This window comes from Pseudomonas sp. DWRC2-2 (assembly GCF_049897885.1).
Classification (GTDB): domain Bacteria; phylum Pseudomonadota; class Gammaproteobacteria; order Pseudomonadales; family Pseudomonadaceae; genus Aquipseudomonas; species Aquipseudomonas azotoformans_A.
In genome coordinates this window covers 169,159-394,279 of the sequence record NZ_JAFCXD010000002.1, presented here as the reverse complement: position 1 = coordinate 394,279, position 225,121 = coordinate 169,159, and the positions used below count along the sequence as shown (strand labels likewise).

The 225,121-nt window shown below is 60.5% G+C and carries 219 protein-coding genes, 1 other RNA gene, 2 pseudogenes and 1 riboswitch (2 of these 223 running past the window's edge); of the genes and pseudogenes, 101 read left to right on the top strand and 121 right to left on the bottom strand.

Annotated features, from left to right (window positions below; all coding sequences use genetic code 11):
- Both ACP7EW_RS10370 and rlmF read left to right on the top strand, forming a co-directional pair.
- Positions 1 to 1,377, top strand: partial view of a valine--tRNA ligase gene (locus ACP7EW_RS10370; protein ID WP_426216853.1) — the end only. 1,470 nt of this gene lie to the left of the window's left edge; 1,377 of the gene's 2,847 nt are visible here — the last part of the coding sequence; its start codon lies off the left edge, out of view; it ends in the stop codon at positions 1,375 to 1,377.
- Between the two features lie 112 nt (positions 1,378 to 1,489).
- Complete coding sequence (gene rlmF, locus ACP7EW_RS10365; RefSeq protein ID WP_133074557.1) at positions 1,490 to 2,509, top strand: 23S rRNA (adenine(1618)-N(6))-methyltransferase RlmF; 1,020 nt, start codon at positions 1,490 to 1,492, stop codon at positions 2,507 to 2,509.
- Between the two features lie 64 nt (positions 2,510 to 2,573).
- Here rlmF and ACP7EW_RS10360 read toward each other — a convergent pair whose 3' ends face one another.
- Positions 2,574 to 2,855 (bottom strand): HU family DNA-binding protein, encoded by a 282-nt coding sequence (locus ACP7EW_RS10360; protein WP_003188840.1) that lies wholly within the window; start codon positions 2,853 to 2,855, stop codon positions 2,574 to 2,576.
- A 396-nt stretch (positions 2,856 to 3,251) separates the two neighbouring features.
- Here ACP7EW_RS10360 and yejK point away from each other — a divergent pair, with 396 nt between their 5' ends.
- Positions 3,252 to 4,256 carry a nucleoid-associated protein YejK gene (yejK, locus tag ACP7EW_RS10355; RefSeq protein ID WP_010212893.1) on the top strand — a complete coding sequence of 335 codons (1,005 nt, stop codon included), beginning with the start codon at positions 3,252 to 3,254 and terminating at the stop codon, positions 4,254 to 4,256.
- Positions 4,256 to 4,606, top strand: coding sequence for a glutaredoxin family protein (locus ACP7EW_RS10350; protein ID WP_426216850.1), 351 nt, complete (start codon positions 4,256 to 4,258; stop codon positions 4,604 to 4,606). Before yejK ends, ACP7EW_RS10350 begins: the two co-directional genes overlap by 1 nt.
- A 22-nt stretch (positions 4,607 to 4,628) precedes the next feature.
- Here the strand turns inward: ACP7EW_RS10350 and ACP7EW_RS10345 are convergent, their stop codons facing one another.
- Entirely contained in the window at positions 4,629 to 5,132 is a 504-nt protein-coding gene (locus ACP7EW_RS10345; RefSeq protein ID WP_061435425.1) for a GNAT family N-acetyltransferase, read from the bottom strand.
- 99 nt (positions 5,133 to 5,231) lie between these two features.
- Here ACP7EW_RS10345 and ACP7EW_RS10340 point away from each other — a divergent pair.
- Positions 5,232 to 5,328 (top strand): annotated as a pseudogene (locus tag ACP7EW_RS10340) (glutaredoxin family protein); the annotation flags it as partial.
- On the opposite strand, the gene ACP7EW_RS10335 reads toward ACP7EW_RS10340, so the two are convergent.
- From ACP7EW_RS10335 to ACP7EW_RS10315, 5 genes are read right to left on the bottom strand one after another with little or no spacing between them, the layout of a single operon-like run.
- Positions 5,329 to 6,306, bottom strand: coding sequence for a FecR family protein (locus ACP7EW_RS10335; RefSeq protein WP_426216848.1), 978 nt, complete (start codon positions 6,304 to 6,306; stop codon positions 5,329 to 5,331).
- Positions 6,303 to 6,869: an RNA polymerase sigma factor gene (locus tag ACP7EW_RS10330; protein WP_177111678.1), complete on the bottom strand. Its 567-nt coding sequence runs from the start codon at positions 6,867 to 6,869 to the stop codon at positions 6,303 to 6,305. The genes ACP7EW_RS10335 and ACP7EW_RS10330 overlap by 4 nt, the downstream gene beginning before the upstream one ends.
- 7 nt (positions 6,870 to 6,876) lie before the next feature.
- Positions 6,877 to 7,203: a DUF3325 domain-containing protein gene (locus ACP7EW_RS10325; protein WP_426216846.1), complete on the bottom strand. Its 327-nt coding sequence runs from the start codon at positions 7,201 to 7,203 to the stop codon at positions 6,877 to 6,879.
- Complete coding sequence (locus ACP7EW_RS10320; protein ID WP_426216844.1) at positions 7,204 to 8,778, bottom strand: PepSY-associated TM helix domain-containing protein; 1,575 nt, start codon at positions 8,776 to 8,778, stop codon at positions 7,204 to 7,206.
- Positions 8,775 to 9,077: a DUF3649 domain-containing protein gene (locus ACP7EW_RS10315; protein ID WP_025999879.1), complete on the bottom strand. Its 303-nt coding sequence runs from the start codon at positions 9,075 to 9,077 to the stop codon at positions 8,775 to 8,777. The genes ACP7EW_RS10320 and ACP7EW_RS10315 overlap by 4 nt, the downstream gene beginning before the upstream one ends.
- 170 nt (positions 9,078 to 9,247) lie before the next feature.
- Here ACP7EW_RS10315 and ACP7EW_RS10310 point away from each other — a divergent pair, with 170 nt between their 5' ends.
- The 3 genes from ACP7EW_RS10310 (at position 9,248) to fecA (ending at position 13,102) form a co-directional block, all read left to right on the top strand.
- The gene (locus ACP7EW_RS10310; protein WP_028618974.1) at positions 9,248 to 9,736 is read left to right on the top strand and encodes a sigma-70 family RNA polymerase sigma factor; all 489 of its coding nucleotides are present in this window, start codon (positions 9,248 to 9,250) and stop codon (positions 9,734 to 9,736) included.
- Positions 9,733 to 10,674, top strand: coding sequence for a FecR domain-containing protein (locus tag ACP7EW_RS10305; protein ID WP_426216842.1), 942 nt, complete (start codon positions 9,733 to 9,735; stop codon positions 10,672 to 10,674). The genes ACP7EW_RS10310 and ACP7EW_RS10305 overlap by 4 nt, the downstream gene beginning before the upstream one ends.
- A 91-nt stretch (positions 10,675 to 10,765) precedes the next feature.
- Positions 10,766 to 13,102 (top strand): TonB-dependent Fe(3+) dicitrate receptor FecA, encoded by a 2,337-nt coding sequence (gene fecA, locus ACP7EW_RS10300; protein ID WP_426216840.1) that lies wholly within the window; start codon positions 10,766 to 10,768, stop codon positions 13,100 to 13,102.
- Positions 13,103 to 13,166: 64 nt separating this feature from the next.
- Here fecA and ACP7EW_RS10295 read toward each other — a convergent pair whose 3' ends face one another.
- Positions 13,167 to 13,577, bottom strand: a complete 411-nt coding sequence (locus tag ACP7EW_RS10295; RefSeq protein ID WP_016978251.1) for an HPF/RaiA family ribosome-associated protein — start codon at positions 13,575 to 13,577, stop codon at positions 13,167 to 13,169.
- A 212-nt stretch (positions 13,578 to 13,789) separates the two neighbouring features.
- Positions 13,790 to 14,737, bottom strand: a complete 948-nt coding sequence (locus ACP7EW_RS10290; RefSeq protein WP_012722379.1) for a LysR substrate-binding domain-containing protein — start codon at positions 14,735 to 14,737, stop codon at positions 13,790 to 13,792.
- A gap of 137 nt (positions 14,738 to 14,874) precedes the next feature.
- On the opposite strand from ACP7EW_RS10290, the gene ACP7EW_RS10285 reads away from it, so the two are divergent.
- From ACP7EW_RS10285 to ACP7EW_RS10275, 3 genes are all read left to right on the top strand, one after another.
- Positions 14,875 to 16,251, top strand: a complete 1,377-nt coding sequence (locus ACP7EW_RS10285; protein WP_177050090.1) for an L-serine ammonia-lyase — start codon at positions 14,875 to 14,877, stop codon at positions 16,249 to 16,251.
- 60 nt (positions 16,252 to 16,311) lie between these two features.
- Positions 16,312 to 17,598, top strand: a complete 1,287-nt coding sequence (locus ACP7EW_RS10280; protein ID WP_426216838.1) for a serine/threonine transporter — start codon at positions 16,312 to 16,314, stop codon at positions 17,596 to 17,598.
- A gap of 217 nt (positions 17,599 to 17,815) precedes the next feature.
- Positions 17,816 to 18,130, top strand: coding sequence for a DUF3509 domain-containing protein (locus ACP7EW_RS10275; RefSeq protein ID WP_016978247.1), 315 nt, complete (start codon positions 17,816 to 17,818; stop codon positions 18,128 to 18,130).
- Here the strand turns inward: ACP7EW_RS10275 and ACP7EW_RS10270 are convergent.
- A complete protein-coding gene (locus ACP7EW_RS10270; protein WP_016978246.1) occupies positions 18,127 to 18,615 on the bottom strand; it encodes a phosphate-starvation-inducible protein PsiE in 489 nt (162 codons plus the stop codon). The genes ACP7EW_RS10275 and ACP7EW_RS10270 overlap by 4 nt on opposite strands.
- 274 nt (positions 18,616 to 18,889) lie before the next feature.
- On the opposite strand from ACP7EW_RS10270, the gene ACP7EW_RS10265 reads away from it, so the two are divergent.
- On the top strand, positions 18,890 to 19,150 hold the full coding sequence (locus tag ACP7EW_RS10265) for a YebG family protein (RefSeq protein ID WP_016978245.1): 261 nt from the start codon (positions 18,890 to 18,892) through the stop codon (positions 19,148 to 19,150).
- 89 nt (positions 19,151 to 19,239) lie between these two features.
- Here ACP7EW_RS10265 and ACP7EW_RS10260 read toward each other — a convergent pair whose 3' ends face one another.
- Positions 19,240 to 19,953, bottom strand: a complete 714-nt coding sequence (locus ACP7EW_RS10260) for a dienelactone hydrolase family protein (RefSeq protein WP_426216836.1) — start codon at positions 19,951 to 19,953, stop codon at positions 19,240 to 19,242.
- 246 nt (positions 19,954 to 20,199) lie between these two features.
- Here ACP7EW_RS10260 and ACP7EW_RS10255 point away from each other — a divergent pair, with 246 nt between their 5' ends.
- Positions 20,200 to 21,507, top strand: a complete 1,308-nt coding sequence (locus tag ACP7EW_RS10255) for an acetamidase/formamidase family protein (protein WP_426216834.1) — start codon at positions 20,200 to 20,202, stop codon at positions 21,505 to 21,507.
- 8 nt (positions 21,508 to 21,515) lie between these two features.
- Here the strand turns inward: ACP7EW_RS10255 and ACP7EW_RS10250 are convergent, their stop codons facing one another.
- Positions 21,516 to 22,535, bottom strand: a complete 1,020-nt coding sequence (locus ACP7EW_RS10250) for a Leu/Phe/Val dehydrogenase (protein ID WP_426216832.1) — start codon at positions 22,533 to 22,535, stop codon at positions 21,516 to 21,518.
- Between the two features lie 187 nt (positions 22,536 to 22,722).
- Between ACP7EW_RS10250 and ACP7EW_RS10245 the strand changes: the two genes are divergently transcribed.
- A complete protein-coding gene (locus ACP7EW_RS10245) occupies positions 22,723 to 23,526 on the top strand; it encodes a SirB1 family protein (protein ID WP_033902475.1) in 804 nt (267 codons plus the stop codon).
- On the opposite strand, the gene ACP7EW_RS10240 is transcribed toward ACP7EW_RS10245, so the two are convergent.
- The 4 genes from ACP7EW_RS10240 to hmgA are packed head-to-tail and all read right to left on the bottom strand — an operon-like array spanning position 23,523 to position 28,158.
- Complete coding sequence (locus ACP7EW_RS10240; RefSeq protein WP_426216830.1) at positions 23,523 to 24,890, bottom strand: MFS transporter; 1,368 nt, start codon at positions 24,888 to 24,890, stop codon at positions 23,523 to 23,525. The genes ACP7EW_RS10245 and ACP7EW_RS10240 overlap by 4 nt on opposite strands.
- Before the next feature lie 40 nt (positions 24,891 to 24,930).
- A complete protein-coding gene (gene maiA / locus ACP7EW_RS10235) occupies positions 24,931 to 25,572 on the bottom strand; it encodes a maleylacetoacetate isomerase (protein ID WP_133074574.1) in 642 nt (213 codons plus the stop codon).
- Positions 25,573 to 25,584: 12 nt separating this feature from the next.
- Positions 25,585 to 26,871 carry a fumarylacetoacetase gene (gene fahA, locus ACP7EW_RS10230; RefSeq protein WP_426216828.1) on the bottom strand — a complete coding sequence of 429 codons (1,287 nt, stop codon included), beginning with the start codon at positions 26,869 to 26,871 and terminating at the stop codon, positions 25,585 to 25,587.
- Positions 26,872 to 26,874: 3 nt separating this feature from the next.
- Entirely contained in the window at positions 26,875 to 28,158 is a 1,284-nt protein-coding gene (hmgA, locus tag ACP7EW_RS10225; protein WP_426216826.1) for a homogentisate 1,2-dioxygenase, read from the bottom strand.
- A 120-nt stretch (positions 28,159 to 28,278) separates the two neighbouring features.
- On the opposite strand from hmgA, the gene ACP7EW_RS10220 reads away from it, so the two are divergent.
- Positions 28,279 to 29,058: an IclR family transcriptional regulator gene (locus ACP7EW_RS10220; RefSeq protein WP_133074577.1), complete on the top strand. Its 780-nt coding sequence runs from the start codon at positions 28,279 to 28,281 to the stop codon at positions 29,056 to 29,058.
- Position 29,059: 1 nt separating this feature from the next.
- Here the strand turns inward: ACP7EW_RS10220 and dacB are convergent, their stop codons facing one another.
- The 8 genes from dacB to ACP7EW_RS10180 form a co-directional block, all read right to left on the bottom strand.
- Complete coding sequence (dacB, locus tag ACP7EW_RS10215) at positions 29,060 to 30,505, bottom strand: D-alanyl-D-alanine carboxypeptidase/D-alanyl-D-alanine endopeptidase (RefSeq protein ID WP_426216823.1); 1,446 nt, start codon at positions 30,503 to 30,505, stop codon at positions 29,060 to 29,062.
- Between the two features lie 51 nt (positions 30,506 to 30,556).
- Entirely contained in the window at positions 30,557 to 32,977 is a 2,421-nt protein-coding gene (locus ACP7EW_RS10210; RefSeq protein WP_426216821.1) for a TonB-dependent siderophore receptor, read from the bottom strand.
- Positions 32,978 to 33,086: 109 nt separating this feature from the next.
- Positions 33,087 to 34,022, bottom strand: a complete 936-nt coding sequence (locus tag ACP7EW_RS10205; RefSeq protein WP_426216819.1) for a glutathione S-transferase family protein — start codon at positions 34,020 to 34,022, stop codon at positions 33,087 to 33,089.
- 75 nt (positions 34,023 to 34,097) lie between these two features.
- Positions 34,098 to 34,373 carry a GIY-YIG nuclease family protein gene (locus tag ACP7EW_RS10200; RefSeq protein ID WP_426216817.1) on the bottom strand — a complete coding sequence of 92 codons (276 nt, stop codon included), beginning with the start codon at positions 34,371 to 34,373 and terminating at the stop codon, positions 34,098 to 34,100.
- Between the two features lie 37 nt (positions 34,374 to 34,410).
- Positions 34,411 to 34,881 carry a nuclear transport factor 2 family protein gene (locus ACP7EW_RS10195; RefSeq protein ID WP_426216815.1) on the bottom strand — a complete coding sequence of 157 codons (471 nt, stop codon included), beginning with the start codon at positions 34,879 to 34,881 and terminating at the stop codon, positions 34,411 to 34,413.
- A gap of 98 nt (positions 34,882 to 34,979) precedes the next feature.
- Entirely contained in the window at positions 34,980 to 35,243 is a 264-nt protein-coding gene (locus ACP7EW_RS10190; protein ID WP_426216813.1) for a hypothetical protein, read from the bottom strand.
- Positions 35,244 to 35,379: 136 nt separating this feature from the next.
- Positions 35,380 to 36,015, bottom strand: coding sequence for a response regulator (locus tag ACP7EW_RS10185; RefSeq protein WP_426216811.1), 636 nt, complete (start codon positions 36,013 to 36,015; stop codon positions 35,380 to 35,382).
- Positions 36,016 to 36,196: 181 nt separating this feature from the next.
- The gene (locus ACP7EW_RS10180; protein ID WP_426216809.1) at positions 36,197 to 36,946 is read right to left on the bottom strand and encodes a response regulator; all 750 of its coding nucleotides are present in this window, start codon (positions 36,944 to 36,946) and stop codon (positions 36,197 to 36,199) included.
- Between the two features lie 430 nt (positions 36,947 to 37,376).
- On the opposite strand from ACP7EW_RS10180, the gene ACP7EW_RS10175 reads away from it, so the two are divergent.
- The 11 genes from ACP7EW_RS10175 (at position 37,377) to ACP7EW_RS10125 (ending at position 47,090) form a co-directional block, all read left to right on the top strand.
- Entirely contained in the window at positions 37,377 to 38,006 is a 630-nt protein-coding gene (locus tag ACP7EW_RS10175) for a DUF1120 domain-containing protein (protein WP_426216807.1), read from the top strand.
- A complete protein-coding gene (locus ACP7EW_RS10170) occupies positions 38,003 to 38,644 on the top strand; it encodes a DUF1120 domain-containing protein (protein ID WP_426216805.1) in 642 nt (213 codons plus the stop codon). Before ACP7EW_RS10175 ends, ACP7EW_RS10170 begins: the two co-directional genes overlap by 4 nt.
- 39 nt (positions 38,645 to 38,683) lie before the next feature.
- Entirely contained in the window at positions 38,684 to 39,298 is a 615-nt protein-coding gene (locus ACP7EW_RS10165; RefSeq protein WP_426216803.1) for a DUF1120 domain-containing protein, read from the top strand.
- A 31-nt stretch (positions 39,299 to 39,329) separates the two neighbouring features.
- Entirely contained in the window at positions 39,330 to 39,950 is a 621-nt protein-coding gene (locus ACP7EW_RS10160) for a DUF1120 domain-containing protein (protein WP_426216801.1), read from the top strand.
- An 82-nt stretch (positions 39,951 to 40,032) separates the two neighbouring features.
- Positions 40,033 to 40,659 (top strand): DUF1120 domain-containing protein, encoded by a 627-nt coding sequence (locus tag ACP7EW_RS10155; protein WP_426216800.1) that lies wholly within the window; start codon positions 40,033 to 40,035, stop codon positions 40,657 to 40,659.
- A 2-nt stretch (positions 40,660 to 40,661) separates the two neighbouring features.
- Positions 40,662 to 41,411, top strand: coding sequence for a fimbria/pilus chaperone family protein (locus ACP7EW_RS10150; RefSeq protein WP_426216799.1), 750 nt, complete (start codon positions 40,662 to 40,664; stop codon positions 41,409 to 41,411).
- Between the two features lie 137 nt (positions 41,412 to 41,548).
- A complete protein-coding gene (locus tag ACP7EW_RS10145; protein ID WP_426216797.1) occupies positions 41,549 to 43,984 on the top strand; it encodes a fimbria/pilus outer membrane usher protein in 2,436 nt (811 codons plus the stop codon).
- 11 nt (positions 43,985 to 43,995) lie between these two features.
- Positions 43,996 to 45,129 (top strand): DUF1120 domain-containing protein, encoded by a 1,134-nt coding sequence (locus tag ACP7EW_RS10140; RefSeq protein WP_426216795.1) that lies wholly within the window; start codon positions 43,996 to 43,998, stop codon positions 45,127 to 45,129.
- Positions 45,130 to 45,139: 10 nt separating this feature from the next.
- Positions 45,140 to 45,784, top strand: coding sequence for a DUF1120 domain-containing protein (locus ACP7EW_RS10135; RefSeq protein ID WP_426216793.1), 645 nt, complete (start codon positions 45,140 to 45,142; stop codon positions 45,782 to 45,784).
- A 35-nt stretch (positions 45,785 to 45,819) separates the two neighbouring features.
- Positions 45,820 to 46,440 (top strand): DUF1120 domain-containing protein, encoded by a 621-nt coding sequence (locus ACP7EW_RS10130; RefSeq protein ID WP_426216791.1) that lies wholly within the window; start codon positions 45,820 to 45,822, stop codon positions 46,438 to 46,440.
- Between the two features lie 32 nt (positions 46,441 to 46,472).
- Entirely contained in the window at positions 46,473 to 47,090 is a 618-nt protein-coding gene (locus ACP7EW_RS10125; RefSeq protein ID WP_426216789.1) for a DUF1120 domain-containing protein, read from the top strand.
- On the opposite strand, the gene ACP7EW_RS10120 is transcribed toward ACP7EW_RS10125, so the two are convergent.
- Complete coding sequence (locus ACP7EW_RS10120; RefSeq protein WP_426216787.1) at positions 47,087 to 48,340, bottom strand: CynX/NimT family MFS transporter; 1,254 nt, start codon at positions 48,338 to 48,340, stop codon at positions 47,087 to 47,089. The genes ACP7EW_RS10125 and ACP7EW_RS10120 overlap by 4 nt on opposite strands.
- 175 nt (positions 48,341 to 48,515) lie before the next feature.
- On the opposite strand from ACP7EW_RS10120, the gene ACP7EW_RS10115 reads away from it, so the two are divergent.
- Both ACP7EW_RS10115 and ACP7EW_RS10110 read left to right on the top strand, forming a co-directional pair.
- Entirely contained in the window at positions 48,516 to 48,827 is a 312-nt protein-coding gene (locus ACP7EW_RS10115) for a type II toxin-antitoxin system MqsR family toxin (protein WP_426216785.1), read from the top strand.
- Entirely contained in the window at positions 48,824 to 49,318 is a 495-nt protein-coding gene (locus ACP7EW_RS10110; protein WP_426216783.1) for a type II toxin-antitoxin system MqsA family antitoxin, read from the top strand. The genes ACP7EW_RS10115 and ACP7EW_RS10110 overlap by 4 nt, the downstream gene beginning before the upstream one ends.
- Before the next feature lie 51 nt (positions 49,319 to 49,369).
- On the opposite strand, the gene ACP7EW_RS10105 is transcribed toward ACP7EW_RS10110, so the two are convergent.
- The 4 genes from ACP7EW_RS10105 to ACP7EW_RS10090 form a co-directional block, all read right to left on the bottom strand.
- The gene (locus tag ACP7EW_RS10105) at positions 49,370 to 50,134 is read right to left on the bottom strand and encodes an amino acid ABC transporter ATP-binding protein (protein ID WP_003171943.1); all 765 of its coding nucleotides are present in this window, start codon (positions 50,132 to 50,134) and stop codon (positions 49,370 to 49,372) included.
- Positions 50,135 to 50,145: 11 nt separating this feature from the next.
- The gene (locus tag ACP7EW_RS10100) at positions 50,146 to 51,243 is read right to left on the bottom strand and encodes an amino acid ABC transporter permease (protein WP_016978216.1); all 1,098 of its coding nucleotides are present in this window, start codon (positions 51,241 to 51,243) and stop codon (positions 50,146 to 50,148) included.
- Between the two features lie 10 nt (positions 51,244 to 51,253).
- On the bottom strand, positions 51,254 to 52,435 hold the full coding sequence (locus ACP7EW_RS10095; RefSeq protein WP_426216781.1) for an amino acid ABC transporter permease: 1,182 nt from the start codon (positions 52,433 to 52,435) through the stop codon (positions 51,254 to 51,256).
- A 72-nt stretch (positions 52,436 to 52,507) separates the two neighbouring features.
- A complete protein-coding gene (locus tag ACP7EW_RS10090) occupies positions 52,508 to 53,539 on the bottom strand; it encodes an amino acid ABC transporter substrate-binding protein (RefSeq protein ID WP_016978213.1) in 1,032 nt (343 codons plus the stop codon).
- Between the two features lie 346 nt (positions 53,540 to 53,885).
- On the opposite strand from ACP7EW_RS10090, the gene ACP7EW_RS10085 reads away from it, so the two are divergent.
- Together ACP7EW_RS10085 and rhlB are read left to right on the top strand one after the other, a co-directional pair.
- Positions 53,886 to 54,542, top strand: a complete 657-nt coding sequence (locus ACP7EW_RS10085; protein ID WP_038849971.1) for an alpha/beta hydrolase — start codon at positions 53,886 to 53,888, stop codon at positions 54,540 to 54,542.
- 96 nt (positions 54,543 to 54,638) lie between these two features.
- Entirely contained in the window at positions 54,639 to 56,108 is a 1,470-nt protein-coding gene (gene rhlB / locus ACP7EW_RS10080) for an ATP-dependent RNA helicase RhlB (RefSeq protein WP_206542906.1), read from the top strand.
- 130 nt (positions 56,109 to 56,238) lie between these two features.
- Here the strand turns inward: rhlB and moaE are convergent, their stop codons facing one another.
- The 5 genes from moaE to ACP7EW_RS10055 form a co-directional block, all read right to left on the bottom strand.
- Positions 56,239 to 56,688, bottom strand: a complete 450-nt coding sequence (gene moaE, locus ACP7EW_RS10075; protein WP_426216777.1) for a molybdopterin synthase catalytic subunit MoaE — start codon at positions 56,686 to 56,688, stop codon at positions 56,239 to 56,241.
- 2 nt (positions 56,689 to 56,690) lie between these two features.
- On the bottom strand, positions 56,691 to 56,933 hold the full coding sequence (moaD, locus tag ACP7EW_RS10070; RefSeq protein ID WP_033899587.1) for a molybdopterin converting factor subunit 1: 243 nt from the start codon (positions 56,931 to 56,933) through the stop codon (positions 56,691 to 56,693).
- Complete coding sequence (gene moaC / locus ACP7EW_RS10065) at positions 56,930 to 57,403, bottom strand: cyclic pyranopterin monophosphate synthase MoaC (RefSeq protein ID WP_426216774.1); 474 nt, start codon at positions 57,401 to 57,403, stop codon at positions 56,930 to 56,932. The genes moaD and moaC overlap by 4 nt, the downstream gene beginning before the upstream one ends.
- Before the next feature lie 88 nt (positions 57,404 to 57,491).
- A complete protein-coding gene (locus ACP7EW_RS10060; RefSeq protein WP_012722339.1) occupies positions 57,492 to 58,886 on the bottom strand; it encodes a PhoH family protein in 1,395 nt (464 codons plus the stop codon).
- 340 nt (positions 58,887 to 59,226) lie between these two features.
- Entirely contained in the window at positions 59,227 to 60,351 is a 1,125-nt protein-coding gene (locus tag ACP7EW_RS10055) for a polysaccharide deacetylase family protein (protein WP_426216771.1), read from the bottom strand.
- A gap of 120 nt (positions 60,352 to 60,471) precedes the next feature.
- On the opposite strand from ACP7EW_RS10055, the gene yaaA reads away from it, so the two are divergent.
- The 13 genes from yaaA to ACP7EW_RS09990 all read left to right on the top strand — a co-directional run bounded on the left by yaaA (position 60,472) and on the right by ACP7EW_RS09990 (position 78,452).
- The gene (gene yaaA / locus ACP7EW_RS10050) at positions 60,472 to 61,251 is read left to right on the top strand and encodes a peroxide stress protein YaaA (RefSeq protein ID WP_426216769.1); all 780 of its coding nucleotides are present in this window, start codon (positions 60,472 to 60,474) and stop codon (positions 61,249 to 61,251) included.
- A gap of 889 nt (positions 61,252 to 62,140) precedes the next feature.
- The gene (locus tag ACP7EW_RS10045) at positions 62,141 to 63,457 is read left to right on the top strand and encodes a nucleotide sugar dehydrogenase (RefSeq protein WP_033899577.1); all 1,317 of its coding nucleotides are present in this window, start codon (positions 62,141 to 62,143) and stop codon (positions 63,455 to 63,457) included.
- Positions 63,458 to 63,540: 83 nt separating this feature from the next.
- Positions 63,541 to 65,022, top strand: a complete 1,482-nt coding sequence (alg8, locus tag ACP7EW_RS10040) for a mannuronan synthase (RefSeq protein ID WP_161630253.1) — start codon at positions 63,541 to 63,543, stop codon at positions 65,020 to 65,022.
- A 36-nt stretch (positions 65,023 to 65,058) separates the two neighbouring features.
- On the top strand, positions 65,059 to 66,225 hold the full coding sequence (locus ACP7EW_RS10035; RefSeq protein ID WP_426216766.1) for a PilZ domain-containing protein: 1,167 nt from the start codon (positions 65,059 to 65,061) through the stop codon (positions 66,223 to 66,225).
- Positions 66,226 to 66,227: 2 nt separating this feature from the next.
- A complete protein-coding gene (gene algK, locus ACP7EW_RS10030; RefSeq protein ID WP_033899571.1) occupies positions 66,228 to 67,622 on the top strand; it encodes an alginate biosynthesis TPR repeat lipoprotein AlgK in 1,395 nt (464 codons plus the stop codon).
- Complete coding sequence (locus tag ACP7EW_RS10025; protein WP_038849953.1) at positions 67,619 to 69,106, top strand: alginate export family protein; 1,488 nt, start codon at positions 67,619 to 67,621, stop codon at positions 69,104 to 69,106. Before algK ends, ACP7EW_RS10025 begins: the two co-directional genes overlap by 4 nt.
- Entirely contained in the window at positions 69,106 to 70,695 is a 1,590-nt protein-coding gene (gene algG / locus ACP7EW_RS10020) for a mannuronan 5-epimerase AlgG (RefSeq protein ID WP_426216763.1), read from the top strand. The genes ACP7EW_RS10025 and algG overlap by 1 nt, the downstream gene beginning before the upstream one ends.
- Positions 70,696 to 70,706: 11 nt before the next feature.
- Positions 70,707 to 72,155 (top strand): alginate O-acetyltransferase, encoded by a 1,449-nt coding sequence (locus ACP7EW_RS10015; protein ID WP_178954169.1) that lies wholly within the window; start codon positions 70,707 to 70,709, stop codon positions 72,153 to 72,155.
- An 8-nt stretch (positions 72,156 to 72,163) separates the two neighbouring features.
- Positions 72,164 to 73,273 carry a mannuronate-specific alginate lyase gene (locus ACP7EW_RS10010; protein ID WP_095014772.1) on the top strand — a complete coding sequence of 370 codons (1,110 nt, stop codon included), beginning with the start codon at positions 72,164 to 72,166 and terminating at the stop codon, positions 73,271 to 73,273.
- Between the two features lie 226 nt (positions 73,274 to 73,499).
- Positions 73,500 to 75,041, top strand: coding sequence for an MBOAT family O-acyltransferase (locus ACP7EW_RS10005; RefSeq protein WP_426216762.1), 1,542 nt, complete (start codon positions 73,500 to 73,502; stop codon positions 75,039 to 75,041).
- Positions 75,042 to 75,052: 11 nt separating this feature from the next.
- Positions 75,053 to 76,222 carry an alginate O-acetyltransferase gene (locus ACP7EW_RS10000; RefSeq protein WP_426216760.1) on the top strand — a complete coding sequence of 390 codons (1,170 nt, stop codon included), beginning with the start codon at positions 75,053 to 75,055 and terminating at the stop codon, positions 76,220 to 76,222.
- Positions 76,223 to 76,238: 16 nt separating this feature from the next.
- Entirely contained in the window at positions 76,239 to 76,895 is a 657-nt protein-coding gene (locus ACP7EW_RS09995) for an alginate O-acetyltransferase AlgF (RefSeq protein WP_021491856.1), read from the top strand.
- 105 nt (positions 76,896 to 77,000) lie between these two features.
- On the top strand, positions 77,001 to 78,452 hold the full coding sequence (locus ACP7EW_RS09990; protein ID WP_426216757.1) for a mannose-1-phosphate guanylyltransferase/mannose-6-phosphate isomerase: 1,452 nt from the start codon (positions 77,001 to 77,003) through the stop codon (positions 78,450 to 78,452).
- A gap of 93 nt (positions 78,453 to 78,545) precedes the next feature.
- Here ACP7EW_RS09990 and ACP7EW_RS09985 read toward each other — a convergent pair whose 3' ends face one another.
- The gene (locus ACP7EW_RS09985) at positions 78,546 to 78,869 is read right to left on the bottom strand and encodes a hypothetical protein (RefSeq protein WP_426216755.1); all 324 of its coding nucleotides are present in this window, start codon (positions 78,867 to 78,869) and stop codon (positions 78,546 to 78,548) included.
- 267 nt (positions 78,870 to 79,136) lie between these two features.
- Positions 79,137 to 79,373, bottom strand: a complete 237-nt coding sequence (locus tag ACP7EW_RS09980; RefSeq protein ID WP_426216753.1) for a hypothetical protein — start codon at positions 79,371 to 79,373, stop codon at positions 79,137 to 79,139.
- A gap of 357 nt (positions 79,374 to 79,730) precedes the next feature.
- On the opposite strand from ACP7EW_RS09980, the gene ACP7EW_RS09975 reads away from it, so the two are divergent.
- From ACP7EW_RS09975 to ACP7EW_RS09965, 3 genes are read left to right on the top strand one after another with little or no spacing between them, the layout of a single operon-like run.
- On the top strand, positions 79,731 to 80,195 hold the full coding sequence (locus ACP7EW_RS09975; RefSeq protein WP_426216751.1) for a multidrug transporter: 465 nt from the start codon (positions 79,731 to 79,733) through the stop codon (positions 80,193 to 80,195).
- 14 nt (positions 80,196 to 80,209) lie between these two features.
- Complete coding sequence (locus ACP7EW_RS09970; protein ID WP_426216749.1) at positions 80,210 to 81,022, top strand: SDR family oxidoreductase; 813 nt, start codon at positions 80,210 to 80,212, stop codon at positions 81,020 to 81,022.
- The gene (locus ACP7EW_RS09965) at positions 81,022 to 81,423 is read left to right on the top strand and encodes a hypothetical protein (protein ID WP_058414244.1); all 402 of its coding nucleotides are present in this window, start codon (positions 81,022 to 81,024) and stop codon (positions 81,421 to 81,423) included. The genes ACP7EW_RS09970 and ACP7EW_RS09965 overlap by 1 nt, the downstream gene beginning before the upstream one ends.
- Positions 81,424 to 81,430: 7 nt before the next feature.
- Here the strand turns inward: ACP7EW_RS09965 and ACP7EW_RS09960 are convergent, their stop codons facing one another.
- The 4 genes from ACP7EW_RS09960 to ACP7EW_RS09945 are packed head-to-tail and all read right to left on the bottom strand — an operon-like array spanning position 81,431 to position 86,191.
- Entirely contained in the window at positions 81,431 to 82,291 is an 861-nt protein-coding gene (locus ACP7EW_RS09960) for an efflux RND transporter periplasmic adaptor subunit (RefSeq protein WP_426216746.1), read from the bottom strand.
- Positions 82,292 to 82,301: 10 nt separating this feature from the next.
- A complete protein-coding gene (locus tag ACP7EW_RS09955) occupies positions 82,302 to 82,502 on the bottom strand; it encodes a DUF1656 domain-containing protein (RefSeq protein WP_012722318.1) in 201 nt (66 codons plus the stop codon).
- Positions 82,492 to 84,669 carry an FUSC family protein gene (locus tag ACP7EW_RS09950; RefSeq protein WP_426216744.1) on the bottom strand — a complete coding sequence of 726 codons (2,178 nt, stop codon included), beginning with the start codon at positions 84,667 to 84,669 and terminating at the stop codon, positions 82,492 to 82,494. Before ACP7EW_RS09950 ends, ACP7EW_RS09955 begins: the two co-directional genes overlap by 11 nt.
- Before the next feature lie 10 nt (positions 84,670 to 84,679).
- Positions 84,680 to 86,191 (bottom strand): efflux transporter outer membrane subunit, encoded by a 1,512-nt coding sequence (locus ACP7EW_RS09945; protein WP_426216742.1) that lies wholly within the window; start codon positions 86,189 to 86,191, stop codon positions 84,680 to 84,682.
- Between the two features lie 182 nt (positions 86,192 to 86,373).
- On the opposite strand from ACP7EW_RS09945, the gene ACP7EW_RS09940 reads away from it, so the two are divergent.
- From ACP7EW_RS09940 to ACP7EW_RS09920, 5 genes are all read left to right on the top strand, one after another.
- The gene (locus ACP7EW_RS09940; protein WP_016974978.1) at positions 86,374 to 87,342 is read left to right on the top strand and encodes a LysR family transcriptional regulator; all 969 of its coding nucleotides are present in this window, start codon (positions 86,374 to 86,376) and stop codon (positions 87,340 to 87,342) included.
- 62 nt (positions 87,343 to 87,404) lie between these two features.
- On the top strand, positions 87,405 to 88,379 hold the full coding sequence (locus tag ACP7EW_RS09935) for a 2-hydroxyacid dehydrogenase (protein WP_038849928.1): 975 nt from the start codon (positions 87,405 to 87,407) through the stop codon (positions 88,377 to 88,379).
- An 86-nt stretch (positions 88,380 to 88,465) separates the two neighbouring features.
- Positions 88,466 to 89,368 (top strand): chemotaxis protein CheV, encoded by a 903-nt coding sequence (locus tag ACP7EW_RS09930; protein WP_016974976.1) that lies wholly within the window; start codon positions 88,466 to 88,468, stop codon positions 89,366 to 89,368.
- Positions 89,365 to 89,847: a GNAT family N-acetyltransferase gene (locus tag ACP7EW_RS09925; protein WP_426216739.1), complete on the top strand. Its 483-nt coding sequence runs from the start codon at positions 89,365 to 89,367 to the stop codon at positions 89,845 to 89,847. Before ACP7EW_RS09930 ends, ACP7EW_RS09925 begins: the two co-directional genes overlap by 4 nt.
- Positions 89,848 to 89,954: 107 nt before the next feature.
- Positions 89,955 to 90,698, top strand: a complete 744-nt coding sequence (locus tag ACP7EW_RS09920; RefSeq protein WP_426216737.1) for a YkgJ family cysteine cluster protein — start codon at positions 89,955 to 89,957, stop codon at positions 90,696 to 90,698.
- Positions 90,699 to 90,751: 53 nt separating this feature from the next.
- On the opposite strand, the gene ACP7EW_RS09915 is transcribed toward ACP7EW_RS09920, so the two are convergent.
- Together ACP7EW_RS09915 and ACP7EW_RS09910 are read right to left on the bottom strand one after the other, a co-directional pair.
- On the bottom strand, positions 90,752 to 91,522 hold the full coding sequence (locus ACP7EW_RS09915; protein ID WP_426216735.1) for a transporter substrate-binding domain-containing protein: 771 nt from the start codon (positions 91,520 to 91,522) through the stop codon (positions 90,752 to 90,754).
- A 164-nt stretch (positions 91,523 to 91,686) separates the two neighbouring features.
- Complete coding sequence (locus tag ACP7EW_RS09910; protein ID WP_033899501.1) at positions 91,687 to 91,920, bottom strand: hypothetical protein; 234 nt, start codon at positions 91,918 to 91,920, stop codon at positions 91,687 to 91,689.
- A 214-nt stretch (positions 91,921 to 92,134) separates the two neighbouring features.
- On the opposite strand from ACP7EW_RS09910, the gene ACP7EW_RS09905 reads away from it, so the two are divergent.
- The 6 genes from ACP7EW_RS09905 to ACP7EW_RS09880 all read left to right on the top strand — a co-directional run bounded on the left by ACP7EW_RS09905 (position 92,135) and on the right by ACP7EW_RS09880 (position 101,631).
- Positions 92,135 to 93,304 (top strand): efflux RND transporter periplasmic adaptor subunit, encoded by a 1,170-nt coding sequence (locus tag ACP7EW_RS09905; RefSeq protein ID WP_269132882.1) that lies wholly within the window; start codon positions 92,135 to 92,137, stop codon positions 93,302 to 93,304.
- A complete protein-coding gene (locus tag ACP7EW_RS09900) occupies positions 93,301 to 96,399 on the top strand; it encodes a multidrug efflux RND transporter permease subunit (protein ID WP_426216733.1) in 3,099 nt (1,032 codons plus the stop codon). Before ACP7EW_RS09905 ends, ACP7EW_RS09900 begins: the two co-directional genes overlap by 4 nt.
- 31 nt (positions 96,400 to 96,430) lie before the next feature.
- Positions 96,431 to 97,108, top strand: coding sequence for a heavy metal response regulator transcription factor (locus ACP7EW_RS09895; protein ID WP_033899495.1), 678 nt, complete (start codon positions 96,431 to 96,433; stop codon positions 97,106 to 97,108).
- Positions 97,098 to 98,462: a heavy metal sensor histidine kinase gene (locus ACP7EW_RS09890; RefSeq protein WP_426216731.1), complete on the top strand. Its 1,365-nt coding sequence runs from the start codon at positions 97,098 to 97,100 to the stop codon at positions 98,460 to 98,462. Before ACP7EW_RS09895 ends, ACP7EW_RS09890 begins: the two co-directional genes overlap by 11 nt.
- A 263-nt stretch (positions 98,463 to 98,725) precedes the next feature.
- Positions 98,726 to 100,048: an OprD family porin gene (locus ACP7EW_RS09885; RefSeq protein ID WP_426216729.1), complete on the top strand. Its 1,323-nt coding sequence runs from the start codon at positions 98,726 to 98,728 to the stop codon at positions 100,046 to 100,048.
- A gap of 86 nt (positions 100,049 to 100,134) precedes the next feature.
- Positions 100,135 to 101,631, top strand: a complete 1,497-nt coding sequence (locus ACP7EW_RS09880; protein ID WP_426216727.1) for a sensor domain-containing diguanylate cyclase — start codon at positions 100,135 to 100,137, stop codon at positions 101,629 to 101,631.
- 52 nt (positions 101,632 to 101,683) lie between these two features.
- Here ACP7EW_RS09880 and lpxC read toward each other — a convergent pair whose 3' ends face one another.
- From lpxC to rsmI, 18 genes are all read right to left on the bottom strand, one after another.
- Positions 101,684 to 102,595 carry a UDP-3-O-acyl-N-acetylglucosamine deacetylase gene (gene lpxC / locus ACP7EW_RS09875; protein WP_003171886.1) on the bottom strand — a complete coding sequence of 304 codons (912 nt, stop codon included), beginning with the start codon at positions 102,593 to 102,595 and terminating at the stop codon, positions 101,684 to 101,686.
- A 112-nt stretch (positions 102,596 to 102,707) separates the two neighbouring features.
- Positions 102,708 to 103,913, bottom strand: coding sequence for a cell division protein FtsZ (ftsZ, locus tag ACP7EW_RS09870; RefSeq protein WP_016974964.1), 1,206 nt, complete (start codon positions 103,911 to 103,913; stop codon positions 102,708 to 102,710).
- Positions 103,914 to 103,978: 65 nt separating this feature from the next.
- Positions 103,979 to 105,241 (bottom strand): cell division protein FtsA, encoded by a 1,263-nt coding sequence (gene ftsA / locus ACP7EW_RS09865; RefSeq protein WP_010213031.1) that lies wholly within the window; start codon positions 105,239 to 105,241, stop codon positions 103,979 to 103,981.
- Between the two features lie 15 nt (positions 105,242 to 105,256).
- Entirely contained in the window at positions 105,257 to 106,126 is an 870-nt protein-coding gene (locus ACP7EW_RS09860; protein WP_016974963.1) for a cell division protein FtsQ/DivIB, read from the bottom strand.
- A gap of 4 nt (positions 106,127 to 106,130) precedes the next feature.
- On the bottom strand, positions 106,131 to 107,087 hold the full coding sequence (locus tag ACP7EW_RS09855; protein ID WP_426216725.1) for a D-alanine--D-alanine ligase: 957 nt from the start codon (positions 107,085 to 107,087) through the stop codon (positions 106,131 to 106,133).
- Complete coding sequence (gene murC / locus ACP7EW_RS09850; protein ID WP_426216723.1) at positions 107,084 to 108,529, bottom strand: UDP-N-acetylmuramate--L-alanine ligase; 1,446 nt, start codon at positions 108,527 to 108,529, stop codon at positions 107,084 to 107,086. Before murC ends, ACP7EW_RS09855 begins: the two co-directional genes overlap by 4 nt.
- Positions 108,522 to 109,592 (bottom strand): undecaprenyldiphospho-muramoylpentapeptide beta-N-acetylglucosaminyltransferase, encoded by a 1,071-nt coding sequence (murG, locus tag ACP7EW_RS09845; RefSeq protein WP_426216721.1) that lies wholly within the window; start codon positions 109,590 to 109,592, stop codon positions 108,522 to 108,524. The genes murC and murG overlap by 8 nt, the downstream gene beginning before the upstream one ends.
- Positions 109,582 to 110,805, bottom strand: coding sequence for a putative lipid II flippase FtsW (gene ftsW / locus ACP7EW_RS09840; RefSeq protein ID WP_033899476.1), 1,224 nt, complete (start codon positions 110,803 to 110,805; stop codon positions 109,582 to 109,584). The genes murG and ftsW overlap by 11 nt, the downstream gene beginning before the upstream one ends.
- Positions 110,802 to 112,148 (bottom strand): UDP-N-acetylmuramoyl-L-alanine--D-glutamate ligase, encoded by a 1,347-nt coding sequence (murD, locus tag ACP7EW_RS09835; RefSeq protein WP_426216719.1) that lies wholly within the window; start codon positions 112,146 to 112,148, stop codon positions 110,802 to 110,804. The genes ftsW and murD overlap by 4 nt, the downstream gene beginning before the upstream one ends.
- A gap of 6 nt (positions 112,149 to 112,154) precedes the next feature.
- The gene (mraY, locus tag ACP7EW_RS09830) at positions 112,155 to 113,237 is read right to left on the bottom strand and encodes a phospho-N-acetylmuramoyl-pentapeptide-transferase (protein WP_033899470.1); all 1,083 of its coding nucleotides are present in this window, start codon (positions 113,235 to 113,237) and stop codon (positions 112,155 to 112,157) included.
- A complete protein-coding gene (locus tag ACP7EW_RS09825; protein ID WP_426216716.1) occupies positions 113,237 to 114,607 on the bottom strand; it encodes a UDP-N-acetylmuramoyl-tripeptide--D-alanyl-D-alanine ligase in 1,371 nt (456 codons plus the stop codon). The genes mraY and ACP7EW_RS09825 overlap by 1 nt, the downstream gene beginning before the upstream one ends.
- Positions 114,600 to 116,063, bottom strand: coding sequence for a UDP-N-acetylmuramoyl-L-alanyl-D-glutamate--2,6-diaminopimelate ligase (locus ACP7EW_RS09820; protein WP_133074629.1), 1,464 nt, complete (start codon positions 116,061 to 116,063; stop codon positions 114,600 to 114,602). The genes ACP7EW_RS09825 and ACP7EW_RS09820 overlap by 8 nt, the downstream gene beginning before the upstream one ends.
- Entirely contained in the window at positions 116,063 to 117,805 is a 1,743-nt protein-coding gene (locus tag ACP7EW_RS09815) for a peptidoglycan D,D-transpeptidase FtsI family protein (protein ID WP_017738701.1), read from the bottom strand. Before ACP7EW_RS09815 ends, ACP7EW_RS09820 begins: the two co-directional genes overlap by 1 nt.
- Positions 117,805 to 118,098, bottom strand: a complete 294-nt coding sequence (gene ftsL, locus ACP7EW_RS09810) for a cell division protein FtsL (protein WP_016974953.1) — start codon at positions 118,096 to 118,098, stop codon at positions 117,805 to 117,807. The genes ACP7EW_RS09815 and ftsL overlap by 1 nt, the downstream gene beginning before the upstream one ends.
- Entirely contained in the window at positions 118,095 to 119,042 is a 948-nt protein-coding gene (gene rsmH / locus ACP7EW_RS09805; protein WP_426216714.1) for a 16S rRNA (cytosine(1402)-N(4))-methyltransferase RsmH, read from the bottom strand. The genes ftsL and rsmH overlap by 4 nt, the downstream gene beginning before the upstream one ends.
- Complete coding sequence (gene mraZ, locus ACP7EW_RS09800; RefSeq protein WP_003171868.1) at positions 119,039 to 119,494, bottom strand: division/cell wall cluster transcriptional repressor MraZ; 456 nt, start codon at positions 119,492 to 119,494, stop codon at positions 119,039 to 119,041. The genes rsmH and mraZ overlap by 4 nt, the downstream gene beginning before the upstream one ends.
- A 354-nt stretch (positions 119,495 to 119,848) precedes the next feature.
- Positions 119,849 to 120,202: RNase P RNA component class A (gene rnpB, locus ACP7EW_RS09795), an RNA gene on the bottom strand.
- A gap of 96 nt (positions 120,203 to 120,298) precedes the next feature.
- On the bottom strand, positions 120,299 to 121,204 hold the full coding sequence (gene rsmI, locus ACP7EW_RS09790; protein ID WP_426216712.1) for a 16S rRNA (cytidine(1402)-2'-O)-methyltransferase: 906 nt from the start codon (positions 121,202 to 121,204) through the stop codon (positions 120,299 to 120,301).
- A gap of 176 nt (positions 121,205 to 121,380) precedes the next feature.
- Between rsmI and ACP7EW_RS09785 the strand changes: the two genes are divergently transcribed.
- The 4 genes from ACP7EW_RS09785 (at position 121,381) to ACP7EW_RS09770 (ending at position 124,827) form a co-directional block, all read left to right on the top strand.
- Positions 121,381 to 123,192, top strand: a complete 1,812-nt coding sequence (locus tag ACP7EW_RS09785; RefSeq protein WP_426216710.1) for a penicillin-binding protein activator — start codon at positions 121,381 to 121,383, stop codon at positions 123,190 to 123,192.
- A complete protein-coding gene (locus ACP7EW_RS09780) occupies positions 123,192 to 123,563 on the top strand; it encodes a YraN family protein (RefSeq protein WP_061435353.1) in 372 nt (123 codons plus the stop codon). The genes ACP7EW_RS09785 and ACP7EW_RS09780 overlap by 1 nt, the downstream gene beginning before the upstream one ends.
- A gap of 92 nt (positions 123,564 to 123,655) precedes the next feature.
- The gene (locus ACP7EW_RS09775; RefSeq protein ID WP_007904374.1) at positions 123,656 to 124,249 is read left to right on the top strand and encodes a phosphoheptose isomerase; all 594 of its coding nucleotides are present in this window, start codon (positions 123,656 to 123,658) and stop codon (positions 124,247 to 124,249) included.
- Positions 124,246 to 124,827: a BON domain-containing protein gene (locus ACP7EW_RS09770; protein ID WP_033899448.1), complete on the top strand. Its 582-nt coding sequence runs from the start codon at positions 124,246 to 124,248 to the stop codon at positions 124,825 to 124,827. The genes ACP7EW_RS09775 and ACP7EW_RS09770 overlap by 4 nt, the downstream gene beginning before the upstream one ends.
- A 59-nt stretch (positions 124,828 to 124,886) precedes the next feature.
- On the opposite strand, the gene ACP7EW_RS09765 is transcribed toward ACP7EW_RS09770, so the two are convergent.
- From ACP7EW_RS09765 to ACP7EW_RS09735, 7 genes are all read right to left on the bottom strand, one after another.
- Positions 124,887 to 125,660 (bottom strand): OmpA family lipoprotein, encoded by a 774-nt coding sequence (locus ACP7EW_RS09765; protein ID WP_012722283.1) that lies wholly within the window; start codon positions 125,658 to 125,660, stop codon positions 124,887 to 124,889.
- Between the two features lie 192 nt (positions 125,661 to 125,852).
- Positions 125,853 to 126,497, bottom strand: a complete 645-nt coding sequence (locus ACP7EW_RS09760; RefSeq protein ID WP_426216708.1) for an MBL fold metallo-hydrolase — start codon at positions 126,495 to 126,497, stop codon at positions 125,853 to 125,855.
- A gap of 85 nt (positions 126,498 to 126,582) precedes the next feature.
- Complete coding sequence (locus ACP7EW_RS09755; RefSeq protein ID WP_426216706.1) at positions 126,583 to 129,312, bottom strand: LuxR C-terminal-related transcriptional regulator; 2,730 nt, start codon at positions 129,310 to 129,312, stop codon at positions 126,583 to 126,585.
- A 186-nt stretch (positions 129,313 to 129,498) separates the two neighbouring features.
- Positions 129,499 to 130,863: a DUF1329 domain-containing protein gene (locus tag ACP7EW_RS09750; protein ID WP_426216704.1), complete on the bottom strand. Its 1,365-nt coding sequence runs from the start codon at positions 130,861 to 130,863 to the stop codon at positions 129,499 to 129,501.
- 27 nt (positions 130,864 to 130,890) lie between these two features.
- On the bottom strand, positions 130,891 to 132,834 hold the full coding sequence (locus ACP7EW_RS09745) for a DUF1302 domain-containing protein (RefSeq protein ID WP_426216702.1): 1,944 nt from the start codon (positions 132,832 to 132,834) through the stop codon (positions 130,891 to 130,893).
- A gap of 331 nt (positions 132,835 to 133,165) precedes the next feature.
- A complete protein-coding gene (locus ACP7EW_RS09740; protein WP_033899435.1) occupies positions 133,166 to 134,848 on the bottom strand; it encodes a fatty acid--CoA ligase in 1,683 nt (560 codons plus the stop codon).
- A gap of 131 nt (positions 134,849 to 134,979) precedes the next feature.
- Positions 134,980 to 135,612 (bottom strand): LysE family translocator, encoded by a 633-nt coding sequence (locus ACP7EW_RS09735; protein WP_177112865.1) that lies wholly within the window; start codon positions 135,610 to 135,612, stop codon positions 134,980 to 134,982.
- A gap of 85 nt (positions 135,613 to 135,697) precedes the next feature.
- Here ACP7EW_RS09735 and ACP7EW_RS09730 point away from each other — a divergent pair, with 85 nt between their 5' ends.
- The 3 genes from ACP7EW_RS09730 to ACP7EW_RS09720 all read left to right on the top strand — a co-directional run bounded on the left by ACP7EW_RS09730 (position 135,698) and on the right by ACP7EW_RS09720 (position 138,537).
- Positions 135,698 to 136,663 carry a 2-hydroxyacid dehydrogenase gene (locus tag ACP7EW_RS09730; RefSeq protein WP_426216699.1) on the top strand — a complete coding sequence of 322 codons (966 nt, stop codon included), beginning with the start codon at positions 135,698 to 135,700 and terminating at the stop codon, positions 136,661 to 136,663.
- Between the two features lie 30 nt (positions 136,664 to 136,693).
- A complete protein-coding gene (locus ACP7EW_RS09725) occupies positions 136,694 to 137,692 on the top strand; it encodes a methyltransferase (protein WP_426216697.1) in 999 nt (332 codons plus the stop codon).
- Between the two features lie 50 nt (positions 137,693 to 137,742).
- Positions 137,743 to 137,864, top strand: a riboswitch (yybP-ykoY riboswitch).
- A gap of 88 nt (positions 137,865 to 137,952) precedes the next feature.
- The gene (locus tag ACP7EW_RS09720; RefSeq protein ID WP_016978300.1) at positions 137,953 to 138,537 is read left to right on the top strand and encodes a TMEM165/GDT1 family protein; all 585 of its coding nucleotides are present in this window, start codon (positions 137,953 to 137,955) and stop codon (positions 138,535 to 138,537) included.
- A gap of 43 nt (positions 138,538 to 138,580) precedes the next feature.
- On the opposite strand, the gene ACP7EW_RS09715 is transcribed toward ACP7EW_RS09720, so the two are convergent.
- Entirely contained in the window at positions 138,581 to 139,399 is an 819-nt protein-coding gene (locus tag ACP7EW_RS09715) for a M48 family metalloprotease (RefSeq protein ID WP_426216695.1), read from the bottom strand.
- Between the two features lie 178 nt (positions 139,400 to 139,577).
- Between ACP7EW_RS09715 and ACP7EW_RS09710 the strand changes: the two are divergent.
- Both ACP7EW_RS09710 and ACP7EW_RS09705 read left to right on the top strand, forming a co-directional pair.
- Positions 139,578 to 140,921, top strand: a pseudogene (locus ACP7EW_RS09710) (HAMP domain-containing protein); the annotation flags it as partial.
- A 15-nt stretch (positions 140,922 to 140,936) separates the two neighbouring features.
- Positions 140,937 to 141,779 (top strand): methyl-accepting chemotaxis protein, encoded by an 843-nt coding sequence (locus ACP7EW_RS09705; RefSeq protein WP_371317952.1) that lies wholly within the window; start codon positions 140,937 to 140,939, stop codon positions 141,777 to 141,779.
- Here ACP7EW_RS09705 and ACP7EW_RS09700 read toward each other — a convergent pair.
- Genes ACP7EW_RS09700 through ACP7EW_RS09690 form a run of 3 tightly spaced genes read right to left on the bottom strand, consistent with a single transcriptional unit; the run spans position 141,776 to position 142,887 of the window.
- The gene (locus ACP7EW_RS09700; protein WP_426216693.1) at positions 141,776 to 142,396 is read right to left on the bottom strand and encodes an SOS response-associated peptidase; all 621 of its coding nucleotides are present in this window, start codon (positions 142,394 to 142,396) and stop codon (positions 141,776 to 141,778) included. The genes ACP7EW_RS09705 and ACP7EW_RS09700 overlap by 4 nt on opposite strands.
- A gap of 36 nt (positions 142,397 to 142,432) precedes the next feature.
- Positions 142,433 to 142,693 carry a putative signal transducing protein gene (locus tag ACP7EW_RS09695; RefSeq protein WP_033899411.1) on the bottom strand — a complete coding sequence of 87 codons (261 nt, stop codon included), beginning with the start codon at positions 142,691 to 142,693 and terminating at the stop codon, positions 142,433 to 142,435.
- An 11-nt stretch (positions 142,694 to 142,704) separates the two neighbouring features.
- On the bottom strand, positions 142,705 to 142,887 hold the full coding sequence (locus ACP7EW_RS09690) for a CPXCG motif-containing cysteine-rich protein (protein ID WP_177112875.1): 183 nt from the start codon (positions 142,885 to 142,887) through the stop codon (positions 142,705 to 142,707).
- Positions 142,888 to 143,019: 132 nt separating this feature from the next.
- Here ACP7EW_RS09690 and ACP7EW_RS09685 point away from each other — a divergent pair, with 132 nt between their 5' ends.
- Positions 143,020 to 144,183: a 1-acyl-sn-glycerol-3-phosphate acyltransferase gene (locus tag ACP7EW_RS09685; protein WP_426216691.1), complete on the top strand. Its 1,164-nt coding sequence runs from the start codon at positions 143,020 to 143,022 to the stop codon at positions 144,181 to 144,183.
- A 3-nt stretch (positions 144,184 to 144,186) separates the two neighbouring features.
- Here the strand turns inward: ACP7EW_RS09685 and ACP7EW_RS09680 are convergent, their stop codons facing one another.
- Positions 144,187 to 144,444, bottom strand: a complete 258-nt coding sequence (locus tag ACP7EW_RS09680) for a hypothetical protein (protein ID WP_426216689.1) — start codon at positions 144,442 to 144,444, stop codon at positions 144,187 to 144,189.
- Between the two features lie 182 nt (positions 144,445 to 144,626).
- Between ACP7EW_RS09680 and ACP7EW_RS09675 the strand changes: the two genes are divergently transcribed.
- The gene (locus tag ACP7EW_RS09675; protein ID WP_033899405.1) at positions 144,627 to 144,836 is read left to right on the top strand and encodes a hypothetical protein; all 210 of its coding nucleotides are present in this window, start codon (positions 144,627 to 144,629) and stop codon (positions 144,834 to 144,836) included.
- Between the two features lie 57 nt (positions 144,837 to 144,893).
- On the opposite strand, the gene ACP7EW_RS09670 is transcribed toward ACP7EW_RS09675, so the two are convergent.
- Complete coding sequence (locus tag ACP7EW_RS09670) at positions 144,894 to 145,481, bottom strand: YajG family lipoprotein (protein ID WP_038849873.1); 588 nt, start codon at positions 145,479 to 145,481, stop codon at positions 144,894 to 144,896.
- 194 nt (positions 145,482 to 145,675) lie between these two features.
- Between ACP7EW_RS09670 and ACP7EW_RS09665 the strand changes: the two genes are divergently transcribed.
- Both ACP7EW_RS09665 and mqo read left to right on the top strand, forming a co-directional pair.
- A complete protein-coding gene (locus tag ACP7EW_RS09665) occupies positions 145,676 to 145,909 on the top strand; it encodes a hypothetical protein (protein ID WP_426216687.1) in 234 nt (77 codons plus the stop codon).
- A 718-nt stretch (positions 145,910 to 146,627) separates the two neighbouring features.
- Positions 146,628 to 148,136: a malate dehydrogenase (quinone) gene (gene mqo / locus ACP7EW_RS09660; RefSeq protein WP_426216686.1), complete on the top strand. Its 1,509-nt coding sequence runs from the start codon at positions 146,628 to 146,630 to the stop codon at positions 148,134 to 148,136.
- A gap of 63 nt (positions 148,137 to 148,199) precedes the next feature.
- Here the strand turns inward: mqo and ACP7EW_RS09655 are convergent, their stop codons facing one another.
- From ACP7EW_RS09655 to ACP7EW_RS09640, 4 genes are all read right to left on the bottom strand, one after another.
- Positions 148,200 to 148,487, bottom strand: coding sequence for a PA4642 family protein (locus ACP7EW_RS09655; RefSeq protein ID WP_016976601.1), 288 nt, complete (start codon positions 148,485 to 148,487; stop codon positions 148,200 to 148,202).
- A gap of 74 nt (positions 148,488 to 148,561) precedes the next feature.
- Complete coding sequence (locus tag ACP7EW_RS09650; RefSeq protein ID WP_426216684.1) at positions 148,562 to 149,047, bottom strand: hypothetical protein; 486 nt, start codon at positions 149,045 to 149,047, stop codon at positions 148,562 to 148,564.
- A gap of 35 nt (positions 149,048 to 149,082) precedes the next feature.
- Complete coding sequence (locus ACP7EW_RS09645) at positions 149,083 to 149,550, bottom strand: WbuC family cupin fold metalloprotein (RefSeq protein WP_426216682.1); 468 nt, start codon at positions 149,548 to 149,550, stop codon at positions 149,083 to 149,085.
- Positions 149,551 to 149,553: 3 nt separating this feature from the next.
- A complete protein-coding gene (locus ACP7EW_RS09640; RefSeq protein ID WP_038849867.1) occupies positions 149,554 to 150,111 on the bottom strand; it encodes a hypoxanthine-guanine phosphoribosyltransferase in 558 nt (185 codons plus the stop codon).
- A gap of 164 nt (positions 150,112 to 150,275) precedes the next feature.
- Between ACP7EW_RS09640 and upp the strand changes: the two genes are divergently transcribed.
- Entirely contained in the window at positions 150,276 to 150,914 is a 639-nt protein-coding gene (gene upp / locus ACP7EW_RS09635; protein WP_010213094.1) for a uracil phosphoribosyltransferase, read from the top strand.
- A 2-nt stretch (positions 150,915 to 150,916) separates the two neighbouring features.
- On the top strand, positions 150,917 to 152,191 hold the full coding sequence (locus ACP7EW_RS09630; protein WP_426216680.1) for a uracil-xanthine permease family protein: 1,275 nt from the start codon (positions 150,917 to 150,919) through the stop codon (positions 152,189 to 152,191).
- Between the two features lie 59 nt (positions 152,192 to 152,250).
- Here the strand turns inward: ACP7EW_RS09630 and hisC are convergent, their stop codons facing one another.
- The 10 genes from hisC to ACP7EW_RS09580 form a co-directional block, all read right to left on the bottom strand.
- Positions 152,251 to 153,303: a histidinol-phosphate transaminase gene (hisC, locus tag ACP7EW_RS09625; protein ID WP_426216678.1), complete on the bottom strand. Its 1,053-nt coding sequence runs from the start codon at positions 153,301 to 153,303 to the stop codon at positions 152,251 to 152,253.
- Positions 153,304 to 153,306: 3 nt separating this feature from the next.
- On the bottom strand, positions 153,307 to 154,629 hold the full coding sequence (gene hisD / locus ACP7EW_RS09620) for a histidinol dehydrogenase (RefSeq protein ID WP_426216676.1): 1,323 nt from the start codon (positions 154,627 to 154,629) through the stop codon (positions 153,307 to 153,309).
- Between the two features lie 128 nt (positions 154,630 to 154,757).
- Positions 154,758 to 155,393, bottom strand: coding sequence for an ATP phosphoribosyltransferase (hisG, locus tag ACP7EW_RS09615; RefSeq protein WP_003188599.1), 636 nt, complete (start codon positions 155,391 to 155,393; stop codon positions 154,758 to 154,760).
- 159 nt (positions 155,394 to 155,552) lie between these two features.
- Positions 155,553 to 156,818 (bottom strand): UDP-N-acetylglucosamine 1-carboxyvinyltransferase, encoded by a 1,266-nt coding sequence (gene murA, locus ACP7EW_RS09610; RefSeq protein ID WP_010213103.1) that lies wholly within the window; start codon positions 156,816 to 156,818, stop codon positions 155,553 to 155,555.
- 23 nt (positions 156,819 to 156,841) lie between these two features.
- Positions 156,842 to 157,081 carry a BolA family protein gene (locus ACP7EW_RS09605; RefSeq protein ID WP_003188597.1) on the bottom strand — a complete coding sequence of 80 codons (240 nt, stop codon included), beginning with the start codon at positions 157,079 to 157,081 and terminating at the stop codon, positions 156,842 to 156,844.
- Between the two features lie 114 nt (positions 157,082 to 157,195).
- A complete protein-coding gene (locus ACP7EW_RS09600; RefSeq protein WP_426216674.1) occupies positions 157,196 to 157,501 on the bottom strand; it encodes an STAS domain-containing protein in 306 nt (101 codons plus the stop codon).
- Positions 157,498 to 158,145, bottom strand: coding sequence for an MlaC/ttg2D family ABC transporter substrate-binding protein (locus ACP7EW_RS09595; RefSeq protein ID WP_426216672.1), 648 nt, complete (start codon positions 158,143 to 158,145; stop codon positions 157,498 to 157,500). Before ACP7EW_RS09595 ends, ACP7EW_RS09600 begins: the two co-directional genes overlap by 4 nt.
- Before the next feature lie 11 nt (positions 158,146 to 158,156).
- Positions 158,157 to 158,624, bottom strand: coding sequence for an outer membrane lipid asymmetry maintenance protein MlaD (mlaD, locus tag ACP7EW_RS09590; protein ID WP_003171814.1), 468 nt, complete (start codon positions 158,622 to 158,624; stop codon positions 158,157 to 158,159).
- Positions 158,624 to 159,421 (bottom strand): lipid asymmetry maintenance ABC transporter permease subunit MlaE, encoded by a 798-nt coding sequence (gene mlaE, locus ACP7EW_RS09585; RefSeq protein WP_010213107.1) that lies wholly within the window; start codon positions 159,419 to 159,421, stop codon positions 158,624 to 158,626. The genes mlaD and mlaE overlap by 1 nt, the downstream gene beginning before the upstream one ends.
- Entirely contained in the window at positions 159,421 to 160,230 is an 810-nt protein-coding gene (locus ACP7EW_RS09580) for an ATP-binding cassette domain-containing protein (protein ID WP_003171811.1), read from the bottom strand. The genes mlaE and ACP7EW_RS09580 overlap by 1 nt, the downstream gene beginning before the upstream one ends.
- 297 nt (positions 160,231 to 160,527) lie before the next feature.
- Between ACP7EW_RS09580 and ACP7EW_RS09575 the strand changes: the two genes are divergently transcribed.
- The 10 genes from ACP7EW_RS09575 (at position 160,528) to ACP7EW_RS09530 (ending at position 167,537) form a co-directional block, all read left to right on the top strand.
- Positions 160,528 to 161,502 (top strand): KpsF/GutQ family sugar-phosphate isomerase, encoded by a 975-nt coding sequence (locus ACP7EW_RS09575; RefSeq protein WP_033899378.1) that lies wholly within the window; start codon positions 160,528 to 160,530, stop codon positions 161,500 to 161,502.
- Entirely contained in the window at positions 161,503 to 162,027 is a 525-nt protein-coding gene (locus ACP7EW_RS09570) for a KdsC family phosphatase (protein ID WP_010213109.1), read from the top strand.
- Positions 162,028 to 162,035: 8 nt separating this feature from the next.
- Positions 162,036 to 162,608, top strand: a complete 573-nt coding sequence (gene lptC / locus ACP7EW_RS09565) for an LPS export ABC transporter periplasmic protein LptC (RefSeq protein WP_133074646.1) — start codon at positions 162,036 to 162,038, stop codon at positions 162,606 to 162,608.
- Positions 162,595 to 163,128 (top strand): lipopolysaccharide transport periplasmic protein LptA, encoded by a 534-nt coding sequence (gene lptA / locus ACP7EW_RS09560; RefSeq protein ID WP_033899372.1) that lies wholly within the window; start codon positions 162,595 to 162,597, stop codon positions 163,126 to 163,128. The genes lptC and lptA overlap by 14 nt, the downstream gene beginning before the upstream one ends.
- Positions 163,128 to 163,853, top strand: coding sequence for an LPS export ABC transporter ATP-binding protein (gene lptB / locus ACP7EW_RS09555; protein ID WP_003171806.1), 726 nt, complete (start codon positions 163,128 to 163,130; stop codon positions 163,851 to 163,853). Before lptA ends, lptB begins: the two co-directional genes overlap by 1 nt.
- A gap of 185 nt (positions 163,854 to 164,038) precedes the next feature.
- Complete coding sequence (locus ACP7EW_RS09550) at positions 164,039 to 165,532, top strand: RNA polymerase factor sigma-54 (RefSeq protein ID WP_016974289.1); 1,494 nt, start codon at positions 164,039 to 164,041, stop codon at positions 165,530 to 165,532.
- A 75-nt stretch (positions 165,533 to 165,607) separates the two neighbouring features.
- Entirely contained in the window at positions 165,608 to 165,913 is a 306-nt protein-coding gene (gene hpf / locus ACP7EW_RS09545; protein ID WP_003171804.1) for a ribosome hibernation-promoting factor, HPF/YfiA family, read from the top strand.
- Positions 165,914 to 165,923: 10 nt separating this feature from the next.
- Entirely contained in the window at positions 165,924 to 166,388 is a 465-nt protein-coding gene (gene ptsN, locus ACP7EW_RS09540) for a PTS IIA-like nitrogen regulatory protein PtsN (RefSeq protein ID WP_061435337.1), read from the top strand.
- Between the two features lie 2 nt (positions 166,389 to 166,390).
- Positions 166,391 to 167,248: an RNase adapter RapZ gene (gene rapZ / locus ACP7EW_RS09535; protein ID WP_028618857.1), complete on the top strand. Its 858-nt coding sequence runs from the start codon at positions 166,391 to 166,393 to the stop codon at positions 167,246 to 167,248.
- 16 nt (positions 167,249 to 167,264) lie between these two features.
- Positions 167,265 to 167,537: an HPr family phosphocarrier protein gene (locus ACP7EW_RS09530; RefSeq protein WP_016974292.1), complete on the top strand. Its 273-nt coding sequence runs from the start codon at positions 167,265 to 167,267 to the stop codon at positions 167,535 to 167,537.
- Positions 167,538 to 167,574: 37 nt separating this feature from the next.
- Here the strand turns inward: ACP7EW_RS09530 and ACP7EW_RS09525 are convergent, their stop codons facing one another.
- From ACP7EW_RS09525 to pmbA, 6 genes are all read right to left on the bottom strand, one after another.
- A complete protein-coding gene (locus ACP7EW_RS09525; RefSeq protein WP_016976208.1) occupies positions 167,575 to 168,468 on the bottom strand; it encodes a ZIP family metal transporter in 894 nt (297 codons plus the stop codon).
- A gap of 33 nt (positions 168,469 to 168,501) precedes the next feature.
- Entirely contained in the window at positions 168,502 to 169,113 is a 612-nt protein-coding gene (locus ACP7EW_RS09520) for a superoxide dismutase (RefSeq protein WP_426216669.1), read from the bottom strand.
- Position 169,114: 1 nt separating this feature from the next.
- Positions 169,115 to 169,543 carry a hypothetical protein gene (locus ACP7EW_RS09515; protein ID WP_426216667.1) on the bottom strand — a complete coding sequence of 143 codons (429 nt, stop codon included), beginning with the start codon at positions 169,541 to 169,543 and terminating at the stop codon, positions 169,115 to 169,117.
- A gap of 27 nt (positions 169,544 to 169,570) precedes the next feature.
- Positions 169,571 to 170,947 carry a class II fumarate hydratase gene (locus ACP7EW_RS09510; protein WP_426216665.1) on the bottom strand — a complete coding sequence of 459 codons (1,377 nt, stop codon included), beginning with the start codon at positions 170,945 to 170,947 and terminating at the stop codon, positions 169,571 to 169,573.
- On the bottom strand, positions 170,940 to 171,335 hold the full coding sequence (locus ACP7EW_RS09505) for a hypothetical protein (protein WP_038851040.1): 396 nt from the start codon (positions 171,333 to 171,335) through the stop codon (positions 170,940 to 170,942). The genes ACP7EW_RS09510 and ACP7EW_RS09505 overlap by 8 nt, the downstream gene beginning before the upstream one ends.
- Positions 171,336 to 171,485: 150 nt before the next feature.
- Entirely contained in the window at positions 171,486 to 172,832 is a 1,347-nt protein-coding gene (pmbA, locus tag ACP7EW_RS09500) for a metalloprotease PmbA (RefSeq protein WP_033899352.1), read from the bottom strand.
- Between the two features lie 108 nt (positions 172,833 to 172,940).
- Here pmbA and yjgA point away from each other — a divergent pair, with 108 nt between their 5' ends.
- Complete coding sequence (gene yjgA / locus ACP7EW_RS09495) at positions 172,941 to 173,462, top strand: ribosome biogenesis factor YjgA (protein WP_033899348.1); 522 nt, start codon at positions 172,941 to 172,943, stop codon at positions 173,460 to 173,462.
- Between the two features lie 47 nt (positions 173,463 to 173,509).
- On the opposite strand, the gene tldD is transcribed toward yjgA, so the two are convergent.
- From tldD to mreB, 8 genes are all read right to left on the bottom strand, one after another.
- Positions 173,510 to 174,952 (bottom strand): metalloprotease TldD, encoded by a 1,443-nt coding sequence (tldD, locus tag ACP7EW_RS09490; RefSeq protein WP_010213129.1) that lies wholly within the window; start codon positions 174,950 to 174,952, stop codon positions 173,510 to 173,512.
- Between the two features lie 16 nt (positions 174,953 to 174,968).
- Positions 174,969 to 175,817, bottom strand: coding sequence for a carbon-nitrogen hydrolase family protein (locus tag ACP7EW_RS09485; protein WP_426216663.1), 849 nt, complete (start codon positions 175,815 to 175,817; stop codon positions 174,969 to 174,971).
- Between the two features lie 48 nt (positions 175,818 to 175,865).
- On the bottom strand, positions 175,866 to 179,681 hold the full coding sequence (locus ACP7EW_RS09480) for a YhdP family protein (RefSeq protein WP_426216661.1): 3,816 nt from the start codon (positions 179,679 to 179,681) through the stop codon (positions 175,866 to 175,868).
- A gap of 76 nt (positions 179,682 to 179,757) precedes the next feature.
- The gene (gene rng / locus ACP7EW_RS09475; RefSeq protein ID WP_010213134.1) at positions 179,758 to 181,215 is read right to left on the bottom strand and encodes a ribonuclease G; all 1,458 of its coding nucleotides are present in this window, start codon (positions 181,213 to 181,215) and stop codon (positions 179,758 to 179,760) included.
- Between the two features lie 70 nt (positions 181,216 to 181,285).
- Entirely contained in the window at positions 181,286 to 181,882 is a 597-nt protein-coding gene (locus ACP7EW_RS09470; RefSeq protein WP_426216659.1) for a Maf family protein, read from the bottom strand.
- Positions 181,883 to 181,933: 51 nt separating this feature from the next.
- Positions 181,934 to 182,422: a rod shape-determining protein MreD gene (mreD, locus tag ACP7EW_RS09465; protein ID WP_016976217.1), complete on the bottom strand. Its 489-nt coding sequence runs from the start codon at positions 182,420 to 182,422 to the stop codon at positions 181,934 to 181,936.
- The gene (gene mreC, locus ACP7EW_RS09460; protein WP_426218042.1) at positions 182,422 to 183,522 is read right to left on the bottom strand and encodes a rod shape-determining protein MreC; all 1,101 of its coding nucleotides are present in this window, start codon (positions 183,520 to 183,522) and stop codon (positions 182,422 to 182,424) included. Before mreC ends, mreD begins: the two co-directional genes overlap by 1 nt.
- 140 nt (positions 183,523 to 183,662) lie before the next feature.
- Complete coding sequence (gene mreB, locus ACP7EW_RS09455) at positions 183,663 to 184,700, bottom strand: rod shape-determining protein MreB (protein ID WP_002555108.1); 1,038 nt, start codon at positions 184,698 to 184,700, stop codon at positions 183,663 to 183,665.
- 210 nt (positions 184,701 to 184,910) lie between these two features.
- Here mreB and gatC point away from each other — a divergent pair, with 210 nt between their 5' ends.
- The 6 genes from gatC to ACP7EW_RS09425 are packed head-to-tail and all read left to right on the top strand — an operon-like array spanning position 184,911 to position 190,024.
- On the top strand, positions 184,911 to 185,198 hold the full coding sequence (gene gatC, locus ACP7EW_RS09450) for an Asp-tRNA(Asn)/Glu-tRNA(Gln) amidotransferase subunit GatC (protein WP_010213142.1): 288 nt from the start codon (positions 184,911 to 184,913) through the stop codon (positions 185,196 to 185,198).
- 16 nt (positions 185,199 to 185,214) lie between these two features.
- Positions 185,215 to 186,666: an Asp-tRNA(Asn)/Glu-tRNA(Gln) amidotransferase subunit GatA gene (gene gatA, locus ACP7EW_RS09445; RefSeq protein ID WP_426216657.1), complete on the top strand. Its 1,452-nt coding sequence runs from the start codon at positions 185,215 to 185,217 to the stop codon at positions 186,664 to 186,666.
- Positions 186,667 to 186,676: 10 nt separating this feature from the next.
- Positions 186,677 to 188,122, top strand: a complete 1,446-nt coding sequence (gatB, locus tag ACP7EW_RS09440) for an Asp-tRNA(Asn)/Glu-tRNA(Gln) amidotransferase subunit GatB (RefSeq protein ID WP_033899327.1) — start codon at positions 186,677 to 186,679, stop codon at positions 188,120 to 188,122.
- Between the two features lie 50 nt (positions 188,123 to 188,172).
- Complete coding sequence (locus tag ACP7EW_RS09435; protein WP_426216654.1) at positions 188,173 to 188,544, top strand: septal ring lytic transglycosylase RlpA family protein; 372 nt, start codon at positions 188,173 to 188,175, stop codon at positions 188,542 to 188,544.
- A gap of 56 nt (positions 188,545 to 188,600) precedes the next feature.
- The gene (locus ACP7EW_RS09430; protein WP_426216652.1) at positions 188,601 to 189,647 is read left to right on the top strand and encodes a calcium/sodium antiporter; all 1,047 of its coding nucleotides are present in this window, start codon (positions 188,601 to 188,603) and stop codon (positions 189,645 to 189,647) included.
- On the top strand, positions 189,644 to 190,024 hold the full coding sequence (locus ACP7EW_RS09425; RefSeq protein ID WP_017530104.1) for a carboxymuconolactone decarboxylase family protein: 381 nt from the start codon (positions 189,644 to 189,646) through the stop codon (positions 190,022 to 190,024). The genes ACP7EW_RS09430 and ACP7EW_RS09425 overlap by 4 nt, the downstream gene beginning before the upstream one ends.
- Here the strand turns inward: ACP7EW_RS09425 and ACP7EW_RS09420 are convergent.
- The 5 genes from ACP7EW_RS09420 to kdgD all read right to left on the bottom strand — a co-directional run bounded on the left by ACP7EW_RS09420 (position 190,021) and on the right by kdgD (position 196,590).
- Positions 190,021 to 190,962, bottom strand: a complete 942-nt coding sequence (locus tag ACP7EW_RS09420) for an AEC family transporter (protein ID WP_033899317.1) — start codon at positions 190,960 to 190,962, stop codon at positions 190,021 to 190,023. The two genes, ACP7EW_RS09425 and ACP7EW_RS09420, sit on opposite strands and share 4 nt — an antisense overlap.
- 187 nt (positions 190,963 to 191,149) lie before the next feature.
- Entirely contained in the window at positions 191,150 to 192,703 is a 1,554-nt protein-coding gene (gene garD, locus ACP7EW_RS09415; RefSeq protein ID WP_426216650.1) for a galactarate dehydratase, read from the bottom strand.
- An 11-nt stretch (positions 192,704 to 192,714) separates the two neighbouring features.
- On the bottom strand, positions 192,715 to 194,079 hold the full coding sequence (locus ACP7EW_RS09410) for an MFS transporter (RefSeq protein ID WP_426216648.1): 1,365 nt from the start codon (positions 194,077 to 194,079) through the stop codon (positions 192,715 to 192,717).
- 99 nt (positions 194,080 to 194,178) lie between these two features.
- Entirely contained in the window at positions 194,179 to 195,624 is a 1,446-nt protein-coding gene (locus ACP7EW_RS09405; RefSeq protein WP_426216646.1) for an aldehyde dehydrogenase family protein, read from the bottom strand.
- Positions 195,625 to 195,678: 54 nt separating this feature from the next.
- Entirely contained in the window at positions 195,679 to 196,590 is a 912-nt protein-coding gene (gene kdgD / locus ACP7EW_RS09400; protein WP_016976228.1) for a 5-dehydro-4-deoxyglucarate dehydratase, read from the bottom strand.
- A gap of 234 nt (positions 196,591 to 196,824) precedes the next feature.
- Between kdgD and ACP7EW_RS09395 the strand changes: the two genes are divergently transcribed.
- A complete protein-coding gene (locus ACP7EW_RS09395; protein WP_426216644.1) occupies positions 196,825 to 197,982 on the top strand; it encodes a phospholipase in 1,158 nt (385 codons plus the stop codon).
- A 147-nt stretch (positions 197,983 to 198,129) separates the two neighbouring features.
- Positions 198,130 to 198,312, top strand: a complete 183-nt coding sequence (locus tag ACP7EW_RS09390) for a hypothetical protein (RefSeq protein ID WP_426216642.1) — start codon at positions 198,130 to 198,132, stop codon at positions 198,310 to 198,312.
- Between the two features lie 19 nt (positions 198,313 to 198,331).
- On the opposite strand, the gene ACP7EW_RS09385 is transcribed toward ACP7EW_RS09390, so the two are convergent.
- The 8 genes from ACP7EW_RS09385 to rplM all read right to left on the bottom strand — a co-directional run bounded on the left by ACP7EW_RS09385 (position 198,332) and on the right by rplM (position 204,129).
- Positions 198,332 to 199,081 carry a FadR/GntR family transcriptional regulator gene (locus tag ACP7EW_RS09385; protein ID WP_106578653.1) on the bottom strand — a complete coding sequence of 250 codons (750 nt, stop codon included), beginning with the start codon at positions 199,079 to 199,081 and terminating at the stop codon, positions 198,332 to 198,334.
- Between the two features lie 158 nt (positions 199,082 to 199,239).
- The gene (locus tag ACP7EW_RS09380; RefSeq protein WP_426128152.1) at positions 199,240 to 199,659 is read right to left on the bottom strand and encodes a ClpXP protease specificity-enhancing factor; all 420 of its coding nucleotides are present in this window, start codon (positions 199,657 to 199,659) and stop codon (positions 199,240 to 199,242) included.
- Between the two features lie 17 nt (positions 199,660 to 199,676).
- Complete coding sequence (locus tag ACP7EW_RS09375; RefSeq protein ID WP_033899297.1) at positions 199,677 to 200,294, bottom strand: glutathione S-transferase N-terminal domain-containing protein; 618 nt, start codon at positions 200,292 to 200,294, stop codon at positions 199,677 to 199,679.
- A gap of 149 nt (positions 200,295 to 200,443) precedes the next feature.
- Positions 200,444 to 201,223 (bottom strand): cytochrome c1, encoded by a 780-nt coding sequence (locus ACP7EW_RS09370; RefSeq protein ID WP_010213166.1) that lies wholly within the window; start codon positions 201,221 to 201,223, stop codon positions 200,444 to 200,446.
- Complete coding sequence (locus ACP7EW_RS09365; protein WP_003188526.1) at positions 201,223 to 202,434, bottom strand: cytochrome b; 1,212 nt, start codon at positions 202,432 to 202,434, stop codon at positions 201,223 to 201,225. The genes ACP7EW_RS09370 and ACP7EW_RS09365 overlap by 1 nt, the downstream gene beginning before the upstream one ends.
- Entirely contained in the window at positions 202,434 to 203,027 is a 594-nt protein-coding gene (gene petA, locus ACP7EW_RS09360) for a ubiquinol-cytochrome c reductase iron-sulfur subunit (RefSeq protein ID WP_016976232.1), read from the bottom strand. Before petA ends, ACP7EW_RS09365 begins: the two co-directional genes overlap by 1 nt.
- A gap of 266 nt (positions 203,028 to 203,293) precedes the next feature.
- A complete protein-coding gene (gene rpsI / locus ACP7EW_RS09355; RefSeq protein ID WP_002555064.1) occupies positions 203,294 to 203,686 on the bottom strand; it encodes a 30S ribosomal protein S9 in 393 nt (130 codons plus the stop codon).
- A gap of 14 nt (positions 203,687 to 203,700) precedes the next feature.
- On the bottom strand, positions 203,701 to 204,129 hold the full coding sequence (gene rplM, locus ACP7EW_RS09350) for a 50S ribosomal protein L13 (RefSeq protein WP_003188508.1): 429 nt from the start codon (positions 204,127 to 204,129) through the stop codon (positions 203,701 to 203,703).
- Positions 204,130 to 204,377: 248 nt separating this feature from the next.
- Here rplM and ACP7EW_RS09345 point away from each other — a divergent pair, with 248 nt between their 5' ends.
- Positions 204,378 to 205,418, top strand: coding sequence for an NADP(H)-dependent aldo-keto reductase (locus ACP7EW_RS09345; protein WP_426216639.1), 1,041 nt, complete (start codon positions 204,378 to 204,380; stop codon positions 205,416 to 205,418).
- 56 nt (positions 205,419 to 205,474) lie between these two features.
- Here the strand turns inward: ACP7EW_RS09345 and ACP7EW_RS09340 are convergent, their stop codons facing one another.
- Positions 205,475 to 206,611: an acyl-CoA dehydrogenase family protein gene (locus ACP7EW_RS09340; protein ID WP_426216638.1), complete on the bottom strand. Its 1,137-nt coding sequence runs from the start codon at positions 206,609 to 206,611 to the stop codon at positions 205,475 to 205,477.
- Between the two features lie 220 nt (positions 206,612 to 206,831).
- On the opposite strand from ACP7EW_RS09340, the gene ACP7EW_RS09335 reads away from it, so the two are divergent.
- The gene (locus tag ACP7EW_RS09335; RefSeq protein ID WP_174890977.1) at positions 206,832 to 207,752 is read left to right on the top strand and encodes a GlxA family transcriptional regulator; all 921 of its coding nucleotides are present in this window, start codon (positions 206,832 to 206,834) and stop codon (positions 207,750 to 207,752) included.
- Positions 207,753 to 207,831: 79 nt separating this feature from the next.
- Here ACP7EW_RS09335 and zapE read toward each other — a convergent pair whose 3' ends face one another.
- The 3 genes from zapE to ACP7EW_RS09320 all read right to left on the bottom strand — a co-directional run bounded on the left by zapE (position 207,832) and on the right by ACP7EW_RS09320 (position 211,015).
- Complete coding sequence (zapE, locus tag ACP7EW_RS09330) at positions 207,832 to 208,926, bottom strand: cell division protein ZapE (RefSeq protein ID WP_016976236.1); 1,095 nt, start codon at positions 208,924 to 208,926, stop codon at positions 207,832 to 207,834.
- Between the two features lie 79 nt (positions 208,927 to 209,005).
- On the bottom strand, positions 209,006 to 210,361 hold the full coding sequence (locus ACP7EW_RS09325) for a tryptophan--tRNA ligase (RefSeq protein ID WP_426216636.1): 1,356 nt from the start codon (positions 210,359 to 210,361) through the stop codon (positions 209,006 to 209,008).
- Between the two features lie 24 nt (positions 210,362 to 210,385).
- On the bottom strand, positions 210,386 to 211,015 hold the full coding sequence (locus ACP7EW_RS09320) for an alpha/beta hydrolase (RefSeq protein WP_038850899.1): 630 nt from the start codon (positions 211,013 to 211,015) through the stop codon (positions 210,386 to 210,388).
- 147 nt (positions 211,016 to 211,162) lie between these two features.
- On the opposite strand from ACP7EW_RS09320, the gene ACP7EW_RS09315 reads away from it, so the two are divergent.
- Entirely contained in the window at positions 211,163 to 211,600 is a 438-nt protein-coding gene (locus ACP7EW_RS09315; RefSeq protein ID WP_003171734.1) for a YhcB family protein, read from the top strand.
- Positions 211,601 to 211,666: 66 nt separating this feature from the next.
- Here the strand turns inward: ACP7EW_RS09315 and ACP7EW_RS09310 are convergent, their stop codons facing one another.
- The 3 genes from ACP7EW_RS09310 to ACP7EW_RS09300 all read right to left on the bottom strand — a co-directional run bounded on the left by ACP7EW_RS09310 (position 211,667) and on the right by ACP7EW_RS09300 (position 215,314).
- Positions 211,667 to 213,388: an ABC transporter ATP-binding protein/permease gene (locus tag ACP7EW_RS09310; RefSeq protein WP_426216633.1), complete on the bottom strand. Its 1,722-nt coding sequence runs from the start codon at positions 213,386 to 213,388 to the stop codon at positions 211,667 to 211,669.
- A gap of 110 nt (positions 213,389 to 213,498) precedes the next feature.
- Entirely contained in the window at positions 213,499 to 214,059 is a 561-nt protein-coding gene (locus tag ACP7EW_RS09305) for a response regulator transcription factor (protein ID WP_003171731.1), read from the bottom strand.
- Positions 214,052 to 215,314 carry an ATP-binding protein gene (locus ACP7EW_RS09300; protein WP_016976240.1) on the bottom strand — a complete coding sequence of 421 codons (1,263 nt, stop codon included), beginning with the start codon at positions 215,312 to 215,314 and terminating at the stop codon, positions 214,052 to 214,054. The genes ACP7EW_RS09305 and ACP7EW_RS09300 overlap by 8 nt, the downstream gene beginning before the upstream one ends.
- A gap of 205 nt (positions 215,315 to 215,519) precedes the next feature.
- Between ACP7EW_RS09300 and ACP7EW_RS09295 the strand changes: the two genes are divergently transcribed.
- The 7 genes from ACP7EW_RS09295 to ACP7EW_RS09265 form a co-directional block, all read left to right on the top strand.
- Entirely contained in the window at positions 215,520 to 216,233 is a 714-nt protein-coding gene (locus ACP7EW_RS09295) for an SIMPL domain-containing protein (protein WP_426216632.1), read from the top strand.
- Between the two features lie 90 nt (positions 216,234 to 216,323).
- Positions 216,324 to 217,925, top strand: a complete 1,602-nt coding sequence (locus ACP7EW_RS09290) for an ABC transporter substrate-binding protein (protein ID WP_426216630.1) — start codon at positions 216,324 to 216,326, stop codon at positions 217,923 to 217,925.
- A 258-nt stretch (positions 217,926 to 218,183) separates the two neighbouring features.
- Positions 218,184 to 219,812: an ABC transporter substrate-binding protein gene (locus ACP7EW_RS09285; protein WP_426216628.1), complete on the top strand. Its 1,629-nt coding sequence runs from the start codon at positions 218,184 to 218,186 to the stop codon at positions 219,810 to 219,812.
- Positions 219,813 to 220,143: 331 nt separating this feature from the next.
- Positions 220,144 to 221,721 carry an ABC transporter substrate-binding protein gene (locus tag ACP7EW_RS09280; protein ID WP_426218040.1) on the top strand — a complete coding sequence of 526 codons (1,578 nt, stop codon included), beginning with the start codon at positions 220,144 to 220,146 and terminating at the stop codon, positions 221,719 to 221,721.
- Between the two features lie 170 nt (positions 221,722 to 221,891).
- Complete coding sequence (locus tag ACP7EW_RS09275) at positions 221,892 to 223,286, top strand: OprD family outer membrane porin (RefSeq protein WP_133074668.1); 1,395 nt, start codon at positions 221,892 to 221,894, stop codon at positions 223,284 to 223,286.
- Between the two features lie 80 nt (positions 223,287 to 223,366).
- Complete coding sequence (locus tag ACP7EW_RS09270) at positions 223,367 to 224,965, top strand: ABC transporter substrate-binding protein (protein WP_038850886.1); 1,599 nt, start codon at positions 223,367 to 223,369, stop codon at positions 224,963 to 224,965.
- A 76-nt stretch (positions 224,966 to 225,041) separates the two neighbouring features.
- Positions 225,042 to 225,121, top strand: the 5' portion of a protein-coding gene (locus tag ACP7EW_RS09265; RefSeq protein ID WP_017739471.1) for an ABC transporter permease subunit. 931 nt of this gene lie beyond the right edge of the window; 80 of the gene's 1,011 nt are visible here — the first part of the coding sequence; its start codon is at positions 225,042 to 225,044; its stop codon lies beyond the right edge, outside the window.

Sequence of the window (225,121 nt, the reverse complement as noted above, 5' to 3'; positions counted from 1 at the left end):
GAATTCCTGAAGAAATTCCACTCCACCGACGTACTGGTCACCGGCTTCGACATCATTTTCTTCTGGGTTGCCCGGATGATCATGCTGACCATGCACCTGGTGAAGAACGAGGATGGCACGCCGCAGGTACCGTTCAAGACCGTGTACGTGCATGGCCTGGTGCGTGATGGCCAGGGCCAGAAGATGTCCAAGTCCAAGGGCAACGTCCTGGATCCGCTGGACATTATCGACGGCATCGACCTGGAAACCCTGGTGCAGAAACGCACCTCGGGCCTGATGCAACCGAAACTGGCGAAGAAGATCGAAAAGCAGACCCGCGACGAGTTCGCCGACGGCATCGCCAGCTACGGCACCGACGCCCTGCGCTTCACCTTCTGCTCGCTGGCGTCCACCGGTCGCGACATCAAGTTCGACATGGGCCGCGTCGAAGGCTATCGCAACTTCTGCAACAAGATCTGGAACGCGGCGCGCTACGTGCTGGACAAGGGCGAAGACTGCGGCCAGAACGGCGAAGCCTATGAGCTGAGCCTGGCCGACCGTTGGATCATTTCGCAGCTGCAACGCACCGAAGCCGAAGTGACCCGCCAACTCGACCAGTTCCGTTTCGACCTGGCCGCACAGGCTTTGTACGAGTTCATCTGGAACCAGTATTGCGACTGGTACCTGGAACTGTCCAAGCCAGTCTTGTGGGACGAAAACGCGCCGGTCGAACGCCAGCGCGGCACCCGTCGCACCCTGGTGCGCGTACTGGAAGTGGCGCTGCGTTTGGCACACCCGTTCATGCCGTTCATCACCGAAGAAATCTGGCAGCGCCTGGCGCCGCTGGCCGGTATCGAAGGCAAGACCATCATGCTGCAGCCTTGGCCGGTGGCCAACGAAGCGCGTATCGATGAGGCCGCTGAAAGCGATATTGAGTGGCTCAAGACGCTGATGATGGGCACGCGTAACATCCGTGCCGAGATGAATATCGGGCCGGGCAAGCCATTGGCGGTGTTTGTGAAGAACGCCAGCGCTGAAGATCAGCGTCGCCTCACCGAGAACGATGCACTGCTCAAGAAGTTGGCGAAGCTGGAGTCGATCACCGTATTGGCAGCCGGCGCCGAAGCACCGCTGTCCGCCACCGCACTGGTTGGCGAAATGGAAGTGCTGGTCCCGATGGCCGGCTTGATCGACAAAGATGCCGAACTGGCGCGTCTCGACAAGGAAATCGGCCGCCTGCAAGGCGAAGTGCAACGCGTGGGCGGCAAGCTGTCCAACGCGGCCTTCGTCGACAAGGCACCGGCTGAAGTGATCGAGAAAGAACGCGCCAAGCTGGCCGAGGCTGAACAGGCCCTGGGCAAGCTGGCAGAGCAACATGCGCGGATTTCCAGCCTGTAAGGTGTAAACCGTGTGAAAAAAGAGACCTTCGGGTCTCTTTTTTTATGCCTGCCGTAAGTCGCCGGAGAATGTGGGACAATGCCCACCACTTTGAGCCAACACCAGAATCATCATGACCGCCCCCAGCACGCCCAAGCCTCCACGCAAGAAGCCTAAAACCGCCGCCCCGGCCAAGCCCGTCGCGCCGCGCAAAGAGGCGACCCTGCACCCACGCAACCGCCACACAGGCCGTTACGACTTCCCGGCGCTGATCAAGACCACGCCGGAACTGGCGAAATTCGTGATCATTAACCCGTACGGCAAGGAAAGTATCGACTTCGCCAGCCCGGATGCGGTGCGGGTGTTCAACCGAGCGCTGCTGAAAGCCTTCTATGGCATCCAGCACTGGGACATCCCGCAGGACTACCTGTGCCCACCGGTACCGGGGCGTGCGGACTACGTACACTTCCTGGCTGACCTGCTGGCCAGCACCAACGATGGCAAGATCCCGCGCGGTTCTATCGTCAAGGTGCTGGACATCGGCATGGGCGCCAACTGCGTCTACCCGCTGATTGGCTACATGGAATACCGCTGGAATTTCCTCGGTTCGGAAGTCGACCCTATCGCCGTGGCTGCGGCCAAGGCCATCGTGCAGTCCAACGACCTGAGCAAGGTCATCCAGTTGCGTCAGCAAACCAATCCCAAGCAGATCCTGCTGGGCCTGCTGGAGCCGGGCGAGCGTTTTGACCTGACCATGTGCAACCCGCCGTTCCATGCGTCCATGGAGGAAGCGACCAAGGGCAGCGAACGCAAGTGGCGCGCCCTGGGCAAGGCCGATCCGAAGCGCAAGTTGCCGGTGCTGAACTTTGGTGGCCAATCGGCCGAGCTGTGGTGTGAAGGCGGTGAAGCACGTTTTGTAACGCAACTGATCGCCGAGAGCGCGCATTTTGCCCACAAGGTGTTGTGGTTCAGCACCCTGGTGTCAAAAGCATCGAACTTGCCCGCCATCGAGACCGCCCTGAAAAAGGCCGGTGTCCTGGAAAGCCAGGTGGTGGAAATGTCCCAGGGTCAGAAGCAGAGCCGATTTGTGGCGTGGACCTTCCAGACCAAGAACGAGCAACAGATCTGGCGCCAGCGCTGGGTTCGCGACTGACATATCGCAGGCAACAAAAAACCGTGCCCGGATCGCTCCGGAGCACGGTTTTTTTTGCTGCGTCTTACTTGTTAACAGCGTCGGTCAGGCCTTTGGCCACAACCAGCTTGATAACTTTCTTGGCAGCGATTTCGATGGCAGCGCCAGTCGAAGGGTTACGGCCAGTACGGGCAGGACGCTCGGTCACTTTCAGTTTGCCAACGCCTGGCAGAGTGATTTCGCCGCCGTTTTCCAGCTGGTCAGCAACAACTTGGCTCAGTTGGTCCAGCAGAGCGCGCACGGTGGTTTTCGGTGCGTCTACTGCTTCAGCCAGGTCAGCGATCAGTTGGTCTTTAGTAATAGCCATTGTGGTGTTCCTTCCCTATCAAATTCATATGGATTGCAGAGTGCAGTGTCAGCCGTCGAGCCCGACCGTCTAGGCCTGGCACCCCCGGCTATAACCACGGAGATCGGGGTTATAGATGCTTGAAACGGGGATTGGTTCGACCTGACAGATGCTGAATGCACGCTTATCGCCGAGACTTGGCGTAAGACGGGGCAAAACTAGCACAGAGACAGGGAAATATCCGCTTCTACCTACCCATTTGGTCAGCTTTATCGCTCTAAACCGTGAAAAAAAGGCATATGACCCGTCGGACGGCGACCAAAACACCCTTCGAAGCCCGTCTCGGCCAATGGTGCGGTACACTTGGCGACTTTTCGGGGAGGCCCACCGCTCCCCGCTCAACCAGCCGAGAAGCCTATGCCGATCCGTCATTGCATCGTCCACCTGATCGACAAAAAACCCGACGGCACACCTGCAGTTCTCCACGCCCGCGACTCCGAGCTTGCCGAGTCGGCCGCCATCGAGAACATGCTTGCCGACCTCAACGAGAGCTATAACGCCAAACAAGGCAAGGCCTGGGGTTTCTTCCATGCCGAATCCGGCGCGCACCCGTTCAGCGGCTGGTTGAAGGAGTATTTCGACGGTGGTCAGGATTTCACCACCTTCAGCCGTACGGCGGTCGAGCATCTGCAGAAGCTGATGGAGGAGTCCAACCTCTCCACCGGCGGCCATGTGCTGTTCGCCCACTACCAACAGGGCATGACCGACTACCTGGCCATCGCCCTGCTGCACCACAGCGAAGGCGTGGCGGTGACCGACGAGTTGGACGTGACCCCTTCGCGCCACCTGGACCTCGGCCAATTGCACCTGGCGGCACGCATCAACGTGTCGGAGTGGCAGAACAACAAGCAGTCCAAGCAATACATCTCGTTTATCAAGGGCAAGAACGGCAAGAAGGTCTCGGAATACTTCCGCGACTTCATCGGCTGCCAGGAAGGCGTCGACGGCCCGGGCGAGACCCGCACCTTGCTCAAGGCCTTCAGTGACTTCGTCGAAAGCGAAGACCTGCCGGACGAATCCGCCCGCGAGAAAACCAAGACCCTGGTGGACTACGCCAGCAGCCAGGCCAAGCTCGGTGAACCGATGGGCCTGGAAGAACTCTCGGGGTTGATCGATGAAGATCGGCCTAAGGCGTTCTACGACCACATCCGCAACAAAGACTACGGCCTGTCGCCGGAAATCCCGGCGGACAAGCGCACCCTCAACCAGTTCCGCCGCTTCACCGGCCGTGCCGAAGGCTTGTCCATCAGCTTCGAAGCGCACCTGCTGGGCGACAAGATCGAGTACGACGAAGCTGCCGGCACCTTGATCATCAAGGGGCTGCCGACTCAACTGACTGATCAGCTCAAGCGCCGTAACTGATGCTCGGCGGGGTTTTCAAGAAAGTCCTGCTGGTGTTGCTGGTGGTGGTGGTGATCCAGAACTGGGGCAAGATCGAGCGGGTGTTCAATCCATCGCAAGTAGCGCCCGAGCAGGTACGCGCTTCGGCGCGGGTGGTGCTTTATTCCACCGAGTGGTGCGGTTACTGCAAGCAGATCCGCCGCTTTCTGGACCAGAAAGGCATTCCCTACCAGGCGGTCGATATCGAGAAGGATGCCCAGGCGCGCAAGGCGTATGAGGCGTTGGGCGGGGGCGGGATTCCGTTTGTAGACGTGAACGGCACGCTGATCCGTGACTACGACCCGGAAGCGATCATGGCCGCTTTGAAATAAACCAACCTACTCAACGTCGGGATCAGGAAGTGGGTTTTCTGTTCAGATACGTGTGATTGTCCTGAGGGCTGCGAACATAGTAATTGTCGAATTCGCTACTTTCGACGAACTGAAAGCCATGCCGCGTATAAAAACGATTTGAAGCGCTTTCCCTGAGGGCACCCACCCGCAATGTCATGGCCGCAGAATCCGCCTCCATGAAGATGTGTCGAAGGACAACCGAACCGATCCCCACCCCCTGTGCGTTGGGCTTGATGTACAGGTGATCAAGCAACCACCCATCGTAATCAGGTTTAACGACCACGAAACCCACCCGCTGGCCGGAAACCTCGATATGGCGAGTGAAGGTGGCACTAAAGCCCTCACGAAAACGCTCTCGGGCGCGTACAGGGTCGAATCGGCCAATACGTTCAAGACTTTCACGCATGGCTTCAATCCGAAGGGCGACAAGCGCTTCGAAGTCGCTGGGTTGAGTCACGACAAGCGTGACCGAAGGGTTATCCGTGGCGGCAAACTGTAACTGCATCCTGAGCGCTCAATTTTTATCCGGCGGCGCCCATCAAGGACCGCATAAATCATGCCTAGCCTACGACACAAAAGCTGTGCTGTCTCCCCGCCAAGCAGGTATGAGGCGTTGGGTGGGGCGGATTCCGTTCGCGGACGTGAACGGCACGCTGATTCGCAATTACAACCCCGAGAAGATCATCGCGGCGCTGAAATAATCAGCGCACCACGATCATCCGTCCCAATACTGTGTGCTGCTCAAAGCCAAGCACGGCTTGCAAGGCATTCAACACCGCCTGCGGGTCCTTGCTCGGGAAACTGCCGCTGACGCGCTTGGCGCCCATCGCTTCGTTGAGCAACAGAATGCGGCCTGGGTAGTAACGCTCCAGGTCCTTGACCACGTCCGCCAACGGCGCCTTGTAGTAATTGAGCCAACCGTCGCGCCAGGCCAGGCGTGATTCGCTGTCCACCGCGTGCAGAGGGTCAGCAACGCCGTCTACGTAGGCCACTTGCTGTCCCGCCGTAAGAATTTGCTGCGCACCTTGCTTGGACGGCGTCACGCCAACCCGCCCGGACAACACCGTTACCTGAGCGCCTGCCGGTTGCAGGCGTACTTCAAACTGCGTGCCCAGCACGCGCGTTTCACCGCTGCCCGCCCCCACTACAAAGGGCTGCCCGGTGTGGGTCACACTGAAAAAACCGGCCCCGCGACGCAGCTGGATATGCCGTTCGCCATGGTTGAAATCCACGGCAATCGCACTGTCAGCATCGAGGGTGACTTGGGAATTATCCGCCAGCGTGACGGTTTTGACTTCACCCGGCGCGGTCACGTAGTCGGCACCGAAATCATCGACCCAGCGTGACGGCTGCCAGCCGGCGCCCATGGAAACCATCAACAGCAGGCACGCAGCCATCGCCAAGGCGCCGGACCAACGCACGACCCGCGAGCGTTTCGGGGTCTTCATCGCATTGAGGTAGCCCTGCAACACCAACGCCTCTTCGTCGGCCAGCTTGCGCGCTGGCACTTCGCTCAACTCCCACAACACTTGGGCCTGGGAATAGGCCTCGACGTGCGCCGGATCTGCCCGCAACCACTGGCTGAAAGTGGCCTGGTCGCCACTGCTGGGCTGGTCATGCAGCAGGCTCAACCAGGCCAGTGCGGCTTGTTCCTGGGCGGGCGTAGGAGTGACGTTCACGGTGCTTTCCCTGGCGATGGTTCGCGAAGGCTGGCTTTGCAGGCTTCGAGGGCACGCATCATATGTTTTTCCACAGCACTTTGGGACAGGCCCATGGCCTTGGCGATTTCCGCGTACTTGCGACCGTGGATGCGGTTGAGCAGGAAAATCTGCCGCGTACGCTCCGGCAGGCTGCGCAAGGCGGCTTCGACGTGGCGCAGGTCATTGCCGGCTTCCAAGGCCGCCTGGGGTTCAGAACTTTGGTTGTCTTGCTGTTCAGGTAGCCAGCCCTCACTGCTGCGTACCCGCGCGCCTTCGCTGCGCAGGTGGTCGATGGCGATGTTGCCGGCACAGCGCAGCAGGTAGGTGCTGAGTTCTTCGACCTGCACCAACGGCCGGCGCCAGAAACGCAGGAACAGATCCTGCACCAGGTCGGCCGCCGTGGCGCGGCAGCCCACGCGGCGACTCACCAAGGCTTCCATCTGCGAACGCTGGGACAAAAACACCTGCAGGAAATGCGCACGTCCACCCGCCGCATCAGCGTGCGGGCTGTCCTGGGATTCGGGTGGCGTGCTGATCATCATGACGGGCTCAGAAAGTGGCGAAGGCTGCAACGGGGCTGGCGAGCAGACCAATGCCCGCCAGGATCAAGGCCAGCCTTGGCCGGTACGGCAACAACAGCACCAGCAGCAACGCGCTGAGCATCAGCACGGCGCACCACTCCACCAGGCCCCGGCCCCAACCGGCGACATCCACTGCCGGCCAGATCGACACCACCAGCAACAACCAACCGATCACCCGCAAGCCCAGGCGCCGACCGGGCGAAGGTTTGCTGTGCAGCAACTCGCCGTGGTGACGGTCAGTGGACAGGCACAGTGCAGTGAACCCGGCATAGCACATCAGCAGCGCGAGCAGCATTCAGTTCGCCTCCTGCTTCAGCGTCAGGGGGCGTGCGCGCTCTGCTTTAGGCACAGGCGCGGTGCGACGCCGCATCTTCCAGGCGGCCCAGCCGAGAAAAACGCCACTGGCCAGACAGGTCAAGTCGAAGCCAGCCATGGCCCAGTCGCCGGTTGCCAGCGAAACGCCCAGGTGGTGCGATGTCGTCAGCGCATTGAGCAGTGGGACGGCAATAAACAGCAACGCGCCGAAGCTCAGTTGCTCGACCCAGCCCTGGCGACCGCGACGCAGCAGGGCGTGCAACAGGCTCAGCCCCCAGGCGATAAAGAAGGTTTGCACTTCCCAATCGGAACGCTCGGCAAAGCTCACCGGCAATAAACGGTTAGCCCAGAAAAACGCCGCAATGGCGATCATCAGTCCGGACATGCTGGCGATGTTCAACACTTCCACCAAGCGCAACTCAAACGGCATGACCGCAGCCTTGGCATGTTTGATCTGGCGCTTGCCGAGCCAGATCACCAGCCCGGTGCCAATCATCGCCGTGCCCGCCAGGCCGCAGATAAAGTACAACCAGCGCAACACCGGACCGGCGAAGTGGCCCATGTGCAGGCCATAGAAAGTACCGCCGATAGCAGAAGGCAACGACTGCCCGCCACTGACCCGCACCAGCTCGCCGGTGGTGCCGTTGAAGGACACGGTGCTGCCAAAATCATGCACCACGCTGTCGGAACCCGCGCGGAACACATTGACCGAGGCGTTCACATCGCTGGGGTTATTCACGGCGACACGCCCCACATGGCCACCGGCCCATTGCGCCCGCGCTTGCTCGTACATCGGCATCAGCGGCAGCAATGTGCCTGGCTGACCCGTTGCCGGCGCGTTGTTGGTATTCGGGAACACTTCGCTGAAGAACGCTCGGGTATCTCCGCCGTAGGAAGCCAGGATCGGCGCCGGCATCACCATGCTCATAAAGATCACCAGGCTGCTGTAGGTGATCATCAGATGGAAGGGCAACACCAGCACGCCGACCGCGTTGTGCCCATCGAGCCAGGAGCGCTGGCCCTTGCGGGGGCGGAAGGTGAAGAAGTCCTTGAAGATTTTCTTGTGGGTGATGATGCCGGTGATCAAGGCGATGAACATCACCATTGCGGCGATGGTCGACAGCCAGCGGCCCCAGGGATGGGGCATTTGCAACTGGAAATGGAAACGATAGAAGAATTCGCCGCCCATGCTTTCACGGGCTTGCACGGCCTGGCCGGTGACGGGGTCGAGGGTTTTCTGGATGAAGTTGCCGCGTTTGCCGGGGTCGACCTTGTCTTGCCACATCACCGACAGGCCGGGGTCGCGGCTGTCCGGCAGGGTGATAAACCAGCGTGCAGCGGTCGGCGCGACTTGCTGCAGATAGGTCTGGGCGACCGTCAGGCTACGCGCGTCGTCCAGGGGGCGGGCCTGCACTTCAGGCTGCATCCAATGGCTGATCTCATCCTTGAAATACGCCAAGGTGCCCGTCAGGAAAATCGCAAACAGCAGCCAGCCAAAGATCAGCCCTGCCCACGTGTGCAACCAGGCCATGGCCTGGCGGAAGCCCTCTTTCATGTGCGTGCCATCCAGAAGCCCACACCCGCCAGGGTGGCAAATACCGCGCTCGGCAGCATCACGCCAAACCAGGCGCGCGCGGCGCTGCGGCAGGCGAAACACCAGAGCACCGCCAGCAGGTAGAACACGAAAGAACTCATCATCCCAGTGATTACCGCATCGGCGCGGGACGTCGGCATCCACAGCGCCAGGCAGATGCTGGCCAGGGAAGCCATCAAATAGCCACCCACCACGGCAGCCAGCACGCGCGAGGTAACGGCGAGGCGATAGGAGACAGGCAGCGAGGTTTTGCTTTTCATGCGGGAGGCGCCAGGTTCATCAGGCCGCAATATTAATGATAAATATTCTCATAAGCAAAACAGAACGGATGAAAGACCTGCCCTGACGGATTGCCGAAGCCCGTCGCGGGCCCTACAATGCGAACAATTCTTGTTCTCTAAAGCATGGCGATGCTTGTGGAGTGTTCGCGTTGAGCCCGTCCAATACCGTCGAAGTGTTGTACAACGACCATCACCACTGGCTCACCGGCTGGTTGCGACGCAAGCTCGGCTGCCCGGAAAGCGCTGCCGACCTGGCCCAGGACACCTTCATCCGTGTGCTCACCGCGCGGGAAACACCCACGCTGATCGAACCCCGCGCGTTCCTCACCACAGTCGCCAAGCGTGTGCTCTTCAACTTCTACCGCCGCCAGGATCTGGAGCGCGCCTACCTCGACGCCTTGGCGCAGATGCCCGAGCACGTGGCACCGTCGGAAGAAGAACGCGCAATCATCCTGCAAACCCTGGTTGAATTGGACCAACTGCTCGACGGCCTGCCCGTCCAGGTCAAACGTGCGTTCCTGCTGGCCCAACTCGATGGCCTGACCTACGCGCAAATCGGCGCGGAACTGGGCATTTCCATCGCCACCGTCAAACGCCACCTGAGCAAAGCGGCCATGCGCTGCTACTTCGCCCTATGAACTTCTCCACCCAAGTCGCCGAACAAGCCGTGCATTGGTTGATGGAAATGCAGCAAGGCGCGCTCAACCCACGCCAGCAAGCCGCGTGGCAACAGTGGTTGAACGCCCACAGCGAACACCAGCGCGCCTGGGACCACATGCAGCGCGTCAACCAGCGCCTGCGCGGCATGCCCTCGCCCCTGGCCCATGCGGCGTTGAATGCGCCAACTTCCACCAGCCGTCGCCAGGCGTTGAAGTTGCTGTTGATCCTCGGCGCCGGTTCCGCTGCCGCCTGGAGCCTGCGCCAGCAACATATCCTGCCGCCGCTGACCGCCGACTATCGCAGCCCCGTTGGCCAGCGACGCAAGGTGCAATTGGCCGATGGCAGTCAGTTGCAGCTCAACACCGGCACCGCGGTGGATGTGCATTTCGACGGCCAGCAACGGCTGATCCGCCTGCTTGAAGGTGAGATCCTGCTGACCGGTATCGCGGGCAGCACCCCGTTGCAGGTGCTGACCGGCCAGGGCCTGCTCACTAGCCAGACGGCGCGTTTTAATGTGCGGCAGTTCAACGATCACACCCAACTGGCGGTATTCGACGGACAAGTCGACGTGATGCCCAACACCTACACCGGCCTGCCGCTGAGCGTCCAAGCCGCGCACCAGGTCAACTTCACCCGCAAAGGCTGGGACACCCCGCGCCCCACCGACGCCAACAGCCGCGCTTGGGCCGACGGGATGCTGGTTGCTGCCCACATGCGCCTGGAAGATTTCCTCGGCGAACTCGGCCGTTATCGCCGTGGCCAAGTCAATTGCGACCCACAGGTAGCCAACCTGCTGATCTCCGGCAGCTACCCGCTGGACGACAGCGAGCGCATTCTCGACCTGCTGGAAGTGAGCCTGCCGGTGAAGGTGCGGCGCTTTACCCGCTACTGGGTGACCGTGCAGGCACGCGCCTGAAATTAATTCAAGAAATAGTGAGCCGTTTTCCACCCCTCGCGTGACAGAGAAGGAAAGCCACCTTGATCCTTCCTTCTCAGGACCGCCCTTCATGCCCCAGCAACCGACGCTTCTTGCCCGCACCGTGCGCCAACTCCTACTCGGCGCCAGCCTCAGTCTGACTGTGCTGCCCCCGGTGATGGCGGCCGACGCCAAGCCCTATCACATCGCCCCGACGTCGCTGGAAGCAGCACTGAACCAGTTTGGCCGCGAAGCCGGCGTGTTGATCTCCTTCGGTTCCGAAGTGACGGCGGGTATGCAGAGCCGTGGTTTGTCCGGCAACTACGGCGCTGCGGACGGCCTGCAAAAATTGCTGGAAGGCACCGGCCTGCAAGCCCGTGCCGAAGGCGACAATGCCTACAGCCTGCAACCGACCACGGCACCGGCCAGCATTGAGTTGGGCACCTCCAGCGTGGTCGGCGACTGGCTGGGCGACGCAGCGCAGACCAATGTGTTCGAACACCCCGGCGCCCGCGATGTGATCCGCCGTGAAGAATTCGAACGCCAGGGCGCCACCCAGGCCAAGGACGTGCTCAACCGCATTCCCGGCGTCAACGCCCCGGACAACAACGGCACCGGCAGCCACGACATGGCACTGAACTTCGGCATTCGTGGCCTCAACCCACGCCTGGCGTCGCGCTCCACGGTGCTGATGGATGGCATTCCGGTGCCGTTCGCGCCCTACGGCCAGCCGCAGCTTTCCTTTGCGCCGATCAGCATGGGCAACATGGACGCGGTCGACGTAGTGCGCGGCGGCGGTGCGGTGCGCTACGGCCCGCAGAACGTGGGCGGCGTGGTCAACTTCGTGACCCGCGCGATCCCGGATGCACCGACGGTCAAAGGCGGCTTGCAGACCGAAACCAGCCCATCTTCCAGCCACGACGGCTTCAAGACCACCGGCAACTTGCTGGCCGGCGGTACGGCTGACAACGGCCTGGGCGGCGCGATTCTGTACTCCGGCACCCGTGGCGGCGACTGGCGCGAAAACAGCAATACGCGTATCGACGACCTGATCCTCAAGGGCAAATACCAACTGGATGACGCCAACAGCTTCAACGCCATGGCGCAGTACTACGAAGGCCAGGCCGATATGCCGGGGGGCTTGAACGTCGCGGACTACAAAGCGGATCCCTATCAGTCCACCCGCCCCTACGACAAATTCTGGGGCCGCCGTACGATGTTCAACGTCGGCTATCGCTATGAGCAGGATCGCCGCGAGTTCACCGTGAACAGCTTCTTCACCAAGACCTTGCGCAGCGGTTACCTGGACCAGGGCACGTTCCTTTCGCTGTCCCCGCGCGAATACTGGGTACGTGGCATCGAGACCCGCTTCGCCCAAGGCTTTGACCTGGGGCCGACCAGCCATGAAGTCGGCGTCGGTTACCGCTACATCAACGAGGCCGGTCACGAACTGCGTTACCGCACGCCGATCGCTGCCAACCAGCAGATCCCCACCACCGACAGCCGCAACGACCGCGACACCCGTGGCGGCACCGAAGCCAATGCGTTCTTCATTGATGACCGGATCGATATCGGCAAGTGGACCATCACGCCGGGCGTTCGCTACGAGATGATCGAGTCCCAGCAGACCAACAACCTGACCAACGTCAAATACAAAGGCGACTACAACACCGCGCTGCCGGCACTGAACGTGCTGTACCACCTCAGCGACAGCTGGAACCTCTACGCCAACACCGAAGGTTCGTTCGGCAGCGTGCAGTACAGCCAGATGCCGAACCGCGTGACCAGCGGCGAAGTGAAACCGGAAAAAGCCCGTACCTGGGAACTCGGTACCCGCTACGACGACGGCACCTTGCGTGCGGAAATCGGTGCGTTCCTGATCAACTTCGACAACCAGTACGAAAGCAACCAGACCAACGACTCGGTGATTGCCCGTGGCGAAACCCGCCACCAGGGTATCGAGACCAGCGTCAACTACGCGCTCGACGGTTTGAGCCCGGCCCTGGCTGGCTTCGATGTGTACGCCACTTACGCCTACGTCGACGCGACCATCCGCGAAGACGGCCCGAACAAAGGTAATCGCGTGCCCTTCTCGTCCAAGCACAAAGGCACCCTTGGCGTGGGTTACACCGAAGGCCGCTGGAAACTCAACCTGGACAGCAGCTACCAGAGCAGCCAGTTCGCCGACAACGCCAACACCGAGAAGGAAACCGCCAACGGCGCCAACGGACGCATCCCTGGCTACATGTTGTTCAGTAGCCGCGCGGCGTATGACTTCGGCCCGCAACTGTCGGATTTGAATGTGGCAGTGGGTGTGAAAAACATCTTCAACACCCAGTATTTCACCCGCTCGTTCGACGATAACAACAAGGGTAAATACGTCGGCGAACCCCGCACGGTCTACGTGCAGACCTCCATTGCGTTCTAACGCCACCCAAACGAAAACGGGCCTGCAAATGCAGGCCCGTTTTTAGTGGAGCGTGAGAAAGCTATCAGCCGTTGAACACGGCGCGTTCTTTTTCCAGAAACTCCTGCTCAAGCTCATCTTCGTTGACTTTGGTGGTCGGCTGGTTTTTCCCGGCAGCGCGTGGCTTGCCTTGCAGTTTGCCGAACAGATGTTCCAACGCATGGTCCAGCTTGGTCGCCGCACCGTCGATCGCCTGTTCCAGGGTATCGGCTTTGTGCAGCACGGACAGCGGTTGATGGCCTTTTGGCCGCGCTTCCAGGCGGCAACTTAAATCGTGGGGACCGGGCTTATCACCGTTCTCATCCCGCAGGTAGACCTCCACTCGGGTCAGGTCTTCTTCGTAACGTTCGAGCGTGCTCTCAATGGTCGTACGTACCCACTCCTCCAGTCGGATGCTGCTTTCAATATGGTTATCGCTATTGACTTGGATTTGCATAGTTCTTCCCTTATTTCAGCTAGCTCGCGAGAGGTCACAACTGCAACACCGGGTCGGTGAAACCATGACCTCTTGATTATACAATTGAGCAGTCAGCAGAACAATTCAACCCCTTTGCAAAGATAAATCCCACATTACAAATTAAGTCTGACTACGAGCAAAAACGCTGTTAGGGTGGGGAGTTAGTTACATCTTCTTACGGCCCGCCAACCTCACAATTGCCCCTCTCCCAACGGGTGCAATCCACGGAAAATCCCTGCTTCCTCAACCAGCCAATCGTGCACCGCGCGTACGCCCGGATGGCTCAGTGCGCCTGGCGCATAGAGCAACACGTAACGTTTGTGGTTAGGCACGGCCAAGCCGAAGGGCACGATCAAGGTGCCGCGCTCCAGCTCATCGTTGAGCAAGGTGCGCCGCGCAATGGCCACGCCCATGCCGGCGATGGCGGCTTCGATGGTCAGGTGGTTGCGGTTGAAGGTATGGCCACGGCGCACGTCGGCGTCGTGATAGCCGATAGCGTTAAGGTAAAACTCCCACTCAGCGTACTCATAACTCCCACGCCAGGCGGTGATGTCATGCAGCAGTGGGAAATGCACCAGGTCGGCGGGACCATGCAGCGGTGGCCGGCCGCGCAGCAGGCTCGGGGCGCAAACGGGGAAAATCTGTTCGTCCAGCAGGGCTGTGGATAACAGGCCAGGGTAGCTGCCGTCGTTCAAGTCAATGGCCAGGTCGAAGTCGCCCTCATGCAGGGCGATGCTGCTGTCCTCTGCGACCATGCGCAGCTGGATATCCGGGAAGCGCTGCTGCAAACGCGGTAACCGAGGGGTCAGCCACTTGCCGAGAAACGACGGTATCGAGCGCAGGCGCAGGGTGCCGCTGATCATCCCCGCGTCCAGGCGCTGCAACTCTGCGTCGATGCTGCCGTAGGCCTCCCCTACCGTTGTCGCCAATCGCTGCCCTTCGGCACTCAGCTCCACCCCACGCGCGCGCCGATGAAACAAGCGGAAACCCAATCGCTCCTCCAACTGGCGGATCTGCTGGCTCACTGCACCCGGCGTGATGTGCAGTTCCTCGGCACAGCGGGTGAACGACAAATGCCGCGCAGCACAGGAAAACACGTGCAACCAGACGTAAGTCTGGCCATGAAGGGGCCGGGTCATAGCGTTTAGTCCTGCTAAAGGGTGTCTTAGGATAATTCGTTGGTCAGTGCCGTTCCAGAGGCTCAGTATCGCGCCAATTCCGCTCGCTCTACAAAACATGGCAGCGATTTCTACTCCATTGCTTGTAAGGCTTTAGCATGGCTATCAGTGTTTTCGATCTATTCAAAGTGGGCATCGGCCCTTCCAGCTCCCACACCGTCGGCCCAATGCGGGCGGCGGCGACCTTTGCCCAAGCCCTGATCGATCAACACCTGCTGAGCGACACCCGTCGTGTAGAAGTACGCCTATATGGCTCGCTGTCCGCCACCGGCGTCGGCCACGCCACCGACCGCGCCTGCGTGATGGGCCTGATGGGCGAATGGCCAGACCGGGTCGACCCCACCTCGATCAATGCACGTATCCAGCAACTGCGCGAATCCGGCCGCCTGCTTCTCGCAGGTCAGCAGGACATTGCCTTCAACTGGAAGCACGATCTCCTACTGCTGGACGAAAGCCTGCCCTACCACCCCAACGCCATGTCCCTGCACGCCTACGGCGAAAACGGCCTGCTGAGCGAGCAGACCTATTACTCGGTGGGCGGCGGTTTCATTATCGAAGCGGCGGAAGCGGCCTCGGGCATTGCGCCGACCAGCGATGTGCAATTGCCCTACGACTTTTCCAGCGCCGTGGAACTGCTGGCCTTGTGCAACAAGCACGGCCTGCGGGTATCCGAACTGATGATGGCCAACGAACGCGCCTGGCGCAGCGACGAAGACATCCGCAGTGGCCTGTTGCACATCTGGTCGGTGATGCGTGAATGCGTGGAACAAGGCCTGCGCGATGAAGGCATCTTGCCGGGCGGTCTTGACGTACCGCGCCGCGCCGCGAAATTGCATCGCAGCCTGTTGGAAATCGGCAAGCCGAATGTCATCACCTCGACCTTGTCGGCCATGGAGTGGGTCAACCTGTTCGCCCTCGCCGTCAACGAAGAAAACGCGGCCGGTGGGCGCATGGTCACTGCACCGACCAACGGCGCGGCAGGAATCATCCCGGCGGTGCTGCATTACTACATGAAGTTCAACGCCGACGCGTCTGACGACGATGTGGTCAATTTCTTTCTGGCCGCGGCCGCCGTCGGCATCCTCTGCAAGAAAAACGCCTCGATCTCCGGCGCCGAAGTGGGCTGCCAGGGCGAGGTGGGTTCAGCCTGCGCCATGGCTGCAGCAGGGCTTGCCGATATTTTGGGTGCTACTCCGGAGCAACTGGAAAACGCCGCCGAAATCGGCCTGGAACACAACCTCGGCCTTACCTGCGACCCGGTCGGCGGCCTGGTACAGGTGCCGTGCATCGAGCGCAATGCCATCGCAGCGGTCAAGGCGATCAACGCGACGCAAATGGCCCTGCGCGGTGACGGCAAACACTTCATTTCCCTCGACCGGGTGATCCGCACCATGCGTGATACCGGCGCCGACATGCATGACAAATACAAAGAAACTTCACGGGGCGGCCTGGCCGTGAGCTGGGTGGAGTGCTGAGGAGCATTCCCTGATCGCCCCAACGTGAGCCCGCGCAAAAATAATAACGAGGCAATACCGATGACCGATGTACGTACACCTGCCGTAGAAAATCCCACTGCCGAAACAACCGTGACCACCGGCTGGACCAAACACGACACCACCTGGATGCTGGGCCTCTACGGCACCGCCATCGGCGCCGGCACGTTGTTCCTGCCGATCAATGCCGGCGTCGGCGGCTTCTGGCCGTTGATCGTGCTGGCCCTGCTGGCCTTCCCGATGACCTTCTTCGCCCACCGTGGGCTGACGCGCTTTGTGCTGTCAGGCAAATCCGGTGACATCACCGAAGTGGTCGAGGAACACTTCGGTGTCGGTGCGGGCAAGCTGATCACCCTGCTGTATTTCTTTGCCATCTTCCCGATCCTGCTGGTGTACAGCGTGGCGCTGACCAACACCCTGAGCAGTTTCATGGAACACCAACTGCACATGGCCCCGCCCCCTCGGGCGATCCTGTCGCTGGTGCTGATCCTCGGCCTGATGGCCATCGTACGATGCGGCCAGGGCGTGATCGTCAAGGCCATGAGCGTGCTGGTGTATCCGTTCGTCGCCGCCCTGTTGTTGCTGGCCTTCAGCCTGATCCCCAACTGGAATGGCGCCTTCTTCGCCTCCGCCGCGGATGGCATGCCCATGCCGCTGTTCTTCAAGACCCTATGGCTGGCGATTCCGGTGATGGTGTTTTCCTTCAACCATTCGCCGATCATCTCCGCCTTCGCCGTCGACCAGAAACGCGTGTACGGCGCCCAGGCCGAGCGCAAAAGCAGCGGCATACTGGCCACGGCCCACGGCATGATGGTGCTGACCGTGATGTTCTTCTGCTTCAGCTGTGTACTGGCACTGTCGCCAGCCGACCTGGCAGCGGCCAAGGCCCAGAACATCTCGATCCTGTCCTACCTGGCCAACCACTTCCAGACGCCAGTAATCGCCTATGCCGCGCCGTTGATTGCGCTGGTAGCTATCACCAAATCCTTCCTCGGCCACTACATCGGCGCCAGCGAGGGTTTCCAGGGCCTGATCGTCAAATCCCTGCGCGGGCGCAATCGCTCGATGTCGGCCAAATGGCTGGAACGCTGCACCGCACTGTTCATGGTGCTGACCTGCTGGGCCGTGGCTACCTTCAACCCGAGCATCCTGGGCATGATTGAAACCATGGGCGGGCCGATCATCGCGTGCCTGCTGTTCCTGATGCCGATGTACGCCATTCGCCGCGTGCCATCTCTGCGCCAGTATTCGGGCCAGGTGTCGAATGTGTTTGTAGTGGTGATCGGGTTGATTGCGCTGTCTGCGATCGTTTTCTCGGTACTGCCCTGAAATAGATCACCCAACAAAAAGGCGAACCTCGGTTCGCCTTTTTTTGTCCCGCAATAACGGCTCGGCGCCTTATGCGGCACGGCCTTTGCTGTACAGCTGTAGAGGGAAACGGACCTTGTGAAAACCTCAGCGACGGAGTGGCCGATGGTCAGGAGACGCGAACTAATCCCGACACCGGTCGTCAATGACTGCATGTTCTTATCAGGCGGTACGCACCATGGACAATCCTTTTCAGATCATCACCGACACCTTCACCCCTGAATACCGCGTCAACTTGAGCATCCAACGGCTGGACGGCAGCATCATGCTGACCCTTTCCAACGAACAAGGCGTAGTGGCCAAGCGCATGATCAGCGCCGAACAGCGCAATGATCCCAAGCGGCTGAAACGCCTGGTGCAAAGCATTCAATTCGGTATCGCCATCGAGCAGGGCCATAGCGCCATGGAGATCCTGGCGGTGATGACGGATGGCGATCACAAAGTCCTGCATCGACCGCCGACCCGCGCCCTGCCGTTCAGCGTCGGGCTTTAAAGCTCGCCCTTCTCGGTCTCCAGGCTCGCCTCGCCCTTGCGGCGCGGGCCTTCGACCTTCACCGACGGGAAGGCCGACGAGGCGTAGCGCACCACCAGAATCGCGAACGCCAACAGCAGAATCCCACCGCATAGGTAGATGATTCCCACGTCCGGCGGATTGTGGTGTGACACGTTGGAGATCAGCAGGCGCGTCAGCGCGGTGATCGCCACGTAGATCAGGAAGCGCACCGGCATGTGGTTGGTCTTGAAGTAAATCCCGACCATCGCACCCAACTCCAAGTAGATGAACAACAGCAAGATGTCATCGATCTTGATGTGCCCGTTCTCCAACATCCCCAGAAACTCCATCACCGCCGCCCAGGCCGTCACCGCACCAATGGCGAACAGCGCCAGGTAGTGGAACGACTCGACAAACAGATTCCCCAGGGACTCGGCCAGCCCGTGCACTTGCTGGCGTAGCCTTTCGGCCCAATTGATCTTCACGATGATGCTTCCTTGGGTCGACTCGACCGGATAATGCGGGTTGGACGTGACGGTTGTTCTGCATGCAGAAAAAAGGCCAGGGGCAGGTATAAGATGATGGCGGGGTGACATGAGGCACTCCAAACCTGTATTTACGGACTACATTAAAAAACTGCTATCCAAATCCGGTGGTTTGGCTTAACCTTTTTACTGTATATAAATACAGCATTCCAGCAACACCCGAACACAAGGGCTACTCCCCTTCACTACTGCACCCTGATGACGAGGCCAAAAAATGGCTGTTGAAACCCTGTATCGCAGTACCCGCGACTTGGAGACTACATTCGTGGATCGCAAACTTGCCGACGCACACGACCAGATGCTTGAACTGGCAGAGTCTCTGATGGATGTCCTGTTGAAAAACGTGGAAGGCTTGACTGAAAAGCAGGCAGAGGACGCCGGTATTTTCATGGCCAAGAACCGCGCCGCCTTTGCAGCAGCATTCAAGAACAACGCCAGCGCCCTGGCCGAGATCGGGCAGCCGGAGGCGGAGTAAGGGGAACGGCCCGCCGCCGTTGATTCAGGGTGAACCAACGGGTTCAGGCAGACCGGCGGCTCAAGGTTTTACCGAAGGCTGTTTGCGCCTTAGGCCTGCCACAAGGTTTTACCGAAGAAGGTCAACGTGCGGTCCCACGCCAGTTGCGACCAAGCGGCGTCGTATTGCGTGTCGGGGATACGGCCATGGCCGATCGCCGTTTCGTTGGCAAAGGCATGGCGCGCCAGGTAGCGATAAAACGTCGCGTCCACGCCTGCCGCGTGCAGCGTTGACTCCAGCTCCGCGACGGTTTCGATATTGAAAAAAGCATCCTGCGTGCCCCAATGGCCAATCAACGGTGCTTTGATTTTTGCTGCATCCAGATATTCAAGCGGCGGGAAGCCATACCAGACCACACCCGCCGCCAGCTCCGGAATGGCATTGAGCGCCAATAGCGTCAACGCCCCGCCCATGCAGTAGCCGGTCACGCCCACTTTTTGCGAGTCGGCCTGCAGGTAACGCACCGCGCCTGTGATGTCCTGGGACACCGCATCGCCAAAATCCAGGCTGTCCATCAGGTGATGGGCTTCTTCCTCTTCCACGGTCGAGGCGCCGCGATAAAGGTCCGGCACCAGCACCCGATAACCGCATTCGGCCAGGCGGATGGCCACGCCCTTGATCTGCTCGTTAAGCCCCCACCACTCTTGAATCAATACGATGGCCGGCGCCCCTTCCAGCTCAGCCGGGCTGGCCAGGTAGCCGTTGACTTCGGCACCGTCTGGACGCTTGTAGGTTACAGAATGCGCTGTTGCTTGATTGGACATGAAGACTCTCCGCGGCAAGTAGGAAAACGATGGCGGGCAAGCACCAAAAAGCGCCCGCCCTCAGAACCCTATCAGGATTTTCAAGCTGAAAAACCTTCCTCTTCCCTCGTTATGTACCACTGTGTATTAGCGCACCCGCGCGACATATTCGGGATACAAAACACCGGTCTACTGGGCCTGCCTGAACCTTCACTGATCAATACACCGTGACCGAAGGTTCAATCACATAGGACCCGGAGAATAAAAATGCACGAATCAAAACCGGTTGATCGCCTGATCGTCAACACCTATACCAACGGCCTCATCGGCCCCAGCCAGAAGATGCTCGGCCCACTCGCCGATGGCGGCACCCTCATCACCGGTACGCCACCGGGGTGTTGGGGCCCGATGATCACGCCTGCGTTTGAGGGCGGCCATGAGGTGACTCAACCCGTATTCATCGCCGGCGCCGAAGTCGGTGACGCCGTGGCCTTGAAGATCAAACGCATGCGCGTGACGTCGCTGGCCACTTCGTCAGGCGTCATGCGCTTTGTTGAGGGGCGTTATCACGGCGATCCCTTTGTCGCCAAGTTCTGCTCCAACTGTGGGCAAGAACATCCCGCCAGCCATGTCGAGGGGATCGGCGCCGACGCCATTCGTTGCAACGCTTGCGGGGCGGAGGTCAGCGCGTTTCGGTTCAGCCATGGCTACGTCATCGTGTTCGATGCCGAGCATCAGGTGAGCCTGACCGTGAACCAGGCGGTAGCCGACCGCCTCGCCGGCCAGGCACCGGATATGGCGGCGTTGCCGGAGATGTCCGCGCAACACTCGATTCTCTCCCTGGCCCGCGCCGATCTCCCCGGCCTTGCCGCGCACATGCGGCCTTTCCTGGGCAATATCGGCACCACGCCTTCACGGGATCTGCCGGATTCCCATAACTGTGCCGACTTCGGCCAGTACCTCGTCGGCGCGCCCCACCGCTACGGCATGACCCATGACCAACTGCATGCGGCGAAAACCGACGGGCATATGGACACCAACTCCGTACGCGAAGGTTGTGTGCTGATTTGCCCGGTGAGAGTCCCCGGCGCCGGGGTGTACATGGGCGATATGCACGCCCAGCAAGGCAATGGCGAAATTGCCGGGCATGCCACAGACGTATCGGGTGAAACCGAACTGACCGCCCATGTGATCAAGGGGTTGGCCCTCGACGGCCCGATCCTGCTGCAAAACCTTGATGACTTGCCGCCCATGGCTCGTCCGATGACTGCCGAGCAACGGCTGCACGTCAAGGCATTGGGCGAGCGCTGGGGGCAGTTCGAGATCGAAGACAACGGGCCCATTACCTTTATTGGCAGCGGCGCCGACCTCAACCTCGCGACGGAAAACGGCCTGGAGCGCGCGGCGGCGGTCACGGGCCTGTCGATGGACGAGGTGCGCAACCGCGCAACGCTTAACGGCTCGATTGAAATCAGTCGGCTGCCAGGGACCGTTCGCGTCACGATTCTGTGCCCAATGCACATTCTGGATCGCATGGGGGTCGGCTCACTGGTACGTGAGAAGTATCAACTCTGATCGGTGTATCAGCGATACAGCAAGCGCTCGGCCAGCTCATCCGCCACCCGTGCGGGTGAGCGTTTTTCCGCCTGGGCGTGGGCGAAGATCTCGGTGAGGCGCGTGCCGATGTTGGACAGGTGCGCGGTGATGGTCGGTAGTTCCGCCCCGCCGTGCTTGAGGGCGACGTAGATCAGGCCGCCGGAGTTGATCACATAGTCGGGCGCGTAAAGGATGCCGCGCCCTTCCAGTTGGTCGGCCACTTGCAAGTTGGTCAATTGCGCACTGGCCGAACCGGCGACGGCGGCGCAGCGTAACTGGCCGACGCTCTGGCGGTTGAACACGGCGCCGAGACCGCAGGGCGCGAGGATGTCGCATGGCGTGCTCAGTAACGCGTCGTTGGCGATGGGGTGTGCGCCCAATTGTTCCATGGCCAGTTGCACCTTGCCGTGGTCGATGTCGCTTACCAGCAATTCCGCACCGGCAGCGTGCAGTTGTTCAGCCAGTGCGTAGCCGACATTACCCAGGCCTTGGATCGCCACACGCAAGCCTTCAAGGTTATCGCTGCCCAGGCGCGCCATCGCGGTGGTGCGAATGCCGGCGAACACACCCATCGCCGCATGGGGCGATGGGTCGCCTGCGGCGGTGGTGCTGGTGACGTAACGGGTGTGCTGGGCGATGCAATCCATGTCGGCCACCGAAGTGCCGCTGTCGGTGGCGGTGATGTAGCGGCCGTCGAGTTGTTCGATGCAACGGCCAAAGGCTTCAAACAATGCGGCACGGCTTTCCACGTGGCCGGGGCGCAGGATCACGGCGGTGCCACCGCCCACCGGCAAACCGGCCAGGGCCGCCTTGTAGCTCATGCCCTGGGCCAGGCGCGCGGAATCGGCCACGGCACTTTCGTCGTCGGGGTAGGAAAGGTAGCGACAGCCGCCGAGAGCAGGCCCCAGGCGGCTGTTATGAATGGCGATGACCGCCTTCAGCCCGGTGGCCGGGTCAATGCTCAAGTGCAGCGATTCAAGGCGGGTGCTGTGCATGAGAGCAAACATCGTCAAGCTCCCGAATCACTTCTGGTAGTGGGCCAAGTATAGGCTTGCGGCAGAAAAATGCCGGACCAGGCTGGAATAAGCCGTCCGATTTCGCAGGTCTTGCGACATAAGCACGCAGGATATTTTCCAAGCCACTGGACGAAAATTCCCAGCAAGGCTAAAACGGGAGCATCCGCCGGAGAATGCAATGAATCCCCGCAAAGCCTTTTTCGCCTGCCTGGAACGCTCCCCACCCGCGCTGTTTGAAGCGGCGTTGTGGATTGCTGCCGAGCACGACCCGGCCGTGAAGCCCTTGCAGATCCTGCAGGAACTGACCTTGCTGCAACAACAGGTCAGCCTGGGCATGCCGCTGCTGCCGGCGGATGAACTGGGCCAGCCGCTGTTGCGGCGCTTGAATGACCTGGGGTTTGCTCAGGATGAATTCACGCCCCTGCGCCCCGCCGCCGCCCTGTTGGACAAGGTCTTGCAGCGCAAACGCGGACAACCCCTGGCCATGGGCCTGATTGCCCTTGAGCTGGCGCGGCGCCTGGAGATTCCCATGGTTGGCGTGAATTTCCCCGGCCATTTCCTGTTGCGCGTGCCCGGCGCCGATCATCTGCTGGACCCCTGCGGCGGTCGACGGTTGTACCCCAACGATTGCCGCGACCTGTTGCAGCGCCAATACGGCCCCAACCTCAAGTTGCAGGCCGATCATCTGCACACCGCCGATCCGCGTTCGATCCTGCAACGGTTGTCCCGCAACCTGCGCCAACTGCACCTTTCCAACGACGTTCCGCTCCAGGCCTTGATCGACGCCGAACGCGTGCTGGAACTGGGCAACGCCAGCGCCGCCGATTACCTCGCAAGGGCCAGCCTGTATCAGCGCCTGGACTGCCCCAACGCCGAACGCTTCGACCTGGAACACGCGCTGATGCTCAGCGAAGACCCGATCCAACGCCTGCGCCTGACCGAACGCCTGGGCCACCTGCCGCCCAATTCAGTGGTGCATTAAGCCTGCGGTGTCTTGAGAATATCGCCCGGCAGCGGACTCTTCGGCGCCTCGGTTCCAGGCGAACGCACCTGAATAATCAACAACGCTGCGATCACCGCCGGTATCGCGCAGAAGAAGAAAATCTGCTGCACCGGAATATGCATCGCCAGCAACATACTGCCAAACAACGGCCCCAGGATTGAACCAAAACGCCCCACGCCCAACGCCCATCCCGTTCCGGTGGCGCGCACGTGCGCCGGGTAGAAGTTACTGGCGAAGGCATTAAGGGTCAGTTGACCACCGATGATGCAAAACCCGGCCGCAAATACGCAGGCCACCAGATAGCGCGGGTTGTCATGGTTGAGGCCGAGCAGAAGGGTGCACGCCGCAGCCGCGGCCAGTACGCAGGACAAAAGGCGCACTTTGCTTTTCAAGCGGTCGGCGAACCAGGCCATACCAATGGCGCCCACAGTGCCGGCGAACAGGAACATCGAGGTCACCAGGTTGGCTTCTTTCAACGCCAAGCCACTTTCCAGCAGCAGCGACGGCAACCAGCTGATCATGAAATACAGCAGGATCAGGCTGACAAAAAACGTCGCCCAGATCAGCAGCGTCGGGCGTGCGTAGCCATTGCGGAACAACTCCACCACCGTCAGCTTGCTGCCCTGTTCCTGCTGGTTTTCGGCCTCGCTCGCCGGCGGCGGTTGCCAGTCCGGCAGCATGCGTGAGGTCACCTTCTTCAGCCGCGCATAGGGCGGTGCATCACGCAGCAAACGCGGCAGTGACTCTGGCAGCAGCCACACCAGAAACGGGAACAACAGCAATGGCGTCACGCCGCCCGCCAGAAACACCGCCTGCCAGCCGAAGCCTTCGATAAACCCTGCCGCCACAAAACCACCCGCTGCGCCACCGAACGAGAAGCCACACGCCGCCAGGGTCACCATCAACGTACGCAGGCGCGGCGGCGAATATTCCGACATCAACGCCATTGCGCTGGGCATCGCGCCGCCCATGCCGATGCCGCAGATAAACCGCGCGGCCATCAGCGTGTTCAGCGAATTGGCGAATACCATCAGCACCGTCAGCGTGGCGTAGATCAGTACGCAGCCAAGCAGGATGCGGCGCACGCCGAACCGATCCGCCAGCGGCGTCACCAGCAACGAGCCCAAGGTCAGCCCCAGCAGGTTGGCGCTGAACACCGGGCCAAATGCAGCCTTCTCCAACCCCCAATCCTGAGCCAGCGCCGGCACCACGTAACCCAGCACCTGGGCGTCATAGCCGTCGGTCACCAGCAGCAGCGCCAGCAACAGGAGAATCAGCCACTGATAGCGCGACACCGGACGGGCGTCGAGTGCCGCGCGAAAGCTGGCAATCTGATTGTGCATCGCAAGTACCTGTTTTTTTATTTTTATGGAACAGCAAGCGTCAGGCGGCAGGCGTATCTGGCTGGTTGGCCGGATGTGCCTGCACAAAGGCCGGATGCTGCGCCGCCAACGCCGCTACCCGCCCAATGCGCGGGTACGCCGCCAGCGGCACCTTGAAACGCTCGGCGGCATACAGTTGCGGGATCAGGAAGGTGTCGGCCAACCCCGGCTGTTCGCCGAAGCAAAACCCTTGGTCGCCGATCAACTGCTCCACCGCGCCCAAGCCCTGGCTGATCCAATGGCCAATCCACTCCAACAGTTGCACCTCGTCATGCCCCCATTGGCGCAGCAGGTTCTGGGTGCTGGAGTTATGCAGCGGATGAATATCGCAGCCGATGATCGAGGCCACCGCACGCTCGTGGGCGCGGGTCGCCAGGTCCTTGGAGAGCAGCGGCGCCTGTGGATAACGTTCCTCCAGGTATTCAATGATCGCCGGCGACTGAATCAATAGTTCGCCCTCCTCGGTACGCAAGGCCGGGACGCGACCTTGCGGGTTGATCGCCAGGTACTCGGGCTGACGATTGGCGCCGCCCGCCGGCACCAGCAAGTTGACCGGCACCGCGGTGAAATCCAGGCCCTTGAGCGCCAGGGCAATACGCACCCGGTACGACGAAGTGGAACGGTAGTAGGTGTAGAGTTCCATTACCCTGCCCTCCTAGCGCGCCGCGATCACGGTGCCACGGCATTCGCCGAAACCGATGGAGGCAAACCCCTCACGGTTGCAACGGGCACGCAGGATGATTTCGTCGCCGTCTTCAAGGAACTTGCGCACTTCGCCGGACGGTAATTCAACGGCTTTTTTGCCGCCTTCGGTCATTTCCAGCAGGCTGCCGAATTGACCGGCTTGCGGGCCAGACAAGGTGCCCGAACCAAACAGATCGCCCGCCTGCAACTGGCAGCCGTTGACGCTGTGGTGGGCCACCAATTGCGCAACCGTCCAGTACATGTGCAGGCTGTTGCTCAGGGCCAGGCGATGGGCCGGCAGGTTCTGCTCGCGCATGGCGGCAGTGGTGAGCAGCACTTCCAGCTCGATATCCAGGGCCCCTGCGGCCTGGTCACGTTTATCCAGCAGGTACGACAGCGGTTGCGGGTCGCCTTCAGGGCGCGCCGGTTGCGCTTTGCGGAACGGTTCCAGGGCTTCAGCCGTGACGACCCAAGGCGAGATGGTGGTGATGAAGCTTTTCGACAGGAACGGCCCCAACGGCTGGTATTCCCAGGCCTGGATATCCCGTGCCGACCAGTCATTGAGCAAGCAGAAACCGGCGATGTGATCGGCCGCGTCACCAATGGCAATCGAGTCGCCCATCTCGTTGCCCTGGCCGATCCAGATGCCCAGCTCCAGTTCATAGTCCAACCGCGCACACGGGCCGAAAGTCGGCTCGGTCTGCCCGGCCGGCAGGGTCTGGCCTTTGGGGCGGCGCACGTCGGTGCCTGAGGTGCGAATTGTCGAAGCGCGGCCGTGGTAACCAATCGGCACGTACTTGTAGTTCGGCAGCAGAGGATTATCGGGACGGAACAGTTTGCCGACGTTCTGCGCGTGCTCGATGCCGACGTAGAAGTCGGTGTAGTCATTGATCCGCGCCGGTACCTGCATCTGGCAATCGGCGGCGCGGTGCAGCACCTGCGCTTCACGGGTGTGCAGCTTGCTGCCTTCGGCCAGCAGTTCCAGCAGGCGCTCGCGCAAGGCCACGCGCGGGCCGCGACCCAGTTCAAAAAAGTCGTTCAGCTGGCCACCGGCGGTCGCTTCGACGGCGCGACGGGCTTCACCGTCGAATTCATCGATGGCGGCGTGCAGATCCAGGATCGAGTCGCCAATCGCCACGCCCGCGCGCGGGGCCGAGCCGTTGATGCTGAACACGCCCAACGGCAGGTTTTGCAGGGGAAAATCGCTGTGACCATTGGCGGAGGCCACCCAGCTGCGGGTAAGTGTGGGCTGAGTCATGGGTTATCTCCGATTCGGGTTGAAGGTGGCGGGCAACGAGGCCCAGCACGCGTCATAAGTGGTTTGCAGTTGCGGGCAGTCCAGGGCGAACTGGGTGGGACGCAGCACTTGGCTGGTCTCGAACATGAAGGCCATGGTGTTGTCGATCTTGTGCGGCGCCAGCTCTACGTTGATGGCCTTGGTACAGGTCTCGCCGTCCGGGCCGTGGGCGCTCATGCAGCTGTGCAGCGACGCGCCGCCGGGCAGGAAGCCTTCGGCCTTGGCGTCGTAGGCGCCCTGGATCAGGCCCATGTATTCGTTCATCAGGTTGCGGTGGAACCACGGCGGACGGAAGGTGTTCTCGGCCACCATCCAACGCGGTGGGAAGATCACGAAGTCGAGGTTGGCCAGGCCGTGGGTGCTGGTGGGTGAGGTCAGGACGGTGAAGATCGAAGGGTCCGGATGATCGAAGCTCACGGTGCCAAGGGTGTTGAAGCGGCGCAGGTCGTATTTGTACGGCACGTTGTTGCCGTGCCAGGCGACCACGTTAAGCGGTGAATGGTCCAGCTCGCAGGCCCACAGTTCGCCGAGGAATTTCTGCACCAGCGTTGTCGGTTTCTTCAGGTCTTCGTAATGGGCGACCGGCGTCAGGAAATCACGCGGATTGGCCAGGCCGTTGCTGCCGATGGGGCCCAGGTCCGGCAGGCGCAACGGGGCGCCGTGGTTCTCCGCAACATAACCACGCGCCTGAGCGTCCAGTAGTTCGACACGGAATTTGAGGCCACGCGGCAGCACGACGATGTCCAGCGGCTCCACGTCCAGCACGCCCAACTCGGTGGCGATGCGCAGGCGGCCTTGCTCGGGGACGATCAACAACTCGCCATCAGCATTGAAGAACACACGCTCCATGGATAGGTTGGCGCGGTAGTTGTAGACGCTGATACCAGAGGGCTTTTCCGCCGCCGAATTGGCGACCATGCCTACCAGCCCATCAATGAAATCCGTCGGTTCACTCGGCAAATCCAACGGGTTCCAGCGCAAGCGGTTCGGCGTCACCGCCCCCAACGGCCCACCGGCCAATTGCCGCTCAAGTTTGACGAATGCCGGATGATTGGCCGACGGCTGAATGCGGTACAGCCAGGTGCGCCGGGCTTCACTGCGCACCATGGTGAACGCGGTGCCGGAGAACAGTTCGGTGTACAGCCCGTAGGGCGCTTTCTGCGGGGAGTTCTGGCCGACCGGCAGTGCGCCGGGCAAGGCTTCGCTGGCGAATTCATTGCCGAAGCCCGACAGGTATTCGAGGTTCATGGATCGTCCTCTGTGCGGAAGTTGTTTTTATCGTAATCCAGTTACGCATAACGTAATTTGATCACTATCGACCGTCAAGCTATAAAGACGCCCATTCATCTCTCGGATTCTCGCCCCTCCATGGAAAAGCCCCGCGACACCGGTAAACAGAAAGTCCGCTCGGCCGAAGTGGGCACCGATATCCTCAAGGCCCTGGCCGAGTTGTCCCCGGCCACTTCGCTGTCGCGCCTGGCCGAACATGTGCAGATGCCGGCGAGCAAGGTGCACCGCTACCTGCAGGCGCTGATCGCCTCGGGTTTCGCCGAACAGAACACCGCCACCAACCACTACGGGTTGGGCCGCGAAGCCTTGCGCGTGGGCCTGGCGGCGCTGGGCAGCATGGATGTATTGAAGGTCGGCGCAATGCCCCTGGCGGAGCTGCGCGATGAGTTGAATGAAACCTGCTTCCTGGCGGTATGGGGCAACCAGGGCGCGACCGTGGTGCAGATCGAACCGGCCGTGCGTGCAGTGACGGTGGTGACGCAATTGGGTTCGGTGCTGCCGCTGCTCAGTTCGTCCACCGGCTTGGTGTTCAGCGCCTTTCTACCGTCGCGGGAAACCGTGGAGCTGCGTGAACGCGAAATCCAGGCCGGCACTGCCCATGCCCTGGCAGACGACCAGGCCTACGCTACCGCCTGCGAACAGATCCGCCAGCGTGGCCTGCATTTTGTGCACGGTTTGCTAATGCCTGGCGTCGATGCATTATCCGCGCCGGTCTTCAACGCCATCGGCCAAGTGGCGGCGGTGATGACCGTGGTCGGCCCCACCTCGTTGTTCCATGCCGACGAAGACGGCCCGGCAGCGCAGCACTTGCTGGCGGCGAGCCGGGCCGTGAGTTGGCGCATGGGCTATCAGCCCTGAACTAGTCGTGCCACTGCACCAAAGCCAGTGCCACACGGTTTTCCAAGGCGCGGATCGGTGCGGCGGTGCTCAGGTAGTTGTTGCTGATCATTGAAAACACCAGGCGCCGGCCCTGGGCGTCGGTGATGTAGCCGCTCAACGAAGACACGCCGGCCATGGAGCCGGTCTTGGCGTGCAGGTTGTTTTCTGCCGCCGTCCCGCGCAGGCGATACCGCAAGCTGCCGCCGCTCATGCGATCGGTGTTACCGGCGACCGGCAAGGCGTTGTACCAGGCCTCGAACCAGGGCTGTTTGGCCGTCGCCACCAGCAGATCGGTGAGGTTCTGCGACGACACCAGATTGCGCCGCGACAAGCCCGAACCGTCGACCTGGCTCAGCGTCAGCGGGTCCAAGCCCTGGCGGCGCATGAAGTCCGCCACCGCTGCGACACCGGCCTGCGCCGTCCCGGCATTGGATGCCTTGCGGCCCATGGTCTTTAGCAACGCTTCGGACATGTTGTTGTTCGAAAGCTTGAGCAGCGGCGTGATCAGTGCCTGCAACGGCGCCGATTGGTGATCGGCCAACACCCTGGCCGTTACTGGGCTGACGCCACCGATCACACGTCGCCCAAGTACCTGAATGCCCTGCTGCGCCAACGCCTGCTCAAACAGATTGGCCACCAATTGCGTCGGCTCCCACACGCTCACCCACTGCCGGCTTTGCTTGCTCGGCGCCAATGCGCCGGTGAGTTGCAGCAGATTAGTACCGTGCTGGCGAGTGATCCCGTAATTGTTACCAGGGCCGCTGACTGCACGGTTGCTCAACTGTACGTAGTCGGTTGAAGGGCTCACCACCACGCTGACCGGTTGGCCAATCATGGCGGGCGCCTTTGCCGTGACCAGCAGCGTGCCCGCATCAAAATCCGTGTTAGGCGATACGGTCAGCGCGGAAATCTGCGCGCCGTAGTAGGTGCTTTCATCGTCGTGTGCCCAGTCCACACCCAGGCGTTCGGCGTCGAAGAAGGTATCGTCGAATACCAAGTCGCCCTGGACCTGGCGCACACCCTGGCCCGCGAGCTGTGCCGCCAATGCCTGGTAATCGGCGAATTGCGTGGTCGGATCGCCCAGGCCCTTGAGGTAAAGGTTGCCGGTGAGACGCTCACCTTGCTGCGTACCGTTACTCAACAGTTGCGTGGAAAAACGATACTGCGGCCCCAGCACATCCATCGCCGCTGCGGTGGTGAGCAACTTGAGATTGGACGCGGGAATCAGGCGGGTTCGCGGGTTGTGTTGATAGAGCGTTCTACCGCTATGGGCATCACGCACCATCAGGGAAACAGTGGCGCCGTTTAGGGCCGGGTCGGCCAGGAGTTGCTCCAGGCTTGCCGGAGTGGAAGTCGGTGAAACACTCGCGCAACCACCCAGCAAAACGCTCAAGCACAGCAGATGTAGCCATCGTCCAAAATGCATCAGTATCGTTTCCGCCTAGACATCAGTGGCGGCAACGCTACCACAAACCCTTTAGAACTCCAGGGTGCTGGACACCGACACCTGCCGCGCATCGCCCATGGACACAAACAAGCGGCTGGCCGCCGAGGTGTAGTAGACGCGGTCGAACATGTTCTTCACGTTGAGCTGGAACTTGACCTTTTGCCCATCGATCTTGGTGTCGTAGGTGGCGAAGGCATCCGCCACGGTGTAACCCGGCAAAGTGAAATCGTTGGCCGCATCGCCTGCCCGTTCACCGACGTAGCGTGCACCGGTGCCCACGCGCAACTGGTCGCCACCAAAGATGTTGCCGAAGTCATAAGCCACCGCCAGCGAGCCCGTGTGCTTGGCGACGTTTTGCAGGCGGTTGCCTTCCAGGGTCGGGTCCTTGTCCTTGACGTCCAGCGCATCGGTGTAGGCATAGCTGCCGATCAGGCTGATCTTGTCGGTCATTTGGCCGGTGGCATCCAGTTCCAGGCCACGGGAACGCACCTGGCCGGCAATGCTGTAGACGGTGTTGGCACCGGAACCGACCGAGACCAGCACGTTGCGCTTGTCGATATTGAACAACGCGGCGCTGGCGGTGATGCGTCCCGGAATGTCGAGCTTGGCCCCCAGTTCCCAGGACTTGGATTCCTCAGGGGTGAGGTCGCCGGTCAAGGTGCTGCCATCGGCCAAGGCGGCGATGGTGGAGTTGGGTTTGAACGACTCGGTGTAGCTGCCATAGAACGACAGTTCATCGGTGTAGCGATACACCAGGCCCGCACGCGGCACCCAGGCTTGGCCGTTGCCGTTGGTGTTGGCCTTGAACGGTACGCCTTTGCCGGCGTATTGGTCGTACATCTGGTAGCGCGCACCGGCGACGAAAATCCACTGTTCGTTCAGGTGGAGGGCGTCCTGGAAGAACAGCGAATCGCTGCGCAGCAGGTCGGTCTGGGCGCTGTCCGCGGGGCTGACGGTAGTGCCCGCCACTTCGTTGCCGTACACCGGGTTGTTGTAGTTGAAGCTGGTGGCACGCGAATTCTGGCGAATCAGGTCGGCACGGTAGATCTTGCGGTACTCGTCATCCAGGCCGAACACCACATCGTTCTGCAGGCCGAACACATTGACCTTACCTTCCAGGCTCGCCGTGGCGAAACGGTCCGTGGTGATTGCCCCTTTGGTGCCGTCCATCTTGCGGGTCAGGGTGCCATTGGTGTTCACCGCACTGACGCGCACTTGGCTGGCGTCGTAGGTCTCGCGGTTCCAGCTGTAGCCGAAATGGGCTTTCCAATCATCGTTCAGGTCGTGATCGGCCTCGAAGCGATACAGGTCGGAGCGGCCTTCCATGTTGTTGAAGGGTTCATCCAGACGCCGTGTGGCCGGGATGTCCAGCGGGTGGTTGGACTTGTCGATGGCGGTGCCACGGTCGAACGGCGTGAGAAATTCACGGTGTTCGTAGGCAAACAGCAACTGGGTACTGTCGCCATACCAGGCCAGGGACGGCGCGATCAGGCTCTCACGGTGAGTGCCGAAGTTACGCCAGTAGTCTTCATCTTCATGGTCGACGATCAGGCGATACGCCAGGCCGCTGTCGCCAATCGGGCCAGTGGTGTCGAGGCTGCCACCGCTGCCGTTCTTGCCGTCGCCAAAGGTCGAGCCGCGCACGGTCAGGGCAGTGGACTGCACCAGTTCCGGCTTTTTGCTGACGATGTTCACCACGCCGCCCGGATCCTGGATGCCGTACAGCAGCGACGACGGGCCTTTGAGCACTTCGACCCGCTCGGCCGTGGCGTTCAGCGCACGCCCCTGCACGATGGGCATGCCGTCGCGCATGATCGAGCCGTTACGGTTATCACCAAAGCCGCGCAGCATGACCGCGTCCTGGGTGCTGGCCAAGGTGTTGGCCTGGGTGATACCGCTGACGTTGGCGAGGGCATCATCCAAATTGCGCGGCGTCTGGTCGCGCAGTACTTGGGCGGGCACCACATTGACGGTTTGCGGGGTTTCCAGCAGCAGCGCGTGGGAGCGCATCACCGAACTGGTGGGCGGCGGCTGGTAGCTGGTGCTGTCCTGGGCCTGGCCGACGCCGCTGATGGTGGTGGCGCCAAGGTTGACCGCGCCTTCGGTGGGCAGCGGTTCAAGGGCCAGGGTGCGGGCATCGATCTGACGGAAAGTGAAGCCACTGTTGCCCAGCAGGCGTTGCAGCGCCTGGTTTGCACTCATCTGCCCGCTGACTGCCGGGGCGCTGAGGTCGTAAGGCGCTTCGTCGGTGTAGATCACGCTGATGCCGGTGACCCGGCTGAAGTCACTCAAGGCCTGGGGCAGCGGTTTGGCTGCCAGGGCAAAGTTGAACTGGGTGCTTTGCTGCTCCTGCGCCTGTGCCACGCTGAGGGGCAGCAACGCCAGCCCCGATACCGCCAATACCGAGGCTCCCAGCCACTGTTTAACCCAACCGCCCGCCGTCGACTTCATGCTGTGAGAACCCGTGTAGAAAACGCTGTTAATGCGAATAGCTCGCAGTTTCAAGCACTACACGGATGGGCGGTGGATTTACCTCACCTTTATTTGCAAAATATTTTATTTATTGCGCCTGGATGCGAAACCCCATGCGTGGGAAATGCACATGCACGGTGCCAGCACGTTCGTCGCTGCGGCGCAGGATCAGCTCTTCGCGCCCAGCAAACAGCAGTTCGCCCGCGACCGGGTCGGTGCCGTAGTCGGTGGCGCAAATGGTCACCTGCTGGCCGGCCTTGAAGCCGTTCAAGTCCTCGAAGACTTCTTCAGGCAGAACCGCCGGTGCCGCATTGCGCGATACATCCAAGGCCTGTTCGGCGCTCATCTGGGTGGAAGTGCCATGCCCGAAGCCCAGCACGCGATCCAGCCAGGCGGCGACGGCGGGATAGGCGTCCACCAACGGCGACGTCACCGAAGAGCCTTTGAGGAACCACAGTGGGTGGGCCAGGGCAAAGTCGGCAATCGACGGCTCGCCGAACAGGAAATCCCCCGCCTGGTGCTGCAATTGCTGATGGATGCGATGGATGATCGTCGGCCATTGGTGCTTGGCTTGCTCCAACTGCACACGGGTTGCCGTGCCTCCGCTGAACAATTTGCTGCGGTCAGCGACTAGCACCTGGAGCATTTCCGGTGGCACCTTGGCGAATTTCACCGCCAGGGATTCCGGCTGAAACACCAACGCCACGGCATGGGAAAACACCACCGAATCGGCCCAGGCGGCGAAGCCTTGGGTGACCAGTTCCAGGCCCTGGGGAAACAGCGCGGGGGCGGATTTTTCCTGCTCCAGGCGGCGTGCGATCAAGGCGGTGTCGCAGTAGATGTCCGCGCCGACTTGCAGCACTGGCGTCTTGCGATAGCCGCCGGTGAGGGCGGTGAGGTCCGGCTTGGGCATCACCGGCGAGATGTGCACCGAGCGCCAGGACAAACCCTTGAAACCCAACAACAGGCGGGCTTTTTCAGCGAAGGGGGACTGCGGGTAGTGGTGGAGAATCAACTCAGACATGCCAGGCTCCGCTCTAGAAGTGAGCCGCCAGCTTAGCCTGCAACACGACGTTTGGGGTCGATGGGAACCCATCAGTCACATCAATGAACCACTGGCCGCCAGGCACTCCTTGGCACTCTTCTTCAACTTCTTGATCAGACGCTCCTGGCGCAACGCCTCGCCCTTGCTCGCGCATTGCTCGGTGTACACCAACGCCACCGCCGGGCTGGACAGGAAAAACCGCGCGCCCTTGCCGCTCTGGTGAGAAGCAAAACGGCGCACCGGGTCATTGCTGATGCCGCAATACAGTGAGCCATTGGCGGCGCGCACCAGGTAGACGAACCAGGGCTTGGGTTCAGAAGGATCAGTCACGGGTCGATTCGGCTAAAACACAGGAGCGCCAAGCTTATCAACGACTGGCCTGGAATGCCTTCAGTCCACGCAATGCCTGGGCACGCACGGCGTTTTTGACGATAGGCGTCCAGCCCAACAACAGGCCTTTGGTACCCAAGGCCTGACGCGACCAGCGCCACAGGTCAAAGCTGTCGTGGTGCTCGCAGATCTTGCCGTCGCGAAACACAAAACGCGCCTGGATATCGTTGACCACCGTGTTGCCGGTGGCGCTGAACAGGTAAGTGGCGACCCAATGCGCACCGCCGCTGCGTTCATCGCTGCGCACATTGTCGAACGTCAGGGAAAAATCCTTGGCGCGGGTGGTGAGCATGCGCCACATATCACCAGCATCACGGCCGCGCAGTTCGCCGAAGGCTGGGTCGCTGAACACCACGTCGTCTGTGTAGCAGGCGGCCATGGCCTCGGCGTCCAGGCGCTGGAAGGCCTGATAGAAATGGCTGATCAGGGCGGTGTGGGCATCACTCATGGGCAGGCTCCGTGGCGCTATTGTTGTCCGGCTTGCACGATAGTCTGCCCATGGGCGCAAAGCCATGCCCATTTGCTACACAAATGAGGAAGGTGTGTTTAGAGGTAGACCACGTCCAGGGTGGCGCTGCCGTCTATGGGGATTTCTTGATCCGCAGGCAAATCTAGGCTTCGAGCGATTCGGGTCTCCACCATGAGGTCGGTTTGCATATCCTTGACCGGCATGGGCGCTATGCTACCGCCTGACGAGCTTTTGAAGGATCTCATCCACAGAGGTTGCCACATCTGGCTGCTATCAAATGCGTCAAACCAAGTCTGGCCGTTGGCAGACTTAATGACTGCATGGGTGGCACCATCAGCCATGACGCCTCAATAAATACGCCTCTGTCATTAGACTAGGGATTCATGCTCAAACGCCATTCAACACCCGAGCATGCAGCCTCTTTACTTAGCAACTAGTGCGCACCCAATACAAGTAATGCGAATGCAAATTCTCAAACTAAGGCACCATCCCGACGTCTCGCGCATACGCATATAAATCGACATCAGTTGATATACATAACCGATTCATCGCCGTGCTCTTCTGTTTACTGATAGTGGAAATACTGCGATTAACCCGTGCGGCAATCTGGCTGACCGTCATGCCACTGGCAAGCATGCGTACCACTTCTTGTTCCTTGCCGGATAACTTGGGGGACTGGGTTGGCTGGTCCAGACAGGCCTGGTCCAGTTGCACACGCAAGCACTCGCTGACAAATTGACGCCCCTGCACCACTGTATTGAGCGCCTGGGGCAGCTCCCGGGCAGATGCGCTCTTGGCAATCACCCCACGTGCACCGTGGCTGAACGCCGTGCGAAGCGTGGCGATATTGGCGAACATGGTCACTAGAATCACCGGCACTGCGGGGTACTGGCGGTTCAGCAATCCCAGCAACCCATAGCCGTCGGCTTGTTGATTACCGGGCATGGCGAAGTCGGTCACAATTACGTCGCATGGAATGCGTTTGACCATCTCCATAAGTTGATCGGGGCCATCGGCCTCGCCCACTACTTTGTACCTACCACTCGCCTCAATCACCACTTTCTGGCCTACACGAACAATAGGGTGATCGTCAGCAATAATGATGCGGATCATCGGCTTTTCCATGATGGCAATTTGAGACTGAGAAAATAACGCGATCAAGTTCCTGTAACAATAGGTAATAAATCATCAATTTAGCGTCCCACCCCGTATTTAAAGGGCCTCACACAACTACCTACATAATTAAGAGAAATTACATACGGAAAAGTACTACATGCCAGACGGATATATTCCTTCAAAGATACGCCAGATAATTCAGATATCGCTCTACATCATGGCGAAACTCATCCAGCTCCGAACGGCTCAGCGCCATGCCGATTAACTGTACACGCCTGATCAAATCCACTGCCCCCACCTCCAGGCCGGTTTCGCCCAGGAATGCCACGCTGCCGACCAAACGGTGCAGGCTTTGGGCAGCCATCTTTGCATCCAGCACAGCCTGCGCATGGACTAGCACAGCCAGGTCCGCATGGGCCTCCTCGATCAGGCTGAACAACATCGGTTCGACGACATCCCAGGAACCAAAGGCTTCAATCAGGCTGGCGCGGTTGGGAAAGGCCTTGTTGTGCGTGGACACAACATCTGAACGCCGGCGGTCCACGACGGCCGACTCAGGCGTTGGCAGCCAATACCTCAGCACCTCGCGCAGTTGTGCGAAGCTGATGGGCTTGGTCAGCCAACCGTCCATCCCGCACGCCACGCAGCGACGTACTTCTTCGGGCGACAGGCTGCCACTCAAGCCCAGGATGATGATGGGAGAGCGCCTTTCGACTTTCTCGCGCCGGCGCACTTCGCGAGTCATGGCATAACCATCCATCACGGGCATCCGACAGTCGCTGATCACTAGGTCAAAAGACTCGGCCGCCAATCGCTGCAAAGCCTGTTGGCCATTACCGCAACACTGATAGATCACACCCAGCTTCTCCAACAACGAGCCCAGCAACAAGCGATAAGTGGAGTGGTCGTCCACCACCAGTACTCGCACAGGGGACCCGTCGGCCTCGGGTAACTGTCCAGGCGAACTTTGGTACGAAAAGTAGCCCGGCATAGCGCCTTCAAAGAGAGCGATCAAATCACCCTGACTGTGTGTAATGAGACGACTGCTTGAATCCAAGTGAATGATGGCAGGCAATCAAAGAGCGCAAAAAAATATCTGAATGTACTGCTGACAGCGATACAACAACTACGACAACTGCATCTCCCGCGGTAGTAAATCGAATTAACTCACCCAACAAGCCCCTTTTGTCATTGCCACCCTGTCATTCGTAATAGTTGCATTTCCGCCTTCCCCTCCCGGCGATAAATTCCTTCCCGCTTTCCCTTAAAACGACGCGTGCCCATCACAACCATAAAACCCATGAGCAACTTCACCGCGCCGCTCTGCCCCTGATCCGTGCATAGGAATACCAACTGTGATGAAAGACTCTCTCGCCGCCCTGGCCGGAGCCCTGCTGATAGCCCACGCCTCTGCGGCGCTGGCCGCAAGCTCCGTGGACCTTTCCGTCAAAGGTGCCATTACCCCGAGCGCCTGTACGCCCAGCCTGGGCAACGGGGGGCTGGTGGATTACGGCAAGATCTCGGCCCAAGACCTCAACCCGACCGGGGTGACAGCTCTGCCGAAAACGCTCTTCAAATTGGCGGTGAATTGCGAAGGCAAAAGCTTGTTTGGGCTGGCTTCCCAAGACAACCGATCGCTCTCGACAGGCCCCATCGCTTCCTTCGTGCTTGGGCGCATCAGCGCCACACACTGGATTGGCACGTATTTCCTGAGCATGGAAAACGTGATCACTGACGACCCCGCGGCCTATCCGATTTACTCCGCAGATAATGGTTCGACCTGGGTGTACAACCCCGACAAACAGGTACCGGTGAACACAATCAGTGCTTTCGGCAATCAGTCTTCAGGCACACGGGCACCCGTTCCGCTCAGAGACGTGTCTCTGGACCTGGTGGTCGAGCCCTTCATCTTTCCAAAAAACCAAATACCTACGGGTGAAACCATTCCCCTGGACGGTTCCGCCACCTTCGAGTTGCGCTACCTATGAACCGCTCAACGCTGTGCCGTTGCGGCACGTTAGGTTTATTGCTCAGCCTGGCTCCTGCCGCTTTCGCCTCAAGCAACGTCGACTTGGCGGTAAAAGGCACCATCACCCCCAGCGCCTGCACCCCACAGTTGGGCCAGGACGGGGTGATCGACTACGGCAAGATCGCCGCCCGCGATCTCTATCACGATGGCTTCACCCAACTGCCTCTGACCAACTTGCCCGTCAGCGTCAACTGCCAGGCCCCGACCTTGTTCGCCCTGAAGCCCACCGATAACCGCGTCGGTTCCAGCGCCTCGACGTCCGACGGTTTCGGCCTCGGGCTGGTCAATGGCGGCGAACGGGTCGGCGTGTACCACATCGTCTTGCACACCCCCTTGGTGGAAAACGCACCCATCACCCAATTGCAGTCACTGGACAGCGGCCATAGCTGGTTCGTGGTTGAAGAGAACGTCGGCTTGCCGCCGCTGCGCCTGGCTGCTTTCGGGGACGCTTCGTCCGGGGTCTGGAGCCCTTTGCCGATCCAGACACTGCGCCTGCAGATGCGCGTTCACACCCTGATCGCACCGGCCCAGGGCCTGACCCTTGACCGCGAAGTGCCGCTGGACGGTTCCACCACGCTGGACCTGATTTACCTGTAGCGCCTCACCTTTCACTCACAACCACAAGGACTTGTGCCCATGGATAAACCCACCCTCGCCTTGCTGCTGGCGGCCCTTGCGCCGGGGGCGTTCGCCGCCAGCAGCACCGACCTGAATGTCTCCGGAACCATCACGCCCAGCGCTTGCGCGCCGGTGTTGTCGAACGGCGGCGTGATCGACCACGGCAAGATGACCTCCAAGGACCTGGACCCGAGCAAGCCCACACGGCTTGATGCTGCCGAAATGCGCCTCGAAGTGCAGTGCGAGGGTGACACTTTTTTTACCCTGACCACCCTGGACAACCGCGCGGGTACCTCGGCTATCAACCCGATGCACCACGGGCTGGGTACAACGCCTGACAAAGAAAAACTGGGCAGTGTGGCGTTCTCGCTGTTCGACCCTGTGGCGGACGGAAACCCGGTGCAAGTCATCATCTCGCGCAATGGTGGGGCCAACTGGTACGCAAACCCTTACTTGGGTCATGAAGCGCTGACATCGTTTGCCACCCTCAGCGGCCCTAACACACCTATCGCCCTGAAAACCCTGACTGCACGGCTGCGGGCGTTCAGCATCATCGTCCCCGCCGAAGGCCTGACGCTGCTTGATGAAGTGCCTATCGATGGTCAGGCCACGCTGCAACTCAAGTACTGGTAAGCCGATTTTTTACTCAATTAGGAGCAACACCATGAAAACCCTGAACGCCCTGTTCGCCACCCTGCTGCTGACCGGCACAGGCACTGCCCTGGCTGCCTCTAGCGTAGACCTGACCGTGCGCGGGTTGATCACGCCAAGTGCCTGCGAGCCGACCTTGTCCGGCGGCGGCAATGTGGAGATCGGCAAGATTTCCGCCAAGGACCTCAAGGCCGATGAGCACACTCAGTTGGCAGATCAAGCACTGCAATTGACCGTCACCTGCGATGCAGCAACCCTCATGGCAATTGAGCCCAAGGATAACCGTGCAGGCTCGGCCTCCGAGATCGACGATGTAGCTTTTGGTCTGGGCCTGGTCAACGGCAGCGAAAAACTGGGCTATTTCGCCATGGTCGTGGAATCGGCGGTGGCGGATGGCGCCGACGTCGGCCCCATCGCATCCCGCGACGGTGGCCTGACCTGGACGCGCCTGATGTTTCTGGTCAACAACGGCATCACCTCGGTCGCCAACAGCACCACTGTCGCGCCCGTTCCGGTGCAGTCACTGGTGGCCGACTTGACCATCATGCCCAACATTGCACCTGCCAGCAGCTTGACCCTGACTGAGGAGGTACCCATCGATGGTTCGGCAACCCTGACCGTCAAGTACCTGTAATGGAAACCGGGCGCAGCTCCTCTGCGTTGCGCCCAGCGCTGCACTCACGGATGTCCCCTCAACACGGTTCCAACAACAGACCATGAACACGCTCTCACGCCGCTTGATGACGCTCTGTCTATGCCTGACCGCCACCCCTGCACTGTGCGCTTCAAAGGTGGACGTAACGCTGACCGGCAGCATTACCCCCAGCGCCTGCACCCCGATATTGTCGCCCAGCGGCATCGTCGACCATGGACGGGTGCCGGCCCGCTCGCTCAACCAGTACGAGTTCACCGAACTGCCCATGCGCACACTGGACATGAGCGTGACCTGCAATCAGCCAGTGCTGTTCGTGTTGGTGGGCGTGGATAACCGTGCCGATTCCTCCGTGGGACCAGGCTTTTACTACGGCTTGGGCAACAACATTCATGCTCCGGCTGAACGCCTGGGCTCGGTGGCCCTGGCCATTCGCGAAGCGGTGGGTGACGGCCAGCGCGCAATCGTACTGGCCTCCAGCAACAGGGGCCTGACCTGGTTCCCCGAAACCAATGCCTACCCGGACAACTACATGGGTTTTGCGCACCCCGGCACCTTGGTTCCGGACCCGCACAGCGAGCTCACCGCCAAGTTGGAAATCAAAACATCAATCAACGCAGCCGCCTACCTGACCCTCGACCAAGAGGTGCCGTTGGACGGCTCCATCGTGCTAGACCTGAGGTATCTGTAGTCATGTTTCCCATCCCTTGCGTGACCAAAACAATTACACGGGTGTTCAGCCTGGTTCGCTACGCCTGCCTCTACTTCGCCGCGTTGACGCTGACACTATGGGGCCCGACCCTGGTACTCGCCGACGGCATGGTGCCGGACACCTCGGTGGTGATCGTGCATGAGGCCGATGGCGAAGCCTCTGTGTCGGTGACCAACACCGACTCCAAACTCGCCCTGTTGCATGTCACCCTGGAGGACATTCCCGAAGACACGGCGCCACTGTTGTTTGTCACGCCGCCACTGACGCGGGTCGAGCCGTCCAAGAGCCAGTTGATCCGCTTCATCCTGCAATCGTCTACGCCACTGACCACCCAACGCTTGAAACGGGTGATCTTTGAAGGCATGCCCCAGGGCCGTGCCGAAGGCCAGGCCGGGCATGCGCGAGTGGGCGTGACGGTGCGCCAGAACTTGCCAGTGATTCTGCATCCCAAGGGGCTCGCACCAAATCGTACGCCTTGGACGGGATTGGTCTGGAGCCTGAAAAACCAGCAACTGAGCGTGAATAACCCGACGCCCTACGTGGTACGCCTGGCCCAGGAGCTAACGCTGCTGCCCGGCAAAGGTTCGGCGCTGCTGCCACGCACCTACGTGCTGCCCGGCGAGACCTTGAGCGTCGCCGCCAGCCAGGCCCAAGCGAGCACCGTGCAAATGCAACCGGCGACCGTCTATGGGTTTGCGGTCGCGCCTTACGAAGCACCGATCACCCTTTGATCGCAGCGCTGGCGGGACTAAGGCCGGCGCCTTGATAACGAAGTGGCCTCCCATTGAAGGCCACCGGGAGTTCTCCCGCCGCGAAGGATTGGCGCGGGTCTGCCTCCACTATTCGAGTACGACTTGTGAGCACAGTTATGACTGATCGCGACGGCGAAGCCGTGCCTGGGATTTCATCTCCTCGGGTACGCAGATTGCTGGCGAGCCTTGCGCTGACCCTGGGAGCCACGCTGCCAACAAGTGAGCCCTTGGCCGACGAAACCTCAGGTTCGTTCGACCCGCAAACCTTGGCCCAACGCGGCATTGATCCACAATTGGCCAACCTGTTGCTGGAAGCCCCGCGTTTCACCGCCGGGCGCCATGCCCTCAACCTCAGCGTGAACGGCCAACGACGCGGCCGGGTCGATGTGGTGTTCAACAGCCAGGGCGCGCTGTGTTTCAACCGAGCGCTGCTGGATGCAGGAAACCTGCGCGTGCCGGCCGATGACGCCGAGTGCCATGATTTCCTCGGCACTTATCCACAGACCGTGATCGAGCAAGACCCAGCCACCCTCAGTCTGTCGCTGGTGGTGTCGACCGATGCGCTGCGCCCGTCGATACGTGACGTCTCCAGCTACCAGACCGGCGGGTTTGCCGGGCTGCTCAACTATGACCTGAGCGGTCTGTACAACGAATATGGGGAAGACAACAGCCGGTTCGGCTCGGCCAATACCGAGGTGGGCTTCAACGCAGGCGATTGGATCGTGCGCAGCCGCCAGGTGCGTACCTGGCAAGACAAGGTGGCGCGCACCACCCATCTGGACGCCTACGCCCAGCGCACCTTCGCCGAGCAACAAGCGGTGTTCCAGGCCGGGCAGATCAGCCTGTACAACCCGGTGCTGGCCGGCGCGCAAATCACCGGCGCCCAAGTGCTCAACGAAACGGCGCTGCAAGACCAGAACCAGGGCGCGACCATCACCGGTATCGCCAACAGCCCGGCCCAAGTGGAGATCCGCCAGAACGGCACGCTGATTCACTCCACCGTGGTACCCGCCGGACCGTTTTCCCTCACCGATGTGCGGCGCTTGAACAGCCGCTCCGATGTGGAAGTCACGGTCAAGGAAACCAGCGGCGAAGAGCGACGCTTCACCGTGCCCGCCGCCATGCTCGGACTGGGCCTGCCCGCGCCAGGTTACTCGGTGGCGGCCGGGCGCGTGCGCAAGGTCGGGGCCGGTGAAGGTGCCGAGCCCTGGGTGGTCAGCGCCGGCTGGAGCGGCGCGTTGCATCCGCAAGTGAGTGTTGGCGCCGGCGTGTTGGGGGCCGAAGACTATCGTGCGACCGGCGCCAGCCTCGGTTGGTTGCCATGGCAGGACAGCCAGTTTCAGGTATCAACCCAGGTCGCCCAGGCCACGCGTGATGGCAACGAACGCGGTGTGCAAACCGACTTGTCGTGGTCACAACGCCTTGGCGAACGCTGGGCGATCACCACTGCCGGTTCCTGGCGCACCCTGGGTTATCGCGACCTGGAGGATTCCACCTACGTCACCGAAACCCGCGAACAACGCCAGTCCCGCTATCGCGACCAACAAAGCGCGACAGCGTCGTGGTCACACCCGACGCTTGGCGCATTCAGTGCCGGTGTCTCGCGTTCGTCGTCGTTTACCGGCGAAAGCAGCAGCCGCGCGCTGGCGTCGTGGGGCACCAGCTTTGGGCGGGTGTCGGTGTCCGCGAGTGCAGAGTGGCAAGTGGGCGGGCGTCAGCAAAGTGATGACAGTGTTTACTTGAACATCAGCGTGCCCCTGGGCGAGAACCGCCGAGGTCGAGCCTGGGCACGCAACTCCTCGGGAGAGCACCGCATCGGTGCCGGGGTCAGTGAACAAATCAATGACCAGTTGAGCTACCAAGTCGGTGTTGAACGCGACAGCCGCGACCGCGAGGTGGAGTCGTCCGTCGGCGTCTCGGCGCTGCCGTACTACAGCCAACTGGACTTCAACTACACCCGCAACAATCAGGAACGCTCCAGCTATCAAGGGGGTGCGCGCGGTGGTGTGGTGCTGCACGGCGATGGGCTGACTTTTTCACCTTACCCGGTGCGCGAGACCTTCGCTTTGATGTCGGTGGGCGACATGGCCGGCATCAAGGTCAGCACTCCCAGCGGCCCGGTGTGGACCGACTGGCAAGGCCAGGCCGTGGTGCCGCAGCTCAGTGCTTACGGCCGCAGCCCGGTGGAAGTGCAAACCCGTTCGCTGCCACGCAATGCCGACATCAGCAACGGCCTGGCAGTGCTGTCGGCCGGGCGTGGCGCGGTGGACAAAGTCGAGTTCGGCGTGGCCCTCACTCGCCGCGCGCTGTTGAGCGTGACCCGCGCCGACGGCCAACCGCTGCCCCGTGGCGCGGCAGTCAGCACCGTCGAAGGCGAGTTTGTGACGCTGGTGCAGGAAGGCAGCCAAGTGTTTTTGCCGGACGTACTCGACCGTCGCGAACTGTGGGTGAGCGCTCCTGGCCAACCCCGTTGCCGCCTGGATTTCGACCTGCCCGAACGCGGAGATCCCGAGGTGTATTACGAAACCGCACCGGCACGGTGCCAACCATGAGGACCTTAACCATGGGCCTGAAACCTGCCTTGTTGTCCGCCAGCCTGTTGCTGGGCGCAAACGCCTGGGGCATGGATGAGTGCCAACTGAACCTGAGCGAAACCGCCTTGGATTTCGGCCTGGTAAAGCGAGCCGTCACACAAGGATCGGCGGCGGAACACCCGTTGGGCGAGCGTCGCTTGAACCTGACCTTGAACTGCCCCAACCCCACTGACCTGAGCCTGTTCTATCGCGGTTTTGCCGCCAGCACAGAGCGCTTCCAGCTGACTCAGCGCGGCAGCTACAGCCTGCGCGCCAGCGATGCGCTACTCGACGGCCAGGCCGTGGAACTGGGCTTGTTGCCCGGCAGCGGCCAGCCGGCGGTCAATAGCGGAGCATCCTTACGCTGGCGTCCTGAACACGGCATCGTGCCGATGCGTGCGGGTGTACCCGTCAGCGGGCGCAGTTTGTCGTTGCAATTGGAGGTCAGCGCCTGGGCCACGCAAGACGCCTTGCGCGTCAGCGATGCCGTCACCTGGGACACCAGCGGCGTGTTCGATGCAATCAACGCGGGTCGTTCGCGGGAGCTGCGTCTTCAAGCACGCTTCGCCCCGGCGGCCTGTACGCCAAGCCTGTCCAACGGCGGCACCGTGGCGTTCGGCAAGTTGTCGGTGATGGACCTGAGCGTCGACAAAGAAACCACCTTGCCCGCTCGCCCCTTGGTGGTGAGCGTGGCATGCGACGCGCCGGCCATTTTTTCTCTGCGCTTGCAGGACAACCGTCAAGGCTCCGCAACCGGCCCAGGGGATGAAACCACCTATGGCCTGGGGCTTGACGCCCGGCAACAGAAAATCGGGCGCTATCAACTGATCTTCGATCCATCGCGCGCCACCGCTGACAGCTACCCCCTGCTCTACCGCACCGACTCAGCCACTGGCGCCGGTACCTTGCCGTGGAGCAGCGCGAGTGCCAACCCGCTGGCCATCGGGGCTAGCCGCTTCCTGGGCTTCAGCGCCAGCGCCGGCAGTACCAGCGGCCCCGTGCCGATTCAACAACTCACCGCCACTACAAGCCTGGAAGCGGTGATCGCACCGTTGGGCACGCTGGACCTGGGCAGCGAAGTGCGCCTCGACGGCGCCGCCACCCTCGAACTCAACTACCTCTAGGAGTCATTCAATGAAAAACGTTCTGATGCCTCTGGCCGCGCTGGCCCTGCTGAGCGGCACTGCGCACGCCGCGTCCACCGTCGACCTCGCGGTCACCGGCCTGATCACGCCCATGGCCTGCACGCCGCTGCTGTCCGGTGGCGGGCTGGTGGACTTCGGCAAGATCTCGCGCAATGACCTCAATCTCACCAACGGCACCCGCCTGCCTCACAAGTACTTGACCCTCACCGTCAACTGTAACGCCCCCGGGCGCTTCGCCCTGCGTATGCGCGATAACCGCGACGGCACGGCCCACGTCAACAGCGAGATCTTCTACGGCCTGGGCCTGGACACCAGCGGCAACAAGATCGGCGTGTACTCGGTGAGTTTCGACCCCAAGCAAACCGTGGTCGATGACCTCGCCGTGGTGTACGGCACCGAGTCCACCACCGGCGGCCTGGCCTGGCGCACCGCCAACCTCAACCCCATCGATATCGGCTCGCGCAGCCTGCTCGGTTTTACCGAGGTGGTCGGCAGCACCGCCGGCCCGTCGGCCATCCAGACGCTGACCAGCACCCTGAAGCTGGAAGCCACGATCAACGCCCGGCAGAACCTGGACCTGAGCGTGGAAACGCCCATGGACGGGTCGGCCACGTTGGAAGTTGTGTACCTGTAATTCGCGTTTTCCCCCAACCCTGTAGGAGCGACACCATGAGCATCACCCGTAACCTTTTGATAGCCGCCCTGTTGGCGAGCGCCGGCCATGCCATCGCCGCTTCCAGTGTCGACTTGAGCGTCCAGGGCAGCATTACCCCCAACGCCTGCACCCCGGCACTGAACAACGGCGGCGTGGTCGATTTCGGCAAGCTGTCGGCCAAGGACCTGCGCCCCGACCAGCTGACCTACCTGCCCAGGCAGAACCTGCAAATGACCGTGACCTGCGATGCCTCCACGCTGTTTGCCGTCGCGGTCAAGGACAACCGGGCCGGCTCGGAATCGAACCAGGACTACTACAACTTCGGTCTTGGCTTGATCAATGGCACTGAGAAACTGGGCTACTTCACGGTCGCGATGTCGGGGCCTGTTGCCGATGACGTCAACGTCCGCGGCATTGCCTCTTTCGACGGTGGCGTCAGCTGGGAGCGCGAAAGTGCCCTGGTGGATGACGGCCTGACCAGCTTCGCCGACACGACCACCCTGGCCCCGCTGCCCATTCAACGCCTGGTCACCGGCCTGCAAGTGGCAGGCGCCATCGCACCCTCCCAAGGCCTGACCTTGACCAACGAAGTACCGCTGGATGGCTCCCTGACCATGACAGTCGTGTACCTGTAACCCTTAATCATCCCTAGTAGAGGAACAACCCTGTGAGCAAGTCCCTGAATACCCTGATCGTCGCCTTGATGCTGACTGGCGCCGGCCATGCACTCGCCGCCTCCAGCGTCGACCTGGCGGTACGCGGCCTGATCACGCCGAGCGCGTGCCAGCCCAGCCTGTCCAATAGCGGCGTCTACGATCTGGGCAAGATTTCCGCCAAAGACCTGAATGCGAACACCTACACCCGACTGCCGAAACATACGATGCAACTGGACGTAACCTGCGAGGCGCCGACGCTGTTGGCGCTGGAGAACAAGGATAATCGCGCAGGCTCGGAGTTCGAAGAGGGTGGCGGTTTTGGCCTGGGCATGATCAACGGCACGGAAAAGGTCGGCGTGCTCGGCGCCAACCTGGCGTCGTCCATGGCCGACGGGGTAGCAGCGCGAACGATCAATGCGTATATGGACGGTGCCTGGAGCGCGGGCGACTTTGTCTTGCCTGACTATCTGATTTCGGTGGCGAACAACAGCACATTGGCGCCCATGCCCGTGCAGCACTGGACGGCGGATCTGATCCTCGCGCCGATCATCGCCGCCACCAATACCCTGACCCTGGACAACGAAGCGCCCATCGACGGCTCGGTCACCCTGACCGTGCGCTACCTCTAAACCTTCTCGCTGGTCACCCCGACATACAGGGCTCGACCAGCCCCCCACCCGGCGATGATCGCGCCCAGGCCGATCACGCCGAACACCCAGCCGGTGGCTGCCCAGCCACCGGTCCAATCATGCAGCACGCCCACCGCCAATGGCCCCATGGATGCCAGGGTGTAGCCGATGCCCTGGGCCATGCCCGACAGGTTAGCGGCCACATGGGAGTCCCGCGAGCGCAGCACGATCAGGGTCAGCGCCAGGCTGAACGTACCGCCCTGCCCCAACCCCAGCAAAATTGCCCAGCCCCACAAGCCATCCAGCGGCGCAAACAGGCAGCCAAACAAACCGGCGAGGGTGAGCAGCATCACCACCACAATGGCCAGTCGCTGGTCCTTGCCGCGCGTGGCCAGCCACGGTGCGGTCAGTGCGCTGAGCAATTGCACAATGATCGAACCGGACAGCGCCAGGCCCGCTTCTGTGGCGCTCAGACCGCGACTGATCAGAATCGACGGCACCCAACCGAACACGATATAGGCCAGGGAGGATTGCAGGCCCATGTACAGGGTGACTTGCCAGGCCAATGGATCACGTAACAAGCCTTTGACCCGAAAAGCCACTGGGTGAGCGCCGTGTTTCTGCCCGACCTGGGGCAACCAGAACACTGCCGCCACCAGCGCGGGCAAGATCCAGAAGCCCAAGCCGATGTTCCAGCTGTCACCAAAATAATGACTCAACGGCACCGTGGCCCCCGCCGCCAGCGCCGCCCCCAGACACAGCGCCATGGTGTACACACCGGTCATGGTGCCCGCCTGTTTGGCGAAGTCACGCTTGACGATGCCCGGCAGCAATACGCCGATGATGCCGATGCTCGCCCCCGCCATCAGGCTGCCGACAAATAAGCCGGTTTCCCCAAATGAGCTGCGCAGAAGAATGCCTGCCGCCAGCGTGACCAATATCCCCAGCACCACCCGTTCGGCCCCAAACCGCCGCGCCAGCATCGGCGCCAAAGGGGCAAACAAGCCCAGGCAAAGCACCGGCAAGGTGGTCAGCAAACCGGCCTTGGCCGCCGACAACCCCAGGCTGTCGGACACTTCACTGAGCAACGGCGACAGACTCGACAACGCCGGACGCAGGTTCATCGCCACCAGCACCAGCCCCATGATCAACAACCACGGGCGGCTCACCACCGGCGGGCGGTGTTGCACCACCTCGTCGTCGGCTTCGGCGTCGATCAACAGTTCTTCAAGCTTGGTTTCAGAGGTCATGGATCAACTGCCGGCAGAGGGATGGGCGTTTGCCCTGATCACTGGTTGAAAAGTCCCACAGCCTATTCGGACGCGCCTACAAGAGCAACGCACTAGGTTTTTTAGGCAGGAAAAGGAGCAGTATTTTCGATTGGTAAAATTACCCTCTGAGGGTAATTATTGGACTCAGTGTCTTATGGAAAAGTACACACCTCATTACGATTTGAACGTGATAAAGGCGGATGTGAGGCGGTTGGGGAGGAAAGCGTTCACCCGGACAGCAGAAGAATGCGGCGAGGCTCTTGGATTTGGCATCGAGGAAATGCAGGGCGTCATTTATGAGTTACGAAACTGGATGTTGTACAAGTCAATGACCGCTTACGGAGACCATCGGGTCTGGCAGGACGTGTACCACACCCACTCGAAAGGCAGGGAGATTTACATCAAGGTCACTTGCCGCCCAGACGGTAGACCTCCGGTGATCTCCTTCAAGGAGAAAAACCCATGAGAAAAAAAGAGCTGTGCTACATCTGCGGAGCCCCTGATGCATTGAGTTATTACGAGGGCCGCAGCGAAACAATCAGAGTCAAAGATATGGAGCGTCGGATCGACAACCTTTCAGGCTGGGAGTGTGAGGTGTGTGGTGACGGATTCTGGGATCCAGAAAACGACAGTGCAGACCGCTACGGCGAGGCAAAAGATGAACTGACCTTCGCCTTCCGGCAAATGATCGGCGCCGAGATAAAACGCATCCGCCGCAAACTGCACCTTACGCAAAAAGAGGCCGTGGAACTGCTCTCCGGTGGCGGCCACAACGCCTTCTCACGTTACGAGCGCGGCGAACTGCTTGCCCCCAAAACCCTAGTGGTACTGATGCGTTTGCTGGATCGTCACCCGCACTTGCTGGCTGACGCAAAAGCCCTGGCCGAGGGCGCAGACATGCGCGGCGCCTTCACCTACACCAAGCACGATAAGGCCGAAACACTCAAAGCGTCCTAGCCCAAAAAAATAAACCCGGCGCCAGGCCGGGTTTATTTATTCACATATCGATCAATGCAGAATCTGGCTCAAGAACAGCTTGGTCCGGTCATTCTGCGGGTTGTCGAAGAAGTCGTTCGGCGCCGCCTGTTCGACGATCTCGCCCTTGTCCATGAAGATCACGCGGTTGGCCACGGTGCGCGCAAAGCCCATTTCGTGGGTCACGCAGAGCATGGTCATGCCGTCTTCGGCCAGGCCGATCATGGTGTCGAGTACTTCCTTCACCATTTCCGGGTCGAGTGCCGAGGTCGGCTCATCGAACAGCATGATTTTCGGCTTCATGCACAGCGCCCGGGCAATCGCCACACGCTGTTGCTGCCCACCGGACAGTTGCCCCGGAAACTTGTGGGCCTGCTCCGGGATGCGCACGCGCTCCAGGTAGTGCATGGCGATTTCCTCGGCCTTGCGCTTGGGCATCTTGCGCACCCACATCGGCGCCAGCGTGCAGTTCTGCAGGATGGTCAGGTGCGGGAACAGGTTGAAGTGCTGGAACACCATGCCGACTTCGCGGCGGATCGCTTCGATCTGCTTGAGGTCGTTGGTCAGTTCCACACCGTCCACCACGATGCGGCCTTGCTGGTGTTCTTCCAGGCGGTTGAGGCAGCGGATGGTGGTGGACTTGCCCGAACCCGACGGGCCGCACAGCACGATACGCTCACCCTGCTTGACGTTGAGGTTGATGTCTTTCAATACGTGGAACTGGCCGTACCACTTGTTGACGCCCTGCATCTGGATAATGCCTTCAGGGCTCACAGGCTGTTTGATCGCTTCGCTCATAACAACAACTCCTAACGCTTGTGGCCTGTGTCGAGCTTGTGTTCCAAATGAATGGAATAGCGCGACATACCAAAACAGAAAATCCAGAACACCAGGGCGGCGAACACGTAGCCTTCGGTGGCCATGCCCAACCATTTCGGGTCGGCGGCGGCTTGCTTGACGCTGTTGAGCAGGTCGAACAGGCCGATGATGATCACCAGGCTGGTGTCCTTGAACAACGCGATAAAGGTGTTGACGATGCCGGGGATTACCATCTTCAGCGCCTGCGGCAGAATCACCAGGCCCATCGAACGCCAGTAACCCAGGCCCATCGCCGCAGCGGCTTCGTACTGACCTTTGGGAATCGCCTGCAAGCCACCGCGCACCACTTCAGCCACATAGGCCGACTGGAACAGGATCACGCCGATCAGCGCCCGCAGCAGCTTGTCGATGCCCATGCCTTCAGGCAGGAACAACGGCAGCATCACCGAGGACATGAACAGCACGGTGATCAACGGCACGCCGCGCCAGAATTCGATGAAGGTCACACAGACCACTCGAATCGCTGGCATGTTCGAACGCCGCCCGAGCGCGAGCATGATGCCCAGCGGCAAGGCGCCGGCGATGCCGACGGTGGCGATCACCAGGGTCAGCATCAGGCCGCCCCATTGGCTGGTCGCCACGTTGGTCAGGCCAAACGCCCCGCCGTGCAGCAGGAAGAACGCGATGATCGGGTACAGCACCAAAAAGCTCAGGCCGTAGACCGCCTTGCGCTGGAAGCGCGAGATGAACAACGGCGCCACGCCAACGATGGCCAGCCACACGGTGAGGTCCACGCGCCAGCGCAGGTCGCCGGGGTAGTAGCCGTACATGAACTGCCCGAAGCGCTGTTGGATGAACACCCAGCAGGCGCCCTCCTTGGTGCAATCAGCGCGTGTCGTACCGACCCAGTTGGCGTCGATGATCGCCCAGCTCAGGATCGGCGGCACCACCAGGTAGATCAGGTAGAACGCCAGCAGTGTCAGCAGGGTGTTGAGCCAGCTGGAAAACAGGTTGGCGCGCATCCAGGCCATCGGTCCGAACACTTTGTTCGGCGGCGGCATATCCGGTTTGAAAGTATGTGAACTCATGGGCGTTTCCTCACCGCTCGATCAGCGCAATGCGCTTGTTGTACCAGTTCATCAGCAGGGAAATGCTGATGCTGATCGCCAGGTACACGCTCATGGTGATGGCAATGACTTCGATGGCCTGGCCGGTCTGGTTGAGTACCGTGCCAGCGAACAACGAAACCATTTCCGGGTAACCGATACCGGCCGCGAGTGACGAGTTTTTCGCCAGGTTGAGGTATTGGCTGGTCAGCGGCGGAATGATCACCCGCAGGGCCTGCGGAATGATGACCTTACGCAGCGTCGGCCCAGGGCGCAGGCCCAGGGAGCGCGCGGCTTCGGTCTGGCCGTGGCTGACGGACTTGATGCCCGAACGCACGATCTCAGCGATAAACGCCGCTGTGTAGACGGTCAGCGCCAGGGTCAGTGCCAGCAGTTCCGGGATCAGCACCCAGCCGCCGACAAAGTTGAAACCCTTGAGCTCGGGCATTTCCCAGTGCAGCGGCGCACCGAAGATCAAGGTGCACAACGCCGGGATCACGATAAACAGCGCCAGGCCGGCCCAGAACTTGTGGAACGGAACACCGGTTGCCTCAAAACGCTTGTTGGCCCAACGCGCCATCAGCACGATTGCCACGATGGCGACCACGATGCTGACCACAAACGGCCAGAAACCGTCGGCGGCAATCGCTGCCGGCATGTTCAGGCCACGGCTGCTGACAAAGAAGGTATCGCCGAAGTTATGACTGTTACGCGGCCCCGGCATGGTCAGGAACACCGCGAAATACCAGAACAGGATTTGCAGCAGCGGCGGAATGTTGCGGAACACCTCCACATACACGGTCGCCAGCTTGTTGATCATCCAGTTCGGCGACAGCCGCGCCACGCCGATGACGAACCCGAGCAGGGTCGCCAGGATCACGCCGATGAAGGTCACCAGCAAGGTGTTGAGCAAACCGATCACGAAGACTCGGGCATAGCTGTCCGATTCGGTGTAGTCGATCAAATGCTGCGCGATGCCGAAGCCGGCACTGCGTTCAAGAAAGTCGAAACCCGAGGTAATGCCCCGGTGTTGAAGGTTGGTCTGGGTGTTGTTGAAGAGGTACCAGCCCAGCGAGACCACCGCCACAATCGTGATGATCTGGAAGAGCCACGCACGCACTTTAGGGTCGCTGAAGCTGAGCTTCTGCTTGGGTGCGCCGATTTGTTTTTGCATGAAATGCCCCGAAAATAATGGAACAGAACATCACCCGGCGGTTGGCCCACCGGGTGACAGAACCATCAGCGATCAGCGCACAGGGGGTGCGTATTGAATGCCGCCGTTGTTCCACAGCGCGTTCAGGCCACGGTCGATTTCCAGCGGGGTGCTCTTGCCCAGGTTGCGCTCGAACACTTCGCCGTAGTTACCGACTTGCTTGACGATCTGTACAACCCAGTCTTTCTTCACTTTCAGGTCTTTGCCGTATTCGCCGTCAGCACCGAGCAGACGTGCAACGTCCGGGTTCTTGGTGGACTTGGCTTCAGCTTCAACGTTTTTCGAGGTGATACCGGCTTCTTCAGCGTTGAGCATGGCGTAGCCAACCCAGCGCACAATGGCCAGCCACTCGTCGTCGCCGTTACGCACGACCGGGCCCAGCGGCTCCTTGGAGATGGTTTCCGGCAGAACCACGTAGTCCTTCGGCGCGGCCAGCTTGCTGCGCTGGGCGAACAGTTGGGACTTGTCGGAGGTCAGCACGTCGCAACGCCCGGATTCCAGCGACTTGGCGCTTTCGTCGGAGGTGTCGAAGGTGATCGGGGTGTATTTCAGGTTGTTGCCGCGGAAGTAGTCGGAAACGTTCAGCTCAGTGGTGGTACCGGCCTGGATGCAGATGGTTGCACCGTCCAGTTCCTTGGCACTTTTCACGCCCAGCTTGTTGTTTACCAGGAAGCCGATGCCGTCGTAGTAGGTGATGAAACCTGGGAATTTCAGGCCCATGCCGGCGTCGCGGGAGCTGGTCATGGTGGTGTTACGGGACAGAATGTCGACTTCGCCGGATTGAAGCGCGGTGAAACGCTCCTTGGCATTCAACTGGCTGAATTTGACCTTGGTCGCGTCGCCAAAAACGGCAGCGGCCACAGCGCGGCACACGTCAGCGTCGATCCCGAGGATCTTGCCGCTGGCATCCGGCACCGAGAAACCCGGCAGGCCGTCGCTCACGCCACATTGCACAAAGCCTTTCTTCTGCACGGCATCCAGGGTGGCGCCAGCTTGGGCGAAACCACTGACACCCAGTACAGCCGCCGCAGTCACGATGGCCAGGGTGGATTTCAATACCTTCATTCAAACCTCCAGTTTGCTCTTGTTGTGTCGGAGCTCGAACCTCAGCGCACCCTTATGAGGCGATATCGACCCGTGTTGGCTTTTTTTAGGGTCAAGCGGCATGAAGTTGTCGCAGTAATTCCAGTTGCTATCCCACAGGCGGCAGTCACTGATAGTGTTACCGTCCCGAGATAGCGCTGACATCGTTCAACACATAGCAAGGCGCGTACCAGAGTGTCGGCTGAGCCGATTCAGCCCACGGTCAATAGAAAAAGATTCAACCTTGCGACATCTTCTTAACAGATCAACCTGTCGCGCACCGTTCCGTCGCACTTAATCGGAGCGCGCGCACATTAATGGAGCAGACATGACCGACCCCTTGATTCTTCAGCCCGCCAAGCCCGCAGACGCCTGCGTCATCTGGTTGCATGGCCTGGGTGCCGATCGCTACGACTTCCTGCCGGTGGCCGAAGCGCTGCAGGAAAGCTTGCTGACTACCCGTTTCGTTTTGCCCCAGGCACCGACCCGCCCGGTGACGATCAACGGTGGCTACGAGATGCCGAGTTGGTACGACATCAAGGCCATGAGCCCGGCGCGCTCCATCAGCCTGGAAGAGCTGGAAGTCTCAGCCAAAATGGTCACGGATTTGATCGAAGCGCAGAAGAGAACCGGAATAGACGCGTCGCGGATTTTCCTCGCCGGTTTCTCCCAAGGCGGCGCCGTGGTTTTCCACACCGCATTCCTGAATTGGGAAGGCCCGTTGGGTGGCGTGATCGCCCTCTCCACTTATGCGCCGACCTTCGGTGATGAACTCGAATTGTCCGCCAGTCAGCAGCGTATTCCGACGTTGTGCCTGCACGGCCAATATGACGACGTGGTGCAAAACGCTATGGGCCGTAGTGCCTATGAGCATTTGAAGACCCGTGGTGTCACCGTGACATGGCAGGAATACCCAATGGGCCACGAAGTGTTACCCGAGGAGATCCGCGATATCGGTGCCTGGTTGACCGCTCGCCTGGGCTGAAAACCACGGTTTATGTAGCCGTATGACAGACGCACTACGCCGCGCCCGATTCTTGCATTACACTGGCCGGCGTACATTCCTTAACCAATTAATGAGATCACCGTGCTCAAAGCACTCAAGAAGATGTTCGGCAAAAGCGAGGCTGAGCCGCTCGCGCCTGATTCCAGTGCTCCTGCCCCGACAGCCGGTAGCCGCAATGACGGCCAACAACCCGCGCGGAACGCACCGGCTGCCCAGCCCAAGAAGCCAGCGGTGACACCGCCTGAACAGGCAAAGCCAGTTGAACCTGCTGCCGCGCCAGTGGCGCCAAAGCCACGTCGCGAACGTGCGCCAAAGCCGCCGGTGATCCCATGGAAACTCGAAGACTTCGTCGTCGAGCCCCAGGAAGGCAAGACGCGCTTCCACGATTTCAAACTGGCGCCTGAACTGATGCACGCCATCCAGGACCTGGGTTTCCCGTACTGCACGCCGATCCAGGCGCAGGTGTTGGGCTTCACCCTCGCCGGCAAAGACGCCATCGGCCGTGCCCAGACCGGCACCGGCAAGACCGCCGCGTTCCTGATCTCGATCATCACCCAGTTGCTGCAGACGCCGCCGCCGAAAGAGCGCTACATGGGTGAGCCGCGCGCACTGATCATCGCCCCGACCCGGGAGCTGGTGGTGCAGATCGCCAAGGACGCCGCCGACCTGACCAAGTACACCGGCCTCAACGTCATGACGTTCGTCGGTGGCATGGACTTCGACAAGCAGCTCAAGCACCTCGAAGCCCGTCACTGCGACATTCTGGTGGCAACGCCCGGCCGCCTGCTGGACTTCAACCAGCGCGGCGACGTGCACCTGGACATGGTCGAAGTGATGGTGCTGGACGAAGCCGACCGCATGCTCGATATGGGCTTCATCCCACAAGTGCGTCAGATCATTCGCCAGACCCCGCCGAAATCCGAGCGTCAGACCCTGCTGTTCTCCGCGACCTTCACCGAAGACGTGATGAACCTCGCCAAGCAGTGGACCACCGACCCGTCCATCGTCGAGATCGAAGCGGAAAACGTCGCCAGCGAAAACGTCGAGCAACACATCTATGCCGTGGCCGGTGCCGACAAGTACAAGCTGCTCTACAACCTGGTCAACGACAACGGTTGGGAGCGCGTGATGGTGTTCGCCAACCGCAAGGACGAAGTGCGCCGCATCGAAGAGCGCTTGGTGCGTGATGGGGTGAACGCGGCGCAACTGTCCGGCGATGTGCCGCAGCACAAGCGCATCAAGACCTTGGAAGGCTTCCGCGAAGGCAAGATTCGTGTGCTGGTGGCTACCGATGTGGCCGGGCGTGGGATTCACATCGATGGCATCAGCCATGTGATCAACTTCACCCTACCGGAAGTACCGGATGATTATGTGCACCGGATTGGCCGTACCGGGCGTGCTGGCGCTGCGGGTGTGTCGATCAGCTTTGCGGGTGAGGATGACTCGTATCAGTTGCCGTCGATCGAGGCGCTGCTGGGGCGCAAGATCAGCTGCGAGACACCGCCGACGCATTTGTTGCGGGCTGTTGAGCGCAAACGCCCCTAAAGCTGGGATGCGTTAAAAAATGTGGGAGCGGGCTTGCTCGCGAATGCGGTGTATCAGTACCAGATTCATTGACTGACACTGCGCATTCGCGAGCAAGCCCGCTCCCACATTGGGTTTCGTGTTTAGCCAGCTACTTCCAGCGGTCCGCTGCGGCGTGATCGCTACTGCGCCCCTCCACCCAACGCGGCCCCTCACTGGTATTTTCCTTCTTCCAGAACGGCGCACGCGTCTTCAAGTAGTCCATTACAAACGCACACGCATCAAACGCCGCCTGCCGATGAGCACTGGCCGCCGCCACAAACACAATCGGCTCACCCGGCTCCAGGGCGCCAATGCGGTGCAGCACTTCCAGCTTGAGCAACGGCCAGCGCTGCTCCGCTTCCACGGCGATCTTGGCCAGGGCTTTTTCGGTCATGCCGGGGTAGTGTTCCAGGAACATCCCCGACACGTCGCGGCCATCGTTGAAGTCGCGCACGTAGCCGACAAAACTCACCACCGCGCCCACGCCCACATTGGCCGCGTGCATGGCATTCACCTCAAAACCCGGATCAAACGCCTGGGCCTGCACTCGAATGGCCATGCTCAGCCTCCGGTCACCGGTGGGAAGAATGCCACTTCGTCACCCGCCTGCACCGGCTCATCGAGGCCGCACAGCTCTTCGTTGCGCGCGCACATCAGGCTGGTTTCGTTGAGTACGGCAAACTCCGGGTCACTGGCCAACGCCAGGCGTACAGCGTCGACAGTGGCGAAATCACCTTCCATCTCCAGCGAATCAAACCCCACTGCCTCGGCGTAACGCGCAAAAAACAATACGTTGATGCTCATGCCTGGTCCGCCTTGAAGTGCCCGCTCTTGCCGCCCAGCTTTTCCAGCAGGCGAATGCTTTCGATGGTCATGCCGCGATCCACGGCCTTGCACATGTCGTAAATGGTCAATGCCGCGACGCTGGCAGCGGTGAGCGCTTCCATCTCCACGCCGGTCTGGCCGGAAAGTTTGCAGCGCGCCAGGATATGCACCGCGTCAGCGCCATCGGCGCTCAGTTCGACCTTGACGCCCGTCAACATCAACGGGTGGCACAGGGGGATCAAGTCACTGGTTTTTTTCGCCGCCTGGATCCCGGCAATACGGGCCACGGCAAATACGTCGCCCTTGGGATGGGCGCCGTCGACAATCATTTTCAGAGTCTCGGGCAACATGCGCACGCGCGCTTCGGCCACCGCCTCGCGGAACGTCACGGACTTGTCAGTGACGTCGACCATATGGGCGCGACCTTGGGAATCGAGGTGAGTCAGCACAGGGATACTCCTGATCAGGAGCACCGATTGTAAACCTTACACACAATAAATGTGGGAGCTGGCTTGCCAGCTCCCACCGTGGCTGTGGTTATAGATGGGATTCGGCGTATTCCGCCAGGATCGAACGTGGAACCCCTTGCAGCGCAATGTGCACGCCGTTCGGGAAGTCTTTGAAGCGTTCCGTCAGGTAAGTCAGCCCGGAGCTGGTCGCGGACAGGTAAGGGGTGTCGATCTGTGCCAGGTTGCCCAGGCACACCACTTTGGAACCAGCGCCGGCACGGGTGATGATGGTTTTCATCTGGTGCGGGGTAAGGTTCTGGCATTCATCGATCAAAATCAGGCTTTGCTGGAAGCTGCGACCTCGGATGTAGTTGAGGGATTTGAACTGCAACGGCACTTTGCTGAGGATGTAGTCGACGCTGCCATGGGTGTTTTCGTCATCCATGTGCAAGGCTTCAAGGTTGTCGGTGATCGCCCCCAGCCACGGTTCCATTTTTTCCGCTTCGGTGCCGGGCAGGAAGCCAATTTCCTGGTCCAGGCCCTGCACGCTGCGGGTGGCGATGATGCGGCGATAGCGCTTGGTCACCATGGTCTGCTCGATCGCGGCAGCCAGGGCGAGGATGGTCTTGCCGGAACCGGCGGCACCGGTCAGGTTGACCAGGTGGATGTCCGGGTCGAGCAGCGCGTACAGCGCCAGGCTCTGGTAGATATCTCGCGGTTTCAGGCCCCAGGCTTCCTGGTGCAACAGGGGTTCCTGATGCAGGTCGAGGATCAGCAGCTTGTCGACCTGGATCTCTTTGATCCAGCCCACGAAGCCCTGTTCGTCAATGATGAACTCGTTGATGTGCACGGCCGGCAGGTTGTCGATCAACTGCACCTGGTGCCAGGTGCGGCCGTGGTCCTGACGGGTTTCGACCTTGCTGACCAGGTCCCAGAAGGAGCCGGTCACGGTGTGATAGCCACGCGACAACATCGACACGTCGTCGACCAGTTGGTCAGTGCTGTAGTCCTCGGCAGCGATCCCACACGCTCGTGCCTTGAGGCGCATATTGATGTCTTTGGTCACCAGCACCAGGCGCAGGTCCTTGTCGCGCGCGTGCAGGTCGATCAATTGGTTGATGATTTTATTGTCGTTCAGATTCTCCGGCAGCAGGCTGTTGGGCTCGCTGCGCTTGCTCATCAGAATCGACAGCAAGCCCTTGGGCCCGCTTTTGCCACGCTGGATCGGTACGCCGACTTCGACGTCCTCCGGCGACGCTTCGCCCAATGTCTTGTCGATCAGGCGGATGGCCTGGCGACATTCGGCGGCAACGCTGTGGTGCCCGCTTTTGAGTTTGTCGAGTTCCTCAAGCACGATCATCGGGATGGCGACGTGGTGTTCTTCGAAGTTGAGCAGTGCGTTTGGATCGTGGATCAATACGTTGGTATCAAGCACATAAAGGATTGGCTGGTCGGAAGAAGGGTTACGTCCATGATCATCCATACTCGGTCACCTTTTGTGGGAGCCAGTCGACGCAATACCTGGGCGGTGCTGCGCCTCGATTCGACCACCGACTGCACCTGAGTGACGTCAAGCGCAGTGCCCACCTGAGGAGTCTTGGAAGACGCCACCTGTGCTGCAGGTTTCGGCGATCTGACTTCGTAATACCGCAAAACGTGTGACAGAAAAAAGCACTTTGACGCTTTTTTGAAGTTTATTTTTCAGGATGACGAATAGCACTAGCCGAGTACCCCGTACCCCGCTAAAGTCGGAAGTCAGCCTGCTTCGAAATGTCGCAAAAAATCACCCCGGAAACGCCTCATCCCCAACAGGGCCGGGCACTTCATCGAAACGCCTCCCGGCAGTCCTGCCAACCCAGACCACTCTGCGCCGTCGCCTGCAACAGCATGGGCAAAGCTACCCGCGCCTTGTCCTGAGTGTCGTGAAACACAATCACGCCTTTGCGCCACAGCAGCATCAAGGTCAGCACCCGTTGCGCCGACTCATCGGCCTTGAGCTTGCCCGGTTCGTCCTGGGAATCGATGTCCCACAGTGCCACCTGCAAGCCCTGGGCTTGAAAGAAGCCCTGGCTGTCCGCACGACGTTGACCATAGGGCGGACGGAACAGCGGCACGTAGTTTTCCGGCATCAGGTTTTGCGCCAGTGACGCACTGCGGGTGATGGAACTCTGCCAGTCCACCCAATGGCTGTGTGAGCGGTACTGCCAGCCCTGGGTGCCAACGCACTGGCCCTGGTAAAGCGCCTGCACATCGGCCACCGAACTGCGCTCGACACGGGTTTGCAGGCTGCTGCCGAGGGCGAAGAACGTGGCGTTCATCTTTTGCTTGCGCAGGTAGTCGGTGAGCCAGTCCGTATTGCCGCTGACCGGCGCGGGGCCGCCGTCAAAGGTAAGCAGGAACAGGCGATCGTTGAATTCATCGCCATTGCGCTCATGGTCGCCGAACCGTGCGATTTCGCTGCTGATCTGCGGGAACAGCGCGGCCTTGCGCAGCAGCTCGTCCAGGTAGCGCTCATGGAACACATGGCTGGGGTTGGCCCAGCCTATATAGAAGGAGTCTTCACTCACCTCGAACTTGCCGGCCTGCTCACGCAGGTCGTCCATGTTCTCTACCAGATAGCAGAACGAGGCGTCGACTTCGCAGCTCTGCTGGGCAAACGTGTAATTCTCCAGCAGGCGCTGCCAGAGCTGGCGACGCAGGTCGTCGATGGCGGACAGGTTGATGATCTTCAGGCCCAGCCGCTGTTTGAGCGCGGCGTCGTCCTGGTTCTCGCTGGCCAGCAGGCTGCGGGCGAACATGAGGATTTCGGCGCGTGAGGCCACGTCGAACAGCGCCGGGCTGCCAAGTTTTTCGGGCCAGGTGCCACGGTCCAGGCTGGCCACATCCACGGGCGCTGCCTGGGCGTTCAGGCATAGCAGACATGCCGATAAGAAAAGCGCTATTCGCACACGGGGTCTCCCTCTCCAGAGTCACCGGCCATCATAGCGGATCACGCCTATCGCCATCATAGGTGGAGTCAAAACGCCCCAGCCCCTAGAATCCCTCCCACGATTACAGGAGACGACTTCATGCTGATGGTGATTTCACCCGCCAAGACCCTCGATTTCGAGACCGCACCTGCGACCCAGCGCTTTACCCAGCCGCAGTACCTGGACCATTCCCAGGAGCTGATCGAGCAACTGCGTGAGTTCAGCCCGGCGCAAATCAGCGAATTGATGCACGTATCCGACAAGATCGGCGGCCTCAACGCCGCGCGTTTCGGCAGCTGGACGCCTGCGTTCACGCAGGAAAACGCCAAGCAGGCGCTGCTGGCGTTCAAAGGCGACGTGTACACCGGCCTGAATGCCGAGACGTTCAGCGATGCCGACTTCACCTACGCCCAGGACCACCTGCGCATGCTCTCGGGCCTCTACGGCCTGCTGCGCCCGCTGGACCTGATGATGCCGTATCGCCTGGAAATGGGCACCAAACTGCCCAACGCCCGTGGCAAGGACCTGTACGCCTTCTGGGGTACCCGCATCAGCGAATGGCTTAACGAAGCACTGGCTGAACAAGGTGATGACGTGTTGCTGAACCTGGCCTCCAACGAGTACTTCTCGGCGGTCAAGCACACGGCCCTCAACGCGCGGATCATCAACACCGAGTTCAAGGACCTGAAGAACGGTCAGTACAAGATCATCAGCTTCTACGCCAAGAAAGCCCGGGGCATGATGAGCCGCTTTGTGATCGAAGAACGCATCAACGACCCGGCCAAGCTGAAGGAATTCGAAGTGCAGGGCTATCGCTTCAATGCGGAGCAGTCGAAGCCGGATAACCTGGTGTTCCTGCGCGATCACGCACCGGAATAAGTCTCTCGAAAGCACAGATGTTCGAATGTGGGAGCTGGCTTGCCTGCGATAGCAGTACTTCAGTGACAGATGTGTCAACTGATCCACCGCCATCGCAGGCAAGCCACCTCCCACATTTTTTATCGCATTCCATCCGTCTAATCGTCATTATTTTGACGCCAAAAAATATCCTGACGCATCTCTAACAATTCTTTCACTCGACATCCGTCGTTTTTTTTCGTAGTGGCACCACTTTTTTTAAACACTAGTGGCACAAAACTATCCCCCTCTCCCAACTCCCCACAACTACTGGCCCAAATAGCAAGTGCTATCAATATAATACCAGTGCCATCTTTCCTAATATTTCAAGAAATTTCCGGAAACAGGATGAGCGGCCCGGAACTTCGTCAAAACGCACGGCTCATACCACCGGTAACGAAATTCTCTGTTTCTGTAAGAGATGACTTACATAACGACCCAAGGAAGTAGCGAAGTTGCCCCATCAACTTTGACTCATGGGTCATATCATCAACTGATATGAGTTGAGGGCGGCGATAAGGATGAATTGCTATCCCCTATAGGCCAAGGCAGCGCTTACCTAAATGTGTCAGTGATGACACCCAAGGTGCTGATAAATAAAGGCTTTAAGCCTCTATCTGCACCCTGCGGCACTGGCGTCGGCACCTTCCCCCAGGAAGGCCGGCTGCATTTCAGGGCAAGCCCCAATAACAAGGCCAAGTTGCGCACAACTTGAGTGCAATAGTTAGTCACTCACTAATTAACATGCCTGTACGCGGTAAGTCGGCGTCTATTCGCCCAACTTTCGTGGCATCAGTGACGCTTGCAAACATGAACTCGCCATCTAATTGGCATGATTAACACCGTCTTCAATGACAAAGAGGTAAATGCGATGCGCATCAGCATATTTGGTTTGGGTTACGTTGGCGCAGTGTGTGCCGGTTGCCTGTCTGCCCGTGGCCACGAAGTGGTGGGCGTAGACATCTCCAAGGACAAGATTGACCTGATCAATGCGGGCAAATCGCCAATCGTTGAACCCGGTCTGGGCGAGCTGTTGAGCCAGGGTATTCAGAACGGCCGGCTGCGCGGTACTACCAACTTCGCCGAAGCCATCCGCGACACCGACCTGTCGATGATCTGCGTCGGTACGCCAAGCAAGAAAAACGGCGACCTGGAACTGGATTACATCGAAGCGGTATGCCGCGAAATCGGCTTGGTCCTGCGTGACAAAACCACCCGCCACACCGTGGTCGTGCGCAGCACCGTGCTGCCAGGCACCGTGGCCAACGTGGTGATCCCGATCCTCGAAGACTGCTCGGGCAAAAAAGCCGGCGTCGACTTCGGTGTCGCGGTCAACCCGGAATTCCTGCGTGAATCCACCGCCATCGCCGACTACGACCTGCCACCGATGACCGTCATCGGTGAATTCGACAAAGCCTCCGGCGATGTCCTGCAGTCGCTGTACGAAGAGCTCGACGCACCGATCATCCGCAAGGACATCGCCGTTGCCGAGATGATCAAGTACACCTGCAACGTATGGCACGCCACCAAGGTGACCTTCGCCAACGAGATCGGCAACATCGCCAAGGCCGTCGGCGTCGACGGTCGCGAAGTGATGGAAGTGGTTTGCCAGGACAAGACCCTCAACCTTTCCCAGTACTACATGCGCCCTGGCTTCGCCTTCGGTGGTTCGTGCCTGCCAAAAGACGTGCGCGCTCTCACCTACCGCGCCGGCTCCCTGGACGTGGAAGCGCCGCTGCTCAACTCGCTGATGCGCAGCAACGAGTCCCAGGTGCAGAACGCCTTCGACATCGTCTCCAGCCACGACAAGCGCAAAGTCGCTCTGCTGGGCCTGAGCTTCAAGGCCGGTACCGATGACCTGCGCGAAAGCCCATTGGTCGAGCTGGCCGAGATGCTGATCGGCAAGGGCTACGACCTGAGCATCTACGACAGCAACGTCGAGTACGCCCGTGTTCACGGCGCGAACAAAGACTACATCGAAGGCAAGATCCCGCACGTGTCGTCCCTGCTCAACTCGGACTTCGACGACGTGATCAACAACTCCGACGTGATCATCCTGGGCAACCGCGATGAGAAATTCCGTGCCCTGGCGCAGAACGCACCGCACGGCAAGCAAGTGATCGACCTGGTGGGCTTCATGTCCAAGGCCACCAGCACGAGCGGTCGTACCGAAGGCATTTGCTGGTAACAGCAACGGCCAGTTCCAAGCTGCCAGCGTACTAATCCCCAGCGCTGGCAGCCTGGAGCCTTCTTCACCTTCGGATGACGCTTATGTCCAAGTTAAAACACATATTGCTCCAATCCGCCGGCTGGCTGTTCTTCCTCAGCCTGCTGATGGGACTCGCCCTGCTGCTGCCGGCGAGTACGTTCGACTCCGAGTCGAAGAATTTTATTTTCCTGATTGGCGCCGTCGGCATCTGGCGCTACTCGATGGGTGCTACGCATTTCTTTCGCGGCATGCTGTTCCTGTACGTGGTCTACCCGCACCTGCGCCGCAAAGTGCGCAAGCTGGGCAAGGCTGCTGACCCGTCCCATGTGTTCCTGATGGTCACCAGTTTCCGGATCGATGCGCTGACTACCGCGCAGGTCTACAGCTCGGTGATCCGTGAAGCCATCGAATGCGGCTTCCCGACCACCGTGGTCTGCTCGCTGGTGGAAATGTCCGATGAGCTGCTGGTGAAAAGCCTGTGGGAACGCATGAACCCGCCGGAACACGTGAAGCTCGACTTCGTGCGTATCGCCGGTACCGGCAAGCGCGACGGCCTGGCCTTTGGTTTCCGCGCCATCTCCCGCCACTTGCCGGATGACCGCGCAGTCGTTGCGGTGATCGACGGCGACACCGTGCTCGCCGAAGGCGTGGTACGCAAGACCGTGCCGTGGTTCCAGTTGTTCGGCAATGTCGGCGGCCTCACCACCAACGAATTCTGTGAAGTACGCGGCGGCTACATCATGAGCGAGTGGCACAAACTGCGCTTCGCCCAACGCCACATCAACATGTGCTCCATGGCCCTGTCCAAGCGCGTACTGACCATGACCGGTCGTATGTCGGTGTTCCGTGCCAGCGTGGTCACCGACCCCGGCTTTATCGCCGACGTGGAAAGCGACTCGCTGCAACACTGGCGCCTGGGCCGCTTCAAGTTCCTCACCGGTGATGACAAGTCCAGCTGGTTCAGCCTGATGCGCCTGGGCTACGACACGTTCTACGTGCCGGACGCGGCGATCCATACCGTGGAACACCCGCCGGAAAAGAGCTTCATCAAGGCCAGCCGCAAGCTGATGTTCCGCTGGTACGGCAACAACCTGCGCCAGAACTCCCGCGCCTTGGGCCTGGGTGTACGCCGCCTGGGTCTGTTCACCAGTGTGGTGTTGTTCGACCAACGCGTGTCGATGTGGACCTCCCTGCTCGGCCTGACCGTGGCAATCATCGCCACCTTCAAATACGGCGGCGCGTTCATCCTCGCGTACCTGCTGTGGATCGGCATTACCCGCTTGATTCTCACCCTGTTGCTGTCGTGCTCTGGCCACACCATCGGCCCGGCTTACCCGGCGATTCTCTATTACAACCAGATCATGGGCGCACTGGTGAAGATCTACGTGTTCTTCCGCCTTGATCAACAGTCCTGGACCCGCCAGGACACCAAACTGACCCGCGATTTGGCCAGCTTTCAACGTTGGTTCAACACCTGGTCGTCTCGGACCATGACCTTCTCCGCCGGCAGCATCTTCGTTGCCGTGTTGCTGATGATGGTCTGACCCTGCCAAGCCTGAATTAACTAGGAACTACACACCATGAATAGCCAAGCAAACGTCAACGTTGTCCACGAATCCGAAGCCCAGCGCCAACATGCCCGCGTGAAAATCCCGGCCAAGCTGCGCTTCTTCAACACTGACCGCACGCCGACCGAAGCCCGGGTGATCGACCTGTCCGCCGGCGGCCTGGCCTTCACCTCGACCCAGCCGTTGACCGTCGGCGAAGTGCACAAGGGCCGTCTGCAATTCGTGATCGATAACCTGGGCCTGGCGATGGACGTGGAGCTTCAGATCCGCTCCTACGACCGCCAGAGCGGCCGTACCGGCTGCCAGTTCCAGAACCTCGACGCCCAAGATATTTCTACTCTGCGCCACCTGATCACCTCGCACTTGTCCGGTGACATCGTGACCATGGGCGACGTGCTGGCGACCCTGCAACGCGACAACTTCACCAAGGCGCGCAAGGTCAAGGACGGCGGCAGCAACATGACCGCCGCCGGCCGTCTACGCGCCGTGGTGTTCAGCGCAGGCATCTTCATCGTCGGCCTGGCCGCGTTCGGATTCATCTTCAAATCGGTGTACGGCATGTACTTCGTCAGCCACGCCCAGGCGGGCCTGGTCAGCGTGCCCGGCATGAACGTGACCATGCCGCGCGACGGTACGGTGCAAAGCTTGCTCAAAGGTGACGGGATCGCCGCCAAAGGCGCGCCGCTCGCCACTTTCAGCACCAGCATGCTCGACGTGCTCAAGGGCCATCTGGATGAAGACCAACTACAACCGGCCAAGGTCGAAGAGCTGTTCGGCAAGCAAATGACCGGCACCCTGACTTCGCCTTGCGATTGCGTGGTAGCCCAGCAAATGGTCGCCGACGGTCAGTACGCCAACAAAGGCGACGTGATCTTCCAACTGGTACCCCGCGGCAGCCTGGCCAATGTGGAAGCGCGCTTCACTTATCGCCAGTTCGCCGATGTTCGCCCAGGCACGCCGGTGAGCTTCCAAGTGGCCGATGAAGAACAGATCCGCACCGGCACCATCGTCAGCAGCACCAGCCTGAACAGCGCCGACCTGTCCTCCGACATCCGCGTGCAGATCAAGCCTGACGCACCGCTGGACAGCACCTACGCCGGTCGCCCGGTAGAAGTGACCAGCGACCGTGGCCCCTCGCTGAACTGGCTGATCGATAAAGCCATGGCTGCGGGTCTTTAATCATGAGCGCCCTTCGAAACCTACCGGTGCCCCTGGCGCTGGCCATCGCCCTCGCCGGTTGCGCCGGCCTGCCCGACCAACGCCTGGCTAACGAAGCTTTGAAACGTGGCGACACCGTCACCGCGCAGCAGAATTACCAGCAACTGGCAGACCTGGGCTACAGCGAGGCCCAAGTGGGCCTGGCTGATATCCAGGTAGGCACTCGCGATCCGGCGCAAATCAAACAGGCCGAAGCCACCTACCGCGCGGCGGCGGACACTTCGCCCCGCGCCCAGGCCCGTCTCGGTCGCCTGCTGGTGGCCAAGCCTGGCAGCACCGAAGCCGAACACCATGAAGCCGAAGGCCTGCTGAAAAAAGCCTTTGCCAATGGCGAAGGCAACACCCTGATCCCGCTGGCGATGCTGTACCTGCAATACCCGCACAGCTTCCCGAACGTGAATGCGCAGCAGCAGATCAGCAAATGGCAGGCAGCCGGTTATCCGGAAGCTGGCCTGGCCCAGGTCCTGCTGTATCGCACCCAAGACACCTACGACCAGCATCTGGATGACGTAGAGCGCATCTGCAAGGCCGCGCTCAACACCACCGATATCTGCTACGTCGAGCTGGCCACGGTCTACCAGAAAAAAGCCGAACCTGAGAAGCAGGCCGAGCTACTTAAACAGATGGAAGCCGGTTACAGCCGTGGCACCGTCACTGCACAACGCGTCGACAGTGTTGCCCGCGTACTCGGCGACGCCACCCTCGGCCAACCGGACGAAAAAACCGCCCAGGCCCTGCTGGAAAAAATCGCCCCTGGCTACCCGGCTTCGTGGGTCAGCCTGGCGCAACTGCTCTACGACTTCCCGGAACTGGGTGACGTCGACCAGATGATGAAGTACCTGGACAACGGCCGCGCCGCCGACCAACCGCGCGCCGAACTGTTGCTGGGCAAGCTCTACTACGAAGGCAAGTGGGTGCCGGCTGACGCCAAGGCCGCCGAAGCGCACTTCGAAAAAGCCGTAGGCAAGGAAGTGGCCGCCGATTACTACCTCGGCCAGATCTATCGCCGTGGCTACCTGGGCAAGGTCTACCCGCAAAAAGCCCTGGACCATTTGCTGACCGCTGCGCGCAACGGCCAGAACAGCGCCGATTTCGCCATCGCCCAATTGTTTTCCCAAGGCAAGGGCACCAAGCCCGACCCATTGAATGCCTATGTCTTCAGCCAGTTGGCCAAAGCCCAGGACACGCCAGAAGCCAATGACTTGGCCACGCAGCTGGAAACCCCGCTGACGCCTGAGCAACGCGCCCAAGGCCAACGCCTGGTGCAACAGGAACTGGCCGCCCGCGGCACCCTGGCCCAGAGCACGCTGCAACTGCACGCCCTGGATGAAGAAGACGACGGCGAGGAATCCCTATGAAGCTCAATCCATTCGTCAAGGCCGGTATCGGCCTGACCTTCGCCCTGCTGTGGTCGTGCCCGACCCTGGCTGCGCTGACCGAAGCCAAGAACTTCGGCCTGGAAGTCAAAGCCACCGCGCAGTCCGAAGACGACCGCGACCTGGGCACGCAGAAAGGCGGCGACGTCAACGGCGTCGGCCTCGACCTGCGCCCGTGGATCTACGGCGAAAGCGGCGCGTGGAGCGCCTACGCCATGGGCCAGGCCGTGGTCTCCAGCGACATCATCGAGACCGACCCGCTGCAACAATCGGCCGATGACGAAAACCAGCAGACCACCAACAACGACCGCAAGACCAAGAAAAATTACTTGGCCATGCGTGAGTTCTGGGTCGGCTACAGCGGCTTCACGCCTTACCCTGGCGAGATCCTCAAGCTGGGTCGCCAACGCCTGCGCAACGACGACGGCCAATGGCGCGACACCAACATCGAAGCGCTGAACTGGACCTTTGACACCACCCTGCTCAAGGCCAATGTCGGCGTTGCCGAACGCTTCAGCGAATACCGCACCGACCTCAAGGAACTGTCGCCCAAGGACAAGGACCGCCAGCACCTGTACGCCGACGCCGCCTACCAGTGGACGCCCGGCCAGTGGATCGGCCTGCGCGGCCACCACACCCATGACAACGGCAAGCTCGACTACCCGCAACCCGGCGTGCCGACCGATTCGTTGGACAAGCGTGAGAACGGCGACCTGAGCTGGCTCGGCATCGAAGCCAACAGCGACGCCTACAACTGGCGCAACACCAATACCGTCAACTACTGGGCCAGCGTCACCGGCATGCGTGGCGACCGCGACACCGTCAACGCGCTGAATGCTGACGGCACTCGCCCAACCAATGCCAAGCGCAGCGATGACGTGAGCGGCTGGGCCACCGACCTCGGCGTGCGTCTGCGCCTTGATCCGCAGTGGCAAGTCGGTGCGGCCTACTCCCGCGCCAGCGCCGAGTACGAGCAGAACGGCCTGCAGAGCAACCGTTCGAACTGGACCGGCACCCAGTCCCGCGTGCACCGCTTCGGCGAAGCCTTCCGCGGCGAGATGAACAACATGCAGTCCATGAGCCTGTTCGGTTCCTGGCAGCTGCGCGAGGACTATGACGCAAGCCTCGTCTACCACAAGTTCTGGCGTGTCGACGGCAACAAGCCGGTCGGCAGCAACGGCATCGATGCGGTGCAGAACAACACTGACGACGTGACCGGCGCGATCCTGTCCAGCACGTCCCTGCCGCTTGAAGACGGCAAGAAAGACCTGGGCCAAGAGATGGACCTGGTCGTCACCAAGTACTTCAAGACCGGCCTGTTGCCGGCTGCGCTGAGCCAGTCGATCGACGAGCCGTCGGCTCTGGTGCGTTTCCGTGCCGGTGTGTTCAAGCCGGGTGACGCCTATGGCAGCCAGGTCGATTCGTACATGCATCGCGCCTTTGTCGACGTGATCTGGAAGTTCTGATGGGAGCCTGCGCAATGAACCCTCAAGCCCTCAAAGGCTCGGCCCTGTTGGCGGCAGCGATGCTGCTGGCAAGCGGTGCTGCCCTGGCCGATGTCGCGCCGCAGGCGAAAGCGCCGACCATCGCCAAAGAGCTGCAACAGGCCAAGACCTACACCATCTCCAGCCCGCCGACCGCGCCGCTGGAAATGGCCAAGCCGGCCCTGCCGGATCTGTCGGGCTACACCGATGCAGCGATGGAAAAAAAGATCGTCAGAAGCAAGCCGGGCAAAATCAGCATCCGCCGCATGATGCAAGAGGACGCCCTCAAGGACTTCATCGGCGGTGACAACAAGATGGCCGAGTGGGTGGTGCGCCAGCACGGCATTCCCCAGGCGATTTTTGTCGACGACGGCTACATGAACCTCAAGGACCTGCTGGGCAAGGTGCCCAAGCAGTACCTGAGCGAGACCTCGCCGGGCGTGTTCGTAGCCAAACTGCCGATCGTGGTGGGCCGCAAGGGCATCCTGGAAATCGACAAAAAGACTCAGGAGCTGCGCCTCTCCCAGGAAGCCGGTTCTTTCCTGATCAACGACGGCCAGCTGTTTGTGCGTGACACCAAAGTCACCGGCTGGAGCGAAAAGGCCAACGGTCCGGCGCTGTTCAAGTCGCCCAAGGAATTCCGCCCGTTCCTGCTGGCCTGGGGTGGCACCGAGACCTACATCTCCAACACCAAGATGGCCAGTTTCGGCTACGCCAACAGTAAGTCGTACGGGGTGAGTATTTCCCAGTACACGCCGAACATGGCCAAGGTACTCAAGCGTCCCGAGCCGACCGGCTGGATCATCAACTCCGAGTTCTCGGACATGTGGTACGGCTTCTACTGCTACGAGACCACGAACTTCGTGATCAAGGGCAATACCTACAAGGACAACATCGTCTACGGCATTGACCCCCACGACCGTTCCCATGGCCTGATCATCGCGGACAACACCGTCTACGGCACCAAGAAGAAGCACGGCATCATCATTTCCCGGGAAGTGAACGACAGCTTCATCTTCAACAACCGCAGCTACGACAACAAGCTCTCGGGCCTGGTACTCGACCGTAACAGCGTCAACAACATCGTCGCCGACAACGAGTTCTACCGTAACCACACCGACGGCATCACCCTCTATGAGAGCGGTGACAACCTGCTGTGGGGCAACAAGGTGATCGCCAACCGTCGCCACGGTATCCGCGTGCGTAACAGTGTGAACATCAAGTTGTACGAGAACACCTCGATGGCCAACGGCTTGACCGGGCTGTACGGCCACATCAAGGACTTGACCGACACCGACCGTGACATCGCCCTCGACCCATTCGACGCCAAGGTCTCGCTGATCGTGGTCGGCGGTGAACTGGCGGGTAACGGCAGCGGACCGCTGTCCATCGACTCACCGTTGAGCGTGGAGCTGTACCGCGTGTCGATGCTGGCGCCGACCAAATCCAGCGGTATCAGCTTCAACGGCGTGCTGGGCGATCGCCAGGAAGAGATTCTCGACCTGCTGGTGCGCCAGCAGAAAGCCGTGCTGATCGACCCTGTCGAACGCCAGACCGAATTGCAGGACTGAGGATGACCCTTATGCACCCACACATGATCAAATTGCTGAGCCTCTCGGGTCTGACCCTCGGCCTGCTCGCGGCCAGCCAGGGCGTGCGCGCCGACGAAATCAAGGCGCCGACCTTCACCGCCGAGCCGTGCTGCAGCCTGTGCCCGGCCGCCCACGATGCGCGCAACTACACCACGCGCTACCAGCAGAACTTCACCACCCTGGTGCAAGCCCAGGGCGACTGGCTGTTCCGTACCCAGGAAGACTTGCGTACCGAGTTCGACACAACCCCGTCCGGCTACAAGCGCATGCAGCAGTTGCACGATGCGTTCAAGGCCAAGGGTGTGGAACTGGTGGTGGTCTACCAGCCGACCCGTGGCCTGGTGAACCGCAACAAGCTCAACCCAGAAGAGAAAGCCAAGTTCGATTTCGACAAGGCGCTGGGTAACTACAAAACCATGCTCGGGCGTTTCGCCAAGATGGGCTACGTGGTGCCGGACCTGTCGCCGTTGACCAACGAGCAGCTGCCGGACGAGTTGCCGGCCCACGATTTCTACTTCCGTGGCGACCAGCACTGGACCCCTTACGGTGCCCAGCGCACCGCGAAAATCGTCGGCGAGAAAGTACGCGCCATGCCTGAATTCGCGGATATTCCGAAGCGCGAATTCGAGACCAAACGCTCCGGGCGCATGGGCAAGACCGGCACCCTGCACAACATGGCCGGGCAACTCTGCGGCACCAGCTACGCGATCCAGTACATGGACCAGTTCACCACCGAGCCCAAGGGCGAAGCGGGCGACGGCGACCTGTTCGGCGACTCGGGCAACCCGCAGATCACCCTGGTGGGCACCAGCCACAGCGGCAAGAACTACAACTTCGCCGGCTTCCTGGAACAGGAAATCGGCGCCGACATCCTCAACGTCGCCTTTCCTGGCGGTGGCCTAGAAGGCTCGATGATCCAGTACCTGGGCAGCGACGAGTTCCAGAAGACCCCGCCAAAAATCCTCATCTGGGAGTTCTCGCCGCTGTACCGCCTGGACCAGGAGACCATCTACCGCCAGATGATGTCGCTGCTGGACAACGGCTGCGAAGGCAAGCCGGCACAGATGACGGCCAGCACTTCGTTGAAGCCCGGCAAGAACGAATTGATGGTGAACAGTTCGAACAAAGACCTGCGTAATGCCAATCACCAGGTTGATATCCGCTTCGCCGACCCGTCGGTGAAAACCCTGCAAGCCACCCTCTGGTACATGAACGGGCGCCACGAGGACATCAAGATCGAGAAACCCGAAACATCCGATACAGACGGGCGTTTCGCCTTCGAACTGCGTACCGATGAAGACTGGGCCTCGCAGAACTTGCTGGCCGTGGAAGTCCAAGGCCCGGAAGCGGGCCAGGCTGCGCAGAAGGTTGAAGCGAAAATTTGCACACGCAACGTATTCCCAGCGGGCGGTCAACAGACTGCCTCGACAGGGCAATGAGGTTACCTATGCAGAAGTTATTGATTCCAACGCTGCTGGGCCTGGCGATGTTCGCCGGTTCAGTCAACGCCGCCGCGCCACTGCGTCCACCCCAGGGCTATTTCGCCCCAGTGGAAGCGTTCAAGACCGGCGACTTCAAGAATGACTGCGACGCCATGCCGGCGCCGTACACCGGCTCGCTGCAATTTCGCAGCAAGTACGAAGGTTCGGACAAAGCCCGCGCCACCCTGAATACCCAGTCCGAAAAAGCCTTTCGCGACAGCACCGCCGACATCACCAAGCTGGAAAAAGACACCAGCAAGCGCGTGATGCAGTTCATGCGCGACGGTCGCCCGGAGCAGCTGGAATGCACGCTCAACTGGCTAACCAGCTGGGCCAAGGCGGATGCGTTGATGTCCAAGGACTTCAACCACACCGGCAAGTCCATGCGCAAATGGGCGTTGGGCAGCATGGCCTCGGCCTATGTGCGCCTGAAGTTCTCCGACTCGCACCCGCTGGCCAACCACCAGCAGGAATCGCAGCTGATCGAAGCCTGGTTCAACAAACTGGCCGATCAGGTGGTGAGCGACTGGGACAACCTACCGCTGGAAAAAACCAACAACCACTCTTACTGGGCCGCCTGGTCGGTGATGGCAACGTCCGTCGCCGTCAACCGTCGCGACCTGTTTGATTGGGCGGTGAAGGAATACAAGGTCGGCGTGAACCAGGTCGACGACCAAGGCTTCCTGCCCAACGAATTGAAGCGCCAGCAACGCGCGTTGTCGTACCACAACTACGCGCTGCCGCCGCTGTCGATGATCGCCAGTTTTGCCCTGGTCAACGGTGTCGACCTGCGTCAGGAAAACAACGGTGCACTCAAACGCCTGGGCGACAAGGTGCTGGCCGGGGTGAAAGACCCGGAGATCTTCGAACAGAAGAACGGCAAAGAGCAGGACATGAAGGACTTGAAACAGGACATGAAATTCGCCTGGCTCGAACCCTTCTGCACCCTCTACACCTGCGCGCCGGATGTGCTCGAGCGCAAGCACGGGATGCAGCCGTTCAAGACGTTCCGCCTAGGGGGTGACCTGACCAAGGTCTACGACCCGACGCATGAAAAAGGCAACAAAGGTTCTTGAGTAGCTAACTGAAGGAACAGGGTCCCAATGTGGGAGCGGGCTTGCTCGCGAATGCGGTGTGTCAGACGACACATCTGTTACTGAACCACCGCATTCGCGAGCAAGCCCGCTCCCACAGTCAACCCGGTTTCGACAGTTGGAATGTTGTACCACCCTCCCCCGAAATCGTGGGGGGGTTTGGGGGGGCTCTGGCCCTTGACTGTTGGTTAAACATGGAGAGATCGGGATGGTTTTCTCGTCCAATGTGTTCCTGTTTCTGTTCTTGCCGATCTTTCTCGGCTTGTACTATTTGAGCGGGCAACGCTATCGCAACTTGCTGCTGCTGTTGGCCAGCTACGTGTTCTACGCCTGGTGGCGAGTGGACTTCCTGGCACTGTTCGCCGCCGTGACGCTGTGGAACTACTGGATCGGCCTCAAGGTCGGTGCAGCCGGCGTGCGCACCAAGCCGGCCCAACGCTGGCTGCTGCTCGGCGTGGTGGTTGACCTGTGCATCCTCGGCTACTTCAAGTACGCCAACTTCGGCGTCGACAGCATCAACGTCATGATGAAGTCGGCCGGCCTGGAGCCGTTCATCCTGACCCACGTGCTGCTGCCGATCGGGATCTCGTTCTACATCTTCGAGTCCATCAGCTACATCATCGACGTGTATCGCGGTGATACCCCGGCGACCCGCAACCTGATCGACTTTGCGGCGTTCGTGGCGATCTTCCCGCACTTGATTGCCGGCCCGGTGCTGCGCTTTCGCGACCTGGCCGACCAGTTCAACAACCGCACCCACACCCTCGACAAGTTCTCCGAGGGCTGCACGCGGTTCATGCAGGGTTTCATCAAGAAGGTGTTCATTGCCGACACCCTGGCAGTGGTGGCCGACCATTGCTTCGCCCTGCAAAACCCGACGACGGGCGATGCCTGGCTTGGCGCGCTGGCCTACACCGCGCAGCTGTACTTCGACTTCTCCGGCTACAGCGACATGGCCATCGGCCTGGGCTTGATGATGGGCTTCCGCTTCATGGAGAACTTCAAGCAGCCGTACATCAGCCAGTCGATCACCGAGTTCTGGCGGCGCTGGCACATCAGCCTGTCCACCTGGCTGCGTGACTACCTGTACATCACCCTGGGCGGCAACCGTAAAGGCACGCTGACCACTTACCGCAACCTGTTCCTGACCATGCTGCTCGGTGGCCTGTGGCACGGTGCGAACATCACCTACATCGTCTGGGGTGCGTGGCACGGCATGTGGCTGGCGATTGAAAAAGCCATCGGCCTCAACACTTCGCCGCGCAGCTTCAACCCGGTGCGTTGGGCCTTCACCTTCCTGCTGGTGGTGATGGGCTGGGTAATCTTCCGCGCCGAGAACCTGCACGTCGCCGGCCGTATGTACGGTGCGATGTTCAGCTTTGGCGAGTGGTCGCTGTCGGAACTCAACCGCGCCAACCTCACCGGCCTGCAAGTGGCAACCCTGGTGGTGGCGTACGCAACCCTGGCGTTCTTTGGCCTGCGCGACTTCTACACCAATCGCCCTGCCGAGAAGACCGAGAAGACCACGCCAGCCGATCCGAGCCTGATCAAGGCCGTACCGGGCGACAACCCAGGCAGCATCCACGAACCCGGCTTCACCGTGGGCAAAGATGCCGCCGTGCAACCGGCCTACTGGACCGCTGACTGGCCACGCTACGCCATGCGCGCTGCGGTGCTGCTGCTGTTCGTGGCGTCGATTCTCAAACTGTCGGCGCAGAGTTTCTCGCCGTTCCTTTACTTCCAATTCTGAGGGAGCCGACCATGACCCGTTCATTCCGCGTCCTCTATATCGGCCTGTTCCTGGTGCTGCTGCTGGCCCTGGGCGCCTGGTCGCTGCGCAGTTTCTTCGGCTTCAGCACCAATGCCGACGCCACCGTGCTCAATGGTCGCTGGACCAAAGCCGTCGAGACGCACTACGACGACGAGTTCCCGATCAAGCGCATCGGCACCAACCTGTGGGCGGCGCTGGACTACAAGCTGTTCAATGAAGGCCGCCCTGGCGTGGTGCTGGGCCGCGATCACTGGTTGTACAGCGACGAGGAGTTCAACCCCGCTGTCAACGAAGACCAGAACCTGCAAGGCAACTACGCGCTGGTCGAAGGCGTGCGCCAGAAGCTCAAGGCCCAAGGCATTCAACTGGTGATGGCGATCGTGCCGGCCAAGGTGCGCCTCTACCCGGAACACCTGGGTGAAGTGAAACCGGCGAGCATTCACGCCAACCTGTATGACGACTTCCACGCCCGTGTCGCGGCCGACAAGATCATCGCCCCGGACCTGCTCGGCCCGCTGCAACAGGCCAAGCTGGGCGGCAAGCAAGTGTTCTTGCGCACTGACACCCACTGGACCCCGGACGGTGCCGAAATCGCCGCCAAGCAATTGGCTAAGACCATCGCCGACAAGACCCCGCTGAGCGGCGAGCCACAACGTTTCGTCACCGAGGCCGAGCACACCGCGCCGCACAAAGGCGACCTGCGTCTGTTCCTGCCGCTGGACCCGCTGTTTGAAAACCTGATGCCGCCGAAAGAGCCGTTGGAAAAACGCGTGACGCACCTGGCCGAAACCAAGGGTGACGACGCCCTGTTCAGCGACAGCGAAACCCCAGTCGCCCTGGTCGGCACCAGCTACAGCGCCAACCCCAACTGGAACTTCGTCGGCGCCCTCAAGCAAGCCCTGGGTAGCGACGTGGTCAGCTACGCCGAAGACGGCCACGGCCCGATCCTGCCGATGCTCAGCTACCTGAAAAGCGATGACTTCAAGAACAGCCCGCCGCAGGTGCTGATCTGGGAGTTTCCTGAACGTTATCTGCCCGTGAACAACGAAATCGGTGATGCCGACCCCGCGTGGGTTGCGCAGCTTAAACAAGCCGGTTCGCGCCAACAGAACATGGCTATCAACACTAAATCCGAGACGCCCGACCGGGCGCAAAACTGAAAGAGAGGTAACTCACATGACTTTCACTACAACTCCTCGTCGTCTCGCTAAAACCCTGGCTATCGCGGCCGGCCTGAGCTTCGTGTCGATGTCCGCCTTCGCCGGTGGCGACGCCGCTCTCTACGGCCCTACCGCGCCAAAAGGCTCGAGCTTTGTGCGGATCTACAACGCCAGCAACCAGGAAGTCAGCGCCACCGTCGGCGCCACCAACCTGAGCGACGTTGCGCCACTGGCCAGCAGCGACTTCAGCTTCATGCCCGGCGGTGACTACAGCGCCAAGGTCGGCAGCCAGACCGTGCCGGTCAAACTCGCCGCCGACCACTACTACACCCTGGTCAACAGCGGCAGCGGCCAGCCACAACTGATCGAAGAGCCACCGTTCAAAAACAAGCAGAAGTCCCTGGTGCGCGTGCAGAACCTCAGCGACAAGGCCCTGACCTTGAAGACGGCTGACGGCAAGACCGATGTGGTCAAGGCCGTCGCTGCCAAAGGCCGTGGCGAGCGTGAAATCAACCCGGTGAAGGTGAGCCTGGCGTTGTATGACGGTGACAAGAAAGTTGGCGATGTGAAGCCCGTGGCCCTGGAGCGTGGTGAGGCAGCGGTGCTGTACGTCACCGGCTCCGGTTCGAGCCTGTCGCCAGTCTGGGTGAAACGCCCCGTGTCGACCCGCTAAACCATTTTCCGGGTTGGTTAAGACCAACCCGGACCGAGACAAAAACAAGAGTGAAACGACAAACCTTCGTAGCTCTGACCCAAATCGATTCAAGGAGAAACACCCATGATCCCAGTAATCCTTTCCGGTGGTAGCGGCTCACGTCTTTGGCCGCTTTCCCGTAAACAGTTCCCTAAACAATTCCTGGCCCTGACCGGCGAGCACACGCTGTTCCAGCAAACCCTGGAACGCCTGGTGTTCGAAGGCATGGACACCCCAATCGTGGTCTGCAACAAGGACCACCGCTTCATCGTCAATGAGCAACTGGCCGCGCGTAAGCTGGAAAGCCAGCGCATCCTGATGGAGCCGTTCGGCCGCAACACTGCGCCGGCCGTGGCCCTCACCGCGATGATGCTGGTCAATGAAGGTCGCGACGAGCTGATGCTGGTGTTGCCCGCCGACCACGTGATCGACGACCAGAAAGCCCTGCAACGCGCGCTGGCACTGGCCACCGTGGCCGCCGAGCGTGGCGAGATGGTGCTGTTCGGCGTACCGGCAACCCGTCCGGAAACCGGTTATGGCTACATCAAGTCCACCAACGATTCGCTGCTGCCCGAGGGCGTGAGCCGCGTGCAACAGTTCGTGGAAAAACCTGACGAAAAACGCGCCATCGAGTTCGTCAAAAGCGGCGGTTACTTCTGGAACAGCGGCATGTTCCTGTTCCGCGCCAGCCGCTTCCTCGAAGAGCTGAAAAAGCACGACCCGGATATCTACGACACCTGCCTGCTGACCCTGGAGCGCAGCGAGCAGACCGCCGACACCGTGTCCTTCGACGAAGCCACTTTCGCCTGCTGCCCGGACAATTCCATCGACTACGCCGTGATGGAAAAAACCCAGCGCGCCTGCGTGGTGCCGTTGAGTGCCGGTTGGAGTGACGTGGGTTGCTGGGCGTCGCTGTGGGCCGTCAACGACAAAGACGTGCACGGCAACGTGAGTAAAGGCGACGTGGTGATCCAGGACAGCCGTAACTGCATGATCCACGGCAACGGCAAACTGGTGTCGGTGATCGGCCTGGACAATATCGTGGTGGTGGAAACCAAAGACGCGATGATGATTGCCCACAAGGACAAGGTCCAAGGCGTCAAGCAGATGGTCTCGACCCTCAACGACCAGGGCCGCAGCGAAACCCAGAACCACTGCGAAGTCTATCGTCCGTGGGGCTCCTACGACTCGGTCGACATGGGCGGGCGTTTCCAGGTCAAGCACATCTCGGTCAAGCCGGGCGCGTGCCTGTCACTGCAGATGCACCACCACCGCGCCGAGCACTGGATCGTGGTCAGCGGCACCGCCGAAGTGACCTGTGACGAGAACGTGTTCCTGCTCACCGAGAACCAGTCCACCTACATCCCGATCGCCTCGGTGCACCGCCTGCGCAACCCGGGCAAGATCCCGTTGGAGATCATCGAAGTGCAATCGGGCAGCTACCTGGGCGAAGACGATATCGAGCGCTTTGAAGATATCTATGGTCGCTCGACGCCGGTTGAACGTGGCGTGTCGGTGAAAACTATCGCGCAGTAAAAGAGTCGTACAAGAAGCCCCCGTCCAGCCGACTGCGTCCCCTATCCGCAGCCGGTTGGGCGGGGGCTTTTTTAGTTCACAGGCCGTCTAAGCCTATGCGCGACCGCCCCAGTTATTGGGGTCATAGGCGTTGTAATTGCCGGTGCTGTTAGTGCCGTTGCCCGCACTGCCATATTTGTCTTTGCCATATTCTTCCGTCGCCCTGCCACCCCACACCATAGCCCCCCCTAAGATTTTCGCGCCAAAGCCTCCACTGCTCGCAATTCTCCCTCCTATTCCCTGCATTGCCGCGCCGGCCACCGTGATGGCTGCCCCCTTGGCTTTGTCGCTACCCGAATCATCATTAACATTAAGCGCCGTGGAGAAATGCGAGTTAACGCGATGAAGAACGGTTTGTCGGAGGCTGGTGAGCCCCATGTTTCGCATAGAGCGCAAGTGAGTGCCGACCTCCTCCTTCGGCGTTTGAGGAGGGGTTCCCGGCGCAGTGGATGCGGACGCGGGTACAGGGGGTACAAAAGGGGTGAGTACGGCTGCAAGGGAGTTTGATACGGTCATAGAACATCTCACTTCGTAAGACTACGGTTGGTTTCCTTCATGGGTTACCGTGCATGTCCGTGCTCAAACTATGTGTAAAAATGTTCCAGACCAGTTCCTCGGATAAAGCCCTGCGTGCTGTATAGGCCGTTACGCTCTTGCAGCGCCGGCGAATTTTTCGGCACCGACCTCCTGGGCAACCTTACCCCCCACGATCATGGCGGTGCCCAAGACTTTGGACAACGTACCACCCTTGTTGGCCACCTTTTGCCCCGCCTCTTGGGCTGCCATGCCGCCCACTGCAATACCGAACCCTTTGGCGTGCTTGACGTTCATGCCGCTGTTGCGTAGTTCCGTTGAGGGTGCTTGCAGCAGGGTTTGCCCCAAGCTTGTAAGCCTCTGGTTCTGCATACGACCAGACGGGAGTGAGCCCGGCTCTTTATTCACTGGCTTGGACGCTCCAGCAGCGTCCGCCGTGGGCGCTCGCTGAGCTGTAATAAGAGAGGTCACTACCGAAGCAAGGGCAGTGGTGACGGCCGGTACAAGAATGGCTGAAGCAATCATAGTGAGTCTCGCTTGATCAGACTGTGGTTAACATCGTCCTGGATAATCTGGAATTTCCCTATGCTGGTTCTGTGGAACAGATCCGTTGTCAGGTTCCCTCACAAACGAAAACTGATACTGCGATAGGCGGCGGGCCCCAGCCGCAGGTAGGATGTTTTATCCGCATATGAGGTTGTCATCATGTTCTTCGGTGTCCTACTGATCATCACCTGGCTGGTCCTGCTGCTGCGCTACCCAGCCAAAGCCTTGCCGGTGTCGTTGGCTGCCGCCGTCGGCCTGGGGTTCGTGGCGATCTGGGTGGTCTGGCTGGACAACCGCGAAGCCTCCCAACTGGCCCGCCTGGAGCTGCGCATCACCTACGCCGCCGACGAATGCCCCGCCGACCGACCGCTCAAACTGACGCTGAACAACGGCAACGATGTGCCGCTCACCGAGTTGCGCTGGCGCGTCGCCGCGTATGCGCCGGGCGATACGGTGAACCTCGCCGACAACGTCTACGCCGCCCCACGCTATCGCGGCCCCGGTGAGTTGCAAACCGGCGCCACCTGGGAAGACTGCCTGCCCACTCCGCCCTTGCGCCCCGGCTACCGCGCGCAAACCCTGGAATTTCGTGCCGAGCACCTGCAAGGCAGTTTCTCGGACTGATTAAGGATCGATCCATGCCCAACGTACTCATCACCGGTTGTTCCAGCGGCATTGGCCGTGCCTTGGCGGATGCCTTCAAAGCAACCGGCTACACCGTCTGGGCCAGCGCCCGCCGCCCCGAAGATGTCGCCGCCCTCGCCACGGCGGGCTTCAACGCCGTTGAACTGGATGTCAACGACAGCGCTGCCCTACGGCGCCTGGCCGAGCAATTAGGCGAATTGGATGTGCTGATCAACAACGCCGGTTATGGCGCCATGGGTCCGTTGCTCGACGGCGGCACCGAGGCGATGCAACGTCAATTCGAAACCAACGTGTTTTCCATCGTCGGCGTGACCCAGGCGTTGTTCCCGGCCCTGCGCCGCAGCCAGGGATTGGTGGTGAACATCGGCAGTGTTTCCGGTGTGCTGGTAACGCCGTTTGCAGGCGCCTACTGCGCGTCGAAAGCGGCCGTGCACGCCTTGAGCGATGCGCTGCGCATGGAACTGGCGCCGTTTGGCGTGCGGGTCATGGAGGTGCAGCCAGGGGCTATTGATACGAGCTTCGCCAAAAACGCCGGGGCCCAGGCCGAACTGTTGATCAACGAACAGTCCCCCTGGTGGCCGCTGCGCGACGGCATCCGCGCACGCTCCCAGGCCTCGCAAGACAACCCAACCCCGGCCCACCGGTTTGCCGCGCAAGTGCTCAAGGGCGTACAGCAACCCGCGCCACCGCGTTTGCTGCGCGCCGGAAATGGCAGCCGAGCGTTACCGTTGATGGCCGCGTTACTGCCCAAAGGTGTATTGGAGCGCGTTTTGAAGAAACGCTTTGGATTGGAACGGAGTTTGTAATGATCGACTACAGCGACTTTTTTGAAGAAGTGATCCAGACCCACGTCGAGATCGAGCAATGGTTTGCCGGGGTTGCGCCCGAGGGCACCTTGCAGAACTTGCTCGCACGATTCTCCCCGGAGTTCAGCATGGTTGCCCCGGCGACCGGCACACGGGTCAACGCGGCCGGAGTCAACGCCCTGTTTACACGGTTGGGCGGCATGCGCCCGGGGTTGAAAATCACCTTGAGCGAGATGGCCGGCATCGATCGCCATGCGCGTGGCGCCACGGTGACCTATCGCGAACATCAGGTGGATGCCAGCGGTACACAGACGGACCGCCGTGCCACGGTGGTGTTCGAGAAGCAGGCCAGTGGTGCGTTGCTGTGGCGCCATTTGCATGAAACGTTTATCAAGGCTTAACGCCGTTTCAGTGTTGTGTCTGATCGACGATGACGGTGCAAGTAATCCCCGCCGCCAACAACACCCCTTCCGGCACTTCATCGATATGAATCCGCACCGGCACCCGCTGGGCCAGGCGCACCCAGTTGAAGGTCGGGTTCACATCGGCGATCAGCTCGCGGCTTTCGGGGTTGTCGCGGTCGTAGATGCCGCGCGAGATGCTTTCCACATGGCCCTTCAGGGTCTCGCCGCTCATCAATTGCATATCGGCTTTATCGCCGACCTTGACGTGGGGCAGCTTGGTTTCTTCGAAGAAGCCATACACCCAGAACGAGTTCATATCCACCACGGCCATCTTGGCCTCACCGATGCGCGCATAGTCGCCGCGATGCACATTGAGGTTGGTGACGTAACCATCGACGGCCGCCACCACTTGGGTGCGTTTCAAATTGAGTTCGGCGGCTTCCAACTGCGCAAGCGCGTGTTGGTAATCGGCCAACGCCGAGTCGGCGATGTTGCTGGCGTCGTCGCGGTTTTCCTTGGAGATCACCAGCGCATCGAGATCGGCGCGGCGATGGGCATTGACCTTGCGCATTTCCCAGGTGGCTTTGCGCGACGCCACCAGTGACTGCGCCTGCTTGACCGCAATGCGGTAGTGCCCGGGGTCGATCTGCATCAGCAGGTCACCCTTTTTCACCAGTTGGTTGTCACGCACCGGTACGTCGACCACCTCACCGGTAACGTCGGCGGCGACGTTGATGATGTCCGCGCGCACACGCCCGTCACGGGTCCACGGGGTTTGCATGTAGTGCACCCACAATGTGCGGCCAATCCAGATGGCCAAGGCCAACACCAGCAAGGTCGCGAGCAGGCTGAAAAACTTTTTCATCGGGGCATTCTCAACGGTAGACGGTCAGCGCCAAGGCGCCGAACAGGCAAACGAACAGGCTCAGGCGCAGCAACGCCGGGTGCCAGAAAAAACGGTACAGGTCGAAGCCAGCCAGGAAGCGATCAAGCGCCCAGGCCAATACGGCTGCGATCAGGAACATCAGGGTCATGGTCGGCATGTACACGCCGTGGAAGGCGATTTCACGGGGCATGCGGGGATCCTTTAAGGGCAGCCAGCGGCGATTGCGGGTCCAGCAGCGAGGTGCGGATAAAGTGCAGGTAGCTTTTCACCCGGCGCAGGGCCGAGGTGTCGAAGTGCGGGGCGAAGGGTTCGTCGGTGGCCTGCACGCGGCTGATCGCATGGTCGACCGCGATCAGGCCACGCTCCAGGTTGCTCGCGCTCGGTTGCAGGAACAGCCGCACCAGCGAGCGGCCCATCACGCGGATGGCCTGGCGCCACGGCTGGGATTCGGCGTACGCCGGATGCACCGGCAGAATCGCCTGTTCCTTGCGCAACTCGATGATCGCGTGGCCGACTTCCAGCACCACAAACATCCAGCGCAGCAGGTCGCGCTGCACTTGCGGCTGGCCGACCGCGAGGCCGTAGGCCTGGTGCAGCAAATCGCGAGTGCGGCTTTCGAAACTCGACGCCAAGCCCTTGAGCTTGCCGCTGATCGCATACACCACTTGCTCTCGCAGGTCCTGCTCCAACCGCCGCCACAACCAACGGCTGTTGGGCGGCAGGATGATCGCCCCCGCCGCCGCGCACACCAGCATGCCGATGACCATGGCGATGTAGTCGTTGATGAAGGTGTAGGGGTTGTAGACCGTCAGGTTGTCCGGCACCGAGCCGGTGCTGAAGAAGATCAGCAGCCCCACGCCGACACCCGCGTATTGCGGGCGCGAGGCGAGGAACGCGCCAAAGATGATCACCGGCGCAAGCATCACGCACAGCAGTGGGAAACCGTCGATCCAGGGGAACACGAAGAACATTTCGACAAAGCCCACCAGGGCCCCGATCAAGGTTCCGCACGCCATCTGGAACGCCATGCGTTTCGGGTTCGGCGTGGCGGCGGACAAGCCTACCGTAGCGGCTGCGATCAGGGTCATGGTCGCGCCGCTGGGCCAGGCGGTGGCCACCCAATAGCTGCCCAAGACGATGAGGATGAATGACGCGCGAATCCCCGAGGCGGCGCAGGCCAGCCAGTTGGTCTTGGGGGTGAAGGTTTCGTCCCACTGCTCGCGCTCATGGCTGTGATCCGCCAGGGACGCGTGGGTTTGCGCGTAGTTGTGCACATCATCAACGAAGCGATAAAGCAGCTCGTAGGCGGTGTGGAAATCCAGCTGTTCGGCTTCGCTCGGGTGCTCTTCCTGAAAGGCCGCACGCAGGCTGCGGACCTTGGCGGGCAGGCCGTCCTTGTAGGCGCTGAGTTGGTTGACCAAGCGTGCCGCGTCCGGGCTGGTAAGCGCGCGGCCGGAGAAGCCATCGAGCAGTTCGGCAAGATCCTGCAGGCCGGGTTTGATGGCCGCGACCACATGGTCCGCTTCATCGGTGCGCAAGCGCTCCAGCAATTGGTGCAAGGCATTGAAGCGTGTGGTGATGCTCATGAACTCGCTGTTGAGGCGACTGAGCCGGCCGTTGCGCCGACGCATGTGTGGGTCTTCAAACACCGTGATGCTGCGCAGCCCTTCCAGACCCACGGCTTCGGCGATAAACCGCACGTTGCTGGCCTCGAAACCCTCACGCTGGCTGCGCCCACGCAGGCCGTCGGTGACGAACAGCGCAAACACGCCGAAGCGCTGGTACAAGGCGTTGCGCATGGCGGCACTGCTGGTTTGCGGCAGGATCGCGGCACTCACCAGGGTGGAACACAGAATCCCCAGGGAGATTTCCAGCACCCGCCACACCGCCGCCATGAAGGCGCCGTCCGGATGCGCCAGGGCCGGCAACCCGACCATCGCCGCCGTATAACCGGCCAGCACAAAACCATAGGCGCGAAAGTTGCGGTTGCGCGTGGCACCGGCGGTGCAGATGCCGACCCAGATCGCCAAGGCGCCGAGGAACAACTCGGTGTTCTGCGCAAACAAGGCAATCAACAACACCATCACCGCCGACCCCGCCATGGTGCCAAGGAAGCGATAGAAACTCTTGGCGAACACCTGGCCGCTTTGCGGTTGCATGACGATAAACACGGTGATCATCGCTGTGCGCGGTTGCGGCAGCTCCAGGCGCATGGCCAGCCACAACGTCAGGAACGCGGCGACCAGCACCTTGAAGATATACACCCAGGTCACGCCATCGCTGCGTGCCCAGTCGAAAAAGCCACGGCGCCACTCAAGGGCATGCAGCCAGCGCAGCGGTGCAGGCAAGGGAGTCATCGCATCCTACTCAGTGATCAAATACGGCCAGCGCCGCTGGGGTCTTGCTCGGAAGGGTCTTGGCGTCTTGCGGCACATCGTTGCCAGCGCCGAGGCCACCGCCCAGGGCCGTCACCAGTTCGGCGTGGGCGCTCAGGCGAGCGGCCTGCACCTGTTGCTCGATCTGTTGCTGATGAAACAGCAAGGTCTGTGCGTTCAATACATTGAGGTAGTCGGTGAGGCCGCGTTGATAGGCGATCATCGCGATGTCGTAGGTCTTCTGCGCCGAGGCCACCGACTGCGCGGCGAAGGCGGCTTGCTTGTCCATCGATTCGCGGCGGATCAACTGGTCGCTGATGCCCTTGAGCGCATGGACCAGGGTCTGGTTGTACTGGGCGACAGCGATGTCATAACCGGCGCTGGCTTCGCCCAGTTCCGCACGCAGGCGGCCACCGTCGAAGATCGGCAAGGTGATCGCAGGTCCCACGTTGTAGTTGAATTTCTTGCCCGCCAGGAATTCCAGCATGCCGCCACCGGTGGCCATGTAGCCGAGGCTGCCGACCAGGTCGACGTTGGGGTAGAAACCGGCGTGGGCCACATCGATACCACGGGCCTGGGCCGCGACTTGCCAGCGGCGGGCAACCACGTCCGGGCGTTGGCCGAGCAACTGCGCGGGCAGGCTCGACGGCAATTTCAACGGTGCGGCCAGGGACAGGCTCGGGCGTTGCAACTGCGCGCCTTCCCCCGGGCCTTTGCCCGCCAGGGCCGCCAACTGGTTACGGCTCAGGGCGATCTCTTCGTCGAGGGCGTCCAGTTGGCGATGGGTTTCCGGCAACGGGGTTTCGGCCTGGCTGACGTCGAAGTGGGTGCCGATCCCGGCATTCAAGCGCTTGTTGGCCAGGTCGAGGATCTGCTGCTGTTGCGCCAGGGTCGCTGCGGCGATATCGCGGTTGGCGTAATGCAACGACAACTGGATATAGGCGCGCACCACGTTGTTCTGCAATTCGAGCTGGGCCTGGCGCGCTTCGGCGGCGCTCATGTGCGCCAGGTCGACCGCACGTTCGGTGGCATTGCTTTCGCGGCCCCACAGGTCAAGGGCGTAACTCAGGCCCAGGGACGCATTGTTATCCCAGGTGTTGGCACCGCTTAGCTCGCCGGGACCATAGAACTGATCCTTCGGCCAGTTGTGGCGCTTGAGGGTGGTGTCGCTGTTGATCTGCAGCGACTCGGCTGACTCGGCAACTCCGGCCATGGCCCGCGCCTCACGCACTCGCGCGGCGGCCATGGCCAGGCTCGGGCTGTGTTGCGTGGCCAGGTCGACCCAGCGGCTCAGTTGCGGGTCGCCGTAGGCTTGCCACCATTGCCCGGTGGGCCAGCGGGCGTCCTGGGCGGCGCTCTGGATGGCTTCGTCGGTGGCCAGGTGGTTGGCATCGAGAGATTGGCCTTGTGGGGCGATTCCTCCGGTTCCGATGCAGCCGCTGATTGCTAACGATAAAGCCCAAACACTGAGAGTCTTCAGCTCTCTGCTGATGCGACGCGGCACGGCAAGCGACTTCCTGAGGTGGTGGTGCGGGGTAGGTGGCGCAATTCTAGGGGGCGGCATGAAGGACGATAAGCTGGTATTCCTGTGAATCTTTGTTACCGTTCAGGCGATAATCCGTTGGTAGGGATCACTGGACGGCGTAACTTTCTGTCACAATTTGTTATCTCCCCTGAGAACACTCCATGGACACTTTGCAAAACATGCGCGCCTTCAGTTGCGTGGCCGAAGCTGGCAGCTTCACCGCCGCCGCCGTGCAACTGGATACCACCACGGCCAATGTGTCGCGCGCGGTCTCCAACCTTGAGGCCCACCTGCAAACCCGCTTGCTCAACCGCACCACCCGCCGCATCGCGCTGACCGAGGCCGGCAAACGTTATCTGCTGCGCTGCGAACAGATCCTGGCCTACGTCGAGGAAGCCGAGGCCGAAGCCAGCGACGCCCACGCGCGCCCCGCCGGGCAGTTGAAAGTGCACACCATGACCGGTATCGGCCAGCACTTTGTCATCGATGCGATTGCGCGCTATCGCCGTACTCACCCGGACGTGACCTTCGACCTGACCCTGGCCAACCGTGTGCCGGACCTGCTCGATGAGGGCTACGACGTCTCCATCGTGCTGGCGAGCGAGTTGCCGGACTCGGGTTTTGTCTCCCAGCGCCTGGGCATTACTTACAGCATCGCGTGTGCCTCGCCGGATTACGTCAAGGCCAAGGGTTGCGCGCAGCGCCCACAGGACTTGCTCAACCACGCCTGCCTGCGCTTGGTCAGCCCGGTGATCCAATTGGATAAATGGACCTTCAACGGCCCTGAAGGCCAGGAAAGCGTGGCGATCAACACCTCGCCGTTCCTGGTGAACTCCGCCGATGCGATGAAAACCGCGATCACCAGCGGCATGGGCGTCGGCCTGCTGCCTGTGTACGCGGCCATCGAAGGCCTGCGCAACGGCACCCTGGTGCGGGTGATGCCCAACTACCGCTCCCAGGAACTGAACCTGTACGCCATCTACCCGTCGCGCCAATACCTGGATGCGAAGATCAAGACCTGGGTGGAATACTTGCGCGGTTCGCTGCCGGAAATTCTGGCGGCGCACCAGGCGGAACTGGTGGCGTATGAGTTGAGTGGCAGCCTCAGCGGCGTGCGGATGGCGAACTGACAATCCGCAACAGGAATGTTAGCGTGCTTGGCATTCTTCCGTAGTCGATGAGCCCGCCTGCAATGAAAAAGACTGTCCTCGCCTTCAGCCGCGTCACCCCGGAAATGATCGAACGCCTGCAACAGGATTTCGAGGTGATCGCGCCCAACCCCAAGCTGGGCGACCTCAACGCTCAATTCAATGAAGCCCTGCCCCACGCCCACGGCCTGATCGGCGTGGGCCGCAAGCTGGGGCGTGAACAGTTGCAGGGCGCGAGCAAGCTGGAAGTGGTGTCCAGCGTGTCGGTGGGCTACGACAACTACGATGTGGCGTACTTCAACGAACGCGGGATCATGCTCACCAACACCCCCGACGTGCTCACCGAAAGCACCGCCGACCTGGCCTTCGCCCTGCTCATGAGCAGCGCCCGCCGGGTGGCCGAGCTGGACGCCTGGACCAAGGCCGGGCAGTGGAAAGCCAGCGTCGGCGCGCCGTTGTTCGGTTGCGACGTACATGGCAAAACGCTGGGCATCGTCGGCATGGGCAACATCGGTGCGGCCGTGGCGCGGCGTGGGCGCCTGGGTTTCAACATGCCGATCCTGTACAGCGGCAACAGCCGCAAGCCAGCACTGGAGCAGGAACTGGGCGCACAGTTTCGCAGCCTCGATCAGTTGCTGGCCGAGGCGGATTTCGTCTGCCTGGTGGTGCCGTTGAGCGACAAGACCCGTCACCTGATCAGCACCCGCGAGCTGGGCTTGATGAAGTCCAGCGCGATCCTGATCAACATCTCCCGTGGCCCGGTAGTCGACGAGCCGGCGCTGATCGAAGCCCTGCAAAACCAGCGCATCCGTGGCGCCGGGCTGGATGTGTATGAGCAGGAGCCGCTGGCCGAGTCGCCGCTGTTCCAACTGAGCAATGCCGTGACCTTGCCGCACATCGGCTCGGCCACCCACGAAACCCGTGAAGCCATGGCCAACCGCGCCCTGGACAACCTGCGCAGCGCCCTGCTGGGCCAACGTCCGCAGGACCTGGTGAACCCGCAGGTGTGGAAGGGCTGACTTTAAGGGCCCATGCCCCTAAAGCATGGGCCCCTCAAGTCGATAACCTTCCATAGATCGTCATCCCTGATCCACAGAAGGTTTTTATGTCCACCACCAAAGCCCGCGCAGACTCACTTTCGCTTCTGCTTTTTACCTTGCGCAGCGGCAAGCTGATGGCGATCAACCTGCTGAAAGTCAGCGAAATCATTCCCTGCCCGCCGCTGACCAAGCTGCCGGAGTCCCACCCCCACGTCAAAGGCATCGCCACCCTGCGCGGTAACTCGCTGGCGGTGATCGACCTGAGCCGCGCCCTCGGCGAAATGCCTCTGGCAGACCCCGACGGCGGCTGCCTGATCGTCACCGACGTAAGCCGCTCCAAGCAAGGGTTGCACGTGCAGGCGGTGAGCAAGATCGTGCACTGCCTGACCACCGACATCCGCCCACCGCCCTATGGTTCTGGCGGCAACCGCGCGTTCATCACCGGGGTCACCCAGGTGGAAGGCGGCCTGGTGCAGGTGCTGGATATCGAGAAAGTCATCCACGGCATCGCGCCGGCACCAATCGAAGCGGCGCCGACCGACCTGACCATGGAAGAAGCCGAAGTGCTCGGCAACGCGCGCATCCTGGTGGTGGACGACAGTCAGGTCGCCCTGCAGCAATCGGTGCACACTCTGCGTAACCTCGGCCTCACCTGCCACACCGCGCGCAGTGCCAAGGAAGCCATCGATGTGTTGCTGGAGCTGCAAGGCACGGTCGAGCAGATCAATGTGGTGGTGTCGGACATCGAAATGTCGGAAATGGATGGCTACGCCCTGACCCGCACCCTGCGCGAAACCCCGGATTTCCAACACCTCTATGTACTGCTGCACACCTCCCTGGACAGCGCGATGAACAGCGAAAAAGCCCGCTTGGCCGGCGCCGACGCAGTACTTACCAAATTCTCATCGCCAGAGCTGACCAAGTGCCTGGTGGTGGCCGCGCAAACGGTGGCGCAAAAAGGCCTGTGAGCGATTATTTCCAACTGCTGCGGCGCGACCTCACTGGCAGCCTGCCCGCCCCGCAATGGCCCGCCGGGGTGCAGCTGGACCACTACCGCGACGACCTGGCGCCAGCGATTCATGCCGTGTTGTGCCTGACCCAGGAACAGGGCGGCGGTCGCGTGCCCAACCTGGAAACCTGGCGACGCCCATTCACCACCGATGCCGAGTTCGATCCCACCCTGTGCCTGGTGGTCAGCAACGACGACGGCATTCTCGGCGTGGCCCAATGCTGGACCAGTGCCTTTATCAAAAACCTCTCCATCCACCCTTGCGCCCAAGGCCAAGGGCTGGGGCGTGCCCTGTTGCTGCACAGCTTCCAGGTGTTCAAGCAACGCGGTGAGCCCTATGTGGACCTCAAGGTGCTGGAGAGCAATGGGCGTGCTCGCCAGCTGTATGAAAGCGCGGGGATGACATTTGTCCTACGCGACTTAGTCAGTCAGGACTGACACGCACTGGCGTGTAACTTGCTTCCAGAGAGCGAATCGGTGAACAGAGGTAAAAACCCGTCACCGTTCTTGCGTGCCCTCTGACCTAGCCTGGTGACAGATCCGCCATGAATACTCAATTTTCCTGCGTCGGTTGCGGCAAATGCTGCTCCGACCACCACGTGCCCCTGACCCTCGCAGAAGCCCGGACGTGGGCGGCGGACGGCGGTAACGTCATCGTTCTGGTGGAAGGTTTCCTGGGCAATGGCCTGGGCCTGCCCCAGCAGCAACGCGAACATGCCGAGCGCCGTTCGGTGGTGGTGCCCAGCGGCAATACCGAGGCGTTTGTGGCAATCACCTTTGCCGCCTACAACGCCGGACGCTGCCAGAATCTTGACGAAGACAACCGGTGCCGCATCTATGAGCGCCGCCCATTGGTGTGCCGCATCTACCCAATGGAAATCAATCCGCATATCCCGTTGAACCCCGCCGCCAAGGATTGCCCGCCGGAATCCTGGGAACAGGGGCCGGCACTGATCGTCGGCGGTGAGCTGATGGACCAGGAACTGGCTGAACTGATCCGCCGCTCGCGCCAGGCCGACCGCGACGATGTGCAGACCAAAGAGGCGGTGTGCGCTTTGCTGGGCATTCGCACCACGGCGCTCAAGGGTGATGGATTTACCGCTTACTTGCCGGACATGGGGGCCTTCGCCCAGGCGATTGAGTTGGCGGTGAATCAGCCGTCCGTGGCCAATGAATGGGTGTTCCATGTGTCGGGAATGGATATCGCCGAACAGGTGCTGGATGCCGGGGCGCAGATTGCCACCGAGGTGCCGGCCAACTACGCGTTTATCCCGCTACGCGCGGTGTAGACCCAGAACGCTTTGCTGCGCGGCGCTGACGGTGGCCGCAAATTAATTGGCCATCACGGCATATCCAGTCGGTAAGGCGCAACAATCCTCTGGTATTCGCCATTGTGCTTGAGCTGTTCGACGGCGCGGTTGAGTTCAGTGCGTAATGCAGTGTCGGTATTGCGCAGCGCGATCGCCACGCCCTCGCCCAACAGGTCCGCCGAAACGGCGGGCCCCAGAAAATCGAAATCTTCGCCCGCGGCGGTGTCGAGCAACGCGTTGCGGATCTCCACTGTGCCCTGCAGGGTTGCGTCGATATCGCCCGCGACCAGACCTCGAACCAATTCGTCGTTGAGCCAGAAACTCTTGATGATCACCCCTTTGCCGGCCCATTGAGTCCGAACGAAGGCTTCACGATTACTGCCCAGCAGTACACCGACTCGCTTGCCTTTAAGGGACGTTGTGGTTGGCGTCAGCCCTGAGTCACGACGTGCCACCAGCCGTGTCGTGAAGGGGTAGAGGATATCGCTGAAGCTCACCCAGCGCCGACGCCGGGGAGTGGGGGCAATGCCCATGATTGCGTCGAACTGGCGGGCTTCAAGGTCTTCGAAGTTTTCGACCAGTACCTGGTCGACCCAGGTACAGCGCACATTCAATTGCTGGCAGAGCGCGTTACCCAGCTCGATATTCAGGCCGACCAACTGCCCTTGCGGATTGCGGCTCTGAAAGGGGGGAAATTGCGCAGCAACGGCAAAACGGATTTCGCGTCGCGGTTGATCAATACCCGCAACGGCATCTACCGCAAGTAACAGGACAAGCGCTACACAGAGGTGTATCGGGGCCACAGGAAACGTCCTTTTCCGGAAAGAGCTCACCCTGTCCAGCCCCGATAACAAGTCGGGGCAGAACAGAAGCGGTGCAAGCTTTCAAGAAAGGATCGCAGGCCTACAAGCAGAAAGTTCGGCGATCAGCGTAGGCAACGTCCGTGAAACATTTCAGCGAATTATTCTTAACGTTTACCCATGGAGCGGCGAGTGCCCGGTGGTGCCATGCCTGGAGTCTTGGTATGACCGTTCTTGGCGCCGTTCTTGTACCAGGGCTGGGCGTTATTCTTGCTCCCCTCCAGCTCACCCGGCTTGAAAGGAAACTTGAACGCCGGGATCTCGGCTTTTTCAACGCCATCGGCGCTGGCCGAATCGACGAGATCGGTCGCTTCAACAGGGGATTGTGTCGGGGATGTCATGAAAGCTCCGGGGCGTGCAGGAAGTGATGCGGGCACACATTAAGGGCCACGTATGTAGGAAGTATACCTGCGCAACGCAAATCTTTGACCTGCGTCGTACGAGCGGTCAGGCCTTTACTGACGCGGCTGTCAGATAGCGGTCACTTTACTGACCGGGTCCGCAGGCTATAAATACTCACCCCATCTTTTTCCCATCGTCCTGGCGCCTTACCGCATGCACATTCCTAGAAGAAAAACTGCAGTGATCGTGGGAGTCCTCATCCTACTGGCCGTGGCGGCTTGGGCGCTGACCCGACCCGCCAAGACCAAGCTGGTCGCCTCCACGGCCGTGCCGGTCCGCGTGATGAAGGTGGTGGAACAGGATCTGCCACGCTACGTCACGGGCATCGGCTCGGTGCTGTCGTTGCACAGCGTGGTCATCCGCCCGCAAATCGACGGCATCCTCACGCGATTGCTGGTCAAGGAAGGGCAACTGGTCAAGGCTGGCGATCTATTGGCGACCATCGATGACCGCTCGATCCGCGCCAGCCTCGACCAGGCCAAGGCGCAACTGGGCGAGAGCCAGGCGCAGCTGCAAGTGGCCGTGGTCAACCTCAAGCGCTACAAGGAACTGAGCGTTGATGACGGCATCTCCAAGCAGACCTATGACCAGCAACAGGCACTGGTCAACCAACTGAAAGCGACGATACAAGGTAACCAGGCCGCCATCGACGCGGCCCAGGTACAGCTGTCGTACACGCAGATTCGCTCACCGGTCACCGGCCGCGTCGGTATCCGCAGCGTGGATGAAGGCAACTTCCTGCGCATGAGCGATGCCCAGGGGCTGTTCTCGGTCACCCAGATCGACCCGATTGCCATCGAATTCTCCCTGCCGCAGCAGATGCTACCGACGTTGCAAGGCCTGATCGCGGCCGCTTACCCAGCGCGCGTGGACGCCTATCTCGGTGCCGATACCGAAAGTGAAAACTCCGACCTGCTGGGCCAGGGCCGCTTGAGCCTGATCGACAACCAGATCAGCGGCACCACCGGCACCATCCGCGCCAAGGCCGAATTCAGCAACAGCACGCAGAAACTCTGGCCGGGCCAACTGGTGACGATCAAGATCCAGACCGCCCTCGACCGCAACGCCCTGGCAGTCCCGCCCAGCGTGGTGCAACGCGGCTTGGACTCGCACTTCGTGTACCGCGTCAACGGCGACAAGGTCGACATCGTGCCGGTGCAAGTGGTGTATCAGGACAGTGACCGCAATATCCTCAAGGGTATCCAGGTTGGCGATGTGCTGGTCAGCGATGGCCAGTCGCGGCTCAAGGCAGGCGCCAAGGTCGACATTCTCAAAGAGCCACCCCAGGCGATCCAGACCGCTGACGCCAAGGTGCAGCCATGACGACATCGCGGGGATCAATTTCCGCCTGGTGCATCGACCGCCCGGTCGCCACCCTGTTGCTGACCTTCGCCCTGGTGCTGCTCGGGCTGATTGCCTTTCCCAAGCTGCCTATCGCCCCGTTGCCGGAAGCCGAATTCCCGACGATCCAAGTGACCGCGCAACTGCCCGGCGCCAGCCCCGACACCATGGCATCGTCGATTGCGACCCCGCTGGAGGTGCAGTTCAGCGCCATCCCCGGCATGACCCAGATGACGTCCAGCAGTGCTTTGGGCTCCACCCTGCTGACCCTGCAATTCACCCTCGATAAGAGCATCGACACCGCTGCACAGGAAGTGCAGGCCGCCATCAACACCGCCGCCGGCAAGCTACCAAGTGACATGCCGAGCCTGCCGACCTGGCGCAAGGTCAACCCGGCAGACAGCCCGGTGCTGATCGTCAGTGTCAGCTCCCATGACATGCCCGGCACCGAACTGAGCGATCTGGTGGAAACCCTGCTGGCCCGGCAGATCAGCCAGATCGACGGCGTCGGCCAGATCAACATTACCGGCCAGCAACGCCCGGCGATTCGCGTGCAGGCGTCTCCCGACAAGCTCGCCGCCATCGGCCTGACGCTGGCCGACATCCGCTTGGCGATCCAGCAATCGAGCCTGAACCTGGCCAAAGGTGCGTTGTACGGCAAAAACAGCGTGTCGACCCTGGCAACCAATGACCAACTGTTCCACCCCGATGAATACGGCGACCTGATTGTTTCCTACAAGAACGGCGCCCCTGTTCAACTGCGCGACGTGGCCAAGGTGGTTGATGGTTCGGAAAACGCCTACGTTCAGGCCTGGGCCGTGGACACACCCGGGGTCAACCTGGTGATCACCCGCCAGCCCGGCGCCAACATTGTCGAGACCGTGGAGCGCATCCAGGCCGAACTGCCGCGCCTGGAGGCCATGCTGCCGGCCTCGGTGCAGGTCAGCGTGTTAATGGACCGCACCACCACCATCCGCGCCTCGCTGCACGAAGTGGAAATGACCCTGCTGATCGCCGTGTTGCTGGTGATCGGCGTGATGGCGATTTTCCTGCGCCAGTGGTCGGCAACCGTAATTGTGTCCAGCGTGCTGGGCGTGTCGTTGATCGCCAGTTTTGCCTTGATGTACGTGATGGGCTTCAGTCTGAACAACCTGACCTTGGTCGCCATCGTGGTGGCCGTGGGGTTTGTGGTGGACGATGCGATTGTGGTGGTGGAGAACATCCATCGCCACCTTGAGACAGGGCTGGACAAACGCGAGGCGGCAATCAAGGGCTCCAGCGAAATTGGCTTTACGGTGGTGTCCATCAGCGTGTCCCTGGTGGCGGCGTTCATCCCGCTGCTGTTCATGGGCGGCGTGGTCGGCAGGCTGTTCAAGGAGTTTGCCTTGACCGCCACCTCGACCATCCTGATTTCCGTGGTGGTGTCCCTGACACTCGCGCCGACCCTGGCCGCATTGTTCATGAATGCGCCCAGCCATCGTCCCCATGACAAACCCGGCTTTGGTGAAAAGCTGCTGGCAGCCTACGAAAGAACCCTGCGCCGCGCCCTGGCCCACCAACGCACCATGGCCGGCATTTTCATGCTGACCCTGGCGCTGGCCGTGGCCGGCTATGTGTTTATCCCCAAGGGATTCTTCCCGGTACAAGACACCGGTTTCATCCTCGGCACCAGCGAGGCGGCTGCGGACGTGTCTTACCCGGACATGGTCGAAAAGCACAAGGCGCTGGCTGAGATCATGAAGGCTGATCCGGCTGTGCGCGCGTTCTCCCATTCCGTCGGCGTGACCGGTAGCAACCAGACCATCGCCAACGGTCGCTTCTGGATTTCCCTTGTTCCCCGAGGCGACCGGGATGTGTCCGCCAGCCAATTCATCGATCGCATCCGCCCCAAGCTGGCCAAAGTTCCGGGCATCGTGCTGTACCTGCGTGCGGGCCAGGACATCAACCTAAGCTCGGGCCCCAGCCGTAGCCAATACCAGTACGTACTCAAGAGTAACGACGGCGCGACGCTGAATACCTGGACCCAGCGCCTGACCGAAAAATTGCGCTCCATACCCGCGTTCCGCGATATCTCCAACGACCTGCAACTGGGCGGCAGCATTACCCACATCACCATCGACCGCCGCGCCGCCGCACGTTTCGGCCTGACCGCCACCGACGTCGACCAGGCGCTGTACGACGCCTTCGGCCAACGCCAGGTCAATGAGTTCCAGACCGAAATCAACCAGTACCAGGTGGTGCTGGAACTGGACACCCAGCAGCGCGGCAAGGCCGAAAGCCTGAATTACTTCTACCTGCGTTCGCCGCTGACCAATGAAATGGTGCCGTTGTCGGCGGTCGCCAGCGTCGATGCGCCTACGGTCGGGCCTTTGTCCATCAGTCACGACGGCATGTTCCCGGCCGCCAACCTGTCGTTCAACCTGGCGCCCGGTGTGGCGTTGGGCGACGCAGTGATCCTGCTCAACCAGGCGAAAAACGAAATCGGCATGCCCGCCTCGATCATCGGCAACTTCCAGGGGGCGGCGCAGGCGTTCCAGAGTTCGTTGGCCAGCCAACCCTGGTTGATCCTCGCGGCGCTGGTGGCGGTCTACATCATTCTCGGTGTGCTGTATGAAAGCTTCGTGCACCCGCTGACGATCATCTCGACGTTGCCCTCTGCCGGCCTGGGCGCCCTGATCATGTTGTGGCTGTTGGGCCAGGACTTCTCGATCATGGCGCTGATCGGCCTGGTGCTGTTGATCGGTATCGTCAAGAAGAACGGTATCCTGCTGATCGACTTCGCCCTGGACGCCCAGCGCACACGGGGGCTGTCGCCCCATGATGCGATCTTCGAAGCATGTATCACACGGTTCCGGCCGATCATCATGACCTCATTGGCCGCATTGCTCGGCGCCTTGCCCCTGATGCTCGGCTATGGCGCCGGTGCGGAACTGCGCCAGCCGCTGGGTATCTCGGTGGTCGGCGGCCTGCTGGTGAGCCAGGCGCTGACGCTGTTCACCACGCCGGTCATATACTTGTACCTTGAGAAGTTTTTCCACAAGCCCAAACCAACGCCTGCGTTGGCGGCCACACAATGAGGCTGAGGCCCCGGCCTGGAGCAAAAGGCTCATGCGCGTCCTGATTATTGAAGATGAAGAAAAAACCGCGGATTACCTGCATCGCGGCCTGACAGAGCAAGGCTACACCGTCGACGTGGCGCGCGAAGGCGTCGAAGGCTTGCATCTGGCGCTGGAAAACGACTATGCGGTAATCGTGCTCGACGTGATGCTTCCCGGCCTCGATGGCTTTGGCGTATTGCGAGCGCTGCGTGCGCGCAAGCAGACACCGGTGATCATGCTGACTGCCCGCGAGCGTGTGGAAGACCGCATCCGTGGCCTGCGCGAAGGCGCCGACGACTACCTGGGCAAGCCGTTTTCCTTCCTGGAACTGGTGGCCCGCCTGCAAGCCCTGACCCGCCGAAGCGGTGGGCATGAACCGGTGCAGGTGACCGTCGCGGACCTGTGGATCGACCTGATCAGCCGCAAGGCCAGCCGCAACGGCCTGCGCCTGGACCTGACTGCCAAGGAGTTCTCGCTGCTCAGCGTATTGGCGCGGCGCCAGGGCGAAATCCTGTCCAAGACCGCGATTGCGGAAATGGTCTGGGACATCAATTTCGACAGCGACGCCAACGTGGTGGAAGTGGCGATCAAGCGCCTGCGCGCCAAGCTCGACGGGCCGTTTGACACCAAACTGCTGCACACCATCCGAGGCATGGGGTATGTGCTGGAGAGTCGTAGTGTCGGCTAACTCCATCGCCCTGCGCCTCAGCAGCCTGTTCACGCTGGTAGCGGCGTTGATCTTCCTGTTGATCGGCGGCGCGCTGTATCAGCAGGTGGACCGCAGCCTGGGTTTGTTGCCGGGCGCCGAGTTGGATGCGCGCTATAGCGTGTTGGAGTCTTCGGTCAACCGCTTCGGCACGCCGGACCATTGGGTGAAGATGCAGGCCAAGCTCAAGTTGCTGGGCGAGGAAGACAAACGCATCCGCTTCTGGGTAGTGAGCAGCGATCCGAACTACGAGTATGGCAACCCCGATGCGCAGATCCGTGCCTTTGCCGAGGGGCCGACGGGCAAGCGCGACTTGCGCTTGCCGGGGCGCAAATACCCGTTCAAGGTGCTGGTGAGCCAGTTCCCGGCCAAGGATCAGCGCCCGCCGCTGCGTTTCATGATCGCCATCGACACCGAGAATTTCCGGGCCACCCAGCACCACCTGTTGGTCGCGTTGGTCAGCCTCGCATTGGTCGGCGTGATACTCGCTTCGTTATTGGGTTTCTGGGTCGCGCGCATCGGCCTCAAGCCGTTGGGCAAGCTCTCGGATGAGGCACAGAAACTCGCACCACCCAAGCTCTCCGGTCGTCTGCAGCTGTCGCCATTGCCGCCGGAACTGAGCCAGTTCGTCAACTCGTTCAACTCCACCCTGGATCGCGTCGAGCAGGCCTATTCGCGCCTGGAATCGTTCAACGCCGATGTGGCCCACGAACTGCGCTCGCCGCTGACCAACCTGATCGGCCAGACCCAGGTCGCCCTGACCCGCGGGCGTTCGGCCGAGCATTACTTCGAGGTGCTGCAATCCAACCTCGAAGAACTGGAGCGCCTGCGTTCAATCATCAACGACATGCTGTTCCTCGCCAGCGCGGACCAGGGCAGCAAGGCCACCAAGCTGATCGAAAGTTCCCTGGCCGATGAAGTGGCCACCACCCTCGACTACCTGGACTTCATCCTCGAAGACGCCCAGGTCGAGGTGCAGGTACGCGGCGATGCCACGGTGCAGATCGAAAAAGCCCACCTGCGCCGTGCCTTGATCAACCTGTTGAGCAATGCGGTACAACACACCGCGCCCGGACAGGTCATCGTTGTGAACATCGAGGTGCAGGAACACCAGGTGGCCATCGGCGTGACCAACCCCGGTGACGCGATTGCCAGCGAGCATCTGCCACGCCTGTTCGAACGGTTCTATCGGGTGGACGCGTCGCGCAGCAACAGCGGGGCCAATCACGGCCTGGGACTGGCCATCGTCAAGGCGATTGCCTTGATGCACGGCGGTGATGTGTTCGTGCGCAGCGAGGGCGGTGGGAATACGTTTGGCATCACCCTGCCGGTCTAACCTCTGACTGTTGCGATTTGGGCAACAGTCATTATCTTGTTACACTCTGTATCGTACCGCTCGCCTGCGTTAATTTGACGCATCGGTGAGCGCGACGGCAAAGGCAGTCTCCGCTTACCCGAATTTCCCTCGACTTTTTTCCAGGGCTCTACACTGGGAATCTGTCTTAAAGCCGCTGACTTCAGCGGCTTTTTTTTGCCGTAAAAAAGGCCAGGCACACCCACGACATTGGCCGTTTTCGATTGACCAAAGGAGCTCCACCGGTGAAGAACTCGCTGACGTTCACCCCGTTATTCCTCGCGATTGCAGCAACGATTGCCCCCCTTGCCCACGCGGCAGACACCACCCCCGCCGACGGTTTCGTCGAGGGCGCCCACCTCAACATCAACACCCGCAACTACTACATGAACCGCGACCGTCGCGACATTCACACCGATGACAGCAAGGAATGGGGCCAGGGTTTTCTCGGCACCTTCGAATCCGGCTACACCCAGGGCACGGTCGGTTTCGGCCTGGACGCCCACGCCATGCTCGGTCTCAAGCTGGACGGCGGTGGCGGCACCGACGGATCCAGCATCCTTCCTTACGGCAGTGGCAACGGCAAGGCGCCCGGCTCGTTCTCCACCGCCGGCGGCACCCTGAAAATGCGCGCGTTCGATACCGAGTTGAAGGCCGGTGACCTGTTCCTCAACAACCCAGTGATCGCCGGCGGCATGACCCGCATGCTGCCGCAGACCTTCCGCGGTGTGAGCCTGACCAACCACAGCTTCGACGGCTGGATGTTCGAAGGCGGCCAGGCCAGTTTCACCAAGCTCTACAACCAGAGCGGCCATCGCCGCATCGGCACCAGCTACGGCGCTCTGCCGAACAACACCGATAGCCAGCACATGAACTGGGCCGGTGTATCGTTCAGCGGCATTGAAGGGCTGACCAGCAACCTCTATGCCTCCGAACTCAAGGATGTGTGGAACCAGTACTACTACGACCTGGACTACACCTACGCGCTGAATGACCTGATCAGCCTCAACCCGGGCCTGCACTACTACCACACCCAGGACACCGGTCAGTCCCTGCTCGGGGATATCGACAACAACACCTACAGCCTGCACTTCACCGTCGGCGTGGGAAACCACAGCGTCACAGCCACCTACCAGCGAGTCAACGGCAACACGCCGCTCGACTACATTGCCCAGGGCGACAGCATCTACCTGGATAATTCCCAGCAGTATTCCGATTTCAACGGCCCCAACGAACGCTCGTGGAAGCTGAAGTACGCCTACGACTTCGCCGGCCTCGGCATGCCCGGCTTGACCTCGGCCGTGTCCTACATCAGCGGTAAGACCGACCTGACCAAGGTCGACCCGCAAAGCCGTGGCTACAGCGCCTGGTACAGCGCCGATGGCAAAGACGCCAAGCATTGGGAACGGGACATCGACCTCAAGTACGTGGTACAGGGCGGCAAGGCCAAGGACTTGGCCGTGCGCCTGCAATGGGCGACCAATCGCGGCAGTAACGGCTACTCGGCGGTGGATCGCGACGTGGATGAATACCGGGTGATCGTTGATTACCCGATCAACGTGTTCTGACGGACAGATCTTTCTTTTTAACCACGTATTTAATTTTCATCGGGTAGAACTAAACTGCCAGCATCCTCACCGCTGAAGTCTGCCCGATGAGTCAATCCAGTTCTCGCACCCTGCCGGCACGCCCGGAGCTGTTTCTGATGCTGGGCAGTGGCCTCACTGTCGTCCTGATTGTGGTGATCGTCGCGGCGCTGCTGATCCGCGAACATGCCAGCACCTTGCAGGCCGCCAAGCGCGCCACCAGCAACATCACCCAACTGATCAATGCCGATGTGCTGCGCAACGTCGAACTCTACGACTTGGCGCTGCAAGGGCTTATCGCCGCCACTACGCGGCAGGACTTGAGTCAGGTTTCGCCGGACATCCGGCACCTGGTGCAGTTCGATCAATCCACGGCGGCCCCCTTCAAAGGTGAAGTGCTGTTACTGGACGCCAACGGTGCGGTGATTGCCGACTCTTCGACGTTGTGGCCGACGCCGCGCAACTTTGCCAATCGCGATTACTTCCAGGCCCATCAACATACATCCCAGGCCGGGTTGTTCATCAGTCGCCCATTCAAGATCCACTGTGCCTGCGACCAGGTGTGGCGCATTGCATTCAGCCGCCGGGTGTCCGGCCCCAACGGTGAGTTTGCCGGTGTGGCCGTGGCGACCATGCGCTTGGCGTATTTCGATCAACTGTTCAACCGCCTGGCCATCGGCAATGGCAGCTCTGTCAATCTGCTGAATACCCACGGCATCCTCCTGGCCCAGCAGCCGTTGCTGGAACGCGACATGATCGACAAAGACCTGAGCGATCGCCCCAACTTCAAACGCATGCTGCGCGAGGGCGAAGGGAGTTTCCGGGCGATCTCCGCCCTTTCCGGCCAGGAACGCCTGTATACGTTCAGCAACGTCGGTGAGTTGCCGCTGATTGTGGTGGTGGCGCTCTCCGCCGATGACGTATTTGCGCCCTGGCAACGCGCCGCGCTGCTGGTCAGCAGTGCCACCGGCATCCTCTGTGTCGGCTTGCTCTGGCTGACCTGGATGCTGCGCCGGGAATTGCGCCGCCGTTATCGCACCGAACGCGTGCTGTCAGAACTGGCAGCCACCGACGCCCTCACCGGCCTGGCCAACCGCCGTATCCTGGACGAACGCCTGCGCCTGGAATGGGATCGCGCGCAACGTTCGACCGAGCCGCTGACGGTGCTGATGATCGATGTGGACCACTTCAAGGCGTTCAACGACCGCCACGGCCATCACGGCGGCGATGAAGCATTACGCACTGTCGCCCAGGTGATCGGTACCAATATCCGCCGCCCGGCCGACCTGGCCGCGCGCTATGGCGGCGAAGAGTTTGCGGTGGTGCTGCCGGTGACCGATGCCAAGGGCGCCTGGGTGATTGCCGAGCATATCCGCAGCGGTATCGAGCACTTGCCGAGGGTGGGAGGAGATGAACAGCCGATTACGGTGAGCATCGGCATGAGCACTTGGGACAAGCGCAGCCGTCAGTCGCTGGAGGCGTTGTTGCTGAGTGCGGATCAGGCGCTGTACGAGGCCAAGCACACCGGGCGTAACCGTATTGTGGATGCGAATAACCAGGCATAAAAAAAGGCCACCCGAAGGCAGCCTTTCAAAACTAAAGAAAGAGAGTTGTTACTTACACCGCCGCAACGGGACGCATGTAAGAGATCGGTGCGGTGCTGGCATCTTCGAAGGTCACGACTTCCCAAGCATCTGTCTGCTCAATCAACTTGCGCAGCAGCTGGTTGTTAAGGGCGTGGCCCGACTTGAAGCCTTTGAACTCGCCTATCAGGCTATTGCCCAGCAGGTAGAGGTCACCGATTGCATCGAGGATCTTGTGCTTCACGAATTCGTCTTCGTAGCGAAGGCCGTCTTCGTTCAGTACACCATCCGCGTCGACCACAATGGCGTTTTCAACGCTGCCGCCGAGTGCGAGGTTGTGCTTGCGCAGGTACTCGATGTCACTCATGAAACCAAAAGTACGGGCGCGGCTGACTTCTTTTACGAACGAAGTGCTGGAAAAATCCACGCTTGCACTTTGGGTGCGGTCACGGAATACCGGGTGATCGAAATCGATCTCAAAGCTCACTTTAAAGCCTTCGAACGGGACGAAGGTGGCGCGCTTGTCGCCGTCTTCTACTGTCACTTCCCGCAGAATGCGAATGAACTTCTTGGCTGCGTCCTGTTCTTCCAGGCCGGCAGATTGAATCAAGAATACGAAGGGTCCAGCGCTGCCATCCATGATCGGGACTTCGGACGCGGAGAGCTCGACGTAGGCGTTATCGATGCCCAGGCCAGCCATGGCCGAGAGCAAGTGCTCCACCGTGTCCACTTTGACGTCACCGTTGACCAATGTGGTCGACATCGTGGTTTCGCCAACGTTTTCCGCGCGAGCAGGAATCTGCACCACAGGGTCCAGGTCGGCACGAACAAACACGATGCCGGTGTCGACAGGTGCGGGCTTGAGGGTCAGGTATACCTTCTCCCCGGAGTGCAGACCTACACCTGTGGCACGGATAATATTCTTCAGGGTGCGTTGTTTAATCATGGCTTGGACCGCTTGAGCGCAAATTGCGAACTGGTATCAACAAAGGCTGGCGATAATAGCAGACCAGACCTTTGCTGAACACCAATCACCTTCATAGCCCTGATACATTCCATTAATCGGCCTGACGACGCAGGAATGCCGGGATGTCCAAGTAGTCCAGATCATCTTGCGGATTCGGGCTACGGGACGCCGCAGCACCGGCCTGAGCCTGGTTGCGCATCACGGTCGGACGGTCCAGGTCACGGTAGTTCACCGACGGCAGTTCCTGGCGCGAAGGCGCTGGAGCGGCAGCCGCTTGGCTGGCGTGGCTGGCTTGGGCGTTGTGCAGGGTGTTGTCGATCACCTTCACAGGCTTCTCGATTTTTGCACCCAGGCCGGTCGCAACCACGGTCACATGCAGCTCGTCGCGCATGTCCGGATCGATCACGGTGCCGACTTTGACCATCGCGTGTTCGGAAGCGAAGGCTTCGATGATGCTACCCACGTCGGAGTACTCACCCAGGGACAGGTCAGGACCGGCGGTAATGTTCACCAAGATGCCGCGTGCACCTTGCAGGTTCACGTCTTCCAGCAGCGGGTTGCGGATCGCCGCTTCAGTAGCTTCACGTGCACGGTTCGGACCGCTGGCGCAGCCAGTGCCCATCATCGCCATGCCCATTTCGCTCATCACGGTACGTACGTCGGCAAAGTCGACGTTGATCATGCCTGGACGCTTGATGATGTCGGAGATACCGCGAACGGCACCAGCCAGTACATCGTCCGCCTTGGCAAACGCGGACAGCAGGCTGGCGTCCTTGCCCAGGATGGTCAGCAGTTTCTCGTTGGGGATGGTGATCAACGAGTCGACGCTTTCAGACAGCAGACGGATGCCTTCGTCGGCGATCTGCATACGCTTGCGACCTTCGAACGGGAACGGACGGGTCACGACAGCGACCGTCAGAATGCCCATTTCCTTGGCCACTTCGGCGATGATCGGCGCAGCACCAGTACCGGTACCGCCGCCCATGCCGGTGGTGATGAACACCATGTTGGTGCCTTGCAGCACTTCGGCAATACGCTCGCGGTCTTCCAGGGCAGCTTGACGGCCGACTTCCGGATTGGCGCCAGCACCGAGGCCCTTGGTCACGGCTGTGCCCAATTGCAGGATGGTCCGCGCGCCGATGCTTTTCAGCGCCTGGGCATCAGTGTTGGCGCAGATGAATTCAACGCCTTCAATGTTGCTCTTGACCATGTGGTTGACAGCGTTGCCGCCGCCACCGCCGACACCGATTACTTTGATAACCGGGCTTGCGGGGATGTTGTCTACGAGTTCGAACATGTTCCCTCTCCTTTCATTTCTCTAGTTTTTTCGCCTACTGCTTACAACGGTGTCGCGGTAAATCTTTAAAAATTGCCTTTGACCCATGCCTGCAACCGCTCGAACAACGGCGCTTTCGCCTCGTCGTCACTGCGGTAGCTGTCACGGTTGCTCGGGCCCGACAGGGAAATGCCGTCGGTCTGCTTTTGCAGCCCGTACAACAGCAAGCCCACACCGGTGGAGTAAATCGGGTTGCGCACCACGTCGCCCAGGCCTTTGACGCCATGAGGCACGCCCAGGCGGACGGGCATGTGGAAGATTTCCTCGGCCAGTTCGACCGCGCCTTCCATCTTCGAGGTGCCACCGGTCAGCACGATGCCGGCCGGGATCAGATCTTCGTAGCCGCTGCGGCGCAGTTCAGCCTGGATCAGGGTGAACAGTTCGTCGTAGCGCGGCTCGACCACTTCGGCCAGGGCCTGGCGCGACAGTTCGCGCGGTGGACGGTCGCCCACGCTCGGCACCTTGATGGTCTCGCCGGCACCGGCCAGTTTGGCCAGGGCGCAGGCGTAGCGAATCTTGATTTCTTCGGCGTACTGGGTCGGTGTACGCAGCGCCATGGCGATGTCGTTGGTCACCTGGTCACCGGCAATCGGGATCACGGCGGTGTGACGGATCGCACCCTCGGTGAAGATCGCGATGTCGGTGGTGCCGCCGCCGATGTCGACCAGGCATACGCCCAGTTCTTTTTCGTCGTCAGTCAGTACCGAGTAGGCCGAGGCCAACTGCTCAAGAATGATGTCGTCGATTTCCAGGCCGCAGCGGCGCACGCATTTTTCAATGTTCTGTGCGGCGTTGACGGCGCAGGTCACCACGTGGACCTTGGCTTCCAGACGTACGCCCGACATGCCCAGGGGCTCACGAACGCCTTCCTGGTTGTCGATCACGTAGTCCTGCGGCAGCGTGTGCAGCACGCGCTGGTCAGCCGGGATCGCCACGGCCTGGGCGGCGTCGAGCACGCGTTCAAGGTCGGCGGAGCTGACTTCGCGGTCGCGGATCGCCACGATACCGTGGGAGTTCAGGCTGCGGATATGGTTGCCCGCCACGCCAACGAACGCCGAGTGGATCCGGCAACCGGCCATCAGCTGCGCTTCTTCGATGGCGCGCTGGATCGATTGCACGGTGGACTCGATGTTCACCACCACGCCCTTCTTCAGGCCCCGGGACGGATGCGTGCCAATACCGACGATTTCGATAACGCCGTCTTCCCCGACCTCGCCCACCAGCGCCACCACTTTGGAGGTGCCAATGTCGAGACCGACGATCATTTTGCCGCTTTGCACGTTTGCCATGGGTCCTGCCTCTTCTTAATTCTTCGCGACAGCGGGTTGCGCTGCCGTGGGCGCTGCCGGTTCACGCCAGCCGACGGCCAGGCCGTTGGCGTAACGCAGGTCGACGCTCGCAATGTTCGTAATCTGTTCTTTCAAGGTCTTGTCATAGATGGCAATGAAGCGGCGCATCTTTTCCACCAAGCGGTCGCGTCCCAGCAACAACTGGATGCCCGGGCCGGAACTGCCTGCCCCGGTCGTCAAAAACCAGCTACCCCGTTCACGCAGTTCCAGGCGTGCAATGGAGAAGCCCATGGGACGCAGCATCTGGCTCAAGGCCTGGTACTGCTGCATCACTTGCTGCTGCGCCCGCTGCGGCCCGAACAGCTGCGGCAGGTGCTCATAGTTGGCCAGCTCACGCGGGGTGAACGCCTGGCCCTGGTTGTTCAACAGCGCTTCGTCGCCCCAACGGGCCACGGGCAGTTGTTCTTCCAGGCGGATCGTCACCTGGTCCGGCCATACTCGACGGACTTCGGCGTGGGCGATCCACGGCATCTGTTCCAGCTCTGCGCGCATACCGGCCAGGTCGATGGTAAAGAAGCTCGCCGCCAGGTACGGGCCGATGCGCTGCTGTACCGCTTGCTGGCTGATGTAGCTCAAGTCGCCCTGCACGCTGATCTTGGTGATCGGCCGGTCGGCATACGGCAACAGACGCTGCGCGCCTTCGTAGGTTCCGAAACCCAGCACCACCAGCAACACCGGCCAGAACAGCGCCTTGAGGAAACCAAAGTTGGCTTTCGGCAGGCGCGCCGACATCGGCTCTTTAGCCACCATTCGGCTGGCACCCCGTGGCACCGGCTTGCGGCTCGGTGCTTGTGGGGGCTGATGACGAAGCGATGCGCCTTTCATGTCCTTAGCCTCTTGGCTCAATGCTGTCGGCCAGAATCGCCAGCACCAACTGCTGGAAATCCAAACCGGCCGCACGGGCTGCCATGGGGACCAGGCTGTGGTCGGTCATGCCCGGTGCAGTGTTGACTTCCAGGAACCAGAAATTCCCTTGGTCATCCTGCATCACGTCTGCCCGCGCCCAACCGGCGATACCCAGCGCCTCACAGGCTTTCGCCGTGAGGTCCATCAATTCCTGTTCTTTGCTTGCGTCAAGGCCGCACGGGATCCGGTACTGGGTATCGGAAGCCAGGTACTTGGCGTCGTAGTCGTAAAAGGTGTGGGGCGTGCCCAATGCGATAGGCGGCAAAACCTGACCACGCAGGGTGGCGATGGTGTACTCGGGACCCTGGATCCACTGTTCCACCAACACTTGCGAATCGTAGGTACTTGCCGCTTTCCATGCGTCGATCAATTCGGCGGCCGAGTTCACTTTAGCCATGCCGATACTGGAGCCTTCATGGGCAGGTTTGACGATCAAAGGCAGGCCCAGTTCCTTGGCTGCAGAAATACAATCGTCTTCGCTGCACAGAACACTGTGACGCGGGGTGGGAATGCCCAGGCTGTGCCACACCTGCTTGGTGCGCAACTTGTCCATCGCCAGCGCGGAAGCAAGGATGCCGCTGCCGGTGTAAGGGATGCCAGCGCACTCCAACAGGCCTTGCATGCTGCCGTCTTCACCGCCACGGCCGTGGAGGATGATGAAGGCGCGGTCGATCTTCTCGGCCATAAGGCGAGCGAGGAAATCATCGCCCACGTCGATGCCGAACGCATTCACCCCGGCGCTTTGCAGGGCTTCGAGCACAGCGTTGCCCGACTTGAGCGACACTTCGCGCTCAGCGCTTTTACCGCCGAACAACACCGCGACGCGGCCGAAGTCTGCGGGTGCGATTGTGGAAAACAGGGAGCCGTAGTTGTTGATCATTTCGACTTCCCCTTCGCAGCAGCAAACAGCGGGCTCGCCAGCAACTTAGGCGCAAGACCACCGATATCACCGGCGCCCTGGCACAGCAAAATGTCACCGGCCCGCAGCAGCGGCTTGACGATCGGCGCCAGGTCCACACCACGCTCGATGTAGATCGGGTCCAACTGGCCACGCTGACGGATGCTGTTGCACAGCTTGCGGCTGTCGGCGCCCGGGATCGGTTCTTCACCGGCCGGGTACACCTCCATCAACAGCAGCACGTTGGCGTCGGCCAATACATTGACGAAATCGTCGTACAGGTCGCGGGTACGGCTATAGCGGTGCGGCTGGTAGACCATCACCAGGCGGCGCTCCGGCCAGCCACCGCGCACGGCCTTGATCACGGCAGCGACTTCGGTCGGGTGGTGACCGTAGTCGTCCACCAGCATCACGTCGCCGCCTTCTACCGGCAACTGGCCGTAGACCTGGAAGCGACGGCCCACGCCGGCAAAGCGCGACAGGCCTTCGACGATGGCTTCATCGCTGACGCCTTCGTCGGTGGCGATGCAAATGGTCGCCAGGGAATTCAGCACGTTGTGGTTGCCGGGCATGTTCACCGACACATCCAGCGGCTCGCGGTCGGGACGCAGCACGGTGAAGAAGGTTTGCATGCCTTCCTGGCGCACATTGATGGCGCGCACGTCGGCGTCTTCGCTGAAGCCGTAGGTCACGGTCGGACGCTTGACCAGTGGCAGGATTTCGCGCACCACCGGATCGTCCAGGCAGACCACGGCCAGACCGTAGAACGGCAGGTTGTGCAAGAACTCGACGAAGGTTTTCTTCAATTTGTTGAAGTCACCGTCGTACGTTGCCATGTGGTCTTCGTCGATATTGGTGACGACGGCGACCAGTGGTTGCAGGTGCAGGAAGCTCGCGTCGCTTTCATCGGCTTCGGCGATCAGGTAACGGCTGGTGCCCAGTTGTGCATTGGTGCCGGCTGCATTCAGGCGGCCACCGATCACGAACGTCGGGTCCAGGCCACCGGCCGCGAACACCGAGGCGATCAGGCTGGTGGTGGTGGTTTTGCCGTGGGTACCGGCGACGGCGATGCCGTGGCGATAACGCATCAGCTCGGCCAGCATCTCGGCGCGCGGCACCACGGGAATGCGGCGCTCAAGGGCGGTGGCCACTTCCGGGTTGGAGGTGTTCACGGCGCTGGATACCACCAGCACATCAGCCTCGGAGGAGTTCTCCGCACGGTGGCCGATGAAGATCTGTGCGCCAAAGGTTTTCAGGCGTTCGGTGACCGGCGACTCTTTCAAGTCGGAGCCGGACACCTGGTAGCCCAGGTTCAGCAACACTTCAGCGATGCCGCACATGCCCACGCCACCGATACCAACGAAGTGGATACGACGGATGCGGCGCATTTCCGGTTGTGGCATGGCTTTCTGATTCTCAACCATGGGCCACCTCCAGGCAGATATCGACCACGGTGCGGGTTGCGTCAGGTTTGGCCAGGCGGCTTGCGGTGCTCGCCATGCTATTGAGTCGTTCCGGTTGCATCAAAACCTCAGTCAGGCGTGCGGCCAAATCGGCGGCGCCAGTCGTTCTTTGCGGCAGCAGGAAGGCAGCGCCCTCCCCGGCCAAATATTCGGCGTTGCGGGTCTGGTGATCGTCGATCGCGTGGGGCAAAGGCACCAGCAAGGACGGCAGACCGGCGGCCGCCAGTTCACTGACGGTCAGCGCACCGGAGCGGCAGACCACCAGGTCGGCCCAGCCATAGGCGTGGGCCATGTCTTTGATGAAGGGCTGTACGTTCGCCTCAACACCGGCTTCGCGATAACGCGTGGCGGTGACTTCACCGTGATCTTTGCCAGCCTGATGGAAGACTTCCGGGCGCAATTCCACAGGGAGTTGCGCCAGGGCTTCCGGCAGCAGTTTGTTCAAAGGCTCGGAGCCAAGGCTGCCGCCCATGACCAGCAGGTGCGGCTTGCGCCCTTGCAGTGCTTCACGGGCGATGTCCATAAACAGTTCGGTACGCACCGGGTTGCCGGTGGTGCGCAGCTTGTCCGAGGTACCAAAGGTTTTCGGAAATGCTTCACACACCCGCGCAGCCAACGGCACCAGCAGACGGTTGGCGGTACCGGCGACGGCGTTCTGCTCGTGCACGATCACCGGCACACCGGCAAGCTTGGCGGCAACACCACCAGGACCGGTCACATACCCACCAAAACCGAGCACACACACCGGCTTCAGTTCACGAATGACTTTGCGTGCCTGCCATACCGCCTTGAGCAACACAAACGGCGCCTTGAGCAGGGACAACTTGCCCTTGCCACGCAGGCCGGTGACGTTGATCAGGTGCAGTGGCAAGCCGGCATTCGGCACCAATTCGTTTTCGATGCCACGCGGGGTACCCAACCAGTGCACGGTGTAGCCACGGTTCTGGAATTCGCGCGCACAGGCCAAGGCCGGGAACACATGGCCGCCGGTGCCGCCCGCCATGATCAGCACGTTAGCGCCCATGGGTCGGCTCCTCGGCAAAATCGCTCTCGCTGAATTCCATCTCTTCGCTGCCCAAGTGGGTTCGACTCTCCCACTCGATGCGCAGCAACAAGCCCAAGCACGCGCAGCAGATCACCAACGAACTGCCGCCGTAGCTGAGGAACGGCAAGGTCAGGCCCTTGGTCGGCAGCAGGCCGACGTTCACCCCGATGTTGATCAGGAACTGGCCGATCCACAGGAACGACAAGCCATACGCCACATAAGCAGCGAAATACTGTTTGGCCTTTTCGGCCCACAAGCCGATGTACATGCCGCGTACACACACGAACACGAACAACGCGACTGTGCACAGCGAACCCACCACGCCCAGCTCTTCGGCAAGTACCGAGAACACGAAGTCGGTGTGCGCTTCCGGCAGGTAGAACTGCTTCTGCACACTGTTGCCCAGGCCCACGCCCAGCCATTCGCCGCGACCGAACGCGATCAGCGCCTGGGTCAACTGGTAGCCGGAACCGAACTGGTCGGACCACGGATCGGTAAAGGTGATCAGACGCGCCATCCGGTAGGGTTGCGCCTGTACCAGAATGGTCACGGCGGCCACGGCCAGCACCACCATCAAGGTAAAGCGGAACAGGCCCACGCCGCCAAGGAACAGCATCGCCGCCGCAGCCCCCATCATCACGACGGTGGCGCCGAAGTCGGGCTCCATCAGCAACAGGCCGGCCATCGGCAGCAGCACGATGAAGGGCTTGAAAAAGCCCATCCAGCTTTCGCGCACTTCTTTCTGGCGACGTACCAGGTAACCGGCCAGGTAAATCACCACGAACACCTTGGCGATTTCCGACGGTTGCACGTTGAACGCGCCGAAGCCGATCCAGCGCATCGAACCGTTCACCTCGCGGCCGATACCGGGCAGGATCACCATGATCAGCAAGCCGAACGCACCGATCAGCATCAGCCAACCCAGGCGTTGCCAGGTGGCGATCGGGATCATCATGGTGACGATGCACGCGCCAAGACCGATCACCAGGTACACCAGGTGACGGATCATCATGTACAGCGTGTTACCCGACTGTACGGCGGCCACTTCGGACGACGCCGAGGTGATCATCACCAGGCCCAGGCCCAACAGCGCCAGGCAACCGGCGAGCATCGGGAAGTCGAGGTCGATACCGCGCCCGGTGATGATCGGCGATGGGTACGGCTTGATGATGTTCCGCAAGTTGATACTCATGCCAAGGCCTCCACGGCGGCGGCGAACAGCTGGCCGCGCTCTTCGTAGTTCTTGAACATGTCGAAACTGGCGCACGCCGGCGACAGCAGCACTGCATCGCCCGTCTGGGCCAGGGCTTTGCATTGCGCGATGGCGTCGTCCAGGGAGGTGGCGCGCACTTGCGGCACCGCATCGCCGAGGGCGGCGGCGATCAGGTCTGAGTCACGGCCCATCAGCACCACGGCGCGACAGTGTTCAGCCACTGGGCCTTTAAGGTCCTTGAAGTCGGCACCCTTGCCGTCGCCACCGGCGATCAGCACCAGCTTGCCTTCGATATCGGCGCCAAGGCCTTCGATAGCCGCCAGGGCCGCACCGACATTGGTGGCCTTGGAATCGTTGTAATAGCTGACGCCGTCGAGATCGCGCACCCACTGGCAGCGATGTTCCAAGCCGCCGAATGTACGCAGGGCCGACAGCATGGCGTCGAACGGCAGGCCAACGGCATGCCCCAGCGCCAGAGCCGCCAGGGCGTTGGACTGGTTATGGGCGCCACGGATTTTCAGCTCGCGCACCGGCATCAGGTTCTGGAATTCGAAGGCCAGGTGTTTCTCGCCGTTCTCTTCGCGAATGCCGAAGGCTTTGAAATCAGGCTTGCTCAGGCCGAAGGTCCAGCATGGCAGGCCCTCGCCCATCAGCGGACGGCTCAACGCGTCCTGACGATTGACCACCACTTGCTTGGCGCCCCGGAAGATCCGGTGCTTGGCCAGGTGATAGGCCGGCAGCCCGCTGTAGCGGTCCATGTGGTCTTCACTCACGTTCAACACGGTCGCCACTTCGGCACCGAGGTCGTGGGTGGTTTCCAACTGAAAGCTCGACAGTTCCATCACGTACAGCTCGACGTCGTCGCTGAGCAGGTCCAACGCCGGCGTGCCGATGTTGCCGCCCACGGCCACGCGCTTGCCGGCCGCAGCGGCCATCTCGCCGACCAGGGTGGTCACGGTGCTTTTTGCGTTGGAACCGCTGATGGCCACGATCGGCGCCTGCGCGTTACGCGCGAACAGGTCGATATCGCCCGACAGCTTCACGCCACGGGCGGCGGCGGCTTGCAGGGCCGGCGTCGCGATGGCCAGGCCGGGGCTCACGTAGAGCTCGTCGGCACGGCACAGAAACTCGACATCCAGCTCGCCACAACGCACTTCCACGTGCGGGTAGTCACGGCGCAGCGTGACCAGCTCCGGTGGATTTTCCCGCGTATCGGCCACGGCAAACGGCTTGCCCCGGTTCGCCAGGAAGCGAACCAGGGACATGCCGCTCTTGCCGAGGCCGACAACGATGCGGAAGTGGTCTGAAGCGATCAGGGACACTCGTTTCTACCTCAGTTTCAGGGTGGCAAGGCCGATCAGCACCAGAATCACGGTGATGATCCAGAAGCGGACGATCACACGTGGCTCAGGCCAGCCCTTGAGTTCAAAGTGGTGGTGAATCGGCGCCATGCGGAACACGCGGCGCCCGGTCAACTTGAAGGACGCCACCTGGATGACCACCGACAGGGTTTCCATCACGAACACGCCGCCCATGATGAACAGCACGATTTCCTGGCGAACGATCACGGCGATGGTGCCGAGGGCCGCGCCCAGCGCCAGTGCGCCGACGTCACCCATGAAGACTTGTGCGGGATACGTGTTGAACCACAGGAAGCCCAGGCCGGCACCGATCAACGCACCGCAGAACACGATCAATTCACCTGCGCCCGGCACATAGGGAATCAGCAGATATTCAGCGAATTTCACGTTACCCGACAGGTAGCAGAAGATGCCGAGCGCACCGCCCACCATCACCGTTGGCATGATCGCCAGGCCGTCGAGGCCGTCAGTCAGGTTGACCGCGTTGCTGGAGCCGACGATCACGAAGTAGGTCAGCACCACGAAGCCGATGCCCAGGGGAATGCTGGCGTCCTTGAGCATCGGGATGATCAAAGTGGTTTCCACGGCGCTTGGCGCGGTGGTGTAAAGGAAGATCGCAGCGCCGAGGCCGAACACCGACTGCCAGAAATACTTCCAGCGGCTTGGCAGCCCTTTCGAGTTTTTCTCGATCACTTTGCGGTAGTCGTCCACCCAGCCGATGGCGCCAAACAGCAGCGTCACCAACAGAACGGTCCATACATAACGGTTGTGCAGGTCGGCCCACAGCAAAGTGCTGATGCCGATGGACGACAGGATCAGCGCGCCGCCCATGGTCGGGGTGCCGGACTTGGACAGGTGCGACTGCGGGCCGTCATTACGAACCGATTGACCAATTTGCAGGTTCTGCAGGGTGCGGATCATCCACGGCCCCAGGAACAGCGACAAACACAACGCGGTCAGCACACCCAGGATCCCGCGCAGGGTCAGGTACTGAAAGACCGCGAAGCCTTTGTGGAACTGTTGCAGATACTCAGCCAGCAGCAGCAGCATTAATGTTTCTCCGTACTTGAGCCACACAAGGCCGCGACGACGTTTTCCATCACCGCGCTGCGCGATCCCTTGATCAAAATGGTTGTGTGTTTATCGTGTTCAGCCGCCGTCAGCGCCTGGATCAGCTCGGCCTGAGTCGCGAAATGGCGAGCGCCGGGGCCAAACACGCTGACAGCGTGAGCCATGTGCGGGCCGACGGCGTAAAGCGCGTCGACTTTGCCAGCGGCATAGGCGCCGACGTCGCGGTGGGACTGTTCGGCCCACTCACCCAGCTCGGCGATATCACCCAGCACCAACACCTTGCGGCCGTCGAAGCTTTTGAGCAGGTCGATGGCGGCGCAGATGGAGGACTGGTTGGCGTTATAGGTGTCGTCGATCACGCGCATGCCGTTGCTGGTCAACTGCGCCACGGTGCGCCCTTTGACCGGCTGCACTGCGCCCAAACCTGTGGCGATACCGAACAGCGACACGCCCAGGGCGTAAGCGGCAGCGGCGGCGGCCAAGGCATTGGCGACGTTATGGTTGCCCAGCAGGTTCAGTTGCACGTGTTCATTGCCTTGCGGGGTGTGCAAGGTAAAGGACGGGCAACCCCGCGCATCAACGGTAATGTTGGAGGCGTGGAAATCAGCCGCGGCGTTGAGCACGGCAAACGTCAGGACCTTGCGACCGGCGGCGCGTACACGCCAGGTTTCGAAGGCCTTGTCGTCGAGATTCAACACAGCGGTGCCCGAGGCATCGAGGCCTTCAAGGATTTCACCCTTGGCTTCGACGATTTTCTCCGGGCCACCGAACTCGCCAACGTGGGCGGTACCGGCATTATTGATGATCGCCACGTGGGGCTTGGTCAGCGCCACGGTGTAAGCGATTTCGCCGACGCGCGATGCGCCCAACTCGATCACGGCCGCCGTGTGTTCCGGGGCCAATTCAAGCAGGGTCAACGGAGCGCCGAAATCATTGTTCAGGTTGCCACGGGTCGCGAGAACCGGGCCACGTGTACGCAACACACCGGCGAGCAGTTCCTTGACCGTGGTCTTGCCGCTGGAGCCGGTGATGGCTGCAACAGGCTTGTCAAAGGCCGCACGGTTCAGCGCACCCAGTTGACCCAAGGCCAAGCGAGTATCGGCAACCAGCAGTTGTGGCAGTGTGGAATCCACCACTTCGCGTTGCACCAAGGCGCCGACGGCACCTTTGGCGGCGACGTCATTCAGGTAGTCGTGACCATCAAAACGCGGGCCCGCCAGGGCGACAAACAATTGCCCTGGCTTGATGGCGCGGCTGTCGATACTGACGCCGTCGAAACTGCAATCGCTCGACAACACGCGGGCCGACAGGGCCTCGGTCAGCTCGCTGAATTTCATTGCTTTAAGCATGGGCGACCTCCCAGGCGGTCAAGGCGTGATCGGCCTCGACCAGATCGGAGAAGGCGTGGCGCTCACCGTTGATTTCCTGATAGTCCTCGTGACCTTTACCCGCCAGCACCACCACATCGTCAGCACCAGCGCTGGCGATCAATTGGGCGATGGCTGCACCGCGACCGGCGACAAACGTAGCCTTGGACACGTCTTTGAAGCCGACACGAATGTCGTCGAAAATCTGGCTCGGGTCTTCGCTGCGCGGGTTGTCGTCGGTGACGAGCACTCCATCGGCCAGGCGCTCGACGATCTCGGCCATCAACGGGCGTTTGCCGCGATCACGGTCACCGCCGCAACCGAACAGGCACAGCAGCTTGCCTTTGGCGTGCGGACGCAAAGCCACCAGGACTTTTTCCAGGGCATCCGGCGTGTGGGCGTAGTCGACCACCACCAACGGCTGCTTGCCGCCACCCAGGCGCTGCATGCGACCGACCGGGCCTTCCAGCTTCGGCAGTACACGCAGGATTTCGTCGAGGGCGTAATCCAGACCGAGCAATGCGCCGACGGCCGCCAGGGTGTTGCTCAGGTTGAAGCGACCGAGCAGGCTGCTGCGCAGATGATGTTCGCCCTGCGGCGTCACCAGTGTGGCGCGCACACCTTCGTCATTGAACTGGGCTTCGCGGCAGTACAGGTACGCGCTGGAATCCTCCAGGCTGTAGCTGATCAGGCGCGATTCACGGTCTTCGGCAGCCAGTTGGCGGCCGAATGCGTCATCCAGGTTCACCACGCGGCACTTGAGGTCGTTCCAGGCAAACAGCTTGGCCTTCTCGGCAGCGTAGGCTTCCATGGTGCCGTGGTAGTCGAGGTGATCACGGGAAAGGTTGGTCATCACCGCCACATCAAACGCCAACGCAGCAACGCGGCCTTGATGCAAACCGTGGGACGACACTTCCATGGCAACCGCCTTGGCACCGGCCTTTTTCAGGTCGGCCAGGGTCGCTTGCACGGCGATTGGATTCGGCGTGGTGTGCAGGCCGCTTTGCAACGCGCCGTAGAAACCGGTGCCCAGTGTGCCGACGATGCCGCAGTGCTGACCCAGCAGGTCAAGCGCCTGGGCAATCAGTTGAGTCACGCTGGTCTTGCCGTTGGTGCCAGTGACGCCGACCAGATTGACGTGTCGACTTGGGTCACCATAAAAACGCCCGGCGATATCCGAAAGCTGCTTGGCCAAACCTTTGACCGGAATCAACGGCACGTCGGTGATCGGCAGTACGGTGGCGCCTTCCACTTCATAAGCCACGGCGGCCGCACCGCGTTGCAACGCATCCGCGATATGCGCGCGGCCATCGAATTTACCGCCAGGCACGGCCAGGAACAGGTCACCGGCACGCACATTACGGCTGTCCAGGCTCAACTCGCGAATCAGTAGATCGCGACCGGCGTGGGCAAAAATCTTGTTCAGGCTAAGAGACATCAGCCGCGCCCTCCATTGGCTTTTACGGCAGCGGCCGGTGGTCCGGCGTTCGCTTGTTGGGTCGGCGGCAGGTTGTCCGGCGTGATGTTCATCAGGCGCAGGGTGCCGGACATCACTTTGCTGAACACCGGCGCCGATACCAGGCCACCGAAGTAACCGGCTTTGCTCGGCTCATCGATCACCACGACGATGGCGTAGCGTGGATCGCTCATCGGGCCGAAACCGGCGAACAGCGAACGGTAGGAGTTTTCGGCGTAGCCCTTGGTGCCCACCGAGGTTTTACGCGCAGTACCCGACTTGCCAGCCACGTGATACGCCGGCACCTGGGCACGGAATACGCCGCGCGGTGCTTCGATCACTTGTTGCAGCATGCCTTGCATGGTCTTGGCGACGTTTTCCGGGATCACCTGGGTGGCTTTCGGCGCTTCGTCGACGTGGATCAGGCTCAGCGGAACCATCCGGCCATTATTCGCCAATACAGAGAAAGCGTGGGCCAGCTGGATCGCCGTCACCGACAGGCCGTAACCGTAGGAAAGCGTGGCGGTCTCGGCCTTTTTCCAGTCGCGGTAGTTCGGCAGGTTGCCCACGCGCTCGCCTGGGAAGTCGAGGCCAGTGGGTTGGCCCAGACCGATCTTCTGCGCCAGGTGGTAGATGGTTTCACCGCCGATATCGAAGGCGACCTTACTCATGCCCACGTTACTGGAGTTGATCAGGATACCTGTCAAATCCAGCACCGGGCCTTCAGTGCGCGATACGTCACGAATGGTGTATTTGCCCAACTGCAAGGTGCCTGGATACACCTCGACCTTGTCGCTGGGCTTCCAGCGTCCGGTTTCGAGGGCGGCACTCATGGAGATGGCTTTCATGGTCGAACCCGGCTCGAACACGTCGATCATCGCGCGGTTGCGCATCATCGCCGGTTGCAGGTTGCGACGGTTGTTGGGGTTGTAGGTCGGCTGGTTGACCATGGCGAGGATCTCGCCGGTCTTCACGTCCATGATCACCAGGCTGCCGGCCTTGGCGCCGTTCTCAATGATCGCGTTACGCAGCTCGCGGTTGGCCAGGTATTGCAGGCGCAGGTCAATCGACAACGCCAAGGGCTTACCGGCCTTGGCGTTTTTGGTGACTTGGACATCCTTGATCAGTCTGCCACGCCGATCCTTGATGACTTGTCGTTTGCCGGGAACCCCGGCGAGCCATTCATCGTAGGCGAGTTCCACGCCTTCGCGGCCATGGTCATCGATGTCGGTGAAGCCGACCATATGCGCGGTGGTTTCACCGGCCGGGTAGAAACGACGGAATTCCTCGATGCCGTAGACACCGGGGACTTTAAGGTCGAGCACTTGCTGGCCTTGTTCGGGGGTCAGCCCGCGAACCAGGTAGATAAACTCTTTATTGGCCTGAGCTTCCAGGCGCTCAGCCAAGGCTTTCGGGTCTTGTCCCAACGCAGAGGCAAGGGCCGGCCAACGATCCTTGGCGACCTGCAATTCCTTTGCGTTTGCCCACAGGGTGGTCACCGGGGTACTAACGGCCAAGGGCTCGCCGTTGCGGTCGGTGATCAGGCCGCGGTGTGCAGGAATCGGGATATGACGCAAGCTACGGGCGTTACCCTCGCCGATCAGGAAATCACGGTCGACCACTTGCAAGTCGATGATCCGCCAGGCAATCGCACCCACCATCAATGCCAGCAAGCCGAGCATCAGGCGGAAGCGCCAGGGGTAGAGTGCGCCCTCGAGTTTCATCATGGCGCCACCATGCGGACTTCGGCCGCGCCAGGAATGTGCATTTTCAGCTGTTCGGTGGCCAGCACTTCGATACGGCTATGGGCCGTCCAGGTGCTTTGCTCCAGGATCAACCGGCCCCACTCCGCTTGCGCCTTGTCACGCACACTCAGTTCCCCGTACAGGGTATTGAGCAGTTGACGGTTGTAGTGGGCGCTGTAGGACACCGCAATCGCGGAAACCAGTACACCGACAAACAGCAGCATCATAAAGAAGCTGCCGCCCGGGAGGGGCTTGGCAAAAAGCTTGCTCACCGCAGCTTCTCGGCAACGCGCATGACGGCGCTGCGGGAACGTGGGTTGGCCTTGAGTTCGGCTTCGGAAGCGAACTGCGCTTTGCCATGGATTTTGATTTTCGGCACAAAGGCTTCGAAACGCACCGGCAGGTTGCGCGGCAGGTTGTCGGACTCACCCTTGACCAGGCGACGCATGAACAGTTTGACGATACGGTCTTCCAGGGAGTGGAAGCTGATCACGACAAGGCGACCGCCCACTTCCAGCGCGTCGAGGGCAGCCTCAAGGCCGGCCTCCAGGTCGCCCAATTCGTTGTTGACGTGAATGCGCAGGCCTTGGAACGCACGGGTCGCCGGGTTCTTGCCTTTTTCCCACGCGGGGTTGGCGACCTTCAATACTTCGGCCAAGTCGGCGGTGCGTTCAAACGGCTGGACTTCACGGCGCTCGACCACGGCACGGGCCATGCGACCGGCGAAGCGTTCTTCACCGTATTCCTTGAACACGCGGGTGATTTCTTCATGGGGCGCGGTCGCAATGAACTCCGCTGCGCTGATGCCCCGAGTCGGGTCCATGCGCATATCGAGCGGGCCATCGTTCATGAAACTGAAGCCGCGCTCCGGGTCGTCGAGCTGTGGCGAAGACACGCCCAGGTCGAGCAAAACCCCGGCCACCTTGCCCGCCATGCCACGTTCGGCGACTTCGGCGCCCAGTTCGGCAAAGCTGCGCTGCACAACGACAAAGCGGCCGTCTTCGGCCGCTAGCGCTTGCCCGGTGGCAATCGCTTGAGGGTCTTTGTCGAACCCGAGGAGTTTGCCGTCGGACCCGAGCTGGCTGAGTATCAACCGGCTATGCCCGCCCCTGCCGAAGGTGCCATCCAGATAGCAGCCATCCGCGCGTACGGCGAGAGCCTCAACGGCTTCGTCAAGCAGTACGGTGATGTGGTTAAAGCCGCTATCAATAGTCACAGGATCAAATCACGCAGTTCATCAGGCATAGCGCCCGGTTGTTGAATAGCAGCCAGGTCAGCTGCAGAAACAGCATCCCAGGCATCTTCGTCCCACAATTGGAACTTGTTCAGTTGGCCGACCAGCATTGCGCGCTTATCCAGCTTGGCGTACTCACGCAGACGCGGAGGCACCAGGAAGCGACCGCTGCCATCCAACTCGAGGTCGACGGCGTTACCAATCAGCAAACGCTGCAGGCGACGGTTCTCTTCACGCAATGAAGGCAGGGCGCGCAGTTTGGTTTCAATCAACTCCCACTCATCGAGGGGGTAAACACATAAACAAGGGTCAACAGCATCGATCGTGATGATCAACTGTCCAGAACTTCGCGAAATCAGCTCGTCACGATACCGGCTCGGCATGGCGAGACGGCCTTTTGCATCGAGACTGATAGCGTTAGCTCCGCGAAACACAGATGCGTTTCTCCAAATTTTAGCGTTTTACGTTCAAAAAACCCACTTTGTGCCACTTTCCGCCACTTGCGCACACTATAGGAATGCGCCCACCACACCGTCAAGGCGCGGATTCAAGGAAAAGCCTTACAGAACGGAGATTTAGGAGCGTAAAAGGAGGAGAAACCAGAGTTCGGCGATGTTTTTGGTCCAACAAGCGCAAATAGCTCAAAGAGCTATAGCTCGAAGTTAAAGTAATTTATTAAGAGTAAGATTTTTTTGGTATTACGAAGATGCATCTGCCAATGATTCGGCAGGGAGGGATTCTTGCGTTACTACCGGTTTTCTGCCCGAGATTCGGACAGAAGGAAAAAGGTGGAGAGTCGATCTGTAAGCCGGGTTCTGTCTTGAACAGTCATTCGTCTACGATGGCCATCACTGGACATCTTTAGCAACCTACCCGGTCCCAGCGCGGGCCACGCCTTGGGACCCTATTTGGTCTTGCTCCAAGTGGGGTTTACCTAGCCACGAACTGTTGCCAGTCGTGCGGTGCGCTCTTACCGCACCTTTTCACCCTTACCGGCACCGAAGTGCTTAGGCGGTTATTTTCTGTGGCACTTTCCGTAGGCTCACGCCTCCCAGGCATTACCTGGCACTTCGCCCTATGGAGCCCGGACTTTCCTCCCCCCCCTAATTTTCATAGAGGGCAGCGACTGTCCAATCGACTCTCCGCCGCGCAGGTTAACGGCACGGCGGACTTAGGACAAGTAATAAAAGTTCAGAATTGCCATCACGTTCAGACGCAATACCGGTTTAACACCGGAACTATTCGGCTTTCTGCTTATCCAGCGCCGCTTGATACAAGAGGTTCTTGCGCACGCCGGTAATTTCCGCCGCCAGGGCTGCGGCTCGCTTGAGCGGCATCTCCTTGAGCAGCAAGTCCAGGACGCGCATGGCCTCGCTGCCCACGGCGTATTCGTCCTCTGGCGCGGTCCAGCCCGCCACCAGCACCACGCACTCGCCGCGCTGTTGGTTGCTGTCGCCCTCGACGAACGCACGCAGCTCTTCCAATGGCAGGCCCTTGAGGGTTTCGAAGGTCTTGGTCAGCTCGCGGGCCAGCAGCGCCAGGCGTTCGCCGCCAAATACCAGCTCCATGTCCTGCAGGCATTCAAGGATGCGATGCGGAGCTTCATAGAAGATCAAGGTGCGGGGTTCTTCCTTCAAGGCTTGAAGGCGCGCACGACGCCCAACAGCCTTGGCCGGCAGAAAACCTTCAAAGATGAAACGGTCGGACGGCAACCCCGCCGCCGACAATGCAGCAATCAGCGCGCACGCACCCGGAACAGGCACTACATTGATACCAGCGGCCCGCGCCTGGCGCACCAGGTGGTAGCCAGGGTCGGAGATCAGCGGCGTGCCCGCGTCGGAGATCAGCGCCACATCGTCGCCGGCCAGCAGGCGCACGATAAAGCGACTGCCTTCCTCGCGCTCGTTGTGCTCATGGCAAGCCGCTAATGGCGTGCTGATACCAAAATGCTGCATCAACCGCTGGGAGTGACGGGTGTCTTCAGCCGCGATCAATTTAACCTCGCGCAACACTTTCAATGCTCGCGCACTGATGTCGTCCAGGTTGCCAATGGGCGTCGCCACGACAAAAAGCGAGCCTGCAGTGGAATTCAAAGGACCTGGAGCAGTCAAAACGCACACCTCGATGGTTGGCAAAAGCGACATTGTAGCGCGTAGGCGCCTGGAAAATATGCCATCACGGCCGATGCCTTTTCAGCCGTTTAACGACTGTTGCAACATTTGCACGACCTAAATCGACGGTTTCACGCCAGTAACATCGCGCCTGGGCCAGTGCTTGGGTACAATTCCACGCTAATTTGATCGGTATCAGGAACACTTACATGATCGCTTGCCTGCGGCTGCTCTCCGCCCTCTGCCTCGCTGCCTTATTGGCCGCGTGCGCCAGCTCGCCCTCGTCCAGCCTTGGCGACCTTCCACGGACCCCGGACGCCAGTATCGAGCAACTGCTCGAACAGGCCACCACCGCCAAGACGCCAGAAAAGGCCGCATTGCTGCGCCTGAGTGCGGCAGACATGGCCTACAAGCAGAACAACCCTGGCCGCTCGTCGCAGATTCTTGCGCAGGTGTCCCTGGATGTCCTCAAGCCCGCCGCGCAAGTGTTTGCCAGCACCTTGGCCGCCGAATTGGCCATGGCGCGCAACCAGCCCAAGGCCGCCTTGACCGCCCTGAACCACCCGAGCCTGCAAAGCCTGAAGGACCTGCCGCCTGAACAGCAGGTCCGCACCGGCAGCGTGCACGCCCGTGCCTATGAAGCGGATGGCCAGACCCTGGCCGCCGCCCGCGAACGTGTGGCCATGGCCCCGCTGCTCACAGGCGATGCCGCCAAAAGCAACCACGAAGCCATCTGGGTATTGATTGCCGCCCTGCCGGCTGAACAGCTGCAAGCCAGCGGCAACCCGACGCTCGACGGCTGGATCACCCTGGCCCAGGCGGTCAAGGGCGCCGGCACGCTGGAGCAGCAACAAGCCGCCATCGATACCTGGCGCGCTCAGAACCCGGGGCATCCGGCGGCCGTGCAACTGCCGACACCGCTGACCAAGCTCAAGGAGCTGGCGAGCCAGCCCCTGACCAAGATCGCCCTGCTGCTGCCACAGGACGGCCCACTGGCTTCCGTCGGCAAGGCGCTGCGTGAAGGCTTCATGGCGGCGCACTACCAGGCTGAGCAAGCCGGGCAGAAGCCGCCGGTCATCGAGTTCTATGACAGCTCGCGCCTCAACTCCCTCGACGACTTCTACGCCAAGGCCCAGGCGGCCGGCGTGCAACTGGTGGTCGGCCCGCTGGAAAAACCGCTGGTCAAACAGCTCAGCGCACGTCCGCAGTTACCAATCACCACCCTGGCACTGAACTACAGCGAGACTGATCGCAGCCCGGCGCAATTGTTCCAGTTCGGTTTGGCCGCAGAAGACGAAGCCCGCGAAGTATCGCGCCGCGCCCGTGCCGATGGCCTGCACCGTGCGGCTGCAATGGTGCCCCGTGGCGAATGGGGCGAGCGAGTCTACAAGGCCTTCCGCCAGGACTGGGAAGCCAATGGCGGCCAGGTCATGGGGGTCGAGTATGTCGATCAGCCAGTCGCTCTTGCCCAGCAAATTGCCGACCTGTTCCAACTGCGTAAAAGCGAAGGACGCGCCAAGAGCCTGCAAAGCACCGTCGGCACCGACGTCGCCGCGCAACCTTCGCGTCGCCAGGACATCGAGTTCATCTTCCTGGCCGTGACGCCGCAACTGGCCCAACAGATCAAGCCAACCCTGAACTTCCAATATGCTGGTGATGTGCCGGTCTACGCCACGTCCCACGTGTTCAGCGCCAGCGGCGACAAGAACCAGTACCTGGACATGACCAACGTGATGTTCTGCGAAACCCCTTGGCTGCTCAACACCACCGACCCACTGCGCAACCAGGTTGCCGCGCAATGGCCGCAAGCCAATGGCAGCCTCGGCCGACTGTACGCGATGGGCGTCGATGCCTACCGCCTGGCGCCGCGCCTGGGGCAACTCAAGGCACTGCCGGACACCCGTGTTGAAGGCCTGTCGGGCAACCTGGGCATCAGCGCCAACCAGCGCGTTGATCGCCAGATGCCATGGGCCAAGTTTGTCGGCGGCGAGATTCAGCGCCTGCCGGACACCCCGCGCTGATGCCTGAGCGGTCCAGCGCACAAAGCGGCAAGGATGCCGAACTACAAGCTCTGAAACACTTGCAACAACAGGGTCTGCGCCTGCTGGCGCAGAACTGGTTGTGTAAACGCGGCGAGCTTGATCTGGTCATGCTTGACGGCGATACAGTAGTATTCGTCGAAGTCCGCTACAGAAAACACGCACAATGGGGTGGCGCGCTCGCCAGTATTGACGGGCGCAAGCGTCAAAAGCTGATACTCGCCGCGCAGTTTTTCCTGCAAAAAGAGCATCGCTGGGCCGACGCCCCCTGCCGTTTCGATGTGGTTGCCATAGAAAGCACACCGTCTGGTCAGGCTGATCTGAACTGGCTGAAAAATGCCTTCGACAGCTGATTCGCCGGACATCTTCACCACACACTTTTGCTCTTTGCTTTGCGGGCTGCACATTCCTGTGCCAAACAGCCGCGCTACTTAAGGTCACACAGATGGACATGCAATCCCGAATTCGCCAGCTTTTCCAGGCCAGCATCGACACCAAGCAACAGGCGATGGACGTACTTGCACCGCACATCGAGCAAGCCAGTCAGGTCATGGTCAACGCCTTGCTCAACGAGGGCAAAATGCTTTCGTGTGGCAATGGCGGTTCGGCCGGCGATGCCCAGCATTTCTCGTCCGAGCTGCTCAACCGCTTCGAGCGTGAGCGCCCTAGCCTGCCGGCCATCGCCTTGACCACCGACTCGTCGACGATCACCTCGATCGCCAACGACTACAGCTACAACGAGATCTTCTCCAAGCAGATCCGCGCCCTGGGCCAACCCGGCGATGTATTGCTGGCAATTTCCACCAGCGGCAACTCGGCGAATATTATTCAGGCGATCCAGGCCGCACATGATCGCGAAATGATTGTCGTAGCATTGACCGGACGCGATGGCGGCGGCATGGCTTCGCTGCTGTTGCCTGAAGACGTGGAGATTCGCGTCCCGGCCAATGTCACCGCACGTATCCAGGAAGTCCACCTGCTGGCGATCCACTGCCTGTGCGATCTGATCGACAGCCAACTGTTTGGGAGTGAAGAATGACCGTTAACCGCCTGAGCCTTTTGGCCATGACCCTGTGCCTCGCTATCAGCGGCTGCAGCACGGCCATCACTGCAACACGCGACACCCCTATTCAGGATGACAAGGGCACCCGCACCTTCGGTAGCAAGATTGATGACTCGCTGATCGAAACCAAGGTTGAAGTCAACGTCGCCAAGGCCGCCACCGACCTGGGCAACGGCGCCTCGCGCATTGTGGTCACCAGCTTCAACGGCGTCGTGCTGCTCGCCGGCCAGACGCCCCGTGCCGACCTCAAGGCCCAGGCCGAACAAGCCGCCGCCGCTGTACAACGCGTGAAGAAGGTGCACAACGAATTGCAGGTGATGGACCCGATCACCCTGCTGGCCATCAGCAACGACGCGCTGCTGACGACCAAGATCAAGGCGCAGATGCTGACCGATAACGCGATCCCAGGTTCGCGCATCAAGGTCGTGACCGATAACGGCATCGTCTACCTGATGGGCCTGCTCACCCAGGCCGAAGCCACTCGCGCAGCCAACTTGGTGCAGGGCGTGTCCGGTGTGCAGAAAATCGTTAAGGTGTTCGAGTACATCGATTGATGTAATCAAGCAGCCACAAAAAAGGGCGCCGCATGGCGCCCTTTTTTATTAGCGAGTGTTTACTGGTATTGCGAGTACGGATTGCCCTGGAACTGGTTGTTCTGTTGTGGCGCCTGTTGCTGGGCACCTGGCTGGCCATACTGCTGGCCTGGGATCGGGCCGAGGTTGACTTCTACGCGACGGTTCTGGGCACGGCCGTTGACGTCGGCGTTGCTGGCAATCGGGTTATCCGGGCCGGCACCGCGAGCGCTCAGGTTGGCGCCGTTGACGCCTTGGGACGTCAGGTAGTTGGCCACGCTCTGGGCGCGACGCTGGGACAGGTCCATGTTCAATTGACGGCTACCCGTGCTGTCGGTGTAGCCAACGATCTGGATAGTGTTCTGGTTGAACTGCTTGAGCGAGTTGGCCAGGTTATTCAGCGGCTGGTAGAAGCTGCTGGAGATCGCGTCCGAGTTGGTCGCGAAGGTGATGTTGCCCGGCATGATCAGCTTGATCTGGTCACCCTGGCGTTGAACCTCAACACCGGTGTTGGCCATGCTTTCACGCAGTTTCTTTTCCTGCTGGTCGGCGTAGTAGCCATAACCCGCAGCACCGGCACCCGCAACGACCGCACCGATCAGTGCGCCCTTGCCACGGTTGTTGTGGTCGATGGCCGCACCCGCCAAAGCACCTGCCAGGGCACCCAGGCCACCGTACTTGGCGGTTTTGCTCATACCGCCGGATTCATTACTCGCCTGTCCCTGGCTGCTGCCGTCATAAGGGTTAGGTGATGCGCAGCCGGACAACAGAGCTACGACGGTAGCGACAACAAGCAGACGACGCGAAGTGAACATGAAGGGAGCTCCTACTTTTGCATTCTATGGTGCAAAGGACATTGGCAATGGACCTGTGCCGAGTTTGGAACGCGACAAACGGTAAAAATTCCGTGGCTACAGAAACCGTAGCAGACGCACGCTGAACACGACCTGAGTTTTTGCTACAAGGCTTGCCTGTTATAGAACGCGTTCTGCCGGGTAATTATTCCTTCACGCCCGCACAAAAGGGTTCTCACGCATTTCATCGCCCAATCGGGTATCCGGCCCGTGACCGGTCACCACCGTCGCGCCCTCGTCCAGGGTGTACAGGCGCTGCTTGATCGAACGCACGATGGTCGCCTGGTCGCCGCCCCACAAATCCGTACGCCCGATGCCGCGACGAAACAACGTGTCGCCGGAAATCAGCAGCTTGGCATCGGCAAACCAGAAGCTCATCGACCCCGGCGTATGGCCTGGGGTGTGCAACGCCACGCCACAGCCGCAGGCCAACTCCTCATCATGCTCCAGCCAGCGATCCGGCGAAGGCACCGGGGTATAAGGCACGCGAAACATCTGGCATTGCATTTCCAGATTGTCCCAAAGGAATTGATCTTCTTTGTGCAGATGCAAAGTGGCACCGGTCTTCTCTTTCAGCTGGCCGGACGCCAGGAAGTGATCCAGGTGGGCATGAGTGTGGATGATGCTCACCACCTTCAATCCCAAGGCATCTAGCCTCGCAAGGATCAACTCATGATTACCGCCTGGGTCGACCACGATGGCCTTTTTGCTGATCGGATCGCCGATGATGGTGCAGTTGCACTGCAACGGGCCGACGGGAAAAGTTTCGCGGATGAGGGTCGGCTTGGCGGTTTCCATTCAGGGTCCTGTCGTGCAAGTGAAATGTCGATTCCGGGCAGGTATCGCCAGAATAATTGCACCATTAAAACAGACTGGGGCGCCCCTAGCCGATCAACCTCAGCTCTTGAGCCCTAGCCACCGCCTGGGTACGCCGCTCCACACCCAGCTTGCTGTTGATGTGGCTCGCGTGTGTCTTGACCGTGTGCAGGGAGATAAACAACCGGTTGCTGATCTCTTGGTTGGAACACCCCTGAGCAATCAATTGCAGCACCGCCAGCTCCCGTGCGCTCAACGTCTCATGGGTTGAAACGGCCTCCACCACCACGACCGTCGGCAACATCATCAGCAGACTCTGGTTCAGCAGCCCATGGGGATCTTTGGCAAGTTGCTCGCGCATCCAGTCTGGATGAGTCTCCAGCAAACGCTGGAAGGGTTGCAACGCGCCACCCATGCCGGCCTCCAGGGCCTTGGCAAACACCGGACGCGCCTTGGCCTCCTGGCCGTCTTCCAGCAGCAGTTGCACCTGTTGGGTCAGGGCCATCAGCGCGATCATCTGACGCCCGCTGTTGTGCGCCTGGTGCGCCAGTTCTTCAAGGCGCTGCAACGCCGCAGCAGGTTGATGGCGAGTCGCGTCCAACGCAGCCTGTTGCAGCCCGATATGCTGCGGCAGGTGTGGGTGAAACTCCGGCGCCGCGGCGGCGTGTTCGCCATTGTAGGTTTGCCCCAGGCGCGTCAACCAGGCGTCGGCCAGGTCGGTACGGCCTTGGGCCAGCCACAGCTCGCACTTGATCAGGGTGATCATTGCCAGGTAGTAGATCGGCGGCACGTCCCAGATATGCATCAGGCGTTCGGCCTCGGCCAGTTCGGCGAAGGCTTTGGCATAGTCACCCCGGCGACCCTCGAAATTGGCGATCACACAATGGCCGATCAACACACTGATATCGCGGCAAGCGCGGGCTTCAGCAAGACCGGTGCGCAAACGGGCAAGGCCCGCTTCGGGCTGGAGCCGCACCAGCAACAAAAAACCCTCGTAAAGCGATAACCGTGCACGCACCGCGTACAAGCGCTGCGGCGCCAGGCCGTGCAGGCGTTGCAGGCCCTGGCGCACTTCATCCAGGGAACGCAGGATCTCGCCGCGCGCCTGCAACACCCGCGCACGGTCGTAATGGGCCAGGGCTTCGAACAAGGGGTTGCCGACGCGCTGCGCCAGTTCCAGGGATTCACGATTCAAGCCCCGTGCACGCCACAGGTCGGCATCGACAATGGCCAGGTTGGACAGGGTCGACAAGCACATCAACCGCTGGCCGTAACGCCGTTGCGGCAAGCTTTCCAGCGCTTCGCTGCAATAGCGCTGAGTCAGTTCGCGATCGCCACGGCCACGGGCGATGATCCCGCTCAATGCCAGCCACTGGGCCAACATCGACTTTTGCGCAGTGGCCGACGGCGCCGGCAGGAAGCGACTGAGGTAGCTGGACAGTTCCTCCGCCGCATCCAGTTGGCAGGCCAGGCCCAAGGCCCAGCTGTAGAGCACGATCAAGCGCGGCGTGCTGATCAATAGGCTGTCAGGCAAGTCCATTTTCCAGCGCAGCAACATGCCCACGTTCTGCTCGGCCAACAGTTGTTCTTCGGAAAGGTTTTGTACCAGATTCGCAGCCACATCCAGGTGACCGGCGCGCAACGCCTGCTCCACCGCCTCGTCGATCAAACCTTGGGCATTGAACCAGCGACACGCGCGCAGGTGCAGGCTGGCCGCCGGCAGCACGTTGCTGCTGGCGCGCCGCGTGCGCAGCAAATCCGAAAAAAGATGGTGATAACGGTACCAATGGCCCTGGTCGTCCAGCGGCACCAGGAACACTTGGTGCGCCTGCAGGTAACGCAGAATTTCGGCGCTGTCGTGGGCTTCACGCACCGCGTCGCAGAGTTCGCTGCAAAAACGGTCCTGAGGCGCAGTGTCGTACAAAAACGCCTGCACGTCGGCCGGAAGGCAGTCGATGACTTCTTCCAGCAGGTAATCGCGGATCAGCCCTTCGCCGCCGTGCAGGCTCTGCGGCAAGGCACCGTCGCTGCCAGCCTCGGAGGCGGCCAGTAGCCAGAAACGCAGGCCGGCGACCCAGCCTTCGCTGCGGCGGATCAGGTTGTCGAGGGCTTCGCCGCGCAAGGAACTGCTGTGGCGATCCAGCACGGCCAGTGATTCCTCGTGCGTCAGGCGCAGATCCTGTTCGTGCAGTTCCAGCAGATGACGCGACAACCGCAGTCGCGCCAGATGCCAGTCCGGCCGTTGGCGGCTGGTTACCAGTACCACCAGCCCATCAGGCAAATGATTGAGGAAAAACTGCAGGCAACGATCAAGCACGGGCCCCTGGGCCAGATGGTAATCATCCAGCACCAGCAATAACGGCGCGCGGGTGGACAGCTGCACCGCCAGCTCGTCGAGCAGACCATCGAGCCATTCTTCAAAGGCAAAGGGTTGATGACGCTGGCGCATTTTCAGCAGGCCCAGGGATTGGGCGCCAAGTTGCGGGAAGAATTGCTGCAAGCCGTCGAGCAAGCGTTCGAGGAAACGCCCAGGGTCGTTGTCTCGTGGGCTGAGGCCCAGCCACAGGCTTTGCCAATGGGCCGGCAAGCTCTGGCAGAACTCCACCGCCAACGAACTCTTGCCGAAACCTGCCGGTGCACTGACCAGTAACAGCCGCCCTTCCAGCCCGGCGCTCAGGCGTTCGCACAGGCGCGGGCGCAGCACGTAGCCGTCAGGCAGCGGTGGCCTGTAGAAGCGACCTTCCAGGGTCGGGATTACCGCACTGGCAGGCCCTTGGATTCGGGACAGATCAGTCATCGCCGGGCTCTTGTAGAAGGCTGTTGTCGGCATTGCAGATGTCCGCAGACTAGCGGTAAAAGCCGCCGGTTTGTAGATCTTTGCTACAAATGACTGAAAAAGAACTGCGACAAAAAAATACGCGCACAAAAAAGCCCCGAACCGGTCGGGGCTTCTTTGCGAGGATGCGGCCTCGGTTAACGCACGTTAGCGAACACCATCCTGGCGCAGGGCCGCCGGGGTGAAGTCACTGGTGGTGGCGGTGAAGCCAAAGTCATACGCCTGTTTCTCTTCGTTCTTCATGCCCAGCGCCAGGTAGCGGCCGGACTGCAGGTCGTAGAGGGTTTCCAGGGCGTACCACGGCACTTGCTTGTCGTAGTAGTTCTCGGCATGGGCTTCCGCCACGCGCCACAGTTGGCCACGACCGTCGTAGTGGTCAATCACGGCGGCTTGCCAGGTGTCTTCGTCGATGAAGAAGTCACGCTTGGCGTAGATGTGGCGCTGGCCTTCTTTCAAAGTGGCGACCACGTGCCAGACGCGACGCAACTCGTAGCGGGTCAGGTCCTGGTTGATGTGGCCGGCCTTGATGATGTCGGCGTACTTGAGCTTCGGATCATCGATCTTGTAGCTGTTGGAGGCGATGTAGATTTCTTTCTTGCCGTCCAGCTTCCAGTCGTAGCGATCCGGCGCACCGTTGTACATGTCGAGGTTGTCGGAGGTACGCAGGCCGTCGGCTGCGGTGCCTGGCCCGTCATAGGACACTTGCGGCGCCCGGCGCACACGGCGCTGGCCGGCGTTGTAGACCCAGGCCGAACGCGGCTCCTTCACCTGGTCCAGGGTTTCGTGCACCAGCAGTACACCACCGGCCAGACGGGCCGGCGCGGTCACTTGCTGCTTGAAGTAGAACAGCACGTTGCCCGGATTTTTCGGGTCGTAGTCCTTCATCTTGTCGCGGAACACAAACTGGTCACGGAAATACACCAGGCTGTAGGAACCGTTGGTTTGCGGCGTAGCCTGGGTTACCAAACGGGTTACGCTGCCGCCGCGATAGCGAGTGATGTGGTTCCAGATCACCTCGACGCCGCTTTTCGGGATCGGGAACGGCACGGCGGTTTCGAAGTTTTCCAGGCCGTTGCCGCCAGACACCAGGTTGGTGTTGGTGGCGTTTTTCTTGATGGACGCAAACACCTCCGCCGGCACGGTGGCACCGCGATGGGTCGGGTAGACCGGCATCTTGAAGGTGTCCGGGTAGCGCTTGAACATCGCGTACTGCCCCGGCGCCAGCTTGTCTTTGTACTGCTCGACGTTCGCCGCCGTGATGGTGAATTGCGGTTGTTCACTGGCGTAGGGGTTGGCCAGGAATCCACGGGCGTCGACAGCGCCGGCGTTGGTGGGCAGCGGTGACCATTTAGGAATGGTGCCTGCGGCGTTGCCTGCCATTTCAGCGCCCATCGGTGTCAGGGTCGTACCCAGCTTGGCGGCTTCATCCGCCGACACTGCCGCCATGACGTTGCTCGCCAGGATCGACAGCCCAAGCACACCCACGTGCAACAGACTTTTAGTTACTTTCATGTTCTGGTCTTCCTGAAATACGGTCGCTTAGAAGTTCATGCCGAAGTTGAGCGCAACGAAATCTCGGTCATCCACAGTGGTGTACTTGCCATCAAAGAAGTTGGTGTACGAAAGACCTGCGGTGTAAGTGTTCTGGTATTCGGCATCCAGGCCAAGGCTGATGGCTTTGCGGCCTTCTTCGAAGTTGCCACCAGGGCCAGGCGAGTAACCGCTCACGTCATGGGACCACGCCACGCTTGGCTTGAGGTTGACGCCGGCAAATACGCTGTTGTAGTCCCAGATCGCCCGTCCGCGATAGCCCCAGGAGTTGGCCGTGGTGAAGCCATCGTTTTCGCAGTAGCGCGAAACGTTGTTCATGGCTGCGCCCGCCAATGTGCTCGCGTTCAGGCTCTGGCAACGACCATTAGGCAAAGGACCTGGCCCATAAACCGGGTCGCGGCCATAACGCGCTTTGGAGGTGCTTTCCAACCCACCTACGTGGGTGAAGCCGATCTCGCCAACCAGCGTCAGCCGCTCGGCGCCCATGACTTGGTCGAAGAAGTGGGTGAACGTCGTTTGCAGTTGGGTGATTTCCTTGCGGCGGTAGCCCGGCTGATCGGTATCTGCCTTGCCTTGCAGAACCGACGCATTCGGGTCCAGCGGTGTCAGACCGGAATAGAGGATATCGGTGGTATTGAGTTGTACAGGCGCATTCGGGCGATAGCTGATTTCACCGCTCCAGGCCGTACCCGTAGACAACGTAGTGGAGAAGCTCAACCCGTAGAGGCGAATATCTTCAGGGTACTCGACGTAGTAGCTGGAGTTGCCCGCAACCACCAACGGCATCAGGGATGTCAGTAGCGCGGGGTTGGTTGCGATCGCACCCGGAACACCCGCACCAATCAAGGATCCGGCCAATGCAGTAGGACTGTAGGCGCTTGCAGGCGCCCCTCTGCCACTGAAGATCGGGGCACGGCTGTGATAGTTCATGAAGTAGGCGCCGAACTCGGTGTCCAGCGGCTCAAACATGTAGCGCAACGCCAGACCGAACTGGCCGCTGTCACGCGCATCGCGGTCAGGCCCGCGCTTCACGATAGTCCCTTCGTCCGGGCTGCCGAAATTCACGCCTCGCGCCTGCAGCGTATTGATGATCGAATTACGGAAGTTGGCGGGAATACCTCGGCCAGCCAAGCCATTGTTCAAATTATTACGCGTGGCCAGAACAGCCAGGTTTTTATCGCAACCATCAGAAATCACGTCGGGCTGCGAGAAAAAGGTGCCACAGTTATCGGTGACGGTCTGGTCCCATTCGAGCTGATAAAAGCCTTCGGCAGAAAGGTTGTCGGTGATGCTCTGAGACAGATAGAACATGTTGACCGGAATCAGACCTTCCTTGATCTCGGCACCCGGACGACGGAACGCAGATACGTCGATCGGGTTGATGGAGTTGATACCGCCACCAATGAAGGTACTTTCACCCCAACTCACTACCTGCTTGCCGAAGCGCACCGAACCCGGCAGATCAGCAATGTTGTAGTTGTGGTAGATAAACGCATCGAGGATCTGCGCCCCCGAAGACTTGGCGCCCTCTTTGCGGTTGCTGTCGCTGATGTCCTTGAACGGACGGCTTTCGTCCTTGAGTTCGAAGTCATACCAGTACTTGCCGCGCACAAACACACCGGTATCGCCGTACTTCAGTTCCAGGTCATGGATGCCCTTGAAGATCTTCGAGAACGTTTCCCCGCGCTTGAAGTTCAAGTGCCCGTCGTCAGAGGTCTGCGAGAGACCATGCCCGCCATTGTTGGAACCGATGAGGTTCTTGTTGGCTTTTTCTGTCGACCAACTGGCGCCCACGGAAAGCGACGAGTCAAAGCTCCCTTCGATTTCACCAATGTTGAAACTGACGCCGAATGCGGGCCCGGCGAGCGTAGAAGCGAGACTGACGGCCAGGGGCAGTCTTGCCCGGCGCCAGAACTGGTTTACTGAGGTCATCGACGCTACTCCATGTGCATTATTGTTATGGCAGTGAGTTCTTTCTGTGATGCATGTAACGGCCGGAATACAACGATTCCAATGCCGCTCGGCAGCCGAGCCCCCATGGCCCGTAGCGGAACATCCTTGAAAAACTCTGGAAGGGACTATAGCCAGCAGGGGGTAGTGCTTGATCCCTCTAAAGTGTGATTTGCATCACCAACCCGTCTGCCACGACCCTTTCGCCACGTCGACGAAGGCCGACGCGGCAAGGATGGCTGAAAATCGGCAAATCACAAGTAAAGGCGCCAGATAGAGCATTGCCGTGCCCGAACGGGCACGGCGAGGGGCGTCAGAGGGTGGACAGGAAGGTGCTGTTATTGGCCTGCCATTCGATGATGTCGATGCGGATACGTTTTTTGTCGAGCTTACCAACACTGGTCTTGGGAATTTCCGTAACAACGGCAATCTGGCTCGGAATCGCCCACTTGCTCAAGTGGCCCAGTTCCACGAACGGCTTGAGGTGTTCCTTGAGCTCACGGGCCCCTATCACATGGCCATCACGCACCACCAGCAAGGCAAACGGGCGCTCGCCCCACTGCGGGTCGGCGATGCCCACCACCGCTACTTCGCGTACCGCCGGGTGACGGCTGACCAGGTCTTCGAGGGCCAGGGAGGAGATCCATTCGCCGCCGGTCTTGATCACATCCTTGATCCGGTCGCGGATGTCGATCACGCCGAAGGCATCCAGCGTGGCTACGTCGCCCGTGTGCATCCAGCCGCCTTCCCACAGCTCGGCGCCTTTTTGCGGCTCGTTGAAATAGCCTTCGCTGAGCCATGGCGCGCGCAGCACCAGCTCACCCTGGGACTCGCCGTCAGCGGGCAAGAAGTTTCCATCACCGTCGATGATCGCCGCCTCCACCAACGGCCCGGGCACGCCAGCCTTGATGCGGTAAGTGGTGCGCTCATCCTCGCTGCCAGCCATCAGTTCTTCGTTAAGGTGGGCGCAGGACACCAATGGCCCGGTCTCGGACATGCCGTAGGCGGCGGTCAACTGAATGCCACGGGCCTTGGACGCTTCGTACAGCGAACGGTTAAGCGCACTGCCGCCGATGACGATTTTCCAGCCACCGAAATCCACGTCCTGAGCCGCCTTGGCGTTGAGCACCATTTGCAGGATGGTCGGTACGCAGTGGGAGAAGGTGACCTTTTCCTTGCGCCACAGCTCCACCAGGTATTCCGGGTCGTAGCGGCCAGGGTAGACCTGCTTCAGGCCGAGCATGGTCGCCACATACGGCAAACCCCAGGCATGCACATGGAACATCGGCGTGATCGGCATGTACACGTCGTTGGTGCCCAGCAACCGCACGCTGTCGACGCTGCCCATGATGGTCGCCACGCCCATGGTGTGCAGCACCAACTGGCGGTGGGTGAAATACACGCCCTTGGGGTTACCGGTGGTGCCGGTGGTGTAGAAAGTGGTGGCGACGGAGTGTTCGTCGAAGTCCTGGAAGTCGTACTTCGGGCTGGCGGCGGCCAGCAGGGTTTCGTACTCGCCCACCAGGTTGGGCAGTTCGGCGGTCTTGGACTCGCCGTCGGTGAGCAGCAGGGTCTTGTCGACCGTGGTCAACTGCCCGGCAATCGCCTGGTAAAGCCCCACGAACTCACTGTTGACCAGCACAAAGCGGTCCTCGGCGTGGTTCATGGTGTAGAGGATCTGTTCCGGCGACAGGCGCACGTTGATGGTGTGGATCACCGCACCAATCATCGGGATGGCGAACATGCATTCCAGGTAACGGTGGCTGTCCCAGTCCATCACGGCCACGGTATCACCGGCCTTCACGCCCGCTTCAGTCAGCACATTGGCCAGGCGCGCAACGCGCTCGATCAGGGTGGGGTAGGTGTAGCGCAGTTTGTCGCGGTAGACGATTTCCCGGGTCTTTTCATAGCGGGTGCCGGACATCAACAGGCGTTTGATCAACAGCGGGTATTGGTAGGCACCTTCGGCGGGCGGAATGACGCGGGTCTGCAACATACGAATCCCTTTTATGACTGCACGGTCTTGGCTGAAAGAACTGCACTGTAGAGCGCATATGTTTCAGCCAAATCAGCCAAAGGAATGATTTGCAGCCCCCAATGAATGCTAGCTTTGCGCCAGCATTCAGCTTATTTCATGCTGGTGAATGCCAGTTTCACGCCGATGGCAATCAACACCGCGCCCATGGTCCGATCAAACCAGTGCCCCATCCGCGCAAACCCGGCGCGCACGCGCTGCTGGCTGAACAGCATGGCCACCAGGCAAAACCACAGCGCCGTCGCCACCGCCAGGTACACACCGTAACCGGCCTGGATCGCCAGCGGTGTGTGGGGGTTGATCACCACGGTGAACAACGACAGGAAAAACAGCGTGGCCTTGGGGTTCAAGCCATTGGTCACGAAACCAGCGGTGAATGCGCTGCGCGGGGTGCGCTCGCCCGCTTCGCGGTGCAACTCGCCTTCGGCGGCAGGTTTGGCCGGCTGCGCGCGCAGGGCTTTGAAGCCGATGTACAGCAGGTAGGCCGCCGCAGCCCATTTCAACGCGTTGAACAACACGATTGATTGGGACACGATCAAGCCGATACCGAGCAACGAATAACCTACGTGCAGGAAAATCGCCGAACCGACGCCCAGCGCAGTCCAGGTCCCGGCGCGACGGCCGTGGGTGACACTCTCACGCACCACCACCGCGAAATCCGGGCCGGGGCTGGCCACCGCCAACAAGTGAATCAGGGCTACGGTCAAGAACTCGGCGGCGTACATGCTCACTCCAATTAAGTAACTGATTATTTCATCTGATAGGCTCGAGAGATTACGCCTTCGAACCCTGTCGCAAAAGGTACAGTTGATGACGAACAATCGCCGCGCCGTCTTCCTTGATCACCCGTCCCTGGACCTGGGGGACCTCGACCTCAGCGAGCTGCGAGACAGCTTCAGCGAGTTGCAGTTGTTTACCGGCACCACGCCGCAGAACGTGATTGAACGCGTGCAAGGCGCCCACGTGGTCATCAGCAACAAGATCGCGCTCAGTACCGAAACCCTGGCGGCTTGCCCGGAACTCAAGCTGATCCTGGTGTCGGCCACCGGCACCAACAACGTCGACCTCGACGCCGCCCGCGCCCACGGCATCACCGTGAGCAACTGCCAGGGCTACGGCACGCCGTCGGTGGCGCAGCACACGATCATGCTGTTGCTCAACCTGGCGACGCGCTTGAAGGATTATCAACGGGACGTCAGCGCCGGCAAGTGGCAGGAAGCCAAGCAGTTCTGCCTGCTGGACCACCCGATTGTCGAGCTGGAAGGCAAGACCCTCGGCCTGCTCGGTCATGGCGAATTGGGCGGCGCCGTCGCGCGACTGGCTGAAGCGTTCGGTATGAGTGTCCTGCTCGGCGCGATTCCAGGCCGCCCGGCCCGTGCGGACCGCGTGCCACTGGATGAATTGCTGAGCCAGGTGGATGCAATCACCCTGCACTGCCCACTCAACGAACACACCCGCGACTTTATCGGCGCACGCGAATTGGCACTGCTCAAGCCTGGCGCGTTTGTGGTCAATACGGCGCGCGGTGGCTTGATCAACGAGCAGGCCCTGGCTGACGCCTTGCGCAGCGGCCATCTGGGCGGCGCGGCCACCGATGTGCTGAGCGTGGAGCCGCCGGTGAATGGCAACCCACTGTTGGCCGGTGACATCCCTCGGCTAATCGTCACCCCGCACAACGCCTGGGGCAGTCGCGAAGCGCGCCAGCGCATCGTCGGCCAACTGGCGGAAAACGCCCGGGGCTTTTTCAACGGGGCCCCGCTGCGCGTCGTCAGTTGATAAACTGCGCCCCTTTTCAAGGAGCAGACCATGGATCCGCGCAGTGAAGTACTGCTTCGTCAGGCCGAACTTTTTCAAGGCAATCTGCTGCTGGTGGGGTTGCCTGCCGACGACCTGCTGGGTCGCCTGCCCAACGCCCACGGCTGGTGCTGGCATGCCGGCGATCAGGCGGCACTCGACGCACGTTTCCCCGAGCGCAGCCAGTTCGGCGTGAACGTGCCGGAGCGGGCGTTTGATACGGCGGTGATCTTCCTGCCCAAGTCCAAGGACCTCACCGACTACCTGCTCAACGCCGTGGCCTCGCGCTTGCCCGGCGCCGAGGTGTTTTTGGTCGGCGAGAAGAAAGCCGGAATCGAAAGCGCCGCCAAGCAGCTGATCCCCTTCGGCAAACCGCGCAAGCTCGACAGCGCACGGCATTGCCAGCTGTGGCAGATCACCGTGGCCAACGCCCCGCAGGCGGTCGAGCTGGAGAGCCTCGCGCAGGTCTTCGACGTGCCGCTGGCCGAGGGCCCGCTCAAAGTGGTGAGCCTGCCAGGCGTGTTCAGCCACGGGCGCCTGGATCGTGGCACCGAGTTGTTGCTGGAGCATCTGGACAAACTGCCCAGCGGCCATTTGCTGGACTTCGGTTGTGGCGCGGGCGTGCTGGGGGCTGCGGTCAAACGTCGCTACCCGCACAACACGGTGACGATGCTCGACGTGGACGCCTTCGCCGCCGCCAGCAGTCGCTTGACCCTGGCCGCCAATGGTCTGGAAGCCGACGTGCTGACCGGTGACGGCATCGACGCGGCGCCTATGGGTTTGAACGCGATTTTGAGCAACCCACCGTTCCATGTCGGCGTACACACCGATTATTTCGCCACCGAGAACCTGCTGCGAAAAGCGGCGAAACACCTGGCAAAAGGTGGCGAACTTCGCCTGGTCGCCAACAGCTTCCTCAAGTACCAGCCGCTGATCGAAGAGCACCTGGGCGTGTGCGCAATCAAGGCCGAGGGCAATGGTTTTCGCATCTACCGCGCCAAGCGCGGCTGACGGGCGTTTGAAAAAGAAGGCTTGCCGAATGGATTTTGCCTAGGCAGAATCCGCTCCGTCCTAGGGGAGTAGTCTCCCACGAGCGCCACGCTCGTCCGGCATACGTCAACATACTTGGTCAGCAGACCATGGCGTATGCGACCCAGGAGTCCGCACAGACGGACCGGGGTTTGACAAGACCTATGACACGCACACCTTACCCGGGGCGGGAAGGCTGTACGTGTCATAGCCGTGTCGACCCGCCCCTGGAAACCTACCTGATGCTGGATTCACTACTCGTTCCTACCGCAATCGTTGCCTTGGCCGAAATCGGCGACAAGACGCAACTGCTCGCGCTCATCCTGGCCGCACGCTTTCGCAAACCCTGGCCGATCATCGCTGGCATCGTCGCCGCAACCCTGGCCAACCATGCGGCCGCCGGTGCCGTGGGGGCCTGGTTCGGCAGTTTCTTCTCGGATGCGGTGTTGCACTGGATCCTCGCGGCGAGCTTCTGCGCCACAGCCTTGTGGACACTGGTGCCAGACAAACTCGACGATGATGAAGCCAGTACCACGCGCAAATTCGGTCCGTTCCTGACCACGCTGATCGCGTTCTTCCTCGCGGAAATCGGTGACAAGACGCAAATCGCCACGGTGATGCTGGCGGCGCAGTACCCGGAGTTGTGGCTGGTGATTATCGGGACGACCCTGGGCATGCTGATTGCCAACGTGCCGGTGGTCTTGGCGGGGAATTTTGCGGCGGAGAAACTGCCGTTGACGCTGATTCGTCGACTGGCGGCGTCGGCGTTCTTCATCCTGGCGATTGTGGCGGTTTACAAGGCCATGCAGAGCAGCGGTTGGATCTAAACCGATGAGGGTTCCCATGCCCGGCATGGGAACCCTCAACCCTTCAGGACTTTTTGGCCTGCTGGTACAGCGGCATCACCTTCGGGATCGCCGCCTGCAACGAGGCGATTCGGCTGTCAGAAGCCGGGTGAGTGCTCATGAACTCCGGCGGCGAACCTTCTGAAGCCTTGGCCATCTTGTTCCAAAGCGTGATCGCCGCGTTCGGGTTGTAGCCCGCACGAGCCGACAGCTCCAGGCCGATCAGGTCCGCTTCGTTTTCATTGCTGCGGCTGTTGGGCAAGGTCATGCCGTAGTTGGCCACGGTATCGGCCAATGCCAGGCTGTCCTGGCCGAGGCCGAACAAGGCACCGGCGCCCTGCTTGGCCATCTCGATGCCGTAGGCCTTGGACATGGCTTCACGGCCGTGTTCACGCAAGGCGTGGGCGATTTCATGGCCCATCACGGCGGCCAGTTCGTCATCGGTGAGCTTGAGGTTATCGATCAAGGCGCTGTACACGAAGATTTTGCCGCCAGGCCCGCAGTTGGCGTTCATCTCGTCGCTCTTGATCAGGTTCACTTCCCACTTCCACTGCGCGGCATCCGCACGGAAGGTCGGCGCCTGGGCGATCAAGCGGTTGGCGATGGCCTGCACGCGCTTGGCGTTGGCACTGGTCTTGTCCACCTGGCCTTTGCTATTGGCTTCGCCCAACGTCTGCTGGTACGACTGGGCATACATCTGGTCGACTTCCTGGCTCGACAGCATGCTGAACATGTACTGCTTGCGCTCAACCCCAACGGCGCCGCCGCTGGTGGTGTTGACCGACTGACACCCGGCCAGCAGCATCGCTGCAACCAGGCCACTCACTACCAATGACTTCTTCATGAACCTCTCCCTGAAAACACGCCCTTAAAACATGGCGCGTATCGTAGGCGCTCGTTTGTATCGACGCCAGATACACCAGACGTGTAACCGCTGATTTTCGGATACATCCCACCGCACCCACAACGGCGGCGGGCATTCCATTTGCGACACCCCAAACATTTTTGTAGGACACCCCCTAATGCCCTGCGCGCCCGTGGCCGATACAAAAAGGCGGATTCTCTCCCCTGTGCCCGGAGCCTTCATGAAATTCAAGTCGATCCAATTTTCTGTCGCGGCACTGGCCGGGGCGATTGTCCTGAGCGTGGTCGCGGTGCTGGTGCTGTACGCCTTGTTTGCCGGAGCGCGGACCCAGGAGATGGTGCAGGATCGCACCCAGGTGCAGTTTGAACAGATCATCGAGCAACGCCTGACCGCCCTGGCCCAGACTCAGGCCACCCTGATCCAGCGCGAGCTGGAAGCACCGCTGGTGACCGCCAAGAGCCTGGCCACCGCCAACGCCCTGCTCGGCATGAAAGACGCCAAGGGCGAGCCGGCCCTGCAAGTCGGCCGAGAGCAATTGATCAACCTGCTGCATGAAACCGTGGTGCGCAACCCGAAGATCCTCGGCGCCTACATTGGCTGGGAGCCCAATGCGATCGATCACAACGACGCAGCCTATGTGAACAGCCCCATTGTCGGCATGGCCGCCGACGGCCGCTTCCTGCCGTGGTGGTATCGCAACGCCGATGGCAGCCTGGGCCTGGACAAGCTTGCAGACGTCAACGACCAGAACATTCTCTCCACCGGCGTGCGCGCTAGTGAGTACTACCTGTGCTCCAAGGAAAACAAAAAGGCCTGCGCCATCGACCCTGCCCCTTATAAGGTGGGCAACGCGATGGTGATGCTGGCTTCGTTCATCGAGCCGATCATGATCGACGGGACGTTCCAAGGCATCGTCGGTGCCGACTTGTCGGTGAACTTCATCCAGGACATGCTCACCAGCGCCGATCAAAAGCTCTACAACGGCGCGGGTGAACTGGCCCTGATCTCCAGCAACGGCCGCCTGGTGGCCTATACCAAAGACGCCAGTAAACTCGGCGAAAAAGCCAGCAACCTGCTCGACAGCAACGAACTGGCGAACCTTGGCCAACTGAAAGTCGGCGAAGTGCGCTACGACATCGACAAGGAACACGGGCATATCGAGCTGTTCCTGCCGTTCAATATCGGCCAGGCCGACGCGCGCTGGACGCTGATGCTGCAACTACCGCTCAGCGCCGTGATGGCTGATTCGCAGAAGCTGCAAAGCGACCTGGAAGCCCAGCGCAAGACCGACATTTTCGGCATGACCATCGCCGGTCTGCTGATCGCGGGTATTGGTTTGCTGGTGATCTGGCTGGTCGGCCACGGCATTGCCCGTCCGCTCAAGCAAATGGTCGCGATGCTCAATGATATCGCCCAGGGCGAAGGTGACCTGACGCGGCGCCTGACCAGTGACCGTGCCGATGAACTGGGCGCGATCGCCAGCGGCTTCAACACCTTCCTGATCAAGCTGCAAGGTATGATTACCCAGGTGGTGAGTTCGGTGCAGAAGGTCAGCGATTCCTCGGAACACACTGCCGACATCGCGATCCGTACCAACCAGGGCGTGCATAAGCAGATGGTGGAAATCGATCAGGTCGCCACCGCTGTGCATGAAATGACCGCCACTGCGCAAGATGTTGCGCGCAACGCCACCCAGGCCGCCCAAGCTGCCAGCCATGCCGACCAGGCCGCCAGCCAAGGCATGCGCATCGTGCGCGACACCTCCACCTCCATCGGCGCACTGGCCGAGGAAATCGGCAAAGCGGTGAGCGTGGTGCAAACCTTGGCCAAGGACAGCGAGAACATCAACGCCATCCTCACCGCGATTCGCGGGATTGCCGAACAGACCAACCTGCTGGCGCTCAACGCCGCCATCGAAGCAGCACGGGCCGGTGAGCAAGGTCGTGGATTTGCGGTGGTCGCCGACGAAGTGCGCAACCTGGCGCAGAAGACCCAAAAAGCCACCGAAGAAATCCAGACCATGATCCAGCAGTTGCAACAAGGCACGCGGGACGTGGTGCGGGTGATGGAGGACAGCCAGAACCGCACCGATGAAAGCGTGCAACACGCAGCCAAGGCGGCCGAAGCGCTGGAGACGATCACCCAGGCCGTCTCGGTGATCAACGACATGAACACCCAGATCGCCAGTGCCGCCGAGGAACAGAGCGCGGTGGCCGAAGACATTAACCGTAACGTGATCAATATCGGCCAGGTGGCCAATGAAGTGGCGGGCGGCGCGGATGAATCCAGCGCGGCCAGTGCAGACTTGACCAAGCTGGCGGAGCAGCAGCGCCGGCTGATCAATCAGTTCAAGGTCTAAGCCGGGGTCAGGCACTCCGGCCCATTGAGCTTGGGATCGTTGACCATGTTGGCCAGGACCCGTTCGCGCAACGCGACGGGTTCACTGGCCAGCAGGCCTTGCAATACCTGCAACGGCGTCTCGGGATCGAGCCAGGCTGCCTGCCCGGCCTCATCCAGAATCAGCGGGCGACGCTGGGCCTGCGCGGCCTGGGTCACCACCGCCGTACTCAGCCACACCTGTTCCTGCACCGGATACGCTTCCCAGATCGCGGCGAAAAACAACGTGGAGCCCTCCCCCGGCGTCAGCCAGTACGGGCGTTTGCGCTGGGTGCCGCGCCATTCGTAGAACCCATTGGCGGGCAGCAGGCAACGGCGCTGGCGGAACGCTTCGCGGAACATCGGTTGTTCGGCCAGGGTTTCGGCGCGGGCATGGGCGGGCGTGCGGGAAAGATCGGTCAACCACGGCGGCGTGAGGCCCCAACGGGCACGGGCCAGGGTGCGCTGACCGTCGGTGACGCGCTGGATCAGTACCGAATCATTCGGGGAAATATTCCACTGGGCCTGCTGGTCGGCCGGGAAGCCCGGCAAGGCAGCAAAGGCGGGGTTCCAGCGAAACAGGGCATAACGTCCACACATGGGGCAACACGACTCTTGGGTAAACCGACCGACAGCCTAACAGACCAGCACATCGGGGAAGCTGTCGGGTTCATCACCGGGCAGCGGTTGTGCGCCGATATAGGCAGTAATCAGCTCGCGGGCGTCCATGGCGCGGTCGTTGTCCACCTCCAGGCCCAGCAGGCCGAAAATAGGCAATTCGCCAGTGCCGCCGAGCAAATGACGGCCCACCAGATGCGCCTCGATGCCCTCGCTGGCGAGCATCTGTTGCAGCAACTCGCCTTCCATCAGGTTTTCCGGTTCGTAGATTCGCTGCATGGGTGTACCCGTTATTCGTTTTCGCTTCGGGTTTCGAGCATCCACTCTTCCCCATGTACCTGCAGATCGAAAATGATCGGCCGGCAACAGACCTGGCAGTCTTCGATATAGCGCTGGTCACCGCCAGATAAATCCACAGTTGTCTCGACCACTTCACCGCAATAAGGACAATCGTACGTCGCGTTTTCCAGCATCGCAGCCTCCAAGGTGACTTGTGCGTATAATCGCCGGTCTATTGACAGGGCTATTTTCGGCTGAGGCCATTCCTCAGTCCGCCCCCTGGTATTTCCTTTACTTACCCTAGCCGTTTCTAACAAGAGAGCATGATGGGCGAATTCGATACCATCCGACCTTACAACGACAGCGAAGTCCCGGCAGTGCTGGCACGTCTGTTCAGTGACAAGGCCTTTCTGGACATCCTGACCCACTTCCGCTTCCCGCGCTTTGCCGGCGCCCTGGGCTGGCTGCTCAAGCCGATGATCGCCCGCAAACTGCGCCGCGAGTTCGCTGGCGTCACCACCGTGGCCACGCTGCAGGACAAAGTCGAGTACTACGTCGACCACACCATTGATCGGGCGACCGACGGCGTGACCTACACGGGCGTCGAGCAGCTCAAGTCCGGCATGGCTTACCTGTTCCTGGCCAACCACCGCGATATCGTGATGGACCCGGCCTTCGTCAACTACGCCGTGTACCACGCCGGCCTGCCGACGCCACGTATCGCCATCGGCGACAACCTGCTGCAAAAGCCGTTTGTCAGCGACCTGATGCGCCTGAACAAGAGTTTCATCGTGCACCGCTCGATCACCGGGCGCAAAGAGAAGATGGCGGCGTATCAGTTGCTGTCGGCGTACATCAACCATTCGATCCGCAACGACGGTGCGTCGATCTGGATCGCCCAGGCTGAAGGGCGCGCCAAGGATGGGGATGATCGCACCGAGTCGGCGATCCTCAAGATGTTCCACGTCAGCCGCAAGGATGAGCCGTTTGCCGAGGTAATCCAGTCGTTGAACCTGACGCCGGTGTCCATCAGCTACGAATATGACCCGTGCGATTCAGCCAAAGCCCGTGAGCTGTACATCCGCGCCACCACCGGCACCTACAGCAAGGCGCCGGGTGAGGATGACGTGAGCATTGCCCTGGGCATCACCGGCTACAAAGGCCGCGTGCATGTGAACTTCGCGCCGCCGATCACTGAGCGTTTCGAAGACACCAAACTGCTGGCCGTAGAAATGGATCGGCAGATTCTCGGCGGTTATCGACTGTTTCCGGTGCATTACCTGGCCTACGCCCAGTGGAGCGATGCCGACCCGCAATTGCAGGTGCCGACCGCCGCCGAAGTGTTCCCGGCGGACGAACTGGCCAAGGCCAAGGCAGAGTGGGAGCGGCGCTTGAACGAATGCCCGGCCGAGCACCGCCCTTTCCTGGTGGTGCAATATGCAACGCCGGTGCGTAATCAGTATCGGGTCAAGGCCGGGATTGCCCTTTAAGGCTTAGAGGCGGGTGCTGAGCCAGGAGATGGCCAGCGCCAGCGCCAAACAGGCAAACCCTACGCGGTAAGCCAGACGATGCGCCCGTTCGGTGCGCACATCCAGAAACAACATCGGTTGGTCGATCGCGCGGTCTTCACCTTGCGCGGTCAGGTCGGCCAGTGCGCGCTGTTCGCGCAGGCGAGTAATGAACAGCAATGCAGCGCCTGGGCAGGCCACTGCTAACGCAACAACATTGGTCAATAATGCGGGCAGCGCCATCGCAAACCTCGGTAAAACAGTGTTTTGGTATCGGTTCAGATACAAACCTGAACGATAGTGGCCTCCGGCGCCGTAAATGCTCCCTCCCCCATTGACGGGTAATGTATCCAGTAATTTACGCCGTCACCTGAACGTCACCTTAACAAGCCACTCTGTTGCCCTTCGACGCTTAGGAGCTTGTCATGCTGCACGCGCAAAACCAGGATCGGCTGTACCTGATCGCCCAGAGTGATGAGCAAGAAGCACTGGTCGGCGGCCTCGCCTTCAACGTCCAGGACCGCCACTGGCTGGTGTATTGCGCCCTCGGCGGACACCAGCATGCGGACCTGCCGGAGACCGATCTGCTAACAGGGGTGAGCCTGCTGGATTTCTGTATCGACAGCGCCGCATGAAACTGGAGACGAAAAAAAGCCGGGCTCATCACTGAGCCCGGCTTTTCGTTGGATCGCTTATTGCGAGCTGAGCAACGAACCGATGCTTGGATCCTTGAACAGGCGGGTCAAGGCATCACTGAGGACGTCGCTGACCAGCTTGGTGTTGGTTTCCTGGTTCGGCGACATGCCGAAGCGCTGGTTCAGGGACGCACCGTAGCGACCGCTGTAGCGACGGGTGCCGGCGCTGACGTCAGACTTGAAGGTCGCGCCGATGGACGCTTCGGTCACGTACAGCCCGTCTTTCGGCGACTGATACTTCAGTTCAGCCAGGGTGATGGTCAGCTGCGGCGCACCCGGTGCGTTGGCGCTCGGGGTGAAACCCAGCAGGCGCACGGCGGCTTCAGCCTGGGCCTGCAGCTTGGGCAGCACGTCCTGGGCATTCACCGAGACCAGGGCGGTTTCCGGGTACAGGCCACCGCGCGAGCCGAGGGTCGGCGACGGACGACCATCCACCACACGCACCGACACCGGCTGGCCGTGACCCACTGGGGCCAGCTGCGTGGTGATTTTCGGCTCAGGGGTCAGTTGTTGCGGGCTGTTGGCGCAGCCAACCAGGGTCAAACTGGTCACAGTGATCAAACCGAACAACAGGCGTTGCAACATGCGCTTCTCTCCAGAAATCAGGATCCGACAGGCCGGCAGTATAGCGGGGCGCCACTGCGGGGAACTAGCATCAGTTACAACCTGAGACCGGTTGGCTGGGCGGCGGTTCGATGTCACCGATATGTCACACCCGTTACATGGGCTCGTCATCCCGGCCAGGCATGCTGGGTCCCAATCTCAGGAGGTTGATCGCCATGCATTTTCTCTGGTCATTGTTTACGCGCAAGCCCGCCCTTCGTCAGTTCGCCCTGCTCGATATGCAAGGTCGTTGCCAGGCCTTCAAAGAGTGCAGCCAGCCGCCTGTTGGCGACGGCTGGGTAGAAATCGATGAAATCCGCCTGAGCTGGATGCACCACCCGCTGCCGGCCCGTGCCCGCGTCAGCCCACGTCCTGCGCGGTCGCCCCGGCATCAGCCGTTGGCCGCCTGACCGAACGCCTAATAAAAGTCATAAAACACGCCCATTTCCCTGGCGTTCTTCGCTACAATCTCCCCCCGATTATAAGGACGTCTCCTGATCGGGCCTCGCAGCATCGTTAATGCCTCGGCACTAACCCCCCAATCGCCCACAGAGAGCCGCCCACACAGATCGAGTGAAGCTGGCGCGCTTGCTGTTTTCTTTGCAAACCATCCGCCTTTACCGAATCTGCCAGAGCTGCCATTGCGCTCGGCCACTTGAGTTGTTTGCCCGTTTTGCCGCGTGTCGGCTAGGGGCCAGGTGCCAGGCTGGGGCAGCCCTTTTTTGAGGTTCACGTCTTCAAAAGAGCGTGAAAAAACGGGTTTTCACAACTTCACAAGAGTGTGGCGAGCAAATGAATAGTTTGGCGTTTGTACAAGCACCATCAGCGTCTGGAACAGCCCAACCACACAGGACCGAGCACGCCTTAAAAACCGGAGCTTGAGCCTGTCCGCTACGGATTGGTTGCATGCATCGCACGCTTTGACCATAAGTCGAATTGCCACAGGCGCCCATGAATGCGTTCATAGGCAGATTAGCCCGGCAGGAAGCGTGCGCTGAACATGCAAAGAATTGCGAATCGGACATGGCGATCCTGGCCATGGGTAACCTGGGGCAACACGTGAATCGCCCCGTCACTCCTGGCAGCCATGCCGTCAATTTGGTGCTGCAGATTTTGGAGACGCGTTAAATGGCGCATAACGAAGCAGTCGACGTAGTACTGGTAGGGGCCGGCATCATGAGTGCCACCCTAGCCGTACTGCTCAAAGAGCTCGACCCCGGCCTCAAGCTGGAAGTCGTTGAGCTGATGGATTCGGGTGCAGCGGAAAGTTCCAACCCGTGGAACAACGCCGGGACCGGCCACGCCGGGCTGTGTGAGCTGAACTACACGCCGCAGGCCGCCGATGGCTCCATCGACATCAAGAAAGCCGTGCACATCAACACCCAGTTCGAGGTGTCGAAGCAGTTCTGGGCGTACCTGACCAAAAAGGGCACCTTTGGCTCGTCCAAGTCCTTTATCAGCCCGGTGCCGCACCTGAGCTTCGTGCAAGGCGACAAAGGCGTGGACTTCCTCAAGAAGCGCTTTGAATCCCTCAGCCAGCACCACGCGTTTTCGGACATGCACTACACCGAAGACCGTAGCGAAATGGCCGAGTGGATGCCGCTGATGATGCCGGGCCGCCCGCTCGACGAAAAAATCGCGGCCACCCGCGTGATGAACGGCACCGACGTCAACTTCGGCGCGCTGACAAACCAACTGCTCAGCCACTTGACCAGCTCGCCCGACGCCCAGGTCAAGTACTGCAAGCGCGTCACCGGCCTCAAGCGCAGCGGCGCGGGCTGGACCGTGAGCATCAAGGACGTCAACAGCGGTAACAGCCGTGAAGTGGACGCCAAGTTCGTGTTCCTCGGCGCCGGCGGCGCGGCCCTGCCGCTGCTGCAAGCCTCGGGCATCGAAGAAAGCAAAGGTTTTGGCGGCTTCCCGGTCAGCGGCCAGTGGCTGCGTTGCGACAACCCGGACGTGGTCAAGCACCACCAGGCCAAGGTCTACAGCCAGGCTGCCGTGGGTTCGCCGCCGATGTCCGTGCCGCACCTGGACACTCGCGTGGTGGATGGCAAGAAATCCCTGCTGTTCGGGCCATACGCCGGTTTCACCACCAAGTTCCTCAAGCACGGCTCGTTCCTCGACCTGCCGATGTCGATTCGCGCCGGCAACATCGGCCCGATGCTCGCCGTGGCCCGCGACAACATGGACCTGACCAAGTACCTGGTCAGCGAGGTGCGCCAGTCCATGGAACAGCGCCTGGAATCCCTGCGTCGCTTCTACCCGGAGGCGAAAGCCGAAGACTGGCGCCTGGAAGTGGCCGGCCAACGGGTGCAGATCATCAAGAAAGACCCGAAAAAAGGCGGCGTGCTGCAATTTGGCACCGAGTTGGTCGCGGCCAAAGACGGCTCGCTGGCTGCGCTGCTGGGCGCGTCCCCGGGTGCTTCGGTGACCGTTTCGATCATGCTGGAACTGATCGAGAAGTGCTTCCCAGGCAAAGCGGCGGGTGAATGGGCCGCCAAGTTGCAGGAAATTTTCCCGGCACGGGAAAAGGTCCTGGAGACGGACGCCGAGCTGTATCGCAAGATCAACGCGCAGAACAACATCAGCCTGGAGCTGGTTGAACCTGCCGCCGAGACCGAAAGCTACGCTTGAGGCACCATAAAAAACGCCCCGCTCTCAACCTGAGAACGGGGCGTTTTTTTATGTCTCGGATAATCAGCCGCGAGCGTTTTCGATCAGTTCGATGTACTCGTCCGCGTTGCGCTGGTCCTTGATCAGGTCGACGAAGGTCTGGCCATGCTCATCCTTGCCGTCGAGGTCCAGGCCCGCTTCCTTGAAAAAGCCCAGGAACCGCTCGAAATCGTCGATACGCAGGCCACGGTAGGCCTTGATCAGTTTGTGCAGGGACGGGGAAGTCGCGTCGACCGGCTCGAAGTCCAGGAACAACTTGATCTGATCGTCGCCGATCTCGTCACCAATCACCTGTTTCTTATCTTTACGCATTACCGACTCCAGCCAGCAGACATTTACACGGGGTTTGAAGTCTACCTGCGGGGCGCGGGCTTGTGTAGGCGGGGCTACCTGGCCTTTACAGCGCCGGTGTGCAGATCCGCCCAGATGTGGCCATTGGCGTAGCTGAGAAACTGCACGTACACCGTGTCATTGCGCAGCAGGTCGACAATCACGCGGTATTGAGCCACCGGGTAGGACAGTGTCAGGGTTTTGCTCTTGTCATCGTAGGCCGGTTTTTTCAGGCTTTTGCTTTCGGCGTCGAAATTGAGCACCACTTGAGCGATAGACGCGCCTTTGTTCAGGGACTTGCCCTTGAGGCGGATCATCAGCGGCGAAGTCACCGGGATCGGCTGCTGGCTGGACTGGCGCTGGTTGCCGACCACCACCGTGTACTCGGTAACTTGCAGCAATTGCTGCTGGTCCGGCGCTTCGGCGCGCAGGTTCAGGTCGTCCGAGGGCAGGAATTGGCTGTGCATCGGTGCCGGCGCCGCGGCCAGCGGCAGGCTGAGGGTCAGCGCCAGGGCGGCGCAGGTGCGAATCAACAGGCTCATGGGCCGCTCCGGCAAGATGGGCCCAGCACTGTAGCTCAATCGAACTGGGCAAGCATCCAGCGCTGATACTCGGCTACGCCGGCATCGCCTTCGCGGGGGGCCCAGTCGGCCAGTTCGCCTTCGCCCACCGGGCGATACGGGCCAGCCTTGCACTCGAACATCACCGTGTCGGGCGCAAGCACCACCAGGCCGTGGAACACGCCAGGTGGAAGATCGACCCCAGCGCATTCACCACCAGCCTGCAAGACGCGCTTGGTGAGCACTTCGCCGGACTCACTGAACACCAGCAAACCCAGGCTGCCTTGCAGCACAAGCAAGGTTTCCGCCTTGTCCGCACTCAGGTGTCGATGCGGCGGCACATAAGTGCTGGGTTGCAGCCCTACAGCCAGGCGATGGCAAGGTTCTTCCATCTGATGGAAGTTATGATGGTGCCGGCCACGAGGGCTGGCGCCCGCTTTCTCGGCCAGTTCGGCAAACAGCGTCTGATCCAGAAAGCGGGCCATGGCTTACATCCCTTTGACGGCGTAGATGCCATTGGCGTTGCGCCAGTAGCCTTTGTAGTCCATGCCGTAACCGAAGATATAGCGGTCGATGCACGGCAGGCCGACATAATCGGCCTTCAGGTCTGGGCGGGCTTTGCGGTCGTGGTCTTTATCGATCAGCACGGCGGTGTGCACGTTGCGCGCGCCGGCGTGTTTGCAGAAGTCGATGATCGCGCCCAGGGTGTGGCCCTCATCGAGAATGTCGTCGATGATCAGCACGTCGCGGTCGATGAACGAGACTTCCGGCTTGGCTTTCCAGAACAGGTCGCCGCCGCTGGTTTCGTTGCGATAGCGGGTGGCGTGCAGGTAGGAGGCTTCCAGCGGGAATTGCAGATGAGTCAGCAATTTGCCGGCGAAGATCAGGCCACCGTTCATCACGCAGAAGACCACCGGGTTGGTGTCGGCCATTTCGCGGGTGATGTGCGCGCCGACCTTGGCGATCGCCTCTTCGACTTGCGCTTCGGTGTACAGGCAGTCAGCCTCGCGCATGATTTGACGGATATGCTCGAGATCAGCGGACATGGCGCTCTCCAAGGGGGTGCTGTGGCAAGAAAAGCGGGCGAAGGTACGCTTCTCGTGCGCTCCGAGCAAGCCTTAATGGACTAACGTACTAGATGTCTATAGGACAACACCCTCGGATAGATTAATCTAGGCCGGTTTTTTTGCCCGCCGCCGGAGCCTTTCCCATGCCCACTCGCGAGATCCGCCACCCGCTGATCCGACACAAGCTCGGCCTTATGCGCCGCGCCGACATTAGCACGAAGAACTTCCGTGAGCTTGCTCAGGAAGTCGGAGCGTTGCTCACTTACGAAGCCACCAAGGATTTGCCCCTGGAAACCTACGAGATCCCCGGTTGGGCCGGTCCCGTCCAGGTGGAGAAAATCGCTGGTAAGAAAATCACCGTGGTCCCGATCCTGCGCGCCGGTATCGGCATGCTCGAAGGTGTCCTCAGCCTGATCCCGGGCGCCAAGGTCAGCGCCGTGGGCGTAGCCCGCAATGAAGAGACGCTGGAGGCCCACACCTACCTGGAAAAACTCGTTCCGGAAATAAACGAGCGCCTGGCGATGATCATCGACCCGATGCTGGCCACCGGCAGTTCCATGGTTGCCACCATCGACCTGCTGAAAAAAGCCGGTTGCCGGGACATCCGCGCCATGGTTCTCGTCGCTGCGCCTGAAGGCATTGCGGCCGTCGAGAAGGCCCACCCGGACGTGCAGATCTACACCGCATCCATCGACGAGCGCCTGAACGAACACGGCTACATCATCCCAGGCCTGGGCGATGCCGGTGACAAGATCTTCGGCACCAAGCAGAAGGACGCGTGAGCATGCAGGATGAATTCAACGACCCGCTTTGGCGCCAGATCCTGTCTGGCGCACAAATGCTCTTCGTGGCATTTGGCGCGCTGGTGTTGATGCCGCTGATCACAGGTCTTGATCCAAACGTCGCACTGTTCACCGCGGGCCTGGGCACGTTGCTGTTCCAGGTGGTGACAGGGCGGCAGGTGCCGGTATTCCTGGCGTCGAGCTTTGCGTTTATCACACCGATCATTCTCGCCAAGGGCCAATTCGGCCTCGCGGCGACCATGGGCGGCGTGATGGCGGCCGGTTTCGTTTATACCTTCCTGGGTCTGGCGGTGAAGGTCAAAGGCACCGGTTTCATTGACCGGCTGCTGCCGCCCGTGGTGATCGGGCCGGTGATTATTTCCATCGGCCTGGCCATGGCGCCCATCGCCGCCAATATGGCGATGGGTAAAGCCGGCGATGGTGCCGAGCTGATTCACTACCAGACGGCAATGATGATCTCGATGCCAGCGCTGCTGACCACGTTGATCGTGGCGGTGTTCGGCAAAGGTATTTTCCGCCTGGTGCCGATCATCTCCGGCGTGCTGGCGGGTTTTGCCATGTCGTTCTACTTTGGCGTGGTCGACACGGCGAAGATCGCCGCCGCACCATGGTTCGCCCTGCCCCACTTCACCGCGCCGGAATTCAACTGGCAGGCGATCCTGTTCATCGTCCCGGTGGCCCTGGCCCCGGCAATCGAGCATATCGGTGGTGTGATTGCGGTCGGCAGCGTGACCGGTCGCGACTACCTGAAGAAGCCCGGCCTGCATCGCACCCTGCTGGGCGACGGTATTGCCACCACGGCCGCCGGCCTGTTTGGTGGTCCGCCTAACACGACCTACGCGGAAGTGACTGGCGCGGTGATGCTGACCAAGAACTACAACCCGAAGATCATGACCTGGGCGGCGGTGTTTGCCATCAGCCTGGCGTTCATCGGCAAGTTCGGCGCACTGCTGCAGAGCATCCCCGTGCCGGTGATGGGCGGGATCCTGTGCCTGCTGTTCGGTTCGATCGCGGCGGTGGGCATGAACACGCTGATCCGCCACAAGATCGACCTGGGTGAGGCGCGCAACCTGGTGATCGTGTCGGTGACGTTGGTGTTCGGCATTGGCGGTGTGCTGGTCGGCACCGGCACCGGCCCGGATGATTTCGGCCTCAAGGGCATTGCCCTGTGTGCGGTGGTAGCGATTGGCTTGAACCTGCTGCTGCCGGGCAATGATGGTTGGAAGAACAAGAAGCCGGATGAGCCGTTGATCTGACGGTTGAGCCAATAAAAATGGGAGCCCACAGGCTCCCATTTTTGTTTCAAGCGTCGGTGTTACAGCTCACCAAGGCCATCGATCAACGCCTGGTTCTGCTCCGGCGTACCAATGCTGATCCGCAGGAACTGCGCAATCCGCGCCTGCTTGAAGTGCCGCACGATCACACCTCGCTCACGCAACTTGGCCGCCAGGCCGGCAGCGTCGTGCTTGGGGTGACGAGCAAAGATAAAGTTCGCTGCCGACGGCAACACTTCAAAGCCCTTCGCCTCCAACTGCCCGACCACCTTGTTGCGGCTGTCGATCACCAACTGACACGTCTTGTCGAAATACTCACGGTCCTCGAACGCCGCCGCCGCACCGACAATCGCCAGGCGATCCAGCGGATAGGAGTTGAAGCTGTTCTTGACCCGCTCCAGCGCCTCGATCAGGTCCGGATGGCCCACGGCCAGGCCCACGCGCAAACCGGCCAGTGAGCGCGATTTTGACAGGGTCTGGGTCACCAGCAGGTTCGGGTAACGGTCCACCAGGCTGATCGCGGTTTCGCCGCCGAAGTCGATATAGGCTTCATCAACCACCACCACCGAATCCGGGCTGGCCTTGAGGATCTGCTCGACCGCATCCAGCGCCAGCACGGTGCCGGTCGGCGCGTTCGGGTTGGGGAAAATGATCCCACCGTTGGGCTTGGCGTAGTCCGCCACACGAATCTGGAACTGCTCGTCCAGCGGCACCGGGTCGGATTGAATGCCATAAAGGCCGCAATACACCGGGTAGAAGCTGTAGCTGATATCCGGGAACAGCAGCGGCAGGTCGTGTTGGAACAGGCCGTGGAAGATATGGGCCAGGACTTCGTCGGAACCGTTGCCGAGGAACACCTTGCCAGCATCGATCCCGTAATACTTGGCGACTGCCTGCTTGAGCAGGTCGCTGTTGGGGTCCGGGTACAGGCGCAGGTTGTCGTTCAACTCCGCCTGCATCGCCGCCAACGCCTTGGGCGATGGGCCGTAGGGGTTTTCATTGGTGTTGAGCTTGACCAGTTTGGTCAGCTTGGGTTGCTCGCCGGGCACGTAAGGCACGAGGTCCTTGACGAAAGGGCTCCAGAATTTGCTCATGTCTCAGTTCCCCTTCTCTTCAAGGATGCGGTATTCGGCGCTACGGGCGTGGGCGCTCAGGGATTCACCACGGGCCAGCACCGAGGCGGTCTTGCCCAGCTCGGAGGCACCCTGTGGCGAACAGAAGATGATCGATGAACGCTTCTGGAAGTCATAAACCCCCAGCGGCGACGAGAAACGCGCAGTGCCGGACGTCGGCAGCACGTGGTTCGGGCCTGCGCAGTAGTCGCCCAGCGCTTCGCTGGTGTGGCGGCCCATGAAGATCGCACCGGCATGGCGGATCGACGGCAGCCAGGCTTGTGGATCGGCGACGGACAGCTCCAAGTGCTCCGGCGCGATGCGGTTGGCCACTTCGATGGCCTGCTCCATGTCGCGCACCAGGATCAACGCGCCACGGCCATTGATCGACTTCTCGATGATCTCGGCGCGGTCCATGGTCGGCAGCAACTTGTTGATGCTGGCGGCGACCTGGTCGAGGAACGCGGCGTCCGGGCTGACCAGGATCGCCTGGGCGTCTTCGTCGTGCTCGGCCTGGGAGAACAGGTCCATGGCGATCCAGTCCGGGTCGGTCTGGCCGTCGCACACCACGAGAATTTCCGAGGGGCCAGCGATCATGTCGATACCGACCTGGCCAAACACGTGACGCTTGGCGGTGGCGACGTAGATGTTGCCGGGACCGACCACCTTGTCGACCTTCGGCACGCTTTCGGTGCCATAAGCCAAGGCTGCAACGGCTTGGGCGCCACCGATGGTGAACACGCGGTCGACACCGGCGATGCAGGCAGCGGCCAGCACCAACTCGTTGATTTCACCGCGCGGAGTCGGCACCACCATGACCACTTCGGTCACGCCTGCCACTTTGGCCGGGATGGCGTTCATCAATACCGACGACGGGTAGGAAGCTTTACCGCCTGGCACGTACAGGCCGGCACGGTCCAGCGGCGTGACCTTCTGGCCCAGCACGGTGCCGTCGGCCTCGGTGTAGCTCCAAGAGTCTTGTTTCTGCTTTTCGTGGTAGCTGCGCACCCGCGCCGCCGCGACTTCCAGGGCTTCGCGCTGAGGTGCAGTAATGCGCGTCAGGGCCAGCTCCAGGCGTTCACGGGGCAGGATCAGGTCGGACATCGACGCGACGTCCAGGCCATCGAACTGGCGGGTGAAGTCCACCAGCGCCGCATCACCGTGCTCGCGCACGGCCTTGATGATGTCGAGCACTCGCCCGTTGACCGACTCGTCGGACACGCTTTCCCAGCTCAGCAGATGATCCAGATGATGGGCGAAATCCGGGTCGGCAGCGTTGAGTCGGGCAATTGCAGTGGACGTGGTCATAGCGAGGGCCTCAATAGAATTGGCAAAAACTCAGGCGCCCTAAACTAGCAGTCGTTTCCGCTTGGGCACCTGAGAATTCTGGCTATGAGGCGGATAGACGGGCGCAGCCTTCCGGCTACGCGGGTAAGTCAACCGCGGTGTCGCGACTCCACTGCCTTGCGCAGGGTGTCGATCAACGCCTGGATACGGGCGTGCTGCATCTTCATCGAGGCTTTGTTGACGATCAGGCGGGAGCTGATGTCGGCAATGAAGTCTTGCGGCTCGAGGCCGTTGGCACGCAGGGTGTTGCCGGTGTCGACCACGTCGATGATCTTGTCGGCCAGGCCGATCAGCGGCGCCAGCTCCATCGAACCGTAGAGTTTGATGATGTCGACCTGACGACCCTGTTCGGCGTAGTAACGCTTGGCAACGTTGACGAACTTGGTCGCGACGCGCAGGCGGCCTTTAGGCTCGACGTCGCCAACACGGCCGGCGGTCATCAGCTTGCACAGGGCGATACGCAGGTCCAACGGCTCGTACAGGCCCTGGCCACCGTATTCCATCAGCACGTCCTTACCGGCGACACCGAGGTCGGCCGCGCCATGTTCAACGTAGGTCGGCACGTCGGTAGCCCGCACGATCAACAGGCGAACGTCGTCCTGGGTCGTGGGGATGATCAGCTTGCGGCTCTTGTCCGGATTCTCGGTCGGCACGATGCCCGCTTCAGCCAGAAGCGGCAAAGTGTCGTCAAGGATGCGGCCCTTGGACAGTGCGATGGTCAACATGGGAAACGTCAGTCCTTCATCAGGCTATTGCTGCCCGGTCGCAAACGGCGCCGGACACAGATCGAGGCCATGACAGCCTCGATTTGGAACAAATTCAGCATACTGCTTCTTTAATTTGTAGTGAGCGGCGCGGGGCAAGCCCGCTCACTACAACGGCAACTAGCCCGGTACGCGGCGGATTTTTGCGCCGAGCATCTGCAGTTTTTCTTCGATGCACTCGTAGCCACGGTCTATGTGGTAGATGCGGTCGATCAAGGTGTCGCCTTCGGCGATCAGCGCCGAGATCACCAGGCTGGCCGAAGCCCGCAGGTCGGTGGCCATCACTGGCGCGCCCTTGAGTTTCTCGGTGCCAGTGACGATGGCGGTGTTGCCTTCGACCTGGATCTTCGCGCCCATGCGGTGCAGCTCGTACACGTGCATGAAGCGGTTTTCGAAGATGGTCTCGATCACGGCGCCGGTGCCTTCGGCAATGGCGTTCAACGAGATGAACTGCGCCTGCATGTCGGTCGGGAACGCCGGATACGGAGCGGTTCGCACGTTGACGGCTTTAGGACGCTTGCCGTGCATGTTCAGCTCGATCCAGTCTTCGCCAGTAGTGATTTCGGCACCGGCTTCGCGCAGTTTTTCCAGGACCGCTTCCAGGATGGTCGGATCGGTGTCCTTGACCTTGACACGGCCACCGGTCACGGCGGCGGCAACCAGGTAGGTGCCGGTCTCGATACGGTCTGGCATCACCTTATAGGTGGCGGTGTGCAGGCGCTCTACACCATCGATGGTGATGGTGTCGGTGCCAGCACCGGAAACCTTGGCACCCATGGCGTTCAGGAAGTTGGCCAGGTCGACCACTTCCGGCTCGCGCGCGGCGTTCTGCAGCACACTGCGGCCTTTGGCCAGGGCAGCGGCCATCATGATGTTCTCGGTACCGGTCACGCTGACGGTATCAAAGAAGAAGTTCGCGCCACGCAGGCCGCCTTCCGGCGCCTTGGCCTTGATGTAGCCGCCTTCGACGTCGATGACCGCGCCCATGGCTTCGAGGCCACGGATGTGCAGGTCCACCGGACGCGAGCCGATGGCGCAACCGCCAGGCAAAGCAACTTCGGCTTCACCGAAACGGGCAACCATAGGGCCCAGCACCAGGATCGACGCACGCATGGTTTTCACCAGTTCGTACGGGGCGATCAGGGTCTTGATGGTGCGCGGGTCGATTTCGACGGCCAACTTCTCGTCGATCACCGGCTCAATGCCCATGCGACCGAAGAGCTCGATCATGGTAGTGATGTCGTGCAGGTGCGGCAGGTTGGCCACGGTGACCGGGCCATCGCACAGCAGGGTCGCTGCCAGAATCGGCAAGGCGGAGTTTTTTGCACCGGAGATGCGAATCTCGCCATCAAGGCGGGCACCGCCGGTAATAATCAATTTATCCATAAGAATCTCGACGCCTTGGGGGCTCAGGTGCGCTCGGCCCAGGCCGCGCGGCTGAAAAATTTCATAGTGACCGCATGGATGCTGCCATCGGTGATCCACGGGTTCAAATGGGCATAGATCTGCTGTTGACGCTTGACCGGGCTCAGTGCCGCCAGTTCATCGCTAATCACGTTCAGCTGGAAGTTGCAGCCTTCGCCTTCAACTTCAACGGTCGTTTCCGGCAGCTTTCCTTCAAGAAAGCTCTTAACTTCTAGGGCCTGCATGCTCAACCTCTATCGGCGCCCAGTGCGCGCGGGTCGCACATCATACAAAAAAGCCCCGCGCCTGCGAACCCCGCATAGCAGGACTCTGACGGGGGGCCTCTCTAATAATGTGTATTAAGGATGCGCCAGCAGCTCGGTCAAGCCGGAAACTTCGGCGATTTCACGCATGTCTTCGGGCATTGCACGAATGCTGACCGGCTTTTTGGCCGCTTCAGCATCGCGCAAGAAGCACAGCAGCAACGACAAACCGACGCTACTGGACTTGGTCACCGCCGAACAATCCAGCACCAGCGCGGGGGCGGAGCTGGTCTTGATCAGTGCCTGACCCTGCTTGCGCAGCTCAGGCCCCGTGCGGTAATCCAGCACGCCGCTGATGAACAGCTCGCCGGCATCGCCCAGACGAACAGCCGCCTCAGTCATTGCGCAGGCTTCCCGGCTTCTTTATCGGACGTTTCCTTGGCCTTGGCGACTTCACCGGCCCAACCATTGATGGTTTTGTCCAGGTCGTTGCCGTTGCGCTGCATGGCGTCGGCGAACTGATCACGGAATAGCTTGCCGATGTTGATGCCGTTGATGATCACGTTACGCAGCTTCCACTCGCCGTTGACCTTCTCCAGGGTGTACTGCACAGGGTAGACGGCGCCGTTATTGCCCTTGACGCTCATGTTGACGCTGGTGCGATCACCGGACTCATCGCCGGCTGGAGCGACGGTGATACCCTGGTTGTTGTACTCAAGCAAAGCGTTGCCGTAGAACTGGAACAGGCCACGCTTGAAGTTTTCCTGGAAGGTCTGCATCTGCGCCGGAGTCGCCTTGCGCGAATACTTGACCGTCATGATGCTACGGGAAATGCCCTCGGCATCGACGACCGGGCCGACAATGGTGTTGAGCGCGTCGTAGAACTTACTCGGATCTTGCTTGTACTGCTCTTTATTGGCAGTCAGGTCAGCCAGCATTTTGTTGGTCGTGTCCTGCACCAGATCGTGGGCAGAACCTGCAGCGTTAGCCATCAGCGGCAGCGCTGCCAACAACACCAGCAGGCCACGTCGCAAGGTAGAGATCATGAACAGATTCCTCATTTGGCGTCTTTATTGACCGTATTGAGCAGGAATTTACCGATCAGGTCTTCAAGCACCAGCGACGACTGTGTGTCGTGGATTGTCGAGCCATCCTTGAGCAGGGCTGTTTCCCCACCCACGCTGACACCGATGTATTTTTCGCCCAGCAGACCCGCAGTGAGGATAGATGCAGTGGAGTCAGTCGGCAGATTATCTACCTTCTTGTCCAGTTGCATGGTCACTCGCCCGGTGAAGCTGTCGCGATCCAGATCGATTGCCGTGACCTTGCCGATTGTTACACCGGCCATGGTCACTTTAGCTCTGACAGTCAAACCGGCGATATTGTCGAAGTATGCGTAAAGTTTATAAGTATCGGCGGTGGGGCTCGCCGACAGGCCACTGACGCGCAGGGCCAACAACAATAAAGCCAGGATGCCAGCCAGCAAGAAAAGGCCGACACCGATTTCCACAGTGCGGTTTTGCATCAGAAATCTCCAAACATCAAGGCGGTCAAAATGAAGTCAAGGCCCAGTACCGCCAGCGAGGCGTACACAACGGTCTTGGTGGTGGCGCGACTGATCCCTTCTGAAGTGGGCTCACAGTCGTAGCCTTGGAATACGGCGATCCAGGTGACGACGAAGGCGAAGACGATGCTCTTTATGATGCCGTTGAGCACGTCACCGCTGAAGGTCACGCTGTTTTGCATGTTGGCCCAGTAGGAGCCGTCGTAGACGCCCAGCCAGTCCACCGCCACCCACGAACCGCCCCAGATACCCACCACGCTGAAGATCATCGCCAGCAGTGGCAGGGAAATGAAGCCGGCCCACAGGCGTGGGGCAACAATGTACTTGAGCGGGTCCACGCCGATCATTTCCAGGCTGGACAGCTGTTCGGTGGACTTCATGTTGCCGATTTCGGCAGTCAGCGCCGAACCCGCACGCCCGGCGAACAGCAAGGCGGTGACCACCGGCCCCAGTTCACGCAACAGCGTCAGGGCGACCATCTGCCCGACCGCTTGCTCCGAACCGTAGCTGGAAAGAATATTGAAGCCCTGCAACGCCAGCACCATGCCGATGAACACCCCGGAGACCACAATGATCACCAGGGACATCACGCCGACCGAATGCAGCTGCTTGATAAGCAGGCCAAAGCCGCCACCAATGCCGCCGCGACCGAGCAGGGCGTGGAACAGGAAAATCGTCGAACGGCCGAGCACTTCGACAATGTCGATACCCGAGCGACCGAAAAGGCGAACCTTCTCGATAAGAGATGTCTTGCGCATCAGCGCTTCCCCAGAAGATCTGAGCGGTAATCCGCTGCCGGAAAGTGAAAAGGCACCGGGCCATCGGGATCGCCGGTCATGAATTGGCGAATGCGCGGGTTGTCGGCGTTCATCAGCTCTTCAGGCGTGCCCTGCCCCAGCACCTGGCCATCGCCGACGACATAGAGGTAATCGGCAATGCTCGCGGTTTCTGCAAGGTCATGGGAGACCACGATGCTGGTGATACCCAGCGCATCATTGAGCAGGCGGATCAAACGCACCAGCACGCCCATGGCGATGGGGTCCTGGCCGACAAAGGGCTCGTCATACATGAGGATTTGCGGGTCGAGGGCGATGGCGCGCGCCAGGGCCACACGGCGCTTCATGCCGCCGGACAGTTCGTCAGGCATCAGGTCGATGGCACCGCGAAGCCCTACGGCCTGCAGTTTCAGCAACACAATGTCACGAATCATTTCATCGGACAGTTGGGTATGCACCCGCAGCGGAAAAGCCACGTTCTCGAACACGTCGAGGTCGGTAAACAGCGCACCGCTCTGGAACAGCACGCCCATATGCTTGCGCGCATCGAACAGATCGCTGCGCGACAGCGTCGGCAGGTTCTGGCCATTGACCCACACTTCGCCGGCACTGGGCCGCAATTGCATGCCCATCAGGCGCAACAGGGTGGTCTTGCCGCAACCGGAAGGCCCCATGATGCCCGTGACCTTGCCGCGCGGAATGCGGATATCGACGTTATTGAAGATGCTGCGCGTCCCGCGCTTGAAGGTCAGTCCCTTCAGCTCGACCGCGTAGGCGTTATCGGCACTCATCTAAACTCCTTGGGATGCAGCCTCTCACTCAGACACCACGCTTGCGACAAACGTTTGCAACCGTTGTGCAATAGTTGGCACGTGGGCTGGGCGGACCGAACTGGCGGCGAACTATATCACTGCTGGTACAAGGCGCCCAAGGCCGGAACAGCGCTTGTTCAGATTGGGGACAGGGAAAAATCGTTGCTTAGGATGAATCTCAGGCGCATTGCGAACAAACCCTGACGAACTAGCGTGAGGGAATTGATCATTACCGCTATAATCGCCGACTTTTCGTCAGGCTATACGATTTCAGACATGAGCCAATCCAGCGACCTTATTCAATCCGCACAACGCACCATCCGCCTCGAGCTTGAAGCCGTAGAAGGCTTGCTGGCGCATATCGACGCAGATTTCGTACGCGCCTGCGAGATGATTCTGGCCAGCAAAGGCCGCGTTGTCGTGGTCGGCATGGGCAAGTCGGGCCACGTCGGCAACAAGATCGCCGCCACCTTGGCCAGCACCGGGACCACCGCTTTTTTCGTGCACCCGGCCGAAGCCAGCCACGGCGACATGGGCATGATCACCAAGGATGACATCATCCTGGCGCTGTCCAACTCCGGCACAACCAACGAAATCGTGACCCTGCTGCCACTGATCAAGCGCCTGGGCATCCAGATGATCAGCCTCACCGGCAATCCGGATTCGACGCTGGCCAAGGCCGCCGAAGTGAACCTGAATGTTCACGTGGCCCACGAAGCCTGCCCGCTGAACCTGGCACCGACCTCCTCCACCACCGCCGCACTGGTCATGGGCGATGCCCTGGCCGTGGCGCTGCTGGAAGCCCGCGGGTTTACCGCGGAAGACTTCGCGTTTTCCCATCCGGGTGGCGCCTTGGGCCGTCGCCTGCTGTTGAAAGTGGAAAACGTCATGCATTCCGGTGATGAATTGCCTCACGTCCAGCGCGGCACCTTGCTGAAGGACGCGCTGATGGAAATGACCCGCAAGGGCTTGGGCATGACCGTGATCCTGGAAGCCGACGGCCGCCTGGCCGGGGTCTTCACCGACGGCGACCTGCGTCGCACCCTGGACCGCACCATTGATATCCACACCGCCACCATCGACGCGGTGATGACCCCCCACGGCAAGACCGCCCGTCCCGAGATGCTGGCAGCCGAAGCCTTGAAAATCATGGAAGACCACAAGATCGGCGCACTGGTGGTGGTCGATGGCAATGACCACCCGATCGGCGCCCTGAACATGCACGACTTGCTGCGTGCGGGAGTGATGTAAATGACCAGCGACCTGTTGCAACGCGGCAAGAACATCAAACTGGCGATTTTCGACGTTGATGGCGTGCTGACCGATGGCCGCCTGTACTTCCTCGAAGACGGCAGCGAATTCAAGACGTTCAACACCCTCGACGGCCAGGGCATCAAGATGCTGATGGCGTCGGGCGTGCAAACGGCGATTATCAGCGGCCGGAAAACCCCCGTTGTGGAACGCCGCGCACAAAACCTGGGGATTCCTCACCTGTATCAGGGCCGCGAGGATAAACTGGTGGTTCTGGACGAGCTTCTTGGCCAACTCAACCTAAGCTATGAGCAGGTCGCCTACTTGGGCGATGACCTGCCAGACCTGCCGGTGATCCGTCGAGTGGGCTTGGGCATGGCCGTCGCCAACGCGGCGGCGTTTGTTCGCGAGCACGCCCATGGCATCACCACCGCCCGTGGCGGCGAAGGTGCCGCCCGCGAGTTCTGCGAGCTGATCCTGCGTGCCCAGGGCAGCCTTGAAGCGGCCCACGCCGCCTACTTATAGAGCGTTTTATGCTGAGCAAAAAGATTCGCAACTTCCTGCTATTCGGGGTCATCGCCGCGCTGTTCCTGGCGGTGGGCTACTGGAATATCAGCCCGGAGCGCTTTCTCGACCAGCCTGCTGCGCAGGTTGACGAGGGGGCTATCGACTATTACGCCACCAATGCCAAGAGCGTGCAGTTCCTGCCCGACGGCAAGGTGCAGTACGAGATGACCTCGGACAAGGTCGAGCACGTCAAGGCCAGCGAAATCACCCTGCTGACCAACCCGGACATGAATATTTACCGCGGCACCGAATTTCCGTGGCACGTCACCAGCAAGCGTGGCGAGGTCAACCCGGACGGTACCGAGGTGGAACTGATCGACTCGGTGCGCGTTGCGCGCACTGACGATAAAAAACGTGAGACCGTGATTACCAGCAGTCGCATGACCGTATTCCCGCAGAAGCAATATGCGCAGACCGAGCAAGACGTTAGAATCGACGGCGCTGGCGGTGTATCGACTGGCAAGGGAATGAAAGCGTATTTGAAAGAAAGCAGGATACACCTGCTATCGAACGTAAGAGGACAGTATGAGGCTCGTTAAAACTCTCCCTATTTTGCTCGGCCTGGGCGCAGCACTGGGAAGCGTGAGCGCCTGGGCTCTGCCGAACGATAGCCAGCAGCCGATCCACATCTCGGCCGACGATGCGCAGCTGGATGACAAGCAAGGCGTTGCCACCTACACCGGCGGCGTGATCATCACCCAGGGTTCGATGAAAATCACCGGTAATACCGTGACGCTTACGCGCACCAAGACCGGCGATATCGATGTCGTGACCTCGGTAGGCAACCTGGCTTACTTCGAACAGAAGCAGTCGCCCACCGACACGGGCCCGATGAAAGGCTATGGCAAGACCATCCAGTACCACGCCCAGCAAAACCGCATCGTACTGATCGACCAGGCCAAGGTGCTCAGCCCCGATGGCAACTCCACGGAAGGTGAGAAAATCACCTATGACACCGTGAAACAGATCGCTAACGCCGGTCGTGCCAATGGCAACAAGGTCACCGCGCCTCGTCCACGCATCGACATGGTTATCCAGCCGAAGAAGAAGGCCGAGTAATGGCAACCCTGAAAGCCCAGCATCTGGCCAAGGCCTATAAAAGCCGTCAGGTCGTGCGCGACGTCAGCCTGTCGATCGACAGCGGCCAGATCGTCGGCTTGCTCGGCCCCAACGGCGCCGGCAAGACCACTTGCTTCTACATGATCGTCGGCCTGGTCCAGGCGGACCAGGGTCGCGTCCTGATCGACGACCTCGACGTGAGCCACCAGCCGATGCACGGCCGTGCGCGCGCCGGTATCGGCTATCTTCCGCAGGAGGCGTCGATCTTCCGCAAACTGTCGGTCGCCGATAACATCATGGCGATCCTCGAGACCCGCAAGGAGCTCGACCGTGATGGCCGTCGCAAGGAGCTGGAAAGCCTGCTGCAGGAATTCCACATCAACCACATCCGCGACAACCTCGGTATGAGCTTGTCTGGTGGTGAGCGTCGCCGTGTGGAAATCGCCCGCGCCCTGGCTACGGCACCCAAGTTCATCCTGCTGGACGAACCGTTTGCCGGCGTTGACCCGATCTCGGTCGGCGACATCAAGCAGATCATCCATCACCTCAAGGCCAAGGGCATTGGCGTGTTGATCACTGACCACAACGTCCGTGAGACCCTCGATATCTGCGAAACCGCGTATATCGTCAACGATGGTCAACTGATCGCCGAAGGTGATTCCGCTACCATCCTGGCCAACGAACTGGTCAAGGAAGTGTATCTGGGTCACGAGTTCCGCCTGTAAACACCGTGGTGTCACGGCCGTTTGCCGAGGTGCGCGGGAGTCAATGAAAACCTCCGGATTTTTATTGTTACCGCGCTCTAGGCAAAGCCCCCGACATCAGGCATATAATTTGCTTATGTTTGGCGCTCACGCGCCCTGTCGTGGATGGCGCATTGCGCCGGCGAATAAGGTGTTAAGCCCCTGCCATGAAACCATCGCTAGTCCTGAGAATGGGCCAGCAGCTGACGATGACACCGCAGCTGCAACAGGCCATCCGCCTGCTCCAATTGTCGACCTTGGACCTGCAACAGGAAATCCAGGAGGCCCTGGAGTCCAATCCGATGCTCGAACGCCAGGAAGAAGGCGACGACTTCGATAACGCAGACCCGCTGGCCGATAACATCGAGCAAAAACCCAATTCCGACGTGCAGGAACCCTCCTATCAGGAAACCGCCCCTACGGTGGATAACCTCGAGGAAGGCGAATGGAACGAACGCATCCCCAACGAGCTTCCTGTCGACACGGCCTGGGAAGACGTCTACCAGACCAGCGCCAGCAGCCTACCCAGCAACGACGATGACGAGTGGGACTTCACCACCCGCACCTCCGCCGGTGAAAGCCTGCAGAGCCATTTGCTGTGGCAACTGAACCTGGCGCCGATGTCGGACACCGACCGTCTGATCGCCGTGACCCTGATCGATTGCATCAACAACCAGGGTTATCTAGACGAGACGCTTGAAGAGATTCTTGAAGCCTTCGACCCGGAACTGGATATCGAGCTGGACGAGATTGAAGCCGTCCTGCACCGCATCCAGCAGTTCGAGCCTGCTGGAATCGGCGCGCGCACTCTCAGCGAATGCCTGCTGCTGCAATTGCGCCAACTGCCAGCCAAGACACCTTGGCTCGCCGAGGCCCAGCGTCTGGTCACCGATTACATCGACCTGCTGGGCAGCCGCGACTACAGCCAGTTGATGCGCCGCATGAAGCTCAAGGAAGACGACCTGCGCCAGGTCATCGAGCTGGTACAGAGCCTCAACCCGCGCCCAGGCTCGCAAATCGAGTCCAGCGAAGCCGAATACGTGGTGCCTGACGTGATCGTGCGCAAGGACAACGAGCGCTGGCTCGTGGAGCTGAACCAGGAGTCGGTGCCACGCCTGCGGGTCAACCCGCAATACGCCGGTTTCGTGCGTCGCGCCGACACCAGCGCCGACAACACCTTCATGCGTAACCAGTTGCAGGAAGCGCGCTGGTTCATCAAGAGCCTGCAAAGCCGCAACGAAACCCTGATGAAAGTGGCCACCCAGATCGTCGAGCACCAGCGCGGCTTCCTGGAGTACGGCGACGAAGCCATGAAACCGCTGGTGCTGCATGACATCGCCGAAGCGGTGGGCATGCACGAATCGACGATTTCCCGGGTCACCACGCAGAAATTCATGCATACCCCACGGGGTATTTATGAACTGAAATACTTTTTCTCAAGCCACGTCAGCACCTCCGAAGGCGGTGAATGCTCGTCCACGGCGATCCGAGCGATCATCAAAAAACTGGTTGCCGCGGAAAATCAGAAAAAGCCATTGAGTGACAGTAAGATCGCTGGTTTACTGGAGGCACAAGGCATTCAGGTCGCCCGTCGAACCGTCGCCAAGTACCGCGAGTCCCTCGGGATCGCGCCTTCCAGCGAGCGTAAGCGTTTGATGTGACGGGCGGGCCACAGCGTTCCAGTGGTGGGTATTCCTGCCCACCGCTTTATGCACTGGCAACGAAGGAGAAGCTGTATGCAAGTCAACATCAGTGGACACCAGCTGGAAGTCACCAAACCCCTGCGTGAATACACCGAAAGCAAGCTGAACAAGCTGGCAGGGCATTTTGACAAAATCACCAACGTGCAGGTCATCATGGAGGTCGATAAGCTCAAGCAGAAAATCGAGGCCACCCTGCACGTACCGAATGCAAAGCTGGTCGCCAATGCGGAGCATGAAGACATGTACGCGGCGATTGACTCGCTCTACGACAAGCTTGACCGCCAACTCATAAAGCATAAGGAAAAGAATCTGCACCTGATGCAAGGTACAGGTCGTTAACCCTCCCCCCATGATCCGACTTGAAACCATCCTGACCCCCGGCCGTTCCCTCGTGAACGTGCCGGGCGGCAGCAAGAAGAAAGCCCTCGAACAAATTGCCAACCTGATCGCGCGCGAAGTGCCGGATCTGGAGATGCAAGATGTCTTCGACGCGCTGATTGCCCGTGAAAAACTCGGTTCCACCGGTTTTGGCAACGGCATCGCCATTCCTCACTGCCGTCTCAAGGGCTGCGAAACCCCCGTCAGCGCCCTGCTGCACCTGGAAGCCCCCATTGATTTCGATGCGATCGACGGCGCCCCGGTTGACCTGCTGTTCGTTCTGCTGGTCCCGCAAGCCGCCACCGATGCGCACCTGGAACTGCTCCGGCAGATCGCCAGCATGCTCGACCGCAAGGAAGTACGTGACAAACTGCGCAGTGCCAGCAGCAACGAGGCGCTGTATCAGGTTGTCCTGGATGAACAGAACGGGCAGTAACCATGCGTTTGATCATCGTCAGCGGCCGCTCCGGCTCGGGTAAAAGTACCGCCCTCAATGTGCTTGAGGACAACGGTTTCTATTGCATCGACAACCTGCCCGCCGGCCTGCTGCCGGAACTGGCGGAACGCGCGTTGATCCACACCGAACTGGCGCAACCCCTGGTCGCCGTTTCGATTGATGCCCGCAACCTGCCCAGCCACCTTGAGCGATTCCCGCAATTGCTCGAGGAAGTACGGGCCAAGCACATTCATTGCGACGTGCTGTACCTGGACGCCGATGAAGAGACCCTGCTCAAGCGGTTCTCCGAAACCCGCCGGCGTCACCCCCTCAGCAGCCCTCACCGCTCCCTGGCCGAAGCCATCGAAGACGAAACCAAGCTGCTGGGCCCGATCATTGACCTCGCCGATCTCAAGATCAACACCACCAGCCTCAACCTGTACCAGTTGCGTGATGCCATCAAGCTGCGTCTGCTGAACCAGCCGGAGCCGGGTACGGCGTTTCTGGTGGAGTCGTTTGGGTTCAAGCGCGGCATGCCAGTGGACGCCGACCTGGTGTTCGATGTGCGCTGCCTGCCCAATCCTTACTGGAAGCCGGAACTGCGTGAACAGTCCGGGCTGGATCAGCCCGTGGCCGATTACCTGGCCGCGCAACCGGATGTGGAGGAGATGTTCCAGGACATCTCCAGCTACCTGCTCAAATGGCTACCGCGTTTTGCCGCAAGCAATCGCGCCTATGTCACCATTGCCATCGGCTGCACCGGCGGGCACCATCGCTCCGTCTACCTGACCGAACGCCTGGGCCAGGTGTTGCAACAAACCCTCAAGAACGTCCAGGTCCGCCACCGCGACCTTAGCTGAAAGGAACACCTTCGCGATGCCCGCTCTGGAAATTGAAATCATCAACAAACTGGGCCTGCACGCCCGCGCCTCGGCCAAATTCGTGGGCGTCGCCGGGCAGTTTCCCTGCCAGATCCGCGCCGGTCGCACGCCGGAATCCATGGTCGATGGCAAAAGCATCATGGCGATGATGATGTTGGCAGCCGGCAAAGGCACCAAGATTCATTTGAAGACAGAAGGCGAACAGGAAGACGAAGCGATGGCCGCACTGGTAGCGCTGATCAATAACTTCTTTGATGAGGGTGAGTAAGCTCACCCTTTGAGACAGGCGTGAAGCCGCAACGGCTTCACCCCAACGCGGTATCCATCACCATCATCAAGCAGAACCCGATGCACAGCCCCAGGCTGGCGAGTTTTTCGTGGCCATTGCGTCGCGACTCGGGGATCACTTCGTGAGTCACCACCAACAGCATCGCGCCGGCTGCCAGGGCCAGTCCCAGCGGTAAGAGCACCTCGGCCAGGCTCACCAACCAGGCGCAGAGCACAGCAAATACCGGCTCCACCAGGCCTGATGCCGCGCCGATCAGGAACGCTTTGACTCGCGACATCCCTGCCCCGGCCAACACCAACGCAATCACCAACCCTTCGGGCACATCCTGCAAGGCAATGCCCATGGCCAGGCTGTCGGCATCCGGCATGCCACCGCCCGCCGAGACGCCGACCGCCATACCTTCCGGGATGTTGTGGGCGATGATGGCAAACACGAACAGCCAGATACGCGGCGGAATCACCGGTTTTTCCGGCGTGCCCACCAGCATTTCCGGGCTGGCGCCGGAGACCTTACGGTCCACCAGATACAGCCCGAAAGCACCCAACATGATGCCAAAACTGATCAAACCACTGGCACCCCAGGGCGAAAGGCCCAGGCCTTCAGCCGCGGCAATGCCCGGCACGATCAGCGAAAACGCTGTCGCCGCCAGCATGACTCCAGCCCCAAACCCCAGCAGCGTATCGCTCAACGCCACCGGCATCCGTCGAATGACCAGCACCGGCACCGCACCGAGCGCCGTGCCGAGTGCGCAGATGGATCCGCCCTGCAGGGCGCGCAGAATGCGCGGTTCCAGGTTCAGCCAGGCCAGCCCATGGGCCACCAGCAATGCAGTACCTGCCAACAGCAGCAGCGAGCCAAACGCATAACGAAACATTCGCCCGCTGCTGATCGCCAGTGTTTCAGTGCCCATAGTCGGCCTTAGATCTTGTTATGAAGATGAATATCAGGCCACGGCGGCCTGATAGCGTGCGGCGACTTCTGGCCAGTTGATAACACTGTAGAAGGCATTGATGTATTCCGGACGGCGGTTCTGGTACAGCAGGTAGTAGGCGTGCTCCCACACGTCCAGACCGAGTATCGGCGTGTTGCCGTTCATCAGCGGGCTGTCCTGGTTACCGCTGCTTTCCACCACCAGGGTCTTTTGCGGGGTGACGCTCAGCCAGGCCCAGCCGCTGCCGAAACGGGTCAACGCGGCCTTGGTGAAAGCCTCCTTGAAGCTGTCGAAGCCGCCCAGTTGTTCGTCGATGGCTTTGCCCAGTACGCCCTCGGGCTTGCCGCCGCCTTTAGGCGACATCACCGCCCAGAACAGCGAGTGGTTGGCATGCCCACCGCCCTGATTGATCACCGCTGCGCGCAGTTTTTCTGGCAGTAGCTGCACGCTGGAGACCAGCTTCTCGACCGGCCAGCCGGCGAACTCGGTGCCCTCGACGGCGGCGTTGAGGTTGTTGATGTAGGTCTGGTGATGCTTGGTGTAGTGGATTTCCATGGTTTGCGCATCGATATGCGGTTCCAGGGCGTCATAGGCGTAAGGCAATGCAGGCAGGGTATAAGTCATATCAATGTGCTCCGTAATGAGGAGTGGCGGGTTGCGCCGCAGCGCCACCCAACAGGCGATGGGTACGCGGGTACTCGCCGTGATCGCTGATGAAATTCAATAGCTCGACGTAGGTCTTGCTGCTCTGGCGCAGCGCCGCTTCGCGCAATTGCGGTTTCAGACGCGGGTCCTGCATGGTCTGCAGCAGGCGCTGATGGATAGCGCACAGGTATTCCGCGCTTTCCTCCGGCTGGTTCAGGCGCAGGTGCAGGTCCGCCAGGTTGTGATGGGAAATGACGCAAGCCGCCACTGCTTCGTCGGCATCCGCCCAGCGTTCGAACAACACTTGGGCCAGGGCCAGGGCTTGCAAATAGGCCTCGCGAGCGTCAACCAACTCGCCCGCCATAAAGCAGCGATTGGCCCGTTCGATCGTGCGTTTCCAGTGCTCCATGGTGAGCCTCCAAAGCAGAGTCGGTGATTACACGCCGCCAGCGGTGAGCTTTTCCGGGTCCAGCAGGATCTCCAGTTGGCTGCGCGGCAAGTCCGTGTGTTCAAGGGCGACGTCAATCACCGGACGGCCTTGTTGATAGGCCTTCTTGGCGATCTCAGCAGCCTTTTGGTAACCGATGATCGGGTTGAGTGCGGTCACCAGGATCGGGTTGCGCGACAGCGCTTCCTTGAGCTTGGCTTCGTTGACCTTGAAACTGGCAATGGCCTTGTCGGCCAGCAAACGACTGGAATTGGCCAGTAATTCCAGACTGCTGAGCAGGTTCTGCGCGATGATCGGCAGCATCACGTTCAGCTCGAAGTTGCCCGACTGACCGGCGACGGTGATCACCGTGTCATTACCGATGACCTGAGCGGCAACCATCGCCGTGGCTTCCGGAATTACCGGGTTGACCTTGCCGGGCATGATCGAAGAGCCCGGCTGCAAGCCTTCCAGCTCGATTTCACCCAGGCCGGCGAGTGGGCCGGAGTTCATCCAGCGCAGGTCGTTGGCGATTTTCATCAGCGACACGGCGGTGGCTTTCAACTGGCCAGAGACTGCAACGGCCGTGTCCTGGGAGCCGATCAGGGCAAACAGGTTCTTGCCGGGGGTGAATTTCACGCCGGTCAGGCTGCTCAACTGCTGGCTGAACCGTGCAGCGAATTCAGGGTGTGCGTTGATTCCGGTGCCGACCGCCGTACCGCCTTGGGCCAGTGCTTGCAGGCTCGGCAGAAGGTCCTGCAGATGACCGATATTGGCCTTGAGCTGCTGAGCCCAACCGTTGAGCACCTGGCTCATGCGCACTGGCATGGCGTCCATCAGGTGAGTGCGGCCGGTCTTGATGAACGGGTGAACCTCTTCGGCTTTTTTCTCGATGACCTGTACCAGGTGCAGCAGGGCCGGGAGAGTTTGCTCATGCAGGACCAGCGCGGCACTGACGTGGATCGTGGTCGGGATGATGTCGTTGCTGCTCTGGCCGCAGTTCACGTGGTCGTTGGGGTTGACCGACTCGCCGAGCAAGCGGGTGGCCAGGGTGGCAATCACTTCGTTGGCGTTCATGTTGGAGCTGGTGCCGGAGCCGGTCTGGAAGATATCCACCGGAAAATGCGGCATGAAGTCGCCTTCCAGCAAACCTTGGGCGGCGTCGATGATGGCCTTGCCCTGCCCTTCGCTGATTTGCTTGAGGTCGACGTTGACCTTGGCGGCAGCCGCCTTGGCCAGGATCAGAGCGCGAATGAATTGCGCCGGCATGCGTTGATGACTGATCGGGAAATTGTTCACCGCGCGCTGGGTTTGCGCACCGTACAAGGCCTCGGCAGGTACTTGCAGTTCGCCCATGCTGTCGCGTTCGATACGGGTGTTACTCATCGTTAGATCCTTGCACCAGGTCGGAGTGAGAAATAGACGGCAGCAATTCGCAGGTCGCCAATCGCCACGCAAAGGACTGCCAGCGCTTGAGGCGGCAGGCGCAGTGGGAGAGTTTTTCCAGATCGCGCAGCGGGCGCCAGGCTTGGTCCAGGCACAGGGAGCGCCAATGCCAGGGCAGCGCGATGTCGCTGGCGGTATCGAGCAGCAGGCGGAATGAAGTTTCTGCGATCGTCCACGGATGGGTCGCCGTGCAGCACGCCAGGTATCGACCCTCATTGAGGTAATGTTCGATCAGGCGCGGCTCGTTGGGGTCGAGGCCGCAGCGAATCTGGCGACTCATCCAGCGCCAGCTTTCCAGGTAAGGATCCTCATGCAGGACAGAACTCATGATCCACGCTCATCCGTTAATGATATTTATTATTAAATGATATTGAGAATCAAAACAATAGCGGCAGATTGATCCGCTTGCAAAACGCCCACAAAAAAAGGCGCGCCACCTGATAGATGGCGCGCCTTTTTGGCTTAAGCGTTAGAGGGATCAGCTGCCGGCGACAGTCATCCGCTCGATCAACACCGAACCTGTGCGAATGTTGCTGCGCAATTCCAGATCATTACCCACGGCGACGATCTGCTTGAACATGTCGCGCATATTGCCGGCGATGGTCACTTCCTGGACGGCGAACTGGATCTCGCCATTTTCCACCCAGAAACCCGCCGCGCCGCGGGAGTAATCACCGGTGACCATGTTCAGGCCATGGCCCATCAGCTCAGTCACCAGCAAGCCGCGCCCCATGCGCCGCAGCAGCGCCGCCTGGTCTTCATCGCCATGGGTGACGAACAGGTTGTGTACGCCTCCGGAGTTTGCGGTGCTTGGCAGGCCCAGCTTGCGGCCGGCGTACGTGCCCAGCACGTAAGACACCAACTCGCCCTTCTCGACGAACGGCTTGGCATAGGTCGCCAAACCATCACCGTCGAACGACGTACTGCCCATGGCGCGCATCAAGTGCGGGCGCTCATCGATGGTCAGCCATTCCGGGAACAGCTTCTGGCCAATCGCCCCCTCCAGGAACGAAGATTTGCGGTACAAGTTGCCACCGGAAATCGCCCCCAGGAAACTGCCAAACAGCCCACCGGCCAGTTCTGCCGAAAACAGCACCGGCACTTCACAGGTCGGTACCGGGCGTGCGCCCAGACGGCTCGCCGCACGCTGCGCGGCGCGCTGGCCAATACTGACCGGGTCCGCCAGCAACTCACCCTGGCGGTTCACGTCGTACCAGTAATCGCGCTGCATCTGGCCATCAGCCTCGGCGATCATCACGCAGCTCAAGCTATGGCGGGTGGACGCATAACCACCAATAAAGCCGTGGCTGTTGCCATATACGCGGCAGCCCTGGTGCGTGCTCAACGTGGTGCCATCCGCATTCTTGATGCGGGCATCGGCGTCGAACGCGGCGGCTTCGCAGATCAGCGCCTTTTCAATGGCCTGTTCGGGGGTGATGTCCCAGGCGTGAAACAGATCGAAGTCCTTCAGGTCCTTGGCCATCAGCGCCTTGTCGGCCAGGCCCGAGCTTTCGTCCTCGGAGGTGTGCTTGGCGATTGCCAACGCAGCCGCCACCGTCTCGCGAATCGCCTCCGGACCGCTGGCCGAGGTACTGGCCGAACCTTTGCGTTGCCCGACATACAAGGTGATACCAAAACCCTGGTCGCGGTTGAACTCAACGGTTTCCACTTCCCGCTGGCGCACCGACGTCGACAGCCCCTGCTCCAGCGACACCGCCACTTCACAGGCACTGGCCCCCTGGCGCTTGGCCTCGGCAAGGATCTGCTCGACTTGTTCCTGCAGTGCCGGTAACGCTTGCGGACCGACGCTTTGGGCTGCACTCATGGTTTTCTCCACTCAAATTCTGCTTTCGGTTAAGGCCATCGAGCGACCGGGCCGGACAAGCGGCCCCCGACTGGTTATCATGGCGGCGTTTCTTTGCGGACTGCCACCATGGTTGATTCTTACGACGACTCCCTCGATGGGGAGAAAAGCAAAACCCAGGTCAAACGTGAGCTGCATGCTCTGGTTGACCTCGGCGAGCGCCTTACAACGCTCAAAAAAGACTTGATTGCAAAATTGCCACTGACCGACGAAATGCGTCGTGCCCTGGCCGATGCGCCCAAGCACACCGCGAATATCGCGCGTAAACGGCACATCTCGTTTATCGGCAAACTCATGCGCGATCAGGACATCGACGCCATTCTGACCTTGCTCGATCAAACCGATGCCTCGACTCGCCAGTACAACGAACGCTTCCATAACCTGGAACGTTGGCGTGACCGCCTGATCTCGGGCGATGACGCGGTGCTGGAGAAATTCGTGGTGGACTATCCGGACGCGGACCGCCAGCAACTGCGCTCCCTGATCCGTCAGGCCCAGCACGAACTGGCGCATAACAAGGCGCCGGCCACCAGCCGTAAAATCTTCAAGTACATCCGTGAGCTGGACGAGACTCAACGCGGCCTGCGTTGACCCTCTTCCCCGGGTGGCGGTTTTCGCCACCCGAAGCTCCACCTTTCTTACGACCCCGTGCCACCCACGGTGATCGCATCAATCTTCAGCGTTGGCTGGCCGACACCCACCGGTACCGACTGCCCGTCTTTCCCACAGGTGCCCACGCCGCTGTCCAGCGACAGGTCGTTACCGACCATCGACACCTTGCTCATGGCTTCCGGACCGTTACCGATCAACGTTGCACCTTTGACCGGCGCGGTGATCTTGCCGTCTTCGATCAGGTACGCCTCGCTGGTGGAGAACACGAACTTGCCGCTGGTGATATCCACCTGGCCACCCCCAAGGTTGGCACAGTAGATACCGCGCTTCACCGAAGCGATGATCTCGGCCGGGTCGCTTTCGCCACCGAGCATGTAGGTGTTGGTCATGCGCGGCATCGGCAGGTGCGCATAGGATTCACGGCGGCCGTTACCGGTGCGCGCCACGCCCATCAGGCGAGCGTTGAGCTTGTCTTGCATGTAGCCCTTGAGCACGCCGTTTTCAATCAAGGTGGTGCACTCGGTCGGGGTGCCTTCGTCATCGACGCTCAGCGAGCCCCGGCGACCGGCCAGAGTGCCGTCATCAACGATGGTGCAGAGTTTGGACGCAACCATTTCACCCATGCGCCCGCTATAGGCCGAACTGCCCTTACGGTTGAAGTCACCTTCCAGGCCATGGCCGACCGCTTCGTGCAGCAGTACGCCGGACCAGCCCGAACCCAACACCACCGGCAAAGTGCCGGCCGGCGCTGGAATGGCTTCCAGATTGACCAGCGCCTGGCGCAACGCTTCACGGGCGTACCCCATGGCACGGTCGTCGGTGAGGAAATAACGGTAGTCGGTACGCCCGCCGCCGCCATGACCACCGCGCTCGCGGCGACCGTTCTGTTCGACGATCACACTGACATTGAAACGCACCAACGGGCGTACATCCGCCGCCAGGCCGCCGTCGGTGGAGGCCACCAAAATGCGCTCCCACACACCGGCCATGCTCACTGTGACCTGCTGGATACGCGGGTCCAGCGCACGGGTGGCGGCGTCGATGCGCTTGAGCAGCTCGACCTTTTCGGCCCGGCTGATCACTTCCAGAGGGTTATCCGGCGCGTACAACTGCGCCACGTCCTGGGTGCTGAACGCCTGCACCGTGCCATTTTGCCCGGCCCGGGAGATCGAGCGCGCGGCACGCGCCGCCAGGCCCAAGGCCTCCAGGGTGATCGCATTGCTGTAGGCAAAGCCGGTTTTTTCACCGGATTGCGCGCGCACGCCCACCCCCTGGTCGAGGTTGAAACTGCCTTCCTTGACGATGCCGTCTTCCAGGGCCCAGGACTCGGAAATCTGCCCCTGGAAATACAGGTCGGCCGCGTCGATGCCCGGCCCGGCCAGGTCGCCGAGTACGGTTTGCAAGCTTTCGATGGTCACGCCACCGGGTGCCAGGAGGTGATCACTGACTGAGGACAACAACTCGCTCATAGGTATGGCCTTAAATTCATCGTTCCGAAGCAGGTCGCTGTGCGCCCTGCGAGAAAAAGCGCCGATGGTTGACCACCGGCATGCGCGCCCTTATCGACGCTTGTTCAGTGCTATCGCGTGCGGCCAGCAACACCGCTTCGCCTTGATCCTGTTGTGCCATCACCCGCCCCCAGGGGTCGACAATTGCCGCATGACCATAGGTTTCCCGTGGTCCCGGATGCACACCGCCTTGAGCGGCCGCCAGCAGGTAGCACTGGGTCTCGATGGCGCGCGCGCGAATCAGCACATCCCAGTGCGCCGCGCCGGTCACCGCCGTAAACGCCGACGGCGCGGTAATCAATTCAGCCCCGGCCGCGCGCAACTCGCTGTACAGCTCAGGGAAGCGCAGGTCGTAACACACCGTCAGGCCCAAGCGGCCGACGGGCGTGTCCGCCACCACCACATTGCCTCCGAAAGCATAGTCGTCGGATTCGCGATAACGGCCACGGGCATCGGCGACATCCACATCGAACAGGTGCAACTTGTCGTAACGGGCAACGATTTCACCCTGATCATCGACCAGCAACGAGCAGGCATTGGACTTGGCGTTTGGCTGGTCCTTTGGCGGCAGCGGCAAAGTGCCTGCCACTATCCATAAGGTGAGGTCGCGGGCGGTCTGTTTCAACCACGGCAGGATCGGGCCTTCGCCCAGTGCTTCGGCGCGACCGATGTCGGCCACGTCGCGGCGGCCCATGGCGGCGAAGTTTTCCGGCAAGACCGCCAGCTTCGCACCACCCGCCGCAGCTTGTTCCAGCAGGCGCCGGGCCTGAGCCAGGTTGGCCAGCACATCGCTCTGGCTGACCATTTGAATTACCGCAAAGGACATGGGCCGTCTCTCCGTCATGGGCATGCGGCCATGCTACTCCACAGGCCCTCAGTTTGGCTTTTCAAATGGCTTGTCGAAGGTGATTTTCGGGTCCTTCCACGGGCCTTCCACCTTGTATTGCACACTGGCGAAGCGCGCAACACGATCACCAATCAGCTTGTCGATCAGGAACAGCGCGCCACCAATGGCAGGCGCCCCCACGATCAGCGCGGCGATCGGCAGGTTATTGGTCACCGGCAAGGTGACCAGCAGCTTGGCGTCGACACGGTCTGCGACCAGGTCCAGGGTGCCGTTGAGTTCCAGGTTCGTCGAAGGCCCGGTCATGGTGATCGGCTCACGGGTCACGAACACGCCGTTGCTCGCCGCCAGCAACCCTTTGACCCTGTCATAGCTCAAGCCCTTGCCGAGCAAGTCCGAGAAGTCCAGGCGCAAACGGCGCCCAATGGAGTTGAAGTTCAGCAGGCCAAACACACGCAGCGCCTGGGCGCCACCTTCCACTTCGACGAACTGGCCATTGTGGAACGCTGCATCCAGGCTGCCGGAAAAACGCTTGGGCCCGACATAGGCCGGCGAACCGGGCCAGCGACCATCGACATCCAGGTGAAAATCCTGGCTGGTGACAGTGGGCGCATAACCCCAACCCTTGAGTACATCACCGATATTCTTGCCATCCAGGCGACCCTTGTACCAACTACTGCTATCGACTGCCGTACCTTCCCAACCGCCCGCGCCCTTGAGCTGCATGCCCTTGAGGCCGAGGTCCAGGTTATTGAAGGCCAGGCCTTTGGCTGTCGGGCGGATTTTCAGCGACCAGGCGCCTATCAGATCCGGTCCTTGGAACAATTGATCAATGCCGATATCCAGCGCCGGAATGTCCTTGGGGTCGATGCCCGCCAAGGGGTCTGGCGCGTTTTCGTCAGCCTGCACCGTCGGATCCGCCGCCGGCAGCTTCACATATTGCAGGTTGACCGCAATCGGTGCGCCCTTGGCGTCCGGCAGGTTGACCGTGCCCTTGGCCTGCTGACTGTCGAGTTGCAGGCCCCACGCCGCAGGCTTGCGGTCCAGCTGTAGATTGACCTGATCAAACTGGGTGCCGAAACCGGTCAGTTTGCCCACCTTGAAGTCAGCGCCGCTGAGCAACTGCTTGGCACTGCCGCCCGGATCGTTGCCCGCGTAGCGGTCAACCAACTTCTTCCACGGATCGATATCGAGTTCAGACAGCACGCCGCGAATGCGCAAGCCCTTCGCCCCAGGCAACACGGCATCGCCATCACCCAGGAAAAGCTCACCGCGCCCTTCATTGAATTTGTCCGGCGGCGCCGCAAAGGTGAAGTTGGCCAACTCGCCATAGTCGAACCAATAACGACGCTCGGCGCCCTGCAAGGTCATGCGGAACACACTGTCACGCCCCTGGCTGGCGGGCATGCCGAACGGTGCTGGCAGGTCCACGGCAACGCCTTTCAGGTTGGAGTTGACCATCAGTTGGCTATCGGCACCGTCGAGGGTCAGTTGCAGCTGGTAGGGAATATCGCCGGACACCGGCAACGGCTGGGTGATTTTCAACCAGTCCGTCAGCCGCTTGACCGTCACCTGGCCCCTGGCATTCACACGCGTGCTGATATTGCCCGGCTTGCCATCGGCAACGATCTGCGCCGTGATCGGCCGGTCAAACGCCTGGGCCGTGATGTTCTGGCCACTGAGGCCTTTGGCGCTGTCGAAGCGGAAATCGCCTTTGAGCTGGGTCAGGTCCAGGGTCGGTTCGGCCAATTGCAGGCGTGCCTTGTCCGTTTTGAAGTCCACCACAATCTTCGGCTCGGTGCCCTTGGCCAATGGAACGTCCAGATCAAGGCTACCCTGCAGGTCGCCCTCACCCTTCCAGCCGGCAAAGGTCGATGCGGTGCCGATCGGCGCTTCCTGGAGGATTTTCAAACCATCGCCCAAACCACCGGCAAACCCGCCGGTCAGCAACAGATGACTGTCCTTGCCCTCCGGCGCGTGGGGGATATTGACGTAGACGTCCTTGACCTTGGTGTCGAGGAGCTGGCCCTTGCTGGCCAGGATGCGTACGCCGCTTTCCTCGACAAACACTTCGCCATTGACCTTGCTCACATGCGGCCAGCCCGGCTGGAACGCCAGTTCGGCGTCATGCACCTTGAAGAACAGACTGATATTGCGCGAGGCCGGCAGTGCGTCGTGGTTCAGCGAACCCTGGTACTGGAAGAAGCCCTGGTCCACCGCGCCCTTGAGAATCGCCGTGCGCAGCCACTCATCCAACGCCGGGCTTAACACCGCCGGCAGGTATTTGGGGGTGAATCGCCCATCGCCATCGACCATGCCGACCCGTAGGTCCATATAGTCTTCCTGGTTGTGGTCAAAGTGCAGGCGAATCAAGAAATCCGCAGCGACTTTGCCCTCCTCACCCAACACCTTGATGTAGGGCGCGATCAGGGTAAAGCCTTCCTTGTCGAGCTTCCATGTCAGGCGTGCGTTGGCCTGGATGTACTGCCACGGCTTGGCAAAGATGGGGTCGAGGTGCAGGGAAAAGTCCTTGCTGTCCATGCGCAACTCGCCGTGGCCCAGGTCACCGCTGATGCTGCCGGACACGTTGCGCGCGGCCGGTGCGCCAAAGTAGGCATCAAAACCAATGCGTTCGAGGTTGGCGGCGAAGCTGACTTTTTGATCGGTGGTGTCTTGAGGGCGAAAATCCACCAGCACATTACGCAGCAGGCCCGTGGCCTTGAGGTGCTGAATGGTCTTGGCAAAACCTTCCGGCAGCGGCGCCAGGGCATTGAGCAGTGGCGTGATCGGCGTCAGGTCCAGGCGGTCGGCCTGGAGCTTCCAGACTTCCTGATCCTTGTCGGTGGCCAGGGTTTGCTGAAGTTGCAGGCGCGACTCCCAGCGGGTTTCCCCCAGGTTCATCGCCAGCGAATCGAACAGCACCTTGAGACCGGTTTCGCTGCGTTGCAGGTAAGCCGTGAGCGCCAGGTTCTCGATATGCACAGGTTTGCGGTCGGCGTAACTGCCCTTTACCTGCGGCGAGTTGAGGCGCACTACTGCGCTCTGCACAGTACCTTTGGCCCAGGTCAGCCATAATTCACCGCCAGCCTTGAATTGGCTGAGCTTCCATTGCTGGGTCAGCTTGGCCGGAATCCACTTGGCCCAGTCGCTTTGCGGCAGGCTCAGGTAAGCCTGGACCTCGCCGTCCTTCCACTGGCTGGCGCGGATACGCGTGCGCAGGCTCACCGCCAAGGGCTGGCCGTCGGGCAGGGTCAGACGCGCATCCAGGCGTTGGCGGGTGACGCCGGTGTGCAGGCTCAGGCCGACATACGTCAGAGTCACAGGCGCCTGGTCAAACGGCTGCAAGGTCACTTGGCTGTCGAGCAGCGATACGCGCTTGACCTTTTGCATGTTCTTGAGCAGTTGCTCAGGGTCGACGGGCTGGTCGTCCTGTACCGGCAGGCCTTGCAACGCCCATTTGCCGTCCTTGTCTTCCTTGACGCTGAGCTGTAAGCCACTGACCTGCAGATGAGCAATACGCACTTCGCGGGCCATCAGGCTGGCCCACATGTCCGGCACCACTTCGACCTGGTCCAGGCGCAAGGCACTGCTGCCCTCGCCTACCATCACATCATGGACCCGCAATACCGGTGCGAAGCCGCTCCAGCGGCCCTCAAGACTGCCAATGTGCAACGGCATGTCCACCGCAGCCTGGGCCTTGGCTTCGATCTCCGCACGGTACTCGGCCACCAGCGGCGTCAACTCACGACCCAGGCTCACATACACCGCTGCCAATACCAGCAGCAAGGCACAGAGGCCCAGGCCCCAACGGGTCAAAGCGGCAAAAAAGCGTATCAGACGCTCCATGTCAGGCGACCCTCAAGGCAGTAGTCGGACGGCAGATCAAGGCCTGCCTGTCTCACAAAAGGTAAGCGAATGAGGATCAGAGCAGCACCACGTCGTATTGTTCCTGGGAATACATGGTTTCGACTTGGAAGCGTATCGTGCGGCCGATAAATCCCTCCAGTTCGGCAACGTTACCGGATTCTTCGTCCAGCAGCCGGTCGACCACTTTCTGGTTGGCGAGCACTCTGTAACCCTCGGCCTGGTAGGCTCGCGCCTCTCGCAGGATTTCGCGGAAAATCTCGTAGCAAACGGTTTCCGGGGTCTTCAATTTACCGCGGCCCTGGCAACTGCTGCACGGCTCGCACAGCACTTGTTCCAGGCTTTCGCGGGTGCGCTTGCGGGTCATCTGCACCAGGCCCAACTCGGTGATGCCAATGATGTTGGTCTTGGCGTGGTCGCGCTCCAGCTGTTTCTCCAGGGTACGCAGCACCTGGCGCTGATGTTCTTCATCTTCCATGTCGATGAAGTCGATGATGATGATGCCGCCCAGGTTACGCAGGCGCAGTTGGCGCGCGATCGCGGTGGCCGCTTCGAGGTTGGTCTTGAAGATGGTTTCTTCGAGGTTGCGATGGCCCACGAACGCGCCGGTATTGACGTCAATGGTGGTCATGGCTTCCGCCGGGTCCACCACCAGGTAGCCACCGGACTTGAGCGGCACCTTGCGTTCCAGGGCTTTCTGGATTTCGTCTTCGACGCCATACAGGTCGAAGATCGGTCGCTCGCCGGGATAGTGTTCCAGACGGTCGGCAATTTCCGGCATCAGCTCGGCAACAAACTGCGTGGTGCGCTGGAAGGTTTCCCGCGAGTCGATGCGAATTTTCTCAATTTTCGGGCTGACTAGGTCGCGCAGGGTACGCAGGGCCAGGCCGAGGTCTTCATAGATCACGCTGGGCGCGCCAATGGTCTTGATCTGGGCGCCGATCTGGTCCCACAGGCGCCGCAGGTAGCGGATGTCCATGAGGATCTCATCGGCGCCGGCGCCTTCAGCGGCAGTGCGCAGGATAAAACCGCCCGCCTCCTTGATACCTTCGGCCGCCACGCAGTCGCTGACCACCTTCTTCAGGCGCTCGCGCTCGGCTTCGTCTTCGATCTTCAGGGAAATACCGACATGGGCAGTGCGCGGCATGTACACCAGGTAACGCGACGGAATCGACAGTTGCGTGGTCAGGCGCGCGCCTTTGGAGCCGATGGGGTCCTTGGTGACTTGCACCACCAGGCTCTGCCCTTCGTGCACCAGGGCGCTGATGCTTTCTACCGCTGGCCCTTCGCGCAGGGAAATTTCCGAAGCATGGATAAACGCGGCACGGTCCAGGCCGATGTCGACGAAGGCCGCCTGCATGCCTGGCAAAACCCGCACCACCTTGCCTTTGTAGATATTGCCGACGATCCCGCGCTTCTGGGTGCGCTCCACGTGCACTTCTTGCAGAACACCGTTCTCTACCACCGCCACGCGCGATTCCATCGGCGTGATATTGATCAGAATCTCTTCACTCATGGCTGGGTCTCGTTCAGGCGTTTTCACAATAGTGACCGATCGCTTAAGGCTGGGCGCTGGAGTACGGCGTTCAGCGCGCGGTAAGGTTTTGCCAACAGGGTATGCCGAATTGGCCGAGCAGTTGCGCGGTTTCGCACACCGGCAGGCCTACCACGGCGGAATAACTGCCATTGAGCCCTGCGACGAACACCGAGCCCAACCCTTGGATAGCATAGCCGCCCGCTTTGTCCTGGGGCTCGCCACTGTGCCAGTAGGTGGTTGCTTCCTCGACGGAAATCTCGCGAAACCGTACACGACTGCTTACACAAACAGTCTCGCAGCGCTGGCCATCGATGAGGGCAATGGCAGTGAGCACTTCATGCTCACGCCCCGCCAGCGCCATCAACATGGCCAGGGCATCGGCCTGATCAACGGGCTTACCGAGGATTTTTCCATCGACGACTACGGCGGTATCGGCACCCAACACACAGGCGTCGGAGGTGTTTTCGAGCACAGCAAAACCCGCCGTCGCCTTGCCACGCGCAAGGCGCTCGACGTAGGAAACAGCGGATTCGTTTGTAAGAGGAGTTTCATCGATAGCGGCACTGACCACGGTGAAAGGCACACCGATCTGGGTCAGCAGTTCACGCCGCCTCGGGGAGCCCGAGGCCAGGTAAAGCGAATTCATTGCAGACTCTCCCTGTAGGGTTCGATAACCAGGCAGAGCCTCGCAATCCATTCAATTGATTTTATAGCGACGACGCAACCCACGCAGACCGAAGCTGATCCATGGCCACAGCAAGGCACTGACCAACGCCGGCAATACCAGCGCCAAGGTTGGCTGGCGGTTACCGGTAAGTGCACTCAGCCATAGCTGAACCAACTGCGCCAGGCCGAAGATCACCAGGATCACCAGGCATTGCTGCCACATCGGGAACATGCGCAGGCGTTGTTGCAACGACAGCACCAGGAAGGTGATCAGGGTCAGGATCAACGCGTTCTGGCCCAGCAAGGTGCCATAGAGCACATCCTCCGCCAACCCCAGGAACATCGCTGTGACCATGCCGACCTTATGTGGCAGGTTCAGCGACCAGAACGCCAGCAACAGCGCCAGCCAAAGCGGGCGTAGAATTTCCATGAACTGCGGCAAGGGCGAAACGCTCAGCAGCATACCGATAGCAAAGGTGAGCCAGACGATCCAGCCGTTGCGCGAATGAGTACTGGCCATTATTCCTCCCTCTGCCGCGTGGTTGCCGGAGCAGTTGCCGGTGGCTTGGCAGCCGGGGTCGCGGCCGGTGGTTTAGTCACGGCGGGCTTTGCGGGGCGCGTGTTGTGAGTGGCCGGCTTGACCGGGGTGGCGACGGGTGCTGCCGGAGCCGCCGTCGGTGCAGGCGGCCCGACGAATGCCGGCTTGGGCACAGTCGCCGGAACGATCGGCGCTGTACCGTTTTGCTTGTCTTCCGCTTCCTGGGCCTGCGCGGCGTCGTTGGCGCGCTCTTCTGGCGTACGGTTGTCGCTGAACACCAGCAGCAGGTAGCGGCTGCGGTTCAACGCAGCCGTCGGCACGGCACGCACAATGGCAAACGGCTGGCCGGAATCGTGGATCACTTCCTTCACCGTCGCCACCGGGTAACCCGCAGGAAAACGCTGACCCAGGCCGGAGCTGACCAGCAGGTCGCCTTCCTTGATGTCAGCGGTGTCCGCCACGTGGCGCAATTCCAGGCGCTCCGGGTTACCGGTGCCGCTGGCAATTGCGCGCAGGCCGTTGCGGTTCACCTGCACCGGAATGCTGTGGGTGGTGTCCGTCAGCAACAATACCCGCGAGGTGTAGGGCATCAGCTCAACCACCTGGCCCATCAGGCCACGGGCGTCGAGCACCGGCTGGCCCAGGACCACACCGTCGCGCTCACCCTTGTTGATGATGATGCGATGGGTGAAGGGGTTGGGGTCCATGCCGATCAACTCGGCCACTTCGACCTTTTCATTGACCAGCGCGGAAGAATTGAGCAACTCGCGCAGCCGAACGTTCTGCTCGGTGAGGGCCGCGAGCTTTTGCATGCGCCCCTGCAACAGCAGGTTTTCGGTCTTGAGTTTTTCGTTTTCGGCGACCAGTTCGGTGCGGCTGCCAAATTGGCTGGCCACGCCCTGGTACAGACGTTGCGGCAGGTCGGTGATCCAGTAAGTCTGCATCAACACCAGCGACATCTGGCTGCGCACGGGCTTGAGCAGTGCAAAGCGGGCATCGACCACCATCAGCGCGACCGAAAGCACGACCAGCACCAACAGGCGCACGCCCAATGAGGGGCCTTTGGCGAAAAGCGGTTTAATAAGCCGCTCCTCCCAGGCAAATGTTCTCTTTATTCATACGGCATCTAACCGGCCTGGATGCAGATTGAAGAAGATAAACGCCAACAGGCAGCACTGCAAAGTGCTGCCTGCGGGCGAAACATGGGCTAATCAGCAAATGCTTATTCGCTGGAAAGCAGGTCCATGGTGTGTTTATCCATCATTTCCAGTGCACGACCACCGCCACGGGCAACGCAAGTCAGCGGGTCTTCGGCGACGATCACCGGCAGGCCAGTCTCTTGGGCCAGCAGCTTGTCGAGGTCGCGCAGCAAGGCGCCACCACCGGTGAGCACCAGGCCACGCTCGGCGATGTCGGAAGCCAGTTCCGGCGGCGATTGCTCCAGGGCGCTTTTCACCGCCTGAACGATGGTGGCCAGGGACTCTTGCAGAGCTTCCAGCACTTCATTGGAGTTCAGGGTGAAGGCACGTGGAACGCCTTCGGCCAGGTTGCGACCGCGCACGTCAACTTCGCGCACTTCGCCGCCTGGGTAGGCGGTGCCGATTTCCTGCTTGATGCGCTCAGCGGTGGATTCACCGATCAGGCTGCCGTAGTTACGACGCACATAGGTGATGATCGCTTCGTCGAAGCGGTCGCCGCCGACGCGGACGGATTCGGCATACACCACGCCGTTCAGGGAGATCAGGGCGATTTCAGTGGTACCACCACCGATATCCACCACCATCGAACCGCGTGCTTCTTCAACCGGCAGACCGGCACCGATCGCAGCCGCCATTGGCTCTTCGATCAGGAACACTTCACGGGCACCGGCACCAAGGGCCGATTCACGGATGGCACGACGCTCAACCTGGGTGGACTTGCACGGAACGCAGATCAGCACACGAGGGCTGGGCTGCAGGAAACTGTTTTCGTGAACCTTGTTGATGAAGTACTGCAGCATCTTCTCGCAGACGCTGAAGTCGGCGATCACGCCGTCTTTCATCGGACGGATGGCGGCAATATTGCCCGGTGTACGGCCGAGCATGCGCTTGGCCTCGGTGCCGACGGCAACGACACTTTTCTGGTTACCGTGCGTCCGAATAGCCACAACCGATGGCTCATTCAGGACGATACCGCGCTCGCGCACGTAAATAAGGGTGTTGGCAGTGCCCAGGTCAATGGAAAGATCGCTGGAAAACATGCCACGCAGTTTCTTGAACATGGGAAAGGGACCCTAGGCAACGCGTGGGTAAAAAAGTGCGGCAAACTCTAACAACGACAGGGATTTTGGGCAAGGCGCCAATGTGCTAAATTGGCCGACTTTCTGTGCACCTAACCCCACAATCGCGGCCGTAAGACCGTAGAAATGCGGTAGTGTTCCGACAATCTAACACACGGACAGCCTCCGTTCTGTTTTCCACTGGAGATTCCCATGACGCTTGAACGCTCCGACGTGGAAAAAATCGCGCACCTGGCCTCGCTTGGCCTCAATGATGCCGATCTTCCACAGACCACCGCAGCCCTGAATAGCATTCTCGGGCTGGTCGACCAAATGCAGGCCGTGAATACCGACGGTATCGAGCCCCTGGCTCACCCGCTGGAAGCCAGCCAGCGCCTGCGCGCAGACGTCGTGACCGAGAGTAATAATCGCGAGGCCTACCAGTCCATCGCGCCAGCGGTCGAAAACGGCCTGTACCTGGTTCCGAAAGTCATCGACTAAAGGGAAAGAGCCTGCAATGCATCACATGACTCTGGCCGAGATCGCCCGCGGTCTCGCCGACAAAAAGTTTTCTTCCGAAGAGCTGACCAAGACCCTGCTGGCGCGCATCGCCGAGCACGATCCAAAGGTCAACAGCTTCATCAGCCTCACCGAAGAACTGGCCCTGGGCCAGGCCAAGGCCGCCGACGCACGTCGCGCCAACGGTGAAAATGGCGCGCTGCTGGGCGCTCCAATCGCCCACAAAGACCTGTTCTGCACCCAGGGCATTCGCACCAGCTGCGGCTCGAAGATGCTCGACAACTTTAAAGCGCCCTACGACGCCACTGTGGTGTCCAAGCTGGCTGCCGCCGGGGCCGTGACCCTGGGCAAGACCAACATGGACGAATTCGCCATGGGTTCGGCCAACGAGTCGAGCTACTACGGCGCGGTGAAAAACCCGTGGAACCTGGAGCACGTGCCCGGCGGTTCGTCGGGTGGTTCGGCCGCCGCAGTTGCCGCACGCTTCCTGCCGGCGGCTACGGCCACCGACACGGGTGGTTCGATCCGCCAGCCAGCAGCCTTCACCAACCTCACCGGCCTGAAGCCGACCTACGGTCGCGTTTCCCGTTGGGGCATGATCGCCTACGCCTCCAGCCTCGATCAGGGCGGCCCTCTGGCACGCACCGCCGAAGACTGCGCAATTTTGTTACAAGGCATGGCAGGCTTCGATAAACAGGACTCCACCAGCATCGATGAGCCAGTGCCGGACTACAGTGCCAGCCTGAACACCTCGCTCAAGGGCCTGCGCATCGGCGTGCCGAAGGAATACTTCAGTGCCGGTCTCGACCCGCGTATTGCTGACCTGGTGCATAACAGCGTCAAGACCCTGGAAAGCCTGGGTGCCGTGATCAAGGAAATCAGCCTGCCGAACAACCAGCACGCGATTCCTGCGTACTACGTGATCGCACCGGCAGAAGCCTCCTCGAACCTGTCGCGTTTCGACGGCGTGCGTTTCGGCTACCGCTGCGAAAACCCGAAAGACCTCACCGACCTTTATAAGCGCTCCCGTGGCGAAGGCTTCGGGGCCGAAGTCCAACGCCGGATCATGGTCGGTGCCTACGCCCTGTCGGCCGGCTACTACGACGCGTACTACCTCAAGGCGCAGAAAATCCGTCGCCTGGTGAAGAACGACTTCATGGCCGCCTTTGAACAGGTCGACGTGATCCTCGGCCCAACCACGCCGAACCCGGCCTGGAAGCTCGGCGCCAAGAACGGCGACCCGGTGGCTGCGTACCTCGAAGACCTGTACACCATCACCGCCAACCTCGCGGGCCTGCCGGGCTTGTCCATGCCAGCCGGTTTCGTCGATGGCCTGCCGGTCGGCGTGCAATTGCTCGCCCCGTATTTCCAGGAAGGCCGCCTGCTCAATGTGGCGCACCAGTACCAGTTGAACACCGACTGGCACACTCGCACCCCTACCGGCTTCTGAGGAGAACACTATGCAATGGGAAGTTGTGATCGGGCTGGAGATTCATACCCAGCTCGCCACCCAATCGAAGATTTTCTCCGGTAGCGCCACCACGTTTGGCTCCGAGCCGAACACCCAGGCCAGCCTGGTCGACCTGGGCATGCCCGGCGTTTTGCCAGTGCTGAACCAGGAAGCGGTACGCATGGCGGTGATGTTCGGCCTGGCGATTGACGCCGAGATCGGCCAGCACAACGTGTTCGCGCGCAAGAACTACTTCTACCCGGACCTGCCCAAGGGCTACCAGATCAGCCAGATGGAACTGCCGATCGTCGGCAAGGGCCACCTGGACATCCCCCTGGAAGACGGCACCATCAAGCGCGTCGGCGTGACCCGTGCGCACCTTGAAGAAGACGCCGGCAAGAGCCTGCACGAAGAATTCCCAGGCGCCACCGGTATCGACTTGAACCGCGCCGGTACACCGCTGCTGGAAATCGTCTCCGAGCCGGACATGCGCAGCGCCAAGGAAGCCGTGGCCTACGTCAAGACCATCCACGCGCTGGTGCGTTACCTGGGCATTTGCGACGGCAACATGGCCGAAGGCTCGCTGCGTTGCGACTGCAACGTGTCGATCCGTCCAAAGGGCCAAGCCGAGTACGGCACTCGCTGCGAGATCAAGAACGTCAACTCGTTCCGCTTCATCGAGAAGGCGATCAACAGTGAAGTGCGTCGCCAGATCGAGCTGATCGAAGACGGCGGCAAAGTCATCCAGCAAACTCGCCTGTACGACCCGAACAAAGACGAAACCCGCGCCATGCGCAGCAAAGAGGAAGCCAACGACTACCGTTACTTCCCCGACCCGGACCTGTTGCCGGTGGTCATCGAGGACTCGTTCCTCAATGACGTGCGCGCCACCCTGCCGGAACTGCCGCAGCAGAAACGCGAGCGCTTCCAGGCGCAGTTCGGCCTGTCGGTCTACGATGCCAGTGTCTTGGCCTCTAGCCGTGAACAAGCCAACTACTTCGAAAAAGTCGTGAGCATTGCCGGCGACGCCAAGCTGGCGGCCAACTGGGTGATGGTTGAGCTGGGCAGCCTGTTGAACAAGCAAGGCCTGGAGATCGACGAAGCCCCGGTCACCGCCGAGCAACTGGGCGGCATGCTGCTGCGCATCAAGGACAACACCATCTCCGGCAAGATCGCCAAGACCGTGTTCGAAGCCATGGCCGCAGGCGAAGGCAGCGCGGACGAGATCATCGAGCAGCGTGGCCTCAAGCAAGTCACCGACAGCGGCGCGATCTCGGCCGTATTGGATGAAATGCTCGCGGCCAACGCCGAGCAGGTCGAGCAATACCGTGCGGCAGACGAGGCCAAGCGCGGCAAGATGTTCGGCTTCTTTGTAGGCCAGGCGATGAAAGCGTCCAAAGGCAAGGCCAACCCGCAGCAGGTGAACGAATTGCTGAAAAGCAAGCTCGAAGGCTGACCAGCGACACGCGCCCCTTCGGGGGCGCACTTTTTTCGGGGACACCTTGCATGAAGCGTCTACTCGGCCTCCTGGCCTTGTTCTCCCTGTTGGCCGGCTGCGCCAGCGGCGTCATCAACCCCAACGGCTACGACGAAACCGGCACCGCCTCCTATTACGGCGCCCGGCACCATGGCAAAAAGACCGCCAGCGGTGAACCCTTCAACCAGAACGCCCTGACCGCCGCCCACCGGCAATTGCCGTTCGGCACCCAGGTCAAGGTCACCAATCTCGACAACGACAAATACGTGGTTGTCCGCATCAATGATCGCGGCCCGCATACCCGTGGGCGCCTGATCGATCTTTCACGCAAGGCGGCCGAGCAGCTGGGTATGATCAGCAGCGGTACGGCGCGAGTGCGCGTACAAGCGCTAAGCAATTAAACGGAGTCCAGGCCATTTTCGGATTAACCGCCCTCTCGCCCTGGAGCCTGCTGGAATTGGTCAGCGGTCTGGTGCTGCTGATCATCGGCGCCGAAATCCTGGTGCGCGCCGCCGTGCGCCTGGCCGCGAGCCTCAAGGTGCGACCGCTGATCATCGGCCTGACAATCGTCGCCTTCGGCAGCAGCGCGCCGCAGATGACCGTCAGCCTGCAAGCCACCCTGGCCGGCAACACCGATATCGCCGTGGGCAGTGTGATCGGCAGCAGCATCTTCAACATCCTCGTGACCCTGGGCCTGTCGGCGCTGATCATTCCGCTGCGGGTCTCACGCCAACTGGTGCGCCTGGATATTCCGGTGATGATCCTGGCCGGGCTGCTGGTGTTCACCCTCGCCGCCAACGAAGAACTCACGCCGCTTGATGGCTTGCTGTTGCTGGTTGCCCTGGTCGCGTACCTTGGCGTACTGCATTACCAAACGCGCCATTCCCGCCGCCCACGCACACTGGACACCGTAGCCCGCGCGCCCTGGCTGAGCAGCGTGTTGCTGATGCTCGGCGGGCTGCTGATCCTGGTGCTGGCCGGCCATTTGCTGTTGGGCGCAGCCGTGGACGTGGCGAGCGACCTGGGCCTGTCGGAACGTGTGATCGGCCTGACCTTGATCGGCGTCGGCACCTCGCTGCCATGCCTGGCGACCTCGTTGATCGCCGCCCTGCGCGGCGAGCGGGACATCGCCGTGGGCAACGTGATTGGCAGCAACCTGTTTAACCTGCTGGGCGTATTGGGCCTGACTGCCCTGCTCGCGCCCTCGCCGCTGTCGGTATCGCCCAATGCCCTGGATTTCGACCTGCCGGTGATGCTCGGCGTGGTGGTGCTGTGCCTGCCGGTGTTCTACACCGGCTACCGCGTGACCCGCGCCGAAGGCCTGGTGCTGCTGGGCCTGTACCTGGCGTATGGGTTGCACGTGATGGCCTTTACTACGGGCATGCCCCTGGCCACCAAGCTTGAACACCTGATGCTGTATTACGTCCTGCCAGTGCTGGTGGCTTTCCTGTTGTTCAGCACGCTGCGAGCCTGGCGCCGCCAACACAAGAGGGAATCGCAATGACCGATCAGAAAAAGCCCGGGGTTGAGATGCGTCGCCAGGTCATGGGCGATGTGTTCGTCGACCGCGCCCTGGGCAATGCCACCGAGTTCACCCAGCCGCTGCAGGATTTCGTCAACGAGCACGCCTGGGGCAGTGTATGGAACCGCGAAGGGTTACCGCTGAAAACCCGCAGCCTGATCACCCTCGCCGCCCTGACCGCGCTCAAGTGCCCGCAGGAACTCAAAGGTCACGTGCGCGGCGCGTTGAACAATGGCTGTACCGTGGAAGAGATTCGCGAGGCGTTGCTGCATTGCGCGGTGTATGCCGGTGTGCCGGCGGCGATTGATGCGTTCCGTGCAGCGCAGGAAGTGATCGACACCTACCAGAAAGAAGGCTAGATCCAGCCGCCGGCCTGCAACACGAAGATTCCGATATTCGTGGTCACCGCCGCCATCAAGGTGGTGATCACGATAATCGCCGCCGCCAGCTCATGATTACCCTCGGCCGCCCTGGCCATGACAAAACTGGCGGCTGCGGTCGGCGCACCAAAGTACAGGAACAGAATCCCCAGCTCCGGCCCCCGAAAGCCCAGCAACCACGCGCCCAAGGTCGCCGCCACCGGCAGCCAGACCATCTTCATCAAACTCGCGCTCAGCGCCCTATTGCCGCTCTTGCGCAACGCAGCCAGGGACAAGGTTCCGCCAATGCAGATCAAGGCCAACGGCAAGGTGGTATCGGCCAGATACTGCATGGATTTTTCCAACCAGCCCGGCAGGCCAATCTGAAAATAAGCGAACGGTGCCGCCACGATCACGCTGATGATCAACGGGTTGGCCACCACACTTTTGCAGATGCTCCACGGATCGGACTTGATCACCGGGCTGTACACCGCCAACACGATGGTCGACAGCGTGTTGTAGAACAGGATCACCAGCGCCGCGAGAATCGCACCAAGGGAAATCCCATAGTCACCGTACATGCTGGCCGCCAGCGCCAAGCCAATCACGCCGTTATTGCCGCGGAACGCGCCTTGGGTGTAGATGCCCCGGTCTTCACGCGGGCAACGAAAGATCGCCCAACCCCAGGCCAGGGCGAAGCTGAGCAAGGTCGCAACCGCAAAGTAGATCAGCAGCCCCGGCTTGAGCGCCGAGTGCAGGTCGGCATGCAAGATACCGAGGAACAGCAGCGCCGGCATGGTGACGTTGAACACCAGGGACGAGGCCGTGTGGATGAAATTGTCGTTGATCCAGTTGATGCGCTTGAGCAGCACCCCCAGAAACAGCATGGCAAACACCGGCGCGGTGATGGTCAGGGTCGTGAGGAAAATTGCCAGCATGCCGGGGAGAACCTTGGTGAGCGTCGTTAGGTGGCTAATGATAAGCCAGTAAGAGCAGGCTCGCATGGACAACACTAATCTAATGTGGGAGCTGGCTTGCCTGCGATAGCGGTGTGTCAGTCAATCCATCTATTACTGATACGCCGTTATCGCAGGCAAGCCAGCTCCCACAGAGTCCGTGTCCACTTCAAGTGATCGGTGCCGGATTGAACAGGGTGATGTCGTTATACAGCTTGTGATGCTCCGCCCACGTCTGCTTCCTGCCACTGGCTACATCCAGGTAGAAGTGAAACAACTCCCAACCCAGCTCCTCGATGCTCGCCCGCCCAGTCGCAATGCGCCCAGCGTCGATATCGATCAGGTCCGGCCAGCGCTGCGCCAGCTCCGTACGCGTCGACACCTTCACCACCGGCGCCATCGCCAGCCCATACGGCGTACCACGCCCGGTGGTGAACACATGCAGGTTCATCCCCGCCGCCAGTTGCAAGGTGCCGCACACAAAGTCGCTGGCCGGCGTGGCGCAAAAAATCAGGCCCTTGCCCTTGAAACGCTCGCCTGGGCCGAGCACGCCATTGATCGCGCTGCTGCCGGATTTGACGATGGAGCCCAGGGACTTCTCGACAATGTTCGATAACCCGCCCTTCTTGTTGCCGGGCGTGGTGTTGGCGCTGCGATCCGCTTCGCCCTTGGCCAGGTAACGGTCGTACCAGTCCATTTCCCGAACCAGCTCCTGGGCAACTTCCTTGCTTTGCGCGCGAGACGTCAGCAGGTAGATGGCATCGCGGACTTCAGTGACTTCGGAAAACATCACCGTCGCGCCGGCCCGCAACAGCAAATCCGAGGCATAGCCCAGCGCCGGGTTAGCGGTGATGCCGGAAAACGCATCACTGCCGCCACACTGCATGCCCAGGATCAGCTCGGACGCCGGCACGGTTTCCCGGCGGCGCTGGTCGAGTTTCTTCAAGCGCGTCTCGGCCAGTTCCATGATCTGCTCGATCATCTCGGTAAAGCCGTGGCTGGAATCCTGCAGCCGGTAGAGCCAGGGCTCACTCAGGTCAACCGAGCTGTCGTTGTCGTGCATCACCTGCCCGGCCTGCAATTTCTCGCAACCCAGACTGATCACCAGGGCTTCGCCGCCCAGGTTCGGATTGCGCGCCAGGTTGCGCACCGTGCGGATCGGAATGTAGGCATCGGTGGCGGTGATCGCCACGCCGCAGCCGTAGCTGTGGGTCAGCGCCACCACGTCGTCGACGTGCGGATACTTGGGCAGCAATTCGTCCTTGATGCGCTTGACCGCATGGTCCAGCACCCCAGTCACGCATTGCACTGTGGTAGTGATGCCGAGGATATTGCGCGTGCCCACCGTGCCATCCGCGTTGCGGTAACCCTCGAAGGTAAACCCTTCCAACGGCGCCTGGGCCTCAGGCACCTCGGTGGACAGCGGCAAGCTGTCCAACGGCGGCGCAGTGGGCATGCGCAGTTGATCTTCCTGCACCCAACTGCCGCGCGGGATGGGTGCCAGGGCGTAACCGATGGTCTGGCCGTAGCGAATAATCTGGCCGCCCTCGGGGATATCTTCCAGGGTCACCTTGTGGCTCTGGGGGATGAAATCCACGGTCACCAGGCCGTCCGGGAATTCGGTCCCGGCCGGTACGCCCTGGTCATTGACCACGATCACCACGTTGTCGCGTTCGTGCAAACGAATCGAGCGCGGCGAGTCGGCATGTTCAATCAACTGCATCACACGGCCCCTCAGGAATGCGCTTCGGTTAGGTTGGTCAACTCAGGCCCTTTAGTCGGCGGCTCTTTGAGGACTACACGTTTGATCGGCCCAACGATGACCAGGTAGCTGAACACCGCCACCAGCGCATTGGCGCCGACGAACACCAAGGCCCATTTGAACGAACCGGTGGTCGCGATGATGTAGCCGATGACGATCGGCGTGGTGATCGACGCCAGGTTACCGAAGGTGTTGAACAGGCCGCCACTGAGGCCAGCGATTTGTTTCGGCGAGGTGTCGGACACTACCGCCCAACCCAGTGCGCCAACGCCTTTACCGAAGAAGGCCAAGGCCATGAAGCCCACTACCATCCATTCCACATCCACATAGTTGCAGGCGATGATGCTGCTGGAAACCAGCAGGCCGGCAATGATCGGCGCCTTGCGAGCGAAGGTCAGGGAATGACCTTTGCGCAGCAGATAATCCGAAATCACCCCGCCTAGCACGCCGCCGATAAAGCCGCAGATCGCCGGCAACGACGCGATGAACCCGGCCTTGAGGATGGTCATGCCACGGTCCTGTACCAAGTACACCGGGAACCAGGTCAGGAAGAAGTAGGTGATGCCGTTGATGCAGTACTGGCCCAGGTACACGCCAAGCATCATGCGGTTGGTCAGCAACTGACGGATGTAATCCCACTTCGGACCGTCGGTTTTCTTACCCTTGCCCTTGTCCTGATCCATATCGACCATCGCGCCGTTGGCGGCGATGTGGTTGAACTCAGCTTCGTTGATCATCGGGTGCTGGCGCGGGCTGTAGATCACTTTCAACCAGATCCCCGAGAAGACGATGCCGATCACCCCCATCACGATAAACACGTGCTGCCAGCCAAAGCTGTAGACGATCCAGCCCATCAGCGGAGCGAACAACACCGTAGCGAAGTACTGCGCCGAGTTGAAGATCGCCGACGCTGTACCGCGCTCGGCCGTGGGGAACCAGGCCGCCACAATACGTGCGTTGCCAGGGAAGGAAGGCGCTTCGGCCAGGCCTACCAGGAAGCGCAGCATAAACAGCGCAACCACCGCGGTAGAGACACCGAACTCACCGACGTAGCCTTGCAGCACGGTGAACAGTGACCAGGTGAAGATGCTCAGGGCATAGACTTTTTTCGAACCGAACCGGTCCAGCAGCCAGCCACCGGGAATTTGCCCGGCCACATAGGCCCAACCGAATGCAGAGAAGATGTAACCGAGGGTGACCGCGTCGATGCCGAGGTCTTTTTGCAGGCTGGAGCCCGCGATGGCGATGGTGGCCCGGTCGGCGTAGTTGATCGTGGTCACCAGGAACAGCATGAGCAGGATCAAATAGCGGACGTGGGTCGGCTTGGTCGCTTGCATGTAGAAGTACTCCCACTAATTATTTTTTTTGCGGGTAATGGTTTTCTGTTTTTTTGTCGGGGGAGCCAGCAGACATCTGGCCCCCACCTGGTGTTGCTGTTACGAACCGATGTAGCTGGTCTTCACCACGGTGTAGAACTCTTGCGCATAGCGACCTTGCTCACGCGAACCATAGGATGAGCCCTTACGGCCACCGAACGGAACGTGGTAATCCACACCGGCGGTCGGCAGGTTGACCATCACCATCCCGGCCTGGGAGTGGCGCTTGAAGTGGTTGGCGTACTTGAGCGAGGTGGTGGCAATGCCCGCCGACAAACCGAACTCGGTGTCGTTGGCCATGGCCAGCGCCGCTTCGTAATCCGCCACGCGCACCACGTTGGCCACCGGCCCGAAGATTTCTTCACGGCTGATGCGCATGGCCGCTTCGCTATCGGCAAACAGCGTCGGCGCCAGGTAGTAACCTTCGGTATCGCAGGTCACCAGGCCACCACCGCTGACCAGCCGCGCACCTTCGCTTTGGCCGATGTCGATGTACTTGAGGTCCTGGTCCAACTGGGCCTGGGAAACCACCGGGCCGATGTCGGTGCCGCTTTTGAGGGCGTGGCCGACCTTGATCGACTTCATGCGCTCAGCCATGGCCGCGACGAACTGGTCGTGGATACCGGCGGTGACGATCAGGCGACTGGACGCCGTGCAACGCTGACCGGTGGAGTAGAAAGCGCTCTGTACGGACAGCTCGACGGCCTGCTTGAGATCGGCGTCGTCGAGGATGATCTGTGGATTCTTGCCGCCCATTTCCAACTGCACTTTGGCCTGGCGCGACACGCAGCTGACGGCGATCTGACGACCGACACCCACAGAACCGGTGAAGCTGATGCCGTCGACTTTCGGGCTGTTGACCAGCACATCGCCGACCACACGACCGCTGCCCATCACTAGGTTGAACACACCGGCCGGGAAACCGGCGCGGGAGATGATGTCGGCCAGGGCCCAGGCGCACCCCGGTACCAATTCCGCCGGTTTAATCACCACGCAGTTGCCGTAGGCCAGGGCCGGGGCGATTTTCCAGGCGGGGATGGCGATCGGGAAGTTCCACGGCGTGATCAGGCCGACCACACCCAAAGCTTCACGGGTGACTTCTACGTTCACGCCCGGTCGAACCGACGGCACGTAGTCGCCAGACAGGCGCAGGCATTCACCCGCAAAGAACTTGAAGATGTTACCGGCGCGGGTCACTTCACCGATGGCTTCAGGCAGGGTCTTGCCCTCTTCACGGGCCAGTAGAGTGCCGAGTTCTTCGCGGCGGGCGAGGATTTCGCTACCGACTTTATCCAAAGAATCATGGCGAGCCTGGATCCCGGAAGTGGACCAGGCCGGGAATGCCGCGCGGGCGGCGTCGATGGCAGCGTTGACTTGGGCAACATCCGCTTTGGCGTATTCGCCAATGACATCGGACAACTCCGACGGGTTGAGGTTGACGCAATAGTCGGCACCGGCCACCCACTGGCCATTGATGTAGCTGTCAAAACGTTGAGCTTGGGACACGAATCTTCTCCTGACGCAAAAGGCCGCTGATTTCTCAGCGGCCTTGTTGATAAGTTATTGCGCGCCTTGCTTGTCGATCAGCGCGGCCAGGGCTTCATATTCTTCCGGCAACAGGTCGGTCAGCGGCGTGCGCACCGGGCCTGCGTCGTAGCCGGCGATTTTTGCACCGGCCTTGACGATGCTCACGGCATACCCGGCCTTGCGGTTGCGGATGTCCAGGTACGGCAGGAAGAAGTCGTCGATGATTTTGGAAACGGTGGCGTGATCGTCCTTGGCAATCGCGTGGTAGAAGTCCATCGCGGTTTTCGGGATGAAGTTGAACACCGCCGAGGAGTACACCGGAACCCCCAGGGCCTTGTAGGCAGCGGCGTAAACCTCTGCCGTCGGCAGGCCGCCGAGGTAGCTGAAACGATCACCGAGGCGGCGACGGATCGACACCATCAACTCGATATCACCCAGGCCATCCTTGTAGCCGATCAGGTTCGGGCAGCGCTCGGCCAGGCGTTCCAGCAGCGGCGCGGTCAGGCGGCAGACGTTGCGGTTGTAGACCACCACACCGATCTTGACCGATTTGCACACGGCTTCAACGTGGGCGGCAACGCCGTCCTGACTGGCTTCGGTGAGGTAGTGCGGCAGCAGCAGCAGGCCTTTGGCGCCGAGGCGCTCGGCTTCCTGGGCGTATTCAATGGCTTGGCGGGTCGAACCGCCGACACCGGCCAGGATCGGCACGCTGGTGGCGCAGGTATCCACGGCGGTTTTCACCACTTGGGAATATTCGCTGGCGGCGAGGGAGAAAAACTCACCGGTGCCGCCGGCCGCGAACAAGGCGGTGGCGCCGTACGGGGCCAGCCATTCCAGGCGCTTGATGTAGCCCGCCTGGTGGAAGTCACCCTGGGCGTTGAAATCGGTCACCGGGAAAGACAGCAGACCGTGGGAAAGGATGGACTTCAGTTCTTGTGGATTCATTATTCGAACACCCTGGGCGAAGACTTTCTATCGAAAGGTTGTTGTTGGTTTTGGTGATGTCGTACGTCATCGTATAACTATAAAAAGATTCGTCAACTGCAATTCATCAGACTTCATTGTGGGCGCTGTGGATGTACGCCTGCTTGACGTAGGATTTTTTTCCTCTATGCTCGATTTAACTGTATATACATACAGTTATTACGGAAGATTCCTACGGCATAGCAAGGAGCTAACATGTCAGGTCTTGAACTCGCGGCACCCGAAAAAAACCCACCGACTCTGCGCTTCGAAGGCGGTGAACACACGGCCATCGACGATGAAACCCTGTTGCGCTTCGCCAAGGACGCTCCGGCGATTCCCGCCCATCAAGTCGAGCTGCACCTGCCCAACGGGCTGGCGCTGACCTATGGCCAAGTGATTGCCCTGGGCGGCGACTTCTATGGCATCCCCGGCCAACCAATCAGCGATGGCGCCTCCCCTGCCGACCGCGTGCAACGCTTCACCGCCGCCTTTAACAGCCTGGCAGTACTGCCCGCCTCGCGGGAGGAAGCACACAAGATACTCGCGGTGATGCAAAAGGAGATCAATGCGGTCAAGCAAGCGATCAAAGACGGTAAACAAGCCCATGAAGCCTACGACGCCTTGGGTGATACGTTGTCCGAGGAATGGAACCGCATCACGGGCGGCGGCAGCGCAGTCTCAGCGCTGATTCCATTGGGACGTTATCTGAAACTGGCGGCGGACAATGCCGACCATTTCGGTGAATGGGCACTGTCAGCCTACTTGGCGGGGCACACGGCGGCACTGCAACAAGCCGTCGTGGCGCACCAGACCGGCACTGACCAGGCGCTGGAACTGGCGTATGCCATGAACAGTTTTGCTGATCACTTTTTGACCGATCTATTCTCGGCCGGCCATCTGCGCGTGCCGCGCAAACAACTCGCCGCCGTGGTGACACCGGGTGAGCTTGGCTCGCTGATCAGCCGCTTCATGCACGACGAAGACAGTAAGTTCGGGCTCAAGGTGCGCAATGCCATGGGCGATCAATGGCACGCGTATGGAGACAAACGCTACTTCGACGCCATCGATGCGGACAATCGGGCGCAGGTCAAACGTGCCGTGCAGGCTTCGGCGGATGAAATTTTCGAGACTTTCATCAGCGGTGTCGCGCCCTCCCCGGCCAACTTCAAGGCGCCGTTGTATGTGCCGGACCTGAATGCGGCGCAGAACCCGGCTAACAACTTCTCGCCGCTGTTCAAGATGGAGGGGGACAAGGTGCTGCGCCGCAAGGAGGTGAATGACCTGAACGACAAGCACTGGACGAATGATTGGTGGGGGTGGAGTACGTATTTGTTGCTGAAGGACTACAAGCCTAATACGCCGCTGCCTTGAGCCAAGTTCCGCCATCGGCGCGTCTGATACCGCTCATCAGAACTGTGAACTCTGACAGTATCGCCGCATTTCCAACCCTCCTAACGTGATTGGGCCCGCACATGAAGTGCGGGCCCCTGACTATCTTCTTGCTCAATGAGGCTTAACATGGCTAACGAAATCAAGGTTACATACAAAGGTAAAAAACACGGTGATTCGAGCGTTACGATTGAGGAATTACCCAATATCGGTGACACGCTTCAATTTCCAGGGGAGCAGCCCATCAAAGTACTCGACAAGACCTTCCATTATGACGAAGACGGCAACGTGATCGGCGTTCAGTTTGATTGACCCTAAACGTCCCTCCGCCCTACCCCCGCTGCGCCTCCGCTTCTTCATGGGCATGGCGCAGCCGCTCCCGGCTATTGGTCAAATGCAACCGCATCGCCGCCCGCGCCGCGTCCGAATCCTGACGCGCAATCGCCTCATAAATCTCTTCATGCTCACGACTCAAGCGCCCCATGTAGTGCTGCTGGTCATCATGGGCCAGGCGCGCCGAATTCAAACGGGTCCGCGGAATGATGCTGGTGCCCAGGTGCGTCATGATGTCGGTGAAGTAGCGGTTGCCGGTGGACAGGGCAATTTCCAGGTGGAATGCAAAGTCGGAGGCCACCGCATCGCCGGCGTGTGCCGCGCTTTCATTCAGGGCATCGAGCGCCGCGCGCATGGCGGCCAGTTGTTCGTCGCTGCGGCGCAAAGCGGCTAATCCTGCAGACTCGACTTCCAGGCTGATCCGCAGCTCCAGGATCGCCAGCACATCACGCAGGGTCACCACGGTGGCCGGGTCAATACGGAAACCGCTCGGGCTTGGCGTATCCAGCACAAAGGTGCCGATACCATGCCGGGTTTCGACCTGCCCCGCCGCCTGCAAGCGTGAGATGGCTTCACGCACCACCGTGCGGCTGACCCCATGGGCCTCCATGATCGCCGACTCGGTGGGCAATTTGTCGCCCCGCTTGAGCTGGCCGTCGCGGATCTGCTCGGACAACACCGTGACCAATTCCTGGGCAAGGCTGCGGCGCTTGCGGGGAAGACGAGGGGCGGTGTTGGCGTTTTCCATGATGGATCATCTTTCTCGGTGAGCTTGAGCACGCATCATAGCCCATGGTGGTTGTACGATCACCGTCCAGGCGCGACTTTCATCCTTATCCTTCGCGCAAAAAAATGCCCCGACACAGGTCGAGGCATTCTCTCAGCTCATCCCAAGAGGGACGCGCGTTATTTCACCACTTTCAGGCTCGGCCGGCCGCTGGGGCGCGGTGGCTCGGAATCCGGTGGCGGCAGGTCATCGCCCTCTTCGTTTTCGATCGTTTCGTCATCCTCGAAAGGCGACTCCAGATCGAACACCATGCCTTGGCCGTTCTCCCGGGCATAGATGCCGAGGATGGCGCCAATCGGCACGAACAGCGTATGCGGCACGCCGCCAAAACGCCCTTCGAAGCTCACGGCTTCGTTGTCCATGTGCAGGTGGCGCACGGCACTCGGCGATACGTTCAACACAATCTGCCCATCACTGGCAAAACCATCCGGCACCTGAACCGCAGGAAATTCGGAATTGACCAGCATGTGCGGGGTGCAATCGTTGTCCACAATCCACTCATAGAGCGCGCGGACCAAGTAGGGTCGACTGGAGTTCATCAGCGGCTCCTTAAGCCTTAGCGCATATCGCGTTCGACACCAGACAGACTCGCCTGGAAAGCCTCACGCGCAAACTGGCGCTCCATGTAATCAAGCAGCGGCTTGGCAGGCCGCGGCAGTTCAATACCGAGAATCGGCAAACGCCAGAGTATCGGTAATAGGCAGCAATCCACCAAGCTTTGTTCCTCACTGAGGAAAAAAGGCTTATCGGCGAACAACGGCGAAACGCCGGTCAGGCTCTCGCGCAATTCCTTACGCGCCTGTACCCGAACGGCTTCTTTTGTACGCGAATCCAGAATCACATCCACCAGCCCGCACCAGTCACGCTGGATCCGATGAATCAGCAGGCGGCTGTTGGCACGCGCCACCGGGTACACCGGCAGCAAAGGCGGATGCGGGTAACGCTCATCCAGGTATTCCATCACCACGGTCGACTCCCACAACGCCAGGTCACGATCGACCAGGGTGGGCAAGCTGCCGTAAGGGTTCACTTCGATCAGTTTCGGTGGGTGACGACCCGCCTCCACACTGATGATCTCGGCGCTGACACCCTTCTCTGCGAGCACGATGCGCACTCGGTGGGAATAGTGGTCGGCGGGGTCGGAGTAACAGGCCAACCGGTTGGTCACGCCCATGGCGGTCCTCCTCGCTTGTTGAAATTATCGAAAGCTCAAAAACGAGCGCGCCCAGAGAGCATCTCTGTAACAACCGGTTAAACCAGGTCGCTACGTATTCAGAGATGCCGCTGGGCGCGCAAGATTAACAGCAATTGCTTACGGTTGGATCAATGCACATCCTTCCAGTATTCGCGTTTGAGCAGGTAGGCGAATACGAAGAAGAACGCCAGGTACAGCAGCACATAGGTACCAATGCGCTGATGCTCCAGTTTGACCGGGTTGGCCGAGTAGGCCAGGAAGGTCACGAGGTTCTTGACCTTCTCGTCGAACTGCTCGTCTGTCAACGAACCTGGGGTTTCTATCTTCAGTTGATCGCACGCTTCATGAGTCAACGGCGTGCCGGTCAACGGATCGTATTGCTTCTTGCCGTCTTCAACGACCTGGATCTGCTTGCATCCTACCACTTGCTTGCCTTGCAGGCCGACCAGAACGTTAGGCATGCCGACGTTCGGGAACACACGGTTGTTCACGCCATAAGGACGTGCCGGGTCTTCGTAGAAGGATTTCAAGTAGCCATAGAGCCAGTCGGTGCCGCGTACACGGGCGACCAGGGTCAAGTCTGGCGGTGCGGCGCCGAACCAGGTCTTGGCGTCCGCAGGCTTCATGCCGATGGTCATGTGGTCGCCGATCTTGGCGCCGGTGAACACCAGTTTTTCCAGCATCATTTCATGGGGGATACCGAGGTCATCGGCCACCCGCTCGTAACGCTGGAACTTGGCGCTGTGGCAGCCCATGCAGTAGTTGGCGAAGGTGCGCGCGCCGTCCTGCATGGCAGCCTTGTCCGACACGTCGATATCGACTTTTTCCAGTTCCGGTCCGCCGTGCTCGGCAGCGAAGGACAGTAGCGGCAAGGCCGCAAGCATCAATGCAACGAATAACTTTTTCATCAGCCAGTCACCCTTTCCGGAACCGGTTTGGTCTTCTCGAGCCGGGTGTAGAACGGCATCAGAATGAAGTAGGCGAAGTACAGGAAGGTGCAGACCTGCGACAGCAACGTACGCTCAGGAGTCGGCGCCAATACGCCCAGTACGCCCAGGATCACGAAGGAGATGCAGAACACCCACAGCCAGATCTTGCTCAACCAGCCCTTGTAGCGCATGGACTTGACCGGGCTTCGGTCGAGCCAAGGCAACACGAACAGCACTGCAATGGCCGCGCCCATGGCGATCACACCCATGAGCTTGTCGGGGATCGCCCGCAAGATTGCGTAGAACGGCGTGAAGTACCAGACCGGGGCAATGTGCTCAGGGGTCTTGAAGGCGTTGGCCTGTTCGAAGTTGGGTTTCTCCAGGAAATAACCGCCCATCTCCGGGAAAAAGAACACGATCGAGCAGAACACGAACAGGAACACCACCACGCCGACAATGTCTTTCACGGTGTAGTAAGGGTGGAACGGAATGCCATCCAGCGGGATGCCGTTTTCGTCCTTGTGCTTCTTGATGTCCACGCCATCCGGGTTGTTGGAACCCACTTCGTGCAGCGCCAGGATGTGCAGCACCACCAGGCCCAGGATCACGATCGGCAAGGCCACCACGTGCAGGGCGAAGAAGCGGTTCAGGGTGATGCCCGAGATCAGGTAGTCACCCCGGATCCACTGGGTCAGGTCATTGCCGATCACCGGGATCGCGCCGAACAGCGAGATGATCACCTGGGCGCCCCAGTACGACATCTGGCCCCAAGGCAGCAGGTAGCCCATGAAGGCTTCGGCCATCAGCGCCAGGTAGATCAGCATGCCGAACACCCACACCAGCTCGCGGGGCTTCTGGTACGAGCCGTAGAGCAGGCCACGGAACATGTGCAGGTAGACGACGATAAAGAACGCTGACGCGCCGGTAGAGTGCAGCAGGCGCAGGATCGAGCCGTACTCGACGTCACGCATGATGTACTCGACGGAGGCGAATGCCTCTTCCGCCGACGGGGTGTAGCTCATGGTCAGCCACACACCGGTGACGATCTGGTTGACCAGCACCAGCAATGCCAGGGAGCCAAAGAAGTAGAAGAAGTTGAAGTTTTTTGGCGCGTAATATTTGCTGAGATGGTCTTCCCACATTTTAGTGGCGGGGAAGCGCGCATCCACCCAATCCATGAACTTGCTCATCACGCGTTCTCCTTATCGAGGCCAATGACAATGAGGTCGTCAGTTTCGTAGGTGTGCGGAGGAACCGGCAGGTTCAACGGAGCAGGCTGGGACTTATAGACGCGGCCAGCAAGGTCGTAGTGGGAGCCGTGGCATGGGCAGAAATAGCCGCCGACCCAATCCTTGCCCAGATCGACTGGAGCCACTTCCGGGCGGAAGGTAGGCGAGCAACCCAAGTGGGTACACAGACCGACCAGCAGCAGGATCTCTGGCTTGATCGAACGCACTTCGTTCTTGGCGTAGGCGGGTTGGTCGGACTTCTCGGATTTGGGGTCAGACAACTGGCCTTCGATCTTTTTGAGATTCCCCAGGATTTCCTCGGTACGACGAACAATGAAGACCGGCTGGCCGCGCCATTCAGCAATCATCTGCTGCCCTGGCTCGATCTTGCTGATATTCACCTTCACCGGTGCACCTGCGGCTTTCGCCTTGGCACTGGGAAACCATGACCCCACGAACGGGACCGCAGCCCCCACCGCTCCTGCAGCACCCACCACGGATGTGGCTGCTACCAAGAAGCGACGCCGGCCTGCATTCACGCCGTCATTGCTCATTCAGTCCTCTCCCATCAGCTTTTTGGCCTGTTAAATCAGGCGTCTACTAAGTGTTGAATCTTTACTTATAAAAATTTTGCCGAATGGTAATGAAAAGCCCCACGTCTGACAAGGGAATTGCCGGGAGCTCAGCCTCCAGGCCTTGTAGTATAGGGGGTCTACGGATGTGGCAAGTTGTCACGGCGATTTTTATGCATAAATCGCAGGCAATAAAAAACGCCCAGCTCCGTGAGGAGGCTGGGCGTTTTTGTGGAACGTAAAGCGAATTAACGCTTCGAGTACTGCGGACGCTTACGCGCTTTACGCAGACCGACTTTCTTACGTTCAACTTCACGAGCATCGCGAGTCACGAAGCCAGCTTTGCGCAGAGCGCCACGCAGGGTTTCGTCGTACTGCATCAGAGCGCGAGTGATACCGTGGCGGATTGCGCCAGCTTGACCACTTACACCGCCACCGATAACGGTGACGTAGATGTCGAACTTTTCAACGGTCTCGGTCAGTTCCAGCGGCTGACGAACTACCATGCGGGCAGTTTCGCGGCCGAAGAAGTTGTCCAGGGAGCGGTTGTTGATCGAGATGTTACCAGTACCCGGACGCAGGAAAACGCGAGCGGTTGCGGTTTTGCGACGGCCAGTGCCGTAATTTTGAGTCGCCGACATAATGAACTATTCCGTTAAAACTTCAGTTCTTGGGGCTGCTGAGCAGCATGAGGGTGTACAGCGCCCGCATAGACTTTCAGCTTGCGAAACATATCGCGACCCAGTGGGCCCTTAGGCAGCATGCCTTTGACCGCGATTTCGATCGGGGCTTCAGGCTTCTTGGCAATCAGGCCTTCGAAGTTGGAAGACTTGATACCGCCTGGGAAACCGGAGTGACGGTAGTACATTTTGTCGCTTGCTTTGTTGCCGGTTACACGAACCTGCTCAGCGTTGATGATGACAATGTAATCACCAGTGTCAACGTGAGGGGTGTACTCAGGCTTGTGCTTGCCACGCAGACGGCTGGCGACTTCAGTGGCCAGACGACCCAGGGTCTGACCAGCGGCGTCGACGACAAACCAGTCGCGCTGAACTGTTTCCGGTTTTGCAGTAAAAGTTGTCATTCTTTAATAGCCTCAGGGGCCGCCCTGTAAATTAGACGGCGGATCTTACTGAATAGTGCGTACTTTGACAAGTCAAAGGCAGCCGGATACAGACGCTATCGGGGGCTCGGGTCGGCGCGTCCGTTCAACGGCAAGATTCTTCGGCAGGCGGCGCATCACTTCCACTGCAGAAAGAGGTGGGCAATTATGCAGATTGCGAAAAAAAATTCAACCTGCTTTTATGATTGTTTTCCCTGAAGGAGTACCCGATGGATTATCGACAGCTGGGCCGTACGGATCTGAACGTGAGCGCGATAGCCTTGGGCACCATGACCTGGGGCGAGCAGAACAGCGAGGCAGAGGCCTTCGCGCAGATCGAGCGGGCCAAGGGCGCGGGGATCAACTTCCTCGACACGGCCGAAATGTACCCGGTGCCGCCCAAGGCCGACACCTATGCCACCACCGAACGCTACATCGGTAATTACTTCAAAAGCCGTGGCGACCGTGCCGACTGGATCCTGGCCAGCAAGATCGCCGGCCCCGGCAACACCATCGACTACATTCGCGATGGCCACCTGCGCCACAACCGCAAGCACATCGTCGAGGCCCTGGATGCCAGCCTCAAACGCCTTCAGACCGACTGGATCGACCTCTACCAACTGCACTGGCCGGAGCGCAGCACCAACTTCTTCGGCCAACTGAGCTACAAGCACAAGGACGAAGACGACCTCACCCCACTGGAAGAAACCCTCGAAGCGCTGGACGAGCAAGTGAAAGCCGGCAAGATCCGCCACATCGGCCTGTCCAACGAAACCCCGTGGGGCACCATGAAATTCCTGGCCCTGGCCGAAGCCCGCGGCTGGACCCGCGCGGTGTCGATCCAGAACCCCTACAACCTGCTCAACCGCAGCTTTGAGGTGGGCCTGGCGGAAGTTGCGATTCGTGAACAGTGCGGCTTGCTGGCGTATTCGCCACTGGCGTTTGGCATGCTCAGCGGCAAGTACGAGAACGGCGCACGCCCGGCCAAGGCACGCCTGACGGAGTACAGCCGTTTCAGCCGCTACTTCAACCCGCAGTCTGAAGCGGCGTGCAGCCGTTATGTGGCATTGGCGCGCGAGCACGGCTTGGACCCGGCGCAGATGGCATTGGCGTTTGTGACGCAGCAGCCGTTTGTGACCAGCAATATTATCGGGGCGACAAGCCTGGAGCAGTTGGACAGCAACATTGCCAGTGCCGATCTGACGTTATCGAAGGAAGTGCTGGAAGGGATCGAGGCGATTCAGAAGGATCATCCGAATCCAGCGCCTTGATTGACCTGTAGGCCTCATCGGGGCAGGCCCCCGATGAGGCCCTCAGCAGCACACCATCACAGCGCCCGCGCAATAATCTCCTTCATGATCTCATTGGTCCCCGCATAAATCCGCTGCACCCGCGCATCCGCCCACGCCCGTGCAATCGGGTATTCCCACATGAAGCCGTAACCGCCGTGCAACTGCACGCACTCATCGAGCACCTTGCATTGCAGGTCCGTGGCCCAGTACTTGGCCATCGCCGCCGTGGGCACATCCAGTTTGCCTTCCAGGTGCAACGCCATGCACTTGTCGACAAATACCCGACCGATCTGAATCTCGGTAGCCATCTCCGCCAACTTGAATCGGGTGTTCTGGAAGTCGGCAATCGCTTTGCCGAACGCCTTGCGCTCGCGGGTGTATTCCAGGGTCCACTCCAGCGCCGCCTCGGCGGATGACAGCGCGCCAATGGCTACCGTCAGTCGCTCCTGCGGCAACTCCTGCATCAGATAGGCGAAGCCCATGCCCGCCTGGCCCAGCAGGTTTTCCTTGGGCACCCGCACATCCTGGAAGAACAGCTCCGACGTGTCCTGGGCCTTCATACCGACCTTCTCCAGGCGCTTGCCCTTGTCAAAGCCAGGCGTGTCGGCCTCCACCAGAAACAGGCTGGTGCCCTTCGCACCTGCCTTGGGATCGGTCTTGGCGACGACAATCACCAACTCGGCCAGATAACCGTTGGTGATAAAAGTCTTGGAGCCGTTGATCACGTACTCATCACCGTCCAGCACGGCGGTGGTCTTGACCCCTTGCAGGTCGGAACCGGCGCCCGGCTCGGTCATGGCAATGGCCGTGACCATCTCCCCAGAGATCAACTTGGGCAGGTATTTGTGCTTCAGCGTCTCACTGCCGTAATGCAGGATATATGGCGCAACAATATCCGAATGCAGGGAAAAACCGATGCCGGTCAGCCCCAGCCGGCTGATCTCTTCGATCACCACCGCGCTGTACAAAAAGTCCGCGCCCAGCCCGCCATATTCTTCCGGCAGGTGGGAACACAGCATCCCCGCCTCCCCCGCCTTGCTCCACAAGCCACGGTCGATATAGCCCTGTTTTTCCCATTGCCCATGGAACGGCGCGGCGTCTTTTTCGAGGAAGGTGCGCACGCTCTCGCGGAAGAGTTCGTGCTCCGGGCTGAACAAGGTTCTGGGAATCATGGGTCACCTGCGTGGATTGTCGGACAAGGACGAGCCCACAGAGACTATGCCGCGAAGGCAGCACGGGACACTGGACACATGCGACAAAAAATAAGACGATCCAGCCGTCTGGTGACCACTTTCCCCTATAAGAATAAATGAAATTATGTCTAACCAAATCTCCACGCCGTTGCGGCGCGTCAGCATTTTGGCCATTGATCGGGTATTCGCTTCAACCCTCATGCAAGCCAAGGATTTCTTCCACCTCGCCAGCCTGCGTTACGGCAAACAGCAGGGCCTGGGCCTGACGCCCGCCTTCGAATCGCGCCTGGTCAGCCCCGATGGGCAATCGGTACGCAGCTTCAGTGATGTGATCATGCCGGTGGACGGCGGCCTGGAAGACGCCGACATCATCGTGCTACCGGCCTTCTGGGATGACTTCGACGCCCTGTGCACCCGCTACCCACAAGTGCTGCCATGGTTGCGTGAGCAACATGCACGCGGTGCCGTGCTGTGCGGCGAAGCCACCGGGGTGTTCTGGCTGGCCGAAGCCGGCCTGCTCGACGGCAAGGAAGCGACCACCTACTGGCGTTTCTTCAATGCCTTCAGCGAACGCTTCCCCAAGGTTCAGCTCAACCAGGACAAACACCTTACCGACGCTGACAACCTGTATTGCGCCGGCGGCACCACTTCGGCGTGCGACCTCTATATCTACCTGATCGAACGCTTCTGCGGCGCCAACATCGCCCAGGCCGTGGCCCGCGACATCCTCTACGAGGTGCAGCGCAGCTATTCACCGGGTCGCATCGGGTTTGGCGGACAGAAGCTGCACCAGGATGTGATCATCCTGCAGATCCAGCATTGGCTGGAGGAACACTTCGCTGACAAATTCCGCTTCGAAGACGTGGCCCGGGAACACGGCATGAGCATCCGCAACTTCATGCGCCGCTTCCAGACCGCTACCGGTGACAAACCGCTGCATTACCTGCAACGGCTGCGTATCGAGACGGCCAAGGGATTACTCTCGGGCAGCCGCAAGAGCATCAAGACCATCAGTTATGAGGTGGGGTATGACGATGCGAGTTTCTTTGCGCGATTGTTCAGGCAGCACACAGAACTGTCGCCGAACCAGTATCGCCAGCAATTCCAGCAGGCTGCCTGACGGGAGGCAAACACAAGTCTAATGTGGGAGCGGGCTTGCCTGCTCCCACATTTTGATCTCCATTTTTCTGGAGATTTGCTTAGGGTTTGTGCCCGCGTGACAGGAACTCGTGGGACTGCATCTCCAACAGGCGACTCAGGGTACGCTGGAATTCGAAGTTCAAGCGCCCGCCGGTGTACAGGTCCTTCAACTCAACCTCAGCCGAGATGATCAGCTTCACGTTACGGTCGTAGAACTCGTCGACCATGTTGATGAAACGGCGCGCGATGTCGTCGGTGGTGACGCTCATCTGCTCCACACCGCTGAGGATCACGGCGTGGAAGATCTTGCCCAGCTCGATGTAGTCGTTCTGGCTACGCGGGCCGTCGCACAGCTGGCGGAATTCGAACCAGGCCACATCATCGCAGGTACGCAGCGCGATGATTTCGCGGTTCTCGATCATCAGCTTGTCGTTTTCCACCGCCTGGGTGCATTCCGGCGTGAGGGCGCGGAAGCTCTTTTTCAGGCTTTCGTGGGCCGCTTCGTTCAGCGGGAAGTGGAACAGCTCCGCTTGCTCCAGGTGACGCAGGCGGTAGTCGACGCCGCTGTCGACGTTGACGATTTCGGTGTTCTGCTTGATCAGCGCAATGGCCGGGAGGAAGCGCGCACGTTGCAGGCCGTCCTTGTACAAGCCGTCGGGCACGATGTTCGAGGTGGCCACCAGGGTCACGCCGTTCTTGAACAGTTCTTCCATCAGGGTGCCGAGGATCATGGCGTCGGTGATGTCGGAGACAAAGAACTCATCGAAGCAGATCACCCGCGCTTCTTCGGAGAAACGCTTGGCGATGATGGTCAGCGGGTTTTTCTCGCCCGGCAGGGTCTTCATCTCTTCGTGCACGCGCTTCATGAAGCGGTGGAAGTGCGTGCGCACCTTTTCCTTGAACGGCAGCGCTTCGAAGAAGGTGTCGACCAGGTAAGTCTTGCCCCGCCCCACGCCGCCCCAGAAGTACAGGCCTTTGACCGGCGTGTGGTCTTTCTTGCCAAACAGCTTGCTGAACATCCCCGGCTTGCTTTGCGAGGCCGCGAGCAGGTCGTCGTAAAGGCGCTGCAAATGACGCACCGCATTTTCCTGGGCTGCGTCATGGAAGAATTCAGGGCGTTTCAGATCAGCTTGATATCGTTCTAGGGGCGTCATAATTTCGTTAGCAAGGCAACAAAAACGGGCCGTCACTGTAACGACGGCCCCGGATAATGGCAATCAACCCTTGGTCGGGTTAATCCTCGATGGGCGTCAACGCAACGCGCAAGGCTTCGATGGCCGCGTCGCGCGACGCTTCGTCGGCGAACTCGGCACTGTCGGCCACCACGGCACCGTCCAGCCATACGCTGAAGCCCAGGGCTTCGGTGCGTAAGTCCAGCGCGTCGCCGCTTTGCAGTTGCTTGGTCACCGCGCCCGCTGCCTTGCCGTCGGCAAAATTGCGCGACAACAGCAGTTGCTCGCCATCGGCCGCCAACAGGCGGAAGCGGAAGCTGCCGTCGTCCTCGCGAAAGCTCACGAAGCGCGCGGCTTTGGCGGCTTTCTTCTTGGCGGCGACCGGCGCCGCAGCCTGGTTGACGAACGAACGCAGGCCCACGGCTTCACGCAGCTCAGCCAGGAACGGTGCAGCCACGGCGCGGGCTTTCTTGGCGCCGATCAGCAGCAAGTCTTCCATGTCCGAAGGGCGCGACATCAACTGGTGATAGCGTTCGCGGGCTTCACCCAGTTGGCCATCCAGCAGTTGGAACAGACGGTTCTTCGCCTCGCCCCAGCCCAGCCCTTGCAACAGGTCGGCGCGGAACTCTTCCTCCTGGGCCTTGCTGGCAAATGCCTGGTACAGGGTAAACAAGTGCGAGTTGTCCGGGTCCTTGGCTTCGCCCGGCGCGCGGGAGTCGGTGACAATCCGCGAGATCGCGCCCTTCATGTCCTTGGCGCTGGTGAACAATGGGATGGTGTTGTCGTAGCTTTTCGACATCTTGCGGCCATCCAGGCCCGGCAAGGTGGCGACGCTTTCTTCGATCAGCGCCTCGGGCATGGTGAAGAATTCTTTACCGTTGCCGAACAGGTGGTTGAAGCGCTGGCCGATATCACGGGCCATTTCCACGTGCTGGATCTGGTCGCGACCGACCGGCACCTTGTGCGCGTTGAACATCAGGATGTCCGCCGCCATCAGCACCGGGTAGCTGTAGAGGCCCATGCTGATACCCGCATCCGGGTCTTCGCCGGCTTCCACGTTCTTGTCCACCGAGGCCTTGTACGCATGGGCACGGTTGAGCAGGCCCTTGGCGGCCACGCAGGTGAGCAGCCAGGTCAGTTCGGGGATTTCCGGGATGTCGGACTGGCGGTAGAAGGTCACCCGGTTCACATCCAGGCCACCGGCCAGCCAGGTCGCGGCGATTTCCATGCGCGAGCGCTGGATGCGCTGCGGGTCATCGCATTTGATCAGGGCGTGGTAGTCGGCCAGGAAGTAGAAGGAATCGGCATTGGCGTCCTGGCTTGCGAGGATCGCCGGGCGGATCGCACCGGCGTAGTTGCCCAGGTGCGGCGTGCCGGTGGTGGTGATGCCGGTGAGGATACGGGTACGAGTCGTCATGGGTAATCGCTTATCAGACTGCTATCAATTCGAGAGTCGCGGCAGCACCAGATCCTTCAGATCGGTGAGCTTGCCGTGAAAAAAGTGTCCGCATTCTGCCACTTTCAGCAGCTCATGGGGGCGATTCAGGGCGGCAGACCAGTCGTAGACGGTCTGTGGGTCGACCACTTCGTCGGTTTCCGGCTGGATCAGAGTCAATGGGCAACCCTGTGGCAGCGCATCGGTATCGCGCAGACGCATCACCGCTGCGGCAACCATGAACAAATGTGACAGTTTTTCACCCTTGGCTTCCAGGCGTCCGCCGAGGCTGGCAGCCACATAGCCACCGAACGAAAAGCCAAGCAAGGTGATCGGCAAGTCCGGGTGTTTTTCCCGCAGCCAGGTGGCGGCCGCTTCGGCGTCATCCACTTCACCGGTGCTCATGTCGTGGGTGCCGGCACTCGCGCCAACGCCACGGTAATTGAAACGCAAGGTAATCAAACCGGCATCGCGGGCGGTGCGTTGCAGGGTCGATACGACTTTATTGAGCATGGTCCCACCCTGCACCGGGTTGGGGTGGCAGATCAGCGCCAGGCCACGTGGCTCGGGGTGATCCAGGTACAGGGCTTCCAATTGGCCCACCGGGCCATCGATCAAAACGGGGGTTTCACGCATGAGCAAGAGATGAACTCCGTGACCTCTCAATGGGTCGACTCGTCTAGCTAAAAGTCTGTGCTTGGCATCATTGCGAGCTTAATCGCGGTATACAGCGCAGGTTTGAGCCGTTAACGTAAAGCAAAGCCGTTTATAGAGGAAGGACTCGTGGAACACTCGCTCTTAGTTTGGTTGTTGCCGACTCTTGCCCTGGTTGCCGGTGTCGCCATTGGTTTCCTGGTTGCTCGCTTGCTGCCGAATGCCGCGCCTAACCGCACGCAGCGTCAGTTGGATGACATTCAGGAACGTTTTGACAGTTATCAGAACGAGGTTGTTACCCACTTCAACAGCACCGCGACCCTGGTCAAGAAGCTCACCCAGAGCTACCAGGAAGTACAGGATCATCTCGCCGATGGCGCAAACCGCCTGGCCCTCGACGACATCACCCGCCAGCGCCTGTTGGCCGCGTTGCATTCCGATGCACCGCAAACCCCACGGGAGCGCCTGACCCCTCCACGGGAAAACCAGGAGCCACCACGGGACTACGCGCCAAAAACGCCGAACGCCCCAGGCATGCTGGATGAGCATTACGGTTTGAAGAAGTAACTTAATCTTCAAGCACTAAAAAGCCCGGTTGATCGATGATCAGCCGGGCTTTTTGTTGGCTGGCGTTTACACCGGCTGTTCCTGCAACATCCCACCCTCGATGCGCACATGCCGACCATGGAAGCGCTTGAGGCTGCTGCGATGGCCGACGCTGACGATGCTCAGCCCCGGCAGCTCATCGATCAGCGCCTGATACAGCGTGGCCTCGTCCTCTTCATCCATGGCCGACGTGGCTTCGTCCATGTACAGCCATTGCGGCGCGAACAACAAGGCACGGGCAAAAGCCAGGCGCTGCTGCTCGCCCGGCGAGAGCATGCGTTGCCAGTGATTGGCCTCCTCCAGCCGGCCAATCAGATGCGGCAGACGGCAGGTTTCCAGGACCTGTGCATAACGTTCTGCCGGGTAGACGCTGTCGTACTGTGGATAACTCAATACCGCCTTCAGCGTGCCAATCGGCAGGTAAGGTTTTTGCGGTAGGAACAGATAACGTTCGGACGGCAACCGAATGCTGCCGTGACCCGCAGGCCAGAGCTGCCCCATCGCACGCAGCAAGGTACTTTTGCCGCTGCCGGAACGGCCGCTGAGCATAACGCGCTGACCCGGTTCAACGACCATGTCTGCGTCGGTCAGCAAATGGCGACCATCGACCAGATCCATACCCAAGTTTTGGACCACCAGCCGGTCGCCCTCGGCGCTCACATCGATGGCCGCTGGGCGTTGCTCGTTGTCGCGCATGGCCTGTTGAAAACTCAGTAGACGGTCACTGGTTGCGCGCCAGCCAGCCAGATCCGAGTACGCGCTGATAAACCAGCTGAAATTGCCCTGCACGTTGCCAAAGGCCGAGTTGATTTGCATCAACTCACCCAACTCGATCTTGCCGGAGAAATAGCGCGGCGCGGCCACGATAAATGCAAAGACAGTGGCTATCTGTTCGTAACCTGCGGTGAAAAACGTCAGGCGCTTGGACACCTTCATGATGTCCCAGTAGTTGTGCCAGACTTTGCCGAACCGCGCACTCAGCCGCTGATTCTCGTTGGGCTCACCGTTGTACAGGGCGATACTCTCGGCGTTCTCACGTACCCGCACCATGGAGAAACGCAGGTCCGCTTCGAAACGTTGTTGCTGGTTGCTCAAGCCGATCAGACGGCGACCGATCAGATGGGTCAACCAGCTGCCGACAGCCGCGTAAACCAAGGCACACCAGAACATGTAGCCTGGGATAGTGATACCGAACACTTCGATGCTGCCCGACACGCCCCACAGGATGATCGAGAACGACACCAGGCTCACCACATTGCGCAGCAGGCCAAGGCCGAGGCTCAAGGTGTTCGAGGTAAAGCTGTTGAGGTCTTCGGAAATCCGCTGGTCCGGGTTGTCGGTGTAGCCACCCTGCTCCAGCTGGTAGTAATTCTTGTGGCCAAGCCAGCGCGCAAAGTACTTTTCGGTCAGCCACGCCCGCCAGCGAATCGTCAGCATCTGGGTCAAATAGAGGCGGTAGACCGCGCCGAGAATCGCCACGGTGGCGATGCCGCAGAAATAGCCGATCTGTTGCCAGAAGGCGGCGGTGTCCTTGTTCTCCAGGGCGTTGTAAAAGTCTTTGTACCAATGGTTGAGCCACACGGAAATCGCCACGCTGAACAGCGACAAACCGATCACCACCGCCAGCAACAACCAGGCCTTGCCCTTCTCTTCACTGCGCCAATAGGGCGTGATCATCGCCCAGGTGCGGCGAAAGAATTGCCCACGCACCGCATCGTTGACCGCGGAATACTCAGCGTTCTGATTCATCGTTCAGGCTCTGTAATAAAATGTGACAGGCGTTCGAACCGATCATAGTTGATCGGTTCGGGGCTCCGTGCGGCCTGAAGCAGATTGTTCAGCTGTTGTTCAGATCAGGCTCAGCGGCGTACCGGGCGCTTTTGCAGCTTGCGCTGCAAGGTACGGCGGTGCATGCCCAGGGCGCGGGCAGTGGCGGAGATATTGCCTTCGTGCTCGGTCAGCACGCGCTGGATGTGTTCCCACTGCAGGCGGTCCACCGACATCGGGTTTTCCGGCACCAGGGTATCCAGGTCGGCGTGCTCGGAGAGCAAGGCGGCCAGTACGTCGTCGGCGTCCGCCGGTTTGCACAGGTAGTTGCAGGCACCGCGCTTGATCGCCTCGACGGCCGTGGCAATGCTGGAGTATCCGGTGAGGATCACCACGCGCATTTCCGGGTCGAGTTCCAGCAGCTTGGGCAGCAGCACCAGGCCGGAGTCGCCGTCCATTTTCAGGTCCAGCGCGGCGTAGTCCGGCAAGTCGGCCTGGGCGATGGTCAGGCCTTCCTCGGCCGAGCCTGCGGTGCTGACGCGGAAACCGCGACGGCTCATGGCGCGCGCCATCACGCGGGTAAAGGTGGCGTCGTCATCTACCAGCAACAGGTGCGGCAGTTCTTCGCCTTCGACTTGGATCTCGTCACTCATCGATATCTCCTCGTGCGACACGGGGCAGGCGCAGCTCGGTGAGCGTGCCACCTTCCTCATGACTATAGAGCTTCACTGAGCCGCCCGCGCGGGTCACGCTGGCCTTGCTCAAAAACAGGCCGAGGCCGAAGCCTTTGCCCTTGGTGGTAAAGAAGGGTTTGCCGATCTGCTCGGCAATGGCCAGCGGCACACCCGCGCCGTGGTCACGAATGCTGATGGTCACGTCTTCGGCGTCCCAATCCAACTGTACGCCCAACCCCTCGGGACAAGCGTCGGCGGCGTTGTTCAGCAGGTTGAGCAGCGCCTGGGTAAGGTCCGGTGGCGGCGCCATGCGCGGCACGCTGCCCTGGCCCAGCAGATGGAAACGGTAACTGGCTTCGGGGCGCATCAGGTGCCAGCGGTTCAGGGCTTCGTCGAGCCACTGGGTCACGTCCTGCATTTCCACCGCCAGGCGGCGATTGGCTTCGGCGGCGCGCACCAGTTGCTGCAGGGTCTGCTTGCACTGCTTGACCTGTTCGCGCAGTACGCCGAGGTCTTCTTGCAGCGCCGGGTCGTGATGGTCCTGGGTCATTTCGTTGAGCAGCACGCTCATGGTCGCCAAGGGTGTGCCCAGCTCATGGGCGGCGCCGGCAGCCTGGGTGGCGACGGCCAAGAGTTGCTGGTCGCGCAGGCCCTCTTCACGGCGAATGGCGCGCAGTTCTTCCTGGCGACGCAGCTCTTCGGCCATGCGCGCAGCGAAGAAGGTGATCACCGCAGCGGACAGCGCGAAACTCAGCCACATTCCGTAGATCTGCAGGTTTTCCCGGGCGATCGGGAAGGTTTGCAACGGGTAGAACCGCGCCAGCAGCAAGGTGTAGAGCGTCAAGGCAATACCCGACAGCACCACCGAATAGCGCCACGGCAATGTCACGGCAGCGATGGTCAGTGGCACCAGGTAATACGAAACAAACGGATTGGTGGAACCGCCGGAGAAATACAGCAACACACTGTGGATAAACAGGTCGCAGGCCAGTTGCAGAGCGTATTCCAACTCGGTCACAGGCCACGTGGTGCGCAACCGGATCGCGGTAAACACACAGAGCACGGTGGAGAAACCGAGGGTCACGCCCAGCTGCAGCCACGGCAGCGGCAGCAGGTCGAACCAATAGGCAAGCCCGACGGAGCCGGCCTGTGCGGCCAGTACCAGGGTACGGATGAACGTCAGGCGCCAGAGGTTCTGGCGTGTGGCGGAAGTCAGTTTTACGGCGGCGAGCATGTGCTCTCCCGGTGAGCGCTGCAGGCGGATCGGCAGGAGTATAAACGAAGCAGGTCGACTGGCACGGCGTGTGTGGCTCTTTGCCGCAGGCTGGGCCGATGACCGTTCGTCGGCGCCCTCATGACTTGTAGCTAATGTGTAAACCCGAAGAACCCGATGCCACCGTCTACAGTCATACCCAACACGACTATCTCAAGGAGCTTCCATGTCTCGTTTCACTCGCAGTGCAGCCGCCCTCACCCTCAGCGTCGGCACCCTGGTCAGCCTGCCAGCACTGGCCGCTGACGCACTGAACTACAATCAGATTTCCCTGCGCGCCGAGGTCAGCCAGGAAGTGGCCCGCGACAAGATGATCGTGACCCTCTACACCGAATCCCAGAACAGCGACCCCGCCAAGCTCGCCGCCGAAATCACCACCACCATGAACAAGGCCTTGGACCAGGCGCGCGAAGTCAAAGCAGTGACCCTGCGCCAGGGCAGTCGCAACAGCTACCCGATCTACGACAGCAAGAACCAGAAGATCACCGGCTGGCGTGAGCGCGCCGAACTGCGCCTGGAAAGCGCGGACTTCCCAGCATTGTCCAAGCTCACCGGCGAACTGCAGAGCACCCTGAAGATGGACAACATGGAGTTCTCCATCGCCGACGCCACGCGCAAGTCCAGCGAAGATGCCTTGCTCAAAGATGCAGTCGCCGCATTTAAGGCACGCGCGCAACTGGCCACCGATGCGCTGGGTGGCAAGGGCTACAAGATCGTCAACCTGAACTTCAACACCAACGGCTACCCGATGCCGTATGCCCGTGGCGGCATGATGATGAAAGCGGCCATGGCCGATTCGGCACCCACGCCTGAAGTGGAAGCCGGCACCAGCCAGGTCAACATGAGCGCCGATGGCGTGATTGAAGTGCAGATGCCGTGACCCCTACCTGATAAACCTGAACGGCGTTACCCTCGGTAGCGCCGTTTTCGTTTGGGCAGCTTATATATGCCTGCCACTTCAGGGGTCTCCATGGAAAGAATTGCCTTAAAACCGCTCCTCCTCGCTGCCGGCCTGCTGGCGTTTATGCCACTGGCCCAGGCGGCCAGTACCCTGGTCTACTGCTCCGAAGCCAGCCCCGCCGGTTTCGACCCCAGCCAGTACACCAGCGGCACCGATTTTGATGCGTCTGCCGAAACCGTGTTCAACCGCCTGACCCAGTTCAAGCGCGGCGGCACCGAAGTCGAGCCTGGCCTGGCGACGAGCTGGGACGTGTCCAAGGACGGCCTGACGTATACCTTCCACCTGCGCGATGGCGTCAAGTTCCACACCACCGATTTCTTCACCCCTACCCGCGACTTCAACGCGGATGATGTGCTGTTCACCTTCAACCGCCTGCTGGATGCGCAAAGCCCGTTTCGCCAGGCTTATCCTTCCGAATCGCCCTACTTCACCGACATGGGCTTGAACACCACGATCAAGAGCGTCGACAAACTCGACGAGTACACCGTGCGCTTCAACCTGAACAACGTCGATGCGTCGTTCGTGCAGAACCTGGCCATGAGCTTCGCCTCGGTGCAATCGGCCGAATACGCCGCGCAACTGCTCAAGCAAGGCAAGGCCGAAGAGATCAACCAGAAACCGGTAGGCACCGGGCCGTTTGTATTCAAGCGCTACCAGAAGGATTCGCAGATCCGCTACGTGGCCAACCAACAGTATTGGAAACCCGAGGATGTGAAGCTCGACAACCTGGTGTTCGCCATCACGCCAGATGCGGCGTCGCGCCTGCAAAAGCTCAAGGCCGGTGAATGCCAGGTCAGCGGTTACCCGCGCCCTGCGGATATCGAGGTGATGAAACAGGACCCGAACCTGCGCGTGCTGCAACAAGCCGGTTTCAACCTGGGTTTCCTGGCCTACAACGTCACCCACCCGCCGCTGGACCAGCTCAAGGTGCGCCAGGCGCTGGACATGGCGATCGACAAGCCGGCGATCATCAAGGCCGTGTACCAGAGCGCCGGACAATTGGCGCAGAACGCACTGCCGCCTGCGCAGTGGTCTTATGACCCCGGCATCAAGGACGCGCCTCACGATCCTGTGAAGGCCAAGGCGCTACTAAAAGAAGCAGGGGTTGCACCCGGTACCACCATCAACCTGTGGGCCATGACCGTACAACGCGCCTCCAACCCCAACGCGCGTATGTCCGCACAGATGATTCAGCAAGATTGGGAAAAAATCGGCATCAAGGCCAATATCGTCAGTTATGAATGGGGCGAATACATCAAACGCGCCAAGAATGGCGAGCATGACGCCATGATTTATGGCTGGACCGGTGACAATGGCGACCCGGATAACTGGCTGGGTGTGCTCTACAGTTGTGCTGCGGTCAAGGGCAGCAACTACGCCAAATGGTGTAACCCGGCCTACGACAAACTCGTCCAGCAAGCCAAGGTCAGCAACGACCGCGAGCAACGCATCAAGTGGTATCAACAGGCACAAAAAATCCTTAAGGAACAAGTACCTATAACGCCTATTGCGAACTCGACGGTTTTCCAACCGCTGCGTAAGGAAGTCAAGGACTTCAAGATCAGCCCCTTCGGCTTGACGCCGTTCTACGGCGTGAGTCTAGAGAAGTAACAACGACGCCCCAACCGAGTGCGCTAGACGCCTCGGTTGGTCATTTTTGGTGCGCCACCTGCACCGAAAAAACCCTCGAAATAGACGCAAATATGTACAAACTTTCATAATTGCGACATTCCTGTACGTTCGTACCACTGTTTTACCTTCGTAACGGTTCAGCATCTTGCAATGGGTATGGCGCCTGCATAAGTATCCGCAGGCCGACTCACGAGGTCGCCCTCACCACCAAAAATGACAACAAATCATGAGGCCAACATGCTTAAACACGCAGTCATTCCGTTAATTGTTAGCGCTGGCCTTATGGCCGCAGCTCCTTTCGCCCAAGCGGCGACTAACCTGGTGTTCTGCTCCGAAGGGAGCCCGGCCGGTTTTGATCCAGGCCAGTACACCACCGGAACAGACTTCGATGCCTCGGCCGAAACCATGTTCAACCGCCTGACCCAGTTCGAGCGCGGCGGCACCGCTGTGATTCCTGGGCTGGCCACCAGCTGGGACGTGTCTTCGGATGGCTTGACCTACACCTTCCACCTGCGTGATGGCGTCAAGTTCCACACCACCTCGTACTTCAAACCGACCCGTACCTTCAATGCCGATGACGTGCTGTTCACGTTCAACCGCATGATCAACAAGGACGATCCGTTCCGTAAGGCCTACCCCACCGAGTTCCCGTACTTCACGGACATGGGGATGGACACCAATATCAAGAACATCGAGAAAGTCGATGACCATACCGTCAAGTTCACCCTTGGCACCGTGGACGCCGCTTTCATCCAGAACCTGGCAATGAGCTTCGCTTCGATCCAGTCGGCTGAATACGCCGCCCAACTGTTGAAAGAAGGCAAGGCCGCGGACATCAACCAGAAGCCGGTCGGCACTGGCCCGTTTGTGTTCAAGAGCTATCAGAAAGACTCCAACATCCGTTACACCGGCAACAAGGACTACTGGAAACCTGAAGACGTGAAGATCGACAACCTGATCTTCGCCATCACTACCGACCCGTCGGTGCGTATCCAGAAGCTCAAGAAAAACGAATGCCAGATCACCCTGTTCCCACGTCCGGCCGACCTCAAGGCGCTGGGCGATGACAAGGACCTGAAACTGCCGCACCAAGCCGGTTTCAACCTGGGCTACATCGCCTACAACGTCATGGACAAGGTCAAGGGCAGCGACCAGCCCAACCCGCTGGCCGACCTGCGCGTACGCCAGGCGCTGGACATGTCGGTGAACAAGCAGCAGATCATCGACTCCGTGTACCAGGGCGCCGGCCAACTGGCCGTCAACGCCATGCCTCCGACCCAATGGTCGTATGACACCACCATCAAGGACGCCAAGTACGACCCTGAGAAAGCCAAGTCACTGCTCAAGGAAGCGGGCGTCAAGGAAGGGACTGAAATCGTTCTGTGGGCCATGCCGGTTCAGCGTCCGTACAATCCGAACGCCAAGCTGATGGCAGAAATGCTGCAGAACGACTGGAAGAAGATCGGTCTCAACGTGAAGATCACCAGCTACGAGTGGGGCGAGTACATCAAGCGCTCCAAAGGTGGCGAGAACCAGGCCATGATCATTGGCTGGAGCGGTGACAATGGTGACCCGGACAACTGGCTGAACGTGCTGTTCGGCTGCGACTCGCTGCAAGGCAACAACTTCTCCAAATGGTGCGACAAGAAATTCGACGGCATCGTAAAAGAAGCCAAGGCTACGTCGGACGTCGCCAAACGCACCGAGCTGTATAAGCAGGCGCAACATATCCTCAAAGATGCTGTCCCGATGACACCTATCGCGCACTCGACGGTGTATCAACCCATGCGTTCCACCGTGCAGGACTTCAAGATCAGCCCCTTTGGCTTGAATTCCTTCTACGGCGTGAGCGTCAGCGGCAAGTAAGGATCATTGGCGGCGACGTTTCCTAACGTCGCCGTTATTGCATCCGCCTAGACCGTAGGAAACAGACCACACTCGCAACCGTTGCGTCCTACAGCAATGAACTGCGATGCGTGACTCCGTTGCCTACAAGGTCAATCCGATTTGGTGCATTTACTGCCAGGTCCGCGACCCCTAACGTCGTAGGACAGCAGAGGCAACCAATTCGGAATGGCACTTGCTGCGTGTGGGATCAGTGATGTCACCCTGGCCAAACGCCAGGGTGATTGCTCGCTGATGACAACTACAATCAAGGATCGGGATCGTCATGCGCCATACCACCGTTCTATCCGCAATGTTTGCCACCAGCCTGCTGGCTGTGGCCACGATGGGCCACGCCGCCGACAAGCAGAGCCTGGTGTTCTGCTCGGAAGGCAGTCCGGCCGGTTTTGATACCGCGCAATACACCACCGCCACCGATAACGATGCGGCCGAGCCGCTGTATAACCGCCTGGTTGAGTTTGAAAAGGGCGAGACCGGTGTCGTACCTGCGCTGGCAACCAAGTGGGATATTTCGCCAGATGGCCTGACCTACACCTTCCATTTGCGTGAGGGGGTGAAATTCCACAGCAACAAGGAATTCAAGCCGACGCGGGACTTCAACGCCGACGACGTGCTGTTCACCTTCAACCGCATGCTTGACCCTGACCATCCGTTTCGCAAGGCCTACCCCACCGAGTTTCCGTATTTCAACGGGATGAGCCTGAACAAGAACATTGCCAAGGTCGCCAAAACCGACCCGCACACCGTGGTGATGACCTTGAACACGGTCGACGCCGCGTTTATCCAGAACATCGCCATGAGCTTCGCCGCGATCCTCTCGGCCGAGTACGCCGACCAGTTGCTCAAGGATGGCAAGCCGAGCGATATCAACCAGAAGCCAATCGGCACTGGCCCTTTCGTGTTCCAGCGTTATCAGAAAGATTCGCAGATCCGTTATGTGGCCAACAAACAGTACTGGGACCCGAGCAAGGTCAAGCTGGACCAGTTGATCTTCGCCATCAACACCGACGCCTCGGTGCGGGTGCAAAAGCTCAAGGCCGGCGAATGCCAGGTGACCCTGCATCCGCGCCCGGCTGACGTCGATGCCCTCAAGGCCGACCCGAACCTGCAACTGCTGACCAAGCCGGGGTTCAACCTTGGCTATATCGCCTACAACGTGCGTCACAAGCCCTTCGACCAGCTCGAAGTGCGCCAGGCGCTGGACATGGCGGTGAACAAGCAGAGCATCCTGAACGCCGTGTACCAGGGCGCCGGGCAATTGGCCGTCAATGCCATGCCACCGACGCAGTGGTCCTACGACGACAGCATCAAGGACGCCGCCTACAACCCGGAAAAAGCCAAGGAACTGCTCAAGGCCGCCGGCGTGAAAGAAGGCACCGAAATCACCCTGTGGGCGATGCCGGTACAACGTCCGTACAACCCCAACGCCAAGTTGATGGCCGAGATGCTGCAAAGCGACTGGGCCAAGATCGGCCTCAAGGTCAAGATCGTCAGCTACGAGTGGGGCGAGTACATCAAGCGCACCAAGAACGGTGAGCACGATGTGAGCCTGATCGGCTGGACCGGTGACAACGGTGACCCGGACAACTGGCTGGGCACCCTCTACAGCTGCGACGCCATCGGCGGGAACAACTACTCCATGTGGTGTGACCCGGCGTACGACAAGCTGATCAAGCAAGCCAAGGTCGTGACCGACCGCGAACAAAGGACTGTTCTGTACAAACAGGCGCAGCAACTGCTCAAGCAGCAGGTGCCGATCACGCCCGTCGCCCACTCGACGGTCAACCAGCCGTTAAGCGCCAAAGTCGAAGGTTTCAAAGTAAGCCCCTTCGGCCGCAACGTGTTCTCGGGCGTCAGTATCACCCCATAAGAAAATAACCGGATTGCGCAAGGCGGATACCGCCTTGCTGCAAACGCGCGGCCTTTTGTTGGGAATTTTCCTACGCCAAACGTTTGCAAAGGCTTGAACGAGTTACACACCCAATAGCCGGATCACCAAAAAAGACCGGCATTAAAAAGAGAACCAAAGGAGCTTCATCAATGAAACTGAGCAGCAAAGCGCTTCTGGCCTTGGCCATCAGCAGCATCACGGCCACCGCCTACGCTGAATCCGCCAGCCAGGACTTCGTTCCTACCACACTGGCCGGCACCAGCGCCCAAAGCGAGGCCAAGGGCTTTATCGAAGATTTCAGCCTGGGCGGCACCACGCGTAACTGGTACTCCCACGAAAGCAAATACCGCGGGGGTACCTTTGAGTACCAGAAGCACGGCCAAACCCGTACCGACCGCAACCGTACCAACTGGGTACAGGGCACCATCATCAACGCCAGCTCGGGTTTCACCCAGGGCACCGTGGGCGTGAAGACTGAATTGGCGGTGTACAACGCCGTGGCCCTGGACCGCAGCAAGCGCGACATCAAGGGCGGTTCCAACCGTACCCTGGCTGACTCCGATGGCGATGCAGTCGGCCAGTGGAGCAAACTGGGCCTGGCCAACGTGCAGTTCCGTGTGTCGAACACCACGTTGACCGCCGGTCGTCAGAACTTCAGCAGCGGCATCGTCGACACCATCGGCAACCGTGCCCTGCCGTCGAGCTTTGAGGGTGTGAGCTTCAACAGCGAAGAGTTCAGCAACCTGTCGTTCCAGGGCGGCATCTTCGATCGCGTTTCTCCACGTTCCGAGCAGAGCCTGTCGAAATTCCGTACCGAATACGGCAATGGCGCGGAAACCGACAAGGTGTCCACCCTGGGCCTGAACTACCAGCCACTGAAAAGCCTGAAAGTCAGCGTCTTCGGCGCCAACGTGAAGGACTTCTGGAACCAGTACTACTTCGGCGCAACCCACGAGTTGGGCGACGCTCAGCAACTGGCGCTGACCACCGGTTTCAACTACTACAAGACGGTCGATGAAGGCAAAAAAGAGATGGGGGAAATCGACAACGATACCTACTCCCTGTCCCTGGGCCTGGCCCACCAGGCTCACAGCCTGACCTTCTCGTACCAGGCGGTGAACGGTAACGAATACTTCGATTACCTGCACGAAACCAACGGCATCTACCTGGCCAACTCCCTGACCTCCGACTTCAACGGCCCGAACGAGAAATCCTTCCAGGTCGCCTACGGCATCAACATGGCCGAATACGGCGTGCCAGGCCTGAAGTTCAACATCTACTCGGCACGCGGCTGGGGCATCGACGGTACCCACTACACCGGTAACAACGGTCGGGCCAAGTTCGCCTACGACGGCATCCAGAAGCAAGACGGCGAAAAGCACCAGGAGTACGGTATCGGTGGCTCTTACGCCATCCAGAGCGGCCCGCTCAAGGCCACCACCGTGCGCGCAACCTATGTTGAGCACCGTGGCAGTGAGTTCCAGGCTGACGGCAGCATCAAAGAGTTCCGTCTGGTGACCACTGTTCCGTTCAACATCCTTTAATTAGCGCCAGGTAGACGGCGGGCTCAGGACGAGCCCGCCGTCTACGCTTGTCTGGTCCCATCGATTGCAGAGGGCTCCGAATGAAATTGCTCCCACTACAAGCCGCCATGGCTGCCGCGCTGTTGAGCGTGGCGATCGGCGTTTCGGCCAAACCACTGGTGGTCTGCACCGAAGCCAGCCCGGAAGGTTTCGACCCGGTCCTGTACACCACGGCCGTGACCGCTGACGCCGCTGCCGAGACCATGTTCAACCGTCTGGTGGACTTCAAGCCCGGCACCACCGAAGTGGTTCCGGCACTGGCCAAGGACCTGCCTGAAATCAGCGCCGATGGCCTGACTTACACCTTTCACCTGCGTGACGACATCAAGTTCCACACCACCGACTATTTCAAACCCACGCGCAACCTGAATGCCGACGACGTGCTTTGGAGCTTCCAGCGCCAGCTGGACCCGAACCATCCGTGGCATAAAAAGTCCCTCGTGGGCTACCCGTACTTCGAAAGCATGGGCTTCAAGGAACTGCTCAAGAGCGTAGAGAAGACCGACGACCACACCGTCGTCTTTACCCTGACCCGTCCTGAAGCACCGTTTTTGGCCGACCTGGGCATGGCATTCTCTTCCATCCATTCGAAGGAATACGCCGACCAGTTGCTCGCTTCCGGCAAGACCGAAGACCTCAACGCCAAGCCCATCGGCACCGGCCCGTTCGTCTTCACCCGTTATCAGAAAGACGCCCAGGCGCGGTTCAAGGCCAACCCCGACTACTTCCGTGGCAAACCGCAGGTAGACCCGCTGATCCTGGCGATCTCAACCGATAACAACGTGCGCCTGCAGAAGCTCAAGGCCAACGAATGTCAGATCGCGTTGTTCCCCAAGCCGGATGACATTCCCAGCATCAAGAAAGACCCTAACCTGAAAGTCGATGAACTGGCGGCGATGACCACCAGTTACACCGCGCTGAACACCACCCACAAATACATGAGCGATGCGCGGGTGCGTCACGCGATCAACATTGCATTCGACAAGGCTGGCTACACCGAAGCCCTGTTCGGCAAAGGCAATGCGGTAGTGGGCACCGGCCCTTATCCGCCGACCTTGCTGGGCTTCAGCGACAAGCTGAAGAACCCACCCCGTGACCTCGACAAGGCCCGCGCCCTGCTCAAGGAAGCTGGTGTACCGGAAGGCACTGAGTTCACCTTGTTCACCCGTAACGGTGGCGGCCCGACCAACCCTAACCCGATGCTCGGCGCCCAGCGCATGCAGGCGGATCTGGCGCAGATCGGCCTGAAGGTAAATATCAAAGTCATGGAATGGGGCGAAATGCTCAAGCGTGCTAAAAACGGCGAGCACGACATGGTTTCCGCTGGCTGGGTCGGTGACAACGGCGACCCGGATAATTTCCTGACGCCAAACCTGAGTTGCGATGCAGCGAAAAACGGCGAAAACTACGCCCGCTGGTGTAACAAAGAGTTTCAAGACTTGATCGACAAGGCGCGCGCCATCGCTGAACCCGCCCAACGCGCTGCACTCTATGAACAAGCACAGGACGTTTTCGATAAGGACCAACCATGGCTTCCCATGGCTTATCCGAAACTGTTCACCGCCATGCGCAAGAACGTAGAAGGCTTCACTCAAAGCCCTCTGGGTACAAATAACTTCGCCACCACCCAGGTGAAGTAAATAAGAGAAACGCTCGGTACCGTCGACATTGGCGGTGCCGAACCTGCCTAACCGGCTGATTGAGGTACACGACAAGATGTTTAGTTTTATTGCCCGCCGACTGGGGTTACTGATCCCCACGTTTTTCGGCATCACGTTGCTCACGTTTGCGTTGAT

What these genes read in the sequence shown, in the direction of transcription:
- rlmF (WP_133074557.1), top strand. Translation starts at nt 1,490, where the DNA reads ATGACCGCCCCCAGCACGCCCAAGCCTCCACGCAAGAAGCCTAAAACC.
- ACP7EW_RS10360 (WP_003188840.1), bottom strand. Translation starts at nt 2,855, where the DNA reads ATGGCTATTACTAAAGACCAACTGATCGCTGACCTGGCTGAAGCAGTA.
- yejK (WP_010212893.1), top strand. Translation starts at nt 3,252, where the DNA reads ATGCCGATCCGTCATTGCATCGTCCACCTGATCGACAAAAAACCCGAC.
- ACP7EW_RS10350 (WP_426216850.1), top strand. Translation starts at nt 4,256, where the DNA reads ATGCTCGGCGGGGTTTTCAAGAAAGTCCTGCTGGTGTTGCTGGTGGTG.
- ACP7EW_RS10345 (WP_061435425.1), bottom strand. Translation starts at nt 5,132, where the DNA reads ATGCAGTTACAGTTTGCCGCCACGGATAACCCTTCGGTCACGCTTGTC.
- ACP7EW_RS10330 (WP_177111678.1), bottom strand. Translation starts at nt 6,869, where the DNA reads ATGATGATCAGCACGCCACCCGAATCCCAGGACAGCCCGCACGCTGAT.
- ACP7EW_RS10325 (WP_426216846.1), bottom strand. Translation starts at nt 7,203, where the DNA reads ATGCTGCTCGCGCTGCTGATGTGCTATGCCGGGTTCACTGCACTGTGC.
- ACP7EW_RS10320 (WP_426216844.1), bottom strand. Translation starts at nt 8,778, where the DNA reads ATGAAAGAGGGCTTCCGCCAGGCCATGGCCTGGTTGCACACGTGGGCA.
- ACP7EW_RS10315 (WP_025999879.1), bottom strand. Translation starts at nt 9,077, where the DNA reads ATGAAAAGCAAAACCTCGCTGCCTGTCTCCTATCGCCTCGCCGTTACC.
- ACP7EW_RS10305 (WP_426216842.1), top strand. Translation starts at nt 9,733, where the DNA reads ATGAACTTCTCCACCCAAGTCGCCGAACAAGCCGTGCATTGGTTGATG.
- fecA (WP_426216840.1), top strand. Translation starts at nt 10,766, where the DNA reads ATGCCCCAGCAACCGACGCTTCTTGCCCGCACCGTGCGCCAACTCCTA.
- ACP7EW_RS10295 (WP_016978251.1), bottom strand. Translation starts at nt 13,577, where the DNA reads ATGCAAATCCAAGTCAATAGCGATAACCATATTGAAAGCAGCATCCGA.
- ACP7EW_RS10290 (WP_012722379.1), bottom strand. Translation starts at nt 14,737, where the DNA reads ATGACCCGGCCCCTTCATGGCCAGACTTACGTCTGGTTGCACGTGTTT.
- ACP7EW_RS10285 (WP_177050090.1), top strand. Translation starts at nt 14,875, where the DNA reads ATGGCTATCAGTGTTTTCGATCTATTCAAAGTGGGCATCGGCCCTTCC.
- ACP7EW_RS10280 (WP_426216838.1), top strand. Translation starts at nt 16,312, where the DNA reads ATGACCGATGTACGTACACCTGCCGTAGAAAATCCCACTGCCGAAACA.
- ACP7EW_RS10275 (WP_016978247.1), top strand. Translation starts at nt 17,816, where the DNA reads ATGGACAATCCTTTTCAGATCATCACCGACACCTTCACCCCTGAATAC.
- ACP7EW_RS10265 (WP_016978245.1), top strand. Translation starts at nt 18,890, where the DNA reads ATGGCTGTTGAAACCCTGTATCGCAGTACCCGCGACTTGGAGACTACA.
- ACP7EW_RS10260 (WP_426216836.1), bottom strand. Translation starts at nt 19,953, where the DNA reads ATGTCCAATCAAGCAACAGCGCATTCTGTAACCTACAAGCGTCCAGAC.
- ACP7EW_RS10255 (WP_426216834.1), top strand. Translation starts at nt 20,200, where the DNA reads ATGCACGAATCAAAACCGGTTGATCGCCTGATCGTCAACACCTATACC.
- ACP7EW_RS10250 (WP_426216832.1), bottom strand. Translation starts at nt 22,535, where the DNA reads ATGTTTGCTCTCATGCACAGCACCCGCCTTGAATCGCTGCACTTGAGC.
- ACP7EW_RS10245 (WP_033902475.1), top strand. Translation starts at nt 22,723, where the DNA reads ATGAATCCCCGCAAAGCCTTTTTCGCCTGCCTGGAACGCTCCCCACCC.
- ACP7EW_RS10240 (WP_426216830.1), bottom strand. Translation starts at nt 24,890, where the DNA reads ATGCACAATCAGATTGCCAGCTTTCGCGCGGCACTCGACGCCCGTCCG.
- maiA (WP_133074574.1), bottom strand. Translation starts at nt 25,572, where the DNA reads ATGGAACTCTACACCTACTACCGTTCCACTTCGTCGTACCGGGTGCGT.
- fahA (WP_426216828.1), bottom strand. Translation starts at nt 26,871, where the DNA reads ATGACTCAGCCCACACTTACCCGCAGCTGGGTGGCCTCCGCCAATGGT.
- hmgA (WP_426216826.1), bottom strand. Translation starts at nt 28,158, where the DNA reads ATGAACCTCGAATACCTGTCGGGCTTCGGCAATGAATTCGCCAGCGAA.
- ACP7EW_RS10220 (WP_133074577.1), top strand. Translation starts at nt 28,279, where the DNA reads ATGGAAAAGCCCCGCGACACCGGTAAACAGAAAGTCCGCTCGGCCGAA.
- dacB (WP_426216823.1), bottom strand. Translation starts at nt 30,505, where the DNA reads ATGCATTTTGGACGATGGCTACATCTGCTGTGCTTGAGCGTTTTGCTG.
- ACP7EW_RS10210 (WP_426216821.1), bottom strand. Translation starts at nt 32,977, where the DNA reads ATGAAGTCGACGGCGGGCGGTTGGGTTAAACAGTGGCTGGGAGCCTCG.
- ACP7EW_RS10205 (WP_426216819.1), bottom strand. Translation starts at nt 34,022, where the DNA reads ATGTCTGAGTTGATTCTCCACCACTACCCGCAGTCCCCCTTCGCTGAA.
- ACP7EW_RS10195 (WP_426216815.1), bottom strand. Translation starts at nt 34,881, where the DNA reads ATGAGTGATGCCCACACCGCCCTGATCAGCCATTTCTATCAGGCCTTC.
- ACP7EW_RS10190 (WP_426216813.1), bottom strand. Translation starts at nt 35,243, where the DNA reads ATGGCTGATGGTGCCACCCATGCAGTCATTAAGTCTGCCAACGGCCAG.
- ACP7EW_RS10185 (WP_426216811.1), bottom strand. Translation starts at nt 36,015, where the DNA reads ATGATCCGCATCATTATTGCTGACGATCACCCTATTGTTCGTGTAGGC.
- ACP7EW_RS10175 (WP_426216807.1), top strand. Translation starts at nt 37,377, where the DNA reads ATGAAAGACTCTCTCGCCGCCCTGGCCGGAGCCCTGCTGATAGCCCAC.
- ACP7EW_RS10170 (WP_426216805.1), top strand. Translation starts at nt 38,003, where the DNA reads ATGAACCGCTCAACGCTGTGCCGTTGCGGCACGTTAGGTTTATTGCTC.
- ACP7EW_RS10165 (WP_426216803.1), top strand. Translation starts at nt 38,684, where the DNA reads ATGGATAAACCCACCCTCGCCTTGCTGCTGGCGGCCCTTGCGCCGGGG.
- ACP7EW_RS10160 (WP_426216801.1), top strand. Translation starts at nt 39,330, where the DNA reads ATGAAAACCCTGAACGCCCTGTTCGCCACCCTGCTGCTGACCGGCACA.
- ACP7EW_RS10155 (WP_426216800.1), top strand. Translation starts at nt 40,033, where the DNA reads ATGAACACGCTCTCACGCCGCTTGATGACGCTCTGTCTATGCCTGACC.
- ACP7EW_RS10150 (WP_426216799.1), top strand. Translation starts at nt 40,662, where the DNA reads ATGTTTCCCATCCCTTGCGTGACCAAAACAATTACACGGGTGTTCAGC.
- ACP7EW_RS10145 (WP_426216797.1), top strand. Translation starts at nt 41,549, where the DNA reads ATGACTGATCGCGACGGCGAAGCCGTGCCTGGGATTTCATCTCCTCGG.
- ACP7EW_RS10140 (WP_426216795.1), top strand. Translation starts at nt 43,996, where the DNA reads ATGGGCCTGAAACCTGCCTTGTTGTCCGCCAGCCTGTTGCTGGGCGCA.
- ACP7EW_RS10135 (WP_426216793.1), top strand. Translation starts at nt 45,140, where the DNA reads ATGAAAAACGTTCTGATGCCTCTGGCCGCGCTGGCCCTGCTGAGCGGC.
- ACP7EW_RS10130 (WP_426216791.1), top strand. Translation starts at nt 45,820, where the DNA reads ATGAGCATCACCCGTAACCTTTTGATAGCCGCCCTGTTGGCGAGCGCC.
- ACP7EW_RS10120 (WP_426216787.1), bottom strand. Translation starts at nt 48,340, where the DNA reads ATGACCTCTGAAACCAAGCTTGAAGAACTGTTGATCGACGCCGAAGCC.
- ACP7EW_RS10115 (WP_426216785.1), top strand. Translation starts at nt 48,516, where the DNA reads ATGGAAAAGTACACACCTCATTACGATTTGAACGTGATAAAGGCGGAT.
- ACP7EW_RS10110 (WP_426216783.1), top strand. Translation starts at nt 48,824, where the DNA reads ATGAGAAAAAAAGAGCTGTGCTACATCTGCGGAGCCCCTGATGCATTG.
- ACP7EW_RS10105 (WP_003171943.1), bottom strand. Translation starts at nt 50,134, where the DNA reads ATGAGCGAAGCGATCAAACAGCCTGTGAGCCCTGAAGGCATTATCCAG.
- ACP7EW_RS10100 (WP_016978216.1), bottom strand. Translation starts at nt 51,243, where the DNA reads ATGAGTTCACATACTTTCAAACCGGATATGCCGCCGCCGAACAAAGTG.
- ACP7EW_RS10095 (WP_426216781.1), bottom strand. Translation starts at nt 52,435, where the DNA reads ATGCAAAAACAAATCGGCGCACCCAAGCAGAAGCTCAGCTTCAGCGAC.
- ACP7EW_RS10090 (WP_016978213.1), bottom strand. Translation starts at nt 53,539, where the DNA reads ATGAAGGTATTGAAATCCACCCTGGCCATCGTGACTGCGGCGGCTGTA.
- ACP7EW_RS10085 (WP_038849971.1), top strand. Translation starts at nt 53,886, where the DNA reads ATGACCGACCCCTTGATTCTTCAGCCCGCCAAGCCCGCAGACGCCTGC.
- moaE (WP_426216777.1), bottom strand. Translation starts at nt 56,688, where the DNA reads ATGGCCATTCGAGTGCAGGCCCAGGCGTTTGATCCGGGTTTTGAGGTG.
- moaD (WP_033899587.1), bottom strand. Translation starts at nt 56,933, where the DNA reads ATGAGCATCAACGTATTGTTTTTTGCGCGTTACGCCGAGGCAGTGGGG.
- ACP7EW_RS10060 (WP_012722339.1), bottom strand. Translation starts at nt 58,886, where the DNA reads ATGGATGATCATGGACGTAACCCTTCTTCCGACCAGCCAATCCTTTAT.
- yaaA (WP_426216769.1), top strand. Translation starts at nt 60,472, where the DNA reads ATGCTGATGGTGATTTCACCCGCCAAGACCCTCGATTTCGAGACCGCA.
- ACP7EW_RS10045 (WP_033899577.1), top strand. Translation starts at nt 62,141, where the DNA reads ATGCGCATCAGCATATTTGGTTTGGGTTACGTTGGCGCAGTGTGTGCC.
- alg8 (WP_161630253.1), top strand. Translation starts at nt 63,541, where the DNA reads ATGTCCAAGTTAAAACACATATTGCTCCAATCCGCCGGCTGGCTGTTC.
- ACP7EW_RS10035 (WP_426216766.1), top strand. Translation starts at nt 65,059, where the DNA reads ATGAATAGCCAAGCAAACGTCAACGTTGTCCACGAATCCGAAGCCCAG.
- algK (WP_033899571.1), top strand. Translation starts at nt 66,228, where the DNA reads ATGAGCGCCCTTCGAAACCTACCGGTGCCCCTGGCGCTGGCCATCGCC.
- ACP7EW_RS10025 (WP_038849953.1), top strand. Translation starts at nt 67,619, where the DNA reads ATGAAGCTCAATCCATTCGTCAAGGCCGGTATCGGCCTGACCTTCGCC.
- algG (WP_426216763.1), top strand. Translation starts at nt 69,106, where the DNA reads ATGGGAGCCTGCGCAATGAACCCTCAAGCCCTCAAAGGCTCGGCCCTG.
- ACP7EW_RS10015 (WP_178954169.1), top strand. Translation starts at nt 70,707, where the DNA reads ATGCACCCACACATGATCAAATTGCTGAGCCTCTCGGGTCTGACCCTC.
- ACP7EW_RS10010 (WP_095014772.1), top strand. Translation starts at nt 72,164, where the DNA reads ATGCAGAAGTTATTGATTCCAACGCTGCTGGGCCTGGCGATGTTCGCC.
- ACP7EW_RS10005 (WP_426216762.1), top strand. Translation starts at nt 73,500, where the DNA reads ATGGTTTTCTCGTCCAATGTGTTCCTGTTTCTGTTCTTGCCGATCTTT.
- ACP7EW_RS10000 (WP_426216760.1), top strand. Translation starts at nt 75,053, where the DNA reads ATGACCCGTTCATTCCGCGTCCTCTATATCGGCCTGTTCCTGGTGCTG.
- ACP7EW_RS09995 (WP_021491856.1), top strand. Translation starts at nt 76,239, where the DNA reads ATGACTTTCACTACAACTCCTCGTCGTCTCGCTAAAACCCTGGCTATC.
- ACP7EW_RS09990 (WP_426216757.1), top strand. Translation starts at nt 77,001, where the DNA reads ATGATCCCAGTAATCCTTTCCGGTGGTAGCGGCTCACGTCTTTGGCCG.
- ACP7EW_RS09985 (WP_426216755.1), bottom strand. Translation starts at nt 78,869, where the DNA reads ATGGGGCTCACCAGCCTCCGACAAACCGTTCTTCATCGCGTTAACTCG.
- ACP7EW_RS09975 (WP_426216751.1), top strand. Translation starts at nt 79,731, where the DNA reads ATGTTCTTCGGTGTCCTACTGATCATCACCTGGCTGGTCCTGCTGCTG.
- ACP7EW_RS09970 (WP_426216749.1), top strand. Translation starts at nt 80,210, where the DNA reads ATGCCCAACGTACTCATCACCGGTTGTTCCAGCGGCATTGGCCGTGCC.
- ACP7EW_RS09965 (WP_058414244.1), top strand. Translation starts at nt 81,022, where the DNA reads ATGATCGACTACAGCGACTTTTTTGAAGAAGTGATCCAGACCCACGTC.
- ACP7EW_RS09960 (WP_426216746.1), bottom strand. Translation starts at nt 82,291, where the DNA reads ATGAAAAAGTTTTTCAGCCTGCTCGCGACCTTGCTGGTGTTGGCCTTG.
- ACP7EW_RS09955 (WP_012722318.1), bottom strand. Translation starts at nt 82,502, where the DNA reads ATGCCCCGTGAAATCGCCTTCCACGGCGTGTACATGCCGACCATGACC.
- ACP7EW_RS09950 (WP_426216744.1), bottom strand. Translation starts at nt 84,669, where the DNA reads ATGACTCCCTTGCCTGCACCGCTGCGCTGGCTGCATGCCCTTGAGTGG.
- ACP7EW_RS09940 (WP_016974978.1), top strand. Translation starts at nt 86,374, where the DNA reads ATGGACACTTTGCAAAACATGCGCGCCTTCAGTTGCGTGGCCGAAGCT.
- ACP7EW_RS09935 (WP_038849928.1), top strand. Translation starts at nt 87,405, where the DNA reads ATGAAAAAGACTGTCCTCGCCTTCAGCCGCGTCACCCCGGAAATGATC.
- ACP7EW_RS09930 (WP_016974976.1), top strand. Translation starts at nt 88,466, where the DNA reads ATGTCCACCACCAAAGCCCGCGCAGACTCACTTTCGCTTCTGCTTTTT.
- ACP7EW_RS09920 (WP_426216737.1), top strand. Translation starts at nt 89,955, where the DNA reads ATGAATACTCAATTTTCCTGCGTCGGTTGCGGCAAATGCTGCTCCGAC.
- ACP7EW_RS09910 (WP_033899501.1), bottom strand. Translation starts at nt 91,920, where the DNA reads ATGACATCCCCGACACAATCCCCTGTTGAAGCGACCGATCTCGTCGAT.
- ACP7EW_RS09905 (WP_269132882.1), top strand. Translation starts at nt 92,135, where the DNA reads ATGCACATTCCTAGAAGAAAAACTGCAGTGATCGTGGGAGTCCTCATC.
- ACP7EW_RS09900 (WP_426216733.1), top strand. Translation starts at nt 93,301, where the DNA reads ATGACGACATCGCGGGGATCAATTTCCGCCTGGTGCATCGACCGCCCG.
- ACP7EW_RS09895 (WP_033899495.1), top strand. Translation starts at nt 96,431, where the DNA reads ATGCGCGTCCTGATTATTGAAGATGAAGAAAAAACCGCGGATTACCTG.
- ACP7EW_RS09880 (WP_426216727.1), top strand. Translation starts at nt 100,135, where the DNA reads ATGAGTCAATCCAGTTCTCGCACCCTGCCGGCACGCCCGGAGCTGTTT.
- lpxC (WP_003171886.1), bottom strand. Translation starts at nt 102,595, where the DNA reads ATGATTAAACAACGCACCCTGAAGAATATTATCCGTGCCACAGGTGTA.
- ftsZ (WP_016974964.1), bottom strand. Translation starts at nt 103,913, where the DNA reads ATGTTCGAACTCGTAGACAACATCCCCGCAAGCCCGGTTATCAAAGTA.
- ftsA (WP_010213031.1), bottom strand. Translation starts at nt 105,241, where the DNA reads ATGGCAAACGTGCAAAGCGGCAAAATGATCGTCGGTCTCGACATTGGC.
- ACP7EW_RS09860 (WP_016974963.1), bottom strand. Translation starts at nt 106,126, where the DNA reads ATGAAAGGCGCATCGCTTCGTCATCAGCCCCCACAAGCACCGAGCCGC.
- ACP7EW_RS09855 (WP_426216725.1), bottom strand. Translation starts at nt 107,087, where the DNA reads ATGATCAACAACTACGGCTCCCTGTTTTCCACAATCGCACCCGCAGAC.
- murC (WP_426216723.1), bottom strand. Translation starts at nt 108,529, where the DNA reads ATGGTTGAGAATCAGAAAGCCATGCCACAACCGGAAATGCGCCGCATC.
- murG (WP_426216721.1), bottom strand. Translation starts at nt 109,592, where the DNA reads ATGGGCGCTAACGTGCTGATCATGGCGGGCGGCACCGGCGGCCATGTG.
- ftsW (WP_033899476.1), bottom strand. Translation starts at nt 110,805, where the DNA reads ATGAGTATCAACTTGCGGAACATCATCAAGCCGTACCCATCGCCGATC.
- mraY (WP_033899470.1), bottom strand. Translation starts at nt 113,237, where the DNA reads ATGCTGCTGCTGCTGGCTGAGTATCTGCAACAGTTCCACAAAGGCTTC.
- ACP7EW_RS09825 (WP_426216716.1), bottom strand. Translation starts at nt 114,607, where the DNA reads ATGCTTAAAGCAATGAAATTCAGCGAGCTGACCGAGGCCCTGTCGGCC.
- ACP7EW_RS09820 (WP_133074629.1), bottom strand. Translation starts at nt 116,063, where the DNA reads ATGTCTCTTAGCCTGAACAAGATTTTTGCCCACGCCGGTCGCGATCTA.
- ACP7EW_RS09815 (WP_017738701.1), bottom strand. Translation starts at nt 117,805, where the DNA reads ATGAAACTCGAGGGCGCACTCTACCCCTGGCGCTTCCGCCTGATGCTC.
- rsmI (WP_426216712.1), bottom strand. Translation starts at nt 121,204, where the DNA reads ATGTCGCTTTTGCCAACCATCGAGGTGTGCGTTTTGACTGCTCCAGGT.
- ACP7EW_RS09785 (WP_426216710.1), top strand. Translation starts at nt 121,381, where the DNA reads ATGATCGCTTGCCTGCGGCTGCTCTCCGCCCTCTGCCTCGCTGCCTTA.
- ACP7EW_RS09780 (WP_061435353.1), top strand. Translation starts at nt 123,192, where the DNA reads ATGCCTGAGCGGTCCAGCGCACAAAGCGGCAAGGATGCCGAACTACAA.
- ACP7EW_RS09775 (WP_007904374.1), top strand. Translation starts at nt 123,656, where the DNA reads ATGGACATGCAATCCCGAATTCGCCAGCTTTTCCAGGCCAGCATCGAC.
- ACP7EW_RS09770 (WP_033899448.1), top strand. Translation starts at nt 124,246, where the DNA reads ATGACCGTTAACCGCCTGAGCCTTTTGGCCATGACCCTGTGCCTCGCT.
- ACP7EW_RS09765 (WP_012722283.1), bottom strand. Translation starts at nt 125,660, where the DNA reads ATGTTCACTTCGCGTCGTCTGCTTGTTGTCGCTACCGTCGTAGCTCTG.
- ACP7EW_RS09760 (WP_426216708.1), bottom strand. Translation starts at nt 126,497, where the DNA reads ATGGAAACCGCCAAGCCGACCCTCATCCGCGAAACTTTTCCCGTCGGC.
- ACP7EW_RS09755 (WP_426216706.1), bottom strand. Translation starts at nt 129,312, where the DNA reads ATGACTGATCTGTCCCGAATCCAAGGGCCTGCCAGTGCGGTAATCCCG.
- ACP7EW_RS09750 (WP_426216704.1), bottom strand. Translation starts at nt 130,863, where the DNA reads ATGAAAGTAACTAAAAGTCTGTTGCACGTGGGTGTGCTTGGGCTGTCG.
- ACP7EW_RS09745 (WP_426216702.1), bottom strand. Translation starts at nt 132,834, where the DNA reads ATGACCTCAGTAAACCAGTTCTGGCGCCGGGCAAGACTGCCCCTGGCC.
- ACP7EW_RS09740 (WP_033899435.1), bottom strand. Translation starts at nt 134,848, where the DNA reads ATGTTGCAGACCCGCGTCATTCCGCCCGCCGAAGGTGCCTACCAATAC.
- ACP7EW_RS09735 (WP_177112865.1), bottom strand. Translation starts at nt 135,612, where the DNA reads ATGTACGCCGCCGAGTTCTTGACCGTAGCCCTGATTCACTTGTTGGCG.
- ACP7EW_RS09730 (WP_426216699.1), top strand. Translation starts at nt 135,698, where the DNA reads ATGACGAACAATCGCCGCGCCGTCTTCCTTGATCACCCGTCCCTGGAC.
- ACP7EW_RS09725 (WP_426216697.1), top strand. Translation starts at nt 136,694, where the DNA reads ATGGATCCGCGCAGTGAAGTACTGCTTCGTCAGGCCGAACTTTTTCAA.
- ACP7EW_RS09720 (WP_016978300.1), top strand. Translation starts at nt 137,953, where the DNA reads ATGCTGGATTCACTACTCGTTCCTACCGCAATCGTTGCCTTGGCCGAA.
- ACP7EW_RS09715 (WP_426216695.1), bottom strand. Translation starts at nt 139,399, where the DNA reads ATGAAGAAGTCATTGGTAGTGAGTGGCCTGGTTGCAGCGATGCTGCTG.
- ACP7EW_RS09705 (WP_371317952.1), top strand. Translation starts at nt 140,937, where the DNA reads ATGATTACCCAGGTGGTGAGTTCGGTGCAGAAGGTCAGCGATTCCTCG.
- ACP7EW_RS09700 (WP_426216693.1), bottom strand. Translation starts at nt 142,396, where the DNA reads ATGTGTGGACGTTATGCCCTGTTTCGCTGGAACCCCGCCTTTGCTGCC.
- ACP7EW_RS09695 (WP_033899411.1), bottom strand. Translation starts at nt 142,693, where the DNA reads ATGCAGCGAATCTACGAACCGGAAAACCTGATGGAAGGCGAGTTGCTG.
- ACP7EW_RS09690 (WP_177112875.1), bottom strand. Translation starts at nt 142,887, where the DNA reads ATGCTGGAAAACGCGACGTACGATTGTCCTTATTGCGGTGAAGTGGTC.
- ACP7EW_RS09685 (WP_426216691.1), top strand. Translation starts at nt 143,020, where the DNA reads ATGGGCGAATTCGATACCATCCGACCTTACAACGACAGCGAAGTCCCG.
- ACP7EW_RS09680 (WP_426216689.1), bottom strand. Translation starts at nt 144,444, where the DNA reads ATGGCGCTGCCCGCATTATTGACCAATGTTGTTGCGTTAGCAGTGGCC.
- ACP7EW_RS09675 (WP_033899405.1), top strand. Translation starts at nt 144,627, where the DNA reads ATGCTGCACGCGCAAAACCAGGATCGGCTGTACCTGATCGCCCAGAGT.
- ACP7EW_RS09670 (WP_038849873.1), bottom strand. Translation starts at nt 145,481, where the DNA reads ATGTTGCAACGCCTGTTGTTCGGTTTGATCACTGTGACCAGTTTGACC.
- ACP7EW_RS09665 (WP_426216687.1), top strand. Translation starts at nt 145,676, where the DNA reads ATGCATTTTCTCTGGTCATTGTTTACGCGCAAGCCCGCCCTTCGTCAG.
- mqo (WP_426216686.1), top strand. Translation starts at nt 146,628, where the DNA reads ATGGCGCATAACGAAGCAGTCGACGTAGTACTGGTAGGGGCCGGCATC.
- ACP7EW_RS09655 (WP_016976601.1), bottom strand. Translation starts at nt 148,487, where the DNA reads ATGCGTAAAGATAAGAAACAGGTGATTGGTGACGAGATCGGCGACGAT.
- ACP7EW_RS09650 (WP_426216684.1), bottom strand. Translation starts at nt 149,047, where the DNA reads ATGAGCCTGTTGATTCGCACCTGCGCCGCCCTGGCGCTGACCCTCAGC.
- ACP7EW_RS09645 (WP_426216682.1), bottom strand. Translation starts at nt 149,550, where the DNA reads ATGGCCCGCTTTCTGGATCAGACGCTGTTTGCCGAACTGGCCGAGAAA.
- ACP7EW_RS09640 (WP_038849867.1), bottom strand. Translation starts at nt 150,111, where the DNA reads ATGTCCGCTGATCTCGAGCATATCCGTCAAATCATGCGCGAGGCTGAC.
- upp (WP_010213094.1), top strand. Translation starts at nt 150,276, where the DNA reads ATGCCCACTCGCGAGATCCGCCACCCGCTGATCCGACACAAGCTCGGC.
- ACP7EW_RS09630 (WP_426216680.1), top strand. Translation starts at nt 150,917, where the DNA reads ATGCAGGATGAATTCAACGACCCGCTTTGGCGCCAGATCCTGTCTGGC.
- hisC (WP_426216678.1), bottom strand. Translation starts at nt 153,303, where the DNA reads ATGAGCAAATTCTGGAGCCCTTTCGTCAAGGACCTCGTGCCTTACGTG.
- hisD (WP_426216676.1), bottom strand. Translation starts at nt 154,629, where the DNA reads ATGACCACGTCCACTGCAATTGCCCGACTCAACGCTGCCGACCCGGAT.
- hisG (WP_003188599.1), bottom strand. Translation starts at nt 155,393, where the DNA reads ATGTTGACCATCGCACTGTCCAAGGGCCGCATCCTTGACGACACTTTG.
- murA (WP_010213103.1), bottom strand. Translation starts at nt 156,818, where the DNA reads ATGGATAAATTGATTATTACCGGCGGTGCCCGCCTTGATGGCGAGATT.
- ACP7EW_RS09605 (WP_003188597.1), bottom strand. Translation starts at nt 157,081, where the DNA reads ATGCAGGCCCTAGAAGTTAAGAGCTTTCTTGAAGGAAAGCTGCCGGAA.
- ACP7EW_RS09600 (WP_426216674.1), bottom strand. Translation starts at nt 157,501, where the DNA reads ATGACTGAGGCGGCTGTTCGTCTGGGCGATGCCGGCGAGCTGTTCATC.
- ACP7EW_RS09595 (WP_426216672.1), bottom strand. Translation starts at nt 158,145, where the DNA reads ATGATCTCTACCTTGCGACGTGGCCTGCTGGTGTTGTTGGCAGCGCTG.
- mlaD (WP_003171814.1), bottom strand. Translation starts at nt 158,624, where the DNA reads ATGCAAAACCGCACTGTGGAAATCGGTGTCGGCCTTTTCTTGCTGGCT.
- mlaE (WP_010213107.1), bottom strand. Translation starts at nt 159,421, where the DNA reads ATGCGCAAGACATCTCTTATCGAGAAGGTTCGCCTTTTCGGTCGCTCG.
- ACP7EW_RS09580 (WP_003171811.1), bottom strand. Translation starts at nt 160,230, where the DNA reads ATGAGTGCCGATAACGCCTACGCGGTCGAGCTGAAGGGACTGACCTTC.
- ACP7EW_RS09575 (WP_033899378.1), top strand. Translation starts at nt 160,528, where the DNA reads ATGAGCCAATCCAGCGACCTTATTCAATCCGCACAACGCACCATCCGC.
- ACP7EW_RS09570 (WP_010213109.1), top strand. Translation starts at nt 161,503, where the DNA reads ATGACCAGCGACCTGTTGCAACGCGGCAAGAACATCAAACTGGCGATT.
- lptC (WP_133074646.1), top strand. Translation starts at nt 162,036, where the DNA reads ATGCTGAGCAAAAAGATTCGCAACTTCCTGCTATTCGGGGTCATCGCC.
- lptA (WP_033899372.1), top strand. Translation starts at nt 162,595, where the DNA reads ATGAGGCTCGTTAAAACTCTCCCTATTTTGCTCGGCCTGGGCGCAGCA.
- lptB (WP_003171806.1), top strand. Translation starts at nt 163,128, where the DNA reads ATGGCAACCCTGAAAGCCCAGCATCTGGCCAAGGCCTATAAAAGCCGT.
- ACP7EW_RS09550 (WP_016974289.1), top strand. Translation starts at nt 164,039, where the DNA reads ATGAAACCATCGCTAGTCCTGAGAATGGGCCAGCAGCTGACGATGACA.
- hpf (WP_003171804.1), top strand. Translation starts at nt 165,608, where the DNA reads ATGCAAGTCAACATCAGTGGACACCAGCTGGAAGTCACCAAACCCCTG.
- ptsN (WP_061435337.1), top strand. Translation starts at nt 165,924, where the DNA reads ATGATCCGACTTGAAACCATCCTGACCCCCGGCCGTTCCCTCGTGAAC.
- rapZ (WP_028618857.1), top strand. Translation starts at nt 166,391, where the DNA reads ATGCGTTTGATCATCGTCAGCGGCCGCTCCGGCTCGGGTAAAAGTACC.
- ACP7EW_RS09530 (WP_016974292.1), top strand. Translation starts at nt 167,265, where the DNA reads ATGCCCGCTCTGGAAATTGAAATCATCAACAAACTGGGCCTGCACGCC.
- ACP7EW_RS09525 (WP_016976208.1), bottom strand. Translation starts at nt 168,468, where the DNA reads ATGGGCACTGAAACACTGGCGATCAGCAGCGGGCGAATGTTTCGTTAT.
- ACP7EW_RS09520 (WP_426216669.1), bottom strand. Translation starts at nt 169,113, where the DNA reads ATGACTTATACCCTGCCTGCATTGCCTTACGCCTATGACGCCCTGGAA.
- ACP7EW_RS09515 (WP_426216667.1), bottom strand. Translation starts at nt 169,543, where the DNA reads ATGGAGCACTGGAAACGCACGATCGAACGGGCCAATCGCTGCTTTATG.
- ACP7EW_RS09510 (WP_426216665.1), bottom strand. Translation starts at nt 170,947, where the DNA reads ATGAGTAACACCCGTATCGAACGCGACAGCATGGGCGAACTGCAAGTA.
- ACP7EW_RS09505 (WP_038851040.1), bottom strand. Translation starts at nt 171,335, where the DNA reads ATGAGTTCTGTCCTGCATGAGGATCCTTACCTGGAAAGCTGGCGCTGG.
- pmbA (WP_033899352.1), bottom strand. Translation starts at nt 172,832, where the DNA reads ATGAGTGCAGCCCAAAGCGTCGGTCCGCAAGCGTTACCGGCACTGCAG.
- yjgA (WP_033899348.1), top strand. Translation starts at nt 172,941, where the DNA reads ATGGTTGATTCTTACGACGACTCCCTCGATGGGGAGAAAAGCAAAACC.
- tldD (WP_010213129.1), bottom strand. Translation starts at nt 174,952, where the DNA reads ATGAGCGAGTTGTTGTCCTCAGTCAGTGATCACCTCCTGGCACCCGGT.
- ACP7EW_RS09485 (WP_426216663.1), bottom strand. Translation starts at nt 175,817, where the DNA reads ATGTCCTTTGCGGTAATTCAAATGGTCAGCCAGAGCGATGTGCTGGCC.
- ACP7EW_RS09480 (WP_426216661.1), bottom strand. Translation starts at nt 179,681, where the DNA reads ATGGAGCGTCTGATACGCTTTTTTGCCGCTTTGACCCGTTGGGGCCTG.
- rng (WP_010213134.1), bottom strand. Translation starts at nt 181,215, where the DNA reads ATGAGTGAAGAGATTCTGATCAATATCACGCCGATGGAATCGCGCGTG.
- ACP7EW_RS09470 (WP_426216659.1), bottom strand. Translation starts at nt 181,882, where the DNA reads ATGAATTCGCTTTACCTGGCCTCGGGCTCCCCGAGGCGGCGTGAACTG.
- mreD (WP_016976217.1), bottom strand. Translation starts at nt 182,422, where the DNA reads ATGGCCAGTACTCATTCGCGCAACGGCTGGATCGTCTGGCTCACCTTT.
- mreB (WP_002555108.1), bottom strand. Translation starts at nt 184,700, where the DNA reads ATGTTCAAGAAACTGCGTGGCATGTTTTCCAGCGATCTTTCCATTGAC.
- gatC (WP_010213142.1), top strand. Translation starts at nt 184,911, where the DNA reads ATGACGCTTGAACGCTCCGACGTGGAAAAAATCGCGCACCTGGCCTCG.
- gatA (WP_426216657.1), top strand. Translation starts at nt 185,215, where the DNA reads ATGCATCACATGACTCTGGCCGAGATCGCCCGCGGTCTCGCCGACAAA.
- gatB (WP_033899327.1), top strand. Translation starts at nt 186,677, where the DNA reads ATGCAATGGGAAGTTGTGATCGGGCTGGAGATTCATACCCAGCTCGCC.
- ACP7EW_RS09435 (WP_426216654.1), top strand. Translation starts at nt 188,173, where the DNA reads ATGAAGCGTCTACTCGGCCTCCTGGCCTTGTTCTCCCTGTTGGCCGGC.
- ACP7EW_RS09425 (WP_017530104.1), top strand. Translation starts at nt 189,644, where the DNA reads ATGACCGATCAGAAAAAGCCCGGGGTTGAGATGCGTCGCCAGGTCATG.
- ACP7EW_RS09420 (WP_033899317.1), bottom strand. Translation starts at nt 190,962, where the DNA reads ATGCTGGCAATTTTCCTCACGACCCTGACCATCACCGCGCCGGTGTTT.
- garD (WP_426216650.1), bottom strand. Translation starts at nt 192,703, where the DNA reads ATGCAGTTGATTGAACATGCCGACTCGCCGCGCTCGATTCGTTTGCAC.
- ACP7EW_RS09410 (WP_426216648.1), bottom strand. Translation starts at nt 194,079, where the DNA reads ATGCAAGCGACCAAGCCGACCCACGTCCGCTATTTGATCCTGCTCATG.
- kdgD (WP_016976228.1), bottom strand. Translation starts at nt 196,590, where the DNA reads ATGAATCCACAAGAACTGAAGTCCATCCTTTCCCACGGTCTGCTGTCT.
- ACP7EW_RS09395 (WP_426216644.1), top strand. Translation starts at nt 196,825, where the DNA reads ATGTCAGGTCTTGAACTCGCGGCACCCGAAAAAAACCCACCGACTCTG.
- ACP7EW_RS09390 (WP_426216642.1), top strand. Translation starts at nt 198,130, where the DNA reads ATGGCTAACGAAATCAAGGTTACATACAAAGGTAAAAAACACGGTGAT.
- ACP7EW_RS09385 (WP_106578653.1), bottom strand. Translation starts at nt 199,081, where the DNA reads ATGGAAAACGCCAACACCGCCCCTCGTCTTCCCCGCAAGCGCCGCAGC.
- ACP7EW_RS09380 (WP_426128152.1), bottom strand. Translation starts at nt 199,659, where the DNA reads ATGAACTCCAGTCGACCCTACTTGGTCCGCGCGCTCTATGAGTGGATT.
- ACP7EW_RS09375 (WP_033899297.1), bottom strand. Translation starts at nt 200,294, where the DNA reads ATGGGCGTGACCAACCGGTTGGCCTGTTACTCCGACCCCGCCGACCAC.
- ACP7EW_RS09370 (WP_010213166.1), bottom strand. Translation starts at nt 201,223, where the DNA reads ATGAAAAAGTTATTCGTTGCATTGATGCTTGCGGCCTTGCCGCTACTG.
- ACP7EW_RS09365 (WP_003188526.1), bottom strand. Translation starts at nt 202,434, where the DNA reads ATGAGCAAGTTCATGGATTGGGTGGATGCGCGCTTCCCCGCCACTAAA.
- petA (WP_016976232.1), bottom strand. Translation starts at nt 203,027, where the DNA reads ATGAGCAATGACGGCGTGAATGCAGGCCGGCGTCGCTTCTTGGTAGCA.
- rpsI (WP_002555064.1), bottom strand. Translation starts at nt 203,686, where the DNA reads ATGTCGGCGACTCAAAATTACGGCACTGGCCGTCGCAAAACCGCAACC.
- rplM (WP_003188508.1), bottom strand. Translation starts at nt 204,129, where the DNA reads ATGACAACTTTTACTGCAAAACCGGAAACAGTTCAGCGCGACTGGTTT.
- ACP7EW_RS09345 (WP_426216639.1), top strand. Translation starts at nt 204,378, where the DNA reads ATGGATTATCGACAGCTGGGCCGTACGGATCTGAACGTGAGCGCGATA.
- ACP7EW_RS09340 (WP_426216638.1), bottom strand. Translation starts at nt 206,611, where the DNA reads ATGATTCCCAGAACCTTGTTCAGCCCGGAGCACGAACTCTTCCGCGAG.
- ACP7EW_RS09335 (WP_174890977.1), top strand. Translation starts at nt 206,832, where the DNA reads ATGCAAGCCAAGGATTTCTTCCACCTCGCCAGCCTGCGTTACGGCAAA.
- zapE (WP_016976236.1), bottom strand. Translation starts at nt 208,926, where the DNA reads ATGACGCCCCTAGAACGATATCAAGCTGATCTGAAACGCCCTGAATTC.
- ACP7EW_RS09325 (WP_426216636.1), bottom strand. Translation starts at nt 210,361, where the DNA reads ATGACGACTCGTACCCGTATCCTCACCGGCATCACCACCACCGGCACG.
- ACP7EW_RS09320 (WP_038850899.1), bottom strand. Translation starts at nt 211,015, where the DNA reads ATGCGTGAAACCCCCGTTTTGATCGATGGCCCGGTGGGCCAATTGGAA.
- ACP7EW_RS09310 (WP_426216633.1), bottom strand. Translation starts at nt 213,388, where the DNA reads ATGAATCAGAACGCTGAGTATTCCGCGGTCAACGATGCGGTGCGTGGG.
- ACP7EW_RS09305 (WP_003171731.1), bottom strand. Translation starts at nt 214,059, where the DNA reads ATGAGTGACGAGATCCAAGTCGAAGGCGAAGAACTGCCGCACCTGTTG.
- ACP7EW_RS09300 (WP_016976240.1), bottom strand. Translation starts at nt 215,314, where the DNA reads ATGCTCGCCGCCGTAAAACTGACTTCCGCCACACGCCAGAACCTCTGG.
- ACP7EW_RS09295 (WP_426216632.1), top strand. Translation starts at nt 215,520, where the DNA reads ATGTCTCGTTTCACTCGCAGTGCAGCCGCCCTCACCCTCAGCGTCGGC.
- ACP7EW_RS09290 (WP_426216630.1), top strand. Translation starts at nt 216,324, where the DNA reads ATGGAAAGAATTGCCTTAAAACCGCTCCTCCTCGCTGCCGGCCTGCTG.
- ACP7EW_RS09285 (WP_426216628.1), top strand. Translation starts at nt 218,184, where the DNA reads ATGCTTAAACACGCAGTCATTCCGTTAATTGTTAGCGCTGGCCTTATG.
- ACP7EW_RS09280 (WP_426218040.1), top strand. Translation starts at nt 220,144, where the DNA reads ATGTTTGCCACCAGCCTGCTGGCTGTGGCCACGATGGGCCACGCCGCC.
- ACP7EW_RS09275 (WP_133074668.1), top strand. Translation starts at nt 221,892, where the DNA reads ATGAAACTGAGCAGCAAAGCGCTTCTGGCCTTGGCCATCAGCAGCATC.
- ACP7EW_RS09270 (WP_038850886.1), top strand. Translation starts at nt 223,367, where the DNA reads ATGAAATTGCTCCCACTACAAGCCGCCATGGCTGCCGCGCTGTTGAGC.